General features: G+C 52.1%; 163 protein-coding genes and 1 riboswitch. Of the genes, 123 read left to right on the forward strand and 40 right to left on the reverse strand.

The annotated features are described in order from the left end of the window. The first annotated feature begins 648 nt into the window (after window positions 1–648). The 3 genes from K1558_RS22250 (at window position 649) to K1558_RS22260 (ending at window position 3,331) form a co-directional block, all read left to right on the forward strand. Entirely contained in the window at window positions 649–1,410 is a 762-nt protein-coding gene (locus tag K1558_RS22250) for an acyl-[acyl-carrier-protein] thioesterase (RefSeq protein WP_238653871.1), read from the forward strand. A 216-nt stretch (window positions 1,411–1,626) separates the two neighbouring features. Next, window positions 1,627–2,223 (forward strand): RNA polymerase sigma factor, encoded by a 597-nt coding sequence (locus tag K1558_RS22255; RefSeq protein WP_238654087.1) that lies wholly within the window; start codon window positions 1,627–1,629, stop codon window positions 2,221–2,223. Next, entirely contained in the window at window positions 2,198–3,331 is a 1,134-nt protein-coding gene (locus tag K1558_RS22260; protein WP_238653872.1) for a DUF4179 domain-containing protein, read from the forward strand. Before K1558_RS22255 ends, K1558_RS22260 begins: the two co-directional genes overlap by 26 nt. Before the next feature lie 82 nt (window positions 3,332–3,413). On the opposite strand, the gene K1558_RS22265 is transcribed toward K1558_RS22260, so the two are convergent. Further along, entirely contained in the window at window positions 3,414–4,319 is a 906-nt protein-coding gene (locus K1558_RS22265) for a helix-turn-helix domain-containing protein (RefSeq protein WP_238653873.1), read from the reverse strand. A 20-nt stretch (window positions 4,320–4,339) separates the two neighbouring features. Continuing rightward, the gene (gene tsaA / locus K1558_RS22270; RefSeq protein WP_238653874.1) at window positions 4,340–4,783 is read right to left on the reverse strand and encodes a tRNA (N6-threonylcarbamoyladenosine(37)-N6)-methyltransferase TrmO; all 444 of its coding nucleotides are present in this window, start codon (window positions 4,781–4,783) and stop codon (window positions 4,340–4,342) included. 128 nt (window positions 4,784–4,911) lie between these two features. Here tsaA and K1558_RS22275 point away from each other — a divergent pair, with 128 nt between their 5' ends. The 21 genes from K1558_RS22275 (at window position 4,912) to ilvA (ending at window position 31,552) form a co-directional block, all read left to right on the forward strand. Beyond that, window positions 4,912–7,050: a DNA topoisomerase III gene (locus K1558_RS22275; RefSeq protein ID WP_238653875.1), complete on the forward strand. Its 2,139-nt coding sequence runs from the start codon at window positions 4,912–4,914 to the stop codon at window positions 7,048–7,050. A gap of 165 nt (window positions 7,051–7,215) precedes the next feature. Further along, a complete protein-coding gene (locus tag K1558_RS22280; RefSeq protein ID WP_238653876.1) occupies window positions 7,216–8,460 on the forward strand; it encodes an MFS transporter in 1,245 nt (414 codons plus the stop codon). A gap of 79 nt (window positions 8,461–8,539) precedes the next feature. Continuing rightward, window positions 8,540–8,803 (forward strand): DUF1294 domain-containing protein, encoded by a 264-nt coding sequence (locus K1558_RS22285; protein ID WP_238653877.1) that lies wholly within the window; start codon window positions 8,540–8,542, stop codon window positions 8,801–8,803. Window positions 8,804–8,848: 45 nt separating this feature from the next. Beyond that, window positions 8,849–9,283 carry a universal stress protein gene (locus K1558_RS22290; protein ID WP_238653878.1) on the forward strand — a complete coding sequence of 145 codons (435 nt, stop codon included), beginning with the start codon at window positions 8,849–8,851 and terminating at the stop codon, window positions 9,281–9,283. A 340-nt stretch (window positions 9,284–9,623) separates the two neighbouring features. After that, window positions 9,624–9,725: riboswitch (purine riboswitch) on the forward strand. A gap of 232 nt (window positions 9,726–9,957) precedes the next feature. Beyond that, window positions 9,958–10,443 carry a 5-(carboxyamino)imidazole ribonucleotide mutase gene (gene purE / locus K1558_RS22295; protein ID WP_238653879.1) on the forward strand — a complete coding sequence of 162 codons (486 nt, stop codon included), beginning with the start codon at window positions 9,958–9,960 and terminating at the stop codon, window positions 10,441–10,443. Beyond that, a complete protein-coding gene (gene purK, locus K1558_RS22300) occupies window positions 10,440–11,726 on the forward strand; it encodes a 5-(carboxyamino)imidazole ribonucleotide synthase (RefSeq protein WP_238653880.1) in 1,287 nt (428 codons plus the stop codon). The genes purE and purK overlap by 4 nt, the downstream gene beginning before the upstream one ends. Window positions 11,727–11,732: 6 nt before the next feature. Further along, window positions 11,733–13,028, forward strand: a complete 1,296-nt coding sequence (gene purB, locus K1558_RS22305; RefSeq protein ID WP_238653881.1) for an adenylosuccinate lyase — start codon at window positions 11,733–11,735, stop codon at window positions 13,026–13,028. Between the two features lie 375 nt (window positions 13,029–13,403). Next, window positions 13,404–14,294, forward strand: a complete 891-nt coding sequence (locus K1558_RS22310) for a phosphoribosylaminoimidazolesuccinocarboxamide synthase (RefSeq protein WP_238653882.1) — start codon at window positions 13,404–13,406, stop codon at window positions 14,292–14,294. Between the two features lie 251 nt (window positions 14,295–14,545). Continuing rightward, window positions 14,546–14,791, forward strand: a complete 246-nt coding sequence (gene purS, locus K1558_RS22315) for a phosphoribosylformylglycinamidine synthase subunit PurS (RefSeq protein WP_039298247.1) — start codon at window positions 14,546–14,548, stop codon at window positions 14,789–14,791. 5 nt (window positions 14,792–14,796) lie between these two features. Further along, window positions 14,797–15,486 (forward strand): phosphoribosylformylglycinamidine synthase subunit PurQ, encoded by a 690-nt coding sequence (gene purQ / locus K1558_RS22320; protein WP_238653883.1) that lies wholly within the window; start codon window positions 14,797–14,799, stop codon window positions 15,484–15,486. Beyond that, window positions 15,464–17,710: a phosphoribosylformylglycinamidine synthase subunit PurL gene (purL, locus tag K1558_RS22325; protein WP_238653884.1), complete on the forward strand. Its 2,247-nt coding sequence runs from the start codon at window positions 15,464–15,466 to the stop codon at window positions 17,708–17,710. Before purQ ends, purL begins: the two co-directional genes overlap by 23 nt. Continuing rightward, complete coding sequence (gene purF, locus K1558_RS22330) at window positions 17,695–19,191, forward strand: amidophosphoribosyltransferase (protein ID WP_238653885.1); 1,497 nt, start codon at window positions 17,695–17,697, stop codon at window positions 19,189–19,191. Before purL ends, purF begins: the two co-directional genes overlap by 16 nt. Window positions 19,192–19,837: 646 nt before the next feature. Further along, on the forward strand, window positions 19,838–20,878 hold the full coding sequence (gene purM / locus K1558_RS22335) for a phosphoribosylformylglycinamidine cyclo-ligase (RefSeq protein ID WP_238653886.1): 1,041 nt from the start codon (window positions 19,838–19,840) through the stop codon (window positions 20,876–20,878). Next, a complete protein-coding gene (gene purN, locus K1558_RS22340) occupies window positions 20,878–21,492 on the forward strand; it encodes a phosphoribosylglycinamide formyltransferase (RefSeq protein ID WP_238653887.1) in 615 nt (204 codons plus the stop codon). Before purM ends, purN begins: the two co-directional genes overlap by 1 nt. A gap of 211 nt (window positions 21,493–21,703) precedes the next feature. Continuing rightward, window positions 21,704–23,251, forward strand: coding sequence for a bifunctional phosphoribosylaminoimidazolecarboxamide formyltransferase/IMP cyclohydrolase (gene purH / locus K1558_RS22345; RefSeq protein WP_238653888.1), 1,548 nt, complete (start codon window positions 21,704–21,706; stop codon window positions 23,249–23,251). A gap of 21 nt (window positions 23,252–23,272) precedes the next feature. After that, entirely contained in the window at window positions 23,273–24,538 is a 1,266-nt protein-coding gene (gene purD, locus K1558_RS22350; protein ID WP_238653889.1) for a phosphoribosylamine--glycine ligase, read from the forward strand. A 316-nt stretch (window positions 24,539–24,854) separates the two neighbouring features. Next, window positions 24,855–26,168 carry an SEC-C metal-binding domain-containing protein gene (locus K1558_RS22355; protein WP_238653890.1) on the forward strand — a complete coding sequence of 438 codons (1,314 nt, stop codon included), beginning with the start codon at window positions 24,855–24,857 and terminating at the stop codon, window positions 26,166–26,168. Window positions 26,169–26,421: 253 nt separating this feature from the next. Further along, on the forward strand, window positions 26,422–27,270 hold the full coding sequence (locus K1558_RS22360) for an NmrA family NAD(P)-binding protein (protein ID WP_238653891.1): 849 nt from the start codon (window positions 26,422–26,424) through the stop codon (window positions 27,268–27,270). A 48-nt stretch (window positions 27,271–27,318) separates the two neighbouring features. Continuing rightward, window positions 27,319–27,807 carry a PadR family transcriptional regulator gene (locus tag K1558_RS22365; RefSeq protein ID WP_274528719.1) on the forward strand — a complete coding sequence of 163 codons (489 nt, stop codon included), beginning with the start codon at window positions 27,319–27,321 and terminating at the stop codon, window positions 27,805–27,807. Window positions 27,808–28,083: 276 nt separating this feature from the next. Continuing rightward, window positions 28,084–30,168 (forward strand): methyl-accepting chemotaxis protein, encoded by a 2,085-nt coding sequence (locus K1558_RS22370; RefSeq protein ID WP_238653893.1) that lies wholly within the window; start codon window positions 28,084–28,086, stop codon window positions 30,166–30,168. Window positions 30,169–30,289: 121 nt separating this feature from the next. Beyond that, window positions 30,290–31,552: a threonine ammonia-lyase IlvA gene (ilvA, locus tag K1558_RS22375; RefSeq protein WP_238653894.1), complete on the forward strand. Its 1,263-nt coding sequence runs from the start codon at window positions 30,290–30,292 to the stop codon at window positions 31,550–31,552. A gap of 69 nt (window positions 31,553–31,621) precedes the next feature. Here the strand turns inward: ilvA and K1558_RS22380 are convergent, their stop codons facing one another. Both K1558_RS22380 and K1558_RS22385 read right to left on the reverse strand, forming a co-directional pair. After that, window positions 31,622–32,524: a hypothetical protein gene (locus tag K1558_RS22380; RefSeq protein WP_238653895.1), complete on the reverse strand. Its 903-nt coding sequence runs from the start codon at window positions 32,522–32,524 to the stop codon at window positions 31,622–31,624. 40 nt (window positions 32,525–32,564) lie between these two features. Beyond that, window positions 32,565–33,227, reverse strand: a complete 663-nt coding sequence (locus tag K1558_RS22385) for a DUF1129 family protein (protein WP_238653896.1) — start codon at window positions 33,225–33,227, stop codon at window positions 32,565–32,567. Between the two features lie 172 nt (window positions 33,228–33,399). Between K1558_RS22385 and K1558_RS22390 the strand changes: the two genes are divergently transcribed. The 13 genes from K1558_RS22390 (at window position 33,400) to corA (ending at window position 45,473) form a co-directional block, all read left to right on the forward strand. Continuing rightward, complete coding sequence (locus tag K1558_RS22390; RefSeq protein ID WP_238653897.1) at window positions 33,400–33,597, forward strand: hypothetical protein; 198 nt, start codon at window positions 33,400–33,402, stop codon at window positions 33,595–33,597. Between the two features lie 177 nt (window positions 33,598–33,774). Further along, window positions 33,775–34,605 carry an alpha/beta hydrolase family protein gene (locus K1558_RS22395; RefSeq protein WP_238653898.1) on the forward strand — a complete coding sequence of 277 codons (831 nt, stop codon included), beginning with the start codon at window positions 33,775–33,777 and terminating at the stop codon, window positions 34,603–34,605. 82 nt (window positions 34,606–34,687) lie between these two features. Then, window positions 34,688–35,464, forward strand: a complete 777-nt coding sequence (locus tag K1558_RS22400) for a DODA-type extradiol aromatic ring-opening family dioxygenase (protein ID WP_238653899.1) — start codon at window positions 34,688–34,690, stop codon at window positions 35,462–35,464. A gap of 170 nt (window positions 35,465–35,634) precedes the next feature. Beyond that, window positions 35,635–36,735, forward strand: coding sequence for a DUF3048 domain-containing protein (locus K1558_RS22405; protein WP_238654088.1), 1,101 nt, complete (start codon window positions 35,635–35,637; stop codon window positions 36,733–36,735). Window positions 36,736–36,939: 204 nt separating this feature from the next. Further along, window positions 36,940–37,557 (forward strand): DUF47 domain-containing protein, encoded by a 618-nt coding sequence (locus K1558_RS22410; RefSeq protein WP_238653900.1) that lies wholly within the window; start codon window positions 36,940–36,942, stop codon window positions 37,555–37,557. A gap of 13 nt (window positions 37,558–37,570) precedes the next feature. Beyond that, window positions 37,571–38,560, forward strand: a complete 990-nt coding sequence (locus K1558_RS22415) for an inorganic phosphate transporter (protein WP_238653901.1) — start codon at window positions 37,571–37,573, stop codon at window positions 38,558–38,560. Between the two features lie 303 nt (window positions 38,561–38,863). Next, window positions 38,864–39,592 (forward strand): amino acid ABC transporter ATP-binding protein, encoded by a 729-nt coding sequence (locus tag K1558_RS22420; protein ID WP_238653902.1) that lies wholly within the window; start codon window positions 38,864–38,866, stop codon window positions 39,590–39,592. Between the two features lie 43 nt (window positions 39,593–39,635). Continuing rightward, window positions 39,636–40,478 carry a glutamate ABC transporter substrate-binding protein gene (locus K1558_RS22425; protein ID WP_238654089.1) on the forward strand — a complete coding sequence of 281 codons (843 nt, stop codon included), beginning with the start codon at window positions 39,636–39,638 and terminating at the stop codon, window positions 40,476–40,478. A gap of 176 nt (window positions 40,479–40,654) precedes the next feature. Further along, window positions 40,655–41,296 carry an amino acid ABC transporter permease gene (locus K1558_RS22430; RefSeq protein WP_238653903.1) on the forward strand — a complete coding sequence of 214 codons (642 nt, stop codon included), beginning with the start codon at window positions 40,655–40,657 and terminating at the stop codon, window positions 41,294–41,296. A gap of 27 nt (window positions 41,297–41,323) precedes the next feature. Continuing rightward, window positions 41,324–41,974, forward strand: a complete 651-nt coding sequence (locus K1558_RS22435; protein WP_238653904.1) for an amino acid ABC transporter permease — start codon at window positions 41,324–41,326, stop codon at window positions 41,972–41,974. A gap of 87 nt (window positions 41,975–42,061) precedes the next feature. Further along, entirely contained in the window at window positions 42,062–43,354 is a 1,293-nt protein-coding gene (locus tag K1558_RS22440; protein WP_238653905.1) for an ATP-binding protein, read from the forward strand. Between the two features lie 3 nt (window positions 43,355–43,357). Next, window positions 43,358–44,260, forward strand: a complete 903-nt coding sequence (locus K1558_RS22445) for a response regulator (protein ID WP_238653906.1) — start codon at window positions 43,358–43,360, stop codon at window positions 44,258–44,260. A 253-nt stretch (window positions 44,261–44,513) separates the two neighbouring features. Continuing rightward, complete coding sequence (gene corA / locus K1558_RS22450) at window positions 44,514–45,473, forward strand: magnesium/cobalt transporter CorA (RefSeq protein WP_238653907.1); 960 nt, start codon at window positions 44,514–44,516, stop codon at window positions 45,471–45,473. 54 nt (window positions 45,474–45,527) lie between these two features. Here corA and K1558_RS22455 read toward each other — a convergent pair whose 3' ends face one another. Beyond that, the gene (locus K1558_RS22455; protein ID WP_238653908.1) at window positions 45,528–46,094 is read right to left on the reverse strand and encodes a tyrosine protein kinase; all 567 of its coding nucleotides are present in this window, start codon (window positions 46,092–46,094) and stop codon (window positions 45,528–45,530) included. 372 nt (window positions 46,095–46,466) lie between these two features. Between K1558_RS22455 and K1558_RS22460 the strand changes: the two genes are divergently transcribed. The 24 genes from K1558_RS22460 to K1558_RS22570 all read left to right on the forward strand — a co-directional run bounded on the left by K1558_RS22460 (window position 46,467) and on the right by K1558_RS22570 (window position 71,542). Further along, on the forward strand, window positions 46,467–46,757 hold the full coding sequence (locus tag K1558_RS22460) for a YerC/YecD family TrpR-related protein (protein WP_019913624.1): 291 nt from the start codon (window positions 46,467–46,469) through the stop codon (window positions 46,755–46,757). A gap of 2 nt (window positions 46,758–46,759) precedes the next feature. Next, window positions 46,760–47,530 carry a sirohydrochlorin chelatase gene (locus K1558_RS22465; protein WP_238653909.1) on the forward strand — a complete coding sequence of 257 codons (771 nt, stop codon included), beginning with the start codon at window positions 46,760–46,762 and terminating at the stop codon, window positions 47,528–47,530. A 138-nt stretch (window positions 47,531–47,668) separates the two neighbouring features. After that, window positions 47,669–48,562: a diacylglycerol kinase gene (locus K1558_RS22470; protein ID WP_238653910.1), complete on the forward strand. Its 894-nt coding sequence runs from the start codon at window positions 47,669–47,671 to the stop codon at window positions 48,560–48,562. Window positions 48,563–48,949: 387 nt separating this feature from the next. Further along, window positions 48,950–50,458 (forward strand): 23S rRNA (uracil(1939)-C(5))-methyltransferase RlmD, encoded by a 1,509-nt coding sequence (gene rlmD, locus K1558_RS22475; RefSeq protein WP_238653911.1) that lies wholly within the window; start codon window positions 48,950–48,952, stop codon window positions 50,456–50,458. Between the two features lie 464 nt (window positions 50,459–50,922). Next, window positions 50,923–52,722, forward strand: coding sequence for a hypothetical protein (locus tag K1558_RS22480; protein ID WP_238653912.1), 1,800 nt, complete (start codon window positions 50,923–50,925; stop codon window positions 52,720–52,722). Window positions 52,723–52,840: 118 nt separating this feature from the next. Further along, the gene (locus K1558_RS22485; protein ID WP_238653913.1) at window positions 52,841–53,176 is read left to right on the forward strand and encodes a transposase; all 336 of its coding nucleotides are present in this window, start codon (window positions 52,841–52,843) and stop codon (window positions 53,174–53,176) included. Further along, window positions 53,119–53,430: an IS3 family transposase gene (locus tag K1558_RS33205; RefSeq protein WP_420800462.1), complete on the forward strand. Its 312-nt coding sequence runs from the start codon at window positions 53,119–53,121 to the stop codon at window positions 53,428–53,430. The genes K1558_RS22485 and K1558_RS33205 overlap by 58 nt, the downstream gene beginning before the upstream one ends. Window positions 53,431–53,466: 36 nt before the next feature. Further along, window positions 53,467–53,991, forward strand: a complete 525-nt coding sequence (locus tag K1558_RS22490) for an IS3 family transposase (RefSeq protein WP_238653914.1) — start codon at window positions 53,467–53,469, stop codon at window positions 53,989–53,991. A gap of 150 nt (window positions 53,992–54,141) precedes the next feature. Then, a complete protein-coding gene (locus K1558_RS22495; protein ID WP_238653915.1) occupies window positions 54,142–54,834 on the forward strand; it encodes a hypothetical protein in 693 nt (230 codons plus the stop codon). 313 nt (window positions 54,835–55,147) lie between these two features. Further along, window positions 55,148–56,164 (forward strand): AAA family ATPase, encoded by a 1,017-nt coding sequence (locus K1558_RS22500; RefSeq protein WP_238653916.1) that lies wholly within the window; start codon window positions 55,148–55,150, stop codon window positions 56,162–56,164. A gap of 2 nt (window positions 56,165–56,166) precedes the next feature. Further along, complete coding sequence (locus K1558_RS22505; RefSeq protein ID WP_238653917.1) at window positions 56,167–58,587, forward strand: S8 family peptidase; 2,421 nt, start codon at window positions 56,167–56,169, stop codon at window positions 58,585–58,587. Window positions 58,588–59,248: 661 nt separating this feature from the next. After that, window positions 59,249–59,488, forward strand: a complete 240-nt coding sequence (locus tag K1558_RS22510) for a phosphopantetheine-binding protein (RefSeq protein ID WP_238653918.1) — start codon at window positions 59,249–59,251, stop codon at window positions 59,486–59,488. After that, window positions 59,485–60,975, forward strand: a complete 1,491-nt coding sequence (locus tag K1558_RS22515) for a class I adenylate-forming enzyme family protein (protein ID WP_238653919.1) — start codon at window positions 59,485–59,487, stop codon at window positions 60,973–60,975. The genes K1558_RS22510 and K1558_RS22515 overlap by 4 nt, the downstream gene beginning before the upstream one ends. Before the next feature lie 15 nt (window positions 60,976–60,990). Next, entirely contained in the window at window positions 60,991–62,046 is a 1,056-nt protein-coding gene (locus tag K1558_RS22520) for a hypothetical protein (protein ID WP_238653920.1), read from the forward strand. A gap of 14 nt (window positions 62,047–62,060) precedes the next feature. Continuing rightward, window positions 62,061–63,137 (forward strand): NAD-dependent epimerase/dehydratase family protein, encoded by a 1,077-nt coding sequence (locus tag K1558_RS22525; protein ID WP_238653921.1) that lies wholly within the window; start codon window positions 62,061–62,063, stop codon window positions 63,135–63,137. Window positions 63,138–63,150: 13 nt separating this feature from the next. Further along, complete coding sequence (locus K1558_RS22530; protein WP_238653922.1) at window positions 63,151–63,402, forward strand: acyl carrier protein; 252 nt, start codon at window positions 63,151–63,153, stop codon at window positions 63,400–63,402. Window positions 63,403–63,448: 46 nt separating this feature from the next. Next, window positions 63,449–64,564 carry a UDP-glucuronosyltransferase gene (locus K1558_RS22535; RefSeq protein WP_238653923.1) on the forward strand — a complete coding sequence of 372 codons (1,116 nt, stop codon included), beginning with the start codon at window positions 63,449–63,451 and terminating at the stop codon, window positions 64,562–64,564. A gap of 27 nt (window positions 64,565–64,591) precedes the next feature. Then, the gene (locus tag K1558_RS22540) at window positions 64,592–65,680 is read left to right on the forward strand and encodes a radical SAM/SPASM domain-containing protein (protein WP_238653924.1); all 1,089 of its coding nucleotides are present in this window, start codon (window positions 64,592–64,594) and stop codon (window positions 65,678–65,680) included. An 89-nt stretch (window positions 65,681–65,769) separates the two neighbouring features. Further along, window positions 65,770–66,900 carry a radical SAM/SPASM domain-containing protein gene (locus K1558_RS22545; RefSeq protein WP_238653925.1) on the forward strand — a complete coding sequence of 377 codons (1,131 nt, stop codon included), beginning with the start codon at window positions 65,770–65,772 and terminating at the stop codon, window positions 66,898–66,900. Window positions 66,901–66,932: 32 nt separating this feature from the next. Further along, entirely contained in the window at window positions 66,933–67,937 is a 1,005-nt protein-coding gene (locus tag K1558_RS22550) for an ABC transporter ATP-binding protein (RefSeq protein WP_238653926.1), read from the forward strand. After that, a complete protein-coding gene (locus tag K1558_RS22555; RefSeq protein ID WP_238653927.1) occupies window positions 67,915–68,724 on the forward strand; it encodes an ABC transporter permease in 810 nt (269 codons plus the stop codon). Before K1558_RS22550 ends, K1558_RS22555 begins: the two co-directional genes overlap by 23 nt. A gap of 4 nt (window positions 68,725–68,728) precedes the next feature. Beyond that, entirely contained in the window at window positions 68,729–69,541 is an 813-nt protein-coding gene (locus tag K1558_RS22560; RefSeq protein ID WP_238653928.1) for an ABC transporter permease, read from the forward strand. Window positions 69,542–69,577: 36 nt separating this feature from the next. Next, on the forward strand, window positions 69,578–70,438 hold the full coding sequence (locus K1558_RS22565; protein ID WP_238653929.1) for an FkbM family methyltransferase: 861 nt from the start codon (window positions 69,578–69,580) through the stop codon (window positions 70,436–70,438). 66 nt (window positions 70,439–70,504) lie between these two features. Beyond that, on the forward strand, window positions 70,505–71,542 hold the full coding sequence (locus K1558_RS22570) for a hypothetical protein (protein WP_238653930.1): 1,038 nt from the start codon (window positions 70,505–70,507) through the stop codon (window positions 71,540–71,542). Window positions 71,543–71,695: 153 nt separating this feature from the next. Here K1558_RS22570 and K1558_RS33210 read toward each other — a convergent pair whose 3' ends face one another. Beyond that, complete coding sequence (locus tag K1558_RS33210; protein ID WP_420800463.1) at window positions 71,696–71,773, reverse strand: putative holin-like toxin; 78 nt, start codon at window positions 71,771–71,773, stop codon at window positions 71,696–71,698. A gap of 57 nt (window positions 71,774–71,830) precedes the next feature. On the opposite strand from K1558_RS33210, the gene K1558_RS22575 reads away from it, so the two are divergent. From K1558_RS22575 to K1558_RS22585, 3 genes are all read left to right on the forward strand, one after another. After that, window positions 71,831–72,313, forward strand: coding sequence for a hypothetical protein (locus K1558_RS22575; protein WP_238653931.1), 483 nt, complete (start codon window positions 71,831–71,833; stop codon window positions 72,311–72,313). Window positions 72,314–72,454: 141 nt separating this feature from the next. Continuing rightward, window positions 72,455–73,573, forward strand: a complete 1,119-nt coding sequence (locus tag K1558_RS22580) for a C45 family autoproteolytic acyltransferase/hydrolase (protein WP_238653932.1) — start codon at window positions 72,455–72,457, stop codon at window positions 73,571–73,573. 338 nt (window positions 73,574–73,911) lie between these two features. Continuing rightward, window positions 73,912–77,952, forward strand: coding sequence for an S-layer homology domain-containing protein (locus K1558_RS22585; RefSeq protein WP_238653933.1), 4,041 nt, complete (start codon window positions 73,912–73,914; stop codon window positions 77,950–77,952). 92 nt (window positions 77,953–78,044) lie between these two features. On the opposite strand, the gene K1558_RS22590 is transcribed toward K1558_RS22585, so the two are convergent. Next, on the reverse strand, window positions 78,045–78,800 hold the full coding sequence (locus tag K1558_RS22590) for an SDR family NAD(P)-dependent oxidoreductase (protein WP_238653934.1): 756 nt from the start codon (window positions 78,798–78,800) through the stop codon (window positions 78,045–78,047). 121 nt (window positions 78,801–78,921) lie between these two features. Here K1558_RS22590 and K1558_RS22595 point away from each other — a divergent pair, with 121 nt between their 5' ends. Then, window positions 78,922–79,809 carry an AraC family transcriptional regulator gene (locus K1558_RS22595; RefSeq protein ID WP_238653935.1) on the forward strand — a complete coding sequence of 296 codons (888 nt, stop codon included), beginning with the start codon at window positions 78,922–78,924 and terminating at the stop codon, window positions 79,807–79,809. A 566-nt stretch (window positions 79,810–80,375) separates the two neighbouring features. Here the strand turns inward: K1558_RS22595 and K1558_RS22600 are convergent. From K1558_RS22600 to K1558_RS22625, 7 genes are all read right to left on the reverse strand, one after another. After that, window positions 80,376–80,603, reverse strand: a complete 228-nt coding sequence (locus K1558_RS22600; protein ID WP_238653936.1) for a helix-turn-helix domain-containing protein — start codon at window positions 80,601–80,603, stop codon at window positions 80,376–80,378. 324 nt (window positions 80,604–80,927) lie between these two features. Further along, window positions 80,928–81,008 (reverse strand): putative holin-like toxin, encoded by an 81-nt coding sequence (locus tag K1558_RS33215; RefSeq protein ID WP_420800464.1) that lies wholly within the window; start codon window positions 81,006–81,008, stop codon window positions 80,928–80,930. 187 nt (window positions 81,009–81,195) lie between these two features. After that, window positions 81,196–82,254 (reverse strand): hypothetical protein, encoded by a 1,059-nt coding sequence (locus K1558_RS22605; protein WP_238653937.1) that lies wholly within the window; start codon window positions 82,252–82,254, stop codon window positions 81,196–81,198. Next, window positions 82,255–84,093 carry an HSP90 family protein gene (locus K1558_RS22610; RefSeq protein WP_238653938.1) on the reverse strand — a complete coding sequence of 613 codons (1,839 nt, stop codon included), beginning with the start codon at window positions 84,091–84,093 and terminating at the stop codon, window positions 82,255–82,257. Between the two features lie 203 nt (window positions 84,094–84,296). Next, window positions 84,297–85,073, reverse strand: coding sequence for a class I SAM-dependent methyltransferase (locus tag K1558_RS22615; protein WP_238653939.1), 777 nt, complete (start codon window positions 85,071–85,073; stop codon window positions 84,297–84,299). 159 nt (window positions 85,074–85,232) lie between these two features. Further along, window positions 85,233–87,113 carry a leucine-rich repeat domain-containing protein gene (locus K1558_RS22620; protein WP_238653940.1) on the reverse strand — a complete coding sequence of 627 codons (1,881 nt, stop codon included), beginning with the start codon at window positions 87,111–87,113 and terminating at the stop codon, window positions 85,233–85,235. A 15-nt stretch (window positions 87,114–87,128) separates the two neighbouring features. Next, entirely contained in the window at window positions 87,129–87,905 is a 777-nt protein-coding gene (locus tag K1558_RS22625; protein WP_238653941.1) for a CPBP family intramembrane glutamic endopeptidase, read from the reverse strand. Between the two features lie 263 nt (window positions 87,906–88,168). Here K1558_RS22625 and K1558_RS22630 point away from each other — a divergent pair, with 263 nt between their 5' ends. Both K1558_RS22630 and K1558_RS22635 read left to right on the forward strand, forming a co-directional pair. Further along, the gene (locus K1558_RS22630; protein WP_238653942.1) at window positions 88,169–88,741 is read left to right on the forward strand and encodes a TetR/AcrR family transcriptional regulator; all 573 of its coding nucleotides are present in this window, start codon (window positions 88,169–88,171) and stop codon (window positions 88,739–88,741) included. Between the two features lie 19 nt (window positions 88,742–88,760). Beyond that, a complete protein-coding gene (locus K1558_RS22635; protein ID WP_238653943.1) occupies window positions 88,761–89,579 on the forward strand; it encodes a CPBP family glutamic-type intramembrane protease in 819 nt (272 codons plus the stop codon). A 29-nt stretch (window positions 89,580–89,608) separates the two neighbouring features. Here the strand turns inward: K1558_RS22635 and K1558_RS22640 are convergent, their stop codons facing one another. Further along, window positions 89,609–90,196 (reverse strand): RBBP9/YdeN family alpha/beta hydrolase, encoded by a 588-nt coding sequence (locus K1558_RS22640; protein ID WP_238653944.1) that lies wholly within the window; start codon window positions 90,194–90,196, stop codon window positions 89,609–89,611. A gap of 238 nt (window positions 90,197–90,434) precedes the next feature. Here K1558_RS22640 and K1558_RS22645 point away from each other — a divergent pair, with 238 nt between their 5' ends. Next, the gene (locus tag K1558_RS22645; RefSeq protein WP_238653945.1) at window positions 90,435–92,801 is read left to right on the forward strand and encodes a PrsW family intramembrane metalloprotease; all 2,367 of its coding nucleotides are present in this window, start codon (window positions 90,435–90,437) and stop codon (window positions 92,799–92,801) included. 102 nt (window positions 92,802–92,903) lie between these two features. Further along, window positions 92,904–93,329, forward strand: coding sequence for a hypothetical protein (locus tag K1558_RS22650; RefSeq protein WP_238653946.1), 426 nt, complete (start codon window positions 92,904–92,906; stop codon window positions 93,327–93,329). A gap of 376 nt (window positions 93,330–93,705) precedes the next feature. Here K1558_RS22650 and K1558_RS22655 read toward each other — a convergent pair whose 3' ends face one another. The 4 genes from K1558_RS22655 to K1558_RS22670 all read right to left on the reverse strand — a co-directional run bounded on the left by K1558_RS22655 (window position 93,706) and on the right by K1558_RS22670 (window position 97,152). Continuing rightward, complete coding sequence (locus K1558_RS22655) at window positions 93,706–94,926, reverse strand: MFS transporter (protein WP_238653947.1); 1,221 nt, start codon at window positions 94,924–94,926, stop codon at window positions 93,706–93,708. A 297-nt stretch (window positions 94,927–95,223) separates the two neighbouring features. Further along, window positions 95,224–95,907: a hypothetical protein gene (locus tag K1558_RS22660; RefSeq protein ID WP_238653948.1), complete on the reverse strand. Its 684-nt coding sequence runs from the start codon at window positions 95,905–95,907 to the stop codon at window positions 95,224–95,226. Between the two features lies 1 nt (window position 95,908). After that, a complete protein-coding gene (locus K1558_RS22665; RefSeq protein ID WP_238653949.1) occupies window positions 95,909–96,778 on the reverse strand; it encodes an ATP-binding cassette domain-containing protein in 870 nt (289 codons plus the stop codon). Window positions 96,779–96,783: 5 nt separating this feature from the next. Further along, window positions 96,784–97,152 (reverse strand): GntR family transcriptional regulator, encoded by a 369-nt coding sequence (locus K1558_RS22670; protein WP_238653950.1) that lies wholly within the window; start codon window positions 97,150–97,152, stop codon window positions 96,784–96,786. 245 nt (window positions 97,153–97,397) lie between these two features. On the opposite strand from K1558_RS22670, the gene K1558_RS22675 reads away from it, so the two are divergent. The 5 genes from K1558_RS22675 to K1558_RS22695 all read left to right on the forward strand — a co-directional run bounded on the left by K1558_RS22675 (window position 97,398) and on the right by K1558_RS22695 (window position 105,970). Then, a complete protein-coding gene (locus K1558_RS22675) occupies window positions 97,398–98,102 on the forward strand; it encodes an ABC transporter ATP-binding protein (protein WP_338019723.1) in 705 nt (234 codons plus the stop codon). Between the two features lies 1 nt (window position 98,103). Then, on the forward strand, window positions 98,104–100,428 hold the full coding sequence (locus K1558_RS22680; RefSeq protein ID WP_238654090.1) for an ABC transporter permease: 2,325 nt from the start codon (window positions 98,104–98,106) through the stop codon (window positions 100,426–100,428). A gap of 142 nt (window positions 100,429–100,570) precedes the next feature. After that, complete coding sequence (locus K1558_RS22685) at window positions 100,571–103,273, forward strand: CARDB domain-containing protein (RefSeq protein WP_238653952.1); 2,703 nt, start codon at window positions 100,571–100,573, stop codon at window positions 103,271–103,273. A 195-nt stretch (window positions 103,274–103,468) separates the two neighbouring features. Further along, a complete protein-coding gene (locus K1558_RS22690) occupies window positions 103,469–105,433 on the forward strand; it encodes an ABC1 kinase family protein (RefSeq protein ID WP_238653953.1) in 1,965 nt (654 codons plus the stop codon). A gap of 15 nt (window positions 105,434–105,448) precedes the next feature. Beyond that, a complete protein-coding gene (locus K1558_RS22695; protein ID WP_238653955.1) occupies window positions 105,449–105,970 on the forward strand; it encodes a hypothetical protein in 522 nt (173 codons plus the stop codon). A gap of 385 nt (window positions 105,971–106,355) precedes the next feature. Here the strand turns inward: K1558_RS22695 and K1558_RS22700 are convergent, their stop codons facing one another. Next, complete coding sequence (locus K1558_RS22700) at window positions 106,356–107,342, reverse strand: hypothetical protein (RefSeq protein ID WP_238653957.1); 987 nt, start codon at window positions 107,340–107,342, stop codon at window positions 106,356–106,358. After that, on the reverse strand, window positions 107,320–108,252 hold the full coding sequence (locus tag K1558_RS22705; RefSeq protein ID WP_238653959.1) for a helix-turn-helix domain-containing protein: 933 nt from the start codon (window positions 108,250–108,252) through the stop codon (window positions 107,320–107,322). The genes K1558_RS22700 and K1558_RS22705 overlap by 23 nt, the downstream gene beginning before the upstream one ends. A 150-nt stretch (window positions 108,253–108,402) precedes the next feature. Between K1558_RS22705 and K1558_RS22710 the strand changes: the two genes are divergently transcribed. Genes K1558_RS22710 through K1558_RS22730 form a run of 5 tightly spaced genes read left to right on the forward strand, consistent with a single transcriptional unit; the run spans window position 108,403 to window position 113,326 of the window. Continuing rightward, window positions 108,403–108,645, forward strand: coding sequence for an acyl carrier protein (locus tag K1558_RS22710; protein WP_238653961.1), 243 nt, complete (start codon window positions 108,403–108,405; stop codon window positions 108,643–108,645). Further along, complete coding sequence (locus tag K1558_RS22715) at window positions 108,642–109,982, forward strand: ATP-grasp domain-containing protein (RefSeq protein ID WP_238653963.1); 1,341 nt, start codon at window positions 108,642–108,644, stop codon at window positions 109,980–109,982. The genes K1558_RS22710 and K1558_RS22715 overlap by 4 nt, the downstream gene beginning before the upstream one ends. A 16-nt stretch (window positions 109,983–109,998) precedes the next feature. Beyond that, on the forward strand, window positions 109,999–111,120 hold the full coding sequence (locus K1558_RS22720; protein ID WP_238653964.1) for a glycosyltransferase family protein: 1,122 nt from the start codon (window positions 109,999–110,001) through the stop codon (window positions 111,118–111,120). Then, a complete protein-coding gene (locus K1558_RS22725) occupies window positions 111,120–112,313 on the forward strand; it encodes a radical SAM/SPASM domain-containing protein (RefSeq protein ID WP_238653966.1) in 1,194 nt (397 codons plus the stop codon). The genes K1558_RS22720 and K1558_RS22725 overlap by 1 nt, the downstream gene beginning before the upstream one ends. Beyond that, on the forward strand, window positions 112,310–113,326 hold the full coding sequence (locus K1558_RS22730) for a Gfo/Idh/MocA family protein (protein ID WP_238653968.1): 1,017 nt from the start codon (window positions 112,310–112,312) through the stop codon (window positions 113,324–113,326). Before K1558_RS22725 ends, K1558_RS22730 begins: the two co-directional genes overlap by 4 nt. 81 nt (window positions 113,327–113,407) lie before the next feature. Here the strand turns inward: K1558_RS22730 and K1558_RS22735 are convergent, their stop codons facing one another. Next, a complete protein-coding gene (locus K1558_RS22735; RefSeq protein ID WP_238653970.1) occupies window positions 113,408–114,196 on the reverse strand; it encodes a nucleotidyltransferase domain-containing protein in 789 nt (262 codons plus the stop codon). Between the two features lie 181 nt (window positions 114,197–114,377). Further along, complete coding sequence (locus K1558_RS22740) at window positions 114,378–116,066, reverse strand: cellulase family glycosylhydrolase (RefSeq protein WP_238653972.1); 1,689 nt, start codon at window positions 116,064–116,066, stop codon at window positions 114,378–114,380. A 267-nt stretch (window positions 116,067–116,333) separates the two neighbouring features. Here K1558_RS22740 and K1558_RS22745 point away from each other — a divergent pair, with 267 nt between their 5' ends. The 6 genes from K1558_RS22745 (at window position 116,334) to K1558_RS22770 (ending at window position 122,358) form a co-directional block, all read left to right on the forward strand. Beyond that, window positions 116,334–117,323 (forward strand): tRNA dihydrouridine synthase, encoded by a 990-nt coding sequence (locus tag K1558_RS22745; protein ID WP_238653974.1) that lies wholly within the window; start codon window positions 116,334–116,336, stop codon window positions 117,321–117,323. Between the two features lie 17 nt (window positions 117,324–117,340). Next, window positions 117,341–118,060 (forward strand): SDR family NAD(P)-dependent oxidoreductase, encoded by a 720-nt coding sequence (locus tag K1558_RS22750; protein ID WP_238653976.1) that lies wholly within the window; start codon window positions 117,341–117,343, stop codon window positions 118,058–118,060. Then, entirely contained in the window at window positions 118,053–119,081 is a 1,029-nt protein-coding gene (locus K1558_RS22755; RefSeq protein WP_238653977.1) for an alpha/beta fold hydrolase, read from the forward strand. The genes K1558_RS22750 and K1558_RS22755 overlap by 8 nt, the downstream gene beginning before the upstream one ends. A gap of 666 nt (window positions 119,082–119,747) precedes the next feature. Continuing rightward, window positions 119,748–120,194 carry a copper amine oxidase N-terminal domain-containing protein gene (locus K1558_RS22760; RefSeq protein WP_238653979.1) on the forward strand — a complete coding sequence of 149 codons (447 nt, stop codon included), beginning with the start codon at window positions 119,748–119,750 and terminating at the stop codon, window positions 120,192–120,194. A gap of 249 nt (window positions 120,195–120,443) precedes the next feature. After that, entirely contained in the window at window positions 120,444–121,670 is a 1,227-nt protein-coding gene (locus tag K1558_RS22765; RefSeq protein WP_238653981.1) for an RtcB family protein, read from the forward strand. 118 nt (window positions 121,671–121,788) lie between these two features. Next, entirely contained in the window at window positions 121,789–122,358 is a 570-nt protein-coding gene (locus K1558_RS22770; RefSeq protein ID WP_238653984.1) for an SF0329 family protein, read from the forward strand. A 36-nt stretch (window positions 122,359–122,394) separates the two neighbouring features. On the opposite strand, the gene K1558_RS22775 is transcribed toward K1558_RS22770, so the two are convergent. Then, complete coding sequence (locus K1558_RS22775; protein ID WP_238653986.1) at window positions 122,395–123,084, reverse strand: response regulator transcription factor; 690 nt, start codon at window positions 123,082–123,084, stop codon at window positions 122,395–122,397. A gap of 7 nt (window positions 123,085–123,091) precedes the next feature. Next, window positions 123,092–125,251, reverse strand: coding sequence for an ATP-binding protein (locus tag K1558_RS22780; protein ID WP_238653988.1), 2,160 nt, complete (start codon window positions 125,249–125,251; stop codon window positions 123,092–123,094). A gap of 332 nt (window positions 125,252–125,583) precedes the next feature. Between K1558_RS22780 and K1558_RS22785 the strand changes: the two genes are divergently transcribed. Then, on the forward strand, window positions 125,584–126,597 hold the full coding sequence (locus K1558_RS22785; RefSeq protein ID WP_238653990.1) for a carbohydrate-binding protein: 1,014 nt from the start codon (window positions 125,584–125,586) through the stop codon (window positions 126,595–126,597). A 348-nt stretch (window positions 126,598–126,945) separates the two neighbouring features. Here K1558_RS22785 and K1558_RS22790 read toward each other — a convergent pair whose 3' ends face one another. The 4 genes from K1558_RS22790 to K1558_RS22805 all read right to left on the reverse strand — a co-directional run bounded on the left by K1558_RS22790 (window position 126,946) and on the right by K1558_RS22805 (window position 128,531). After that, complete coding sequence (locus tag K1558_RS22790; RefSeq protein ID WP_238653992.1) at window positions 126,946–127,230, reverse strand: hypothetical protein; 285 nt, start codon at window positions 127,228–127,230, stop codon at window positions 126,946–126,948. 300 nt (window positions 127,231–127,530) lie between these two features. Further along, window positions 127,531–127,782 (reverse strand): hypothetical protein, encoded by a 252-nt coding sequence (locus K1558_RS22795; RefSeq protein WP_238653994.1) that lies wholly within the window; start codon window positions 127,780–127,782, stop codon window positions 127,531–127,533. A gap of 165 nt (window positions 127,783–127,947) precedes the next feature. Continuing rightward, window positions 127,948–128,229, reverse strand: coding sequence for a hypothetical protein (locus K1558_RS22800; protein WP_238653996.1), 282 nt, complete (start codon window positions 128,227–128,229; stop codon window positions 127,948–127,950). 137 nt (window positions 128,230–128,366) lie between these two features. After that, window positions 128,367–128,531, reverse strand: coding sequence for a hypothetical protein (locus tag K1558_RS22805; protein ID WP_238653998.1), 165 nt, complete (start codon window positions 128,529–128,531; stop codon window positions 128,367–128,369). Window positions 128,532–128,675: 144 nt separating this feature from the next. On the opposite strand from K1558_RS22805, the gene K1558_RS22810 reads away from it, so the two are divergent. From K1558_RS22810 to K1558_RS22825, 4 genes are all read left to right on the forward strand, one after another. After that, window positions 128,676–129,638 carry a helix-turn-helix transcriptional regulator gene (locus tag K1558_RS22810; RefSeq protein ID WP_238654000.1) on the forward strand — a complete coding sequence of 321 codons (963 nt, stop codon included), beginning with the start codon at window positions 128,676–128,678 and terminating at the stop codon, window positions 129,636–129,638. 72 nt (window positions 129,639–129,710) lie between these two features. Beyond that, window positions 129,711–130,346 carry a TetR/AcrR family transcriptional regulator gene (locus tag K1558_RS22815; protein WP_238654002.1) on the forward strand — a complete coding sequence of 212 codons (636 nt, stop codon included), beginning with the start codon at window positions 129,711–129,713 and terminating at the stop codon, window positions 130,344–130,346. Between the two features lie 76 nt (window positions 130,347–130,422). Further along, entirely contained in the window at window positions 130,423–131,628 is a 1,206-nt protein-coding gene (locus K1558_RS22820) for an alpha/beta hydrolase family protein (RefSeq protein WP_238654004.1), read from the forward strand. 19 nt (window positions 131,629–131,647) lie between these two features. Then, a complete protein-coding gene (locus K1558_RS22825; RefSeq protein WP_238654006.1) occupies window positions 131,648–132,082 on the forward strand; it encodes an SRPBCC domain-containing protein in 435 nt (144 codons plus the stop codon). Window positions 132,083–132,275: 193 nt separating this feature from the next. Here K1558_RS22825 and K1558_RS22830 read toward each other — a convergent pair whose 3' ends face one another. Beyond that, window positions 132,276–133,253 carry a phosphotransferase enzyme family protein gene (locus K1558_RS22830; RefSeq protein ID WP_238654007.1) on the reverse strand — a complete coding sequence of 326 codons (978 nt, stop codon included), beginning with the start codon at window positions 133,251–133,253 and terminating at the stop codon, window positions 132,276–132,278. Between the two features lie 200 nt (window positions 133,254–133,453). Here K1558_RS22830 and K1558_RS22835 point away from each other — a divergent pair, with 200 nt between their 5' ends. The 13 genes from K1558_RS22835 (at window position 133,454) to K1558_RS22895 (ending at window position 147,145) form a co-directional block, all read left to right on the forward strand. Continuing rightward, window positions 133,454–133,939 (forward strand): hypothetical protein, encoded by a 486-nt coding sequence (locus K1558_RS22835; protein WP_238654009.1) that lies wholly within the window; start codon window positions 133,454–133,456, stop codon window positions 133,937–133,939. A 27-nt stretch (window positions 133,940–133,966) separates the two neighbouring features. Next, complete coding sequence (locus tag K1558_RS22840) at window positions 133,967–134,482, forward strand: hypothetical protein (RefSeq protein ID WP_238654010.1); 516 nt, start codon at window positions 133,967–133,969, stop codon at window positions 134,480–134,482. A gap of 28 nt (window positions 134,483–134,510) precedes the next feature. Continuing rightward, window positions 134,511–134,813, forward strand: coding sequence for a hypothetical protein (locus tag K1558_RS22845; protein WP_238654012.1), 303 nt, complete (start codon window positions 134,511–134,513; stop codon window positions 134,811–134,813). A 196-nt stretch (window positions 134,814–135,009) separates the two neighbouring features. Continuing rightward, window positions 135,010–135,204, forward strand: coding sequence for a hypothetical protein (locus K1558_RS22850; protein ID WP_238654014.1), 195 nt, complete (start codon window positions 135,010–135,012; stop codon window positions 135,202–135,204). 124 nt (window positions 135,205–135,328) lie between these two features. Next, the gene (locus tag K1558_RS22855) at window positions 135,329–136,282 is read left to right on the forward strand and encodes an ABC transporter permease (protein ID WP_238654016.1); all 954 of its coding nucleotides are present in this window, start codon (window positions 135,329–135,331) and stop codon (window positions 136,280–136,282) included. 24 nt (window positions 136,283–136,306) lie between these two features. After that, window positions 136,307–137,194, forward strand: coding sequence for a carbohydrate ABC transporter permease (locus K1558_RS22860; protein WP_238654018.1), 888 nt, complete (start codon window positions 136,307–136,309; stop codon window positions 137,192–137,194). Window positions 137,195–137,227: 33 nt separating this feature from the next. Then, window positions 137,228–138,892 (forward strand): type 2 periplasmic-binding domain-containing protein, encoded by a 1,665-nt coding sequence (locus K1558_RS22865; RefSeq protein WP_238654020.1) that lies wholly within the window; start codon window positions 137,228–137,230, stop codon window positions 138,890–138,892. Window positions 138,893–139,019: 127 nt separating this feature from the next. Further along, window positions 139,020–140,939: a sensor histidine kinase gene (locus K1558_RS22870; protein WP_238654022.1), complete on the forward strand. Its 1,920-nt coding sequence runs from the start codon at window positions 139,020–139,022 to the stop codon at window positions 140,937–140,939. Beyond that, on the forward strand, window positions 140,936–142,528 hold the full coding sequence (locus K1558_RS22875) for a response regulator transcription factor (protein ID WP_238654024.1): 1,593 nt from the start codon (window positions 140,936–140,938) through the stop codon (window positions 142,526–142,528). Before K1558_RS22870 ends, K1558_RS22875 begins: the two co-directional genes overlap by 4 nt. Further along, the gene (locus tag K1558_RS22880) at window positions 142,525–144,099 is read left to right on the forward strand and encodes a glycoside hydrolase family 3 protein (protein ID WP_238654026.1); all 1,575 of its coding nucleotides are present in this window, start codon (window positions 142,525–142,527) and stop codon (window positions 144,097–144,099) included. The genes K1558_RS22875 and K1558_RS22880 overlap by 4 nt, the downstream gene beginning before the upstream one ends. A gap of 262 nt (window positions 144,100–144,361) precedes the next feature. Further along, window positions 144,362–145,612 carry a S1 family peptidase gene (locus K1558_RS22885; RefSeq protein ID WP_238654028.1) on the forward strand — a complete coding sequence of 417 codons (1,251 nt, stop codon included), beginning with the start codon at window positions 144,362–144,364 and terminating at the stop codon, window positions 145,610–145,612. 29 nt (window positions 145,613–145,641) lie between these two features. After that, window positions 145,642–146,418 carry a hypothetical protein gene (locus tag K1558_RS22890; RefSeq protein ID WP_238654029.1) on the forward strand — a complete coding sequence of 259 codons (777 nt, stop codon included), beginning with the start codon at window positions 145,642–145,644 and terminating at the stop codon, window positions 146,416–146,418. A gap of 202 nt (window positions 146,419–146,620) precedes the next feature. Then, window positions 146,621–147,145, forward strand: coding sequence for an RNA polymerase sigma factor (locus tag K1558_RS22895; RefSeq protein WP_274528725.1), 525 nt, complete (start codon window positions 146,621–146,623; stop codon window positions 147,143–147,145). Between the two features lie 188 nt (window positions 147,146–147,333). On the opposite strand, the gene K1558_RS22900 is transcribed toward K1558_RS22895, so the two are convergent. The 3 genes from K1558_RS22900 to K1558_RS22910 form a co-directional block, all read right to left on the reverse strand. Then, the gene (locus K1558_RS22900; RefSeq protein ID WP_238654033.1) at window positions 147,334–148,212 is read right to left on the reverse strand and encodes a carbohydrate ABC transporter permease; all 879 of its coding nucleotides are present in this window, start codon (window positions 148,210–148,212) and stop codon (window positions 147,334–147,336) included. 54 nt (window positions 148,213–148,266) lie between these two features. Continuing rightward, window positions 148,267–149,151 carry a carbohydrate ABC transporter permease gene (locus K1558_RS22905; protein ID WP_238654036.1) on the reverse strand — a complete coding sequence of 295 codons (885 nt, stop codon included), beginning with the start codon at window positions 149,149–149,151 and terminating at the stop codon, window positions 148,267–148,269. A gap of 82 nt (window positions 149,152–149,233) precedes the next feature. Further along, on the reverse strand, window positions 149,234–150,529 hold the full coding sequence (locus tag K1558_RS22910; RefSeq protein WP_238654038.1) for an ABC transporter substrate-binding protein: 1,296 nt from the start codon (window positions 150,527–150,529) through the stop codon (window positions 149,234–149,236). 542 nt (window positions 150,530–151,071) lie between these two features. Between K1558_RS22910 and K1558_RS22915 the strand changes: the two genes are divergently transcribed. Beyond that, entirely contained in the window at window positions 151,072–153,000 is a 1,929-nt protein-coding gene (locus tag K1558_RS22915; protein WP_238654040.1) for an S-layer homology domain-containing protein, read from the forward strand. 17 nt (window positions 153,001–153,017) lie between these two features. Further along, window positions 153,018–155,567, forward strand: coding sequence for a hypothetical protein (locus K1558_RS22920; protein ID WP_238654041.1), 2,550 nt, complete (start codon window positions 153,018–153,020; stop codon window positions 155,565–155,567). A 27-nt stretch (window positions 155,568–155,594) separates the two neighbouring features. Here the strand turns inward: K1558_RS22920 and K1558_RS22925 are convergent, their stop codons facing one another. Next, the gene (locus K1558_RS22925) at window positions 155,595–156,311 is read right to left on the reverse strand and encodes a GntR family transcriptional regulator (RefSeq protein ID WP_238654043.1); all 717 of its coding nucleotides are present in this window, start codon (window positions 156,309–156,311) and stop codon (window positions 155,595–155,597) included. Window positions 156,312–156,510: 199 nt separating this feature from the next. Between K1558_RS22925 and K1558_RS22930 the strand changes: the two genes are divergently transcribed. From K1558_RS22930 to K1558_RS23000, 15 genes are all read left to right on the forward strand, one after another. Next, entirely contained in the window at window positions 156,511–157,491 is a 981-nt protein-coding gene (locus tag K1558_RS22930) for an N-acetylglucosamine kinase (RefSeq protein WP_238654045.1), read from the forward strand. Next, window positions 157,488–158,816 (forward strand): 6-phospho-beta-glucosidase, encoded by a 1,329-nt coding sequence (locus tag K1558_RS22935; RefSeq protein WP_238654047.1) that lies wholly within the window; start codon window positions 157,488–157,490, stop codon window positions 158,814–158,816. Before K1558_RS22930 ends, K1558_RS22935 begins: the two co-directional genes overlap by 4 nt. A gap of 506 nt (window positions 158,817–159,322) precedes the next feature. Further along, on the forward strand, window positions 159,323–159,589 hold the full coding sequence (locus K1558_RS22940; RefSeq protein WP_238654048.1) for a DinB family protein: 267 nt from the start codon (window positions 159,323–159,325) through the stop codon (window positions 159,587–159,589). An 86-nt stretch (window positions 159,590–159,675) separates the two neighbouring features. Then, the gene (locus K1558_RS22945; protein WP_238654050.1) at window positions 159,676–161,241 is read left to right on the forward strand and encodes a limonene hydroxylase; all 1,566 of its coding nucleotides are present in this window, start codon (window positions 159,676–159,678) and stop codon (window positions 161,239–161,241) included. A gap of 470 nt (window positions 161,242–161,711) precedes the next feature. After that, window positions 161,712–163,532 (forward strand): type I restriction-modification system subunit M, encoded by a 1,821-nt coding sequence (locus tag K1558_RS22950; RefSeq protein ID WP_238654052.1) that lies wholly within the window; start codon window positions 161,712–161,714, stop codon window positions 163,530–163,532. Next, window positions 163,529–164,827 (forward strand): restriction endonuclease subunit S, encoded by a 1,299-nt coding sequence (locus tag K1558_RS22955; RefSeq protein ID WP_238654054.1) that lies wholly within the window; start codon window positions 163,529–163,531, stop codon window positions 164,825–164,827. The genes K1558_RS22950 and K1558_RS22955 overlap by 4 nt, the downstream gene beginning before the upstream one ends. A 25-nt stretch (window positions 164,828–164,852) precedes the next feature. Then, window positions 164,853–165,461: a DUF4145 domain-containing protein gene (locus K1558_RS22960; RefSeq protein WP_238654056.1), complete on the forward strand. Its 609-nt coding sequence runs from the start codon at window positions 164,853–164,855 to the stop codon at window positions 165,459–165,461. Then, window positions 165,451–168,408 carry a type I restriction endonuclease subunit R gene (locus K1558_RS22965; protein ID WP_238654058.1) on the forward strand — a complete coding sequence of 986 codons (2,958 nt, stop codon included), beginning with the start codon at window positions 165,451–165,453 and terminating at the stop codon, window positions 168,406–168,408. Before K1558_RS22960 ends, K1558_RS22965 begins: the two co-directional genes overlap by 11 nt. A 622-nt stretch (window positions 168,409–169,030) precedes the next feature. Next, window positions 169,031–169,528, forward strand: coding sequence for a hypothetical protein (locus tag K1558_RS22970; RefSeq protein ID WP_238654060.1), 498 nt, complete (start codon window positions 169,031–169,033; stop codon window positions 169,526–169,528). Window positions 169,529–169,669: 141 nt separating this feature from the next. Continuing rightward, entirely contained in the window at window positions 169,670–170,362 is a 693-nt protein-coding gene (locus tag K1558_RS22975; RefSeq protein ID WP_238654062.1) for a nuclease-related domain-containing protein, read from the forward strand. Between the two features lie 30 nt (window positions 170,363–170,392). Then, window positions 170,393–171,415, forward strand: a complete 1,023-nt coding sequence (locus K1558_RS22980; protein WP_238654064.1) for a restriction endonuclease — start codon at window positions 170,393–170,395, stop codon at window positions 171,413–171,415. A 532-nt stretch (window positions 171,416–171,947) separates the two neighbouring features. Next, complete coding sequence (locus K1558_RS22985) at window positions 171,948–173,744, forward strand: MrcB family domain-containing protein (protein ID WP_238654065.1); 1,797 nt, start codon at window positions 171,948–171,950, stop codon at window positions 173,742–173,744. Beyond that, window positions 173,716–176,130, forward strand: a complete 2,415-nt coding sequence (locus tag K1558_RS22990; protein ID WP_238654067.1) for a restriction endonuclease-like protein — start codon at window positions 173,716–173,718, stop codon at window positions 176,128–176,130. Before K1558_RS22985 ends, K1558_RS22990 begins: the two co-directional genes overlap by 29 nt. 19 nt (window positions 176,131–176,149) lie before the next feature. Then, window positions 176,150–176,986 carry a copper amine oxidase N-terminal domain-containing protein gene (locus K1558_RS22995; RefSeq protein ID WP_238654069.1) on the forward strand — a complete coding sequence of 279 codons (837 nt, stop codon included), beginning with the start codon at window positions 176,150–176,152 and terminating at the stop codon, window positions 176,984–176,986. A gap of 24 nt (window positions 176,987–177,010) precedes the next feature. Next, entirely contained in the window at window positions 177,011–177,514 is a 504-nt protein-coding gene (locus tag K1558_RS23000; protein WP_238654072.1) for an NADAR family protein, read from the forward strand. A gap of 179 nt (window positions 177,515–177,693) precedes the next feature. Here the strand turns inward: K1558_RS23000 and K1558_RS33220 are convergent, their stop codons facing one another. Then, complete coding sequence (locus tag K1558_RS33220; protein ID WP_372238078.1) at window positions 177,694–177,786, reverse strand: putative holin-like toxin; 93 nt, start codon at window positions 177,784–177,786, stop codon at window positions 177,694–177,696. Window positions 177,787–177,969: 183 nt separating this feature from the next. Between K1558_RS33220 and K1558_RS23005 the strand changes: the two genes are divergently transcribed. Then, window positions 177,970–178,500, forward strand: coding sequence for a hypothetical protein (locus K1558_RS23005; RefSeq protein WP_238654075.1), 531 nt, complete (start codon window positions 177,970–177,972; stop codon window positions 178,498–178,500). Window positions 178,501–179,041: 541 nt separating this feature from the next. Continuing rightward, entirely contained in the window at window positions 179,042–180,145 is a 1,104-nt protein-coding gene (locus K1558_RS23010) for a slipin family protein (protein WP_238654078.1), read from the forward strand. 95 nt (window positions 180,146–180,240) lie between these two features. Here K1558_RS23010 and msrAB read toward each other — a convergent pair whose 3' ends face one another. From msrAB to K1558_RS23035, 5 genes are all read right to left on the reverse strand, one after another. Beyond that, window positions 180,241–181,794 carry a bifunctional peptide-methionine (S)-S-oxide reductase MsrA/peptide-methionine (R)-S-oxide reductase MsrB gene (gene msrAB, locus K1558_RS23015; RefSeq protein ID WP_238654079.1) on the reverse strand — a complete coding sequence of 518 codons (1,554 nt, stop codon included), beginning with the start codon at window positions 181,792–181,794 and terminating at the stop codon, window positions 180,241–180,243. 18 nt (window positions 181,795–181,812) lie between these two features. Continuing rightward, entirely contained in the window at window positions 181,813–182,532 is a 720-nt protein-coding gene (locus K1558_RS23020; RefSeq protein WP_238654080.1) for a cytochrome c biogenesis CcdA family protein, read from the reverse strand. A gap of 44 nt (window positions 182,533–182,576) precedes the next feature. After that, window positions 182,577–183,617, reverse strand: a complete 1,041-nt coding sequence (locus K1558_RS23025; protein ID WP_238654081.1) for a sensor histidine kinase — start codon at window positions 183,615–183,617, stop codon at window positions 182,577–182,579. Beyond that, window positions 183,617–184,321: a response regulator transcription factor gene (locus tag K1558_RS23030; RefSeq protein WP_238654083.1), complete on the reverse strand. Its 705-nt coding sequence runs from the start codon at window positions 184,319–184,321 to the stop codon at window positions 183,617–183,619. Before K1558_RS23030 ends, K1558_RS23025 begins: the two co-directional genes overlap by 1 nt. 75 nt (window positions 184,322–184,396) lie before the next feature. Next, complete coding sequence (locus K1558_RS23035; protein ID WP_238654084.1) at window positions 184,397–184,849, reverse strand: stalk domain-containing protein; 453 nt, start codon at window positions 184,847–184,849, stop codon at window positions 184,397–184,399. A 225-nt stretch (window positions 184,850–185,074) separates the two neighbouring features. Here K1558_RS23035 and K1558_RS23040 point away from each other — a divergent pair, with 225 nt between their 5' ends. Continuing rightward, window positions 185,075–186,232, forward strand: coding sequence for a cobalamin-independent methionine synthase II family protein (locus tag K1558_RS23040; RefSeq protein ID WP_238654085.1), 1,158 nt, complete (start codon window positions 185,075–185,077; stop codon window positions 186,230–186,232). The last annotated feature ends 365 nt before the right edge of the window (window positions 186,233–186,597 follow it).

Consider the following 186,597-nt stretch of genomic DNA (forward strand, 5'->3'; position numbering starts at 1 on the left):
GCCCTCCAGCGCCGATGGTACTTGGACCGAAGGGTCCTGGGAGAGTAGGACGCCGCCAAGCACACAAAAAAGACCACTGTTGATCACTCAGCAGTGGTCTTTTTTGTGTGTATGGGGCGGATGAAGGATACAGAGGGAGAGGCTTACGAAGGAAGTCGGAGAAGAAGTAGGAAGTAGGAGAAGGATCAGAAAGTAGTTGGATTTTCGACACTTGTTGAGGAAGAAAAGGGTGATCTTCGGACAGCAGTTGGATAAACCACACTTACTGAATACAAATTTGGCCAAAGCCGCCGTAACGCTCCTAACAGATGCTGTTTATCCAACTGTTTCGGCCGAACGTGCCGAAACCGGCGAAATAAGATACGTTTATCCAACTGCATCAGGCGAACCGATCGGAACTAATTAGAGCGGCAGGTTGCCTCTACTGCTACAGCCTTCTGCACTTGGTGCAATGAGGAGGAACAAGTAAGCTCTAGATGTGGACAGCTTGTGAGCAGATCAAAGAAAAATTCAAACGGAAGAATACTTATGCACATGTGGATAGATTTTGTTTTTTTGATACTTCTCCCCAATTCATGTGGATATCCGGTACAATAATGTGGATAGCTCCCGATAATTGGGGATAGATATACAAAGGAGTGTATAGTTATGGACAAGCAGAGCCAGCTTTTGTGGACAGAGGAATTTAGGGTTCATGCCAGTGACACGGATTGTCGCTCGAAGGGCAGATTGTCCTTCCTGCTTGATATTATGCAGCGTGCGGCTGATTCGGCCGTGAGCAGTCTTGGGCTTAGTAATGACGGGATGCTTCAGGCGGGGATGGGCTGGATGGTCATTACCATGGACCTAAACCTTCAGCGGGAGCCCCAGCAGTCGGAGCAGCTTCGAGTACATACCTGGAGTAAAGGCAATAAAGGGGCGCTCTGGCAAAGGGATTACCGGATCTATGACCATCAGTCTGCAGAACTGGCCTCCGCACGTTCGATCTGGGCGCTGGTGGATATTGCGAAGCGGAAGATTCTGCGGCCGTCGGCTCTGCCGATTGCGGTGGAGCCGTATTTGGAGGATTCGGTCGGAGGCCTGCCGGACAAAGTAGTGATTCCGCCGGAGTTTATTTTGCAGGAAGCTTATAGTTATCAGGTCAGATATAGCGGATTGGATAACAACAGGCATCTCAACAATGCGCGGTATGTGGATCTGTGCTGTGATGCGCTGACCTTGGAGGAATGGGAAGCGTTGGAGCTCACCGGCCTGCATATTACGTATGCACAGGAGGCTAAGTATGGCGAGGAAATAACCATTCTGCGTTCTCCGCTAACTGAAGAGGGAATTTACATACAGGGGCAAGGCAGAGGCGGGGTGTATTTTGAAGCTTGTCTGAAGCTTAAGGGATCGGTTACGCTCGGTTAGAGGTACTTAGACAGGATTAATGAAGGCAGTTACCCGTAATTTCAGGGGACTGTCTTTTTTATAGAATTTATATGTTTTGGGGTCCCCGCAAAGTACCTGAGTCAACACCTACGCTAAAGCCCCACTTTGTGGGGTTATTTTGATATTCGGCTATTTCCTGATATGTCACAAATACACAGACGGCATTCGTTATACAGGTGTAAAAGGAAAATGGAGGTGATTCTATTGGAGCTAGGCAATCCCGGGGGCCCATTGAATCCAAACAAGATGGAAGAAGCAATTCAAAAGGTACAAGCAGGTGACAGGCAGGCTTTCACCATTATCATCACTTCGTATGAAAGGCAGATCTATACGTACTGCTACTATCTCCTACGGAGCCGTGAAGAAGCAGAGGATGCTGTGCAGGATATACTCGTTAAGGTCTATCAGCAGCTGAAGCGGTATGAGCAGCGGGTTTCTTTTTCGGCCTGGCTGTATAAGGTGGCTTATCATCATTGCCTGGACCAGCTCCGCAGGCGTAAACTCCGCAGACGGTTACTGTCCCTGTATAAAATGCAGCAGGCATCGACTCATCAAACATTACCGGAGGATTCTCCAGTGGACCGGATGTTCGAAGACCTTAATCCGGAAGAGCGGGGGTTACTGATCCTGCGGGTGGTAGAGCAATACAGCTTCGAGGAAATTGCCATGATTACCGGAAGCAGTTCGGCGGCGCTCCGCAAAAAGTATGAACGGCTCCGTAAAAAACTAATTCAGCAAAAAGCGGATGAAGGGGGAGGATGCGCTCGTGGAGAAGTGGCAGAATCAAACTGAGAAGCAGGTGCTGGAGCATATTCGCAGGAACATTGACAGAGTCCAGCTTCCGGTAGACAGCTATAAGGAGCAGATTATGGACCGTATTGAACTTTTGGAGACTAGAGGAGGTAATAAATTGCTTAAAAAGACGTTAGCAGCCGCAAGCATAGCTGTAGTGATAGGTTTAGGTACGATAACCGCAGGGTTCATCTCCCCCGCTTGGGCCGATACCTTGAGTCAAATTCCTGTCTTCAGCAGTATTTTCAAGCACACGGAGAACCCGGGACTGAAGCTGGCGGCGGAACAGGGCCTGACGACTTCACCCAATATGAGTGTAACCAAAGATGGGGTGACGGTAAGTGTTACGGAGGTATTCTTTGACGGAATCCAATTGGCCATCGGCTTTGAAAGAAAGGGAGTAGCGGATGAGCGGGTCCTGGCGGAGATTACGGATTATAAAACCCGTGAATTCGATCAATCGACCAAAGGGCTGCTGGGAATGCCGGAAGTTACACTGGCCTCCGGGGAGCCTCTGGGTTATGGTTCCTCTATCACAGGTGATGTAAAAGGACAACCGGACACCCTCTTATTGGAGCTTAGAGAACTGCATAATGCTTCGGCTCTCGGAGAGGAATTCAAGGTGAATATCCGCGTACCGGTTGCCCAGATCGCCGAGCCGTTTGAGTTCGAGGTAACGGCGAGGAAGCCTGCGGAGGGAATCATCAGCCTTACCCCGGGCCAGGGAGCGGGCAAGGACTCCTTCCAATACAAAGTGAAGAGTCTGGACCTCACGCCTGCTGCCATGAGGATGATCATCACCAGTGAAGGGGAAGTGCCTGCATCACCGGAGCAGACAGATGAATATGGTCCCACTGCGGTATTCTATGAGCTTGTGGATGATGCTGGCAATGTTGCTGCTTCCAAGCAAGGCTATGCCTTGATGAAGGCCGTTCCGCATCCTATTGTGGATAGCCTGTACAATACCTTCCCGCAAGTTCCTAAGACGATTACGGTCAGACCGTATACCATGACTTTGGATGATGATCTGAAGCTCCTGTTGGATGACAACGGGAAACCGGTGAAGACTTATTACAAGGAACTTGAAACGACTATAGTCATTCCGTAAACCTGGGAATGCTGGAATGGGACGGGTAAAATAGGTTGAGTCTGGCCCGCGTCTGCTGTGCAGATGCGGGTTATTTTGCTGATTAGAGCAGCGTTAGCGGTATGTAGATTTCACTTATGGAGTCCGGATGATGGGGTCCCAGGTAGTCTTGGCCGTAGTATTCGAATTCATAAGATAGATTCAGGCGGTACTCGGTTCGGGGCAGAAAAGCGCCGTAGATATATTTATAGGTAGAGGAAACCTCCGCAGAGGGTCCCTGATGCTTGAATCTGAGATAACGTGCTGGCGGCAGAATGCGGATAGGCAGAGCGTCATTTGTTTGTTCAAAGCTGTCCTGAAGGGTACTCCCGGCAATTACAGGTCTTGTGCTGTTCAGCTCGCAGGCAATGTGAAAGGAGATTCCGTCATCTTCATAGTTATCCGGCCAATAGCCCAACTGGTAATACTGTTCTGGGAGCTTACGGTCCGGGATGCCGGAAAGATTGCTGAATAGTTGTTCCCATGCCCTACCGATGACCGATTGATCTTGGGTAACGGTAATGAATGGTCCCTGAAGCCTGATTTCACCAAGTTCAATTAGATCAGGAGTAGCGCTTTTCTGGCTAGACCAGTGCGGCAGATCGGTTTGCTGTATGCGATGGAGGAGCAGGGGGATATCCGGATTAGATTTATGGCGAATATGCGTGGGTGTGGTGTGCAGCAGTCTTTTGAAGGCCCGGGTGAAGGTCTCGTAATCATTGTAAGAATAATCCAGAGAGATGTCATGAAAGGTCCTCTGCGGTCTGCTTAGAATATCCCGCGCTGCCTCAGAAATCCTCCGTCTTGCCATATAATCGCCTGGCGTGAATCCGGTAACTCCCTGAAACAGGCGGATGAAGTGGTACAGGGAATAACCGGCCTCTCTGGAGAGGGCCGGAACAGACAGCGGCTGCTTCAGATTCGATTCAATATAATCAATGGCCTGCAGAATAAGCTGACTGTTCTTCATGACTTCCTCTCCCTTAAGTTCTACTCTGCAGTCCACTCCCCCCATGATGCAGCCCATGCAGGCACACGAACCTGACGAACACGGTCCGTTGAAGGGAAATAAGCCTTGATATCAAGCACGGGCGTTCCGGGATAGGCATCCAGTCCGCTGATTTCAACAATCCCCTGCTCAAGGTCTACAGATATAACATGCGCAACTGTGAGCCCAATCGGGTTAGGACGGACGGGAGAACGGGTCGCAAAGACACCGCTCACCGGGGCATCATAGGGAGGCTCGATCTGTGTAGTCCCCCTGAAGCTATCATCTGCAAATTCATGAATCCACCACAGGATCTGGCAGTGGCTGAACGCATCCAACCCCTTGAGGGCAGGTCTGTATTCGGGCTTAATCTTGAGATGCAGGTTCTGCGGTGTTCCGGTTACTACACCTACTGGTATAATATTATACAATTCTGAAGCGGGCATTGGCTGTGACTCCTTTCGGCTACGGGATGATTATAGTCTATCTGAAGTGAAGGGAATTCAGCCTGATGATAATTGCGGACTTGTATAGCATGGTATAATAGGTTGTTGATTGGAGAAGGAGGAGAAGCATGAAGGTACTGGTACTGGCGGAGAAGCCATCGGTGGCCCGTGAGATTGCACGGGTGCTGGGCTGCGGAAATAAGCAGAAGAGTTATATGGAAGGTCCGAAATATGTGGTGACCTGGGCGCTGGGGCATCTGGTTGGCCTGGCGGAGCCGGAGGACTATAACAATAAATATGCAACGTGGGCGCTGGAGGATCTGCCGATTCTTCCCGAGAAGGCCAAGCTGAAGGTGCTGCGCGAGACCAGCCAGCAATACAAGGCTGTACAGCATCTGATGAAGCGGCAGGATATCGAAGAGCTGGTGGTAGCCACAGACGCCGCCCGTGAGGGTGAGCTGTTGGCCCGCTGGATTATGAATATGGCCGGATGGAAAAAGCCGTTCCGGCGGCTGTGGATCTCCTCGCAGACGGATAAGGCGATTAAGGAGGGCTTCGCCTCCCTGCGGCCGGGGCGTGACTTCGACCGGCTGTACGAATCTGCCCGCTGCCGGGCAGAAGCAGACTGGATGATCGGGCTGAACGTAACGCGGGCCTTAACCTGCAAGTTCGGCGCGCCGCTGTCGGCAGGGCGGGTGCAGACTCCGACGCTCGGGATGATTATGGACCGGGAGAATGAGATTACCGGCTTCCGTTCCCAGGAATACGATCTGCTGACCGCCGATTTCGGGAGCTTCCAGGCGGGCTGGCGGGCGCAGGGCGGGGATGGACGAATTTTTGACAGAGAGAAGACGGGGGTTCTCAAGGATAAGCTTACAGGCCGCAGCGGACGGATTATCAAGGTCCAGAAGAGTGAGAAAAGCGAGCCGCATCCGCTGGCCTATGATCTGACTGAGCTGCAGCGGGATGCCAACCGCAAATTCGGCTTCTCAGCCAAGCAGACCTCAAGTGTGCTCCAGAAGCTGTATGAGCAGCATAAGCTGGTCACTTATCCGCGTACGGACAGCCGCTATCTGACCGCCGATATGACGGGGACGCTGAAAGAACGGCTCGATAGCGTAGCGGTCGGGCCTTACGCGACACTAGCCCGGCCGCTGCTGCGGAAGCCGCTGCCGGTCACGAAGCGGATTGTCGATGACAGCAAGGTCAGCGACCACCACGCGATTATTCCGACAGAGCAGACGGTGCTGCTCAATCAGCTGAGTACAGAGGAACGGAAGCTGTACGATCTGATCGTGCGGCGCTTCATCGCTCTGTTCTATCCCCCAGCCCGTTATGATGCAGTAGCTGTGACTGTGAGCGTGGAGGGAGAAAGCTTCCATGTGAAGGGAACGACTGTCAAGGACGCGGGCTGGCGTGAGGTCTATGGCGGAGATATGAGTTCCGATGAGGACGAGGACGATGCCGGTGACGAGCCGGCGGCAGGCAGTGTGAAGCTGCCGGAGCTGCGGGAAGGCGACAGTGTGAAGGTGGAACGCTGCATCATCAAGCCTGGACGGACGCAGCCGCCGAAGCGTTATAATGAAGCTTCGCTGCTGACGCAGATGGAGAAGCATGGGCTGGGCACACCGGCCACCCGCGCCGATATCATCGAGAAGCTGGTCAGCTCGGATACGATTGAGCGGCAGGGCAATTCTCTGCATCCGACCGGCAAAGGCAAGCAATTAATTGAACTGGTATCCAGCCAGCTGCGCACACCGGAGCTGACGGCGCGCTGGGAAGCGGAGCTGGAGAAGATCGCCCGCGGGCAGGGGCGTCCGGAGCCTTTTCTGCAGGGCATCCGCAGTATGGCCCAGGAGCTGGTGTCCGGGGTAAAGAGCAGCGGAGCGGAATATAAGCCGCATAATGTCTCCAGCAGCCATTGTCCGGATTGCGGGACGAGAATGCTGGAGAAGAAGACCAAGCGCGGCAAGCTGCTGGTCTGCCCGAAGGAGGACTGCGGCTATACCCGTGCGGGCGAGAAGCAGCTGTCGAACCGGCGCTGCCCGCAGTGCCATAAGAAGATGGAGCTGAAGGATGGCAAGGCCGGCAAGTATGTGCAGTGCCTCGGCTGCGGAATTACGGAGACGGTTGATAAGGATCACAAGCATATCAACAAGCGGGAGCAGCAGAAGCTGGTTCAGCAGTACAGCAAGACGGAGAGCGCCGGTAATAACCTTGGCGACTTGCTGAAGGCGGCGATGGAGGCGAAGCAGAAGGGGAAGTAGCAGGGCAGGGCCAAGGAGAAGCAGGACTTGAATATGCCGCAATGAGGACGCTAGAGCCCCATAAAGTAAAATCGGCAGACGGATTAACGTAAACAGTGGAAACGGGACCGGATGGCATAGCGTTCTAGCGCCGGTCCCTCCAACTAGAGTGGAGCAGGTGATGAATTGGCAGCGGTTGAACGGCTAGGGGATGAATTAGCACCGGCGGCTCGGGGCAGAATGGGGAGCGGCCGGTTTTACTTTTTGGGAATTGTCTTTCTGTTCTGGTTCTCGTCTTACATCTATGTTCCGGTATTGTCCCCGTATGTGGAGCACCTGGGGGCTTCATATGTAATGGTAGGTGCGGTGCTGGGGGTCTATGGGCTGATGCAGATTCTATTCCGGCTGCCGATTGGCATCGGCTCGGATCTGATGAACCGGCGGCGGCCGTTTATCTATCTGGGACTGATCGCCAGCGGGGCAAGCTGCCTGCTGTTCCTGGCCGGTGCACACCCAGGATGGGCGCTGGCGGCCCGTGCAGTCTCAGGGATTGCAGCTTCCGCGTGGGTAGTGTACTCGGTGATGTTCGCGGGGTATTTTCCGAAAGAAGAGGCTGGGCGGGCGATGGGAATGCTCCAGTTCACCACGGTGATTGCCCAATTGACGAGCATGATGATCAGCGGGTATATGGTTGAGCATTGGGGCTGGAATACGCCGTTCATCGTTGGGGGAATAGTAGCTGCTGGCGCTCTGCTGCTGGCCTTCCGTCTTCCGGAGCAGCAGCTTGAGAAGCGGAACGCGATTCAGCTTAAAGACCTGGCGGGCGTGGTCAAAGAACCGTTGCTGGTCAGAGTATCGCTGCTGTCGGTACTGGCGCATTGTGTGCTGTTCATCACGATGTTCGGCTACACACCGAACCAGGCGCTGTATATTGGAGCGAGCAAGGAGAGTCTGGGCTGGCTGACGCTGGCCTTCATGCTGCCTCATGCCATTGCAACCCTGTACGGCTCGCGTCTATTCGGCCGATGGCTGGGCGACCGGGGGACGCTGGTGCTGGGTTTTGCCGGAAGTGCGGTGTTCACGCTGCTTATTCCGTCGATGCCTACGCTTGCAGCGCTGTGTGCGACACAGATCGGGAACGGGTTCATGCAGGGACTGATCTTCCCGCTGCTGCTGGGCAAATCTGTCTCAGGGGTAGCACCGTTCAAGCGGGCGACAGCCATGGGCTTCTATCAGGCGGTATATGCAATCGGAATGTCGGGCGGCCCGTTCGTGGCAGGATGGATGAGTGCAGGGTATGGCCTGCGCGGCGGCTTCTGGCTGGGGGCTGTGGCGGCAGGGCTGGCTGCGCTGTTGTCCTGGGTGTGGATCAGAGAGGCCGGAGCTCCGGGGAAACGGAGCAAAAGAGAGCGGCAGGGTGCGGGCCGGTGATGCGGGGTTATTGGTTTTTTGCCGGAATGGGTAATATAATAGAGAGTAGACAGGATGTCAGGAGGAGGGGCCGGGAAGGATGGTCAAGGTGGTTGTGCTGTGGTTCCTGATCATTAATGTGATCGGGTACGTGGTGATGTCGGAGGATAAGGACAGGGCCCGGAAGAGGCGGGACCGTGTGCCGGAGAAGACACTGTTTCTGCTGGCGTTCATGGGCGGGGCACTGGGTGTGCTGATTGCCATGTACCGCAGGCGCCACAAGACCAGGCATACTTCCTTCAGACTCGGAATTCCGCTGCTGCTGCTGCTGAATATGCTGCTGTATGGGTATTTTTTACGGTAAGTCTCTTGTAGGATGGATCGTACTTAATAGAAAGAGGTGGCGTATATGTTATTCTCTAAAATTCTGCTTGCCTATGACGGTTCGAAGGCTTCCAACCAGGCGTTGGAGCGTGCGATTGAGCTGGCTAAGGTAACGCCGGGGTCCTCCCTGTACGTCGTTCATGCTTTTGAATTCCCGCGGTTCTTCATCGGGGAAGCTCTCGCGCCTCTGCCTGCATCTGTGAACAAAGATTACTATGACCTCGCGGTCCAGACTACCGATGAAGTGAAGGGGCGGCTGGAGGCTGAGGGGCTGAACGCTACGGTGGAATTGCTGCAGGGCTCGCCGGCTGAGGTCATTCTGAGCTATGCCAAGGAGCAAGGGGCGGACGTGATCGTGATCGGCAGCCGCGGACTTGGCGGTATCCGGGAGTTCGTGCTGGGCAGCGTCAGCCACAATGTGGTTCAGAGCGCGCGGATTCCGGTGCTGGTCGTAAAATAATAGATTATGTTGGTTCGGGCAGCGGCTCTCTCTTGTGGAGGACCGCTGTTTTTATTGATTAGGTAAGGGCCAATGTAAGGGGAAAACCGACTACATTGGGCTCGGTGGTGGCGCGTGGGTCAAATGTAATCGGAAAACCAATCACATTGGCTGGCAGCTAAGAGCATGAGCCGGATTGTTCAGGAAGAGGCAGCAGCATTACCCCATTAGAGTAATTTTGTTCTGTTTTAACCGATAAAAATTGGAATTAGAGCAAGAGACTCTTCCAAAAAGCGAACGTTAAATCTATTGCATACCTTAATGTTCGTGTTTAAGTTGACATACAGTGTAGGGGGTTGTTAAACTGAAGGCATGAACCGCTCGTATATATCCGGGGATAGGGCCCGGAAGTTTCTACCCGGGAACCGTAAATTTCCGGACTACGGGGACAGGAAAGACAAGAAAGGCGGCATCGCTTGCGGTTGATCCGGAAGAAGGGGTGCTGCTTCGTTTCGTGTCACTTTTTGACGGGTGTGCGAAACATGTCTTTCATCTCCTCCGCAGTCCGAATTTCCCGCAGGTATGCGTTTGGAATTCGGGCTTTTTTGTGCGAATGTTGGAAAACTATAGAGAAATAGCTCAAGATAGAGAATGTAGGGCATCACTATCAATAAGAATGAAGGGCTGGGTGAACGATGTCTGTGCAAGTAGGTGTCATTATGGGCAGCAAGTCGGATTACGAAACGATGGAGCATACGTGTGCGGTGCTGGAGGAGCTGGGCGTATCTTATGAGAAAAAGGTTGTCTCCGCACACCGCACACCGGATCTGATGTTCCGTTACGCCGAGGAAGCAGCGGGACGGGGCCTGCGGGTCATCATTGCCGGAGCGGGCGGCGCGGCGCATCTGCCGGGCATGGTAGCTGCCAAAACCACCCTGCCGGTCATCGGCGTCCCTGTGCAGTCAAAGGCACTGAACGGCATGGACTCGCTGCTGTCGATTGTGCAGATGCCGGCAGGTGTGCCGGTAGCCACCGTAGCGATTGGCCGTGCCGGAGCAGTGAATGCCGGTCTGCTGGCGGCGCAGATTATCGGCGCCTTCGAGCCGGAGGTGGCGAGCAGAGTACAGCAGCGGCGTGAGGCGACTCAGCGCGAGGTGCTGGAAAGCAGCGAGAGCCTATGAGGCCAGAGGAGCTGAAGGCCGGGGGAATGGAGCGCGGTGGAGAAGCGGCTACGGAAAGCGTAGCAATTGCGGCTGAAGCAGGGCGGGTGAGCGCGTCAGCGGAGCGTGCAGAGACAGGCGCAGTGCTGCCGAAGACGCTGCTGCCCGGCGCGACGGTCGGCGTGCTCGGCGGCGGGCAGCTCGGGCGTATGATGGCGCTCGCGGGCAGCGCCATGGGTTACCGCTTCGTGGCGCTGGATCCTGCGCCGGATGCGCCCTGCGGGCAGGTTACGCCGCAGATTACAGCGGCGTACAACGACCGGGACGCCGCGCGCGAGCTGGCGCGGCGCTCCGACGTCATCACGTACGAATTCGAGAACGTGGACGCGGGCGTAGCCGCGCTCCTGGCGGAGGAATCGTACGTGCCCCAGGGCAGCGCGCTGCTGTATACGACGCAGCACCGGCTGCGCGAGAAGGCGGCGATCGAGGCCGCAGGCGTGCCCGTTGCGCCGTACCGCAAGGTCGGCAGCCTGGCCGAGCTGGAAGCCGCGGCTGCCGAATTGGGCCTGCCCTGTGTGCTGAAGACCGCCACAGGGGGGTATGACGGCAAAGGGCAAGCCGTCATCCGCAGGCCGGAGGAGCTGGCGGCGGCGTTCCGGCAGGTTGCGCCGGGCGCGCAAGCGCCGGAGCTGGTGCTGGAGAAATTCATCGCCTTCCAGTGCGAGATTTCGGTCATCGCCGCCCGCAGCGCATCAGGGGAGGTTAAGAGCTTCCCCCCGGCCGAGAACATTCATGTGGACAATATCCTGCATCTCTCCATTGTACCGGCCAGGGTGCCGGAAGAGATTCAGCGGCGGGCCTGCGAGCTGGCCGAGCAGATTGTCTCCGGCATGAATGCGGTCGGACTGCTGGCGGTTGAGATGTTCGTGACGGAGAATGGGGAGCTGTTCGTCAATGAGCTGGCGCCGCGTCCGCATAACTCCGGCCATTACACGATGGACGCCTGCATCACCTCGCAGTTCGAGCAGCATGTGCGGGCTATCTGCAATCTGCCGCTGGGCGATACCTCGCTGCTGACTCCGGTAGTAATGGTGAACGTGCTCGGCCAGCATCTGGAGGGAGCCATTCAGGCAGCCTGCAGCGCAGATGAGGCAGCAAACAAGCTTGGCGTATCTCCCAAGCTTCATATATATGGCAAGACCGAGAGCAAAACCGGCCGCAAAATGGGCCACATCAACCTGCTCTGCAAGGATACCGGCGACGGATTGTCCTGGGTAGAGCAAACTAACCTTTGGAGGAACTGACAAGCTATGATCGAACGTTACAGCAGACCTGAGATGCGGGCCATTTGGACCGAAGAGAATAAATTCAACGCGTGGCTGGAGGTTGAGCTATGTGCCTGTGAGGCGTGGGCCGAGCTGGGAGTCATCCCGCATGAGGATGCCGCGAAGCTGCGCAAGGATGCCAAATTCGACATCGCACGGATTGATGAAATCGAGCTGGAGACCCGCCATGACGTGATCGCTTTCACCCGTGCGGTGTCCGAGAGTCTGGGCGCAGAGCGCAAATGGGTGCATTACGGCCTGACCTCGACCGATGTGGTTGATACGGCGCTGGGTTACCTGCTGCGGCAGGCCAACGAAATTCTGGAGCAGGACATCCTGCGCTTCATTGAGATTCTGAAGGACAAAGCCATCGCCTACAAGGATACCCCGATGATGGGCCGCACCCATGGCGTTCATGCAGAGCCAACAACATTCGGCCTGAAGATGGCGCTATGGTATGAGGAAATGAAGCGTAATCTGGAGCGTTTCCGTCATGCGGCGAACGGCGTGCAATTCGGCAAAATCTCCGGGGCCGTCGGCACCTATGCCAACATCGACCCGTTTGTGGAAGAATTCGTCTGCCGCAAGCTGGGCACCAGCCCTGCTCCGATCTCCACACAGACCCTGCAGCGTGACCGTCACGCAGAGTACATGGCGGCGCTGGCGCTGATTGCCACTTCCCTGGACAAATTCGCTACCGAGATCCGCGCTTTGCAGAAGAGTGAGATCCGCGAGGTCGAGGAGGCTTTTGCCAAGGGTCAAAAGGGTTCGTCCGCCATGCCGCACAAGCGCAACCCGATCGGCTGCGAGAACATCTCCGGCCTGTCGCGCGTGATCCGCGGCCACATGGTGACCGCTTACGAGAACGTGCCGCTGTGGCATGAGCGCGATATCTCGCATTCCTCTGTGGAACGGATCATCCTGCCGGATGCGACCATGCTGCTGAACTATATGCTGAACCGCTTCGGCAACATCGTGAAGAACCTGACCGTGTTCCCTGAGAACATGAAGCGCAACATGGAACGCACCTTCGGTGTTCCGTTCTCCGGCCGCATTCTGACGAAGCTGATCGACAAGGGCTTCAGCCGCGAGCAGGCGTACGATACTGTGCAGCCGCGCGCGATGCAGGCCTGGGAGCAGCAGACCCAGTTCCGTGACATCGTGGAAGCTACACCGGAGATTACCGCCGTGCTTAGCCCGGAAGAGATCGCCGATGCGTTCAATCCTTCTTGGCATCTGAAGCATGTGGACACCATCTTCCGCAAGCTGGAACTGATCTGATTTCTATAAAAATAGTAAGTCAGTGGTGAACTGATGAGCTGGAGATGAGTTGGGCGAAGCGGCGGGGAGTTGTTGTTCTGGAGCATAAGCGACAGGGGACATGATTAGGCATTTAGGGTTAAAGGAGGAACGGAGAGGAATTTTGGAACTGTAGAAGCGTTAGCGTTCGCCTTTATCCTCGGATTTCTACCGCGATGAGCGGTTTAAATCAGGAAATCTGAGGATAACAGCGATCGGAAGTCCAAAATTTCCGCAGTGACCCTATTAACCTAAAGGAGTAATTCAGTCCGTTTAAGCGCAGCGACGGAATCAAAGCGCCCCAGGCGCTTTTAGCCTAAATATACGCAAGATCATTCGTTCAAGGGAGGAAAGGTCATGACATCAACGGCCGTATCCACTGCCGTGGAACTTGTAAATGCGCCGCTGCTCTACAAAGGCAAGGTTCGTGAGCTGTACGATTTGGGAGATGAGGTGCTCATCGTCGTGACGGACCGGATCTCCGCCTTCGATTATGTGCTGGACCCGGCGGTGCCGGACAAGGGCAATGTGCTTAACCGGCTCAGCGCCTTCTGGTTCGGACAAACTAATGATCTGATCGAGAACCATGTCGTTCATATTGATGTGGACAAGCTCGGGGATATCGCGAAGGACCGTGAAGCGCTGAGAAACCGCATTATGGTCGTCCGCAAAGCCCAGCGGATTGATATCGAATGCGTCGTGCGCGGCTGCATTACAGGCGGCGGCTGGCGGCAGTATCAGGAGACCGGCCAGGTCAACGGGATTGAGCTGCCCAAGGGACTGCGGAAGAATGCGGTACTGGCGGAGCCGATTTTCACCCCTGCGGCCAAAAATGATGTCGGTCACGACGAAGACATTCCGTTTGAACGGATGCAGGAGCTGATTGGTGCAGAGCTGGCGCTTGAGCTGAAGGAGAAGAGCCTCGTGCTGTTCGCTTTTGCGAGAGAATATTGTGAAGAACGCGGTATCATCCTCGCCGACTGCAAGTTCGAGTTTGGGCTGCTGGACGGTAAGGTGATTCTGATCGATGAGATTTTTACACCGGATGCTTCCCGCTTCTGGGCTAAGGATAAATACGCACTGGACATCGAGATCGATAGCATGGACAAGGAGCCGGTTCGGGCGTATCTAGCCGCTTCCTCGTGGGACAAGAACAGCAAGCCGGACCCGCTGCCGCAGGAAGTGGTGGAGGAGACTACACGCCGGTATCTGGATATCTATCACCGCCTCACCGGGAAGTCGCTGTAGATTTACTTTAATTGCATTCTCTACACTTATTTTGCCTAAAAAAGATGTCATTTGCTGTTTAAGTGTATCTGGTACAACTAAAAGTTAGCGGGACAGCGTTAAACGCAGATTTTCATAGAAATAGATGTACGAAATGCAGTTATGGTTATCTTCACAGGAGAAATAGCGATTATAGCTGTACATTATACAGTTAAGCAAGCTGCCATTAAGCCTAATTCAGTTCATTAAACTCTAGGAGGAACTACAAGCGTATGTTAAAAGCGACAGTCTACGTCACCATCAAGAAAAGCGTGCTCGACCCCCAGGGAGTTGCCGTGCAGGGTGCCCTGCATTCCGTTGGATTCCAGGAAGTTGAAAGTCTGCGGATCGGCAAGTATATGGAGCTGACGCTCGATACCGATAACCGTGCTGAAGCGGAAGGACGCTTGAAGGACATGTGCGAGAAGCTGCTGGCCAACACGGTGATCGAGGATTACCGTTACGAATTGGAGGACTAAACACCATGAAATTTGCAGTACTTGTCTTTCCGGGCTCCAATTGTGACATTGACTGCTACAAGGCAGTAGAGGACAGCCTCGGCGAACCGGTGGATTATGTATGGCATACGGCGACAGACCTGTCGGCCTATGACTGCATTCTCGTGCCGGGCGGCTTCTCTTATGGTGACTATCTGCGCTGCGGCGCAATCTCCCGGTTCGCTCCAGTAATGGCTGAAGTGGCTAAGGCGGCAGAGCAGGGCAAGTTCGTGCTTGGCATCTGCAACGGGTTCCAGATTCTGACCGAAGCGGGCCTCCTGCCGGGTGCGCTGCGCCGCAACATGTCGATGAAGTTCCGTTGTCATGACACGGTGCTTAAGGTCGTTAATAACACAACCCCGTTTACGATTGACTATGCGAAGGATGAAGAGATCGTTATTCCTATCGCGCATGGCGAAGGCAACTACTATTGTGATGAAGAGACGCTCGCTGAGCTTCAGGCGAATAACCAGATTGTGTTCACCTACAGTGACAACCCGAACGGCTCGGTGGCCGATATTGCCGGAGTCAGTAACAGGGCGGGCAATGTCGTCGGCATGATGCCTCACCCGGAGCGTGCAGCGAATAGCCTGCTGGGCTCGGAAGACGGCAAACGGATGTTCACATCCATTCTTAAGACATGGAGGGATCGTTATGACGCAGCAAGTATCCGCTAAGGAGCCGACCGCAGAGCAGATCGCGGAGCAGAGAATCTACAGTCAGTTCGGTGTGTCAGACAGCGAATATGAGCTCATTACCTCCTTCATGGGACGTAAGCCTAACTATACAGAAATCGGTGTGTTCAGCGTCATGTGGTCTGAGCACTGTGCCTATAAGAATTCCAAGCCGCTGCTGAGCCGGTTCCCCACAAGCGGGCCGAAGGTGCTGATGGGACCGGGCGAAGGCGCGGGCATCGTTGACATCGGAGACAATCAGGCGGTCGTCTTCAAAATCGAAAGCCACAACCATCCGTCAGCGGTAGAGCCTTATCAGGGCGCGGCTACCGGGGTGGGGGGGATTATCCGCGATATTTTCTCCATGGGGGCAAGACCGGTAGCGCTGCTGAACTCCCTGCGCTTCGGGAAGCTTGAGAGCGACCGGGTCAAATATCTGTTCGAGCATGTCGTGTCCGGGATTGCAGGCTACGGGAACTGTATCGGCATCCCCACTGTCGGCGGGGAGATTATGTTCGACAACAGCTATGACGGCAATCCGCTGGTGAACGCGATGTGTGTCGGTCTGATCGATCATGACAAAATCCAGCGCGGCGTCGCCAAAGGTGTAGGCAACCCGGTGTTCTACGTAGGCCCGCCTACCGGACGTGACGGCATTCATGGGGCGACCTTCGCCTCTGTGGAGCTGAGTGAGGAATCGGAAGCCAAGAAGACCGCCGTGCAAGTCGGCGATCCGTTCATGGAGAAGCTGGTCATGGAGTCGTGCCTGGAGCTGATCGACAGCGGCATCGTGCTGGGGATTCAGGATATGGGCGCGGCCGGACTGACCTGCTCCAGCGCGGAAATGGCAAGCAAGGCAGGCAACGGTCTGGAGCTGTATCTGGATCAGGTGCCGCAGCGTGAGGAAGGCATGACACCGTATGAGATGATGCTCTCCGAATCCCAGGAGCGGATGCTGTTCGTGGTCGAGCCTAAGGATGAGGCCCAGGCGCAGGAAATCTTCGACCGCTGGGGCGTCATCTGCCGTAAGGTCGGGAAGGTGACGGATGACGGCCGCCTGAAGCTGTTCCATCATGGTGAAGTGGTCGGCGATATGCCGGTGAAGGCGCTGGTGGATGAATGTCCAATCTACAACAAGCCGTCTGCCGTTCCTGCCTATTACGAGCAGAATGCAGCCGTAGATACGCTTCGCTATGAAGAGGTGACCGATCTGGGCGGCGCACTGCGCACCGTGCTGGGATCGCCGACTGTAGCAAGCAAGGCATGGGTCTACAACCAATATGATTACATGGTCCGCACCAGCACGGCGGTTCGTCCCGGCTCCGATGCGGCGGTGGTTACGATTCACGGCACCCGCAAGGGTCTGGCGATGACCACAGACTGTAACGGACGTTATGTCTATCTCGATCCTGAAGTGGGTGGACGGATTGCCGTCAGCGAAGCGGCGCGCAACATTGTCTGCTCCGGCGCCCAGCCGCTGGCGATCACAGACAACCTGAACTTTGGCAGCCCGGAGAAGCCGGAGATTTTCTGGCAGATGGAACGGGCCGTAGACGGTATGGCGGAAGCCTGCCGGGTACTGGATACACCGGTCATCGGCGGTAACGTCAGTCTGTACAACGAGAATGCCACCGGAGCCATCTACCCGACACCGGTTGTCGGCATGGTGGGCCTGGTTGAAGATACCGATCATATTACGACTCAGGCGTTCAAGCAGGAGGGGGATGCTATTCTGCTCTTGGGCGTGACCAAGGCGGAGCTGGGCGGCAGTGAATTCCAGTATGCCGTACACGGCTTGACCGAAGGCCGTCCGCCGGAGCTGGATCTGGCGACAGAGCGGAAGTTGCTGGATGCTGTTCTCACGGCAATCCGCGGCGGTCTGGTCCGCTCGGCACATGACCTCTCCGAGGGCGGTCTGGCCGGTGCACTCGCCGAGAGCTGCATCAGCGGCGGGACCGGCGCGAATGTGGAGCTGTCCGCCGGCGGACTGCGCCCGGATGTGGCCCTGTTCAGCGAGAGCCAATCGCGTATTCTGCTGACGGCTGCCCCTGAGCGTGCGGAAGAACTGAAGGCAGCAATTGCCGCTTATGACGTACCTGTTGCGATTATCGGTACCGTCGGCGGAGACCGCCTGCGGGTGGCGTTGGACGGTGCAGCTGCGCTGGATGAAGCGGTCAGTGAACTCAAGACCGTGTGGGAGGACGCTATTCCATGTCTTATGAAATGAAGACCGGGAACAAGCAGGAGTCCCCTGTCCTGTGGACCGGCGATTTCTACAATGAGGGAACAGGCTCGGGCGATATTTTTGACACGTTAAAAGAAGAATGCGGCGTCTTCGGGGTCTTCGGACACCCGGAGGCCGCTTCAATGTCCTATTACGGGCTTCATGCCCTGCAGCACCGTGGAGAAGAGAGCGCGGGCATCTGCGTAGCCGACGGGCGCGACTTCAACTATCACCGCGGCATGGGCCTGGTGAAGGAAGTGTTCGACAAGGACAAGATTGCTTCGCTGGTCGGGGACATGTCCATCGGGCATGTGCGCTACTCCACCAGCGGAGACAGCCGGCTGACCAATGCGCAGCCGCTGGTCTTCAAGTACCGTGACGGTGATCTGGCGATTGCCACGAACGGCAACATCGTCAATGAGCCGCTGATCCGCAAGCAGCTGGAGCAGAGCGGCTCCATCTTCCAGACCACCAGCGACACCGAGGTGCTGGCGCATCTGATTGCGCGTTCGCAGAAGGATTTTGTCGAGGCGACGAAGGATGCCTTGTCGCAGCTTGTCGGCGGCTTCGCCTTCCTCCTGATGACCAATGACAAGCTGATCGTCGCTTCAGACACCCACGGTCTGCGTCCGCTCGTCATGGGCCGGCTGGGCGAAGCCTATGTCTTCGCTTCCGAGTCGTGTGCGCTTGAAGTGATCGGCGCTGAGCTGGTGCGCGATATTGAGCCCGGCGAGCTGCTGGTGCTCGATGAGAACGGCTTCCGCGAGGAACGCTTCGCCGAGCCTAAGCGCAAAGCGCTGTGTGCGATGGAGTACATCTACTTCGCACGCCCGGACAGCGACCTGAACGGCTCCAACCTGCATTCCGCCCGCAAGCGGATGGGCAGCCGGATGGCGCTCGAAGCCTTTGTGGATGCCGATATCGTCACAGGTGTGCCGGATTCCAGCATCTCCGCCGCCATCGGCTATGCCGAGCAGACGGGCATCCCGTATGAGCTGGGGCTGATCAAGAACAAATATACCGGCCGCACCTTCATCCAGCCCAGCCAGGAGCTGCGCGAGCAAGGCGTGAAGATGAAGCTGAGCGCTGTGCGCCGCGTCGTCGAAGGCCAGCGCGTCGTGATGATTGACGATTCCATCGTGCGCGGCACGACCTCGCGCCGGATCGTCAACCTGCTGCGCGAGGCCGGAGCCGTTGAGGTTCATGTGCGGATCACCTCGCCGCCGTTCAAGAACCCGTGCTTCTATGGCATCGATACCCCGGACCGCCGGGAGCTGATTGCCTCCTATAAGTCGATCGAGGAGATGTGCGAGGAGATTAATGCCGATTCTCTGGCATTCCTCACTCCCGAAGGATTGATCCAGTCCATCGGCGGCTATAACAGCGACGACTACAAAGGCGGCCTGTGCCTGTCCTGCTTCGACAATGATTACCCGACGCAGGTGGATTTCGGCGGGGAAGAGAAGGATGGGTGCTCGTGTTAGTATCCCCCTAAATCCCCCTTGGAAAGGGGGACCCCGGAGGGCGCTGCCCTCCGGCCACCCGAAAGTTTGGCGGTAGGAGTCTGCTCTAAACTTGCTAAGGGTGCGTGGGTGCGAATTTCCGCTTTGTCCCTGTGTGCTGCGCACGGGGGGACACGCTTTACGGCGCTGCACCCCCGGCGGCCTTCGGCCCGCCGGATACGGCTCCAGAATCTGTCCTGTTTGCTGCGCAAATCCGGAGATTCTGTCGCAGCTAAAGCGCGCACGGCTGCGCCCCATGCGCGAATAGCCTCCCGCCCCCGACTGTTTGCTAGCGCAAAGGTGGGGGACCGGGTCGTCTTGGAGGCGCTGGGCTTCGCCCGCAGCGCCGAAACCCTGCTGTGCCAGGCGCGGAACCTTCGGCTTGCGGCACGGGATTTACCCCGGTGGTTGGAGTCCATGGAGAGGAAATTTGGAACTGTAGGAGCGGTAGCGTCCGCCTTTAGATTTGGATTTCTACCGCGGCCTGCGGTTCAATCAAGGAAATCCAAATATAACAGCGGCCGGAAGTCCAAATGTTCCTCGGAATGGCGACTATAACCACCAACGCACTAAATCCCTGCCGCCCCGAACCCCGCGCCCAAAAATAATCGAAATGAGGTGCCCCCAAGTGTCGGAAGCTTATAAGAACGCCGGAGTGGATATTGCGGCTGGCAATGAAGCGGTAGAACGCATGAAGAAGCATGTGAAGCGCACGTACCGCCCGGAGGTAATGACGGAGCTGGGCGGATTCGGCGCACTGTTTGGCCTGAATAAGGACAAATACGAGGAGCCGGTTCTGGTCTCGGGAACGGATGGCGTCGGAACGAAGCTGAAGCTGGCTTTTGCCGCCGACCGCCACGACACTATTGGCATCGATGCGGTCGCCATGTGTGTGAATGATATTGTGGTACAGGGCGCGGAGCCGCTGTTCTTCCTCGATTATCTGGCCTGCGACAAGGTTGTGCCAGAGAAGATTGAAGCCATTGTCTCCGGGATCGCCGAAGGCTGCCACCAGGCAGGCTGCGCGCTGATCGGCGGCGAGACGGCCGAAATGCCGGGCATGTATGCAGCTGGTGAATATGACATCGCCGGATTTACCGTTGGGGTGGCCGACAAGGCGAAGCTGATCACGGGCGCGGACATTGCTCCCGGAGACACCGTGATCGGCCTGGCCTCCAGCGGAATACACAGCAACGGCTTCTCGCTGGTGCGCAAGCTGCTGCTGGAGGATGGCGGCTACGGTCTGGATGAGGTTCTGCCGGAGCTGGGCGCTCCGCTCGCGGACATTCTGCTGACGCCGACCAAAATCTATGTCAAGCCGCTCCTGGCCCTGCTGGAACAGCTTCCGGTCAAGGGGATGGCCCATATTACCGGCGGCGGATTCATTGAGAACATTCCGCGCGTATTGCCAGAGAACGTAGATGTTGAGATTCAGTACGGCTCCTGGCCGATCCAGCCGGTGTTCAGCCTGATGCAGAACAAGGGGAACGTGAGCAACCGCGATATGTTCACTACTTTCAATATGGGGATCGGTCTTGTATTGGTTGTAGCGGAAGCAGACGGGGAACGTGCGCTTGAGCTGCTGAAGGCCAGCGGCGAGGAAGCGTATCTGATCGGTAAAGTTACCGAAGGCGAACGTAAGGTGACCTTCACAGGAGCTGAAGTCTGATGGCGTGGAGCCGGATCGCTGTATTTGCCTCCGGGCAGGGCAGCAATTTCGCCGCACTGGTGCAGGCGCAGCGGGAAGGACGGCTCGGGTCAGGCAACATCGAGCTGCTGGTCTCGGATAAGCCGGAAGCGCCTGTCGCACAGCGGGCAGAGGAGGCGGGAATTCCCTCCCTGCTGCTGAGGCCGAAGGACTTCGCGGGCCGGGAGCAGTATGAGGCCGCGATTGTAGCTGAGCTTAAGCGCCGGGACATCGGACTGGTGGTGCTGGCCGGCTACATGCGGCTGATCTCGCCGGTGCTGCTGGAGCCTTATGCGGGCCGGATCGTCAACATCCATCCGTCACTGCTGCCGGCCTTCGCCGGGAAGGACGCCATCGGCCAGGCGCTGGAATACGGCGTGAAGGTAACGGGCGTTACCGTGCATTTTGTCGATGGAGGCATGGATACCGGACCGGTGATTGCCCAGCGCAGCGTTGAGGTCCAGTCTGAGGATACGGCCGAATCGCTGGCTGAACGCATCCATCAGGTTGAATATGCATTGTATCCGGAAGTCGTAGCGGCTCTTGCGGACGGCAAAGTCACATTGAACGGAAGAAAGGCAGTTATTGCCGATTAATGACGGTTTGTGGCATTCCAGAAGTTATGACAAAATATCCGGTTTAGTTCAGGCATGTCAGGCCGGCCCGGCGGATTCCGATATTTCTCGGGAAATACCGCACGGTCGATGTTAGATTGCGAAGTTTATCCAACAAGAGCGGTATCTGCCGCTTGAATGAGTATAACCAGCTCCAACAATCTAGCGTGAATCCAGAGGAGGACTATTCAAAGTGAGTATCAAAAGAGCGCTGGTCAGCGTATCGGACAAACAGGGCATCGTGGATTTTTGCCGCGAATTGTCTGCACTAGGCGTAGAAATTATCTCCACCGGCGGCACCAGCACCCTTCTGGCGAAAGAAGGCGTTCCTGTCATCGGCATTTCCGATGTGACCGGCTTCCCTGAAATTATGGACGGACGCGTCAAAACCCTGCACCCCGCCGTGCACAGCGGCCTCCTGGCTGTTCGTGACAACGAGGAGCATACCCGTCAGATGAAGGAGCTCGGCCTGGGATACATCGACCTTGTCGTGGTCAATCTGTATCCGTTCGCGGAGACGATTGCCAAGCCGGATGTATCGTATGAGGAAGCGATCGAGAACATCGATATCGGCGGACCGACAATGCTGCGTTCGGCGGCGAAGAACCATGCGTTTGTCAGTGTGGTGGTGGACGCGGCCGACTATGCGAATGTGCTTGAAGAAGTACGTGCCGGTGGAGATACAACCCTTGCAACCCGCAAACGTCTTGCGGCCAAAGTCTTCCGCCATACGGCGGCTTACGACGCCCTGATCGCCGATTATCTGGCGAATGTCACCGGTGAACCGCTGCCGGAGCGCTACACGGTTACTTACGAGAAAATCCAGGATCTGCGCTACGGCGAGAATCCGCACCAGAAGGCAGCCTTCTACCGCAAGCCGCTGGCGGCGCAGGATACGCTGACCGCTGCCGAGCAGCTGCACGGCAAAGAGCTGTCCTACAACAACATCAATGACGCGAATGCCGCGCTGCAGATCGTTAAGGAATTTGAAGAGCCTGCTGTCGTGGCGGTGAAGCATATGAATCCTTGCGGAGTCGGCGTGGGAACGAGTGTCTATGAAGCCTATCAAAAAGCTTACAATGCCGATCCTACTTCGATCTTCGGCGGCATTGTTGCAGCTAACCGGATTATTGATGCGGATACAGCCAACCTGCTGAAGGATATTTTCCTTGAAATCGTCTTGGCTCCGGGCTTCACTGAGGAAGCGCTGGACATTCTGACCAAGAAAAAGAATATCCGCCTGCTTAAGCTTGGCCACCTCAGCACAGCCGCTTCGCGCAAGAGCAGCTTCGTTGTCACCTCCATCGACGGAGGCATGGTGGTACAGGAGAGCGATGTGCACTCCGTGAATCCTGATGATTTGCAGGTAGTTACAGACCGCAAGCCAACCGAAGAAGAGCTGAAGCAGCTGCTGTTCGGCTGGAAGGTTGTGAAGCATGTGAAGTCCAACGCCATTGTGCTGGCGGCTGATGATATGACGGTCGGCGTAGGCGCTGGACAGATGAACCGTGTGGGCGCGGCCAAGATTGCGATTGAACAGGCCGGAGACAAAGCCAAAGGTGCGGTGCTGGCCTCCGATGCCTTCTTCCCGATGGGCGACACGCTCGAAATGGCCGCTAAGGCCGGTATTACTGCTGTAATTCAGCCGGGAGGCTCCATCAAGGACGAGGAATCGATTAAGGTAGCCAATGAATACGGCATTGCTATGGTCTTCACCGGCGTCCGCCATTTCAAACACTAGTACGTGGGGAGGGGCATAACTATGGATATTTTAGTAGTCGGCGGCGGCGGCCGCGAACATGCAATCATCTGGAGCTTAGCCCGCAGTCCTAAGGCCGGCAAAATCTACTGCGCACCCGGCAACGCCGGAATTGCGCAGCTTGCTGAATGTGTGCCGATCGGCGTCTTCGAGTTCGACAAGCTGACCGCCTTCGCCAAGGAACGGGAAGTTGGCCTGGTGGTCATCGGACCGGATGATCCGCTGGCGGCGGGGATTGTGGATGCTTTTGAAGCCCAAGGTATCCCGGTGTTCGGCCCGCGCAAGAATGCCGCTGAGATCGAGGGCAGCAAGACCTTCATGAAGGACCTTCTGCACAAATACAGCATTCCGACTGCCCGCTACGAGAAGTTCAGCGACTATGAACCCGCACTCGCTTACTTGCGCAGCCAGGAGCTGCCGATCGTCATCAAGGCGGACGGGCTGGCCGCAGGCAAAGGCGTAACCGTGGCTTATTCCCGCGAGGAAGCGGAGAAGGCGCTGCAGGATATTATGGTCGACAAGGTGTTCGGCGATGCCGGGACACAGGTCGTCATTGAGGAGTTCCTGGCCGGGCAGGAAATGTCGATTCTTGCGTTTGTCGATGGCGAAACCGTGCGGCCGATGGCGGCAGCCCAGGACCATAAGCCGGTATTCGACGGCGATAAAGGACCTAATACGGGAGGTATGGGGACCTATTCCCCGCTCCCGCATATCGGTGAGTCGGTAATCCGCGAAGCGGTGGAGACGATCATTGAACCGGCAGCCAAAGCGATGGTGGCGGAAGGGCGGCCCTTCAGCGGCGTGCTGTTCGCCGGACTGATGATCTCGCCGGACGGCAAGCCGAAGACGATCGAATTCAATGCCCGCTTCGGCGACCCGGAGACCCAGGTCGTTCTGCCCCGTCTTAAGAGCGATCTGCTGGAGATTTTCCTCGCAGTGACCGAAGGCAGGCTCGCAGAGATCCCTATCGAGTGGAGCGATGAGGCAGCTGTATGTGTGGTTCTCGCTTCCGAAGGTTATCCGGGACCGTATCCGAAGGGCGTGCCGATCAGCGGCCTGGACGAAGAAGGCGCGGCGCTGGTCTTCCATGCCGGCACGGCGCGCGGCGCAGACGGAAGCTGGGTGACCAGCGGCGGTCGGGTGCTTGGCGTGGTAGGCAGGGGCGCTACCATTGCCGAAGCGCGTACAGCGGCCTATGCCGGTGCGGAGAAGATTACTTTTGCCGGCAAGCAGAACCGCAGCGACATTGCGATGAAGGCGCTAATCTGAGAAGAAAGTCCTAAAAAAAGGACTGACAAGTAGTAGGAGAAGTGCTATAATACAACTCGTACGGGGGAAAATGTACGGATATATACAGATAAAGGGTCTTTCCTTTCATGGAAAGGCCTTTTTAACAGTTAATTGGAGTTTCTATTTCTTACAGACAAGGGGGTAATAGAAAACCCCGTGCCGGGAAATGTTATAATGATAAGATAACAGCGATGCTAATTCGGATGGTTGTAGAACGTGAACTTAAGAATGTTATATACGGATCGCCATTGTTAAGTTCATCTTATATAGCTACAGATTTAAGGGGGAATTGGTTGTGAGCAAGGTCGGAAGAAATGACTTATGCCCATGCGGAAGCGGGAACAAATATAAGAGGTGCTGCCTGGAGAAAGACAGATCAGCGGCACAGTCCATCCTGCGGCTGGTGACGGCAGAGGATGCAGCGTCGCAGGAAGTTATTATCGGGGAGGTTCAGCAGGAGCAGCCGGCTCCGCAGGCAGCAGCAACTGCCGGGGGCAAGCTTACACTGCCCAAGCTGAAGAAGATGGTCACCCGCGAGCTGAAGTGGGAGCATCCGGCCCATGAGCAGCTGGCGCTGGAGCTGATTGAGAGCATGAAACCTCTCTACGACCGGGAGCTGATTCTGGAAGCGCTGATGCTGTGGAACGGGTTCTCACGTACAACCAAGCCGGCCGTGAAGAAGACAGGCTCCTTCTGCGCTGCAATTGAATATCTGCTGTCTGAGGAATACGGCTTCATGCAGTCCCAGGCTGAGCTGTCCGAGCGTTACGGCGTGACGACAGCCACTATCTCCCGTAAGGTGAAGGAATTCTATAACTATGTCGAGGAATACGGTATGGGCGGGGAAGCAGACGAGCTCGACGAGCTGAACAGCCTGGGAACTCCGCAGGAGAAGGCGGAGGCTCTTCTGCACAAGGCGATGGCGACCTCCTCATCGAAGCGCCGGGTCCAGCTGGCCGAAGCAGCGCTGGAGATTTATCCGGACAACCCTGAGGTCTACCTGTTGCTGGCCGAGGAATCGGAGAACGAGCAGGAGGCGCGGGAGCTGCTTAAGGCGGGGATCGCCGCAGGCAGACGGGAGCTGGGCGAGCTCTATTTCTCCAAGCATAAAGGGTACTTCTGGGGGCTCTCCGAGACCCGGCCCTATATCAGAGTCTGCCAGAGCTATGCGGAATCCTGCTGGTTCGGCGGCAATGCGGAGGAAGCGGCAGAGATGCTGGAGCATATCCTGGAGCTGAACCCGGATGACGCTACCGGGGCCCGTTATCTGCTGACTGCTGCCTATCTGTACAGTGATAAGCTTGAGGAAGCACAGCGGATTATTAAGGAGTACGGGAAAGATGATGCCGCTGCAGCCTTTGCTTACGACCGGATCGTGCTGGAGTTCAAGCAGAATGGAATCACCTCCCAGCTCAAGATGCTCTACCGGGTTGCCCGCGGAGTGAACAAGCATGTGCCGGATTATCTGCTGGGCGTCAAGCGCCTGCCGAATAATCTCCCTGACTTTGTCGGCATGGGCGATGCCAATGAGGCGATTGAATATGTCATCATGCATTCCCGGCTGTGGGCAAGCCTGCCGGAGCTGCTGAAGTGGATGCTGAAGCAATAGGAAGCGTATAGTGAAGATCAGACACAGTCCTGCGGGGCTGTGTTTTTTTGCGTGGTGGTGTAGGCAACTGGACCAAATGTAATCGAAAAACCGACCACATAGCGATGACGCAGGCAGAAGGGGGCGGCGGGCGGGGCCAGCATAACGCAGATTGATTTTACACCAATAATTCCCCTTGCCAATCCAGTCTAATTAGACTATATTATGAGATGTAGTCTAATTAGACTAATCCATCTGAAAAGAGGTACTCATTATGTTATTTATTACTGGAGCAACTGGAACCGTTGGAAGCCGGGTTGTACATTACCTCAAGCAGAAGGAAGTACGCTTCAAAGCGCTCACCCGCACTCCTGAGAAGCTGATGAGCGACCCGACCGGCGGCAAGAACATGACGATCGTCACCGGGGATATCAAGAATTGCAGCGCCTGGTCAGATAGTCTGCACGGCGTTGAGACCTTGTTCCTGATCCTGCTGGATGATGCCGGAGAGATTCTGCAGGCGGCCCGGGACCAAGGTGTGCGGAACATCGTGTTCTTGTCCTCAGCCTCGATCAACCGCTCAGATGCCGGTTATAACGACAATGCGATGAAACATAAGAAGGTCGAGGACCAGATTCAGGCATATGGCTTTCAGTATGTGTTTATCCGGGCTGAGGCGTTCATGCACAATACCATTTACTGGAGGGACCTTTTTAGATACAATAAGGGGACGATCCGGTTGCCGGCCCTGGAGGCTAAGCTGGCGAGTATACATGAAACGGATATTGCCGAGGTTAGCAGTGTGGTTTTAGCGGATTTTGACAGATTCTCCGGGCAGATCTTGACGCTTACAGGGGCGAATATTCTTAGCCAGCGGAACATTTTGACCGAAATCTCTAAGCAGCTGGGACAATCCATTACACTCGAAGAGCAGACCATCGATGACTTCCGTTCTTATATGAGCAAGTACATCGCTGAAGAGTATATTACCCTTAGAGTCCAGGACTGGGAGTATACCTTGAAGCATAAGCTGGCCGTGACGGACACGGTGCTGACGATTCTCGGCCGGGAGCCGTATACGTTCAGAGAATGGATTGCGGAGCATCTCGGTGATTTTCAATAAATACAGAAAGAGGAATTCGCTATAATACCTTTATTAATACTGGGTCTGCTGAAGGATTGCGGACAATCCAGCGCGTATGAATTGCTCAATGTCTTCAAGGAACGGGACTACAGGTATCTTGTTCATATGACAAAGGGCTCGCTGTACTACAACCTGCAGAAGTTAGCGGGGGAAGGCCTGGTCCGGCTGGTGGAAGTCGTCAGCGTGAACAATTATCCCGAGCAATATATTTACGAGATTACGCCGCAGGGTGACGATCATTTCCAAGCGCTGATGGCTAAATATTCGCTGCAGACGGACGATATTACGTTAGCCTTTTATATGACGACACTGTTCGCCCACCAATATGATCCTGAGCAATTCAAGGCGGCTGTAGCCGTACAGATGGAGCAGACGCGCCGTAAGATTGCCGAGATTGACCATGCACTGGATGTTAAGCAAGACAGGATCTACGATACGGCCAAGTCGATGATGAATAATGTCAGAGCGCACCATGAGTTGAACCTGAAATGGTTTCAGGAGCTGCTGGAGCAGTGAGACAGCGCCTTCCGCATACTCCCTTTTATTTGCCGAATCCGGGCAGATAGGAGGGAGTATTTTTATGTAATAAACCTGACATGAACAAGCGATGATGCAAAGGAATTAGACGCTTAATACGTTGATTATGAGAAAATACCTGACATGGACACAGTTCTTTCACAGCTTACGGAGAAACGGTACAGGGATAAAGGGAATTTTTGCAGAAATAAGTCGAAAAGACAGAGAAGATTCGGGGCTGACCTGAGTCTTTATACATGGAAGGTGGGAGGGCCTATGGCACCGGGTAAGAGTAAAAAGGTCAGGGGAAGGGGGCTTATCGCCTCACTCCGTAATATGGGGATTCGCGGCAAGCTGTTTCTGTCCGTGATTGTTGCGGTTGTTGTTATTTTTATGACAGTATCTGTAGTCATCTATAACAATGCCAAGCAGATGATTGTGGATGGACTGAAGAGTGCACTCACTTACGAGAAAAGCGCGATCAGTGTGAAGGTGGGCGAGCTGCTGCAGCCTGCGGCGGACAGTGTGGAGCTGCTGAATGCCAACGCCTACATCCGGGACTTCATCACCCGGGCGCAGGATGCAGGGGCGGTGAAGACCACCAGCGGTTACAGTGAGCTGATCCGTACGCTGAATCTGATCAAGAATGGCAATAAGAATCTGCTGAACGTATACATAGGGCTGGATGCCGCGAACAAGGTAATTACCCAGGATGAATTCGAGCCGCCGGCCGATTATGTGCTGAAGGAGCGGAGCTGGTATGCCGTTACGGCGGCTAACAAGCGGATTACGATAACAGATCCTTATATTGATGCCGGCTCGGGCAAAATGGTCGTCAGTGTCAGCACACCGTTGCTTGATGATACAGGCAGGCTGATCGGTGTGGCGAGTGCGGATATTTCGATTGAACAGATTACAGCGGCGCTGGGTGCTTTTAATTATAAGGGCAGCGGGTATGCTGTTCTGATCGATAAGGCGGGCACCTTCATCTACCACCCCAATCCTGACAATATTCTGCTCAAAAAGATGGCGGATCTCGGCGAAGACTGGAAAGCCGTCGGCGATACAATGGTGCAGTGGGGCTCGAATGTCATCCGGGCGGATATTGACGGAGAAGAGAGCTATGTATCGTATTCTCCTGCTGTCGCTAATCAGTGGGCCGTGGCGCTGATCGTGCCGGAGCAGCATGCCGAACGGGAATTGAAGCACTTCGAGCTGATCTTCACGCTCTCCATCCTGGCTTCCATTGCTGTGCTGTCGGTCCTGCTGTATGTCGTCTCGGGCAGCATCCTGAAGCAGCTTCCGCTGCTCACCGCTGCCTTCCGGCAGGCGAAGAACGGCGACCTGTCAGTAAGAGCGGAGGTGACTGCCAAAGGGGAGATCGGCGTGCTGGCGGAAGGGTTCAACGACATGGTTGCTGCACAGCAGGCACTGATTCAGGAGATTATGCGCAGCTCGCAGAGCATCTCGGAGGCTGTGGCGAAGACGGAGCGGAATGTGTCCGGGCTGGATGGCAGCATTACCGGCATATCGGGGGTTACCGAGGAGCTGTCGGCCGGGCTGCAGCAGACGGCGGCTTCAATGGAGGAGATGAATGCCGGGACGATAGAGTTCGGAGATGCGATTCACGGGATTGCCGCCAAGGCCCAGGATGGGGCTGAAGCGGCTGGGGCAATCCATATGCGGGCCGGCCAGCTGAAGGAGCGCACGCTGGAATCCCGGAGACAGGCGGAAGCAATCTACGGGCAGAGTGAAGCGAAGCTGCGCCAGGCGATTGAACAGTCCGGATCGATCTCACAGATTGAGGCGCTCTCAGACGCCATTCTGGAGATTGCCGCCCAGACGGGCCTGCTGTCGCTGAACGCTTCGATTGAAGCCGCCCGGGCGGGTGAGGCGGGCCGGGGCTTCGCGGTGGTGGCGGAAGAAATCCGCAGGCTGGCGGACCATTCACGCGGGACGGTGGCTGAGATCCAGGAAGTGACCGGGGCAGTGATGCAGGCGGTGGCGAATCTGTCTGCGGCTGCAGAGCATATGCTGGGCTTCATGGACCGGCAGGTGCTGAAGGATTATGATGCGATGCAGGAGACCGGGGAGCGGTACAGCGAGGATGCAAGGTATGTCGATGAGCTGGTGACTGACTTCAGCGCTACTTCTGAGGAACTGCTTGCTTCTATACAGACGATGCTGACTGCAATCAGCGAGACAGGCACAGCCACGAATGAAGGGGCAGAGGGGGCGGCGGTGATTGCGGCAGAGGCAGAGCAGATCATCGCAAGGTCCGGCCATATTGTGGCTGAGATGGAGGGGATCAAGCAGACCTCGGCGCAGCTCCTGGAGGCTGTCTCGAGATTCAAGGTCTAGCCGGATTCCGCGAAGCGTGGATGCTGTACTTCGTGGGGAGGACAAGGCTTGAAAAAATGTCTCTGGAAGGGTATGTTACAAGAAGCAAATGATTCGAAAGAGACAGTGAGGCGAGGAAGAAATGAGAGAAGGCGACAACCGGATCGTAGGAATGGAAGATATTGTACGCGCACATCATATGCTGCGGGAGGTTATCGTCCGTACGCCGCTGCAGCTCGATGCGGTGTTATCTGCCAAATACGGCTGCAATGTATATTTGAAGCGTGAGGATCTGCAGATTGTGCGCTCCTTCAAGATTCGCGGGGCCTACAATATGATCCGCAGTCTGTCCGCCGAGGAGCGGGCCAAGGGGATTGTCTGCGCCAGCGCGGGGAATCATGCCCAGGGTGTAGCTTACTCCTGCAAGGCGCTCGGCATCAAAGGCAAGGTGTTCATGCCCAGCACGACGCCTAACCAGAAGATTAAGCAGGTCCGGCGCTTCGGCGGCGAATTCGTTGAGGTGATTCTGAAGGGAGATACCTTCGACGATGCCTACGATGAAGCGCTGCAGGCCTGCATTGACCATAGCATGACGCTGATTCACCCGTTCGATGAGCCGCGGATTATTGCGGGCAACGGAACGATTGCCATGGAGGTCATGGAGAGCCTGGATAAGCCGGCCGATTTCGTCTTTGTTACCATCGGCGGCGGCGGGCTGGCGGCCGGGGTAGCTACCTATATCAAGACAGTCAACCCGGCGACCCGGGTCATCGGTGTGGAGCCAACCGGAGCCGCTTCGATGAGCGAGGCGATGGATCGCGGCGAGGTGGTCACGCTGAAGGAGATTAACAAGTTCGTGGACGGCGCAGCGGTGAAGCGGGTCGGCGGGCTGACCTACGATATCTGCTCGCACCTGCTGGATGATGTGGTGAAGGTGCCGGAGGGCAAGGCCTGCTCGACGATTCTGGAGCTGTACAATGAGAATGCGATTGTCGTTGAGCCGGCGGGCTCGCTCCCGATTGCGGCGCTGGATCTGTACAAGGACCAGATTCGCGGCAAAAGCGTGGTCTGCATCATCAGCGGCGGCAACAACGACATCGACCGGATGCAGGAGATCAAGGAGCGTTCCCTGATTTATGAGGGCCTGAAGCATTACTTCATGATCAACTTCCCGCAGCGCGCGGGGGCATTGCGAGAATTCCTTACGGAAGTGGTCGGACCTGACGATGATATTACCCGGTTCGAGTATACGAAGAAGAACGAGAAGGAGAACGGCCCGGCGCTGGTCGGCATTGAGCTGATGTCTACGGAGGCCTATGCCCCGCTGATTGAGCGGATGCAGCAGAAGGGTGTCGATTACGTGGAGATCAACAAGGATGCCAACCTGTTCAATATGCTGATCTAGTCAGATTATTAGGCAACAAGAAGACCCGTCCGGGCATGCGGACGGGTCTTCTTGTTGCTCAGCGCCTGGTCAGAGCTGGGGCACCTCAGTCTTCAGGTACGCTTCTGCCGCGTCATCCAGCAGATAGCCATTGCTCTTCATCAGCTTCATGAGGCCGTCGAGCTTCTTCAGGAACGGGCTGTCGCCGTTCTCTTTGGAGAGGAGGGCAGTGTAAGCCTTCTGCGCCTCCAGGTCCATCTCCTGATTGTCGTAATGGAAGAGCGGTGTGTTGTTCTGGCCGTAGAAGGTATTCCCGGTATATCTGGCATAGAGCTCCTTAACCGCTTGTACCCGGTTAGATTTGGGATAGCTCTGAATGAACCGCTCCTGAGCCAGCGCGCGGGCCGCAACTTCCCCCCAGGCAATCACAAGGCCGTTGTCCTTGGAGGCGGGCTGATCCGCTTCCGTGGCCATTATTGAAATATAACTGCGGATATCCTCCGTGACATAGCTGGCATACTTGCGGTAACCCGCATAATCAATCACCGGGAAAAAGCTTCCCTCCGCCGTCTCCAGCTTGTACCCGCTCGCGGCTGCACTCTCCAGCAGTGTGCGCAGGGCCGGGTTATCCGTGCTCTCGGCCAGCTTCGCCATGCTGACGCCCCCGCGGTAGACGGAGATCAGCCTGCGCTGCACATCGCTGCTGCTGAACTTCTTCTCCCAGGAGGGGAGCAGAGCCTTATGCAGATTCTCCAGCTTCAGTGTCAGCACAGTAGCCTGATACGGAGTCACCGCATACAGCTTGGTCTGCATGAAGGTAATGGTCCCGGGAAGATTCCCGCTGGAGAGCAGCGGCAGCGCGGCCTTGTATACCGCCTCCGCATGGCTGGCGGCAGCTGTCCCCGCCTTGGTGTCCGGAGCTGCCCCTGCAGGGGCAGCCTGAAGGACTATCAGCAAGGTCAGCGCTGCGGTTAGAACAACATGCTTCTTCATTCAAGTCTCCTCCTGTGTTGAACGTATGGAATAACAGTCTCTAGGATCGGAAGAATAGTAACTTCAGCCCAAGTCCGCCTGCCAGAGCAAGAACCAGGCTGACCCATGGGGCGATACGGATAACCGGAAACAGATTATCGAGGAACATACCGGCGAAGATGGCGGCCACCGCCACCGCGATATAGATGCCTAAACCCCGGATATCGAAGCCCTTCTGCTTCGGGCGGTCCTCCTCGGCTAAGGAGGCCATCCATTTCATAATAAGTTCAATCAGTACTACCGAGCCGAAGGCCACGACAATAATAGTGAAAATGCTGAGCTGGCCGAAGATCTCGGCAGGCCCGCCGCTCCACTGCATCAGGAGTCCGCCTGCGCCCATCACGGCGAACATGATTGTGAGCGCCGCTATCGAGATCATCAGGGAGCTGGCCAGCCTGCTGCGCGGGGCGCGCGGAGGGCTGCTGTCCATTACTTCCCGGAAGTAGTCACCGGGGTGCTCCCCGAAGATCTGCCGGGCCGTCTTCCCCTTGGCTTGTCCCTTCAAGAGCAGCTCAGCCGCCTCCAGCAGCAGCTCCTCTGCACGTACAGCCTCTACTGAACTGGCGCGCATCGCCAGAATCATATCCTCGTAGAAGGAGCGGTTCGCAGGCGTCATCTGCTCCCGCAGCCGGTTATTCTGCTTAATCATAGCTTTGACTTTCATAGTGTGGACATATACCTCCAGCATTGAGTGATCAGGACTGTCTTTAACCTAGAGTATACGGTTGTGAACCGGCGGTGTGCAAGGATAGCGCGTGAATAATCCTTTTGGAGAAGTAAACACTGAAGAGGTGCACCTTAAATAACGATCGCTCAGAGGAAAGGCAGGAGTGTATATGGAAGAAGAACAAGAGCAGGTTCCCGGTGCTGCCGGGGACAATGTTATCCCTGCTGCCACGAATGGTGTAGGCGACTGGGGGAACTCCGACGGCTACAGCCTATGGGAGTCTGCGGGACAGAAGCCGGAGAACGGGCTGGATGGCTGGGAAGGCCGGCAGGAGACCCACGATATGTTTCATGACAGCTATGACTGAGTAAAGCGTATGCCGGAAACAGGCCTCTTTCACCTCCTAATGGAGGGAAGGGGCCTATTCCTGTTCAGGGCTTATTGACAAGAATTAAAAGCAGAGACTATAATAAAAACAATAAAACATACTAATTTAATCGGAATTATATTAATTAAAATATAATCATTTTGGGAGGGCACGGTTATGGAACGGAATATCATCATCCGCCATAAGGGAGAGGAACTGACAGCGAGCATACATTATCCGGCTGCGGACAGGGCGGGAACCGGACGGTGCAAGGACCGGGTGCCGCTGGCTGTAATCTGCCACGGCTTCGTGGGCAGCCGGATCGGAGTAGACCGTATCTTCGTCAAGGCGGCCCGTGAGCTCGCCCGGGATGGTTATATGGTTATCCGCTTCGACTATATAGGCTGCGGGGAGAGCAGCGGCAATTACGGAAGTGAGGATATGGAGTCGATGATCCAGCAGACCCGTGCTGTGCTGGACTACGGCATCAGCTCGGCCGATGTCGACCCGCAGCGTGTGACGCTGATCGGGCACAGTCTGGGCGGCGCGGTGGCGCTGCTGACCGGTGTCCGCGACCGGCGGGTGAAGAACCTCGTGCTCTGGTCAGCCGTAGGCTATCCCTTCAACGATATCGTCAAGATTGTCGGACGGGATACCTTCGACCAGTCGGTGAAGAGCGGCTTGGCAGATCATGCCGGGTATTCATTCACTCCTGTATACTTCAACTCCCTGGCAGCCTTCCAGCCGTTCCAGGAGGCCGGGAAGTTCAGCGGCGATGTGCTGGTCATTCACGGAACCTCCGATGATGTCATTCCTGTGGATTACGCGTTCCTCTACCAGAAGCTGTTCTGGACCCGGCCTGAGGGCCGTTGCGATAAGGAGATTATTTTCCAGGCGGATCATACCTTCTCTTCGGGCTCGGCGCAGGAGCAGGTGCTGAAGCGCACCCGGGAGTGGATGAACCAGCAGGAGCATCTGCAGGAGGAATGGCAGAACTGGATGATATAGCCGTATGAACCGTACTCGCAATAGCCGGGAATTAGCTGTAAAATAAAGGGGCAGACCATACTGGGAAGGAGGCTCTCACCCTATGAAATTACCGGCATTTTTTATTGCGCACGGCTCTCCGATGCTGGCTCTTGAGGATAACGACTACACCCGGTTCCTCCAGCGGCTGGGCGCTGATCTGGGGAAGCCCCGCGGCATTGTAGTGTTCTCGGCCCATTGGGACAGTCCCGAACAGCTGATTACAGTGGACGCACAGCATGAAACGCAGCATGATTTCTATGGATTCCCGGAGGAGATGTATGAGCTGGCTTACCCTGCACCGGGCGCCCCCGAGCTGAGTAGCCGGATCTCCGCACTGTTCAGGGATCACAATCTTGCCCATCAGCCCGTACTCGGCCGCGGCCTGGACCATGGGGTCTGGGTGATCCTGAACAAGATGTTCCCCCAGGCGGATATTCCTGTTGTGGCCTTATCCGTTGATTCGCTCCGTTCGCCGGAGGAGCAATATAACATCGGCCGGATGCTGGCCCCTCTGCGCGAGGAAGGCATCCTTCTGATCGGCAGCGGAGGCCTGGTGCATAATCTCCGGCTGCTGAAGCAGGATGACCAGCCGGAGCCGTGGGCGATGGACTTCGACCGCTGGATTGCGGAGAAGCTTAAGGCCTGGGATCTTCCCTCCCTGTTTGCCTACGAGAAGCAGGCTCCGCATGTCAGGGAGGCTGTGCCGGCTTACGGCAAGGAGCATTTCATTCCGCTCTTCTACGTGATGGGCACGGCCGATGAGGGCCGGCAGGCACAGCTGATGATTCAGGCCTACCAATACGGAACGCTCAGCCTGAACTGCTGGATGGTTGATTAAATACACAGAGTGAATGATGGGATACAGCCGGTGAAGGGCTGTATCCTTTTTTGTACTGCCGGTTATTTTGTTCTGAATTGCTGGTGCTACGCAGACAAACTCTGCCAGCTATGCTTAAATGAAAGATAGCGAGCCTGACCAATCCATTTAGGAGGAACAACGTGCCCATAATGATGAACCGGTCTCTATCCTGTCCTGTATATGTTCTTGTCCTTGCGTCTGTGCTGCTCTCGGCCTGCGGTAATCAGCAGGCTGTCACCAGGTTTGCACCCACAGCAGCGCCTATAGCTACAGCAGTACCTCAGCCCACAGAAACGCCACAGCCTACCCCGACGGTGACGCCTGCACCGCCGGTATCCGGCTTGACGGGCCTTCCCACCGAAGAGGACAGCCTGCCCCGGCCGCTTGCGGTCATGATCAATAATGCCCCGGCTGCCCGGCCCCAGTCCGGAATCAGCGAAGCGGATATTCTCTATGAAGTGCTGGCGGAGGGCGGCATCACCCGGCTGATCGGCATCTTCCAGAGCCATACCGGCGTGGTGAAGATCGGCCCGATCCGCAGCATCCGCCCGTACCTGCTTGATATCGGTGAGAGCTACGGGGGCATTACTGTCCATGCCGGAGGCAGTCCGGCTGCCTACGCAATCCTTCAGCGGGAGAAGAAGGCGGACATGGACGAGATTGGCCGGGCGGGTGCTTATTTCTGGCGTGACAAGGAGCGCAAAGCCCCGCATAACCTGTACAGCAACGCGGCCAAGCTGCGGGAGGGGGCAGCGAAGCTGGGCTACGCGGAGAGCGTGAAGGCCCCGGCGCTGCTGTTCAACGATCCGGATTACGTGCCCCTGGAAGGCGAGACTGCGCTGGAATTCGAGGTTAACTTCCTGCTGAAGAGTTACACGGTAGGCTACCATTATAATGCGGAGGAGCGCACGTATGAGCGCCAGGTCAACGGCAAGCCGCACCTGGATCTGAATAACGGACATGCAGTAGCGGCGGCGAACGTCATCGTGATGGGGGCTGACCATAAGGTGCTGGATGATGTCGGCAGACTTCAGGTGGATACGGAGCTGGGCGGCGAGGCCCTGCTGTTTCAGCGCGGGGTTGCCGTATCGGGCAAATGGTCGCGCGGACCCGGAGACATTATCCGGTTCGTGAAGCAGGATGGCAAGGAGGCGCTGATGTACCCGGGAATTACCCATATTCTGATTGTGCCGAACAGCCCGCCCTTCAGCAGCCATGTGACTGTAACGCCTGTACCAACATCCACTTGACCTCTTGTATATAAATTGCTCATTCAGATGATTATTTTCGCAATTCGGGGGAATTGTTATTATAGTGCGAAAAAGTTCGGTTTTTGTCTTCTATCCCTTGAGTCGATATGATAAGATAACAAGGGTTGTCATTCATTTTCATGCGGTTTACATGGGATGACTGCATTTTTTCAGGGCAATTTTATGTAAAGGGGTCTTAGGCTAATGAAGTTGAGAAAAAAGGATATATTCTTTGAGACGCTGGAAAATATGGCTGACACCATTGTTCAGGCGGCAGACTACTTCGCTCAGAATATCTCGACTCTCCAGGGCAATGTGGAGAACTTCGCCGGGGAGATGAAGAAATACGAATCCCAGTGCGATACTTACACGCACACTGTCATTAAGGAATTGAACAAGACGTTTATCACACCGCTGGAGCGCGATGACATCATGGATCTGATCACAAGCATGGACGATGTCATTGATGGTCTGGAGGCCTCTGCCTCGCGTTTCTATATGTATAATCTGCTGGATGCGGATGAGTATATCATTCAATTCGCCGAGATTCTCCGCCAGAGCGCGTATGAGATCCAGAAGGCCGTTCACCTGCTCTCCCAGAAGAAGCTGCTGGCTATCCGTGAATACACGATCCGCCTGAATGACCTGGAGAACCAGGGTGACGAAGTGCTGCGTATCTGCACCAAGGCCCTGTTCGAGACCGTGAAAGACCCGATTGAGCTGATCAAGCGCAAGGAATTGTATGAGCGGTTGGAGACGACCACGGATAAATGTGAAGACGTAGCCAACATGCTGGAATCGATCATCATGCGCAATTCTTAAGGGGCTCTGAAATATGGATACATCGATATATGTACTCGCTTTTGTCATCTTTCTTGCGCTGGCGTTCGACTTCATCAACGGGTTCCATGACACGGCCAACGCTATTGCCACTTCGGTCTCCACACGGGCGTTGAAGCCGCGCACAGCGATTATGCTGGCGGCGTCCATGAACTTTGTCGGCGCGTTAATGTTCACCGGTGTTGCGAAGAAGATCGGGGGAAGCATCACTGACCCGACCCTGCTGAATAACGGGATAGACATTGTGTCGGCGACGCTGATCGCAGCGATTATCTGGAATCTGGTCACCTGGTGGCTGGGGATTCCCTCGTCCTCCTCTCATGCGCTCATCGGCGCTCTGGCCGGTGCGGTCTACGTAGGAGCAGGCACAGAGCATATTAAATGGAACGGATTCATTGAGATTGTGGAGGGGCTGATCTTCTCTCCGCTGATCGCCTTTGTGGTCGGTTATATCGTAATGACGATCCTCAAGTGGATCTTCGCGAAGCGCAGTCCGCATACCGTGAACAAGGGATTCCGTTCGATGCAGATCGTGACGGCCGCCCTGCAGTCGTTCACCCATGGTACGAATGACGCGCAGAAGGCGATGGGGATTATCACCTTTGCCCTTGTAACCTCGGGACGGCTGGATACGATGGAGGTTCCGCTCTGGGTTAAGATCGCAGCGGCTACGTCGATGGCGCTCGGAACATCAATCGGCGGCTGGAAGATTATCAAGACAATGGGTACTAAGATTTTCAAAATCGAGCCGATCAACGGCTTCGCGGCGGATATTTCGGCGGCCTCGGTTATTTTCACAGCCACGCTGCTGCACCTGCCGGTAAGTACAACCCATGCGATCACCTCCTCGATCCTCGGGGTAGGCTCAGCGAAACGCTTCTCTGCCGTGAAATGGGGAGTGGCCGGACGGATCGTCGTTACCTGGTTCATTACCATTCCGATCAGCGCCTTGCTGGCGGGAATCATCTTCAAGCTCTTCTTCTAGAACCGGAACAGAATAGATAGCCTGGACAAGATGTCAGAAGCCGTGATGGGCTGAGGACATCTTTTTTTGTGTGTTTTGGCATTAATCAAGAGAGGAATGTCACAAAAAGTCACAACAACCCGATAAAAAACATTAATTGGCGTTAAAAGAAAAAGAAATACATAACATAACTAAAAGAAAATAACATTATAGAATTGATTTTTACATAGTATTGTGTAGGATTCGGTAGTCTCTACAGTAAGGTTTGATTTAAGTGTTACTATTGCTGACAAACAGACCGGGGAACTAAAGGAGGCCTAGCCGTTGATCGACTTTCATCAGGTAGACAAACATTATGGACAATTCCATGTATTGAAGGGCATTGATCTGCATGTTGAAGAGGGGGAGGTAGTTGTAGTAGTCGGTCCATCCGGCTCGGGCAAAAGCACCATGCTGCGCTGCATCAACCGGCTGGAGACCATCACCAGCGGCGGATTAACCGTGGATGGTATAACTGTAAATGACCGCAAGACGGATATCAATACCCTGCGCAAGGAGATCGGGATGGTCTTCCAGCACTTCAATCTGTATCCGCACAAAAAGGTGATCGACAATATCACGCTTGCGCCCATCAAGGTGCTGGGACTGAGCAAGGCGGAGGCCGAGCAGACCGCGATGTATTATCTGGAGAAGGTCGGGATTGCTGACAAGGCAGGCGCGTATCCTTCACAGCTCTCCGGCGGACAGCAGCAGCGGGTTGCGATTGCCCGGGGGCTGGCGATGAAGCCGAAGATCATGCTGTTCGATGAGCCGACTTCGGCGCTGGACCCGGAGATGGTCGGGGAAGTGCTGGACGTCATGCGCGCCCTGGCCCGCGAGGGGATGACGATGGTTGTTGTGACCCATGAGATGGGCTTCGCCCGCGAGGTGGCGGACCGGGTGATCTTCATGGATCAGGGGCAGATCGTGGAGGAGGCGGAGCCGGAGAGCTTCTTCGCCAGCCCGAAGGAAGAACGGACGCGGACTTTTCTCAGCCGGGTGTTAAGCCACTAATCACTATAAATATACAGGAGCAAGGGGAGGAAACGAAATGAAGATGTCAAGAAGCTTCAAAATGGCAGGAGCGCTGCTGATTGCGGCCATGCTGGTGGTCTCGGGCTGCGGGAACAACAAGGAGAACAATACAGCAGGGGGCAACGCCTCAGGAGGAGCTGCAACGGATTCCAAGGCAATTGCCAAGATCAAGGAACGCGGCAAGCTGCTCGTAGGCGTGAAGTACGACACCCGGCTGTTCGGTCTGAAGGACCCGGCAACGGGCAAGGTGGATGGCTTCGACGTCGACATTTCCAAGGCGATCGCCAAAAAGATTCTGGGCGACGAGAACGCTATCGAGCTGAAGGAGGTTACCTCCAAGACCCGTATTCCGATGCTGAATAACGGTGAGATCGATATGGTGGTGGCGACCATGACCATTACGGAGGAACGTAAGAAGGAGGTCGACTTCTCCGATGTCTATTTCCAGGCCGGCCAGTCGCTGCTGGTGAAGAAGGGCAGCCCGATTACAGGGCTTGAGAGCGTCACGAAGGATACGAAGATCCTTGGCTCCAAGGGGGCGACCTCAATCAAGAATATCAAAGAGAAGGTGCCGGGCGTAACGGTGCTGGAATTCGATAACTATCAGGATGCGTTCAGTGCGCTCAAGGCGGGCCAGGGGGATGCGCTGACTACGGATGATGCGATCCTGTACGGGATGGCTTCACAGGACCCGGGCTTTGAGGTGGTCGGGAAGCCGTTCACGGATGAGCCTTACGGCATCGCGGTCCAGAAGGGCAACACCGATGTCGTTCAGGCCATTAATGATACTCTGGCTGAACTGAAATCGAACGGGGAGTACGATGCGATCTATACGAAATGGATCGGCAAGGCACCGGCCCAATAAGCATATCTTTTAAGCATAGGCTTTTCTTCATAATCTGCCTTGTATTTCTTGTAGAAACGGTACCGCCTTTTCTAAGGACGGCAAAGCCGTTTCTACTTGTTTGTACGAAGAATAACAATAAGGCTGGCCTGTGAGGAACGGGCTCCTCTAACCCATAGCAAAGGCAGGTGAACATCATGGATTTCTCAATTTTAACGAATTATTTCGGGCTATATATGGAGGGCTTCTACGGGACGCTGCTGTCCAGCGTGCTGGCCCTGATCGGCAGCTTCCTGATCGGTGCAGTGATTGCTGTCTTCCGTATAAGGGGGCTGCGCTGGTTCGGCGCGGTGTATGTGGAGTTCATCCGCAATATTCCGCTGCTGCTGGTCGTGTACATTTTCTATTACGGGCCCTCGGCGCTGGGCTTCACGCTGGACGGCTTCAAGGCCGGGACGATCGGGCTCGCCGTCTACACCTCGGCCTTCATCGCTGAGGCGATCCGGGCCGGAATCCTGGCGGTTCCGAAGGGACAGATGGAGGCCTCGCGTTCCTCCGGACTCAGCTACATACAGACTATGCTGCATATCATTCTGCCGCAGGCGATCAAGCTGGTGATTCCGCCGCTCGGCAACCAGTTCATTAACCTGATTAAGAACTCATCGGTCCTGACATTGGTGGCGGGCCTGGACCTGATGTACTTCGCGGACGGGATCTCCACGGAGACGTACCGGACCTTCGACACCTATATCTTCGTGGCGGTATTCTATCTGGTGCTGACTCTTCCGCTCAGCTATGGCGTGCGGGTATGGGAGCGCAGGCTGCAGCGCAAGTATTAGGACATTTGAACTTGAAGGAGGGATCATATGGATTTCGCAGGTGCGTATTCCGCTGATAATCTGAAGTTTCTGCTGGACGGGTTGTATATTACGCTGATCGTTGCTTTTGTCTCCATAATCCTCAGCTTCCTGATCGGCTGTATTATAGGAGTCATCCGTTACTCGGAAGTGCGGGTCTTGTCACCGGTAATGTTCTATCTGGTTGAGCTGATCCGCAATCTGCCGCTGCTGCTGATTATTTTCTTCATCCGCTTCGCCCTGCCGGAGGTCGGGATCAAGCTGGGTCTGATTACGGCGGCGATAGCGGCGCTGACGATCTTCGAGGCGGCGATGATTGCCGAGATTGTCCGCGGCGGCTTAACCTCCATCGATAAAGGGCAGATTGAGGCGGCGCGGTCGTCAGGATTAAGCAATATGCAGACCTTATGGCATATCGTGCTGCCGCAGGGGCTGCGGCGGATGGTGCCGCCGCTGGTCAGCCAATTCATCTCCCTGCTGAAGGACACCTCGCTGGCTGTCGTCATCTCGCTGCCGGAGCTGATGCATAATGCCAACATCGTCATCGGGCACAGCTACAGCTATGCCATTCCTACGCTGGCATTGGTTGCCGTCATCTATTTCGTGGTCAATTACCTGCTGTCGCTGCTCTCCAGACGCCTGGAGCACCGGACAGTATAATCTGCCCCCGATGGAAGGTATGGCATATTCAAGCAGGTGCAGCTATGTTAGTATAGTTGTCATCATCTCTAGGCGGGAGCAGTGGCGATGGGAGCATCTATTCTGAGAATGAAGGCTGTGCAGATTCTGCTGGTCGCTGTCATCACAGCGGTGGCCGGGGAATTCAAAATCAATCCGTTCGACGGAGATATCTTCCGCATTGCTATGGGCAGCAGCGCCTTTCTGCTGTGTCTGCTGTTAATGCGGCAGCTGCCGTATATTATTACCGGGATGGTTACGGGTGTAGTTGTGCTGCTGTTCCGGACGGTGATGGACGCGGCGCTTGGAAGCGGGCTGACGCTGGAGGGAAGTCTCAGCAGCCATTTCTCGGCGATGATCTATTATATGGTGTTCGGCCTGCTGATGAGTGCCATCAAGAGCCGTATTGATTCCTTCCATCCGCTGGTACTTGGCGCGATTGCTGCCCTGATCGATCTCCTGTCGAATGAAATGGAGCTGCTGGTCCGGCTGATTGTACTGGATTCGGCAACGTTCCGGCTGAACGAGTGGACGTATCTGATGGCGATAGCGGTCTTGCGTACGTATTTCACCACCGGGGTCTACAGCAGCATCTGGGTCAGCCAGCTGCGGATCAGGGAGCGTGAGCAGAAGGAACGCATTGAACAGATGCTTGGCTTCGGCTCAGGCCTCTACGGCGAGGTGTTCTACCTGAAGAAATCCATCGGGACACTGGAGCAGGTAACGCTGAACAGCTTCGGGCTGTACCGCGAATTGAAGGACGGGGAAGACACCCGGTCCTACAGCCGCCAGGTGCTGGGGATTACCCAGCAGCTTCATGAAGTGAAGAAGGATTCGCAGCGGATACTTGCCGGGCTGGTGAAGCTGGTGGAACGCGGCGAGGTTACCGGCGATATGCCCTTGCCGGAGATCGTGCGGTTCACGGTCAAGAGCAACACCAAATATGCGGAAATGCTGGGCAAGCGGATTGACTTCCAGACCCATATCACCGCAGGTTATACTACGGACAGCTATATTCCGCTGCTGACACTGCTGAACAATCTTACCGCTAATGCGGTGGAGGTTATTAAGGAAGCGGGAACGATCCGTCTGGATGCTCATGAGCAGGACGGGCTGACGGTATTCACTGTGACGGACAGCGGTACAGGCATTCAGAAGCGTGATCTGGAGCTGCTGTTCGAGCCGGGCTTCACGACCAAATTCGATGATGAGGGGATCGCCGCCACAGGGATCGGACTCTCTCATGTCAGGGATATTGTCCAGCTGTTCGGAGGAAGCATTACCGTTCAGCCGAAATCAGAGTCCGGAGGAGCGATGTTCCGGATTACGGTGCCCAGTGCCAAGCTGCGGAAGGAGGAATAGAGGATGCCGCTATCTTTCTGTATTGTGGATGACGATGCATCGGCCAGAAGAATGCTCCAGCATATTATTGAGGACAGCGGGCTGGGAGAAGTGACGGGGACCGCAGAGAGCGGGCAGGAGGGAGTGGCCCTGATCCTGAGTGAAGCGCCGGATATTGTCCTGATGGATCTGCTGATGCCGGACCAGGACGGCATTGAGACGATTCTCTCGCTTCAGGCGCAGGGCTGCCGTTCCAGGTTCGTAATGATCTCGCAGATTGAGAATGGCGATCTGGTCGGCCGCGCTTACCGGAGCGGGATTGAATTCTTCATCCGCAAGCCGATTAACAAGATTGAAGTTGAAGCTGTGCTGTACAAGGTGAATGAGCGGTATGCGATGGGCCGCTATCTGGATGAGATCAAGCTGACGCTCGGCAAGCTGGAGGGGCTGCAGCTCGGCCTGCCGCAGATGCCGTCCGGCAAGCGTACCGTCAAGGAGATTGTCCAGCCGATCCTGATGAACATGGGCATGATCTCGGAGAACGGCAGCCGCGATATTATTACCTTGATGGAGCTGGCGGCCGCCGAAGGGAACAGGGGAGGCCTGCCGCCGCTGAAGGAGCTGTATGAACGGGCGGCTGCTCTGTACAGACCTGTGCCTGCGGAAGCTGCCAGAGAGGTCAAAGCGATTGAACAGCGTCTGCGCCGCGCATTGGCAGCGGGCCTCGCCAATCTGGCCTCGATCGGTCTGACGGATTACGGTAATCCGAAGTTCGAGCATTATGCGCCGCTGTATTTTGATTTCGAAGAGGTGCGGCTGAAGATGAAGGAGATTGAACAGGGCCGGGATTCCGGCAAGGTGAAGGTGAATATCAAGAAGTTCCTGCAGGTGCTGCACCTGGAGGTGCTGGAAGGGTTGGGCCGCTGAACGGGCGGACAGATCAGGCAGACTGAATAGGTTAGATGAAGCTGAAGAGACCTCCGGAACCGCCGGCCAGCGGACTGGCGGTTATTTTTTTGGCAGATATATATGTTTTGGGGTCCCCGCGAAGTACCTGAGTCATCACCTACGCTAAAGCTTCACTTTGTGGGGTTATTTTGAAGAGACATGCGGTACAATGGTAGGAAGCAATCGCTCAGTCCGGTTGCGCATAGCAGGATAGGGCGGGAGGACTTATATTATGATACGGACACTTGCGGTAACCCATACGGGGGAGGTGCTGACGGACCTGCCGCTTCAGAGCATTGAATTGGACAACTACGCCTGGATCTGGGCGGATTTCGCTCTGCCGACAGAGGAGGAGACGCTGGTGCTGGACACCTATTTCCATTTCCACCCGCTGGCGATTGAGGATTGTATGCATGTGCTGCAGCGGCCGAAGCTGGATTATTACGAGAACGTCCAGTTCTTCGTGCTGCATTCGCTGAATGAGCATACGCTGGAGGCGGAGGAGATCGACCTGTTCCTCAGCACCAAATTCCTCGTCTCCTATCATCATCAGGCGAAGCCGGAGATGGATGAAGCGTGGGAGATGGTCCAGGCGGAGATCCATAGCCGAAAGGGCTGGTCCGGCGGGCCGATGGCCGCCGCGTACACGGTGATGGACAAGCTGGTGGATCAATATTTCCCTTCGCTGTATGCCCTGGAGGATGAATTGGCGGATCTGGAGAGCCGGGGCGGCAACGAATCGGTAGAAGAGCTGATGAGCCAGGTGTTCAATGTGCGCGGAAGGCTGCTGAAGCTGCGGCGGACAATTGTGCCCATGCGGGACCTGATGTACCGGATTGTCAATTCCCAGCATGTGCAGAGCAATGGCGAGGAACGGGTCTACTTCGGCGACATCTACGATCATCTGCTGAAGCTGACCGATATGATTGAGGCAGACCGGGAGATGACCGCTGATCTGCGGGACAGCTACATCTCGCTCAACTCCAACCGGATGAATTCCATTATGAAGACACTCACGGTGATCACCACCGTATTCATGCCTCTGACGCTGATTGCCGGAATCTATGGGATGAACTTCAGGGTGATGCCGGAGCTGGAGTGGGGCTACAGCTATTATGTGGTGCTGCTGATCATGCTGTTGCTGGGGGGCGGGATGTTTGCCTGGTTCCGGCGGAGCGGCTGGTTTAAGTAAGCAGCCTCCGGCGGTAAGCCCGTTCTGCAAAAAAAGCCTGTGAAACGCCGCCGTTTAGGAACGGCGGCGTTTCACAGAGGAGGGACCCCCGGATTTGCGGTTTTTGGAGGTATGTTTGCGGCGCTTCGCAGCGGGGCGTCTTTTTTTGCGCCGTCTGGGGGTGTAGAGTGCGGCATCCTCTTCTGCGGCAAGCGCTCCGGACCCTTTACCTTTGCCGAATCCGCCCATAACCAGCTTCACCATCGGCGCCATCTGCTGGAAGCCCTGCACGACCTTCTGCACCTTGCCCATGGAGTTGACGATTCCATCAATTCCGCCTAGACGGTCCACAATGCCCTTAATCTGCTCCATGTTCGCCAGATTGCCGAGGTTGCCAAGGTTACCAAGCCCCCCCAGCAGTCCGCCGGCCTTCGGAGCCGCCGCCTCGGCAGCAGGAAGAGCGACCGCCGTCTCGGTGACTTCAGCCCCATAGGCAGGCAGGATCTGAGGCTCCCCGGGAAGCGGGGCAGGTGTATAGGCAGAAAGGCCCGGATAAGGCGACTGCGGATAAGGCGGCTGCGGGTAGGGCTCCGCCAGAGAACGTCTCTGCTTAGGGGAATGATTATAGTAATGCTCAGGCATAATATCACATTCCTTCGTTAGTGTTTGCTATACTGTATGTCATGGGCGAACAGACGGTATAGACGAATGCCCGGGTCACCGGGATACCAGCGGAAAAGGGCGGATGCCCAGAAGATTCATGCTGGAAGTGAAGAAAACGTGTCCATGCTTGATTTCGTGCGGTTTTGTAGTACTATGAGTAAGGCGGTCAACCTTGGGGGAACGGGGGAAAGGGCGGTTAACCGGATTAATCGTGTGCGCCTGGGGTGGACGTTTGTCCATCATTTTCGTTCTTTACAGCGTGAAATCGTTAATGCTTGAAAAATGTGCTACAGTACAATATAGTAGAGGCAAGATAGTCGCTCACAGTTCATGTTTAGGGGATGATAGACGATGCAGCTAAAGAAGCTGAACGATAAAAGTATCGATCAATTATTTGAGGCTATTTTAACATTGAAAAATATGGAAGAATGCTATGTATTCTTTGATGACCTGTGCACCGTGAACGAGATCCAATCGCTCTCGCAGCGCCTTGAGGTGGCCCGGATGCTGGGCAAGGGGTCTACATATAATCAGATTGAAGCAGAGACAGGCGCCAGTACGGCGACGATCTCCCGCGTGAAGCGCTGCCTGAACTACGGCAATGACGGTTATAAGCTCACGCTGGAACGTCTGGGGCGCTAATTATGGTTCCGGGTGTGCTGGTCATCAGTCACGGCTCCCGCGATCAGAACTGGGTGTCGATTGTTGATGAAGCGGTGAGCGGGTTATCCCTTGGGGAGGACCTTCGGTTGGCGGTGTCATTCCTTGAGCTGGTTGAAGGACGATTGATTCAGGATGGTATAGACGAGCTTGAACATGCAGGGGTCACAGATATTATTGTGATCCCCTTGTTTGTGTCCTCCGGCAGCACGCATATCGATGAGATAGCCTATGCGCTGGGGGCGAAGCCGGTTCCTGAGCGGGAGACCGATCTGGAGCCGTTCCGGGTGACTGCGCGGGTTCACTTCGGCTATCCGGTGGACGATGACCCTGATATCGCGCAGATGCTCTGGGAGAAGACCCGGGAGCTGTCGCAGCATCCGGGGCGGGAGGTCCTGCTGCTGATCGGACACGGCAGCAGGCATGAGGGCTTCCGGCAGCGCTGGGAGCGGGGGATCTCCTCGCTCGCGGCGCGGGTCCGGGAGGTCAGCGGGCTGGCCGCCGCCGATTACGGGCTGCTGAACCCGGACAATGTGCGAAGCAGAGTGGAGCACTGGCAGGCGCAGGGGTATGAGGTGCTGGTAGCTCCGTTATTTTTGAGTGAGGGTTATTTCACTAAGGTAGTGATTCCGCAGCGGCTGCAAGGGCTGGAGTATGCATACTCCGGCGAGACGCTGCTGCCGCATCCGCTGCTGCCGCGCTGGATCGGACGGCAGGTGGAAGCTGCGCTGGTGCAGCTGCGGAGCCGGGAGTAAGCAGCATTATTCTGCACTTTGGACTGGAACGAAGCGTATAATATACTGCTTGCCGGGTGCCCGGGCATTGCTTGTGGGCCCCTGAATTGGGTATAATCAGTAAAGTTATCCATTATATAAACAGGTGGCGTTCCAGCAATGAAAACTGCGAGATTGATTTATAATCCCACTTCTGGACGGGAAGAAATGAAGAGACGACTCGCCGATATTCTGGACCGGCTGGATGTGGGCGGAATTGAGGCCTCTTGCCATGCTACAACGGGAGAGGGCGATGCGACGGCCGCTGCAGCCGAGGCTGTTCAGCGCGGCACTTATGATCTGATTATAGCTGCCGGCGGCGACGGTACGCTTAATGAAGTAATCAATGGGATGGCGGAGAAGCCGAACCTTCCCCCGCTCGGCATTCTGCCGCTGGGGACTACGAATGATTTCGCCCGGGCGATGGGCATTCCGAAGAATTGGGAGGATTCCTGCGATCTGATTCTGCGCCAGGAATCGCGCCTGATTGACCTCGGAAAGGCCAATGACCGTTATTTCATTAATATAGCAGGCGGCGGTCAGCTGACGGAGCTGACCTATGAAGTACCCAGCAAGCTGAAGACGATGATGGGCCAGCTTGCCTATTATCTGAAGGGGATCGAGAAGATGGCCAGCCTTGCTCCGCAGGAGCTGTACATCCGCGCCAACGGGCAGGAGATGATCCACGATGAGTTCATGCTCTTCCTGATTGCCAATACGAACTCAGTCGGCGGCTTCGAGAAGCTGGCCCCGGGGGCGCGCATTGACGACGGCCTGTTCGACGTCATCGCTGTCAAGAAATGCAATCTGGCCGAGTTCATCCGGCTGGTGCGCCTGACGATCCGCGGGGAGCATCTGAATGACAAGAAGGTGGTCCATTTCCGCACGGATGCCATGGAGGTCACCTCTCCCGGCCATGTCCTGTTGAACCTGGACGGTGAGAACGGCGGCGCTCTGCCGGGCAACTTCAGCGTCCTGCCGCAGCACTTGCAGATTTTCGCGCTGAATAATTAGTTGAGCGGCGGTGGCAGTGGGAGAGGTGTGCTGGGGTAAAGCATCAACGGTTATGTGACGGGCGGGGGATTGAGGCGAGGCGTGATGGATGGGTCTGAGTTGTGAGTATACTATGGCGAATTGCTGTGTTTGCGGACTCAGCGGCGCTTATTTATGCCAAAAGCCGTCTTGTGACAGCTAAGCGGACTCCAGTGACCTTATGTGCGGATATTGAGCTCAAAAGTGTCTTCTGGAGATGAAATAAGCGCACTACAGTCCGCTTTGACTCCAAATTTGTATCTTTTCAAGTAAATAACGGTTTCACAGTCCGGCCAGCTTCATATGATGACGACCTTAATAATTAACCTGATGAATAGTGAAGAACATGAAAGAAGTGAACCTATAGCTATGAGTAAATACCGCAGCGGGCGCAGTGGAAGCCGCCGGGAACAAGCACCGGCCGCTGTCGCCGGACTGCCTGTGAATAAGAATGACGAGGTCCTGCTCGATATTATTGGCATGACCCATGAAGGTGAGGGGGTAGGCCGCGTTGAGGGCTTTACCCTTTTTGTGCAGGGTGCGCTTCCCGGGGAGAAGGTCCGGGCCAGGGTGCTGAAGACCAAGAAGCAGTACGGCTATGCCAAGCTGATCGAGCTGGTACAGGCCAGCAGGGACCGCATTGCGCCGCCCTGCCCGATCTATGATCAATGCGGCGGCTGCCAGCTGCAGCATATGGACTATAGTGCGCAGCTCGCGTGGAAGCGGCAATTAGTGGTGGACAACCTGCAGCGGATCGGGAAGCTGAACGTTGCGGGGGCGCCAATCAGAGGCGCGGAGAATACGCGCGCGGATGCTGCGGAAGCAGGGAGTTCTCAAGTCCAAGACGAAGGCATCCGTGTGCTGCCTACCCTCGGAATGGACGAGCCCTGGCGCTACCGCAACAAAGCCCAGGTGCCGATCGGGGTTACCGATGGCGGTCTGGTCGGCGGCTTCTATGCCCGGGGGAGTCACCGGATCATTGACATGGAGACCTGCCTGATTCAGCATGAGGACAACGACAAGGTCGTTGCCACCGTCAAGAGCCTTGGCCGTGAGCTAGGCATCACCGCTTATGATGAAGAGACCGGCCGTGGACTGCTCCGTCACGTCGTGGTGAAGAAGGCGTTCCGCACCGGCCAGATGATGCTGGTGCTGGTCACGAACGGCCGCGATATCCCGCATCTGGACGCCTGGCTCGGCAGCATCCGCGGGCAACTTCCGGCAGTGGCAAGCATCTGCCAAAACATCAACACTCAGCGGACCAATGTCATCTTCGGCAACGATACCCGCGTCCTTTGGGGCAGCGAGGTTATCTATGACTATATCGGAGAGGTGCAATTCGCCATCTCGGCGCGTTCATTCTACCAGGTGAACCCGGCCCAGACCGAGGTGCTGTATGGCAGAACGCTGGAGTATGCCGCACTTACCGGCAAAGAGACCGTAATTGACGCCTACTGCGGCATCGGCACCATCTCCCTGTTCCTGGCCCAACATGCGGATCAGGTCTACGGAGTAGAGATCGTCCCCGAAGCCATTGAGGATGCTCGCGCCAATGCCAAGCTGAACGGCATGAACAACGTGAAATTTGAGGTCGGCGCCTCGGAGGATGTTATCCCTGCCTGGAAAGAGCGGGGCATCACCCCGGACGTCATCGTCGTCGATCCCCCGCGCAAGGGCTGCGACCCGCGCCTGCTGGAGACGATCCTGCTGATGCAGCCGGAGCGTGTCGTCTACGTGTCATGCAACCCGTCCACCCTGGCTCGCGATTTGCGGTTGCTGGAGGATGGGGGGTACAAGACAGTGGAGGTTACTCCGGTGGATATGTTCCCGCATACGGTGCATGTGGAGTCGGTGGTATGGATGTCACGAATGAAATAGCAGGTACGAGAAAAGTTTTGTAGAGAAAAGGGTTTTCGGGTTTTTGGGGTTGGACCCCCTGACCTCGAATACCCTTTTTTATTGCTTACGGGAACATATTGAAACAAGCCTTAAACCTTGTAACAGAGCTATTTGGATGTCAGTTGTTTGGTAAAGAGCAGGTTAGATGTGGGGTGTTCGTGAGTTAGCGGGTTGGATGGAAATTATTTAAATCTAATTAAACAACGTGTGTGGCTTGAGTGTAAACAGGAACAGTTCCGAATATTGAATGTAGACAGATTGACAATTTATTCAAGCGTGATATAATTTGAGCAAATGCAGTGCTTCAATCTAACTATTGCTAGATTGAATTTCTACCTATTGGTTAGAATTGCGCTAGAGATAGGCCGGAGATAAAACGGTCATGTCCAGTGCGGACATGGCTTTTTTGATTGAGGACTGCAATAAACAAGGAGGTCCTTAGCATGGTTAATGTTCTAACAAATGATGCTGTTTTAAAGGTGTTAGCAAGACGCATTGTGCTGGCGTACTTTGGTGGGACGAAGGGAGGTAAAACTACTGGAATTGCTGCGTTAACGAAAATTCCAGATGTAATAATAGATTTAGCTTCTGGGGATGACGGAAGAACAAAAACTACTGTACAATATCATATTGTATCAAATGAACAATTATCAGATATTTTGGTTGAAGATATAGAAATCTTTGAGCAGAATATTGTTGGGTCTATAACTGGCGATATCCAGAAATACAATGAGCAACTAAAAAAAGAACCCGTGCTTAAGAAGGTTCTTGGATTGGAACCACTTGCTGAAGGAGATGATGTTAGAAAATACGTTTCTGGACACATGAAACAGTTTAAAGGCACTACTCCTTCGATTGAAAAATTAAAGTTACTAATGTGCTCAGAAAATATAGATCGTTACATAAGAAGAATAACATTAGCGGTTCCTGCACATTCGGATGTTGCTGATTATATAATAAAGAATAGAATTGACTTGTTTATTAGAGATACAAGAGGATTGCTAGATATCGCATTGGATTCTAATAACGGCAAGGAACAAAGCCCTCGAACTCTGAGAGAGTTAGGACTTGAAGGTCTGGATGGAATTGTGTTTTTTTGCGCAGAATCATATCCAAATATAATTCAGGAATTATATCATGATACATTTAAGAGTGTATTTCAATCGGTTCCAGTATTCTTAATCGCAAGAGATAATATGATGTTCAAAATTTTCAATATGAACAGTCAGCCAACTAATTATGAAAATGTGGAAAGTTTGATCGATAATATCCAGCAAGGAAGAAATACTTTTTATACAGATATAGAAGAACAATATTTCCTTAATACATTTGCACTCATGGAAAAATTCGATATTACTTCATTTGATTCAGTAGTTAGAAGTTATAGATTTAAAGATACGTTTTTTAATCAGCAGAAAGTTGAATTTTTATTACCATCTTGTGCATCACTAAAAAGCTTATCAGTATCGAAACTACATTCTAGTATGTCCAATGGAAACATTTCCACTCAGCCTGATTTTATATTTTATCAAACTATAGCAGTTGTATCATGTATTAAAATGCTAAAAATGATTTGTCATTTACAAGAAGGTATGAGCTCAATACTAAAATCAGGTCTGGCATCTGATTGCTTATGGAATGTATGTCTTGAACCTGTTAATATGAATTCACTTGAAAAGGATTTCTCTAGATACGATAATTACCATACGTCATATGATGCTACTTCTTATGTAAAACCACAATTTACGACTATATCAAAAGGCCGAATCGAACAGGACATTGATGATGAAACAGTTGAGCTTCTTGGATCACGTGGTGGAATTACGACAACGAACAATGGTAAACTGCGTTATCCGACTACGGCAGTGACAGCAGTTACTTCAAGACAATGGATATCAAAATTAATATCAAGCATTACAATTAAAGGTAATCTTACGAATCCAATTACCAACGAAGAGTTGTTTCCGGATTTGCAAGGGAATATGAAGGCACAAGAAACCCTATTACAAAAGGCATTGTATTACATCTTATACAAAAGATATACTGATGTGAATGCTACAATCCAGTACTATTTATTGGTAGATAGAAATAAAGTAGTAGATGGTATTCTAAGAAGACGAAATGCCAGAAATACTTCTTTCACATCATTTATTGAGGTTATTAGAAATGTCGTTGAAGATTTCTGCGATGATGTAAGGACTTCATACGATATATCAGAAGTGTATAGAAATTCAAATGATTGATTAATAGTTGTTAGTGGATCGAACAAGGTACCCTACGCCAAATTGAAGTGCACCCCTTAGAATAGACATTGGAAAAAACCCCCTGGTTATTCCGATGAAATCTAAGGGGTGCATTTTTATGGCGTTTCAAGGGCAGAAGCTCAAACAATATTCAGAAGAACTGAAGTTAGAGGCGATTCGGCTTCATGTGGAAGAGAAATGGACATACCGGGAAATCAACGAACATCTGGGCATACAGGACAAAGACCGAATGAAGCGGTGGATGCGGAAATACCGGGAACTCGGAGAGTATGGGCTGTTGGATCAGCGGGGTAGGCGGGAAGAATATATCGATCAAGACCGGTATGTTCAAAAGCTCAAGCGGGAGAACGACATGTTAAAAAAGTGCTTGGAAATATGGATACAGGAGGTAAGGAAGAACGATTTAAGCTCATCGAGAAAGCGGCAGCTCTAGGGAAAGTGTCGGAACTGTGCCAACTTTTTGGCGTCTCCAAAAGCAGTTACTATGCCTATTTGAAGCGAAGGGGAAACGACCGTGACGCCGAAGCTAAACAACAAATCCGTAGAGCCTACAGGCGTTACGAAGGAAAATACGGATACCGCCAGCTCCAATTGTTCTTGTGGCAGGATGACGGTATTTGGATGAACCACAAGAAGATTCTGCGCCTCATGCAAGAACTCGGGCTTCAGGCCAGGATTCGCCGTTAACGCAGGTTGAACGGCACGTACTAAGCGGGAGAACGTGTGGCAGAGAACCTACTGAAGCGAAACTTTACAGCAGCGAAACCCAACCAGAAATGGGTAACGGATGTGACCCAATACCGTGTAGGTGTACGCTGGCTGTATCTTTCCGCCATAAAAGATCTGTTCAACAACGAGATTGTTGCCTACCAACTGAGCAAACGTAACGACAATGAGCTGGTTCTACAGACGTTTGCCAAAGCCTTTGCAAAGCAAAAAGACGTGACCGGATTGGTCGTTCACAGCGACCAGGGATTCCAGTACACGTCTCATGCCTACCACGACATGCTGCCAAAGGTTAGCGCCCAAATCAGCATGTCACGCCGGGGCAATTGCCTTGACAATGCCTCTATGGAGAGCTTCTTCTCGCATCTCAAAACGGAAGGAATCTATCCTTATGATATCCGAAAAATGGCTGAGGCACAAAGAAGAATCGAGAAATACATACGATTTTATAACCGAAGACGACCACAACGTAAATTAGACAAACTGACGCCAGTAGCTTACCGACGCCAGTTTGCTGCCTAGGTGGTTTTTTCAATGTCTACTAAATGGGGTCCTGACCAGGGGCTCTTGGTGCTTTTTGTATATTCAGGGCAGGACAACGGGAGTCATCTGTAGAATATTGTAGTGCAAGAAGTTGGTAAAGAGGGAATTGAATAGGGGAGTGTTCAATTAATGTCTTGGCGTTCAGTAATGAAAGGTTTAACTAAAGGCTTCAATTTAGTAATATCGCTTGGATGCATTCTTGCATTGATTATTATTGTAATAACTCAATTTGTTCTAAATGACGTCCCTGAGTATTTTAGAGGTGGGGCAAATTTGGGTAATGTTTTGTTCAATATTAGTATGTCATATTTGGTAAGTTATATATTTTATGTAATAGTTGCATATTTACCTGAAGAGAATAAAAAGACGTATGTTCGCAAACATGTAGATGCTCTTGTTAAGGATATAATTAAGTATAATAACACGCTTAAGGATAACATGAAGCGCCAAACTGGTAATACTGCAAATATGAATAATGATACTGATATTATCAATGTAATGTCGCAAATCCAAACAAATGCAACAGCTCCAATTGTAGCTTTTGTATCAGGAATTTCATCATTCAACTGGAAAGAATACCTAGAGTTAAACAATAATCAAGTAGTAAATAAATGCAATGGTTTATTTGTCTACATGCCTTATTTAGATCCTGAATTAGTTCAGTTGTTAAGTGATTTGATATATAGTAAATACTTCAATCAGTTAGACTTACTCAGAGGAGTACCCACTAATCCAAGGACAACAATTGGTTATTTAAGTACGACCTACGTTGTGTACAATAACGTTATAACAAAAATAGAGGAATATACCAGCAAAGCTTAACCTGGACGACGCGGATACAACCATCTTAACAGTCAAGTAAAGAAAACTATTTATACCTGTCTCCAATTTAATGTATTCTCCCATTGAGAAGTTCATTGGGGGAATATTTTTTTGAGATTTTATATAGATAGAATCACATTAGAAAAACATTGAGTCTTTTGGAGCATTAGCATACACTAAATACAGTAAACCCTCTTTAAATAAAAGTGCAAAATTGGGGGATCCTAGTTATATACTCAGTTTATCCAAGACGACGGGTTTATGGAATGATTCTATAAAACAGTATTGGAACGCTTGTAGGAAGGAGGACCATATGACTACAAATGAGATCATTAAAAGATTATTTTTAGCCTATGCTAAGCAAGACAACGAAGAATTTTTGAAGATTGCTGATGAATTCATTGATACGGAAAAGCAAAAAAAACATAACATTGCTGCAAAACAATTAAAGGAGGCGTTATATTCTCCGACTAAATCCAATAAGACTGTCCATGATAGTAATCGTTTTAGGGCGAATATCCCAATACCGAGAGACAATGATAGTGGATTCCCTTTATTAGAGATTAGAGAATATAACTACTCTTGGGAAGAACTTGTGATTTCTCCTGAAAAAAGAGCAATCTTAGAGAACATTTGTAAAGAAATTCGTTTGTCTGATGTTCTAGCGACGTATAATTTATCGCCTACACGTAAGGCGTTATTTTGCGGATTACCTGGAACAGGTAAGACATTTACCGCTAAACTATTAAGTTCAGTAATGCAAATTCCGTTAGTTTATATTAACTTTGATGCGATTATCTCATCTTATTTAGGGGAGACTGCTACCAATCTAAGAAAGGTATTTGAATTCATTAAGAATGGTATGTGGATTGTACTATTTGATGAGGTTGATATTATTGGTAAAAACCGAGATGATCACCATGAGAGTGGTGAAATAAAAAGAGTTGTAAATAATTTTCTGCAGATGATTGATAATTTTGATGGAGACAGTTTAATAATATGTGCTACAAATCATCCACATATTCTTGATCCTGCAATCTGGAGACGCTTCGATGAGATTGTAACTTTTGAATTACCTTCAACTGAAGAGAGACTTTTGTTATTAAGACAATTTCTAAAGCCCATAAAGAAAGACTCCAGTATTGATTGGGAAATTATGAGTAAAGAAACTGAAGGGTTTTCTCCTTCGGATATACAGTTGATGTGTAAAGAAGCATTGAAACGTGTGATAGTCAACAACAGGGATTTATTAACCTCCAATGAAATGAACTATGTCTTATCACGTTTCAAAGAACGCTTCATTCTAAAGCAGACTAGTTGGAGGTTATAGTTATGGATAATCGGAATCACTTGCCCTTGCCGGCATACACTAATGAGCTTCCTAAAAAAGCTGAGAGCAGGCAGGGGGGAGGTTTTAAACCTTTAGGCAATCGAAACAAAGTATTATATCATCAAGAGAATATTAATAAAGCTACTCAGATTGCTACTTCATTTGCTGAAGTAAAGGAAAAGTTTAGAGGGAATATAAATCCTAACCTTATATATAGAATTAAGGTGAATCAAAGTGTTGACATTACAAATTTTTCAAATATCCTAAACGCTATGGGTGGTTTAACTATTCTTTCTGTAGCAGACAACAGGAAAGGATATTGGGTTGTTTTTGCTGATGATAAGGAGCTTAATGTATTCAAGGAGAAACTTGCACAGTATAGTGGAGTGGTTCCAAATGGACATAAATATGATTTCTTTAATGCAATTGATGGGATAGAGGATATTCCACTTGAAGAAAAAATTGGTGAGTCAATTCTTGAAGATCCACTGACGGAAGGGCAGACTTACCATTTAAACATAGAGCTTTGGAGAATGGAAGATGAACAGATACATAAATTTATTAGAGAACTAGAGGAGAACTATAGAGGAAACCAATCTTTTAGAATAAATGATAAGTTGATTATGCGTTCGTTTGTATTACTAAGGGTTCAAATGAATAAGAGTATCTTTGATGAGATCATTAGCTTAAAAGAAATAGCAAGAATAGAGAGACCGATGTTGCCATTATTCAATATTTCAGATCACAGGCAGATTGATATATCTGAGGTTGAAGTAATCGCCCCTCCGGATAATGCTACAGGAATTTTAGTTGTTGATTCAGGAATTATATCTAATCATCCACTTTTAGAGAAGGCAGTTGGAGATGAACAGAATTTCCAAAGTGGAGAACGTGAAGGGCAAGATATTGTCGGTCATGGAACAGCTGTAGCAGGAATGAGCATTTATAATGATTTAGAGACAAGTATTCATGAGCGGAAATTCCAACCCACTAACTGGTTATTCTCAGCTAAAGTTATGTATGGAGAAACTGATTTTTACGGAAACGTTACTCCTATCTATGATGAAACAAAATTACTTGAGAATCAATTAAATGAAGCTATACGAGTCTTTTTGGACAATCCTGACAATAATATAAAAGTTGTAAATATATCCTTCGGGAATAGCTATGAAATTGTCGGGTCTCGAAACACACGACAGTTTCCCTTAGCTAACCTAATAGACGAACTTGCTCTAGAATATAGGGGAGTTGTATTTGTTGTTTCTACAGGTAATCAGAAACCTGTTAATTTTTATGAATTAGAAGATATGATTGAGCAATATCCTAAATTCATGGTTGAGAATCCTGATTTTAAAATTATCAATCCGGCTACTGCTGCACTTGCTCTAACGGTGGGATCGATTGCACCTGCGGTTAGAATAGCAAATTACAGAGCAGAAGAAGAAATATGGAATCCTATTGCTAGAGAGGCAGAACCATCTCCATTCTCAAGAGTTGGATTTGGGATTAATGGTATGATCAAACCTGAACTTGTTAATCATGGCGGAAATCTCATACTCCGAAAAAATTTTAATAGAGTAGTTGAAAATGTCGGTGGAAAAATGACTATTCTATCAAATAAGATTACTGAATCCTTGTTTGGATTCGATACAGGAACTAGCTTTTCAGCGCCTAAGATATCGAACATAATCGGACAGATAGCTAATAATTTTCCTAATGCTTCAGCAAACTTTTTGAAAAATTTGTTATTACAGTCGACTAGTGTAACACCCGTTCCTAATATGAGGTACACACCTTCTAAAAACGATAAAGCCAAGTTACAGATGACTGGATATGGAATGCCGAACTTAGATAAGGCTATGTATTCCCAAGATAATAGAATTGTCCTATTGGACGAGGGTGTAATCGGAATAAACAAAATTAAAGTATACACAGTTAATTTGCCTAATTCTTTCTTTGTTACGCCTGGCTCAAAGATCTTGTCAGTAGTGTTGACGTTCGATCCTCCTGTTCGAGCAACTCGCGGAGATAGCTATTTAGGAAATCAAATGGAATTCAAGCTGTTTCACACAGTTAATCCAGATGAAGTAGTTAGTCAATACGGCGTAATCAATTATAATGGTGATGAAACAGAAGACAGCACACCTCCGTTACTTAAACCATACGAGGTAGTTCTAAAACCTGGGGTGAATTTAAGGAATAAAGGCTGCCATCAAAAGGCATGGCGTGTATTTACAAGAGAGTTAAAAGTTCCTTTACAGACGCCTATCACACTTGTTCTAAGAAATTTAAATAAATGGATTCCAGATCCAGACCACAGTCAGAGTTACTGTATTTCGTTAGTTGTAGAACACGCCGCAATAATTGATTTATATAGTACAGTAAGAACAGAAGTTCAGGAAAGGGTTCGCACTAGACAGTAAAGTTGATTTATAGGAATAAAGCAGCCCCACTCCCTATATGGGACTGCCTTATTCAAAAACTTAGTCTAAACTCTCGGGTTAGGCATCCCCTTAAATGTTATTGTATGTGTTGACTTTGCTTACTCCACACATGTGGAGTCGGTGGCGGTGCTGGTTAAGGACAGACCCGATGTGCAATTGATGTAAACATCCAGCAAATATGTAAGCAGCCTGAGTTCGGTATTCATAGGGACTCAGGCTGCTTATTTTTAATGGAACGAGGGTATTAGCAAACGTATTTAAAATTGTTGACAATTGGTATATTTGCAATTTATACTAAAAATGTCCATTTACGGATGGCCTGCATTGCAGGTGTTTAGAGCATTTTCAGCAGTGGTTCATTGCTTGGGAAAATGCTTTTTTTCTTTAAAATATAAGGATTTATATGTTTCACATGATAACTTATCCTTCTATTTCTCGCTGAAACGGGTGCCGTCCTTTAAAAGGAAGGCAAAGCCGTTTCCGCTTAGTTATTTTGTCATATTCCGCCTCCACCGTTATGAACTTTTTCTCCTTCACAATCACTCTCACTCTAACTTTCACTTTCCCATCTCTGAATATCACCATGTATGCTATCCTCTTTAATCAGCTTTACTAAAGATTATTTAATGGAGGAAACAGGATGTCTAAATCAATAGAATCTATCTTGAGAGATGAAATTTTTGCCGAGCTGGACATCGAGTATCCGGATGACTATGATACCCGTTTGTTGGATCAAGGGCTCGATTCGGCAGGCTTCATCCAGCTTATTGTTTCAATGGAATCGAAGTTTAACATCTCGATCCCTGATGAGGATCTGTTGTTCGAGAAGTTCTCCACGACTGGATTAATTCTTAATTATTTGGCCGAGACAAGGATATGATGACTATCATTCAGCGTCTGTTTATGGAGGCGTGTGACCGCCAAGAACAGATTATCCTTCAAGATCTGAAGCGGCAATGGACTTATGCAGAAGTGATGACAGAAGCATACTTGATTGCTCTATATATCCAAAAAAACTTTGAGCTTGAGGCCGGAAGTCATCTTGCTGTATACACAAATAATGAGCCCCTGTTCGTTACTGCGGCGCTTGGCATTCAATTCTGCGGTCATGTACTAGTACCGGTACCGTACTCAGCTTCCAAAACTGAGATTGAACATATTCTAAATGCCAGTGACGCCAAGCTGGTTATCAGCAAATATGCACAGCCTGCCCAGTTCAATTGTGATATTCATTGGGTTACCGCTCAGGATCTCCCGCAAGAACCGATGCCTTCGTTCCAATCAATCCCGTTCACGAATCTGTCCGATCCCCATCAATGTGCGATTCTCCTTCCTACATCGGGCACAACCGGAAACTCTAAAATCGTTATGTTATCCCATCGAAATGTATTAACGAATGCGCTGGCCCATGGCGAGAAGGTCGGGTACACCAGTCAAGATTCGTTTCTGATCACGATGCCCGTTCATTTCAGTTCCACGATTGTCACGCAATTGATTTCCTGCATGCTATATGGAACCAGAATTATACTGATCAGCTTGCCCCTGCTGCCGCGCACAGCGTTTAGACTGTTTCAGGATAAGGCGGTCACAGCATTCTCAGCGGTGCCTACCCAATTGATGCACTTCATTTCCGATTATCATCAGACCACAAACTGGAGTGTCTTTGATTCAATTCAATTTATAGTGATTAGCGGTGCAGCGATTCCAGCGAAATTAGTAGACCATCTTCAGACTGTATTTCCCGGGGCGGACATTATTCAGACCTATGGATTAACAGAAGCTTCTCCGCGGGTGAGCATGATGGAACGGGGAGAACGCAGCCTATCCTGCGGGTCACCCGTCAGTGGTGTTTCTGTTCGGCTTGTTGACGAAGAAGAGAATGAGGTTAAAGGAACTGCGGCTACAGGAGAAATTTGGGTCAAGGGCCCGAATGTGATGCTCGGTTATTACAAAAACCCGGAGTTAACGAACGCTACCATTGTTGATGGCTGGTTAAAGACAGGAGATTTGGGATATTGGAATGAAACAGGGTGTCTCATCCTCACAGGCCGGAAGAAGAATATCATTATATCCGGCGGTATCAATATCTACCCGGAAGAAATTGAGGAGTTTGTATATGGCTTGCAGGAAGTAGAGGAGGTCATGGTTGTTGGTGCAGATGATGATCTGTTAGGCGAAGTACCCATCGCATTTCTGAAAGTTTATGATGGATGCCTGATTGATATAGATGCACTGATACAGCATTGCAATTTGCATTTGTCATCGTATAAGGTGCCTAGACAATGGAGGATTGTAGATGAGATTCCAAAAACAAAAACAGGAAAGCTCGATAGGGCCAATACGAAACGCTTATTGCTAAAGGAGTAGGGGGAGGACGAACAGTTGAAGAATCCAACTCAAACATTGGACAGAGAACTATTGCCGGTAAGTTATCCGATGATTACAACCTATACGCAGCATGCTCATCTCTTGTCCATACTGACCCATTACGAGCATGCACACCCATGGATATTCAGCAATTATATTCAGTTATTTATTAACAAGGATTATAAACATCATTGGGGAGATTTCTATTTCCCTGTAACTTATGAGCTGCGGCCTTCGGATGCGTGCAAATGGATTTCGACTCAGAAGATACATAGAGATACTGTAGCCGCTAAATGGGATTCTGTTATTCATTTTATTATCGAAAATATTAATGCTAATCATTATATCCACACGATGGTGAATTACTTTTATGTGCCGCTAAGCGACCGGTATCAGAGACTCCAATTGCATCATGACATCTTTGTTTACGGCTATGATTTGAACAGAGAGATATTGTATGTTTCCGATTTCTTTAAGAACGGCGTGTATAGTCAAGCTGAGATATCATTTGCCGATTTCAGTCTTGCGTTCAACACTAATCATCTAACAACCAATCATGATTATCTAAATGAAATGGTTTATCTGTATACATTCAAAGACCAATATCAGGATACATTCAGTGCAGATACCCTGGTGAATTCTATAAGAAATTATTTCACTAAGAAAACGCCGGAGTATTGGGAGATGTTCAACTACGGGGGCGACAGGGATAAGCTTGACTTTGGCATGCAAATTTATACAACTCTATTTAATTATGTGAAAGAGACATCGGAAAATAAGTCTAAGCTTGATATAAGACCCTTTCATTTACTTTATGATCACAAGAAGATGATGACGCTAAGACTTAAGTTTTTGTACGATTACCGGCATTTAATTAATTTAGATCAAGAGCATATAGATGAATTCACAGCCATTGAACTTAAGGCAAAGATCCTTGTGAATCTGGCGATGAAATATAATTTGACAAGGGAAATGAGTATTTCCGACAGATTACAGGCGCTGATTGAGAATATAGAACATGATGAATCCATATTCCTTGAACGATGGCTGAATCAGGTAGGCATTCAGTAACATCGAGGGCCCAGATGATGGCAGCCAGGTCTATTCTTGGAGGGAGGGATGCCGGGATCATTAATCGTTGTAACAGCGTATTGAATAAGCACAACCACCACGTATCCACTCACCTCAAGCACCGTTCACCAACCTTAGGCAATGGGGGGATCTTTATTTTCATTGTATTAACAGGAGTTGCAGGCTTCATCGGTTCCAATCTTGCCGAGAGGCTGCTGCGGGAAGGCCATACCGTTACCGGTGTTGATAATTTGCTGACCGGGTCCACTGTCAACATGGACAATCTCTTACATTCCCCCAATTTCAAGTTTATTGAGCATGATGTCATTTATCCGCTCGCAGTTGAAGGACCTGTCGATTGGGTGATGCATTTCGCAAGTCCTGCCAGCCCGCCTAAATATTTGTCCTATCCGATCGAAACGATGAGGGTCAACAGTGAAGGAACGATGCATCTGCTGCAGCTGGCCAAAGAAAAGCAGGCTGCGTTCTTCTTGGCTTCAACAAGCGAAATCTACGGTAACCCAACCGTTCACCCTCAGCCGGAGAGCTATTATGGCAACGTGAATTCGATTGGAACAAGAAGCTGCTACAACGAAGCGAAGCGGTATGCAGAGGCGATCACCTACTGGATGAACAGGAAATACGGCATACCGGTAAGGGTCATCCGGATCTTCAATACATTCGGCCCGAAGATGGATTTAGATGACGGACGTGTCATTACCAATTTCATTCATCAAATCATGTCCAAGCACAACCTTACGATATATGGCGACGGCAGACAGACGAGGAGCTTTCAATATATTGACGACTTGCTGGAAGGGATTATAAGACTGCTGGGTACCACGTATGAACAGCCAGTCAATTTGGGGAATCCGCAGGAGGTCACCATCCTTGAAGTCGCTCAAATGTTGAAGAAGCTCATGAAGTCCGACGCGCAGATCGAGTTTCTCCCGCTGCCGGAAGACGATCCGAGGAGAAGGAGACCGGATATTACCATTTCCAGGACGATCATGGACTGGGAACCGGCGATCAGCTTGCAGGAGGCACTCGCTAGAACGATCCATTATTACCAGGGGCAATATATCCATTAAACGGGAGGTACCTATGCAAGAACAGATCCTAGCAATGATAAGTGAAGTCAAGGACGACACCGGGCTGGCAATCCGCTTGAACGGGCATTCCAGCATTATGGAAGACGGGGGATTGGACTCTTTACAGCTAATTACTTTCTTATTGAAGGTGGAGGAGCGTTACGGTATTGTAATTGATTTCGAACAATTCGAATTCGATTGTATGGAATCGGTTACAGTCTTCTGCAATTATATTTCAGAGCTGCAGAAGACGGCATCTGCATGAATGATAGACGCAAGCGCTTGAAACCATGGATGGAGGAAGAGAGTTTATGGGGAAGCGGACAGTAACGATTCTATGCTCGGGTTTCGGTCTGGGATTCTATATTCCCGGCCTGTTAGCTGCAAGCGATTTCGATTCAAGGGGTATCGCGACGGAAGTGCTCGTGTTCGAAAGCTTGTTGGAGCATGACAAGAAGGAGCATATTGCCGACAGCCGGAAGGCGTACCATAATAATTTCGCACTTGCCAATTTTTCGGCCCGAATGCCGATGGATATCCGCGGCAGCATAGATTATGCCCAGGTTGAGCTAATGCTGGAGGCTTGGAAGGCGGAAGAACGCTATGAATTCATATCGTTATCCGGACACTGGGTCTATATTCTGGATTTGTATAGGGAGAAGATGCTGCCGAATCCAATTCATGTAGACCTGCTCTACGTCGATTCAGATCTGGCCCCGTCCTGGAAGAGCCTGAAGAAGTTTCATCCCCGGTATGACGAGCATTATTACAATGCATGTCTCTATGACACCGGTAAGATGGCGATTCGGTGCGAAATCACGGTTCTCTCTGGTGCGCCGCTGCCCTTCGAGTCAAGGAAGCAGCGGCTTGTTGTTCATGGCGGCGGCTGGGGGATGGGCACGTATCAAAGTACAATTCCAGAGCTTGCCGCCCATAACTATGGGCTTGATATCGTAGCGTACGACTGGAAGGAAGCGCAGCCCGACCCCGGTAACCGGTATTGGATGAACAATCCGGAATGGTGTGCATGGGTGAAGAGCTCGAACGGCCTGCATGAATTTCCGCCTTATATTGAAATTGCGGGAGAAGATACGAATTCATACGCCGCAGAGGCGGATCATCATTGGTTATTCGACGTCGCTTCAGAGGCAATGGCTATCGTGGCCAAGCCGGGAGCAGGCACATTGATCGATTCACTTGCCTCTGAAACCCCTCTTATTCTGCTGGAGCCGTTCGGCAGTCATGAGCTTAGCAATATGGAACTGTGGGAGGCGCTCGGGTTCGGAATACGCTATGAGAAGTGGCGGGAGACGGATTTTTCTATAGATGTCCTTAAGGAGATGCATCAGGCGATTAAGAACAGGCCCGGTGACCGGACGAATTATGTGGATCACTATTGTTCGAGGGTTGCGTTAATGAAGAGGTAAGATTCTAACGGCAGAAGGGGTTATGCTATGAGCGTCAATACATTGAGTGTTGCCCAGGATACGATAAGCTATCCGAGATGGATCGTCTTGCAGCTGCTGGAGGAGTGCAATCTGCGATGCAAGATGTGCTATGAGTGGGGACTCGAAGGGCCCTACAAGAGCAAAAAAACATTAGCGCAGCTGGACCGCGATCTGATCAAAAAGATCATCGTGGAGTGCAGCCCCGGCAAGCCGTATTACGATTTCTTCGGCGGCGAGCCGCTGATGTACCCGTGGCTGAGCGACATTCTCGCCATGATCCATCATTATGGAAGCATAGCGGACTTCCCCACGAACGGTACATTACTTGAGAAGAATGCCGAGATGCTGGTTGAGACTCCGCCCAATAAGATCTGGGTGTCGCTCGACGGCCCTGAGGAAATCAACGACAGGCAGAGGGGCAAAGGCGTATTCAAGAAGGTCATCAAGGGAATCGAGAAGCTCTATGAGCTCCGGCAAAGCAAAGGCAAGCAATTTCCGAAGATGGGTGTATCCTTTATCATTACGCCCTTGAACTATATGTATGTCGAGGAATTTTTCTTCAAGCATATCGACTTGTCGATGCTGGACCATATCAGCATGGAAGTGCAGCTCTATGCCACGGAAGAGCAGTATGACCAATATGTGGAGGTTCTTAGTGAGGAATTCGGCGTCCATGGAGCTCCGTATGCCAAGGGGATGGTCTGGCAGGACATCAGTTCGTTCAGCCAGATCGATATTCCCGAATTGACGAGACAGCTCAATAATGTTAAAGCGTATTGCTTGCAGAACCGTATCCATGTGATCACCTATCCGAAGACGACAGATGAGCAGAATTTGCATAACTACTTCTCGGGGCAATTCCAACAGATGGCGGATAAACGCAAACAGTGCTCTCTTCCATGGGTGTATGCGGAGATAACGGCAAGGGGCGACGTTTCGCCCTGCCATGCCTTCTATGATTTGACCTTCGGCAACATCAACGAAGAGAATTTGCTGGATATCTGGCGCAGTAATAAGTACAAAGAGTATCGCGCGTATATGAAAAAAAATATGCTTCCGATTTGTACGGCTTGCTCCAGGTATTATATCTACTGATTCATGTGAATGACCTATTACGTTTAAGAGGGTGTGTTGATATGAATCCGAAATCTGAGATTAAGCATTCCGCAAAGGATTTACAAATCTTGAAACGAACCCTCAGGAATACGCTTGAAACCAAACGGAACGCCGAGGAAATAGTCGGTTACGCGACACCGTTGCCGGAGTCGGTCGGGATTAAGCTGACGAACCAATGTAACTTGCGCTGCAAGCACTGTTATCAATGGAATGACACCGGCTACCATCACTTTATGACACCGGAGCAGCAGCGGGAGCAGCTCGACTTCGGGCTGCTGGAGAAGCTGATCCTTGAGACGGAACCCGCCAAGTCGAGACTCTATATCTGGGGCGGCGAGCCGCTTGTATACAACCACTTCGACCGGTTGGCCGATTTGCTTGAAGCCCATCCCCGTGAGACGACGATCTGCACGAATGCGGTGCTGATCGGGCGCAAGCTGGACGCCCTGCAGAGAATCTCCGATAACCTGGAGCTGCTCATCGCGCTGGATGGATTCGAAGAAGAGAATGATGCGCTTCGCGGCAAAGGGGTATTCAGCAAGGCGATCGAGGCGATCCGGATGCTGGCCAAGCTGCGCAAGGAGAACCGGTTCAGAGGCAAAATCTCGGTCCATACCGTCGTTAACGATGGTATGACCGGCAAGCTGTACGAGCTGCTGGAATTTCTGGAGGGTATCGGCGTAGATCTGGTCATCGTCTGCTTCCCGTGGTACATCTCGGACGAATGCTCACAGGGGATGGACGATTACTTCGACCAGAAGTTCGACTTCCTTCCGGCGAGCGGGCACAGGGGTGAACGAAGCTGGCACGCCTTTAACTATAAGCTCAATCCGGAACGTATCCCTGCTCTCATGAACGAGCTGGACCGGGTGAATCAACGGGTCTGGAGAATGCGCTTGCGCTACCAGCCGAATCTGGATCATGACCAGATCGAGGATTTCGTGCTCGGCAAAGAGGTGGAGGGCAAAGGCACGATGAACAAGAAATGCCTGGCGCTCTCGAACCGGATGGACATTACGCCCGATGGAACAATTATTGCGTGCAAATTCTTCAAGGAGTTCGAGATCGGCAACTTACATGAAGCGTCTGTACAGGAATTATGGCATAGCCTGAGCTACAGAAGGATAAGAGAGATGATGGACGAACGGCTGACACCGGCATGTTCCAAGTGTAGTGTCTTGCATTTGCACGGTGTGTAATGATCCTAAATGAACATAAAAGAGGTGCGTAAGTGAGTATCATCCAGATGGAAGGGTTATCTAAAAGCTTCAAGTATTACGAAAAAGAGCTGGGACTCAAAAAATCGCTCAAAAATTTAGTGAAGCGCAAATCCCTGATCAAAAAAGCGGTTAGCGATATATCGCTTGTAATCGAGCAAGGCGAGATGGTCGGATTCCTGGGCCCGAACGGCTCCGGCAAAACGACTACGCTTAAGATGCTGTCCGGGATCTTGTATCCGACAAGCGGGCAGGCGACGGTATTAGGCTATGTCCCTTGGGAGCGCAAAAAAGAATTCAAGATGCAGTTCTCAATCGTAATGGGGCAGAAATCGCAGTTGTGGTGGGACCTGCCGGCGAACGAATCGCTCTACCTGAACAAATGCATCTATGAGGTTGAGGATGAGCCCTACAAGCTTGTCCTGGATGAGCTTACGGAGATGCTGGACGTTAAAGACCTGCTTAACATTCAGGTGCGGAGGCTTTCGCTGGGGGAACGGATGAAGATGGAGCTTATTGCGTCACTCATTCACCGGCCCAAGGTGATATTCCTGGATGAGCCTACAATCGGGCTTGATCTGATTTCGCAGAAGCGCATTCGGGAGTTCCTGAAGTATTATAACCAGCAGACCAAGGCCACGGTCATTCTGACAAGCCACTACATGGCGGATATTGAGGATCTGTGCAAACGGACGATCATCATCAACCAAGGGAAGATCGTATACGACGGCGATCTCCGGCGTGTGAACGAGCTGTTTCATGCCAAAAAGATTATCAAGCTGCAATTTACGGACGAGGTGCCAAGGCAAGCGCTAAGCGACTACGGTGTTATTACGCAACATGACGGCCTGAATGCTGTCATGGAGATCGATAAGCATGAGCTTCAGCGGCTCTCCAAGCTGATGCTGGACCGGTTCCCGATCCTTGATTTCACAGTTGAAGATATACCTGTCGAGCGGGGCATCGAAAGCTTATATCAGAAAGATGGGGTCAGACATGAAAGCCTTGCAAAAGTATAAAAGGACGTACATCCTTGCCCTTCAGAATGCGATGGAGTACCGGACCGATTTCCTTATGAGCATTATCAGCGGCGGCTTTATCATACTTGTCCAATGCTTCCTCTGGACAGCCGTGTTCCGCAGCTCGCCGCAAGAGATTATTAACGGCTATACGTATTCGCAGATCATCATTTATTCCGTGCTGTCCGGCGTCGTCTCCAAGCTGGTGTCTGCCGGCTTCGAAGGGGAGATCGCCAATGATATCAAGACGGGTGGACTAAGCAAATTTATCGCTCAGCCCATTCATTATTTCAGCTATCGGATATGCAATTTCTTCGGTGAGAAAACGGTTCAGAGCGGGGTTGTCCTTATCCTATTCGCCATATTGATGACCGTGTTTACTCAGATTTGGGAGTTTCAGCTTAGAGCGGAGCAGATCGTTATGTTTTTGGTCAGTATTCTGTTCGGACTGCTCATTAACTTCCTGCTTTTTTATTCAATCAGTGCGCTTGCGTTCATCATTACTGAGGTTTGGGGCGTGTATATCGCGTTCAACCAAGGCGTCTATCTGCTCAGCGGCGCCATCTTTCCGCTTAATATTTTCGGAGATACGTTTGCCAGAATCTCCAGCTATTTACCGTTTCAATATGTCGTGTTCTTCCCGGTTAAGATCATCAACGGGAGCCTGGCGGTTCATGAGATCGTGAGCGGGCTCCTCATACAGGCGGTTTGGGTCATTGTGCTGTTGATCATATCCAAGTTGTCCTGGGATTCCGGGATGAAGAAATATGTAGCCGTTGGAGGTTAGATCTGTGAGTATCCGCTTGAGTGAGATCCGGAAGCACATACGTATGTTTTTTATTTTCGCCAAGAACAGTTTGGTCGGTTACATGGAATACAAAGCGAATTTCTACTCCGGTTTGATCATGGAGACCGTATTTCTGTTTACCAAGCTGGTCTATATCATCTTCGTGTACCAGCTGGGGATCGAGATTAATGGAATTTCTCCTGACCAGATGATGATCTTCACCGGGACCTATACGATTATGATCGCAATCTATACAGGGTTGTTTATGGATAACTTTTATAGATTCGCCGGCCATATCCGCAACGGAACGCTGGACTTGTATATGACGAAGCCGCTATCGCTGCAGTTCATGATTTCATTCCGGAACGTTAACTTCGCGTTTCCGATTCCGAACCTGATCGCCGGGATCACAATGATCGTAATAGCCTGGCAGCGGCTTGGCATCGATCCAAGCTTGATCAACGTGGCCGGATATATCGGCGTGATCTTGAGCAGCACGATCGTGACCTACTCGGTGCTTCTGCTTCCGCAGATTCTTGCCTTCTGGACGGTGAAGTCCGGTGCGATCTTCGACATACTGGATAAATGCTGGGATCTGAACAATATGCCGATGTACATATACCCCAAATGGCTGCGGAGATTAGGGCTGTATGTCGTGCCTATCTTGTTTATCACCAACATGCCGTCGGTTTATTTGATCGACCGGTTGGACTTGATCCTTGGGATATGGATTTTCGCCGCTCCTGTGATATCGCTTCTAGTGGTCAGGCTGTTCTGGAAGTTTGCCGTCAAACACTATGAGAGCGCCAGCAGTTAGCGATAAGCCAAAAAAATTGTTAAGAAGGTGAAGCGGATGAGCAGGATGGAGCGCAAGAGCTTTTCGCCGCAGACAGAGGCCGCCGTAAAGAAGCGGCTGCACAACGGGATCGAAATCTATCAAAACAACGAAGGCGAGACGGAGTTCCTCTACAACGAGATTTTCGTGAAGGAGATGTATTTCAAGCACGGGATTACGCTCCCGGATCATGGCACAGTCATGGACGTCGGGGCTAATATCGGAATGTTCACTCTGTATGTAAACAGCAAGAGCAACTGCAGGGTATATGCCTTTGAACCGTTGCCTCCGACGTTTAAGCTTTTGAAGATGAATACGGGCTCGCTCCCTCGCGTAACCACGGTTAATCTCGGGCTGTCCAATGAGATCAAGGAAGCGGAGTTTGCCTATTTCCCCACGATGTCCACGGATTCTGTCCAGATCAAATACCGGGAGAACCACGATCAGGATCTCCGGTACGGGTTAATCAACCATTACCGGGATCATTTCGCCGATTCTCGCATGCTAAACCGGTTTGTCGATCAACTGATGTTGCCGAAGCTCCTGAATGAACAAATCCATCGCTGCAAGCTGACTACGATCTCTGAAATGATCCGCTATTACGATCTGAACCCCATTGATCTGCTCAAAATCGACGTGGAAAAAAGTGAATTTGAGGTGCTGGAAGGCATCCTTCCGGAGGATTGGGGCAAAATCAGGCAAATAGTAATGGAGGTACACGGACTGGACGGAGAACAGATCAGCAGGCTCGAGAGCATCTTCCGAACGAATGGCTTCAAGGTCTCGATCGATTACTATGAAGACTTGAATATCCCCAATTACTTTAATGTGTACGCGTTGAATCAAATGCATGTACCGGCCGGCGGCAATACCGTATGATGAACCTTGTTAAGAGGTCATAAGGCTGCAATATCGACAATAATTTTAGTATAGGAGAAATAATGTATGGAAGAAATGATTTCCCTGGACACCTTTCAACCCTTTGACGGCATGACCACAATGTTCCCTCATCATAATTTTCCATACTTCAGTTGCGACTACAATTTATATTTAACGCTTGCCAGATATTTCAAAAAAGATGAGCTGCCGATTTTGAATAATGTAATTAGTATTTATAGATTTAATGAACAAAAAATACAAACAAGAGGATATTTCAAGTTAGAGGTGATGGAGCTCGAGGAGGGAGATCAGATCCTTGAGAAAATAGGAATCTCTATTCGCAAAAAGTCTCCTGCACTAGATACGCTACAAGATGAGATCATAAGCTCTATTTCCAGGGGGCATCCGATTTCCATTTTTATTGATTTATTCTATCAACGCGGGAGAGACTTTTACTATAACAAAAAACATGGGCTGCACCCTGTTTTTGTCTATGGGTTCAATGTGACTAACGGGGAAATATATACGGTTGATGATATTACAGAATACAGGCAATACTCTCTGCCATTCTCAGAATTCCAATTGTCATGCATGACTTCGGAGCACGCAAAGATGCCAGACTACTTTTGGGAATATGCGCTAATGCCCCCTGGTAATCCAGAGACCTTGAACAATGAGAAGTCAGCGCACACAACTATCCATACCTTTGTAGAGAATATGTGCAGGTATCAACATGAAATAACGGAAGGTCTGAATAATATTATGTTGTTGGCCGAAAATTTCGGGCGTATTATCTCAAATGAGACCATTACAGAAACACTGAGCAGCACTATTTATCGAAAATGTTCTGAGAAATACAGGTTAAATACTCTCTATAAGTACAACCTTGATCCTATCAATGCCAAAGATACGCTTGACCCGTTATTAGACCAAATTATTAATGACTGGAAGATGGTAAGGTTCTATTCGAATAAAGCCATCATGCACCACAAGTTCACCGGGGAAATCATAGACAAGTGCGTTGAATATCTTACAAAAATATATACGAATGAAGTGCATTTTCATAATCAATATTATTTAATGTTAAAGGCTGTGAGAGTGTAAAGCGGAAGGTACTGAAAAATTACATTTATATAAATTGAACTAATGATCTTTAGGTTTTAGGATTAGCTGTGACTCCAATAGCCGCTTTTAAGGGCGGTAAGCCTAACAAACAGGACACGACAGATAGACCGCATGCCTTTGCGAGGGGGCGGTCTATTTGCGTTTATTGGACAGCAGCGCTACGATAAGCAAACCAAAGGTTAGCATCAACATCATTGCTTCAAACAACAAAAGTATCTTGAAACAAAAGTATCCATCATCACGTCAATGAGGTTGGAGGTGTTTATATTGAACAAGCTGATTGTTATCCTTTTTATGACCGTATTCTCGTACTATTTTTCGGAACCGGATGAATCCTTAGCTGCCAAGATGAGACCCGCCCCATCTGCCTCAGAAAACATTAAAAGCGAATCTTTTTCAGCTCAAATTTCTATTCCGAAACAAGTGAAAGCCAATCAGGAATTTATCATTTCTGTTGAGCTGAAAAACGAGACTGGACGGGATCTGGAGATTACAACCGGAAGCCCGGTATTTTATTATGTTGTACGGGACAATGCCGGCAAGGGAATTCATCCGACAGCAAGAACGGATATTGGAGTGGTACGTCCAATGCCGGAGGGGGATAGCATCTCAGAAAAGTCCCAATACCGGTTTAAACAATCGGGTACATACGAGATTTCGGCGATTGCGGAATTTTCGGTTCAAAGCGGAGAAAAGAGTGAGGTCTACCAAATAGAGACGGCTCGAAAGTCTATTCAGGTAAGCGATTAAAGCCTACTGCAACGTTTAGAGGTAAAGTGTTTCCATGAACAAGAGGTGGGGCGTTATGGCCCGCGCCTGTCAGCACATCGCACAAAATATCATGCATGGCTTCCTTCTCCCTCGTAGAATAGAGAACAAGGAGGGAAGCCCATGTACACTTTATCCGCGCACACCCTTGAATTAACAGGAACAAGCTACGCGATTGGTCATAAGCTGGGCAGCATCATTTCCGAAAATACGGCGCTCAAGCTCGCTTACACCCGTACGCTCGAGGGGTTTGGCCCTAATGAATATCAGGAGGCCGTCCTGCTGTTCGATGAGTGGTGCCCCGGCATTTCCGGGGAGATTGCCGGCTTTGCCGACGCCCTGCAAGTCCCTGCCAGACAAGTCGCTTATTACGCCATGACCTATCTGCGGCCGCGTTGCAGCCAGATTGCCTTGCTGCCGGCAATGACGGCGCTGAACAAGCCGCTGCTGGCCCGCAACTATGAGTTCCATCATCAGCTGGAGGATTTTGTGTTGGCCCGAACCTCTGTTACAGGCAAATACACGCACATGGGCACAAGCACGATGAGTTTTGGGAGGGATGACGGATGTAACGAGCATGGACTTGCGGTGACCATGAGTGCCTGCGGGTTTCCGGTCGGGGCTTTGCCCTTTATGCGCGCCCCTCAACTACAAGGCTTGCATTTTTGGGCAGCTATCCGCGCGGTTCTGGAGAATTGCCGGGATGTCGGCGAAGCGCTGCGCTACCTGCAGGAGATGCCCATCGCCAGCAATGTCAATTTCATGCTGCTTGATAAACATGGGAACGCTGCCCTGTTCGCAACGGTGGATGGCAAAAAAGCAACCAGGCAAATCGATTCAACCACGCCGGAACCGTTCCTCTGGGCGACCAACCATCCAGTGCTTCCGGCCTTGATCCCTTATGAACCCCAGGCGGCTGTCCACTCTTGGCAGCGGGGGGAATGGATTGCCGCCCAGATGGAGGGAGCCTCCGCTGTGACAACCGAAGAGCTTAAGAGCATGCTGCTGTCCCCCTACCCGAACGGACTAAACTGTCCATATTATGAGGATTACTTCGGTACAACCAAGAGCATGATTTTCTCTCCAGCAGACGGTACAATCGAGCTATGCTGGGGGGGCCGTTCCGAGAATGGCTGGCAGACCTATGATCTGAAGCAGGCATTTGCTGACACGGCAACCCCTGTACAGATGAGGATGGAGCGGGCCGACAAAATGATGTTCGATTATCGGCCCTTGGCTTAACGGATCCATCAATATCGCGAGGCTGTTTCCAAAACTACTTTTGGGGCAGCCTCTTTCACATGGAAGTGTGTCTATTTCCGTAATATATTAAAATCATTCGTGCATTACCCGTATTTAGACTTTCTCATCCTGTTGTTACTATGAAGCTGTTACAGCCTTCAACCATCCGCTTTTGTGAATGCGTTTTCAAATTATGACTGCTATGTATGTTCAGGGGGAGGTGTAAGTATTGATTGCCATGCCGGACATGGCCTAAGCTGCAACACGAAACCACACTATTTGGGGTGACTCTACAACGAGACGTTAGAGGGTTCCTTCAGCAAAGGAGTCAAACTTAGATGAATCGTAGAAAAAATGTAATTAACATTTCCCGCTTCCTCGTCATCATCATGTTGTTCTCCATCTTCACGTATACTCCCATCCCGGCTGCTGCGGCTACAGACGAACCGCCAGTTGAACTGAGTGATCTCATTGCGCAAGCTGAAGCTCTAAAAACCGGCAATACGGAGTTCCCGCTCCAAGTCAGCCAGTCTGTGTATGGGTCGGTCTATGGTTCCGATGTGAACCAGGCTTGGCCATGGGTGCATGTAGACGAGCTGCAAGCTCTGAATGATGCGATTGAGCTAGCGCGTAACGGGAACACTCCGGCCGATGAAGCTATTGCAACGCTTAAAGAAGCCATAGTGAATTTCACTAAGAATATTAAATCAAACGGCTCTGATCCTTATTTCCGGCTTGATCCGGGTCCGGGTAAGGTTCCGGTAAAAGTGACTGCGCCGACGAACGCCTGGAAAGCCAGAACTCCGCTGGATAACCGTGTTCCTGCCGACTTTGCCGGCGGCACGTTTAAGGTGATTCCGTATCCTTTTGCAGATGCCCAAGGGAAAGCGGAAGTGCTCCAGATTAATTACGCCCATAATGGAAAAAGCACCTTCGGCGGCATCAGTCTGGAATCCCCGTTGTCCCCGGCCGTCAATGTCACAGCGGGTTCAACGATTGAATTCGATGTCTATTATCCGAAGAGTGCGCAAGGCAAATTCATGAGATGGAGAGTCAGAAATACCAATGAAAACCTGGACAGCTACCTCAGAGAGTATCAGTACAATAACCTGAATCCGGACTGGGTGGGCAGCTACAACGGTGAATCCTGGCTGAAGGCGCATCACAGCATTACCGCCTCCACGGGTAATTCCTCGAACTTCATTCTTGAGCTTCATGGCGAGAATGCCCGTCCTGAAGAAACCGGTATGCTGCTGGTCTCGAACATCCAGATTACCGCACCAGATCCCAATGGTCAGGCCCTTCCGGACGTAGTCAACAAGGAAAATCAGAGCACTGTAGCGCCTCTAAAGAGCCTGTACAATAAGGAGAACGGCCTGTTCATGGTCGGCGCGATCGGCACCGGACCTGTAACCGGAACCAGAGCCAATCATTATGAAATCTTCGTTGACGGCAACAATCTGAAGGCTGACGGCACGCATCCCCGTGGCCCGGAATGGCTGAAAAATGTGGATGGAGAGGCTCTAAAAGGAGCAACGACGGCTCCTGGCTTAGCGGAATACAGCTTCCCGACTAATTCTTATCAGGCGATCCGGGACTCGGGTACTCCCGGACAGTATAAGTCGCACGGCCACGTTCTGGCATGGTACAACCAGGCTCCTGGATGGATGACACAGATTATTCCTGCGAACCTGTCCTCCGGGTATACCGGGGGGGCCGATTTCTATGGACTTGGCAATGGCGTCACAACTACAGTTAAAGTAGACAAAGAAATGGCCAGAAGAGTGCAGTTCAACCATACGATGTATGTGATGCGGCACTTCCTGACCACAGATACGAAGTACGGCTCCAGCGAAGCCCGCGGCGTCATTCCCTTCAATTCCTGGGATGTACTTAACGAAGAGGTACACGAGAGCCGCCACAGCGAGCTCATCCTTCAGGATGCGAATAGCTGGAGAACGAGCCTGAAGCATACCAACTGGCTGGTTGCCATGTCAGATGATGAGATTGGCGGCGATATCACCAGCCATTACATCTATCTGCTGTTCAAGAACGCGCATATCGCGGCTCCCAACGCCAAAATGGCGGCAGCTTACAAAGCCAACTACGCTAGTCTTCCAGAGTACATGAAGCTGGATGGACACGACAAAGACGGCAGCATTGATGATTACATCGTAGACAATCCGCCGAAGCTGACTTATAACGATTACGGGCTTGCAACCCGCAGCAAGGCGAGAACCGTATATAACATGGTTCTTGAATTGAATACTGCATGGCGCTCCGACCCGCTGTATGATGGAAGACCCCTGATTGAGGATATCGGTATCCAGGGGCATGACGTGGTAGGTAAAACTTTGGCAAGCGATAACCAATATGCGATGGCTCTCTATGCCTCACTGGTTGACCGCGGCCTGCTGTCGGGTATTACCTATTCAGAGCTTGACCTTAAGGTGCCGACCGATGCTCCCGGAGGAGGCGCAACTGCTCCAGCTGTGCTTAATGTCAGACAGTCGGACGCTCTTGGTTATCAGTACGCACTGCTCTACAAAATTTTCAATAAGTTCGCTCCGTATATTGATCACATCATCAGCTGGGGCGTATCCGGTTCCGGCTGGCAGGGAAGCTATGTCCTGTTTGACGGCCAGAGCAATGCGAATGCCGGCTACTATGGCGCTATGAAACCGGACAGATTCATCCAAGGGCATTCGTATCTGGATGGTTATTTTGCCGGTGAATATCAGGCCATCCAGAATAATAGCATCGACCTTGGCGACCTTGGAGTCTATACACCAAATAGCGTAAATGCCGACCTCAGCAGCTTGTCGCTTAGCGCGGGAACACTCGATCCGGCGTTCAACACAGCCATCACAGAGTACAATGTATCCCTGAAGGATGCCGGCAGCGTAACCGTAACAGCAGCAGCGGCAGACAGCAGATCAACCATTAAAGTGAATGATAAGGTGGTTGCCAGCGGCACAGCTTCTGAAGCGATAGCACTGATACCTGGCACCAAAACAGATATAAAGGTTGAAGTAACAGGTGCTGATGGCAGGGTCAAGACGTATACCCTGAAAGTAACCAACAGCAAGACGGAGACCCCGTCCACTCCGGAACCAGGAACACCAACACCATCTCCAACACCTGAGCCTGGAAATCCTTCAACGCCTGCACCTGGTGGTAACTATTCAACGTCTGGACCAGTAGTGTCTGCAACACCTGCACCAGCAGCACCTGTTGTAGAAGGGCAGAAAGTAACTATGCAGGCAACAGTAAACAATGGAACCGGAATGGTTAAGGTAGCAGATCTGGCACAAGCAAAGGAATTCATCGGGAAAAATGTGATCCTGGATATCCCTGCCGTGCAAGGAGTGAATTCATATTCGGTAGCCTTGCCTGCTGCAGCACTGACCGGTGGAACCAAGGATAACAAGCTGACCATTTCCACCGAATTCGGTCAGGTCGTCATCTCCGGTAGTATGTTGACAGGCACACCAGAAAGCAGCGGCAAGGAAATATCGCTGGATATTGGAAGAGGCGACAAGTCTAAACTCCCGGCGGAAGTACTACAGGCAACTCTTGGCGAGAAGCCGGTCATTCAGCTTAGCCTTAAGGTGGACGGTAAAGAAGCGGCCTGGAGCAATCCTGGTGCACCTGTAACCGTATCCGTACCTTACCAGCCAACAGCGGATGAATTGAAGAATCCTGAGTTGATTGTTATCCGGTACATTGACGAAAGCGGAAAGGTTATGACCGTACCGAGCGGACGTTATGCCGCCAAGACCGGTATGGTAACCTTCACAACGACTCATTTCGGCGACTTCACGGTAGCTTATGTATCCAAGACCTTCACAGATCTCGGAAAGGCGGCATGGGCGAAGAACGCGGCCCAGGTCTTGGCATCCAAGGATATTCTCAAGACCGAAGGCCAGTTATTCCATCCGTCAACGGATATCAGCAGAGCAGATTTCCTGTACTCTCTGGTCAGAGCACTTGGCCTGACGGCGAAGGTTAATGGAAACTTCAGCGATGTACAGGAGAATGCTTACTACTATAATGAGATTGGAATTGCCAAAGCGCTTGGGATTACGAATGGCCTGGACAACGGCAGCTTCGGCAGCGCTCTTAAGATCACTAGACAGGACATGATGGTGTTGACCGAGAGAGCCTTGAAGCTGGAGAAGAAGCTGAATTCTCAAGGCACTGCTGCGGATCTGCAGAAATTCTCCGACAAGTCCAAAGTAGCTTCCTATGCGGTGAACAGCGTAGCCGCCATGGTGAAGGAAGGGCTCATCGAAGGCAGCGGTAATAAGGTCAATCCGGCCGGCAACACAACTAACGCAGAAGCTGCAGTATTCCTTTACAGACTATATAATAAGTAAAAGCATCGTATAGGAACAAGATACGCCCAAAAGACCGCACTCCCTTTGCCGGGAGGACGGTCTTTTGGCTTTTATCTGGCAGGGATATGATCTTACAGCAAATGTCCGCCAGACACTTCAATATCCTGGGCTGTAACCCACCCGAACTCATCGGATAACAGGCTTACAATAACCTTCGCTATATCTTCGGGATGGCCGATTCTGCCAAATACAGATTGCTCCGCCAGCGGCTTAATGAATTCGGGATGTTTATCGAATACTCCATCGCCAAAATTGCTGTGTGTAGGACCGGGAGAGACGGCGTTGACCCGGATTTGGCGCGGTGCAAGCTCCTTGGCAATGTAGCGGGTCCAGGTTGAGAATGCTGCTTTTAACGAGCCATAGACGGAATAGCCCGGAAAGGATTGATTTTTGGATGAGCTCGTGGTATTGACAATAGCTCCGGCGTCCTCCATGAATCCGGCAAGCTGTTGTGTTAGAAAAACAGGTCCTTTGAAGTTCGTATTCAGAATCTTGTCGAAATATTCCTCACTCATCTCATTGAACAGCATGGGCCCGCCGATCCCGCCATTATTCACCAAGTAATCAAAGGTTGTCCGGTTCCAAATGTTACGGAGACTCTCCTTCACTTCTTGAGTAAAGCCTGCAAAGGTTGAGATCTGCGTCAGGTCCAGCTTCAGTGCGACTGCCCGGACACCTGCATTTTTCTCAATTTCCTTTACAACATCTTCCGCACGTTCCTTGTAGGAATTGTAGGTGAGAATGACGCTAATCCCGCGTTTGCCAAGCTCCAGCGCCGCTGCTCTTCCAATGCCATTACTTCCACCCGTTATTATCGCAATTGTCATAAGATCCTCCTTGTTCTGTGTTCGGCTTGGTTCTAATTGTAGCCGCAGCTGACGGATCAAAATAGACCTGAAAGTGCCTATTGATTGCCTAAAAGCACCATTCGTATGATAAAATATGTGCATGAAAAACGTCCTTGAAGAAATAATGGAGCTAATGAAGGATGCGGGCACCAGGCAGATTGAAACCGGAGTACCGGGGCTGAGTATGATTAAGGGAGATGTCCCCAATCATCAGCTTGCAGCGCTGTACGAGCCGATGATTGGTTTTACGGTTCAAGGAAGAAAGATTCTCTCCATCGGGGGGCGCAGCACGGAACTGGCAGGGCCATCTTATTACGTGTTACCAGTGCATGTTCCTGCAACGGCGGTTGTACATCCGGACCGTTACGGCCAGCCTTACATGTCCCTTGGTCTCAAGCTGAATCAGAATGTTCTTCAGAGTCTGCTAAGAGATCTCCAGGAGCATCTGTTACCGGCTGCTTCCGGGGCATTCGCAGCTTGCGGCATGGATATTGAATTGATGGAGGCATGGCTGCGTTTATTGCGATTATCGCAAGCGCCAAGAGATATTCCGGCGCTTGCACCGGCTTACGAGCGCGAAATCCTGTATCGTGTGCTGATGGGACCACAAGGAGGGGAGCTGAGGCAATTGGGTCAGCGGGAAAGTGATTTATCCCGGATATCCCAAATTGTAAAATGGTTTCGGAGTAATTTTATGAAGCCCATAGACATTAGTGAGCTGGCATCGAAATCGGGGATGGCGATAAATACCTTTCACCGGCAGTTTAAACGGGCTACAGGGTTAAGTCCTATTCAATTCCAAAAGCAACTAAGGCTCCTGGAGGCCAGAAACCTTATTGCCTTCGAGGGCTATCCGGTAGCAAGTGCCGCATATCATGTTGGCTATCAAAGTCCTTCACAGTTTAACCGGGAGTATTCACGTTTCTTCGGTGCATCTCCAGCCCGGGACACGGAGAGCCTGAGACGAATTGAGAGTATGAGGGATTAGAAGGTTATGCCAAGAGCCAATTGCAGCTTAATGAAACGGCATAAAGAGCATAAGCAGCGCAGGGAGATGCATATTGCTGGCTTCAATCCGGTAGCCTATGCTGCTGTCCTCAAGCTTTTTACAGTGAACCGGTAAATGATGGAGCGCATCCCGTATGGTTCTCTCATCCAGGCCGGCTGCCGCTACGATATTCTCCATAGTAACAAAGCAGTCAAAGTCATGCCTGGTCAACTCGTATAATGCGAATAATACCGTTAATCTGTCAGCATCAGCATAGGCCCGAAGCACACTGTACAGACTTAACAGATGATCTGGCGCGAGTTCCCGTTTACCGGCGTGACTGGAAAAGAAGAGCATCCCTTGCCTGGCAATGGTAACTCCTTCCGGTTCGCTGCAAATAGAGGTTCCCCAAGCTTTCTGATCATACGTCTTATCCGGGTCCCAGGGCAGGTAGCCCTTGTAACCATTGGATACGATCCCCTCATGCAGGCGGAAGGCGATCTGGCAGGCCAGCGTGAAACGCTCCTTGGCAGGGGTCTGTTCAAACAGAAGCTTGATGTCTTTGACTACGCTCTGAGCATTGGCCTTCTGAACACGGCCGAATAGAAGTCAAGGCTGACTCCGAAATAATTAGCGATCTCGGGTAATAAAGCGGTATCTGGATAACAAGCCCCGCTTTCCCACTTGGATACGGCTTGATTGGTTACACCGAAGACCTCAGCGAGCTCTTCTTGAGTCTTCCCCTTGTTCTTGCGCAGTTCTAGTAATTGCTTATGTATGCCTGTTGTCCTCATTCGTGTTCCTCCTTTACGCTTTTACGGAATCATTGTACATCCGGAGCCTGACGTATGCCATGTAGTGTTGCTTGGATTTCCCTAAGAGCTTTCCAACATTGAGTTGGAAAGAAGCTAAGATATGTCTTCGAATTGGTACTCACAAATTTGTTAACCACTGTTAACATCCACTAACGGCTGTGGTATAGTATAAGCAGAACAGGCGTACAATGCTAAGAGAGCCGTGCGTCAACACGACTCTCCCCAGCAATAGCCGCTTTTAAGGGCGGTAGGCCTCAACAAAAGGATACGACAAATAGACCGCAGCCTTGTTGGGAGGGCGGTCTATTTGCGTGTATTGGACAGTATCGCTACGATAAGCGAACCAAAGGTTAGCATCAGCATGATTGCTTCAAACACTGTCACAAGGCATCCCTCCCTTCATAGAGAGGTAGCCGACCGACCCTTTTAAGCCTATTCTATTGCTCCAATCAGTATAACATATTAAATGCCGGAATATTGCCTATGTCTGGAAAATATTTGACGTAAATACGTATTTGTAATTCATAAAGAGCAGCCCCCAATATGGGAGCTGCTCTTATTTGCGCTTGTCCTACAACTTCTCCAGCAGTTCAGTATAATAGCCGTTGCCGTTCCGCTTATCCAGCTTCTCCGCCGTGGCGAGAGCCAGCTGCTGGAAGTGCTTCGCAAGCGCAGCTACGTCTTCGGACTGGTGCTCACATGGATGTCCGGCCGGCAGCTTGACCTGGAAGCGGATGGATTCCCCGGACAGACGGCGGAACATTTTGGCGGAATAGGCATTGAAGATCATCTGATCGACCGGGTTCTCATGATCGAGCGAGGAGGCGACATACTCTTCGAAGACCTCCAGCGCCTTGACCGGATCGGTCAACGTCAGGTAGCCAATATGCTCTCCCTGGTGATACAGGAAATCGCGGTTGCCTTTGACCAGCTTGTAGCCTTTCTTCTGCAGCTTATCCGCTTCCGCTTGGCGGCCCAGCCGCAGGAGAGGGAAAAGCACCTTCGTAATCGTCACATGAGGGACCTCACCGCAGGTCATCCGGCCCTTGAGAATCGGCTCGGCTGCCTTCACGGTTGCTTCATCGTCTCCCTGTTTCGCCAGGAACTCAACCAGGCTATGCTGCTCACAAGCCTCACAATCGCTCATCTCGTCCCGGTCCATGGTCTGGACAATTGCCCATTCGGCCTGTGAAGCTTCCAGCTCCCCGAAATCTTCGAGGATATTCGCCCGGTAATAGTGATAGGTCCGGCTGCTGTAGCCTTCGGCTGCGAAGCGGGTCTTCATATCCTCCAGCAGGTTCTCAATCTGAGTGCGGCTAATATCTGCAAAAGCAGTGATACGGTCCAGCACCCATTTGTACGACCACATCAGGCTGTAATCATCGAACCGGCCAGGGTTCCGGTCATACTGCCCCAGCTGCCAGGAGAAGGCGACCAGCGCCTTCATCGGATAGCCGTGGAAGCTGCCCAGCTCTACAATCTCGCTGCGCGCCTCATAGCCCTGATCGATATCTCCTGCGGCATCAGCAACGCGTACTGCCTGCTCGAGCAGCTCCAGCTTCGCCTTGCCTCCGGGCAGGCTATAGGCTTCCTCCATCAAATCGTCGAAACTCATCTCGGTCAGGTTCATCTATTCGTCTCCTCCTGTAACTTGATTAGCGGTTAATCCCCAATCTATAAATTGAATAATCCCCTGGTTCAGCAGCGCCATCTCCTGGCGGTTCATCGGATAATGTCCCATCATCAGCGCATTGCAGTACAGCATCTCGACAATCGAAGGCAGCATCTTCTGGTTAGCCGGTTGAAATGCCCGACCGATGACCGGATTGTTCAGGTTAAAATAGAGCGTGGCGTAGGCCGTATCCTTAAACGTAGCGCCCAGGCTGCCCAGTACGGAGGAGAGGGCATCGGTGCTCACTTCCTTCGTTGCCTCAAGTACACGCCACTGGGCGGATTCCTCGGACAGCGTATAGAGCACAGGAATCTCCTCCGGCTTGAAGCGGCGCAGCTGCACCTGGCAGCGGAATTTCTGCAGGACACTGTCTGCGAGTCTTACGGATTCATAGTAGTCCAGCCGTTCCTGAGGGGTAATATCGGTAAAAGATAACGATACCTCCTCCGGCAGCAGCCGTTCCGTCTCTACGTCCGGGTCAATGAGCGGCAGCCGGGACAGCAGCTCGGCATCATAGATAAATCCGCCATTCACCACCAGCATGGATTGGGCCGAAGCCACGTGTGTAATCTGGCGGTATTCATCCAGCGTCGCAGTGAAGTACAAGGGAGGCTGCTGCTTCAGCTCGCCGAGCGTCTTTCTGCCAAAAGTGCTATCAAACGGCAGCCACTCATGAATGATTGAATAGAACGACAAATCTTCCACCGCGAGGGCCTTCATAGATAAGGCGTGCAGCGAAATGATAGATTGCAGGCGATCCGGATCGTACTCTGCCATCCGCATTAATTCCTGACGGATAGAGCTTCCGAGCTCTTCCCGTACCTGCTCCAGCTGGGCATTCTCATAGAAATGCTCACGGGAAGCGGTGGGCTGGAGTTCATCGGTCCAGATCAGGCATTTCACGAAGAAGGCCCAGTCCGGCAGGATATTGCTGGCAGCTTCCGAGACCAGCATGTGCTTCAGGTACACCCGGTGATTGCGCTTGGCATTCAGATTCACCGCATGCGGCAGAATGAAGGCGATACCTCCCGTCCGGCCCGATGCAGTGTGCAGGGGAATGAAATCACGGAACGTCTCTCCCAGCACCTGCTTGCCGAAGGCAAGCACCTCGTCACGGTGCTTACGGGCCAACTGCGGATCTTTGACCCACGGCGGGGTCAGCGGATTAATCAGGCGGGTGTTACGGTCTGATACCAGCTGGATCGGGTAAGGCAGCAGAGCGCCGTAATGGAACAGCCCTTCCTGCAGATTGGCTTCCTCGAAGTAAGCTTCGGAGCCTTCTTTGCAACGCAAAAAAACCTTGGTGCCCGGAGCGTGCTCACCCTCAAGCTTGCGGATCGTATAGGTGCCGTCCGGCTTCCCGCGCCATTCCAAGGCTGGTCCGCCTTTGGCCGATTGGGTAACCATGACGATATCGTCGCTCACCATGAAGCAGGACAACAGCCCGATGCCGAACCGCCCGATAAAAGAGGTATTGGTCGAGAGAAAATCCTCGCCCCGCTTGGAGGATTGTCCGATCATCGCCAGGAACTCATGAATCTCTGCTTCGTTCAACCCGATCCCGTTGTCTTCGACGAGCAAGGTCGCCCCGGTGGACGTTCCGCTGACCTCGACGTGAATCTTGCCTTCGTATCCGTCAGGCGAATATGCCTGCCTTGCAGTAATGGCGTCTATGCCATTCTGCAGCAGCTCTCTTAAGAATACCTTCGGACTGCTATACAAATGGTTAGACAAAATGTTGATCATACCGCTTAAATTCACCTGAAAGCGGTAGGTATCCCGGTTCTGGTTCTCCATCTTGATTCTCCTGTTCTGTAATCATTTTGCTTGTGCTTCATGCCAACAACAATTGGTAGCTATGTAGACGGACGCAACTCTATGTATTACCCAGATGCAGCAATATAAGAAACAGATATTCCCAATCCCGTCTAATTTGCCTGCCTTAAAAATACAAAGAAACCCTAGGTCATGTCCGACCCGGGCTTCCCGGCATTCTATTCTCAGTCCGCCATCTTCACCGCGCAGACCCGCAGCCGCCGGTAGTCGGCGATCCATCGGCCCTGCCGGTAATGCTCCGGCCGGAGGTGTTCTTCGACTTCCTTGTAGATCGCAGCCTTGTCTGCCACGCTGACATCGTAGAAGAAGTCATCGGCCATCATGTCCAGCCAGTCGCGGATTCCGCTCTCTCCCTGCAAGGGCGTCGGCCGTTCGAAATGCTGGACCAGCGTGACCAGGAAGCCATGCGCCTCCAGCACTGCCGCGTATTCTCCGGCAGTAGGGAAATACCACGGATTGCGGCCCTGCGGGTCATAGCCGTGCGCGGCCAGCGCGGTCTCGGTCGCATTCACCAGAGAGGCGACGTTGCGGTAGCCGCCGAATTCGGCGACGAACCGCCCGCCGGTCCGCAGTGCGCTTGCTACCGTCACAGCGACAGCGTGCGCGTCCTTCATCCAGTGCAGCGCAGCGTTGGAGAATACCGCATCGAAGGGCTGATCTGTCCGGTAAGTATACGCATTGTGGGCGCTCAGATTCAGCTTCGGGTACTTGCTGCGGCCGCGCGCGATCATCTCAGCCGACAGATCAATACCCGCCGTCTCTGCTCCGGCGGCCGCGATTTTCGCCGTCAGATCGGCCGTGCCGCAGCCGATATCAAGCACGCGTTCGCCGGGCTGAGGCTGCAGCAGCGAGAGGACATCGCCGCCCAGCTTAGAGACGAAATCCAGCTTGTGATCATACGTGTCCGCCTGCCATTGGTTATTGGAAGTTGATTGATTCATGTACTTCCCCTCCTTTGCAGCCAGTATAACGCTGTACCGATTATAAGTGAAATATATAATTAGTATATGATTGATAACCATTGCCTATAAACGTGTTCTTAAATGAATAGACCGCAAGCCTCTGTAAGGAGAGCGGTCTATTGATTGTAAATAAAAGAATTAATATACCTGTACGCCTGCATCAAGCACCGACGTATTTCCCACGGAATTGCCGGTCAGGAACACCTGCTGCAGGTTAGGCAGCTTACTCAGAAGCTCTATATTGGAAATCGCATTGTTCTCCAGATGAAGCTCCTCGATGGCCTGCCATTTGCTCATGAACGCAAGTGAGGCCAGGTTGTTGTCCTGCAGGGTGAAGGACCGCAGAGCAGTCAGGTTCGCGAAATAAGGCATGATCTGGTCAACCTCACTAACAGAGTCGTTGTTTCTGGAGAAGTATGGCCGGTCCAAGGTCAAATGCTCAAGCGTGCTGTTCACTGCCGCTGCGGGCTGCCTGAAATTCAGACGGCATTCCGAGCAGACCAGCGTGTTCACCTGCTTCAGGCTGAACAAGGCGTCGCTCTCTGAATACAGCGATGAATCATAGATACTCAGTGTCTTTAGACTGGGCAAACTGTCCAGCGCACGAAGCTGGATGATGTCGCCGCTCTCCCAGAGAGACAGCTCTGCAAGCTCCGGGAATTTCTTCAGCTCAGCCATGCTGAGCTCCCCGCTCCCGCCCCGCAGTGTCAGGCTGGTAACCGCAGGGGCTTTCAGCCCGGAGAGGAAGGAGACGGGAATCTCCACCCGTTTGGCACCCGGCAGGATAACCGCATCGGGCTTCTCGTAATAACCCGTCAAGGTGAAATCCCGCAGCGAGGTTAGGCTGTTCACCGCTTTTACCGAGCCTAGCTGGTTTAAGGAAGCCAGACGGAGCGAGGTAATGGAGGTTTTGCCGGTCAGACGCTCCAGGCTGGAGAAATTCAAATTCTCCAGATCGAGCGTCTGCAGAGCAGGCATGTTCTGCACGAAGTCGATAGATTTCACATTCGTCAGGAAAGACAACCGAAGCTGCTGAAGCCCGGTTAACGCATAGAGCGGCTGCAAGTCGGTGACCTCACTGTAATGAATCGCCAGGGAGGACAGCCCGGTCATGGATGACAACCAATCCAGGTCGTTGACATAGGTCAGCGACAGAGACTTCAGCGGCAGCTTGTTCAGCAGATGGAAGTCGGTGACAGACTCATCCGCATAGGTAATGGACAGTGAGCTTAGATTAGGGAAGTCCAGCAGCAGGGCCAGCTCCTGATTGCTCCGCAGCTGAGTGGACAGCTCCGTAATCTTGGATTTATCGCCGAAGTAGCCGGAGAACGCGCTGAACGATTCGTTGAAGGCGCCGCCGTAGCTTTTGAGTCCGGGCATATGGGCGAACGTGGTCTCTTCGGTCTGGGAGATCTCATAGGTTCCGTTCAGGTAGAGTGCTGTCAGCCCCTTGAACGCTTCAAAGTCCCGCTGGTCAATCCGCTGGGAATTCAGCCGCTTGTCCTGGGTCACATAAGTGAGCTTCTCGGCCTGCGCATCGCTGAACGGATCGGAGAAGCTGTAGGTGAACTCCCAATGGTCATTGTCTGTATAATCCACGCTCAGATAACGCAAACGGGCAATCTCCTCCTCGGTCGGCAGGGCAGAACCTTTACCGATAATCTCCCTCAGGAAGGTGAGCAGCACCTCACTCTCGGGCATCGTCCGTACAGACTGAGTCGCCTTGGTTGCCTGCTGCGGAGAGCTGAGACTGTAATAGAAATATGTACCGATAGCGCCGCCCAGCACCAGCAGCAGGACCAGCACCAGCCTTATGGGGATGGAGACGGAAACGGGCGGCTTCGGCGCGGCCTTGGGAGGAGGTGTTCCGTGATAATGGTTAATGGTCTGATCAACATAGTAGACATTATTTTGCTTCAGCAGCAGCTCGGTCTGGCAATAAGGACATTTGAGAACCGCGCCTTCCTTGTATTCAATTCTTCCGCTGCAATTGGGACAATTCAACGGGATAAATGCCACGGGCCGCAGCCTCCTTCATGATGTGATGATATTCTTCCGCACCGCTCTCCCTACAACTATAAGGATGACTGCCAATAATGTGCAAGACACGGCTAAAGTACCCATGGCCTGGCGGTTGCCGTCTTCTTCGTTGAACCAGATCAGCAGGCCCAGATTGATGAGTGCATGGAAGGTGGTGGATATAAGAAGCCTTCCGCCCCTGGCATCACGGAGCAATTCGCCAAGGATAACCGAAATAGAGACGGCAAACAGAATAAACAGCAAGGCATACCCCGGGCCCTCGGCAAAAATACCGATATGCCAGACTCCCCACAGGACCCCGACAATGACCGAGGCCGGCAAGACGCCGAACCAGTTCTGCAGCATCGGCTGCAGGTAGCACCGCCACCCAATCTCTTCGCCTGCCGCGCCAATGAATTGTGCAACTACAATGAGCCAGAAGGGGTGCGATAGGGAAGAGGGCGGCGTATACGCTATCGGAAGCCCGTTAAGCGAATACCAGACCCATGCCGCAGCGACTATGAGGGCGCTCAGAGCGGCAACGGCGGCCAGCTTCCACGGCTGGTGGGGCCATAACCGGTTGCCCGTCGCAAGGGAAGGCATCCTCATAAGAGAGCGGAGCAGACAGAGCGCCAATACCCCTAATGTTGGACCGAACTGAGTAAGTTGAATCACGACTCCGGGGATGCCCAGCATGGGCTGAATAATCCCGAGAACTAACGAACCGATGGAGGTAACGATGTAAAAGATCAGCACCTCTGTCCACAGATTGGGTTGCTTAAGGCTTAGCACAGGACCATATCCTTTCCTATTTGGAGTCTAGGCCGGGCATGACTTAACTTACCGAGATTTACGTGAGTTTCGCTGATGTGTTCCATTATTCTTTGGAGTGAAGCTGATAGTTTGATTCTATTGAACAAATGCTCAGAACACAATAGTTGTTAAAAGGAGAATCAAGCCGTCCAAGATCAGGTTGACACTTGAAATGGAGTTTGTGTATCATATGATATATATCATATGTTATTTAATTAATGCTCAACTTCAGGAGGAAGCCCGTGGCACCCAAAAAAAAGTACACCAAAGAACAAATCATCGATGCGGCGTTCGAGATTGCGAGAACCGAAGGAGTGGATGCCGTGACCATCCGTAAGGTGGCGGAGAAGCTGGGGGGCTCCATCGCCCCCATCTATGTCAATTTCAAGGAGGCTAGCGAGCTGGTGGAGGAAGTGTATCAGAGAACGCTTACGGTGAGCAGACAGATTCTGCTGGAGCAGAACTCCGGGCATCCGTTCCATGATATCGGGGCGGCCAGCATACGTTTTGCAAGGGAGTATCCGGTGCTGTTCCGGGATCTGGTGATGAAGAAGAACGGTCAGGCGAAGCATGATGAGGCACAGACGCAAGGGTTCATTCAGATGATGAGAACGGACCCGGATCTGAACGGATTATCGGATGATGAGCTGGGGATGATTTTGCTCAAGATGAAGATGTTCCAGGTCGGGATGAGTGTGATGGTTGCGAATGAGCTGCTGCCGGACCACTATACGGAGGAGCAGATGATTCAGCTGTTGAACAGCGCGGCAGAGGATGTCATCAGCACAGCGAGGCGCAGAACGGAGCAATCCTGAACCCGGAGGGGATTATCATATGACAGCAGGCAGAACCAAGCTTAGTCTTCTATTGTTCATCGTTATTGTGCTGGCGTGCGGCTGGATGGGGGTATGGGTGGACATGCAGCTGCCGGATCAGCCGGAAGGGAATTCGCCGGGAATGGGCTTATGGCTGATATTACCGTTGATCGCCATGCTTGTACTGCGGCTGGTGAACCGCGATTGGAAGGATATTGGCGTAAGGTTCAATTTTAGAGCAAACAGGAAGTGGTACGGTGCAGCCATTGCCGTCTATCCGGTAATCATGGTTATTGTGGTGGGGCTTGCTCTGCTGTTCAATAGCGCCAGCGCTTCAGAGGCCGAACTACATACGGTTCTCTCACTGGTCGGGGTATCGCTCGCCGGCAGCTTTATTAAGAACATCTTCGAGGAATTCGCCTGGCGGGGATATCTGACTCCGAAACTAATTGAGCTGAAGCTGAATGACTGGATCATCTATCTCGTGTCCGGTCTGGTCTGGGCGCTGTGGCATACGGCTTATTATCTGGTCTTCCTGCCGGATACTTATTTCGGGACTACGACGAGATGGGGCTATGTCTTCATCGGCTGTGTGCTCATGGTTGCATGGTCCATCATGTACGTTGAGATCTATCGTCTTACGCAATCGGTGTGGCCTTGTGTAATGATGCATGCTGTGGAGGATGGAGTACCTACCTTGCTGGTATCGGTTGCCGGGATCATTACATTCACGCCGGCAGGCGAGCTGTGGTTCAGCCCGACCACCGGCGTGTTGACGACGGTTCTGTTCATCGGATTCGGATTATGGCTCAGAGCCAGACGATTGAAGCGCGTATGAGGATAGGACTTGGGCGAGAGATACTCGGATTACTTTGCTTCATGCCCCATCATATCGCGCAGAACATCATAGGCAATAGGTAAAGTAGTGTAGCCGTCACTGTCCAGAAAATGTCCGCCGTGCTCCACCTCGTGGAAATCGGCATGAATGACTTGTGCCAATTTCTTGCTGAGCGCGACGGGCACAATGGCATCATCCCTGGAGGCAATCACTGCACGTCTGGGGGCCAGCGCTGCGGCCTCGCTGTAGTCGGTCTGCTCCTGCGTGAACTCATCAAGCATTGGCAGATCGGGTAACGGCTTGGTGAAGCCGGATACCAGGACCAGGCCGCCGAGCGGCTCCTGCGGCTTCGTCTTAAGCAGATACTTGAGCAGCGAGACACAGCCTAAGCTGTGCGCAACGAAATAGGTGTCTTGGGTCAGCATTTTGACCTCATGGGACAGATGCTCCAGCCATTCTTGCAGGTTAGGCGATAAGGGCGCCGGCATTTCGAGAATATCCGCCGTGATCCCGTCTGCCGCGAGCTGCTCCTGTAACCAGCCAAACCAATGATTCGCCGGGGTGGCCCCGTAACCATGAACAATATACACATGCTTGCTGCTTGATGGATCAGCCATATCGTAACTCCTCTCATTAAGTAAATATTCCTAGTCGCGTATATTATAGATTCTTCCATTCTGAATGCACAAGTACGCAATTTGCGGGAAAGAGCAATTTGGGTATAAAGGTCAATCCTGGAGGCTGTTCATTTGCCTGGAAGGCGGTTAATAAAAAGAAGCAGAGTCAACGGACGGATACGGGAAAGACATCTTAGAGCAGCAATCTCTGCTTAAGCCGGATGCGGGGAGAGAGAGGATGGGAATCACTTGGAGGAAATGCAGGCAGACCGTCAACCACACGCTGGATACAGCTGCAGCCAAGGTGCGCAAGCTGCTGGAGGAATACTCTTGGATTGTTAAAGTCTACGGTCTGCTGATCTGGTGCGCGCTGGTGCTGCTCGTGATCGGGCTGTTTGTGTTGGAGGATGTACGTAAAATTGCGCTGCAGGCGTTATGGTCATTCTATGTACTGCTGCAATTCTGGCTGTTGTGCCGGAGCAAGACGCTGAGCTGGAAAAGGTTCATGGGCTTCTATATGGCAGGAGCGTATGTGGTGATTCCCTTAACGCAATGGACGATGTCCCTGGTCCATGCGGTTGCCGGGGGCAGAACGTACGACGGCTGGAGCACCTATATCGTTACTCCGATTGTGGAGGAAGCGCTGAAGCTGCTGCCCGTGGTAGTGTATTTGTTATTCTCCCGCAAAGCGCGCTCGCTAAGCCTGACAGATTACATACTTATGGGCGGCGCAGCCGGGGCCGGGTTTCAGTTTGTCGAGGAGGCGGGACGGCGGCTGCTGGCCCGCAGCATAAAATATGGGTTCTCCATTTTCGGACAGACGCTGCACTGGGAATTCTGGGATTGGTTCCCGGGATATTTCGGCCATGTCACCAGTCCCATCATGTCTACCGGGCATGCTGTCTCCACTGCGCTGGTGTCGCTCGGAGTGGGCATTGCAATTCGTCTCTGGCGGGGCATCCGTCAAGCCGGACACCGTAAATGGGCGGGACTTGCCGCTGCGCTTGTGCCGGTACTGTTTTATCTGTGGGTCACGCTCAGTCATATGGTGTGGAATTCCTCCGGCAGGGCACCGGACTGGATGAAGTCACTACATGACGCGCTTGGCGGCGGCTACTGGGTGGAGCCGCTCCTGCTGCTGCTTATTCTTGCGGCGGTGATATATGATTATGTGGACCTGAACCGGAACAGGGGTACGCTGCCGCTGCTTGAGGGCGAGCGGAGTATTCAGCCCTTCGGGGAGTTTGTCCGTATCCTCCGTACCGCTCTGGGAGAGCGCGGGCGATTCATGCAGGTGCTAAGCTTCTTCCGGGAACGGCGCGAGCTGGGCTTCCAGCTGCTCTACGGTGACTCAGGGAATGAAGAGGACCGCCTGGAGCGGGAGCGCAGCCGGCGGCGGCTTACGGCCGTGCTTGTTCCGGCAGCGCTGGCGCTGATTGCGCTTGTAGCCGGTGCGGCGCTGTTGCGGCAAGGCATGGCTACGGGTAACCCGGAGGCCTGCTTCGCCTGCCAGTTCGACCGGTTGCAGTCCTGGTGGGACCGGCTGAGCGGTACTGAGAAGCTGCTGATTGTCGGCAGCGGCGTGGCCCTCGCCACGCTGGCCGTCGGCTTCCTGCCTGCGATCGGCTACGGGATGACGCTGGCCGGCATCGCTGCCAGCGGCCATGACATCGCGGCGACCATCCGCCGGCCGTCCCGGCTGCTGGAGCCGCAGGTCGCGCTGGGGCTGGCTACGGACCTGGCGCTCAGCCGGGTACCGCTGGCTAGGCTGCTCCCGCAGGGCAGCGGCAGTGTGCTGCGCCAGACGGATGAGCTGGCGCAATGGGTCTCACGCGGCGCACGGCGCGTGGACGATGCAGTGCCGTCCGCGCCGCATGGCGGGCGCGGCGGCTCCGGCAGCGGCCGCGTGGACGCGGAGCGCAGCGGGCCGCAGGCCCAAGCGGCGGCGGGCGGCGGACGCGGCTCCGGCGGGAACGGCGGCGCCGGGCGGGGCCACGGCGCGGATGACGGCGCGGACGGCGCAGGCCGCGGCGGACGTGGTGACGGCGGCGAGGGCCACGGCAGTGGCGGACGCGGTAAGGACGGCGATGGCGGTGACGGCAGCAACGGGCGCGGCAAGGACGGCGCTGAGGGAAGCGGCAGCCCGGGCAAGGGCGACGGGGACTCCAGTCCCGGCGGCGCCAAGCCGGGTGACGGGCGTCCTGAGTCGCTGAACTCCGCAGCGGGGCAGCAGCTGCGCGCGGAGATGCTGGGCAGCCCGGCGGCGGCAGAGTGGAGGAATCTTAATGTCGGAGTCAATCAAGGTGTAATTCATCATCTGGAATACACCTACTCACAGCCGAATCGTATCCCCTCACTGGAGGCACGGCTCGGCATGAAGCCCGGTGACTTCGATCCGACCCCTCAGGGGTTTGAGAACTTTACCGCCCAAGCCAAACGGGTGGTTGCCAATGGTAAGTGGAGAGAAATTCCTGGTACAAATAAAGTCATTTATTTTTTGGAGGGCGTGAAAGGCCCCAATAAGGGCATTGTCGTCATTGTGAAAGATGGATTGCTTGATACCATGATGCCTGGTTCTTACTCTCATTTCACTAAAATGTCTTAAACAAATGACGAACTACCCAATCCCTGCGATAATTGAACAAGAAGAACTGGGATGGAATGTAAGCTGCGGGGCATCCGCAGCCAATAAGCGAGGAGGCAGAGCGTGGAGCAGCAATTCAAGGTAATTCGCATGGGCGGCCAAGGGTATGAACGGTCCGTTCTGGTAAGAACACCGGGCGGGCAGGAGGTATGGGTACATTATATCGACCCGGAGGAAGACCTGGAGGATGGAATGCCGCCGCAGTTGCCGCCGGAAGGGATCCTGCGCGGCGAATTGTACATCGAATGGGTGATCACAGCCGAAGCAGGTCAGCCGGGGAATACCTGGAGCCGCCAGCCCATAGCGAAGTCACCGGCGATTGAGGTGTCAGGCCAGGTGCTGGAGGTGCCGGATGCCTACGAATCGGTCTGGGACCTGGGCGAGCTGGGCAACCGGATACAGGTAGAATTCGAACAGGAAGCGAATCTGCAGCCAGGCGGCTGGTACACAGCATCCGGCAGCCTCGGGCTGCGGCTGTCTGAGGAGTGATGCGCGGCATCCAGCCGATGTTTACCTCCGGGAGAGTAGGCTGTCAGGATGAGGATGATGGAGGGAAATAGTTGGATTTTGTCCAATTACTAATCAATGTATGGGCTGAACGACGCCAGCAGTTGGAAAAATGGCACTTAATTTTTCGCGAATTCGCTAGCAGCGGCAGAATCGGATATAGCAGATGCTGTTTTTCCACTTGTTGCTCAGTAATCATCAGATTCCGTTGAATTAAGCAGCAATTATCCAACTATTTACTGCCGGGAGAGCTACGCTCTACACTTGATGGAACTCTGCGGCATGACGGGGAAATAACGACGAAGTAAGCCAAATAGACCGCCCCTCCTCATGGAAGGACGGTCTATTTGCATTTCATTTACTCACTGGCAGATGGCTCGTCTGCACCGGTCCCTGCAAACCGGACAAATAGGAATACTCCAATCAGGACCACAACGATGCCCGACCAGAAGAACCAGAACGGAACGCCGAACCGGTCGGCCACAGGTCCCGCCAGCGCAAGCCCGAGCGGAGACGACAAGAGTCCGATACTCGTTACGAAGGAGAGCACGCGTCCCAGAAGCTCAGGCTCGTAAGACTTCTGGATCATCGCCATGTAAGGGCCGTTGAACAAGGGGGCTGCAGCACCCATCAGGAACGAAAGGACGGTAAAAGCAAGGAAGGCCTCGCGCCCGGTCACCCCGCTCAGGACACAGGTGAGCCCGATCACAACCAGACTCAGACTCATGTAGGTGGTGTCCTTCCATCTGGAAGCAAGCACTGACAGCAGGGCACCGCCAAGAATCATCCCAATCCCGAATACGGCTTCAATCAGGCTGGCGCTGTAGCCGCCGCGGCCGAAATGCGACAGCGTCATTAAGGGGAACAGCATCGCCAGCGGCATGAATACCACACTGAAGACAGCCATGGCAACCGTTACTGTGACAATAGACTTTTGCGACAGGAAGGCCCGCCAGCCTAGCATAAACTCCTTACGGAACGAGGGGGTCTCCACGCTCTCCGGCTTCGGTTGACGAATCTGGACGAACAGAAGCATGAGGTTAGCGATTAAGGCACCTGCCACATCTAAGAGCAACACGGTTCCCAGCGAAGTCGCCGAGTATACCGCTATTCCAAGCACGGGTCCAAGTACGCTGGAAGCGGAGAAGATCAGCTGGTTCCAGCCGGCCACCCGGGTAAGCTGGTCTTCCGGCGCAATCAGCGGAATCGCCGCCTGGAACGATGGCGCATGGAAGGACGAAGCTGCCGAACGGATCAGCAGGATGGCATACACAATCCATAAGCTGGGCTCCCCCCATAGATAATATGCACCCAGAATCAGACTGGTTAGTGCAATGGCGCTGTCCGCAGCGATCATGGTGAGCTTACGGTTCCACCGGTCGAGCCAGACACCGATGAACGGGCCTAAGACCGCCTGCGGCAGGAACCCGGCCAGGCCGGCCAGCATCAGCACGGCAGCCGACCCTGTCGTCTCAGTCAGATGCCAGATGATGGAGAACTGAACCATCGCAGAGGTTAATATCGAGAAGATTTGTCCGCTGAAGATGAAGGCGAACGTCTTTTTCCATTGAGTATTCATAAGTTTGTACCCTCCCTAAATAAAAACAGACCCAAATCCGTTATGGACTTGGGTCTGCAACAAATACATGTTGGGACAGTGCGAAACCGGGCATAGTGAAATAAGCCGTAGCGGATCGCAACCAATGTCCTTAACGTAAATAGAAGCAGCTCAAAAAAGCCCACACATGGTGAGAAATCAGCTTTTGTTGAACGTGCTTACCATATACGTGGAATCATCGGCTGCCATCCTCCTCAAATTTTATAGCCGAAGCTTAACATTGAACTCTTGAAGGTGTCAATAGGATTGAACCCTGCATCAATGTACCCGTCTTCTCGTAAACAGCCACCCGCCAGCTAAGAAAACAAGATAAAGCAGCAGATTGAAGCCGGTGCCAAGCAACAGAGAATCGTTCAGCAGCAGGGTACGGAAGAAGGCGGCCACGTGAACCCGGAGCTCCGGGATGGCAGTGCCGACCGGAATAGCCGCAGCAATCAATACAGTCAACAGCCAGCCTGCGGGGGTGAAGAATCCCGAGACCAGCATACTCAGCAAAGCCATAGCCATCAGGTAAAAGGCGGTTTGATACAGAAATGAACCGGCAAAGCCATAATTGTTCCAATGAAAGGCGGCGATCAGATCCGTGACATTATCATAATTGTGAAAGACATGGACCTGCACGGCGAGCCATAGGGAGTTCATGAAGGCAACACCTGCCGCCCAGACGGCAAACACGGTATGCATCCCCCTGAAATATTGCATCCGGCTGGCGCCCAAATGAACAATCCGTTTGTAATAGCTCAGCGGCAGCGTGACGGCGAACAATGGCAATAGAAGAATAAGCATGTTGCTCTCGGATAGACGGGAGGCACCCATCGTATCTGTCAGGAAGGTAATTATAAGTTCTGTCGTCCGGCCAAGCACAATAATCACCGGAACCAGCCAGATATATAGTTTAAGCAGTCTGTAGGTTGCTTTAAGATGAACGGTCAACGCACTCAATCTAGAGACCTCCCTCGATCAAATACAGGAATAGCTTTTGCAGACTCAGCGCTTCGAGCGATATGTCCTGCTCACGGGCCAGCCGTTTATCCTTGTCACTCAGCTTCTCGTAAAGAGCGGCAAGCGTGCCTCTTCCGTAGTCCTCGCGGTAGATCACCCGTTTGCCCGATGTATAAGAAGCTACAGCCTCCGAATGTCCCCGGATCAGATAAGCCGACTGGAGGCATTGCTCCATATCCTCCTGAAGCAGGAGGGAGCCTGACTCAAGGATAATGATCCTCTCTGCGACCGGCGCGATCTCATCGATCAAATGCGTGGACAGCAGAATCGTGCGCGGATGATTGGCGTAATCCTCCATAAGTGCCTTGTAGAACCGTTCCCTCATCAACACATCCAGGCTTAGCACAGGCTCATCGTATAAGGTTATCTGCGCCCGGCTGGCCAGTCCGATTACATTCTGGAGCAGTGACTGGTTCCCGCTGGAGAGCTGCCGGATCTTCTGATCCTTATCGATTAGGAAGAGGTCAAGCAGTTCGCGGGCATAAGACCCATCCCACCTGGGATAAAAGGCTGCCGCGGTCTGCAAAGCTTCGGTGACTCTCGCTCCCCCGAAGTGCTGGTAGTGATCGCGCACATAGCACAAGTCCTTCGGTAATTCTCCCCTGCGCAGCCGCTGTCCGCCAACTTCAATCGTGCCGGAATCTGCCGCAATTCCACCCGCAATGGTATTCAGTAAAGTGGTTTTGCCAGCCCCGTTGCGTCCAAGTAACGCGTAAATGACGCCGTCTTCCAGCTGTAAATCGAGCGCCCGCAGAGCCGGAGCAGAGCTGAAGGATTTGGTCAGACGGCCGCAAGCTAATGCTATACTCACGGATTTCAGTCCTTTCTCAGTTGTGTGATCATGTCAATGATATCGCCGGTGGTCAGCCCAAGCTTGTCGGCTTCGTTCAGCAGCCCGGATAAGAGCTCTTTGGTAAACCGTTCTCTGCGTTTCATATGAATTTTCTCTTTGGCATCGGCCGCGACGAACATGCCGAGCCCTCTTTTTTTGTACAGAATCTCTTCGTTAACCAATAAGCCGATCCCCTTAACCACAGTGGCCGGATTAATCTGAAACAGCTGGGAGAACTGGGCAACCGAAAGAATCTGCTCGTCCACCTGAAATGTGCCGTTCAGAATATCGTCCTCAATGATATGGGCGACCTGCTGGAATATCGGTAGATTATCGTCAAAAGTGATGGTCATGGCTTCACCATTCGTCCTCTTAGTATGTTACTCATATAACATACCACCATAAAGGATGGACAACCAATTGTCAATCCACAGAATTATAGCTCCAGATGAACCGGGAATGCTCATATTGACAGCTGGAACTTTCATGTATTACAGTATGCTACATGAGTAACATACTAACATACTGAAGGCATAAATAACAGCCCCAGTCATGCGGTTGTAGACCTTTCAGAGAAGCAGAGGGGATGGGAGCAGCAGTGAATAAGCTGATAGAATTCAAGAATGTAGCCAAGGAATATCAAGTAGGGGAGGTGACCATCCGGGCACTTGACGGTGTAGACTTCTCCATATCAGAAGGGGAGTTCGTCGTTGTACTGGGAGCAAGCGGAGCCGGCAAAAGCACGATTCTTAACATTCTGGGAGGTATGGATACGGCTACGTCAGGCCAGGTTCTTGTAGGCGGCCAGGATATTACGAAATACAGCGAGAAGAAGTTGACCCGCTACCGGGGGGAGAAGGTTGGCTTTGTGTTCCAGTTCTACAACCTCATTCCCAACTTGAATGCACTGGAGAATGTGGAATTTGCTGCTGAGGTATGCAAGGATCATCTGGATGCCAAGGAGATACTGCACAAGGTGGGGTTAAGCAGCCGGGAACGAAATTTCCCGTCCCAGCTATCCGGGGGCGAGCAGCAGCGGGTGGCGATCGCCAGAGCCGTTGCCAAGAATCCGCTGCTGCTGCTCTGTGATGAACCTACCGGGGCACTTGATTATGTGACAGGCAAAGCCGTATTGAAGCTTCTGGAGGACTTGAACAGAGAGACGCATAAATGCATCGTGCTGGTCACGCATAATTCGGCGATTGCCCAGATGGCGGACAAGATTATTAAGGTGAAGAGCGGCAGAATTGAGAGTATTACGATGAATGAACACAGACAAAGTGCTGAAGGGATTGAGTGGTGAGATGAAGCTTCTGTTCAAGCTGTTCCGGGATATCAGACAGTCGCTGGGTCAGTTTTTCTCCTTCGTGCTGATTGTCGCAGTAGGTGCTTTTTTCTATACAGGGCTGGCGTCCTTAAGCAATCATTTGAATGATTATACGAAGGCATATTTTGCTGAACACACATTAAGCGATTTGAACCTCTATTACACCAAGCTCCCGCCGGAGAGGCTCGCGCCGCTCAGCCAAGTGGAGGGCATCCATAAGCTGGAGGGAAGGTATACCTTCAATGCCACGGAGGCTTTTGACGGCTACCGTTCGACACTTAGGATTCATTCCATCCCTGAGAATAATCAAATTAACACGCTGGCGATGCTGGAGGGAGGACTTCCGTCCGGGGCAAACGAGATTATATTGGATTCCCGTTATGCCGCCGAGCACGACTACGGAGTTGGAGATCACGTGAAGGTCCGCGTTCAAGACCAAGAGCTGACCTTCAGGATCAGCGGCTTAGGGGAAAATGTGGAGCATGCGAAGAAGAATGAGACACAGGACCATAAGCATGAGGGCATTGCTTACGTCGGCGAGGCGGCTATCCCTGAGGTTGCAGGCGCCTTTTTCTACAATGAACTGCTGGTAAATGCCAAGGAAGGCTATGATGTGGATCAAATCGGCAAGTCCATAGAGGAGAAGTCCAAAGGACTGCAATATCTGGGCCAAGAGAGCAAGGAACGCTCGTTCAGCTATTCACGCCTGAAGGCCACGCTCCATAATAACGGGTTATTGAGCAAGGTCATTCCGCTGGTGCTCTTCCTGATCGAAGCGATTATCTTATTCCTGGCCATGTCCAGAATAATTGATTCCCAGCGGAACCAGGTCGGCATCATGAAGGCACTCGGTGTGAGCCGGAGAAGCATTATGCTTCATTACATGGGTTATCCCGTGCTGGTTGGAGTAGCAGGCTCGATTCTGGGATATATCCTCTCAGCGGTTGTATTTGTGCCCCTGATTACGGTATCGAATGCAAGGTCGTTCACCCTGCCGGGTATACAATTTGACCTTCCGGTTAGCCTGATCTTTCCGCCCATGCTCGTCTCCAGCCTGTTCGGGATGTTCGCTTGTTATTTCAGCGGAAGGAGCCTGTTGAAGGAAAGTGCGTCACGGGCCATGCGCCCCAAGCCGCCCAGATCCATACGGCCCATACTCATCGAGCGGATTCCGGGTCTCTGGGGACGGCTGCCGTACAGGTACAAGCTGATTTTGCGGAATATTTTTCTGAATAAATATAAGGTTCTGGCAAGCTCGGCCGGGGTGATGGTCAGTACCGTACTGTTAATCACCGCCTTTGGCACCCAAGCCTCCCTGCAAAAGGTAGCCGGCCAGTTCCGGCAGGTGTACACCTATGACCTTCGTGTCGATTATAAAGCGGGGGAGGCTGTGGCGGAACAGTCTCTTCCTTCAGGCATCAAAAGCCACTATGCGTTGTCCGCCTTCCCGATTGAACTAAAAAAGAACCAGCAGTCCGAAAAAGCGGAGCTGATCGTCACGGAGCGGGATAACCGGCTCATTCATTTCTATGATGACAAAGACCATCCCCTGCAGCAGGAGGACCATGGTGTACTGGTGCCCAAATCGTATGCTGACCATTATAGTATTGCGAAGGGGGATACTATAAACATTGCATTTACCGCGCCTGAGCTGGATAACAAAACGGTAGAGATGAAGGTGCTCGGCATTTCTACACAATACTCTAGCCCGGCTTTTTACATCACGCCAGATTACTTGGCAAGCTTCGGGGTCGTGTACACTCCTTCCACCTTGCTGGTGGAGGCTGATTCTCCGGGGGCTCTAACCGTTATGCGGAGCGAGTTCGGGAAAGATCCAAGGGTGGAAGGGATCTCAGGCAAGGATGAGCTGGAGAAGGAAGGCCGTTATATTTTGCAGCAAAACAGCTTTGTCTTCATTATGTTTATTGTTTGCGCGGTGATCCTGTCCTTCGGCGCGATCTACACGATCTCGTCGATCAATATGTATGAGAGGAACCGCGAGCTGGCGACGCTCAAGGTATTGGGCTATTACAGGAATCAGATCAACCGGCTTATTGTCCGGGAAAATATAATCATTACCATGGTGGCCGTCATGTTCGCCCTGCTTATCTGCGGCTATGTGTATGAACTGGTCGTACAGGCGTTATCCAGCACTCACCAGCAAATCCCGGATCAATTAGGCCTTGCCAGCCTCCTGATGTCGGTAGTAGTTGCGTTCGCGCTTACCCTTATGGCTAACCTGCTGCTTAGACGCAAGGTGACCCGGATCAACATGATCGAATCGCTTAAGGGCCTGGAATAACATCGGTGCTCCTCTAAATGTAATCATTCGATTCCCCCAACACCGTATCCCTATAACACAAATGCGTTCCTGTGCGGAGGCAGCGAATTCTGATAGGGTAGATAGCGTAAACGCTTTCACATAAGGACAGGAGGGCATCAGGATGAAAAAACGTTACAGGTGGCGGAGTGTGTTGGCGAGGTGGGTCGTGTGCTTGCTAACGGTGAATGTGATCGCTGCCCCGGTAGGGGAGTTTGCAGGCCAGCCGCTAAGCGGCAGGGCATCCGCAGATCCGGCAGCATCAACCTTTGAGTCGAGGGCTGCGGCTTTGCTGGAGTATTTCGACACGCATTCCCCGGAGGAGGCACCGATCCAGAACGGGGTGGATAACCGGTATAAGAATTATGCGAAGTATCATACCTGGATTGCCGAAGCCAGCCTGGAGCTGGGCAACCTCAGCCGGGGGCTGGAGATGGCAGAAGAGGCGCTTACGCGGACCAGCGATATCTTCGATTTCTATTCAGCGATGGACAGCTATCTGCGGTATAAGGACCTGTATACCCCGGAGATGCGGGAGCTGGCGAAGACGGTCATCGGCGGGCATCCCTCCGGAGCTTACGATGGCGGATCGACGGAGAATCATCATCTGATGCATTCGGTGGCCCGCTATTTAGCCGGGCAGGAGTGGCCGGAGGTGGCGGATCATGTAGGGGCGAATAAAGGGAGGGACTGGCTGCTGGCGTTCTTCGACCGGGTGCCGTGCGAAGGAATTATGGAGCAGGATTCGTCCACCTATATGCCCACTTATACCAGCGCCCTGCTGTCACTGATCGATCATGCTACTGACAATGAGATGCGCACCAAGGCGAAGCTGACCTATGACTGGCTGCTGGCCCAGTGGGCGCCGGAGTGGCTGAAGGGCTATCATGTGACGTCCAGCTTCCGCATGTCCACGCCGGAGTTCGAGCCTAAGCATCCGTCGGAGAGCCTGATTGTGGGCTGGCTGTACTTCGGCGGGGAGCAGCCGGCCACCTTCATGCGCTTCCTGGAATCGAACAACGAATGGTACCCGGACGGCATCTTCGCGATCTCAGCGGCGATCTCCAGCTACCGTCCCCCGGCGGCGGTGACGGCCGCTGCGCTGGAGCGGACGGCAGATTATGTACACCGCGAGACCTCGGATGTGGGCGGCGACAACGCTGAAGGCTTCAAGCGCTATACTTACATCAACAAGGAGTATGGAGTGACCAGTACCTACAATGGCTACGGCGGCGGGCCGCTCTACCGGGATCAGGTGCATGAGGGACAGGTGAAGTGGGTGTCGGACCAGCCGAACAGCACCTTTTTCATCAATCAGCCGATCAAGGATACGTCGAATGCCAACGTGCAGGGACAGCTCCGGGTGGATGGGGCGACGGGCAATCTGCAGACCTTACAGTATAAGGGCACTCAGGTATCTGTGGTCAAAATGAAATCGAGTGACGCGTTCCCGTACCTGCGCGGGCTGGTCTCCAAAACAGCGCTGAACGCGGTGCTGGAGCAGGACGGCTGGATCTTCATGGATGCCGGTCCGGTCTATATCGCGGCGAAAATGACGGCCGGCTCGTATGCCTTCTTCGAGGATGATGGCCGCTACCGGTGGTTCAAGAATACGGCGCTGCAAAACGGCATCATCATCGAGACCGCACCTGAGGCGGATTATATTGATCTGCAGGACTTTGCCGATGCGGTCAAGCTGCTGCCGGTCGATGCTTCGGGCGTGTCTGCGGCAAATCCGAGCCTGACCTTCACGAACCTGGAGGGCAAGGTGATGAAGATCACTTACGGCGGAACGCGAAGTGTGGACGGTGCCGCTTATGATTACGCCAACTGGCCGCTGCTCGACAATCCGTGGATGCAGCAGGAGCGTCAGGGAGTGCTGACCCTTCAGACGGGAAGCGGAACCTGCACCTATAATTACGCAGCGTGGACTACGACCTGTCCCTCCGGGACCCCTGCCGAGCCGGACCTCGTGGTGAACCGGATTGGCTGGACGCCGGATAACCCGGCAACGGGAGACAGTGTGGTACTGGAGGCAGAGGTGCAGAATCTGGGCACGGCAGCCATTCCAGCCGGCAGTGGGGCGGTGCTGCAATTCAATGTGAATGGGGCATTGGCTGCCACGGTATCGCTCCCTGCACTTCAGCCTGGGGAAAAGGCCGCGGTATCGGCAGGCAGCTCGCAGAGCTGGCTGCCTCCGGCGGCGGGAACCTACACGGTCACGGCGGTTGCAGACGCTGGCGGACAGCTTGCCGAAGCGCAGGAATTTAACAACACGCGCATAAGCAAGCTTGTGCTGTGGAACACGGCCTTTGCCGATTCATTCGACAGCGGTGCAGCGGCCGGATGGAGCACCGCAGGCGGACCGTGGACGGTTAGCGTATCAGAGTCAGTCTACCGCGCGGGCGGACTGAACGGCTTGCAGCTGGCTTCCTATGCCGGAAGCGGCTGGAGTAATTATTTTGTTAAAACTGATATGCGTATAGATGGCGTTGGTAGCGGTGCTACACCGTCGGCGGGACTGGTGGGGCGTTATCAGGATGCTAACAATATGTACTATCTGCGCTATAACTGGACGACTGCACAGCTTCAACTGCTGAAGCTTGTGAACGGGCAGAACACGGTCCTGCGCAGCGTCAGCCAGACCATAGACAGCGGCAGCTGGCATACCCTGGGGCTAAGATTCGAGGGCACGACAATCACAGCCTATCTGGATGGGCTGCAGCGATTCAGCCTTGTGGATGCGAGTCTAGCCAGTGGAGGCCTCGGCCTGCGCGCGTTCAATGCAGCGGCTTCCTTCGACAATGTGCTGGTGCAGACGCCATAACAGAAGATTCAGGTTCATAGAAATAGAGGCAGGCGGGCAGACAGCCCGGGGCCTGCGGCAGTAAGATGCAAGGCGCAAGGCGCGGCACCCTTCCCGGTTTGACCGGTGAACGCGGCTGCGCCTTTTTCCCGTTTCCGCATCTTTAGCCTCGTATGCTATAGTGGGGGTATTGAAGCGGATACAGGGGGCTGGGGGATGTTCTTTTTCATAGTAATGCTTGTGTGTTTCGGTGTGTTCGTAGCGCTTGCTTATATATTCAATGCGAAGCATAAGATCGTGATGCCGCTGGTCAGCGCGGTGGCGGTCAGTATGCTCGTTCAGGTGCTGGAGCAATTCTACATGAGCAGCATCATTGTTGTGGCGTTCATTCTGTACTTCATCATAAGCAGCATCAGGACCTTCAAGCATGAACAGTTCCAGCTGATGGTGGCGATCCTATTCAGCACATCCGTCGTAACCCTGGTTCTGACCTCCACCTACTTCAAGCAGCCCGTGGTTCCCTCCGAAGCGGAGATGGTCAGGGTGATGTTTATCTACTATCCGCTGCTGATTCTATTTATCTCCTGTTATACCTACATGCTGCTTAGCGTGTTCAATTTCAAGCTGCTGCAGTCCGGGAACCCGCTCGGGTATGTGATGGGGAAGGTGCGCGGCTTCAGGCGTATGATCCGTCTGCTCTGGATCGCGTCGCGCAAAGGATTGAATCATCTGCTCCAGCAGGATCACGCGAAGCTGCCGCAGGTGATCGCTGCCATTCTGGATAACATGGGCGGAGTCTTCGTGAAGTTCGGGCAGGTGCTGTCGACGAAGAAGGATATGCTGCCTGCACCATACATCGAAGCGTTCTCCAGCCTGCACGACCAGGTTAAGCCGCTTAGCCGGAAGGAGCTGAAGGAGATCATCGACAGCCGGATCGGCGATCTGGAGGAGACGTATGAAGACTTCGGGATGGAGCCCATTGCAGCGGCTTCGATCGGGCAGGTGCACCTGGCGCGGCTGAAGTCCACGGGCGAGAAGGTCGTCGTCAAAATCCTGCGGCCGGATGTGAAGCAGAAGATGAGCGTGGATCTGGATCTATTAATCCAATTCGTGACCCGGCTCTCCGAACGCTCCGCCAAAATCCGGCGACTCGGCTTAATCCAGCTCGCTGAAGGCTTCAAAACGAATCTGATCGAAGAAACCGACTTCGACATCGAAGCGCTGAATACCAATCTGCTGCGCCAGGCGTTCCAGGAGCATGATATTCCGATCCAAGTGCCGAAGATCTACGCCGAGTATTCGACCAAGCAGATTCTGACCATGGAATATATTGAAGGGCAGCGCTTCACTCAGAAGGTGACCAGCGAGGTGTCTGAAATGATCATGCACGCGTTCCTGCAGCAGATTCTGATGATCGGCATCTTCCATGCTGACCCGCATCCCGGCAATCTAATGCTGACCAAGGACGGGAAGGTGGCGCTGATTGACTTCGGCTCCGTGGGCTATCTGACGGAGGAGGAGCGGGGCGGGATGCTCAACTTCCTGATGGGCTACAGCCGGAAGGATACGAAGCAGATGGCTCAGGGCCTGACCGGAGTCTGTGAAGAAGGGGAGCTGCTGGATGTGCGGATGATCGAGCGGCGCCTCGGCAGGCTTTTGTCCGAAGCCTCATTCTCCCCTGATCCGACCAGTGTGATGATGAGACGGCTGATGTCGATGATTACCGAGCTGGGTATGTCCCTGAAGCCGACGGTAGCCGGGGCCTTCCGGGCGATTATTACCGTGGACGGAACGCTGTCCTCTGTAGATGAGTCGTACTCCTTATCGGCAGCGAGCCAGTCCTTCGCAGACCAGATGGATCAGGGAGAGATCGTCAAGGAACAGTTGGGCAAGGTGAAGGGGCGGCTGGAGGACTATATCCCGAAGCTGCTGGAGCTGCCGCTGCTGAAGGAGAACCGGATTACACTGGCGCGTGAGGACAATCATAGCCTGACGGATTTCGTGGGGACGCTGACGGTCGGGATTTTCACGGTGATCTGTATGGTAATCATGCTGGCAAGCTTCTGGATGCAGGGGGAGATTATGCGGTTTGTCCTCGCTCCCTTATCGATGGCAGGCTTCGGCACGGGGATGATTATTCTGATGATGTCCGTGATTAAGCAGTTGAAACCTAAGGGGTAGAGGAGGGAAGAGAGGATGGGGAGCTTACTCTCGAACAAGAAGAGAATACGCGGCTGGAAGCGCAGGGTGAAGCAGATTGACCAGTGGAAAAAATGGTTCATGCATCTCGACCTGGAGGAGCTGCAAACCACGCAGCGGGATTATGTGAAGCTGTGGATCGACCCCTTCTACAGGTTGAACCGGCGCAATCCGCCAGTGTGGTATTCCCGCCTGCTGCTGGAGGCGATGATCGAGGTATACCATTCCTGGTCCCGGCAGATGGAGAGTCTCAATGAACCCTTTTATCTGCGAATCTGGTTCTATCATCCGAACTTCATCCAGTCGCAGCTTGTGGTTGCCTTTCGGGATGCGCTGCATTTCTACGATAATACCTTCGAGGCAGGAAGCGGGAGCCAGACGTTCCCCCGGGATCTGTACGGAACGGTGCCCGGTCTGCAGGACTTCACGTGGGAGCCGGCCGTTGAGCCGGAGCCTTATTGTCTGCCCGGACAGCCGCAAGCGAAAGCGGCACAGGTATGGTTAGGCAGAATAGAATAGCGATGTATGCTGAAGAAGGCCTCAGAGACTTTGCTCTGAGGCTATTCTTGTTTGGGGAAGTATGGGCTACAATGGCGGCGGTTGAGGCATCTGGGCCAAATGTAATCGAAAAACCGATTACAATGGGACTGGGATCGGCGCGTAGGCCAAATGTAATCGAAAAACCGATTACAATGGGACCGGAGTCGGCACGTAAGCCAAATGTAATCGAAAAACCGATTACAATGGGACCGGAGTCGGCGCGTGAGCCAAATGTAATCGAAAAACCGATTACAATGGGACCGGAGTCGGCACGTAAGCCAAATGTAATCGAAAAACCGATTACATTTGGACTGTGTACGTCACATAGACTGTACATGTATCGCAGGTTGTGCCGGATGTATTCTCACAAGCAGGTCCTAGTCTGCACCGCGAGCTGCATGCATTCCTCCAGCAGCTGCTCCTCTTGTGCGATGATCCGGCCCATCCGCTTGTGGAGCTTCGCCCGCGCTGACGGCTTATTGCCGGTCATTCTGATCTGGAGCATGAATTGATGCAGCAGATTCCACTCTTCTCCGGTCTTAAGGTAGCTCTCGGATAAGCGGCCGAGCTCGGTTAGCCGGGCTTCACGGTTCAGCAGCTCAAGGAACAGCCCGAAGCGAATCCGGCTGATCGGCAGCGAGTTCGCGTACACCTTGAAGCGGGAGTCTTCATCGGGGGAAGAATCACTACCGATCCCTGCCTCCAGATAGGCGTCAGCATAGGCCTGGAGGTTCGCGGCAACCTCGCCGGGCTGGGCCGGACCAGCCGGGCTGGCCAGCATCTCCTGAAGTGTAGCCTGCCAGTCTGCACAGGAACGCGAAGGAGGACAGAGCTCGAATAAGGCGTAGAAGTTGCAGGCCTGCTCCAGCACATCGATGTCTACCGCTTCAAGCGGCTTGTCATAATAGGCATCTGTCAGATAGATGAGGTTGCCGGGACGGTCCAAGCCCACCGCGAGACAGGCGTGGCTGGTATGCAGCCTGCGGTAGGCAACGCACCAGGGGCAGTCATAGGAATCGAAGCCGACCAGCACCGGCATTCCGGCAGACAGCCGGCTCTCCAGCATGTCCAGCAGGAAGCCGCGGCTGCGCTCGGGTCCTTGCCGCTCAATGTAATTGAAGATAAGGCCATGGTAGGAAGACAAGGCATCGGTATCGATACGCGGGAGCACCAGCCGCTCGGCCAGCGGCTGGCCCGGCGCTTGTTCTTCGGCGAAGGACATCTGCCAGGCATGGCCGTACATACATTTGCTGTCCATTCCCTTCCATTCAGCGACAGACTGGATGCAATCATCAATACAGCTGCGCAGTTTAGGGTAAGGGGTGCTCTTAACGGGGGCAATACTCAGCACTGCCCATCATCTCCTTCGCGGAATCATTGTCGCTGTGCAGCCGGCTACGGTACGTGGCCGGTGTCATTCCGCTGTATTCACGGAACAGCCGGTAGAAGTATTTCATGTCATAGATGCCGACCTCCAGGGCAACGGACTGGATGCCCAGCTTCGTGAAGGCCAGCAGGATGCAGCTGTATTTCATGCGGATCTCCTGGAGCATCTGGATGTAGGATCTGCCGGTCTTGCTCTTGAACAGCCGCTGGAACTGGCGGGAGCTTACGGCAATCTGCCGGCTGATCTCCTGGAGGGTGATCCGCTCCCTGAAATTGCTGATCATATAGAGGATAACGTCGTGCAGCGGATCATAATCATCCGCAGGCTGAGGGGCAAAAGGCACACTGGCTGCAGGCATAATCAGCGCCGCCAGCTCGTACAGCAGCGGGCAGAGCAGCTGCTGATCCTCCGGCGGGCCATAGGCCTGTATCCGGTGCAGCCGGCTGAGCAGCCGGGACACCTCACGGCTGCGCTCCCGGTAACCGAACCACTGCTTCACCTCCAGCAGCTGCAGCAGCGGCTGCAGCTTGTCCTGCAGACCGGCTTCAGGCAGCGTACCAGGCCGTGCCCGAAGCATCGCGCCAAGCTCCGGCCTGAGCATACAATTGAAGAGCCACAGCGGGTCAGCGCCGGTCAGATCCTTCGGGTGAAAGACATGGGATACACCGGGCGGAATCACGAACAGATCCCCCGGCCTCACCTGCATCGTATCCCCGCCTGCCAGATGGATGCCCTCCCCTTGAATCACATAAGCGATCTCCACGAAATCGTGCTGGTGACGTACGGAAGTGACGGTTTCCTGCGTCAGCAGCATGTGCAGCGGCGAGCAGGAGTCGAATAGATATTCCCCAGTAAAGACCGGAAAAACCTCCATAAGCAAACCTCCATTTTCCTTATGATGGAAACCTGGAACCCTCCAAGTATAGCTGAAGTTTTTGGCGCATTCAACCATATATTAACAGGTCATTTTTTGGTATATTCATCTTATTCATTCCAAAATATGCTTACAGAAAGGGGCTTTGACATGCAACAGAAGGTTATTGAAATTATCGCCGAAATTAAGGAGGAGCCTAGCCTGGTTCAGACCTTGAACGGGGGTTCGGATCTCATGCTGGATGCCGGGCTTGACTCGCTGCAGATTATCAACTTCATCTTAAGAATTGAAGATGAATTCGATGTGGAAGTCGATTTCGAGACCTTTGATCTGGAGCATCTGAAGTCGGTGGACCGGTTCATTGATTATGTCATGGGGCTGGCTGTAAGATGAGCAGCGCGGTGCATTGCGGCAGCCTGGAGTCGGAACGGTACTGGCGGGAGGAAGATCTGGCGGCGCTCCCGTCGATTCCGGACAGGAAGGCCATGGCCGTTGTGCAGGCGATGGACGAGCTGCTGTTCGTCTTCTGCGGGGACGGCGATGTGCTGTTAACCCGCAACGGGATGGATAAGGCCCAGTACGATTATCTGCATTCGCTGGGTTACTCGTTCAGGACCAACAAGGGTCCGTTAACTCTGGGGACGGAGGCACCGGAGAATGCTCAGGAGGCGCTCAATGTATTCGAGCTGCTGGGCCGGATGGATGCCGGGCAAGAACCTGACCGGCTGATCCCGGAAGGTGCTCTTCTTGAGCCTTTTGCCGTGCTGCCCGGAACGCATGAAGCGATCCGGAGATATAAGCTGCTGCCTGCTCTCCCGGACGAGCAGACCGTGCGCAGGGTGAATACCAAGACCTACTCTGCGGCGATGCGGGACAGAGTAGGGCTGCCGAATATTGCCCATGTCGTCCAGAGCATGGACGAGCTGCTGGCTGCCGGCGGAGCACTGCTGGAGCGGGGGCCCTTCCTGATTAAGGATGAATACGGTGTATCCGGCAAAGGCAATCAGCTGGTCGATTCTGAGCGTATATTACACAGGATTGCCGGATATCTGGAGTCCAGCCGGAACCGGGACAAGCGGGTCAGGTTCGTGCTTGAGCCGCTGCTGGACCGGGAGACGGACTTCTCCTGCCAGTTCCGCATTGATCCGGAAGGGCGGGTCTCGATCTTGTCCGCGCAGCAGCTCGTCAACCAGGGCTTCGCCTTCGGCGAATCCCATTCCCCACAGCCGCTTCTGCTGGAGAAGCTGGACCGGGAAGGGTACTGGGAGACGATGCACAGCATCGGGCGGGAGCTGTATACGGACGGCTATTACGGCGATGTCTGCGTGGATTCCATGCTGCTGCGTGACGGCAGCCTCGCGCCGCTGGTGGAGATCAATGCCCGCAAATCAATGAGCCTGATTAAGCATCAGGTGGACCGCCGCTTCCGGCAGGAGGGGATGCATACCTGTCTGCTGCAGGTGCCGCTGGCCACCCTTGGCGCGGTCCGGTATGAGGAGCTGCTGGAGCGGCTTGCGGAGGAAGAGGTGTTATTCTTGCGGCAGAGGGGGGAAGGGATCATCCCTCTAACCTCTGGCACCCTCCAGCCTGCGGGCCCTTCCCGTTCCGCCGGTCCGGCCAGAGGCAAGCTGTACGCTGCCCTTGCTTACCGGAGTGAGGACAGCAAGAACCGGTTCACCGCCCTGCTGGACGAGAATCTTCTGCGTACTGGCTGTACTATACTGCGATAGAGAGAGGAAGCATCCCATGAATAACCGTGTGACGATTCTATGCTCCGGGTTCGGCCTGGGCTTCTATGTCCCTGGTCTGCTGCTGGAAGCCAAGCTCCATGCCCTGGGCCTCCAGGCGGAGATTGAGGTATTTGAGACCCTGATGCCGGACGCCAAAAAAGAGCAGACTGACAACAGCCGCAGAGCGTATCAGCAGAGCTTCGCCGTCGCCTTGACCTCGCAGAAGATCCCGTCCGATATCCGCAGCAGCCTGGATGAGGCTGCGGTGGAGCAGCTCCTGCAGCAATGGCAGCAGGAGGAGCGGCAGCGCTTCATCGTCTTGTCCGGGCACTGGGTTCATGTGATGGACAAGTATCGGGCGGTGGCCGGCTTCCCGGTGGAGGCGGAGCTGCTCTATATTGATGCCGAGCTGTCGCCCTCCTGGAAGAATCTGCGCAAGGTGAAACCGGCGTACGCGGAAGGCTACCGGGAAGTCCATATGTATGATCTGACGAACCGCGGAATTCTGTACCGTATCGATGCCGGGCCGGAGGAGCCGCTGCCTGTATCCGCAAGGAACGGACGGCTGGTCATGCATGGCGGGGGCTGGGGAATCGGCACCTTCCGCGAGAAGTTCGCCGCTCTGGAGGCAGCGGGATATAAGCTGGATATTGCCGCTTACAGTACGGAGGAGATCGGACCGGCCATTCAGGGCAGACGCTACTATATGAATGATCCGCAGTGGCGTACCTGGAAGCGGGACGGCAGCGGGCAGTACACCTTCCCGCCATTCGCAGAGGTGACCGGGAACGGTGAGAACCGCTTCCCGCCCTGTGAGCATTACGCGGAAGGCATGTTCGGTGTAATCCGGCAGGCCTCCGCCGTGATCAGCAAGCCGGGCGGCGGCGCGCTGATCGACTCGCTGGCATCAGGCACACCGCTGGTGCTGCTGGACCCCTTCGGTCCGCATGAGCAGATTAACAGCGACCTGTGGGTGGAGCTGGGCTACGGCATCCGTTACGGGGAGTGGGCAGCGACGGGCTTCGACCCCGCAGCGCTGCGTAGAATTGCAGACAATCTTGAGTCCGCCAGAGGGAAATACCCGGATTACGCCGTAAGTTATGCGGAGCAGCTATCCGCTGCAGAAGGGAGAAGCTAATGCAGCCTACCAGCAAAGTAAATCTGGATGAGCAGTCGTTCAAGGCCCTGAAGCGCACAATTAAAAATGTGGTGGTCCCGCATAGGGAACGCAAAGCGGACCCCGGCTTCCGTACCGTAATGCCGGAGATTATGTCGCTGAAGCTGACCAACCGCTGCAACCTCCGCTGCAAGCATTGCTACCAGTGGAATGAAGACGGTTACCATCATGATATGGATGTTGCCGAGCAAAATCTGGACATGGATCTGGATCTGATCCGGCGGCTGCTCGAAGAGACAGATGAAGCGCAGTCCCGGCTGTACCTCTGGGGAGGGGAGCCGCTATTCCACCGGCAGGCCCAAAGTATTCTGAAGCTGCTCCAGGAGCATCCCCGGGATACAACGTTCTGCACGAATGCTTATATGATTCCCAAGTACGAGGAGGAGCTGTGTGCCATCTCCGATAATCTGGAGCTGCTGATCCCGATTGAGGGCTTCCAGGAGGAGCATGATTTCCTGCGCGGCAAGAACTCGTTCCAGAAGGTTATCGACGCTGTTGACCGCCTGCTGGAGCTGCGGAAGCAAGGCCGCTTCCGCGGCCGGATCTCGGTCCATAATGTCATTAATGATAATATGATCGGCAGATTGTACGAGCTGGTGGAGTTTTTTGAGGCGAAGGGTGTGGACCTGGTCCTGCTCTGCTTCCCCTGGTATATCTCGGAGGAGACCAGCTTCGCGATGGACCGCTTCTATGATGAACACTTCCAGTGGCTGGCTGAGCTTCCGCCGGAGCACCGGGCGAGCTGGCACGCGTTCAAGTATCATATCAAGCCGGAGAATATCAGCAGGCTGACCGAAGACCTGCGGCGGATCAACACCCACACCTGGCATAATACCCGCATCCGCTACCAGCCGGGGCTGGATTTCGATGAGATTGAGGACTTCGTGGCCGGCAAGCCGATGAAATCCCGCAGCACCGCGAAGTGTCTGGCGCTCAGTACCCGGGTGGATATTGCCCCGAACGGTATGGTCAGTGCATGCAAGTTCTTCGGTGAGCTGGCGATCGGCAATGTGAAGGACACGACGCTGACAGAGATCTGGAATTCAGCCCGCTACGACCGGCTGCGGCGGATTATGGATGAAGGGCTGTCGCCCGCCTGCTCCAAGTGTAACGTCCTGTACCTGAATACCTATGCGGCGCTGACCCAGGTATGAGGGGCGGGGGAGAGCAGCCCATCTATAAGCTGGGCATTCTGGGCGCATCGAACATTGCTGGGCCAGCAGTGCTGGAGCCTGCACGGGCAGTGGAGCAGGTGCAGATTGCGGCGATTGCCAACCGGACCCGGGACAAGGCGGTGAAGCTGGCTGAAGCCTACCGGATTCCTCAGGTGGCGGGCAGCCTGGAAGAGCTGCTCCAGATGCCGGAGCTGGACGGGATATATATTGGCCTCAGCAATGAGCTTCATGCCCGGTGGGCTGCTGCGGCCTTGGCCGCAGGCAAGCATGTGATGGTCGAGAAGCCGATCTGCCTGAATCCTGAAGAAGCGCAGCAGCTTAAGGCGGCGAGGGGAGCTGCTGCGGACGGCCCGAAGCTCGCCGAAGGGCTGATGGTGGCCTTCCATCCCTGGCAGCAGGCGCTGAAGGCCATTGCCGATTCCGGGCAATTCGGCCCGCTGCGCAGAATCAGCACCCGGATTACAATCCCGGCCAAGGACCGTCACGCCGGGAATTACCGCAGTGTGAAGGCGAAGGGCGGAGGGGCCTGGACCGATCTGGGCGGGTACTGGCTGCAATTCCTGCAGACCCTTGTCGGCCTTCAGCCGGAGAGCATCGAGGCGCAGTCGGCGTTCGACGGGCCGGAGGGCTGCGACTGGACCTTCCAGGCAGCGCTGAAATACAAGAACGGCGTGGAAGCGGAGTGTCTCACCTCCTTCGAGCTGCCGTACCGCGCCTCGCATACGCTTCATTTCGCGGAGACGGTGCTGACCCTACCGGACTTCTTCCGTCCGATCAAGGGCTTCTACAAGATCAAGATCCGTCATGACCTGCCGGACAACCGCAGCACTATATGTGAATTCGAGCCGATGAACTATTACGTCTGCCAGCTGCAAGCCTTTGCGGAGATCATGAGCGGCCAGCGGCCGGAGAACCTGGAAGCGTCCTGGGAACGGGTTCAGCTTCAATCCCGGATTATGGCTGAAGCACAGCGGCGCAGCATCTACAGTTAATGCAGTTCATATACTAAGCTATTCATAGCATGAACGATCAGCAGCAGCGGCTCCCGCAACCGGAGAGCCGCTGCTGCTGTGTTATCTGTCGTGCAGGGAGGGCGGCTGCTCCATCCAGGAGCGCTCGTTGTTCTGTACATAGATGCCGAGCGCCTGCTCGAAGGTCAGGCCATGATTGTAGAAGGCCAGTACCCGTGCGGCGAAGCGCAGACTCAGATCTGCACAGGGCGAGCGCAGCAGCTCCGTGGCCAGCTTGCGGAAGTTCCGCGGCTTCGCTCCGGCGGCATCCACCGCATCCAGCAGCCCCTTGTGGCTGGGGAAGAGCAGCCGGTTATACGCCAGGATCATTCTCCCGCTGAAGAAGACCAGGCTACTCGCGGCGTGGACCAACAGATACGGGTCGTCCTTCCGCACCGCTTCCTTCGTGAAGTAGAAGGCGAACAGATAGATCTGGGTACAGAAGTCGCGCAGGTTGCGCTCCCGGTTCTCCTCGGGGTAGACGGGGATTCGGGAGACTAGTCCAGTCAGCCCGGGGATACGCGAGAAGACCACCTCCGACCCGCCAAAAGCATACCGGGTAGGTTCATTCCCCTGCCGGGCAGCCAGCTCCAGAAACCGCAGGTTCACAATCTTGACGTCAACGTACCCGCCTTCATAGGTGCTGACCTCCTGGTCTATGTATGACAGCATGTGTTCCCGCTCATATTCTGCATAGGCTTCATCGGTGACCACCAGATGAACGTCGACATCCGAGGTCTCTTTGGCGGTTCCTTGAGCGATAGAACCGCTGGTAATGACCGCCAGATTGGCGGTGTCAGGCGCAAGCTTGTCCACCAGCTGTTCCAGTGTCTGTCTATGATGCGCATACATCGTTTTCATCCTCTCCTTGCCAACTTTTGTCCTTATAAGCGTAACGGCCTGTCTCTTTGCCGGATATGGTCAATCCTGACATTTATAAGGGAGCCGCATGGGGCCGCTGTCAGCAGTAAGCAGTGCAGGGCTGCACCGTCCGTGAGGACAGCACAGCCCTGCGGCTTTTAATAGACCAGACTCAAGGTTCAACCCCGTAGATCAACGTGCCCTGATGATAGACCGTGATATGATCATTCGCCGCATAGCTGGTCAATGCCGGCTTGAAGGAGTAGTCATTGGCCTGATTGAGATTCGCCCAGTTGGTATTGTGAATGCGGAACTGGATGTCCCCGGTGTTGCCCGAGGCAGCCAGAGAGCCTGCGCCTGCCGTGAAGCCGATCTCCGCGTAGGTATCAGCGCCTGTCACCGGAGTAGCCAGTGGCACGATGCTGGTCACCAGCTTCGCCGCGCCGATCGCGGCATAATCGAACTCCAGCGTCTGTGAAGCGTTCCCGTCTCTGGTATACCAATACCGGATCGTCAGCTCATTCAGCGGAATGGCCGTGCCGGATTCATTCTTGAGCTGCAGGCTGGCCCGGATGGAGTTGACTGCGGCCCCAGTCTCTCCCGCACGGTAGAGCACACTGGCCTGAGGGCTGCCAGTCCCCGGTTCACCCGGTCCCCCCGGTTCGCCCGGCCCGCCGGGCTGTCCGCCGATCGGCGTGAAGGTGACCGGCTTCATGATCGTATTCAGCATCGCCTGCTTCGGAGCATTCCAGGTGGTCCAGTCATCCAGCAGCAGCCCGCCGGTATCCCCGCTGTTCGGATTGACGCACCAATAAGTCCAGTAGAGATTATTCTGCCCGATATAGCTGACCAGCTTATTCTGCCATTTGCCCTCTACGGAAGTGGTATCGACGCTGCGCCCGCCGAATTCGCCGACCAGTATCGGAGCGATCTGCTCCTTGCTGATGTAGCCCCAGGTATCATCCCACAGCTTCGGCAGATTGTCCGGGAAGTCGGCGGCGTTGAACCAGCTCTGGGAAGCTACGCCGGGACCGTAGTCATGCGGGGAGTAGACGACCCGGTTAGGTACGGTAAGCGTAACCGGATAATTGCGCACCCCGGTCAGATTCCCGCCCCACCAATAGCTGCTGGAATTGCCCTGGACATTGGTCTCAATGCCTTCCACGATGATCAGCCAGTTCGGATTGGCGGCGAGAATCGCATTGCCGGCCCGTTCACTGGCCAGCCGCCAGTCGGTGGACAGATTGCCGGTTCCCCAGCTTGCTGTGCCATGCGGTTCATTGTGCAGGTCAGCACCAATAACGGTGGGGTTCCCCGCATAACGCTGGGCCAGCATCACCCAATCGCTGATCCAGCGGGTCTCGGGATAGGCGGCCGTGTACCACAGCGTGGATTGTCCGCCGGAATCCGGCCGGTGCCGGTCAAGGAAGATCTGGATGCCGCGCTGCCCGGCCTTCTGTATCAGTTTATCCATAATCTGAATCGGCTTCAGACCGGCAAGATCGGGGTTTTTGACATAGTCGATACTGTTGGCCTCCGAGCCGGCGTCGAACATCTGATTGCAGTAGGGCAGCCGGATCAGGTTATAGCCGTTCGCTTTGATCTGGTCCAGCACATCGTCCATCGAGCGGGTCCACAGCCCGTGCGGCGAGTAGTTCGCCGTCTCGAAGCCAAACCAGTTCAGTCCGTTGAAGACCGCCGTATTCCCTGCGGCATCCACAATTTTGCTGCCCGAGGTGTGATAATACCCGGCTCCTGCTGCGCCATCAGCCTTCACCTGTTGCCCTGGAAACGCATACATACTTACCAGCAATACACAAGCCACAAACCATACACCCAGCTTCCTCAAACCAAACGACATTCATTCTCCTCCTCTTAATGATTTCAATGAGGTCAGACTGTATAGCATACGGGCAAATCGGCCGGGTATTCGTCTAAATTAGGCGGAAATATGGATGATTGATAACATTAATGTAAAAATATCCTTTTCGCGGGCGTCATAATGTCTGGATATCCCTCCGTTTCTCTGAGTGCCCTGGCGGCTACAATTCCCCCGCAGTTATGATATACTTTAGCTTTACTACAGCCGGACAAAGATCTTCCCGGCATAGATCGAGAGGTACTTCATATGACTAATAATTTCTGGCGTGATTTGCCGCGCCCTTTCTTTATATTGGCCCCGATGGAGGATGTGACGGATGTGGTCTTCCGCCATGTGGTGAGTGCAGCCGGCCGCCCGGATGTATTCTTCACCGAGTTCGTGAATACAGAGAGCTATGCCCACCCGGAGGGGAAGCAGGCGGTTCGCGGGCGCTTGACGTATACCGCAGATGAACAGCCGATCGTGGCGCATATCTGGGGGGACAAGCCGGAGTATTTCCGGCGGATGAGCATCAGCATGGCGGAGGAAGGCTTCAAGGGGATCGACATTAATATGGGCTGTCCGGTCGCAAATGTGGCGGAGAACGGTAAGGGCAGCGGCCTGATCTGCCGCCCGGATACCGCAGCAGAGATTATCCAGGCCGCCAAGGCCGGAGGACTGCCCGTCAGCGTCAAGACCCGGCTAGGGTTCACGGAGGTGGACGAATGGCGGGACTGGCTGACCCACATCCTGCGGCAGGATATTGTGAATCTGTCGATTCATCTGCGCACCCGCGAGGAGATGAGCAAGGTCCCGGCCCACTGGGAGCTGATCCCAGAGATCAAGCGGCTGCGCGATGAGATCGCGCCGGACACGCTGCTGACGATCAACGGGGATATCCCGGACCGTGAGACCGGGCTGAAGCTGGCCGCAGAGTACGGGGTGGACGGGATTATGATCGGGCGGGGGATTTTTCAGAATCCGTATGCGTTCGAGCAGGAGCCGAAGGAGCACAGCAGCCGGGAGTTGCTTGATCTGCTGCGGCTGCATCTGGATCTCCATGACCATTATTCGGCGCTGGAACGCCGTTCCTTCAAGCCGCTGCCCCGGTTCTTCAAAATCTACGTCCGCGGCTTCCGCGGCGCGAGTGAGCTCCGCAACAACCTGATGAACACCAAGTCCACCGAAGAGGCGCGTACGCTGCTGGATGAATTTGCGGACAGGGATCAGGACGGAGCGGAGGAGCTTAACGAATAAGGAGGATATATGCGACTATGAGACGTTTTATTATTTTTGGCGCGAGCAAAGGCTTGGGAGAGGCCTTCGTCAAGGCGCTGCCGGTGCCGGGCGATCAGGTCTGGGTGGTCTCCAGAACCTGCCCGGACAGCATGAAGCTGGAGGATGGGGTGCAGCGGACCTGGATCGAAGCCGACCTGGCAAGCCCGGGGGCAGCAAGCCTGATTGCCAAGGCCTTGGGCGGCGCAACCCTGGACGTATTCATCTATAACGTAGGCGTATGGGAGAGCAAGGGCTTCAGCGATGACTATGATTTTGAACAGGACGACCCGGCTGAGATTGCCAGCATCATTAACATTAATGTGACCTCGGCGATTACGTGTATCCAGAAGCTTTTGCCGAATCTGAAGCAGTCTGAGCACGCCAACATCTTCTTCATCGGTTCTACAGCTGGTCTGGATAATAATGACTACACCCAGGTGTCGTTCACTGCGTCGAAGTTCGGCCTGCGCGGAATTGCCAATTCAATCAGGGAGCATGTGAAGCCTTACGGCATCGGTGTGACGATTATCAATCCTGGCGAGATCGCTACCCAGATTCCGCTGGAGGCGGGGGTAGAGCCTGTCTTGTCCGCCTATAACGGCGCGCAGATTCCGCTTCAGGATATCGTGTCCCTGGTGCAATGCGTCATGAACCTGTCCAAGGCCTCCTGTGTGAAGGAGATTAACATTCCGTCGATGCTGAGCTCCAATGCGTAGGGGCCTCAAAATAACCCGAATAACTCTTCTTGTCACAGCCCTGCTGATCGCAGCCGGATTGGTCTTTCCAACATGGACGCCGCGAATCCAGGGAGAATATAGCGTAAGCAGGTTAGAGCAGATCGAGATTAACGGCACAGGTCATGAAGTCATGATCAGGGGGGCGGACCGGCGCAATCCTGTCGTTATTTTTGTGCATGGGGGTCCCGGCTGTTCAGAGATTCCGTATGTGCGCAAATATCAGGAGCTGCTGGAGCAGAGCTTTACCATCGTGCACTATGACCAGCGTGGAAGCGGCAAGTCGTATCACTTTGGGGAGGATTACTCGAATCTATCCACGGACTTGCTTGTAGAGGATCTGCTGGCTTTAACGGATGTTGTGAAGCAGGAATTAGGGCAGGAGCAGGTGCTGCTGATCGGGCATTCTTTTGGCACCTATATCGGGATCAAAGCGGCAGCCAAGTCACCTGAGCGGTTCGCGGCGTATATCGGAATCGGGCAGATGGCCGATCTGGGAATCAGCGAGCGGGATAGCTGGAAGTATGCCATGGAGCAGGCTACACAGGCCGGGAATACCAAGGATGTGGCTCGTCTAGAAGAGCTTCGGGCTTCCATAGAAGCAGGCGGGCAGCTGACGCCAAGAGATTTGGTGCGCAAATATGGCGGTGCTGCGAGATTAATAGATGATAACCGCGATTACTATACAGGGTTCCTCTTGAACCCGGAATACAATCTGCTGGATGTGATCCGCTATCTGAAGGGCGTTTCCCTGTCGCAGGATATTTTGCTGGCTGAAGGGGCCAAGCATTATATTACTGATGTGGTCGATAAGGTCGACATCCCCGTTTATTTTGTTATGGGGCAGCATGATTATATGACCTCTGTTCACGCGGCAAAAGAATACTTCACCGCACTGAAAGCACCGCTGAAGGAGTTCGTTATGTTCGAGCAATCTGCGCATTATCCCCAGTTCGAGGAGAAAGAGCGGTTTGCGCAGTGGCTGAATCAGCTTGAATTGTGAGGGGCTAGTAGAGCATCAGATTTAAAACGGTAGGAATGAACCACCAGCGTGTTAGATTCGCCTTTCGTCCAACCTATGTTCTATCGTGTCTGGAGTATATACTTTGACTAACCGATTGTATTTCGTACAGTAGAAACCGCATATTTGGCCGCCAAATCGAATCCTATTGTAGTTTGTACATTAGAATGTTGCGTTCGGGCTGAAAAAGGGCCGTTTACTGAAATTCAAGTGTACAGAATACAATAGAGTCTAAATTTTAGTGGGATTTTACAGCATTCTATTGTATAAAGTGCAGTTACCCTCGCTCCAGCGCGTACATATCTGACTTACAACTGCGGGAATGAAGTTCTGGGTATTGAATAAGATCCGATAATGTCATATTCACTATTCTGATGTTGTACTATATAGATTGAACTAAAAATTTAAGTTAAAGGAAAAGTGGCGGAGGGGAATTTTGGAACTGGAGGAGCGGTAGCGTCCGCCTTTGTCTCCGGATTTCAACCGTTACAAACGGTATAAAATCATGAAATCTGGAGACAACAGCGGCCGGAAGTCCAAAACTTCTCTGGAGTCACAGCTAATTCCGAAACACAAAAAACATTAGTTCAATTTATATAGTTATCTGGTGTAATGTGTTATGAGCCTGTCCAATTGGAGGAGATACCTATGAAATTGAAATTTATCATACCGTTTCTTGTTTTCATCATGGTCTCAGTAGGCTGTATTTCTGTCTCCAGTGTGGGTGCAGCAACACCAACCACGTATGGCTCTGTTATTTTAGACGGGAAGCCGCTTGGCTTCGATGCTAAGCCCATTATCCTAAACGGGAACACGATGGTGCCGTTTCGTAAGATATTCGAAGCAATAAATATGAATGTCCAATGGGATTCCAAAACCGGAGGTGTTACGGCCCAAACCACAGGGATAACGATTAAATTGACAGTGGATAGCCTTAAGGCCAGTGTTAATGGCAAAGAATTCACATTAACTCAAACGCCATTTAATACACCCGAAGGCACGGTTTATGTGAACCTCCGCTTTATTAGTCAAGCCGTAGGGGCAACGATAAGCTGGGATAATGTGAAGAAGATTGCAACTATAGATACTAAATAAACTCCGTGTAATCGTGCCGAAAGAATATATCTTAGCCAATAATAAGTAGGCCGATTCCTTTACCGGGGCGGTCTATTTATGTTACTGATTTCCGTTAGCTTATGCTACATTGTTAGATGTCTCCAGCTCGTAATACTTCCGCCATGTACTTGGGTTCCGGGATAAGCGATTATAGACACAGAAGCTTAAGAGGGCATGAGGACGCTGCGGCACCATCGCGGTGATCCCGATTATAGGAGGTAGAACGAAATGGCTTATCAGAATATAGACGGTGTACGTGTGTGGGGGAAGCCGGACGACGGCGCGCTGGTGCAGGCGCGGATGTGTGCGGTGAGCGGAAATGTGGTACAGACACTGCTGATGGCGGACCATCATAAAGGCTACAGCCAGCCGATCGGCGGCGTGGTCGTGTACGACGGACAGATCTCCCCGTCGGGTGTGGGTTACGATATCGGGTGCGGGAATAAGGCGGTGCGGACCCGCTTGCAGATCGAAGAGCTGCGTCCGCGGCTCTCAGGTATCATGGATGAGATTGCCCGCCGAATCTCCTTCGGCGTAGGCCGGGTGAATAACGAGCGGGTGGATCATGAGCTGTTCGACGACCCGGATTGGGCGGTGTTCAAGGCGGTAGGTAATGGAGTGTACGATAAGCTTAAAGCCCTGGCGCAAAGCCAGCTCGGCACCGTCGGCAGCGGGAACCACTTCGTGGACCTGCTGGAAGAAGCCGGAGACGGCCGGGTGTGGATCGCCAACCATTTCGGCAGCAGAGGGTTCGGGCATAAGACAGCGAGCGGGTTCCTGAACCTGGCAGCAGGCAGAGACTTCCTGGCGAATGCTCCGGGAGAGAAGATGGATCAGCCGCCCGTACTGCTCGACCTGAACAGTGAACTGGGGGATATGTATTACCGGGCGATGAAGTTGGCCGGGCGCTATGCTTATGCCGGGAGAGACTATGTCATCCAGCAGGTCTTGGCTATCCTGGGGACGGAAGCGGACCTTGCGGTGCACAACCATCATAACTATGCCTGGAAAGAGACGCATGACGGCAAGGAGGTCATCGTTGTCCGCAAAGGAGCTACGCCGTCCGCACCCGGCCAGATGGGCTTCATCGGCGGGAGCATGGGGGACATCTCCGTGATCGTCCAGGGCAAGGACAGCGCGGAGAACCGGGAGGCCTACTACAGCACTGTTCACGGAGCAGGCCGAATCATGAGCCGGACCCAGGCTGCGGGCCGTATGAACTGGAAGACCCGCACCCGCAGCGGCGGTCAAATTACGCCAGCGCAGATGCTGGAAGCGGTCCGGGAGTTTGGCGTAGAGCTGCGCGGCGCGGGGACGGATGAGAGTCCTTTTGTCTACCGCAAGCTGCAAGAGGTGCTGGATGCGCACGCGGAGACCATCGAGGTTATGCATGTCCTGAAGCCGGTGGGTGTATGTATGGCTGGTGCGGATGAGTTCGATCCGTATAAGGACTGAGGGGGAGTTCCTCCATCAAGAGGTCTCCACAGGCGGGCAACAAGGACGGGAAGTATGGTAACATAGAATTTCAGGAAGAGGCCGGTAGGCCTTTTCCCATTTTCATGGAGGTGATTACTTGTCTTGGAGCAAACTCAAACAACAACTGGATAACTTCCTCAGTCCTGCGGTAGAGGGCCGGGTAGAGTACAGGGCGCCTGCTTACCGCTATGCACCAGATAAATCAGGCACTTGTTATATTACGGTGGACAAGAAGAACATCCTCAGCATGACCGACAAGTCCAGCCCCATCCGCTGGTACGCCTCCGAGCTGGAGGTCAAGAATGACCCGGAGCTGCATATCTCCGTCACCAATGAGGATATTGAAGCCATCAGACAGAGTGCCAAGGGCCCCATCCCTGAGGATCGACTAGTCATCATGGCCCGGAGCCGCTTAATCACCGAACATGCCAAAGCAATAATGTCCGCCCAGACCGCCCTGACGAAATCGAATTTCATCGTGGTAGCCAACAAGTTCCTGGTTACCCCTATCGAGGAGAGCCTGGAGAGCAGCGATATTATCTTGAACATTCTGGCCCTGCTGGACCGGAGAGTCGGGCGGAAGCGGATCGAGGGGATGGCCGGGAAGATGCAGCGGAAGCATCCGGCGGTGGAGTATTTCTATGATTTGCGGCGCGGGGCGTTGTGATTGTTAGAGCCGCCCGCTCAAGCGATCCGCTTGCATTCAGCGTTTCCCGGCAACCAGCATATATCCGGCCCCCCGGACGGTAATGATCCGCTCGGGATGGATAGGGTCGTCCTCGATTTTTTTGCGCAGATTACTGATGTGGACAGCGACCGTCCGCGTATCCTCCAGACTCTTCATCCCCCAGATGAGGTGAAACAGCGTATCGGCAGTGACCACTTGATTCACGTTCTGTGCCATGTAAGAGAGCAGGCTGAATTCTTTTTTGGACAGGAAAATCGTTCTGCTGCCCACGTTCACCGACTGTGCATAGAAATCCAGCGTTAGTCCCGGCAGCTCCAGCAGCTGTTCCCGTCTGCCCGTGGATACCCTGCGGAGGTGGGCCTTGATCTTGGCCATGAGTACGCCCGGACTGAACGGCTTGGTCACATAATCATCCCCGCCATACGATAAGGCGCTGATCTTCACCTCATCCTCCTCTTGGCTGCTTAGGAACACAATCGGCGCATTCGTGTAATTGCGTGCGTTCTTGCACCAGTCAATGCCGTTCTCATTCGCCAGCAGCACATCCAGCACAATCAGGTCCGGGTTAAAGGACGCAAGCAGTATCATAGCATCATCCCCGCTGTGGCAAGACGAGGAGTCGAAGCCTTCCCGCTGGCAGTATAGCTCAACAATCTCACAGATATGGGGATCGTCGTCGACGATCATAATTCGGTATGTGTCCATTCTATTGTCACCTTTCTGCATCCCGGATCAACGGCAATATGACCTGGAAAACCGATCCCGTCTTGCCGTCGCTCTCCGCCCGTACACTCCCGCCATGCGCTTGCACAATCTCCCGGCATATCGCCAGCCCCAGCCCGCTGCCCTCTACGCCCATGTCGGCCCCCGGCCGGTCCACCCGGTAATTGCGGTCGAAGATCTGCTCGAGCTGCTCTGGAGGAATGCCCATGCCGGAGTCTTGCACGCTGATGACCGCACACCGCGTATCGTTCGCTTCGTCCACGGCTAATGTAAGACGCACCAACCCGCCGCCAGGCGTGAACTTCATCGCATTCGACACCAGATTGAACAGCGCCTGCTCTAAGCGTTGTGTATCGATCCGGGCAACAATCAGGTCCGTGCTTGAAGCCTCCGTATCCCCGATGTCCAGAACGAAATCCAGCCCCGCGTCCCGCACCACCAGCTCATATTGCTCATAGAAGCCGCGCAGGAACTGAACCACCTGGACCGGCTCCATCCGGTATTCCACTTGCCCGGTCTCCAGATGGGACAAGAAGCTCAGCTCCCCGATCATCCGGTTGATCCTTATCGTGTTATCGCGGATATACTGCAGATACTGTTCATTGCGCTCCGGCTTCACCCTATCCATCACCGCCTCGACATAACCGAGCATACTGGACAGCGGCATCCGCAGATCATGCGTAATGTAAGCCAGCAGCTTCTTCCGGCCTTCCTCGGAATGCAGTAAACGCTCATAGGACAGGCGGAGATCCTCGTGGGCTGCGGATAAGGCATGGGTGCGCTCAAGCACGATCTGCTCCAGATTGGCATTCATCCCCGTCAGCTTGAGGTTGGCCTCCTGCAGCTCCCGCGCGATTCGTTCTTCATTCGTGGCCGCCCGCGTGAATCTTGAAGAGAGCAGCAGCATCTGGGCGACCGTGAAGATGAGCAGGCCGAACGGCGAGCTGTTTCCGATGGGCGACCATTCATTGTAATAGAGGAAATCGTTAATCACCGTAGCCAGCGCCACCACCGACACCAGCAGGAAGATCAGCGCTCCCTCCATCCGCCGCACCGCTGCATGAGCCAGCCCGACCATCAGATACACCATATGGAGAACCACGACCACACCGATCAGCACCAGCATCCGGGAATAGATGAGAGCAGGGGTCACCACAACCACCAGACAGAGTGCTCCGGTGACGATCCGGCTGCTATAGCGGAACCAACGCGACACGTAATCCGGGAAAATACATTCAAAATACATCGTAATCATCCATCCGCCGAGGCATAGGATCAGGTACTCAAGCTTGAACTGCAGCTCCCACGGGAAATGCGGCAGCCACTGGGTCAGCATCAACTCGCCGTTCAGCAGGGAGCGGACACCGAACATTATGGTGAACAGGCCGAAGTATAGCGGGGCCCGGTCTTTACGCCGCAGCAGGTACAGCAGCAGATGATACAAGCCGATCACCAGCAGGCTGGCTGTGATGAACATATCCGCAGCAATCTTCAGATGAGTCCGGACCGTTAACACATTGCTGCCACCCAGCTCGATAGCCTTGGTGATGCCGCCACGCATATGATGGAAGTTCGCTACCTGCATCACCAGCTCCACCGTGTCGCCTTCAGGCTGGAAGAACACCAGTCTCGTCGCCAGGCTCGGCGTCATGCCCTCCCTGTCCTGATCCACCACACCGACCTCTGTCAGCAGCTCTCCATTCACCCATAATTTATACGCATGAAAAATCGTAGGCAGCCGCAGAGCCAGCCGCTCCTTGCGATCCTGTTCACTAAGCCGGATCACCAGCCGGAAGGTGGCATAGCCTTCGCCCTTCAGCGTTTGACCATCCAGCGGGTAGCCCAGCCAGGAGCTGGGGAGGTGGATATACCGGTCCCGCTCAGCCGTTTCCCCGCCTGCCATCCGGTTACGTATATCCTCCGGCGAGAGCAGCTCCTGCCAATAGAAGGCCCATTCTCCCTGTAGCTTCAGCGGATTCTGATTGATAGAGTGGTGCGTTAGATCCAGAACACCTGCTTCGCTGCGGAGCTGGGGGGCACCCGGCGTTACGGACAGGATGGCATAGCTTGCGATCAGCCCCATAACCACGACCACGGCGATATGTAACCAGATTTTACGAGAACCGGACCTTAGTATCCCCCTCATCATGAAGCCGACCCCAATCTACAAAATTCGTCATTCTTAAGCTCATTGCCTTAATGATAGCATCATTGCCGAAAATTGTGTGAAATTGCGCTATTTAAAGTTTTCTTTTCTTGCATGATAAGCTAAATTCCGGTGATTGAATGCCAGACAAGGAGACGGAGATGTCGAAAATTGTAAGGTTCTTGGGGCGATTAAAAAGCTACATAATTTATGGAATGAATTAGAGAATCGGTAATAAAATATACTACCCTGTGGATGGCTTCTTGAAGGGGCCTTTTTTAGTGTTATGCTTTGTGGGGTTATTCTACGGGAAACGATCTAAGGAGGCTTGGCTATTGTATACCAAAGTATCAGCTAGAGCTGTATCCCTGTTAGCCGCATTCGTATTACTGCTCTCCGTGTTCTTCACCGCCTTACCGAATGCAAATGCAGCCGCGAGAGGAGCGTGGTCGCCGAACACGGCCTATGCGGTGAATGACACCGTAACCTATGGCGGAGGTACATATACCTGTCTGCAGGCGCATACGTCCCTGACCGGCTGGGAGCCGCCGAATGTTCCGGCATTATGGAAAAGCGGCAGCACCACCACACCAACACCCACAACGCCACCTGCAACCAACGGAGCAACCTTCTATGCAGACAGGGACTATGGCGGCAAGGCCGTCACGCTGGGAACAGGCAATTATGTGCTGTCCCAGCTGAACGCAGCAGGCATTCCGAATGACTGGATGTCCTCACTCAAGGTGCCCAGCGGCTGGACGGTGGAGGTGTATGCGGACGATAATTTTGGCGGCACGAAGTGGACCTATACCTCAAGCTCCTCCTGGGTCGGCGACAGTGTGAATGACAAGATGTCTTCGGTCAAAATCTACACCGGTTCACCACCCGCAACCGGCGTCACCCGCCCCTCCGAGGTGCCCAGCCAGATCTGGACGTATGCCATGAATGTGGACAATAAATTCGGCAAAGGCGGAGATTTCGCACTACTACTGAGCGCGGTGATCAAGAAGGAGAGCAGCTTCGGAGCAGGCCTGCCGGGCAGCCCGTCCGCAGGTGACGGCCTGATGCAGGTCGAGCCGAACACACGCGCCGCCTATGCCGCCCAATTCAGCGCCAGATTCGGCCGCACCTATAATCACAGCAGCGAACAGGATCAGATCGCCTTGGGCGGACTGATTCTCGATGAGAAGATCAGCAGATTCGGCAACATCTACAACGGACTCTTACACTACAACGGAGGCGACAACTGGTATCCAGGCGCCATCGATTCCTACGGCCGCCCGATTCTGGCGGATCAGTATGCCAATGCTGTGTACGCGACGTATAAGGGGTATGGCGGGAAGAATTAAGGGAGTAACTTTCATTCCATAAAAGAAAAAACAAAGACGCTCGGGAATCACCCCGCAGCGTCTTTGTTAATGTAGAGGCGAATACAATGGGCTGCTACGATGAGGAATGGGCCCCGTGCTCCGCAGCCAGCAACATTCTTAGAGAAATCCTGCCAAAATTGCAGCAATACTGCCCAACAGAAGCGCTCTTTGCCGAAATCATGCACGGAATGCAACAAAATCAGCGATTACTTGCTCTCTGCACCAGAATTCCTGCAAATAATGCAACATTGTGCCGCAGCCAGTAACCGTTATAGTAATATCCTGCAAGATGTGCAACAATGCGTTCCATACAAGAAAGGTGAGCTCTTACCCTCCGAAATTGGCCCCGGGAAACAACGTATACCGGTCCAATAGTTTCGTTGATTTCGGTACAACCTTCACGGATTTAATTTTGCCTTGATCAAAAGTGAAATTCCATTTTTCCACTTTAACCTTATAATCATCTTCTGCGGTTACTCTTTGAACAATTCTTACGGTGAGGCCATTAGTTGTATGTGCAACAGCCTTCATATCAACAATACTCCCCATATTGTAAGTACCTGTTGGAAAGCTTTCATTATAGATATCGGTCGCGAAATTTGATGTAACCAAATCGAGTACTCCTTGGTGGTCTCTCTCGTCATAAGCCATAATCCATTTATGCGCCAGATTCCGATCGGCAACATATGCGACAGTGCTATCTTCAGATTGGAAATTCGGGTCAGAATCTACTGTTTTTTGTTTGTGTACGTTGAAGCTAATCCGCCTGTACAATTACAGTTGTGTGAAGCAATTGTGGTTGCATTAAAAAAAGCCCTTATATATCAAGGACTTTAACGCAATGACTATTACTTCAACATACATTTTCCATAAAAAGATGGCCTGCGCTAAGCACAGGCTCATAATGGATTATTACCTAGCAGATTTCAACCAAGCTTTGTAACAAATATCATGTGCGACGGAGCTTTGCTTATCTGGATGTGCGTCATAATTATAATCGGCTGGATCTGTATCGAAAGAATACATCACATTGGTTACAACATAAAGTTTAGCGTTCCAAAGAATTAACTCATCTTTTCTCGGAATAAAAGGTAAACCTACAAGTTCAGAGTGTTCCATGCGCGGATTCTCATTCAATTCAACTGCTAATTCGATGACGTACAATTCCTCACCTCAAGAGTTTAAAATATTACTACTGTTCTTGGACCTACAAAACACGATGCTGGTCCAACATCCGTCAGAATTTGGGCAACACCGCCAACGCTATATGTTCCTGGCGTATAGTATGTCCAACTATCGGTAAGTGCAACGCCCCCAGTGTTAGGTTCATTAAAGCTTTGTGTAGGCTGATACTTGTCTAATAATTGTATCCGTTGAAATCTTCCAAAGGACGTCTACAGTATTACCAGTTTTGACTACATCCCACTGTTTTGTTACCCATACTGGCCCAAATGGGCCTAACGGGTGAACCCGTTGTTCTTCTCCTGAAATAATTACTTTAGGAGAAAATACGTCAGTTTCTAATGGAGCAATCAGTATGTCTTGTACATCAACTATATAATCTGTTGGTGGTGCTTCAATTGTGGTAGAATTTGCAGCCTCAGAAGTCACAGAGCTTCACTTGCAAATGTAACTTTACCGGCGGTAGTTAAAGCAAGTAGCAAAACAGCGGTCACGGTTAAGCTTTTGAAGAAAATTTTACTTGAATTAAACAAGATTAACAACTCCTTCTCTAATAGTGGATTTATTTAAAAGGCTGAGCCTAAGTCCATCAATGATTTTAGTTGTGTGCTGGTTTGAACTTGATTACTATTCACAATTATTTTGGGAACCGCAGTTGCTGCATAGGCTCCCGCACTAAAAACAAGGGTTAATGCTAGTCCGGCTAACCCGACTTTTATTGAGTGCTTCATTTTAATCCCTCCCCCTTATACGTTCCTATTAAATCAATTATTTGTAAAAAACGTTTGAGCGCGCTTGCCGGGTGGCCTCACCAGCTTATGATATACTTGGGTGTGAGTGTCAGAACGATATCATGACGAATGAGGAATCCCAGTATGCCCAAAAAAGACAATCTTCTAGCCATCCTATGGATGCTGAATACCGGCGGGAAGCTGACCGCGAAGCAGATATCTGAGAAGTTAGAGCTTAATATCCGCACCGTGTACCGCTATATCGATGCCCTAAGTGCCAGCGGAGTCCCGATTATCGCCGACTCCGGCCATAACGGCGGCTACCGCCTGCTGAATCATTTCATTAAGGCCCCGCTGTTGTTCGAGCTGGAAGAGAAGAAGGCGCTGCTGCATGCCGCCCAGTTCGCGAAGGAAGCCGGATACCCGGGGAGCGAAGCGCTAGACCATGCTGCCTCCAAGCTGAGGATGTACTCCAGCCCGGAGCAGGAGCATACGCTGAACCATCAGTTAGCGGGATTCGAGGTGGCCGAACGCACAGCATCGCCTGCGGTTCAGCCTGTGCTCACGGAATTGGAGCAGGCCGTAGCAGGGGAATATCCGGTCGAGATCGACTACCGCACCGGACGGGAGGAACAGGCCAAGCGGAGAACGATAGACCCGTATGGCATAGTGTACTGGAACGGCAAATGGTATACTGTGGGCTTTTGCCATCTGAAGCAGGAGATCCGCAGCTTCCGGGCCGACCGGATGCTAACTATCCAGCCGGCACCGGGACACTTCAAGCGCCCTGAAGCCTTCTCGGCCCGCGACTTCTTCCTGCAGAAGCTGCTGCCTGATCCGGCGGGCAAGGAAACGTTAACGACTGTAGTCTTGGAAGGCCGGGCCGAGGCCCTGGACGATCTCTGTCTCCACTGGTATCTCGGCCACTACCTCAAGGAACGAACCCCCGGCCAGGCCATCTTCTTATTTGAAGAGGCAGCGGTGCAGCACTTCGTTCCGCAGTTCCTCCTCTCCTACGGGAAGTCCGTCCGAATTCTTGAGCCGCAGAGTCTCAAAGAGCGGGCTGCTGCAATTGCAGCGGACTTGGCAGAGTATTACCGTGGATAAGGAAGCAATACTTTTGTTTGCCTTTTAGAGTTCCTCCGGTTATAATATTCATTGAACGGACGGTGAATGAAATTGAAGAGGGATACAAGCCAACTAACCAGTCGTGATCTCCAAGCCATTGAGAGAAGGGAGCAGCTGCTGCAGTCAGCCAAGGAATTATTCGCATCCCAAGGTTACCATGCTACAACAACGAGACAGATCACGAAGCATATCGGGATGGCCGATGGATTGATTTATCATTATTTTCCGGAAGGGAAGAAGCAGATTCTCGATATTATACTCAAGGAATTCCTGGACGAGCGTTACCAGCTTGTAGAGTCCGATATTGCAGCCCTTGAGAATACGATGCCCATTCAGGAGCTGTTACTCTCCTTGGGAAGAATTTTTCTGAACTACATTGGAAATGATAAGCAGGTACTGCTGATTCTGCTGAAAGAAAAAAGTGTCTTCTCAGAAGAGTACACGAAGAGCTTCAATGAGCATGTGCACCTGATTATGGGGCAGATCATGAAGGTCATTCAGATATATGTAGACCGGAAGGAGATTAAGCCCTTCGATGTCTTTATGATGGTCAATCAGTTCTGGAGTTCGATCTACTCGTATATCATACAGGATGTATTCTTCGATCAATACAATCTCTATCGCAGTGAACCGGAGAGTTATCTTAAGCAAGTAGTGGAGCACACCGTATTAACCTGGAAATTATAGCTCTTATAGTTTCCAGTTATTTTTTATTATAATATTCATTGAGTGTTCAGTGAAATTTACGGAGGGGGATTCCAATATGAAACTACATTTCGACGACCAGGCATTCTCATATGAATTATTAAGAGCAGTAACTTATGCCGGCTATCAAGGTGCAGAGATCGGCGAGTGCCTGGCAACCGCAGCGCAAATAGAGGAAGGCAACTTCGACAGCTGGTTCCGGGAGTGGGGAAGAACAGCGGACAGAACATACCTGACAGCACAGGCCAGCTTCGCTAAGGGTCATAAGGTCAGTGCAAGAGAGGCCTTTTTGCGGGCTCATAATTATTACCGTACGGGGGAATTCTTCTTAGATGGAACAGATCCCAGACGTATGGGGAATTTCGATAAGAGTGTGAAGAGCTTCGAGCAAGGCATGGAGCTGCTTGACAGTCATTTCGAGGTTGTGAGAATCCCTTATGAAGCGACCTATCTAAAAGGTTATTTCTATGGTGCATCAGAGGATAAGAAGAATCAGCTAACGAAGCGTCCGGTGCTGGTCTTCGTTGGAGGGTACGATTCCACTTTGCAGGAGCTGTATTTCTGCGGTGCAGCTGCGGCCATCAAGAGAGGGTATCACTGTCTTGTGTTCGAGATGCCGGGACAGGGGGAAGCGCTCCGCAAGCACAATCTTGTGATGCGCCATGATGCCGAGGTTCCGGTAAAGGCAGCCCTTGATTATCTAGAGACCAGACCAGAGGCAGATGGCGGTAAGATTGCTCTGCTGGGGATGAGTCTGGGGGGCTATTTTGCTCCAAGGGCAGCGGCCTTTGAAGATCGAATTAAGGCTTGCATCGCCTTCAATGTCTTCTATGATACCTTCGATTCGACCTTGAACCAGAATCCACAGCTAGCTCAGGTACTGGAGCTTCCGGAAGAAGAAAGAGAGCAAATGCTGGCGCTCGCCGAGCAGCATAACTCCAATTTGAGATGGATGCTGAATAATGGCAAGTGGGTGTTCGGCTTACAGCACCGTTATCAATTATTTGATGAGATGCGAAAGGCTTCGTTAAAAGGGATAGCTGGTAACATTAAATGTCCCGTACTGCTGACCATCGGAGAAACCGACCATTTCGTATCCAGAGACCAGTTGGACGCATTACTGGAGGAGATCCAGGCGCCTACAACTGTGCGGGTCTTCACAATTGAGGAAGGTGCGGAGGAGCATTGCCAGGAAGGAAACCACGCGTTATTCCACCAGGTCATGTTTGACTGGTTGGATGAGGTGTTTGAATACAATTCATGAATTCCAGGAGGGAAAGCATATGAAGGAAATCCGAACAGAAGTATTGATTCAAGCCCCGGTGAGCAAGGTGTGGGAGATATTCACCAATTTCAAGGCGTACCCGAGCTGGAACCCGTTCATGACGTATCTAAAGGGCAAGGTTGCAGAAGGGGAGCAGATAGAGGTCAAGATGGTTCCCCCGGGGTCTAAAGGCATGATTTTTAAGCCGAAGGTGCTGAAATTTCACAAGAATAAAGAGTTCCGGTGGCTGGGGCATACCGGCTTCCCCGGGTTATTCGATGGAGAGCATATCTTCGAGTTAATGGATAACGGCAATGGGACAACGACCTTCATCCAGAGAGAGAAGTTCCGTGGAATTATGGTGCCGTTACTGAAGAAGTCGCTGGATAACGGGACGAAGGCAGGATTTGTAGCGATGAATACCAAGCTGAAGCAAATTTGTGAAATGGCGTAAACCGCTAACATAGAAGGAGCTTAAGACGTCCGGGGTTCGCCTGAGGCGTTTTTTGCTGCGAGAGAAGAGGGCTTCAAGCACCCGCTTTACCTGACAAGGAGACCACTACACGGACCTTCATTCAGGAAATGACGCAGAGAGTGAATTCAAGATAAAGGGCGATGACCATATTAGCGATCTTATAACCCGGCTCTTATTCCCAATACGGTACGCCGCTGAAGAGGAACGATTCATTGTTTAAGTAGGCCCTAACTTCTCTACTGGCTAATTTACCAATATGGTCGGGCAGCCATTCCTGCGAGTCCGGCAGGCCCAGCCAGAAATTCATTGTCTCCAGCTGCGCTGCAATGAAAAAGCCCTCTAACCGCTGGGTATAATTATCCGGCAACGGATGGTGCTTGGAATAAGACTGAAGCAGCCGTTCTCTGAACGAAGGATGGATGTAGGAGAACGTCCAGCCCAAATCCGTTAAGTAATAACCGAACCCGCAAGCGCCGAAATCGATAGGCCGCACCTCTTGTGCATGGAACACCAAATTAGTTGGAATCAGATCAGCATGAATCATGCCCCAATTACTGGCGGTCCGCTCCATAGAATTCATCATGTGAATAACCCGCTCGCCTGCATGCAGCAGAAGCTCCGTATCTCCTGCATCAAGCAGTCCGGCATTAGCGCGTTCCTTCAGCATGTTAAGGGCTTGCAAGATCCGGGAGCCATCGAAGGCCGGGCGTTCAAAGGCGGCGGGAATGCTCCAGTTCGAGGCTTGCTTATGTAACTTGCCGATCAATTCACCTATGGCCCCAGCGTCTTCTATAGTAGGAATGAAAGGCTTCTGTTCACCCTCCACCCATCGTAACAAAGAACAGTGGGTCTGGTTCACGTCCGTAATGAATTCTCCGCGAATATTCTTGCAGGGTGAAGGCAGGGTCACGTCGGTATCCAAGGTTAAGGCCTCCAGCCAGACCATCTCGGATTGAAGGACTTCCCGCTTACTCCAGATTGGCTCAAGCGCGTCATTCTTAGAGATATGTAACCGGAGGCTGTAACAATTGTTGTCCAGGTCAGTAACCTTGTAGATCGTATTGCCGCTCTGTGCAATGAAATCAACCGATTTGCAGCGTATAGAGTAGTGCTCCAGTGCTTCCATTGCGGTTTTCAAGTGTCTATCCAATCGCAGTCCGCTCCCTCATTTATCAAAGTATAGTAGTACGATAACATAGCTGTTCATGGACGGGAATGGAACGGTTGACTATATTTGTTTTTTATTGATAGGATGGGCATCCATAATTGCAATCTGACTTATGATATACTTGAAGGTAAATTTTTGGATGATCCTCAAGATGAGTGAGCAGACAAGGAGGTTAACCTTTTATGCGTAAAGGGAAGGGTTTTTTGATACTGAGAATTCTAGTTGCCGTTATTCCGATTGTCCTGTTGATCCAAAATTATGGTACCACCATTCGCATCTGGCTCCATCCTGTAACCACAACGATAGGGCAGGTAGCACCCGCCTTACCTGACAAGGAGATCACGGCACTTGCTTTCATTCCTGGAAATGACGCAAAGAGGGAATTCGAGATTACCCGTGATGATGATCTTAGCGATCTCATAGCCCGTCTCTCCAGCCTGCAAATCAAGGAAAAGACCAAAAGCGACCAAAAAGAGCCGGACCAATTCGACTCCATATTTTTAAGCGTCCAGGGCGGCCTAAGAGTGATTCTGGATGTCTCCGAAGATAAGAAGGAGCTGCTTCTGCTGAAAGTTAGCAAGGATAACACCACCAGCCGATGGTATTCTGTCCTGAACCAGGAGGAGATGGAGCAGATCGTCAGCTTGATTAGGGAGAAGAGTAAATGAAGTTCATTCGAAGGTAGTGAGGACGCAATGATTGATTTTCTTGAAAATAAGAGCATAAAGGCCTTTCACGAAATATCTGAGATCGCAGAGCGTCCAGATTTACTTTTTTCCAATGACAAACAGCAGTATCAAGCCGAGGCACGGTATAACTTCTACACCATTCAAAGATTGAACAAACTGATCCGAAAAGGCAAGCTCTCGCTAAATGAATTCGAGCAGCTCATAAGCTTCATTGAAGATTCCTGGTCCAGCTATTTGAGCCGTCACTATCCGGGGAAGCCGTTTGTCTTCTATTGTTGGGGAGACTATCAGATTCCCGCGCTCCGCGTCTCGGTCGTGTCCTTCTATGAAGGGGTTGAGCTGCCTTTCGGTTGTGTATTGGAGAAGGTGAACGACATCAGCAAGGTGCTGTCGCAATATGTGGACGTAATGCAGGGCGAAGAAGCCCATGAGATCGTATCAGAGGCAGCAGAGGATAATGGTATAGAGTCAGACAACAATGCTTATACGCTTACGGTATATCTGAAGAGAATCATAGGTTGAATTGCGGAAGAGAAAGGAGACGAATAGCATGAACACCCATAACTGCAACCTGAACATCTGGGCGCATCTGCCGGAGGAGACCTGGACGCAAGTAGCTGAACTCTATCAGTCGATGCCGGGGTGGCTGGGGTACATAGAAGGAATTCCCTGTTGGTACGGACAGGAGACTGATGAGATGTTCATAACGGCCTCCGTTGAGCCGAGCGGCTTGTCGTTCTATGCCCGGATGGACCAGAGTGAGTGGGAGGCGTGGATCGGAAGGTTCAAGGCTGAAGCGACGAGAGAGTTAGGGTTTGCGGTGGGGGAGCCGGAGGATGAGGACTTTAATTAATGGGTTCATGATAAAAAATAAATGAAGAGAACGCTGTAGCCTCTTCAGGCTGCCGGGAGAATCCCGGCAGCCTTTTTTGTTGAAAAGGAAATTAAAATTTTCGTCCGCTGTAGATAAGTTGTGCGCGTAGGCGCGCGAGCCGAATGTAATCGAAAAACCGACTACATTCGGTGCGGCGGAGGCGCGTGGACCGAATATGGTCGAAAAACCGACTACATTCGGTGCGGCAGTGGCACGTGAGCCGGATATGGTCGAAAAACCGACTACATTCGGTGCGGCGGAGGCGCGTGGACCGAATATGGTCGAAAAACCGACTACATTCGGTGCGTCAGTGGTGCGAGAGCCGGATATGGTCAAAAAACCGACCACATTCAGTGCGGCGGAGGTGTGATTGCCGGCAACGTCCAAAAAAAAGAAACCATACGTAAAATATGAGACCTTATGCCGGATGGGAGCTTGCTCTACAATGGGGGTACAGCTGGAGTTAACTACTTGAATCAGGGGGATGTGATGGGATGAAGGCGGGAGTGGAGGCTGTAACGGCCCCCGGTATACAAAAAAGACGGGGAATCCTGCGCAGAATGTATAGACAACGTTATCTGCAGGTCATGGCCTTGCTCGGTGTGGCCTGGATGATCGTATTCAACTATGTACCTATGTATGGAATTGTCATCGCTTTCAAAAATTACGACATTATCGGCTCAATTGCAAGTGCCCCTTGGGCGGGACTGGAGCATTTCCGGGAGTTCTTTGAAGATGAGAATCTGGGGTACGTAATCAAGAACACACTTGGCATCAGCCTGCTGCGGCTGTTAATCGGGTTTCCGCTGCCGATTCTGTTCGCTATTCTGCTCAATGAGATGCGGTCTATCCGCTTCCAGAAAAGTGTTCAGACTATTTCATATTTACCGTATTTTCTGTCCTGGGTTATTCTTGGCGGGATACTGACGACCTGGCTTGCAGATGTAGGCATTATTAACCAGCTGCTGATGAAGCTGCATCTTATTCAGGAGCCAGTCAGCTTCCTTGCCGAGCCGAAGTATTTCTGGGGCATTGCTGTGACCTCCAGCATTTGGAAGGAATTGGGGTGGTCAGCGATCATCTATCTTGCGGCGATCTCAGGGATCTCACCTGAGCTGTATGAAGCCGCCAAGATCGACGGGGCCGGGCGCCTCCAGCGCATCCGAAATATTACGCTTCCTTCTATCGCCGGAACGGTGTCCATTCTGTTCATTCTGGCCGTCAGCGGCATACTTAACTCGAATTTCGATCAGATCATGGTCCTTCGTAATTCACTCAATGAGAGTGCGAGTAGTGTCATCGACATTTACATTTACCAGACGGGTCTGCAGAACGCCCGATTCTCTTACTCTACAGCGGTAAGTCTGGTGAAGTCGGTCATTGCGCTTGTCCTGCTGCTGATCAGCAACAGCGTCACCAAGCGGATCAATAACACGTCGCTGTTCTAATCAAGCAAGGAAGGAGATTCACCAATGTTCCGATTGAAACGAAGAACGGGAGCCGAAATGGCCTTTGATCTGTTCAACAATTTACTTATGCTGCTTATCTGCTTTGTTACCCTGTATCCCGTGTGGTATGTACTGGTCAATTCCTTCAATGAGGGTATGGATGCGATGCTGGGCAATATTTATTGGTGGCCCAGGGTGTTCAGTCTCGACAACTACAGGGCTGTGTTCAACAATAATGGCATTATGCTGGCAATGGGGGTCACCGTGGCCAAAACCGTAGTGGGTACGGTCATTCACGTCTTCTTCACGGCGATGGTCGCTTACGCCTTGTCCCGTCAAGAACTGATCGGGCGCAAGTGGTACATGATTATGGGTACGGTCACGCTTTTCTTTGGAGGCGGTCTCATTCCAACCTATCTGCTGATCCGTGATCTTGGACTACTGGACAGCTTCTGGGTGTATATTCTCCCGGCTGCGTTCAGCTTCTATGATCTGATCATCTTCATGTCCTTCTTCCGTGAGATTCCCAAGGGGCTTGAGGAAGCGGCCGAAATTGACGGTGCGAATGAGCTTAGAATCTTCCTGCAGATCATTATTCCCATATCCATGCCGGTTATCGCTACGATCGCCTTGTTCCACGGCGTGTATCAATGGAATGACTATTTTGCCGGCGTGATCTATATCAACAATTCTGATCTGCAGCCGATCCAGACCTACTTGTACCGGGTCGTTGCGGAATCGAGCTCCAACCAGATGGTGTCCGCGATGGCCGGCAATATTCAGAAGTCAGTGACTTCCCAATCGGTCAAGCTGGCGACAATGGTGGTTACAACCGTTCCGATTATCATCGTGTATCCGTTCCTGCAGAAGTATTTTGTCAAGGGGATGATGATTGGTTCGATTAAGGGTTAAGATAGAACAATAGATGAAAAGGGGAATTCATTCATGGTTAAAACGGCAAAATGGCTGTCATCTCTCACCGCATTGGCGCTTACTGTTGGCCTGACTGCATGTGGAGGCGGTGCGGATAACAAGGGCGATGCCGCGAAATCCGGCAATAACAACCCGGCATCCTCTAGTAATACGCAAGTAGTCAACGCAGATGAGCCGGGCTGGAAGAGCTGGGCAGAGCCCATCACCTTCGACTGGTATCTTAATTACTCCTGGTTTGCCGACAAATGGGGTGTAGACAAGACGACCCAATACATTACGAAGAAAACCGGCGTAAATATTAACTTCATTGTTCCAGCCGGGAATGAGAATGAGAAGCTGAATACGATGATCGCCTCCAACAATCTGCCTGACTTCATCACGCTGGACTGGAGCTCGGATTCGATTGATAAAATGATTCAAGGCGGTCTCGTGCTGCCGCTAAATGAGCTTGCAGAGCAATATGATCCCTATTTCTTCAAGACTGCGGACCCGGACAAGCTGAAATGGTACACGGAGAAGGACGGGAACGTCTACGGCTATCCGAATCAGTCCAGCTCTCCGTCCGATTTCAAGAAGTATGGCGATAACTTCAATTCGGTTAACACGTTCCTTGTGCGCAAGGATATCTATGAAGCGATCGGCAAGCCGGATATGAGAACACCGGAAGGCTTCTTGAACGCCCTCAAGGCGGCCAAGGAGAAATTCCCGGAGGTGAACGGCCAGCCGCTCATTCCATTTGGCACACAGGAGTTTACAGATACGGGCAATGGGTCGTTCGGAACGAACCTGATGGATTTCCTGGCTATTCCGTATGAACAAGACGGCAAGCTGTATGACCGCTCCACCGACCCGGAATATATCCGCTGGCTGAAGACATTCCGTGAGGCCAATGAACAGGGCCTGATCGCTAAGGATATCTTCATTGACAAGCGTCCGCAAATGGAAGAGAAAATCACGCAAGGCCGTTATTTTGCCATGATGTTCCCGCGCTCTGATCTGCAGAACCAGAACATTACCCGGTATCAGCAGGACCCGAATTCCGTATATATTGCCGTTGACGGACCAGCGAATTCCAAGCTCGATCAGCCGAAGCTGAGCGGGCCATCCATTGCGGGCTGGACGCTGACCCTGATCTCGAAGAACGTGAAGGACAAGGAGAGAGCCATCCGGTTCTTAACGTATCTCATCAGTGAAGAAGGCAACAAGGATCTCTTCTTTGGCGAGAAAGGCGTTACGTATGATACGATTGACGGGAAAGACCAATTCCTGCCGCAAGTGCTGGATATGTATAACAATGACCGTTCTTCTTTTGCCAAAACCTACGGTGCTTCCTATACGTTCTGGATGATGATGGACCCTGCGCTCAGCCTGAAATGGGCTCCTGCTTCGGTGGAGCCGGCTAAGCAGCCGGAGGACTGGACCCGCGGCAAAGTGGTAGACAATTCCATCTATGCGAATCTTGATCCGGCGGCCTCTTCCCCGGAAGGGATAGAACTCGACAGGGCGAACACTCAATGGGGCAAGACGCTGCCTAAGCTGATTCTGGCCGGTTCGGAGGCTGAATTCGATGCCGCATGGAAGGAGTTCCAGCAATACCGCAAGGATCATGATCTGGATAAAATCCAGGCCTTCCAGCAAGCGGCGTTTGAACAGAACGCTGCCAAGCTCGGGAAATAACAGACCTTAAGCGAATAGGATAGCCTATGCCTGGGGCAGATCGGACGCATAGCGCCGGCTCCCCAGGTTTCGTCATGTCCGGTTCTGTCCGGAGCTGTACACTACTTAAGAAGCGGGGGGATGAGTAATGAGGACGTATTTCACCGGCAAGCTCCGGTCATTCAGCAGCCGCATCGGAAGACTGTCCATTCAGGCCAAGCTGATCTTGACATATATTCTCGTTATTCTGATCCCGACCACGGTATTCTCCTTCTATATTCTTGATGCCAACTACCAGAACAGCATTACGAGCATTGTGAATAAGAACGAGTACTTCCTGAATACGGAGAAGAACAATATTCTCAATCATATGAAGACGATGGAGCTTACTTCGCAGCTTGCGCAGTCCGACAAGGAAGTGCTGGACTATCTGCTCAGCAACCGGGACTTCACAGCGGAAGAGCTGATTAATTTTAATACGCATTCGTACCATAACCTGCAGTATATCATGTACAACAATCCGAACATCAGCAATTTGCGTTTCTTTACCGGCAATAAGTATGCCCGTGAGATCTGGCCGATTATTTATAGCGAGCACCGTATCGCCGGTGAGGACTGGGTGAATGCGTTCTATGCACAGCCGGAGGCGTCATGGTGGACGATCTACCGGGGGCCCGGGGAGCTGCGCGGCAGCGTAGAGGGGGAGCGCCAGAATCAAATGAATTTTGCCAGTCTGATCCGGGAGATCAAATACCCGCTTGATCAGCACTTGGCGCTGCTGCAGGTCAATATGCGGCTGGATGTGTTCTTCTCCAATATATACGGTAATCTGCAGGAGACTTCTACGCAGGTGCTTGCGATTGACCGCAGCTCGCAGCTGTATTATAACGGGGGCTCTGCCTTTTACGATAAAATAGCTCCGGAAGACATTCAACGCCAGGTTGCACTTAACGCCCGGGGAAGCGAAGGGAACTTCCGGTTTACCCATGAGGGTATTCCGTATTTGTGTGTCTATACCGGCATCGAGAGGCTGGATATCAAGCTGCTGAGCGTGGTGTCGCTCGAATCGTCCTACAATGATATGAATGTAACCCGACTGGCTATCGGCGGGGCGACTCTGCTGCTGGTACTGATTCTCTCGCTGATTACGTATAAGCTGCTGTCTGTGATCTTGAAGCGGCTGCATCTGCTGCGCGATTCCATGAAGAAGGTCCGTCAGGGCGACTTCAATGTGGAGATTCCTCAGCTTGGGGGCGATGAGGTGGGCGAGCTCGGTAATCACATCCGCCAGATGCTGAGTAAGATCAATGAGCTGATCGCGGAAGCCGTTAACAAGCAGGCCTCGGCGCAGGAGGCGGAGCTGAATTCCCTCAAGAACCAGATCGATGCCCATTTTCTGTACAATACACTGGAGAATCTGAAAATGCTGGCAGAAATCGAGGGACAGCTGGTCATTTCAGATACATTAACCTCTCTTGGAGCAATGCTGCGCTATAATTTGCACTGGACGACACACTATGTGCGGTTGTATGAGGAGATCCAGCATATTCAGAATTATGTGGCGGTGATGAATGTCCGTTACAGCGGCAGACTGGAGCTGCGCCTTGATGTTCCGCACCAATACCGTCAGCAGGAGATTCTGAAGATGTCGCTGCAGCCGATTGTAGAGAATGCGCTCAAATACGGAATGAACGGCCCCGGCTTGCGCAGACGCGGGTTGATCATCGTGATTCATGCCTACGAGCAGGACGGGTTCATGTATGTAGAAATCCGGGATAACGGGGCCGGGATTGCTGCCGAACGCCTGGATAACCTCAATCGGGCCTTTCAGCTGGAGCCGGCGGCTACGGCGGTGGATTCGCCTCATGTTAACGTGAGCGGGGGGCAGAAGACTGCTTCTGCATTTGACGCTTCGGGAAGCGGCATCGGGCTGCGGAATGTTCATATGCGTATCCAGCTGCATTATGGTAAGGCCAGCGGACTATGGCTGGACAGTGTGGAAGGGGAGTACACCAAGGTGACCCTTAAGGTTCCTTATTTGATTCTTTCGGGAGGACTGGCGGAATGACACGTAACGTGCTGATTGTAGATGACGAGGAGAATATCCGCCTCGGGATCCGGGTTATGCTGGAGCGGGAGTATCCTGGCGCGTACCGGTACTTCTCGGCTGAGGACGGGGAGGAAGCACTGCAGTTGCTCAGTGAAGAGTCCTTCGATATTATGATGACCGATATCCGGATGCCGGTCATGGACGGTATCACCTTGATTGAGCGTGTCCAGCAGCTTGAGCACCGGCCTGTTGTGGTCATTATCAGCGGCTACGATGATTTCGAATATGCCAAGCAAGCGATCCGCTACGAGGTCAGGGACTATCTATTGAAACCGATTATACGCAGTGAGCTGTTCCAGACGTTCTCCCGGCTGGAGCAGGCGCTGCAGCGGGAGCAGGCAATCGGCGGCATCCTGAGCAAGGCAGCGCAGAGGGAGCAGGATTACCGGCAAAATGAAATGCACTATATTCTGATGAACAAGGATATTGCAGGAGCAGAATTAAGTGAACGGCTGGACCGTGCCGGAATCCAGAATCTGGAGTCTGGATATTTCATCCTGCTTATTCAGGAAGCTGAAGCTAACGGCAGAACGGACGGGGGAGGCGCGCTGTATTCGCGCATTCAAGAATTTGTCCATAGAGAGGAATATCACTTTCAGGACAAGGAGGGAAGATCGCTGGTCGTGATCCGTGACGGACAGCGGCTGGGAGAGCTCTCGGAGTATCTTGGACAAGACCGGATTCTGTCATGTCAGATGGGCAGCAGTGAATGGATGGCCCGGGCGGAAGACTTCAAGACTGCTTATGCGCAGGCATTGAAGGCGCTGCGGTATTTTTTTCTAACCTCGTCAACCGGCCGTATCCGTTACAGTCAGATCATGGATAAGCCCAGAGACTTCGAGATTCCGGCGGAGCAGATCGTAAAGATCGGCAACATGCTGGGCACTGGCCGTGAACAGGAGATGAAGCTGCTGCTGTCACAGGTGCTGGATTACCGGAGAATGCTCCAATATGACATTTCCTATATAGAGCAGATAAGCACGTGTATCAACGAGCAGATTTTTGACAGGGCCTTTAATATTTATGGCAAGGAAGCGGCAGACATTATCAGAGTGTACCGGCAGATTGGGGATCTGTACAACTCTCCGCATTTCCAAGATTACTATCACGGGGTCGAGAACCTCCTGGATCGAATGAATGATTTCATCAAAGGAATCAGATCGGCTCATCTCAACCAGAAGGAGATGGAAACAGCCCTTCAGTTCATTGAACAGAATTATGACCGCAGCGATTTCAATCTGACGATGGTGTCGAATCATGTCTCTTTCAATTACTCCTATTTCAGCTCGGCCTTCAAGGAATATACAGGAATGAGCTTCATTCAGTATATCAAAAAGCTTAGGCTGGCCAAGGCAAAGGAGCTGCTGAAGGACAGCAATGATAAAGTATACGAGATTAGCGCAAAGGTCGGCTTCGAGAATCCGAAGCACTTCAACAAGCTCTTCCGGGAAGCAGAGGGAATATCTCCACTGGAATACCGGACAGCAGCCGGCTTGAAGCAGAGCAAGGCCGTACCCCTAAGCCCAAAGGAGGATCATCAGGAATGAAATATATCATTGAGCCATCCCCGCGTATGCGTGAGATGGTGGAAGAGTGGGATTTCCGCAGGCTGTTGAATCAGGTATGTTGTCCAACCAACGCCCGGATCGGGAAGCAGATGTCTGAATTTGGAGCAATGTTCTTCTTCTCGGGAGATAAGGCAGACCTCAAGGAGGAGATTGCGTCGTTTCGCTCGGCTTGCGCAATCCCTCCATTTATTGTGAGTGATCTGGAGAATGGCCCCGGCGATATGATCCAGGGAGCGCAGCGGTTCCCTCATATGATGGGGATCAGCCAGGCGGATTCACCCGGGCTTGCGTATGAAGTTGGCCGGGCAGCAGCGTTGGAGGCCGGGCAGCTCGGCTATAACTGGACCTTCTCTCCTGTAGCGGATCAGGCCATGGACCCCGACAGCCCGGTGGTCTCCAGCCGCAGCGCCGGACAGAGACCGGAGCAGATCGTCAAGATCGCCGGGGCGTATATGCGGGGGCTGCAGGACAACGGAATGATGGCGACGATTAAGCACTTCCCCGGAGACGGATATGATACGCTAGACCAGCATCTGACGACACCTGTCAACCGTCTGTCACCGGAGGAATGGCGTCAGGGGCCGGGCCGGGTGTTCAGGGAGTTAATTGATTCCGGCGCGATGGCGGTGATGCCCGGACATATCGCATTGCCGGCCTTCGATAGCCCGGATGAGCGGGGCATCTATCCTCCGGCCGCCCTGCTGCAGGATTTGCTGCGCGGAGAACTGGGCTTCCAGGGGCTGATCGTGACCGATGCGATGGAGATGGGCGGAATTGCAGGATTCATGAATTACTATGATGCCTGTGCGGCGGCACTGGAGAATGGCTGCGATATGCTGCTGTTTCCCAGGATCGAAGAGCGCTTCTACCTTGAAATGGAGCGCCGGCACACTGAAGGCAAGCTGACGCGGAAGACATTAATCGACCGCGCGTGCCGGGTGCTCTCACTGAAGGAGCAGATGGGATTGACTGCCGCAGATTCTGTACCGGTGCAGGAACGGGAGCAGCCTGACCGCGATGCGATCGCGCGTTTGGCGGAGCGTTTCGTAGCGGAGAGTCTGACACTGGTGAAGGACCGCGCGGGCCTGGTTCCTTATCCGCTGAAGCGCGAGACAAGAGTGCTGCATGTCATCATCATGAACCATGCTGACCGGTATCATGAGATGTACGAGCGGATCAGAAGCGAGCTGGGCAAATATTCTGATCATGTGGAGCAATGGATCGATCCCGGGCCGGACCGGCTGTTCACCGCTGCACTGCCTGGAACCTATGATGTAATTCTCTGTTCAATCGGCAGCCGGCAGGATTACGGTCTGAATGTCACAAGGCTACATGGGGAGGTTGCCCGGAATATGATGGGAGGCTGGACCAAGCTTGGCACCCCAATCATTTTCATCTCCCACTTCCATCCGTTTGTTCACAAAGAATATACTGCGTCCATCGATACACTGATTAACACCTATGGAGACATTGAGTGTACGGCCTCCATGCTGGTCGCGGCCATTGCCGGGGAGCGGCACATCCGCCGGGAACTGGCCGCCCACGACTGACAGCTGGATGAACGAGATTTCCCGCTAGTCCCATAGGTGAAGAGCCAGTGTCTCAGGCTGTCGGGAGAATCCCGGCAGCCTTCTTTATGCGAAGCTTAAAAGTAAAATTATTCAAAAATGTGTTACATTTAGTCGAGTTATGCGTCATCTATTAATAGACAGCACGAGCCCTTTCGACAACTAACGCCAGAATTCATAGCGGAGGGAGGGAAGGAGCGTTAGAATAACCGCTTTACTGTAGACCAAACTGGATGAAGAGAGGATGAGTTTGTTGAAAAAGAACTTCCGTTATTTTCTAGGCCTCATGCTCGTATTATTAATGATTCCAATGAGTGCCGCTGCTTCTGGTGCTGATCGTAATGCGGATTTCACTCATACTGTGCCGCGTGCCATTATACAAGCTATGGAATTGCAGGAGCCGGCCCTTCGGGCCTATCAGAATCTCTGGGAGAGCTTCGATAAGGATGAACTAGGCTTACCAGTGTACCCCGATCATTATGCAGGTGAATATGTCAGCGGGGATCAGCTGGTTATTATGCTGGTAGATCCTTCTGAAGAGTTGAAGGCAGATTATATCAAGCGGGCACAGGATCAAGAGCATGTCACGTTTGAAAGCGCTTCATATTCGCTGAATTATCTGAATAGTCTAGATCAGGTCGCGAAGCAGCTGGAGGAGCAGAATTATAGCATCGGCAGCTATGGTGTGGACCGGAAGGCTAACCAGTTCTATGTTTCAGTGATCGAAGAAGATTACAATAAGCTGATGAACGAGCAGCCCCAGACCCTCCAGAAGACAACGGAGAGCCTGCCTGTCCGCATTGAGCCGGGAACGCCTAATGTAAGTACAGCCCAGTTATGGGGCGGGGACCGGATTACCAATGAAGATAACGGTGCGGGATTAAGCGTAGGTATTGGAGGAACCTATGGCGGCAGCAATGCCATTCTGACGGCTGGACACAGCAATGAGAAGGTGGGCTTCTTCTCTCCGAGATATCCTTATATTCAGTATTCAGGGACCCGGACAGGACAGGTCGCTTATCAGCGTGCGAATCAAGCCGTCGGTGCGACTGGCGTGGATTCCCTGGGCGACTTCGCGATGGTGAAGTTAACCGGAAGCGATACGGCGACGAACAAAGTGTATGGAAGTGTATCCATAACCGGCACCTATTCATCGGTTCCTGTGGGAACCACGATCTACAAATACGGGGCAACGACCGGATATTCATGGGGGACGGTATCGCAAGCGAGCATTAACGTCGTCTACTCCGATGGCTTGTTCAATACCTATCGCGTGAACGGCCTGTATCAGTCTCTGATGCAGAATTCCTCCGGTACGGATGCCATTGCCGGAGGAGACAGCGGCGGACCGGTCTACATGAAGGATGGAAGTGCGAATAAGCTGCATGGTATTGTAACGGCCAGAAGCAATCCGACGAGCGGGCCTGCTAAGATCATGTATTCGACCCCTATTTATTATGCGGAGCATGCCGGCTTCACCGTTAAGACTAATTAGTTAACTGTACCCATAAGGAGGATAATGACATGTCTGTTCCCTCAGTCTCTAAGCCATTCCTGTGGTGGTGTGCCGTGATGACGGTCATTATCCTCTTGTGTGTTATGGCCTACCGGACAGGGTCCGCGTGGTATCACAATCACCAGCTGCGCAAGGATTTCCCGGCTGCGGCAGCAGCCAGTCCTTATCAACAAGGCATTCCGCTGGAGCAAATGGATCTGAGCACGTATCGCTCTTATTTTCCCGGTAATATGGCAGAGCCTGCTTACTCCTTAACGCATCGTATCGAAGCGCCCGTGTCCCTGCAGTATTATACTGAGATTCCAACTGACGAAACGGCTGCTGCCTTGGAAATCCCCAAAGGGACGATGATTGAGGCCATTCCAGAGGAGACACAGGGGTCTTCATTCTATGAGCTAGGGTATGGGTATACCAGCTATCCTACGTATGAGCAGGGCTGGCGGTATGTCCGGCCGTTCAAGACGGCTGAGGCGGCAAGTCCTGGACTAGGCGAAGAGTATTACTTTATCAAAATAGACAGCTTAGAGGCAGTGTTGGACGCAGCGATTAGAGCAAATAAGCCTTTTCGGGCGGCGGTGCGCCAGCAGCATTGGACCCTGGAACGGGGAACGCATACCTTCGCAAGGTATATCGATGACGTACTGTATCAGAACGGAGCGTACCTGTCTCCGGATCTGTTCTACCGGACCTTTGACCGCTGGAATATGCTGCTGCTGGGAGCAGTGGTGGTGATCACCGTTGTGCTGCTAAGGCCAAGCTCATGGTTTCCACGGCTTCGTAGATAGCTAGAGAGTGTAGGGGCATGATATTAGCTGATGAAGAGAGCGCCTTGGCGTTCTTTTTGCTGTACAGAGGATTCACCAGCCCGAACCCTAATCAGAAAAGGTATAATGAATAAAATGCTGTGAATTTGGTGTATTTAGGGAGGGATTACAAATTTCGCTTCGTGTTCTGCACACCCGTGAGCCCGATGATGATACAACATTCCTGAAGAATCTATACGACAGCCATTACCCATTAATGAAGAAAAAAGCATATACCATCCTTAAGGATCAGGAGGTTATTGAGGATGTCATTCAAGAAGCATTCATCAGGCTGATTCCCAAGACCCCCTTGTTACGCACCTTGAACGGCTGCAAAGTCACCACTTATGTCGTCAACACCATTAAGCATTATTGCTATGACCACATCCGAAGGCGCACCCGCCGTTCCAGGAAGGTCTATACCGGCTTAAACAACGATGTAGCGGAGCAAATCCCCGATCTTACAGCCGCGACAGAAGAGAATTACATCCAGGCTGAAGCCGTAGGAGCGCTTACGGAAGCTTTGCTGCAATTATCTGAACGCGACCGGAATCTGCTCTACTTCAAATACAAGCTGGAGCTGGGGGATCAACAAATCGGGGAGCTTGTGAATATTCCCCCGCAGCATGTGCGGCAGTATATTGCCAGAGCCAGAGGGCGGGTGCTGCGGGTTTTGAGTGAAGCCGGGATGGGTTACCAGATCCGTTAACGCAACATAGCCCCTTCGGGGCAGATAAACTTGGAACCTCATGAATTCATGGTTCCGGTTATACCTGCTGAAGGGGCTATTTGTAATCAAGAAATCTGCAGAAGGGCAGCGGCCGGAAGTCCAAAACTTCTCTGGAGTCACGGTTACTCCTAAAACATAAAAACCATTAGTTCAATTTATATAGCAGCTTACTTCAGCGCCCCTTCTGTCAGGCCGGCCACGACATAGCGGTGGAAGAAGAGGTAGACAATAATCATCGGAAGTGTAATCATCGCGAGCGCCGAGAACAGCAGCTTATAGTCGGTCATATAGCGGCTGGAGAAGGCCAGCAGACCTACCGGAATCGTCTTCAGGGAGTCGTCCTGGATGTACAGCATCGCCAGCAGCAGCTCATTCCAGGCATTCAGCGCAGAGAAGATGCCCACAGTAGCCATATTCGGAACCAGCAGCGGAAGGACGATTCGGCTGTACATCCGCCAGTCACCGCAGCCGTCGATCCGGGCAGCCTCCAGCAGCTCCTTCGGGATCGAGTCCAAGTATGCCTTGAGCAGGAAGATGGCCAGCGGCAGTCCGGTGCCGATATAAGGGAGGATTAAGCCCATATAAGAATCCTTCAGATTCAGCTGCTCAAAAATATAGCTCTGCGCAATAAAAAAGGATTGCAGCGGCATGAACAGTCCGAACACGAACAGCAGCATCAGCAGGCTGCTGCCGCGGAAGCGCAGCTTGCTGAAGGCGAAGGCAGCGAGGCTGGCGAAGAGCAGAATGCCCGCAACGGTGACCGAGGTAACAATTACACTGTTGCTGGCGTAGGTGCTCATGTTGCCGACCGTCCAGGCTTTGGACCAGTTCTGCAGATTGAGTTGTTCCGGCAGCGCGAACGGAGAGGAGAAGATCTCCCGGTTCTCCCGGAAGGAGGAGAGCACCAGCCAGAGGATCGGGTAGGCATAGAAGCAGGAAATGACGATCATGAACAGATAATACAGGATATGCGGGAGCGGTCTGCGGCTGGCGGCTTCCCCGCTGTTATAGGATTTTTTCTTGATATCCAGGGCTGTGGTCGTCAAGGGCTACCCCTCACTTTCTCATAATGTCAGAGCTTGCAGGTTCCGGGTTCCCCGCTAATACTCCAGTACACCGGAGTCCTTCCTTTTTATTCTGCCGGCAACAAGCCCAATCACCGCGATCACAACCGTCATGATGACAGCCAGCGCGGAGCCGTAGCCGATGCTCATATGGGTGAAGACGACCTTGACCAGATAGGTGGTAACGATCTCGGTTGAATTGTAAGGTCCGCCGTTAGTCATGACATAGAACAGATCGAAGGACTGGAAGCCGGTGAGCACACACAGCATGATGCCTGTCTCCACCAGATTGCGGATCATGGGGACTTTGATTTTGAAGAAGATCTGGGCTTCCCCGGCACCATCGAGATAGGCTGATTCATAGACTTCTTTGGAGATGCGCTGGATACCGGAATAGAAGATGGTCATATAAAAGCCTGCATACACCCAGCCGGACACGATACAGATGGCATACAGCGCGGTATCGGGGTTGCCCAGCCAGACGCGTGTCCAGCTCGCAAGGCCGATTTTCTCCAGCAGAATATTAATTAGGCCGAAATCGGAGTTATAGACGAACTTCCACAGGTAGGAGACGACAATCATCGGCAGCATGACGGGCACGAAGAAGGCGAGCCGGAAGATGCCGCTGCCCTTGCGGCCCATCGTGATCAAGCCTGCGAGTCCGAGTCCGGCGATGACCTCGACCAGGACAGTAGCAACAATATAGATCAGCGTGTGTCCGTAGGAGTTAATGTAGACCTGGTCCCGAAAAGCGCGGATGTAATTGTCGAAGCCGGTGAAATGCATCGTGCCGATCCCGTTCCAGTCGTAGAAGCTGAATACGAACGTCATCAGGACAGGGACCAGTACCACAAAACCAAACAGCAGGAGGGCAGGAGAGATGAACAGGTAGGGAGAGAGCTTATTGCTTCGGCCGGACATGGGGCCACCTCCAATTCTTGATGTACAAGGAAAACCTTCATTGCCGCTTTCGGGATGAAGCCGCCTTGCGGCGGACTCACCGTTATTTCAGCGGGGCGATAGTGGTCTCCAGCTCAGCCAGAGCAGCTTCAGGGGACTCAGCGCCGCCGATCACCTTAGAGGTGGCCATATTAAGCGCGTTGGCGACCTCAATGGAATAGCCGGTATCGGGCGGCGACACAAGCACCGGGGCATTCTCCATCAGATCGTTCAAATCGAGCGAGAGCGGGAGCATGGTCTCCTTGTCGATCCCGTCTTTGGTAATCGGTACAGCACCGGCGTCAGAGAGCTTTTTGGAGGATTCGGGGGAGCTGTAGAGCTTCATGAATTCGATGGCCTCGTCGATCAGCTTGGAGTTTTTATTGACCACCATTCCGTTCAGTACGCCGATTACACTGTCCTGATTGCCCTTGCCGTCCGGCATGGCCGGTGTATTGAAGTAGCCTAGCTCAAGGTCGGGGGTTTCTTCGACTGCGGTCGCAGCCAGCCAACTGCCGATCGGATGCATAGCACCGCTGCCGTTGAGGAACAGCATATCCGCTTCACTGTCGCTTGCGGCAGTAATATTCTCGTTAATATAGCCCTTATCCCAGAGCTCCTTCACATAACCATAAGCCTTGACGAAATCAGGGGAATTGAACGGCTGCTTCAGCTGCATAGCCTCACTGTACGCATCCTCGCCCGCAACCCGGGACAGGATATGGGCAACCCAGTTGCCTGCCGTCCACAGATCGGAGTTGCCGATCACGAGCGGGGTGATGCCTGCCTGCTTAATGGTCTCGCATACCTTCAGGAATTCCTCCCAGGTGGCTGGCGGCTGAAGGTTCAGATCATTGAACACCTTTTTATTGTAAAAGATGACGTTCGTCACATCGCCCGCAGTGGGAATCATATACGTCTTGCCGTCGATCACCATCCCGTTGAAGGTCCCTTCGGCGAACATATCCTTCAGTCCGGAGCTCTCCAGCTGGTCTGTAATATCTGCGGCATACCCATCCGTGACTCTGGTCTGCAGACGCTGTCCGGCCCATTCGAAGTACAGGTCAGGAGCGTTCTTGCCGCTTAGCAGATTGGGCAATCCAATCGTCTGATACGTGTCATCGTCCTGATAGTTGAATTCCACCTTAATCCCCTGATGCTGTGCCTCGAATTCCTTGCCGATCGTCTCCCAGACCTTGATCAAGCCTTCGCCGGGCGAGCCCATAGCAATTCGGAGGGTTTCTTGTTTAGCACCGGACCCGCCGGAATTGGCTGAGCTGTCATTAGAAGCTGCAGAAGAGCAGCCCGTCAAGGCGGTAACCAGCATCGCTGAGACCAGTGCAATATTCCTTTTGTTCATTCGTTCATCGCTCCTTAGATTTGGATGGGCAAATAAGCTGATGCGACTACGTTATTCCTCTTATCACTGCTCTCCTCTTCGTCTTCACACTCCTATATGTAATATTACTTAACTCAAGTGAGTGAGGTATCCCCGGTTTTGTCTAAGATTTGTTGAGGAACGGAAAATTTGTAGTAACAATATAGTTTTCATTATTAAGTATAGCCAGTGACCTGTCAATTGTTTTTTAGGCGAAAAGACAGAGAAAATTCACTTTTAACAGATAATGAACGGGGAGAAGCTGTTTCTACGTAAATTTTTGTAAGCGTAATCAATGTTGATGTTACAAGGAAATATACGATGTTATGGGAGGAAGTGGAAAATGGGGGCGGCTATAGATCACCGTTTCATAAATGTGTTGACAATTTGTTATGATTAAAAATAGAATGTGTGTAAATGTTACTACAACAACATTAATAACATGACACGGAGGTGACATAGGTTAGGTATGCTCCGCAGCCGGCTTTATCGCGTTAACGAATAGACTTTGAGGAGGAATGCATATGAAGTTCAGATGGAAGCAGATGCTCGGAGTAGCCGCCGTCGTGTCATCCGTGGCATTGACAGGTGTGTCCGCGGTATCGGCAGAGGCAACCGAGAAGATTCCTGCGTGGGCCGCACAAGAAATAGCCTCGTGGAAGGAGCTGGGGCTGCTGAAGGGGAATCCGGATGGCCTTGTTCTGCCCAATGAGGGAATCCGCAAAACAGAGTTCGCCGCCTTCATTAACCGGATCTTTAATTTCAGTGAGGAGAGCGGCCAGAGCTTCAGCGATGTCCCTAAGACGGCCTGGTACGCTTCGGATATCAGTAAGGCGGTTGCCGCCGGTGCTCTTATCGGTAATGGCGAAGGCAAGATCAATCCGCTGGAGATCCTGACCCGTGAGCAGGCGGCGCTGATGCTCAGCAGAGTATTCCATGTTGCCGCCTCAGGGAATTCATATGCCCCGTTCACAGATGATGCCAGTATTGCCGGCTGGTCCAAGGAAGCGGTCTATGCGATGAAGGAAGCCGGTTATGTGGAGGGCACACCGCAAGGCGCGTTCCAGCCCAAGAAGGCATTGACGCGGGCTGAGGCGGTGAAGATGATTAACAATGCCATGGGAACCCTGGTTGCAGACGGGGGAGAGCATTCCGGCCTCTCCGGCAGCAACCTGATCGTTAACACAGCAGGAGGTACGTTATCCGATCTGAGTATCTCAGGGAATCTATATATTACTCCCGGCGTTGGCGAAGGGAATCTAAGTCTCAATAACGCAGCCGTTGGGGGCGTCGTCTACATCAACGGCGGCGGAGTGAACAGCATTACGCTGACGGACAGTCAAGTGGGCAGCATTGTGATCAGCAAACCCGCTTCTCCTGTAAGAGTTATTTTGAAGGGGAAAACAACGGCCGGGAAGCTGGAGGTAACCTCGGCTGCCAGGATCGTTAATGAATCCGGGCAGGCGATAAGTACCGTTAACTTGCTTACGCGGGCTTCCGATGCTGTCTCCGTGTCAGGGGATGTTAATGAATTGAATGTGGCTGCACCGGCGAACTTCACGCTGGAGAGCGGCCAGATTGGAAGCTTCAACGTCTCCCTTAAGGCAGGCGGCTCGGCGATTAAGCTGAACAAAGGCAGTAGGGTCAAGAAAATGACCCTGAACGGTGCCGCAGCCGTAACCGGCGAAGGGACAATCGCCGAAGCGGTGGTCAATGGCGAAGGCGTGTCTTTCCCGGTTAAGCCGGACAAGCTGACGGTCAATGCTGCCAAGGTAACGATAGGCGGACAAGATTTTGACGCATCAGGACATCTTATCCATCCAGCGGCCGGTAATCCGGGAGGCTCGGGTTCAAGCGGCGGCACAGGAAGCCCTACTCCAACGCCAGCTCCAACCTCAAGCCCGGGTACAGGCGGTCCGACACCAACGCCAACACCGACGCCGACGCCGACGCCAACACCGAAACCAACGCCGACGCCTACACCAACGCCGACACCTACACCAACCCCGACACCAGAGCCCAAGGCTGCCGAGCTGTACACCTATGCGGAAGCATTAAGCTCGTTCAGCTCCACAGGAGCAGAAGGGCTGGCCAAGCAATACCTGACCTTCCTTCAGGACCCTTCCTACAATCCTCCGATCGCTAACAAGGATGTGGTTATGCCGGATCTTGTGAATGCCGTGACTTTTGTGAACTATGAATTTAATATCAAGCCTTCCATATTCGCTTCGATGCGGGGGATTAACAGCTCTGTTCTAGACAAGACCCGTACTTATTTATGGATCGGAACAGACAGCGGAGTCACCAAGATTAATCTCACCACGAATGAAATGACCAGTTATTCCGCTCAAGGCAAGGAGTTGTACGATGACAAGGTCCTGCTGCTTTTGCCGGATGAACATACGGGGGTACTGGTGATCACACGAACCGGCGTATCGCATATCTACCAATAAGGAAAGGGGAGCTTACCATGGACAAGATGAAAAGAACTGGCATGAAGATCACGGGTGGACTGCTTGCCTTAACGTTGTTCGTATTGCCGGCGGCGCCTGTGCTTGCGGAGAAGCTGCCTGGCTCAGCCTACGCTCCTGTTCAGCTTGAGGCTGTGCAGACCAAAGAAATGACCTATTACAAAGCCGGATCAGCCTCCATCCCGGGCACCATTGAATGGGTCACCGATACTTCTGCGCTCAAATTCCTGCCGCTGTCGGTCATCGGCGATGTGACCAGTGTGGTTCTGGACGGGGGAGTCTACTGGATTGGGACAGAGACTGGCTTGCAGCGGGTTGACTTCAGCGCAAGTGATACCAAGGATATTGTGCAGTATATGGCCGGACCGAGGTATCTCTATGGCGGAGACGATCATGTGACGGGACTTGCCAGTGACGGGCAGAACGGCATCTGGGTCCGGACAGCGAGCGGTGTCACGCATATTGCGATGCCGGAGAAGACGCTGCATGACAAATCGTTTATCTATGAGGATCTGGTGCAGTCGATTCTGGACCGGCGCGGGATGGTTCATGGCGCGGGCTTCACCTTCACGGAGACGGACAGTAAGCTGGATGCGGTCAATTACAACTCTGCGACCGGAGTGTTCACATCCACGCCTACCACCAGCGATAATGACGGTCTATGGACAACGATGTATGCCATGGGCGAAATTTTCCGCTACAAAGCATTGCAGGAGCAGTACGGAACAAGCCCGGCTTCAGAGGAGCAGGCCGAGATTGCGGCGGCCAGAGCGGCAGCGCTTAGAGCGACCAAGGCTGTACTGCTGCTCGATTATGTCTCCGGCCGCGGCAACGGGTTCCCGGCACGCTCCTATATGCTGACCAGCGAAGCCAGTGCAGCAACAGTAGATAATTCAGTCTATGGCTACCAGTCCCAGAACGGCTTCTGGTTCCAGAACTTCGTCGGGCCGGACATGATCAACCCGAATGGGATTATTCCAAGCATGCAGCGTGACGACGGAGTGGCGCCTATCGGCTATTCCATGGTCAGAGTAACCAAAGACGCAGAGAGCAAAAAAGGCTCCACCCTGTTCCCGAGCGGAGGCACGGATGTGCTGAACTACAATGGACTCGGGCTTAGTCAAGCCGCCATTGACGAGCTGAATCTGACGCGGCCTGAAGGCGAGAAGCTGGGGATCGATATCAAGACCCGGGTCGGAACGTCCGTAACCGGGGCAGTGTATCAGGTGCTGCCAGTCATTACGGCCGCCACGAACAATAAGGACGCCAAGGAAGACAAAACAACAGGTCTTCATAATAAGCCGCTGTTTCAGCTGACGGCTCCCGTATATGAGCAGATTCCGTCATTCTTCAATGATCTGTTCCCGGAGAGCGCCATTGTGGACGGCCATATCGACATGAACCAGATTGTGTATAAGGCGGATACTTCCGCAGATGAAGTGGATGGCCATTATGCCATGTTCTATACGGCCTACAAATATCTGATCGGGGACAGCACCGATCCTGAGCTGCTTGAGCTGAAGGCCCTCATTGAAGAAACCACGCACCGGATGACCGAGCTGATCCTGAAGGACGACCACTATTACATTGAGGATGCTACCGGCAAATCAACCCAGTGGTCCAGATGGTTCGCCAAATACTTCAACGACAGCCTGGGGACCATGGGGCAGCAGGAGAAGTGGAAGTCCAAGATCGGCGTCGACGAGAACGGGGACGATGCGCTGTCCTACGGGTACGAGGATGGCCCGCTCAACGCACTGCAGGTTATGGCTGCGCTGAAATCGGCGAGCTACATTGTCGCGGCGAGCTATCCGGCCGATGCAGCCAAGTATGAGCTGGCGTATGAGCAGGCTTTTGCAGGCAGCTACAGCAAGGAAGAGCCATATATCAACGGCAAGGGCTATATGGCGATGGCCCAGGAATATATTGAGCGCAGACTTGTCCGCCAGGCGACCAATGCTTACAGCGAGAACGGTAACCAGCCGGTAACGATGGACAATGTGGGAGCCGACACTAACACTAATGCTACGCTTCATAATGACTGGACCCAATATATCAATTATTCGGATGAAGAGCTGGGCTGGTTCCCGGTATTCATATTGGTGACTCTGGAGCAGGATGCAGAGCGGCATGCGCAGATTGTAGCGGCCTTCGACCAATGGTACTCCAATGAGGTGCGGGAGGAGAATCCGTTCTACACCTTCCTCTACCAGCTTGCGCACCCGGATAAGACCGATGTCGATCTGCAGTCGGCAGTCCGCTTCCTGTACCGTTTCCCGGAATTCCAGATTGAATTCCCGGTGCAATGGGACCGTCAGGATGTGCTGTATATTGAACCGGGTGACCGCGATGACTATAAGCAGACGAATTACGCGCTGGCTCCGGACGAACGGCGCATCATTAAGCATAACTCGAATCCGTTCGAGAATGACAGTCAGACGACGGGTGCGAATCCGGGGTATAACTACCGTTCGGGCAGCATTGAGGCGGGTTCGGTATTCACGCTGCCCTACTGGCTGGGGAGATATTTCGAGATCATTAAGGAGTAGCAGGAGGGACTGGGCTGAAGGTCACCTTCAGCCGAACTGTCTCTCAATCGTATAGCTGGGGAAGTCCCCCCGGAATACGCCGAAGCTGTACTCCAGCGGCGAGCCGTCAGCCAGATAAGTGAAGGTTCTCACCTGCAGGCAAGGGGAGCCTTCTTTGACACCCAGCAGCTTGCTGGCGGTTTTGTCCGCGAGGACCGGCTTCAGCTGCTCCACAGAGCGGTGGGCCTTCAGGTTGTACTCTGACTCCAGGAAGGAGAAGAGCGAGCCGTCCTTATAATCATTGATGAGTCCGGGGGCCAGATCCCAGGCGATATAAGTAGTCTCGTACAGGAGCGGTTCATGATCGGCGTAGCGTAGCCGCAATAACTGATTCACCGGAGCTTTGACTGGAATATTCAGGAATTCATTGAGCGGGATCTCCGCAGGCGTCACTTTGGCTTCGATGATCTTACTGGTTGGCTCCTTGCCGCTCATCAGCACGTCTTCGGTGAAGCTGCGCTTCTGGTTAAGCTGGAGCTCCTTGCGTTTGACGAAGGTGCCCTTGCCCTGGTGCCGCTCCAGAATATCCTGGACCTCAAGCTCGCTGAGCGCGAGGCGGATGGTAGTCCGGCTGGCGGAGAACATCTCACATAACTCGGCTTCCGTAGGAAGCTTCTCTCCGACGGCATAGTGGCCGGATTGAATCTGTTTCAGCAGTTGTTCTTTAATATTGAAGTATAATGTATTATTTGTTCTCTTTGTCATTACAAGTGTCCTCCGATGGCAATTTGTTATATTATATCACGGAACTAGAGCGGGAGAAACCACTGCGTAACAACCGGGATTTCAAGCAGAAGGAAACCTGTACATGCAAAATCAGCGGAATAAAGGAAGGATATTTGTAGGAACAATGTCTGCAACTTTTACAACTAAAATAACAAGGGACCAATCAGGAGTGGAAGCTATGTACCTGGCAGGTGTAGACGGCGGCGGAAGCAAGACCATCGCTGTTGTAGCGGATCATAACGGCAGAATTCTGGGTTCGGCAGTGACCGGCTGCGGGAATCATCAGATTATTGGAGTCCGGGCGGCGGTGCTCAACATTCGCGGAGCGCTGTTCGGTGCGCTTGCGAAGGCAGGGGTAGGCATCGGCCAGCTCGATCATGTGCAGTTCGGTCTTGCGGGCGCTGACCGCAGGCCGGATATGGACAAGCTGTATCCGGAAATCAGCAGTCAATTGAATCTGCGGAGCTGGAATATCGTCTGCGATACGTTCGAGGGACTCCGTGCTGGAAGCCCGGATAACACTGGAGTGGTGCTTGTCTGCGGAAGCAATACGAATGCGGCCGGCCGCAACCGGCTCGGGCAGACCGTGCAGATCGGCGGCTTCGATACCCTGTTCGGTGACCGGGCCGGCGGCTTCTATCTTGCGGCGCAGGCGTTCAGCAGAGCGGTGCGCTGCTGGGAAGGAAGGGAGCCGTACAGCGAGCTGGTGGAGCGGATACCGCAGAGGCTGGGTTATCCAAGCTTCGAAGAGATGGTAGAACGTTACCTCGATGATGAGGTGACTGCGGCGCCGCTGGAGCTATCACTGGTTGTGCATGAAGCGGCAGCTGCGGGGGATTGGCTCTCCCGCCAGCTGCTGGCGGACATGGGCAGAGAGCTGGGGATCGCTGCGGCGGCTGTCATCCGCAGGCTGGGCGGCTTCGAAGACGAAGCGGTGCCGGTCGTCCTTACCGGGAGCATCCTGCAATCGGGGAGAAGTCCGTTGCTGCTGGATGCACTGCTTGAGGAAGTGTGGGCGGAGCATCCCCGCTGCTCACTGGTGATTCCAGAGCTGCCGCCTGTATTCGGTGCCGTGATGCTGGCGATGGACCAGCTTGGCATACCTGTAACCGGGGCAATACTAGAGCAATTCAAGAGAGACGGAGGAAATCACAGATGAAGAAGAAGCAGTTGAAGCTTGCCGTGATCGGAGGAGGCTCCTCCTATACGCCGGAGCTGGTGGAGGGCCTGATCCGGTATCATGATGAATTCCCGGTGGCTGAGCTGTATTTGGCGGATATTGAGGCAGGGGCGGCTAAGCTGGCCATCATAGGCGAGCTTGCCCAGCGTATGATAGATGCCAGTGGCAAGCCGATCAGGCTACATACGACACTGGACCGGCGCGAGGCGATCCGCGGTGCGGATTACGTCGCCACACAGATCCGTGTCGGCATGCTGGATGCACGCTCCAGAGATGAGAAAATCCCGCTGGCCCATCATCTAATCGGCCAGGAGACCACCGGAGCGGGCGGCTTCGCCAAGGCGCTGCGCACCATTCCGGTCATTCTGGACATCTGCCGGGATATCGAGGAGCTGGCGCCGGAGGCGTTCATGATTAACTTCACCAATCCGGCCGGGATCATTACGGAAGCAGTCTCCAAGCATTCCCGGGTCAAGTCTGTGGGGCTATGCAATCTGCCGATCAGCACCAAGATGCAGATTGCTCAGCTGTACGGGGTTCCGCAAGCCGAGATGTTCATTGAGATTATCGGCATCAACCACCTCAACTGGACAACCCGGGTGATGCTGCAAGGTGAGGATGTGACGGAGGACTTCCTGAATAAGCTGGCCGGGGCCAAGGGGCCATCCATGGCCAACATCCCTGATCTGGAGTGGGATTCCGAATTCATTCAGTCCGTCGGTGCGCTGCCTTGCCCGTATCACCGTTACTATTATATGAAGGAAGAGATGTACCGGGAGATCTCAGAGCATTATCAGCAGACTGGCAAGACACGCGCCGATGACGTGAAGGAAGTGGAAGCCGAGCTGTTCGAGATCTACAAGCAGCCCGAAGTCAACAGCAAGCCGGCTCAACTAGAGAAGCGCGGCGGCGCCTACTATTCGGAAGCCGCAGTTCAATTGATGAAGTCGATCTACAACGACACCGGCGATATCCAGACCGTCAACGTGCGCAATCAGGGGATCATTCCTGATCTCCCCGCCGATGTCTCCATTGAGATCAACTGCGTCATCAAATCCGACGGCCCGCATGCCCTGGCCCCCACCAAGCCGCTACCTCCCCAGATCCGGGGCCTGCTGCAGGTGGTGAAGGCTTATGAGGAACTGACAATCGAGGCTGCCGTCAGAGGAGATTACGCCTCCGCCCTGCAAGCCCTAACCATCCACCCCCTCGTAGGCGACGAGCACATCGCGAAGGAAGTCCTGGCGGACATTCTGGAGCAGAATGCTGATTATCTGCCGCAGTTTAAGGTGCGGGTGAGGTAGAGGAGTGGAAGTTTGCACTACTTCAAGAGCCCCCATCAACAGCGCCAACCCGCTGCTGATGGGGGCGATTTTTATTGTATCGGAAACTATAATCTCCTCTTGATGTGGACAAGGTGCGTGTAGATTTGTGGAAAAGAATTCCTTGAATGATTCGAAGAGTGACTTTGTTGCTGAATGTATGTGAAAAACAGCATACGTTGTGCTCGCAAGCAGGCGCACATCTGAATGTATGTGGAAAACAACATACGTTGTGCTCTCAAGCAGGCATACGGCCTGAATATATGTGAAAAACAGCATACGTTGTGTTTGCGCAAAGGTAATCTTATTCATCCGTTAGGATGATTTTGTTCTTTGTGGAGAAGGGCATGGCGCGAAGTATTGTATATTTGTAAAATAGGTGGGATAAAGGGAGGGGGACTGGCCATGAACGTAACTCAAGCGATAAGCTTCATTGATCAGGAACAAAAGCGAAGCATAAGGCTTTTGAATGGATCAAACCAGAGCATATGGAGCCTACAGAGGACAAAGAATTAGGGCAGATTAGAGCATTACTGGAAGAGCAGATTAGCGAATGCAGAGAGCTTTTGAAAGAGCTGGAACATGGAGAGGGTCTACTCTATACAACCACAATGACGGTCAACAACCTGGGGAAGCTTGATGTGTATCAATACATCTATTTCCTGTGTCAGCACGCCAAGCGCCATATTGTGCAAATGCAGAGGGTTGTGGAGGAGTACACAGAGCAGAGCGACGGGGGAAGCGCCTTGTTGTAATACTTTCGCCATACTCGTTACTATCAAAATAAGCCATTATAGATACAGAAGTGTACTGAAGGAATACAGGAGAGGTGTTGTGCACAATGGTAATTTTCTTCGATAGAGCGAATCGTCCGCTATGGGAGGGCCGCCCCTCCATTTACTCCTATATTCAGGGGCAAGGACGATCCGTGGACGGATCACTGCCGGATGACGATGAATTCTGGGCCGGTGATCGAATGAGATGGGTAGCAGGAGGCCTGGATGGAGCCTTGGGTCATCATGCTGGATCTGATAAGACGACAGATGAGGTTAGAGAGCTGGTTCAACTGCTGGCGAAGCATTCCAGAAAGCCTAAGAATTCTACGAGAAAAGCCCTATATGCCAAGCTAGTTAAAACAGATGTAGGCGGCATGATTGATGCCATTATAGATGAGGTGCGCGAGCAGCCCGGCATTAAGCCGGAATCCGTATTCCTTGAAGGGCAATGGCTCGCGGAGAATGCGGCGCACCGGAATGCGGTCAAGTTCGGCATTGCTATGCTGGGTCTTTTTCAGAACGGGCAAGTCAAGGACTTGCTTCTAACGCTGGGGAGACATGAGGAATTTACACTATATGCCACGGTTGCAATCCATAATGGAATGGAGGATAGCAACCAGGTTCTATTTGAACTCGCTCAAGAGGTACATGGCTGGGGAAAAATACATATCGTCGAGAGACTCGAGCCCTCCAGTCAGGAGATCAAGGATTGGCTGCTGCGGCAAGGATGCCGTAACAATGTCATGAACGAATATTTAGCCTGCATTTGTGCAAGAAACGGCGGCTTGCGTGAAGCACTATCGGCTGATCAGGTAGATGGCGAATTACTGGATGGAGCAACCGATATCATTGAAGCTCTTTTGAATGGCGGCCCGGCTGAGGACATAGATGATTATGAGGATGCACCACAGGTGTTATTCGATTATGTAAGGCTTATTCGGGAGCAAGGGACAACGACACAGCAGCTTTCGGTTATATTTAGTATTTACGGTTTTGTAGCTGAGGATGAGGAGAAGTGGGCCGCGCGAAATTCGGCAGGCTGGAACGAGCAGTTGCAGAGCGATATCCGTGCGGGTTGTGAGCTGATTATCGCAGACACTAAGTGGAACAGTATTGTTATGAATGCTGTACGTAGCGGCAACTTAACCGATGTTTACTACGGCGGGGCTTGTGCAGAGAAGCTGGGGATAGATATTTGGGACACGCTCTACGAACAGCTTACAGCTAAACCACTAGAGGATTTCTATTACTATGAACTCATGAAGACGGACGACAGAGACCGAATTCAAAGCTTTGTTCAGTACGCCATAGGGCACCTCCCCTTGCAGCAGATCGGCACTGGCCCCGGGACTGAGATGGGATTCGGCGAAGAATATGCAGCACACCGGAAGCTGGGAGCTATCTTACAGAGCCTGGACCGGTTCGAGGGGATAGGGACGGAGCTGATTCTCACTGGCCTGAACAGTCCAGTCATCTCCAACCGGAACATGGCGATCCATTCACTGGAGAACTGGGACGTTACATCCTGGGGAGAGCAGCTAATTCACGCAGTCACACATTTGTCAGAAGTCGAGCCTGAAGAGCAGGTAAGAGGACGGCTGGATCAGCTCTGTAAGGATAAGGGGTTATAGGTTTGGAAAAAGATATGCAAAAGTTGAATGGTCTGTTCCAAATGAAGATATTGAATCAGTTTAAATAAGCAAGCAGGACCAGTGCCAGAAACCGCCCACTCGGAATAGACAAAGGTTTAAAAGAAGGAAAATACTAAAGTTGACAAGTCACTCGCTTCTTGAGACAAACTATAGGAGAGCTATCTAAAACGACAATGTAAGCCAATTCCGTGGTATGATTGTACTAATTGCGAGCTATATGTTCTATGAAATAAAACAAATAACGTTAGTGTAGGTTATTAGTTGATATATTGTCGTGTGTTAAATATTTGCTTTCGACGATTACTCGCTGGAGGCAAGAAAGTATTCCCATAAAATTAGCCTGATAAACTTATTGAATTTTGAAAATGCATCTAATAGAAATTAATGATGTTTTGGAACGAGAACAAATTACGTTCCTATCTGAAACTTATAAAGAGGAGAATGAATAAATGGACAATCAAGTATATAATCAAATCGTGAATTTTATTTGGGGTATTGCAGATGATTGCCTTCGTGACGTTTATGTACGAGGAAAATACCGCGATGTTATATTGCCTATGACTGTAATCCGTCGTCTGGATGCAGTGCTTGAGGAAACCAAAGATGAAGTTCTGAAAATGAAGAGGATGTTAGATGATATAGGCGTTACCAATCAAACAGAGGCCCTTTGCAGTGCGGCGAAGCAGTCTTTTTGTAATGGGTCTGAATTTCGCCTTCGCGATCTAACCAGTCGTGTAAACCAACAGAAATTGAAGACAGACTTTATTGCATACTTGGACGGTTTTTCACCTAACGTTCAAGAGATATTGAGCAAGTTCAAGTTTCGCAATCAGATTGATACTATGGTAGATGCTGATATCCTTGGTGCAGTTATTGAAAAATTCGTATCACCATCCATTAACCTTGCGCCGTTCCCTGTATTGGATGATAACGATGACATTCGTATGCCGGCACTGGATAACCACACGATGGGAATAATTTTCGAGGAACTGATTCGCCGTTTCAATGAGGAAAATAACGAGGAAGCCGGAGAACATTTTACACCTCGTGACGTCGTGGAATTGATGACGGATCTGATCTTCCTACCAATATCTGATCAAATCAAAGACTCTACATATTCGATATATGATGGTGCAAGCGGCACGGGTGGTATGCTTACGGTGTCTCAAGACCGTCTGCAGGAGCTTGCACGGCGTAACAACCTTAATGTGTCCATTCACCTTTTTGGACAAGAGATTAACCCCGAAACTTATGCTATTACCAAAGCTGATATGCTTCTCAAGGGCGAGGGTGCGGAGGTGGATAACATTTCTTATGGTTCTACGCTTTCTTCTGATGGTTTTCCAAGTCGTCAGTTTGACTTTATGCTATCCAATCCACCATATGGCAAATCATGGAAAAGCGATGCTGAAAAGATGGGAGGAAAAAAGGGTATCCAGGATACACGCTTTGTTACAAATTTTGCGGGGATTCCTGATTTCGGTATGATTCCGCGTACTAGTGATGGTCAGCTTTTGTTTCTACTCAACAACGTTAGTAAGATGAAAGAAGCCACTGAACTAGGTAGTCGCATTGCAGAAGTACATAATGGCTCTAGCTTGTTTACGGGTGATGCTGGACAGGGCGAAAGCAACGCCCGCCGATATCTTATCGACCGCGATTTGGTTGAGGCGATAATCGCTCTGCCTGAGAATATGTTCTATAATACAGGTATCAGCACGTTTATATGGGTGCTATCCAATCGGAAAACCGGAACACCACGAGAGGGTAAAATCCAGCTAATTGATGCGACAAGTATGAAATCGCCATTGCGTAAAAATCTGGGGAAGAAGAACTGTGAAATAAACTCTACTATTCGAGATCAAATTGTACAGTTGTTTTTGGGTTTTGAGGAAAATGAGTATAGCAAAATTTTTAACAATAGTGCGTTTGGGTATTACAAGATCACTGTTTTACGTCCGCAGCTTGATGAAAGCGGCAAGCCTTTGTTCGATAAAAAAGGCAAGCTTATCGCTGATAAAAATTTGACTGATACGGAGCAAATTCCGCTGGACTACGAAGGGGGAATTGATGCGTACATTGCCAAGGAGGTACTACCTTATGCGCCTGATGCGTGGATAGACGAAAAGCAGACGAAGATTGGATATGAAATAAACTTTACTAAGCATTTCTATAAGCCTGTACAATTGCGTGAGCTTTCGGAGATAGTTGCTGACATTCGTGCATTGGAAGCAGAAACGGACGGCTTGCTTGAGGAGGTGCTGAAATGAGTGAATGGAAAATAGTGCCGATTTACGGAATTGCGAAGCCTAAGCAAATTGTGAATTGTGTAGACCGTGAACTTTTGTCGGTATATTTAGGAAAGGGTGTTGTGCCGTTTTCAAGTCAGGTCGCTAAACGGACGAATGTTACTAGTACGGACTTGTCCAAATACCAAGCTGTTGATTACGGCGATTTTGTACTGAATAATCAACAAGCTTGGCGCGGTTCAGTCGGTGTGTCGAAGTATAGTGGGATTATCAGTCCTGCTTATATTGTGCTTGCGTTGAGCAATGATATCTCTACTGATTTCGCAAATTATCTTTTTCAAAGCAGGAGTATGATTGATAAATATGTTGTTTGTTCAAAAGGCGTGGGTTCCATACAACGTAACATTTATTGGGATTATCTAAAACGGGTGAAACTCGCCCTCCCACCAAGTGCTGAGCAAGACCAAATTGTTCGATTTCTTGACTGGAAAGTCTCACAGATAAACCACCTTATTAGGGCCAAGAAAAAGCAGATTTTGCTTTTACAGGAGCAGAAGCGGGCTATGGTGGATAAGGCGATTACAAAAGGGCTTAAATTTAATGCATCGATGAAAAATAGCGATGTGAATTGGCTTGGAGATATACCTGATCATTGGGAAGTTTGTAGTTGTAAATATCTATTCAATGAAAGGAATGAACGGTCCGAATTAGGTGAAGAAACCCATTTGTCGATGAGTCAAAAATATGGTCTTATTCCTAATAATCAGTTAGATGAAAGGAGAATGTTATCTGAATCTTACGTTGGTGGTAAATTATGCTATGAAAATGACTTAGTGTTAAATCGTCTGAAAGCTCATCTTGGTGTGTTTGCACTTGCTCCTCAGATGGGTGTTGTAAGCCCTGATTATACAGTTTTGAAAGTTAACACAAATAAAATTATTCCTGATTTCGCACAGCATACTTTACATTGTGAATCTTGCCGGCCAGAACTTCGAATTAGGGTGAGAGGCGTTGTTGAAGGATTTTGGCGTTTATATACAGAGGATTTCAATACGATTAAATTACCATTACCTTCAATCGAAGAACAGCAGGAAATACTGACTTACATTTATGCTCACTCTGATAAGTCTAATTTACTTATTTCATCGATAAAAACCGAAATCAATCTCCTTCAAGAATACCGTACCCGCCTGATATCCGATGTCGTAACAGGAAAAATGGACGTGAGTGCCGTGGAAGTACCGCAATATGAGGAGCAGGAAGAAATGGACGAGAAAGAACTGATGGATGAAAATGAAGAAGGAATGGATGAGTAGACGACATGGGCGGAGGTGATCATTGATGCTTGATATAAGAGAGTGGAAATGGGAAAAAGTTAAACCTAAAGATAAAGCGCAGCATACGTTGTCATGCCCATATTGTAACGTGAAGGTTCGCGCTATATCCGAAACGAGAATATTTGATGCTGACACAGGCGCAATAAAATACCATATATTTAAATGTCCAGAGTGTTTTATGCCTATAACAATCGGAATTGATGGGGAAATCATACCTACGTCTCAGCTTTTGCCATTTGAAGATATCCCATATTTGCCATCCAGTATAGAAAAGATGTATTGCGAATGTAGGAAATGCTTTTCTAACGCTTGCTTTTATTCAGTAATAATGGTTGCCCGCACATTAATAATGCATATATCAGCAGATTTAGGTGCAACGTCAAATCTTAGGTTTGTTGAATACATAAACTATCTAGAGCAAGAAGGGTATATTTCACGACACAATCGAACTTGGGTAGATAAAATAAGGAAACTCGGAAATCAATATATACATGAATTAGACGAAGCAACTGAAGATGAGGCTAAATTGGCAATAACTTTCATTAAGCATCTGTTGATTAATGTTTACGAATTGCCACAAATGGCTCAAGGAGAGGGATTTCGTGAAAACTAACATAAAAGAGCAGGGATTAGAATCGCTAATTATAAGACACCTTGTCCTACACAATGGCTTTGAACAAGGCGAAAATACTGACTATAATCGCGAATATGCTATTGATGAAACCCGTCTACTTCGTTTTTTGGAAATAACTCAACCCGAACAAATGGAGTTGCTCGGATTAAATAAAAGCAGACAAAAATATAATCAATTTCTTAATCGATTAAGTGGTGAAATAGCCAAGCGTGGTGTGATTGATGTACTAAGAAACGGGGTGAAAATTTACCCTGCAAATCTTGTAATGTTCTATATGACTCCGTCTGTTAAGAATGCAGAGGCAAAAAAAATGTTCGAACAAAATATCTTCAGTGTAACCCGTCAACTGATGTATTCCAGGAACATCACCACCCTTGCGTTGGATTTTTGTATCTTCATCAACGGTCTACCAGTTATCACTTGTGAGTTGAAAAATCAGCTGACCAGTCAAGATGTAAATGATGCCGTTTGGCAGTATAAAACCGATCGTGATCCTAAGGAACTATTGTTTATGTTTAAAAGATGCATGGTGCATTTTGCTGTAGATGATGCGAGAGTGAAATTTTGTACAAGACTAAGTGGTAAAAGCTCATGGTTCTTGCCATTTGACAAAGGCTATAATGACGGCGCAGGTAACCCACCAAATCCCGAAGGAATTATGACAGATTACCTGTGGAAGCAGATATTCAGAAGGGAAGAACTTGCGAATATCATCGAAAACTACGCTCAAGTGGTGGAACAGATTGATCCCGACACCAAGGTGAAATCACATACACAAATTTTCCCGCGGTATCATCAGATTTCAGTGGTCAAGTCTTTGCTTGCTAATGTAAAGGCGAATGGAGTAGGACAACGTTATTTAATCCAGCATAGTGCGGGGAGTGGCAAGTCAAATTCTATCGCATGGCTGGCACATCAACTTGTGGGCTTGGAGCGTAACGGATCAACCATCATTGATTCGGTTATTATAGTTACCGACCGCGTAAACCTCGACAAGCAAATCCGCGACACTATTAAGCAGTTCTTGCAGGTTTCCAACACTGTGGTCTGGGCAGAACATTCTAGGGATCTGCGTAAAGCAATTGCTGATGGTAAGAAAATTATCATCACTACTGTTCATAAATTTCCATTCATCTTGGATGATATAGGTATGGCTCACAAAGGACGCAATTTTGCTATTATCATTGATGAGGCGCACTCCAGCCAAAGCGGTAATATGTCCGCTTCTATGAACATTGCTCTTGGTGGTAGCTATAACCCCGAAGATGATATTGAAGATAAAATTAATCGCTTAATGGAAGGACGAAAAATGCTGACCAATGCCAGCTATTTCGCCTTTACTGCTACGCCGAAAAACAAAACACTGGAAATGTTCGGTGACTCTGTTCTTCAGCCGGATGGCACGGTGAAACATGTCCCATTTCATAATTATTCCATGAAACAAGCAATTCAAGAAGGTTTTATATTAGATGTGCTGCAATATTATACGCCCATCAAGAGCTACTATAAGCTGGCAAAAACCATTACTGAAAACCCAATGTTCGATAAGAAAAAAGCTCAGAAACGCCTCCGTGCCTTTGTTGAGAGTGATCAGTATGCGTTGAACACCAAAGCGAACATAATCGTTGAGCATTTCCACGAACAAGTTATTTCAAAGGCGAAAATCGGTGGTAAAGCCCGCTGCATGGTGGTAACAGCCAGCATTGAACGAGCCATTGACTTTTACTACGCTATTACCAGATGTCTTGCTGAACGGAAAAGTCCATATAAAGCTATCATTGCTTTTTCTGGTGAGAAGGTTTATGGCGGCGAAACCCTTACCGAGTCCACTATTAATGGATTCTCCAGCAATCTAATTGAAAAAACTTTCAAAACTGAGCCTTATCGCTTTTTAATTGTTGCGGATAAATTTCAAACGGGTTATGATGAACCTTTGCTTCACACCATGTATGTGGACAAGATTTTGACAGATATCAAGGCGGTACAGACTCTATCTCGTTTGAACCGTTCTCATCCTGATAAACATGATACCTTTGTTTTGGACTTTGTCAACGAGCCTGATGATATTCAAAATTCGTTCTCACGCTATTTCCGCACAACGATTCTGTCAAAAGAAACCGATCCAAACAAACTTTACGACTTGATTGCCACCATGGAGCAGCATGAGGTTTACACGGAGCACCATGTTGATAACTTTATTGAACTGTATCTTAACGGGGCAGAGCGCGATAAGCTCGATCCGATTATAGATGCTTGCGCCGTACTATACAAAGGCTTAGGTGAGGAAGAGCAGGTAGAGTTCAAAGGCTCAGCAAAGGGATTTGTGCGCACATATGGCTTCTTGGGAGCAATATTACCTTATGGTAACGCTGAATGGGAAAAACTTGCTATCTTCCTAAGGCTGCTCCTGCCTAAGCTTCCCTCGCCAATAGAAGAAGATCTGTCGACTGGTATTTTGGAAGCTATAGACCTTGACAGTTATCGAACCGAGGCTCAGGCTATGGTTTCTATCCAATTGGAGGATTCTGACGCAGAAGTTGACCCAGTGCCAATAGGTACCAACGGAAGCAATCAAATCCTCGAACTTGACTTTCTCAGTAACATTCTATCTACATTCAATGACCTTTTTGGCAATATTGACTGGAAAGATGCAGATAATGTTCGGGCTCAGATACAGCGTATTCCGGGTATGGTGTCGCAAGATAAGGCTTATCAGAACGCTATGAAAAACTCTGACAAGCAAAACGCTCGTATGGAAAGTGATCGTGCTCTTCAAACGGCAATCTTAGGCGTAATGTCGGATAACATGGAACTTTTCAAGCAGTTTACGGACAATCCGTCTTTCAAGAAGTGGCTAGCGGATATGGTATTTAGTGTGACGTATAACTCTGAAGGTAAGCCTTATGACGGGCAGACTTCGATTTAAACTTGAAAAAATTGTTATGGCTATTGCAATTACTCACATAGTGTCTCGATCTTCATATGTTCCTAGACACAAGAAATGAGTGTCATTGGTATGAAAATAATCATATGACTTGGATATTTTATCCTTATTTTCATAGTTAGAGTGAGTTGGGGAACCATATCAAAAATAACGGTTAAATAGAGTGGAGAATAATAATGTTTTTTCAATGTTTAGTTATGATTTCACACTCTTTCCCCCAACAACTCCCCAACCGAAACCTCCAACGCCTTCGCAATAGCAACTACTTCATAATCCTGTACAAGCCTATATTGACCCTCTAAGCGAGACAAACTAGTCGGACTAATATCCAACCCAAAGGTTTGCAACCTGGCAAGGAAATCCTTCTGCTTCATTTTCTTGGCTTTGCGAATTGCTACGACTCGGCTCCCGATTATGTTTTTGTCTCCTGGGGGCTCTTTGCGATGTCTCATTTCAGTGTCACCTCACAATATTAACCAAATTGTATGCGAGGTGGGAGTTGTTTTAATGCGGATATCGAATTAAAATGAAATAAACCGATAAACGCATTAAAATATCTATACTTCGTTTACAACCATAGCTTTGCCAGAAAGGTGAGGGTGTAATGCAAAATCTGATTCACAAGTATGAGGAGGAGAAGCGCATGCTGAATGAACTCGGGCAGAGGCTGCTGGAGGAAGGTGTTTCGTTAAGCACCAATGAAGCGCTTCAGGCTCAGAGCCGCAGGGTGGATGAACTTATTAATCAGATGTATCAAGAAAGGAACGGATATTCGGAGGCTTTGCGTTTAAACTTCTATCCAGGGGGAGATGTGGTGAGTTTTCCGGCGTGGTTCATTCAAACAATTCAGGGTCGATTAAATGAGGTAACTGCACAAATAGAATATGAATCGGAGCCTAGACAAGCCTTTGAAGAGGAAAGCGAGGCGTTTCAGGCGTTGTTCGACTCCTTAGATATCGCACGTATGCCGAAATTCGAGGATTGGGAGAATAAACTCCAGGTAAAGCAATCCGTTATTTATGAACGCTTATATCTACAGGGACTGAAGGATGGAATGCAACTTGCACATTCCTTTAATGCTCCTTCTGCTCTCTCGGAGTAAGCACAATAGACAACATAAACATATTCACGTTTGGGCTGTCCACGCGACAGCCTTTTTCTTATGTTCATTTTGGCAGGGAATCCTTCCCATATTGTCGAATTACCATACATATTGTAAATCCAGAGGATATGAGGTTGGGCTATGTTTGGAGCACTAAAGAAACTCTTCCAAAAGTCAGACACTAAGCCGCCACAGGCTGCACATAAGACACAAGCTCCAAAGGCTAAGCCCAAGGTTGCTTCCACCAGAATTGGTGATCTAGGCGAGCATAAAATTAACATTCAGCTTGATCAACTACCTAAGGACTGTAAATTCTTAAGCGATCTGTTGCTTCCTAATTCTAAGTCTAGAACTGGTTACGCCCAGATCGATCATGTTGTAATTTCCCCTTATTGCATTTTTGTTATTGAGACGAAAAACAATAATGGAGAAATTAAAGGCGGGAAGGCGGATCAGCAATGGTCGGTGAGTAACCGGTACAAGATGTATAATCCGCTGAAGCAGAATTACGGGCATATCAAGGCCGTTGAGAGTCTGCTGAAAGATGTGGCCGCTGTAAAATACATCTCTATGATTTCATTCACGATGAGATGTAGGTTTAGCATTGACCCGGAGCTGCGAAAGATCCACTCGGACGAACTGGTTGTCTATGACGTGGAATTAAGTGAGTTTATCTCTAGGAAGTTGATCAGCTTGAAGGCGGGAACCTCTGAGCCTCCTATTTCTGCGGGGCAGATTCAAACTATATATGATCATCTGGATCAGGCTAATATCACCGATGTCGAGATGCGTAAACTTCATGTCCAGAGAATAAAAGGGAGCAAGAATTATTGAGATCATTACTTTTATAGAGGAGTGTTAACTATGGGAAATATGTGGCTTGTACGAGCAGGGGAAAGTGCATACCTTATTGATGAATTTAAAGGGAAAAATGCTGTTGCAATAGGTTGGGAGGAACTGGGTAACATTAATGCGGTGAAAAATTTACAAGAGATGAAGAAGCTTTTGAAGGTGAAGTATCCTGAATATAAGGATGGTAAAATTAACATTACTGCAGGTCAAATTTTTCGGTTTGTGAGTGATTTTAAAATAGATGATCTTGTAATTACTTATAATCCGGAAGAGCGTCTCTATTACATAGGAAAAATTCAATCCAATTATGAATATAAACCTGGTTATATTACGGATCAGCCCCATATTCGCAGAGTAAATTGGGAGGGGACGGTATCCAGGGATGATTTGTCAGCAAGTGCTCGGAATACGCTTGGTTCTATTATGACTATTATAGCTATTCCCAATGATGTTCAGAAGGAATTGCTCAAACAAATGACAACTGGACAGATGGAGGGTAATCAACCAAGCCAACCTCTGGACTCTGTGCAAGTTGAGACGGAGGAAGAGGCTGAAGCATTAGATCTAATTAAGGGCGACGTCATTGAGAAGTCCAACGAGTTTATCAAGGATAAGATTGCTAAGTTAAGTTGGGGACAAATGGAGAAATTTGTCGCAGGGATACTCAGAGGAATGGGCTACAAGACAAGAATCACACTTAAAGGGCCAGATGGAGGCAGAGATATTCTGGCATCTCCAGATGGTCTGGGGCTTGAAGAGCCCAGAATTATAGCAGAAGTGAAGCATCGTAAAGAACGTATGAGTGCTAATGAATTACGCAGTTTTACTGGAGGGTTAAGAGGGAAGGACAGGGGAATTTACGTATCTACTGGCGGATTCACCAAAGAAGCGAAGTATGAAGCGGACAGATCGAACATCCCTATAACATTAATAGACTTGGATCTACTAGCGGAGTTAGTAACGCAATACTATGATCAATTTGATTCAGAGACACGAACGTTAGTACCATTAAGGAAGATATATTGGCCGTTATAAGTTTGAATTTTTTCTTAGGGCTGTCCATGAGAGGGGCCTTCTTCTAAATAATCCTAGACTACTAAAATCAATAACCATCCTGGAGGACTCCATGCCACTACCCGAAACATTCACACAGATTTTTAAGCGTAAGCAAAAGTCATATATGATGGTCTTAATCCTATCCTTAATTGAAGAGCTTAGAGCTTCTAAGCGGGAACGAGTTTCTTATGATCGCGTTAAAAAGCGGTTTCTTAACTATTTCATAGCTGAACAAGAAAAAGGAAATCGGGTTGATTTGCCACAAGGTAAGAAGTTATGGAGAGAAGCATCTAACAGTCGGTTGAAAGATATGATTAACAGTCCTGTTAAAGCACTTTCGGATATTTTGTTTGTGGATTTGAAGGATAACACTATCGGGTTTCATACTCAGCTTTACAGACAGCTAGGGGAGGAGGGGCTTTCGCAGTTAGAGAGGCTTGCCGGCGAAGAGCTCCAATCCTATAATGCTGCGTTGCAGCGCTTTTCTTTGCAAAGTTATCTGGAGAAAATCTTGGCGGAGTACACCTCTGCTAAAATGGAAGGCTTTGCGGGCCATTCACTTGGCACATTGTTTCGCCAGACCCTGCCTTCAGAGCTTAAAGTGTTACCCTTCATAGATGAGCAATATAAAGTTCAAGGCTCGGTTGGACAAGGGAATTGGGCAACGGTTCCTTGGCTGGCAATTCTGGATAAACGAATCACGGAAACGACTCAGCATGGGGAATATGTTGTGTATCTGTTTGCTGAGGACATGAGTGCTGTGTATCTTACATTTAATCAGGGGGTAACGAAACCAATTCAAGAGAAGGGGCGCAGAGACGGCTATGCTTATCTGAGAGACCGCAAAGAAGCGCTTCTAGACCTTCTTGCTCTGACTAATATGAATAAGGATGAGAATATTCGTCTCGTAGATAGCGGTCTAGGACAAGACTATCAGGTATCGACGGTAGCTTACATTAAGTACGAAAGAGGAAACGTCCCGAACGATGAGCAGCTCATTCAAGATCTTGAGAATGTAATCGAAGATTACCGTCTATATGTGGAATCGGCGATCGCTCCCAGTGATGACGAAACCATTGATGAGGAAGTGGAACTATTGCCACAACAAGCCGAACCGTTGAAGGATGAGGAAGTTAAAAGTATCCTCCACCACATCCAATCCCACATCCGCCGCCAAGGCTTCTTTTTCCCGGAGCATCTAATTGAGAATTTCTACCTGTCGCTGAAGGCGAAGCCGTTTGTGATTCTGGCGGGGATCTCGGGGACGGGGAAGACGAGGCTGGTGAAGCTGTTCGCAGAGGCGTTGGGGGCGACGCGGGATAATGGGCAGTTCACGTTGATTCCGGTGCGGCCGGATTGGAGTGATCCTGCGGATCTGCTGGGGTATAAGGATCTGGCGGGGCGGTTCCAGCCGGGGCCGGTGACGCAGGTGTTCGTGGAGGCGCGGCAGCCGGAGAACCGGCATAAGCCGTATTTTATCTGCCTGGATGAGATGAACCTTGCCCGGGTGGAGCATTATTTCAGTGATCTGTTAAGTGTGCTGGAGACGCAGGAGTGGCGGGAGGGGGAGATTCGGACGCAGGCGCTGATCTCTTCTGCCCTGCTGGGTACGCCTGAGGATGAGCTGAAGTACGGGGGCCTCGGCATCCCGGAGAATGTGTTCCTGATCGGGACGGTGAATATGGACGAGACCACGCACCCTTTTAGCAAAAAAGTCCTCGACCGCGCCAGCACCCTGGAGTTCAATTACATCAATCTGCAGCAGTATCCACAGGCGATGACGCAGGAGGCAGACGGTGCCACTGAGCTGGCGGAGCTGAATCATCTGTTCCTCCGTTCCGATTATCTCTCCTTGGCCGATGCCTACGAACCTTATCAGGAGCTTGTGGTGCGGACGACCGGAAGGCTGGTTAGGATCAACGCGCTGCTGGAGGATATTCATGCTCATGTGGGGTTCCGGGTGCGGGATGCGGTGTGCTTCTATATGATCTATAACGAGCGGTATGGCCTGATGGATGAGGAAGAGGCGTTCGACTGGCAGCTCCTGCAAAAGCTTCTCCCGCGCATTCAAGGCAGTCATTCCTCGGTGCGCCGGGTCCTGCTGGGCCTGATGAAGGAGGCCATTGGCAATGGTACCGGATTAGCAGTGAATATCGAATCGCTTATGGAGGATGCTTCTCCGCTCTATACGAAGTGGTCTGGCGGGCAGATGCCGCCTGGGGTGAAGCATCCGCAGAGCGCCCGCAAAATGGCTTACATGCTTAGGAGGCTGGAGGAAGATGGATTCACCTCATACTGGCTCTCGTGATCAGGCGGTCGAATTGCTTCGTGTGGAGACAGAGCTGTTCACGCTGTATCTCCAGGGGAAGCCCTATCATCCTACGGTGGAGACGCTGCAATTGCATCGTTCTACAGAGCAGGAGTGGTTGGAGGCCACGCTTGGCATAACTTGCTCACAGCGGCTGGGTGAGGTGCAGATTAAGGTGTTCTCGCCGGAAGCCTATGGGCTGGTGGATTGGGTGCCGGGGGAGAGGGCTTTTCCTTGCTTTTATGAGACCCAGTCTTACGAGCTTGTGCTTCAGACTAAGGGGGCGGCGAACCTGACGTTCTATCATGAGAATGTGCTGCTCCGGCAGGCGGTGAAGCCGCTAGGTGACTCGATTCTGGCGGGCGTGCTGAATTTCAAGAATGAGGTCGGACTGACGGAATGGGAGATCCGGGGTGACGGGCGGACGCTGCTGCGGGTGGAGATGGAGATTTTCCCCTCGAAAATGGATTACAAGCTGGACTACCAGAATATTCTGCATGAAGTGAATGCGCAGATCTATAATCTGGCCTTCGACTTCCTGCGCCGGACCTATCAGCTCACCGGGCTGCGGGAGACGCAGCATCAGAGCCTGACGGAATTCTTCGCGATCCTCCAGCATATCTTCAGACAGCTATTGGAGGCCGTGGAGCGGATCAACAAGAACCCTCACTATGCGCTGCTCCAGGACCGCCGTCTAATGGACGCCAACCGGGTCAAAAAAGCCGGAAGAGAGAACATCCGCGAGCTCGCCAAGCATCCTGAACGGTTAAGGGAGGACGCGAAGCATGGCTTCTTAAGCATCGGCAACCGGAGCTACACGGCCACACACCTGATGGAGACGCGGAAGCGCCTCGCCTATGATACGAATGAGAACCGTTTTGTCCGCTGGATGCTGGAGAGGATTCACGGGAAGCTGAAGGCGCTGAAGAACCGCTGGAGAGAGAATAGACGAACCTCCGACCCTTTGCTGATTACAAGGCTGGATTCCATGCTGACGCAGATCGACCGGGTGCTCCAAATGGATTTTGTGCGTGAGGCTGGTGTGCTGAAGCAGATGTCCGTGACATTGGTGCTGCAAATGGCCCCTGGTTACCGGGAGGTCTACCGCTGCTATCTCATGCTGCTCAAAGGCCTGTCGATCCAAGGCGATCTCCTTCGCCTATCCATGAAGGATGTTGCGCAGCTCTATGAGTACTGGTGCTTCCTCAAGCTGAATCAGCTGCTGGGGCAGAAGTATAGGCTGGTGAAGCAGGATATTATTAAGGTGAACCGGAACGGGATCTTTGTGACGCTGGACCGCTCGCAGAGTGCGCAGATGGTCTATGAGAATCCGCTGAACGGGGAGCAGTTCATCCTGTATTATAACTCGATCCCGCCAACGGATAAGACGCCGACACTGAGCCAGCGACCGGACAATGTGCTTACGCTGAAGAAGAAGGATGCGGGGCAGGTTAAGGAGTATAAGTATGTTTTTGACGCTAAGTACCGGTTGAATCCTGCCTATCCGGACACTCCCTATGAGACAAGATACGGCCAGCCCGGGCCGGAGGAGGACGACATTAATACGATGCACCGCTACCGGGACGCGATTGTGTATCAGGAGCAGGGCTCGGGGGAGTATGAGCGCAGCATGTTCGGGGCCTATGTGTTATTCCCTTACCCGGATGAGGAGCGGTTCAAGAGCCATCAGTTCTACCGCAGCATTGAGCTGCTCAACATCGGTGCCTTCCCGTTCCTGCCGAATGCCACAGGTCTGGTCGAGCAATTCCTGGAGGAGATCATCCGCGACAGCCCGGAGAAAGCCTACGAACGATCTACACGCCCGCGCGGCACGAAGGAGTATTATGCCGATAAGCTGGCGGGCAAGAATGTGCTGGTCGGATCAGTCCGGGGGCCGGGGCAAGTTGGGGTGGCGTTGCGGAACGCTTTTTATCATATGCCGCTTAAGAATCTTGCCAGCCAGAAGCTGCTGACCCAGATCGAATACATCGCGATGTGCCAATCCCGCAAGAAGTTCATTGATCCGGCCAAAACGGGCATACACTGGGTAGGCAAGGTAGCGGATTGGAAGGTGCTGCGGTGTAAGGAGATTACCGAGGTTCCTTGCCGGCCGGGGACAGAAGAGGAATTGTATGTCCGGTTCACCATTGAAGAATGGAAGAGGTTAGCGGACCCTATCGCGCTAGGGGGACAAGGGATTCTCACAGTGCTCCATACCAGCAAGTACATTCTGGACCGGGCCTTGGAGATTGCCGAGCTTCGTCTAGATACGGAGACCGAGCTGCGGGAATGGCGGGAGAAGCGCCGCAAGGGCCGGGTGAAGGTGAGGCTGGATCATGAGGAGTATGTGGATTTGGGTCGGGTGGTGGAGGTTAGGAATATTTGAAAAAGAGGAGAGATGAATTATGAATCATCGCCAACATTCATTCTTTCGGCTAGCTATGAAAACCTTAGTTATGCTGCTGTGCGCTGGTCTGTTGCCACTCGTACATACGGGTACTTCGGCGCAGGCTGCACCGGTAGTGGGGAATCAGATTAGGCCGCTGCTGATCAACAACCAATATGTGCTGTTTCCAGGTAAGCTGGCGCCCTATATCCAGGAGGGGAAGTTAATGGTGCCGGTCCGTGCGTTCGCAGGTGCGCTGGGTGCACAGTTGACCTATGATGCCGCCACCAAAAGCACCACAATCTCGCTTCTTGGGGAGAGTGTGGGGAAGCTGCGGGCCGGGCAGGCTACAGCGGTAACCAAAGACGGGAGTACGATAGCGTTGGGGGTGTCCCCGCAGTTGCGGGATGGCGTGCTGTTTGCGCCGATGAACCCGATCCTCACCGGGCTGAAGAAGCTGAAATGGGAGAACATGTCTAACGTGCTTCACCGCAATGTACTGATAGTGCAGGGCCGGGCGGATACAGTGCTGCCGCAGGCCAAGTGGTGGCAGAGCGTGACTCCGTTTGGAGATGTGCCTGGGGAGAAGCATAATCCTTTTTACCCTACACTGTTGACACAATCTGCTGATGGGAAAGGCTTCCGGCTGGCGCTGAGCGTGATTAACGCTTCCGGGTTTGTCGTTGCCAAGGATGCTTCGAGTCTGGAGCTTGTTGCTGTGAACAGCCAAGGCCAAGCCGTTGTCCGGCAGCTTCCCGGCCCTTCGCAGGCGACTCCTAAGGCAGGAGCTCTGTCATTCACGATTAATGTGCCCACAGCGCCGGATTATGTGATTTTCAATTCACGGATCAAGTAAAAACTCAAGGAGGCCAGGCCTGCCATGGACAACCAGGAGCATATCCAGAAGCTGCACGATGAAGATAGGAAGGAAGGGTTAGCGGATAAGCCAGAGGCGCGTGTGATACGTTTCTACGAGACGGATAAGCCTTACGGCTGCTTTTCTAATTTTGCGAAGTATCCGATTCTGTTAAAAGGTAAAGAGTGGGCGACAACGGAGCATTATTTCCAAGCGCAAAAGTTTGCGGGAACAGAGCATGAAGAGGAAATCCGGCTTGCCAGTACGCCTATGATAGCGGCCAGAATGGGACGTGAGCGGAATCGGCCGCTGCGCCCGGATTGGGAGGAGTGTAAGGTGCAGGTGATGCGGGAAGCGCTCATGGCCAAGGTTGATCAGCATCCTGTAATCAAGTCAATCCTACTATCCACAGGGGATTGCACGCTTGTTGAGCATACCTCGAATGATGCTTACTGGGGAGACGGCGGGAACGGGCAGGGCGGTAATATGCTGGGGAAGCTGTTGATGGAGATTCGGGATGGTAGATAACTTCATACATTTTCTTACTTTATGAACTGATTTGTGGTATAGTAAAGGCAGAAAAAACGTAGAATACAAAGAGAGCCGTGCTGGATACACGACTCTCGGAGCAATAGCCGCTTTTAAGGGCGGCGGCTTCAGTGGGTAAAACAGTTAAAGAATAGACCGCTACCCTTGAGCAGGGCGGTCTATTTCTTTTTGTGGAAAGAGAGAATCAAAACAACCAGAGTCGCGAATGATATCATTAGCGTCAATGCTTGATAAACCTCCACAGGCTTCACCTCCCTTCCGGGAGATTAGCCGACCGCCCATATAAGCCTTTCTATTGCTTCTGCGATTATACCACGGATGGAAAATTTTGAATATACGAACAGGTAGGTCCAACCAATGGATCCCGCCGGAAGAGTGGGTTTAGGCTAATGAGAGATATTAAGAGAGCGGTGCAATAGGCAGAAGAAAGTATAATGAAAAAAGAGAGTCATGCAGCGAACACGACTCTCGGAGAAGTATCCACTTTTAAGGGCGGTGGCTCGGTAATAGGTTTAGGCAGAAATAGACCGCTTCCTTTGACCAGGGCGGCCTATTTCTTTATGGAGGAATTAAGCAATGCGATAATGAACATGCCGAACATGAACAACAGGGATTGCGAATGGAATACACAAACCGAATCCCTAACCAAGCCCAAAAGCAGGCTCCCCCACCTGCCTTTGGGCTTTTTTTATCGATTGGGAAATTATTATTTTCGTGCAATGTGGATAAGTGTCTTGGAGCATCGCAGGAGACTATATTCTGGAATGACTTCGCTGTTCACCGAACACAATGGGCTGCCCGTGGTCATCTGGGCTGGAGGCGGATATGGTCGAAAAACCGACCACATTCGGTGCAGCGGAGGAACGATGTCGGGATATGGTCGAAAAACTGACCACATTGGCGATGCCGCAGGCCTTATGTTCATGCCTCTAACCCCCCTCTGGAAATTTATTCTTCCATCGTAATACTTCCGCCATGTTCGTTCCGCCTGATCTAAGCGATGATAGAGCCTGTAGATAACGCTGAGCGCGTTCATCCTACATCCGGTTCTTATCCGGGCGGGCGTAACGAGGCGGGGATCTCCGGTGATCCCGCAGTGCCGGCATGTATGTTACGGTATCCTGTACAGTCCGTGCGGTAAGAGCAAAGAAGGGGTTCGATTCCCCGATCGCTTTCGCAGCGACGTTGGTTACAGTACTCGACTTCCATCGAGCGACTATTGAGCACAATCAGAATAAGGAAACCAATGGACAGAATCCCTGGCGGCTGGTATAGCGCTACTGCGGCAGGGCTTTGTAATCCGTGGATACCGGCAGCAGGGAAGCTTGCGGAGACAGGGGGAAGGACAGAGGGGAACGAGGGCTGGCTGAAGGTTGGGTTAGCCTCAGGTCTCAAGAGTCCTCCCGGATCTCCCGGCAGAGCGGCTGTCTCAAGCGTGATTCCGTCCGGGTCCGCAGCGGGATTCTGTCTTCCATTGGTCCAATCATGAAGGGGGTAATACATACAATGTTGAAGCCAATTACGATTCAAGCGGACCAGCGCGGTCTGCTCTTTCATAAAGGAAGTTATGTGAAGCGGCTGCTGCCGGGAACCTACCGTTATTTCTCCTGGTCGCAGCACACTGTGGTAGTAGTGGATATTGCTAAGCCTTTTAGTGCTGGCGGGAAGGACCTGCAGTTGTTCTTACAGGATGATGAGCTGCTGCGGGAGCTGGATGTGGTACGGGTACAGGATCATGAGCTGGTGCTGCACTACGAGGATGGCCAGTTCATGCAGGTGTTGAAGCCGGGGGTGTATGCGTATTGGAATCTGCTGAAAAAGCATACCTTCGTCCACACCGACATCCGTGTGCCGGAGCTGCCCGCCGGAATCGACCGCTCAATCATCGCGCGGATTGCGCCGCACCTGCAGAGCTGCGAAATCGCCAGCTACGAGCTGGGGTTCCTGTTCTACGATCATACGCTCCAGCGGGAGCTGACGCCGGGGAAATATTATTTCTGGAAGGGACCGGTCTCGGTGCTGACCAAGAAGGTCGATCTGAGACAGCAGCAGATGGATCTGCTCGGCCAGGAGATGATGACCGAAGATAAGGTCACGCTGCGCCTGAACTTCGTCTGCCAGTACCGGATCGTAAGTCCGCACCGTGTGCTGGAGCTGAAGGATTTCGATGAGCAGATCCACATCCAGCTTCAGCTCCTGCTGCGGGAGTATGTTGGGATGCTGAGATTGGACGATCTGCTGAAGCGGAAGGAGGATGTGGCGACGTTCATTCTGGACCGTATCCGGGAGAAGGAAGAAGAGTTTGGGGTGCGCTTCCTTGGGGCAGGCGTGAAGGATGTCATTCTGCCGGGAGACATGAAGGAGATCCTGAACACCGTACTGCTCGCTGAGAAAAAAGCCCAGGCCAACCTGCTCACCCGCCGGGAAGAGACCGCCTCAACGCGCAGCCTGTTGAATACCGCGAAGCTGATGGATGAGAACCAGACGCTGTTCCGGCTCAAGGAGCTGGAATTCCTGGAGAAAATCTGCGACCGGATCGGCTCCATCTCGGTCACCGGCGGCGGTGATCTGCTGGAGCGGTTAAGCTCGCTCATTGGGAGCAATAAATAAACAGCAATCGCCCTCCACACAGCTCAGCGCATGAGCCGGTGGAGGGCGATTCTTGCTGTAAGAGAAGCTCCTTCATCTGCACGATTCCGCTTAATCTACTGCACCAGCCCCATCAAATACCCGTAATGCTCTCCCTTCATCTGGTCCAGCGGGATGAAGCGGATGGAGGCGCTGTTGATGCAATAGCGCTTGCCGCCGCGGTCCGCGGGGCCATCGTCGAAAACATGGCCCAGGTGAATGTCACCGGACTGGCTGCGCACCTCGGTGCGTTCCATGCCGAAGCTGGTGTCGGTGTGGTAGGTGACGACCTGCGGGGCGATGGGCCTCGTGAAGCTGGGCCAGCCGCAGCCGGAGTCGTATTTATCCTTGCTAGAGAACAGCGGCTGGCCAGTGGCGATATCGACATACAGGCCGGGCTCGTAGTTATCCCAATATTCGTTGCTGAAGGCATGCTCGGTATCGTTATTGACGGCTACCGCATATTGTTCAGCGGTTAGTTGCTGCTTGAGCTCTGCATCTGAGGGGCGCGGGTATTGGTCCGGATCGATCACCGGCTCTTGCCCGTCCAGAATTCTCAGGTCGATGTGGCAATACCCGTCAGGGTTCTTCGCCAGGTAATTCTGATGATATTCCTCCGCCAGATAGTAATTCTGAAGAGGAAGCACTTCGGTTACAATCTTCTTGTCATACTTTGTCTGCTCCTGGGCTACGGCCTGCTGGATGATCGCTGCATCCTCCGGGGACGAATAGTAGATTCCGGTCCGGTATTGGACACCCTGGTCATTGCCTTGCTTGTTCAGGCTGGTCGGATCAACGACCTTGAAATAAGCTTCCAGGAGCTGCTTCAGGGTGACCTGCTTCGGATCATACTTCACATGCACCGTCTCCGCGAATCCCCGGTCCCCGCGAATGACATCCTCATAGGTCGGATTCTCGCCTTCCCCGTTGGCATAGCCGGAGGTAACGTCCTGAACGCCCTGGATACGCGCCATGTACGCCTCGACGCCCCAGAAGCAGCCGCCCGCCAGATACAGATTCCGCAGATCCTTGTCAGGTATATTGTGGGTCGTGACCGCTGGCACCGGGGCAGTGGCTGAAGCAGACTTCATTCCCGCGAACATGTCCTTAATCTGCTCGTTGGAGGCATGGCCCGGAAGGGACTTCACCAGCAACCCTTCTTCATCGATATAAAAAGAGCTGGGATACGCCCGTACCTGAAACTCCTTTGCCCATGTCCCGTCTTCATCCAAGAGCACGGTCAGATTGTCATACGATTGCCGGTTAAACCAGTCCGTGAATTCCTCGGTGGATTTCTCGCCCTTGTAGCCTGGGGCTACAATCGATACCACCTCGAAGTCCTTCTCCTGTCCGGCCAGGGTATCCAGCTCCTCCAGACCGGCAAGACAGATGGAGCACCAGGAGGCCCAGTATTTCACATACACCTTCTTGCCCTTCAGGTCCTCCAGCTTCAGCGAATTACCCTTCAGATCCTGCAGGGCGAATGCCGGAGCCGGCTTCCCCTTGCTCATAGCTGCGCCAGAGTCTGTCTTGCCTGCTCCTGCCCCCGGCTTGACGCCGCAGGCGGCCAGGACCCCGAGCACTCCAGCAATGACGAGGAGCATCCCGAACCATTTCCATGTCTTCTTCATGCCTGATTCCTCCTCCCGTTATTGAATCCAGCTCACCATCGTATTCAACTGGTCTGTCATAAGCAGCAGCCCCATGGCGATCAGGATGCAGCCGGAAGCGATTTTGATGCCCCTCATGTACCGGTACAGGCGGCGAATCCGCTGAAGCAGAACCTCCGAGAAGACGGCCAGGATTAGAAAAGGAATTGCCAGACCCAGCGTATACAGCAGCATCAGGAATCCTCCGTAGGCCGGAGAGCCTTCCCCGGCGGCGATGCTGAGAATCCCTGCGAGGACCGGTCCGATGCAGGGTGTCCACCCGAAGCTGAACGTCAGGCCAAGCAGGAAGGCTCCGATATATCCGCCCTTGGAGACGTGCTGGGTGGACAGCTTCTTTTCCCGTTCGAGCCAGGAGAGCCTGATGAGTCCGGTCTGATAGATGCCGAATAGCACCACGACCGCTCCGCAGACGGCAATGAACCGGGGGCTTGAGATGAGATTGCCCAGGATGCCGGAGCCGAAGCCCAGCATAATGAACACGACTGAGAGTCCAAGCACGAACAATACTGTCCGCAGCAGGAACACCGAACGGAACCGGAAGCTGCTTGCCGCACCTGTGCCCTGAACCACCGTACCGCCAGCCATGCTTCCCGACAGATACGAGACATAGACCGGAAGCAGCGGCAGAATACAGGGTGCAAAAAACGATAATACTCCTGCGCCGAAGACGCCGAACAGGAATACAAAATCACCCGCCATCTCCATCACCTCCTTATAAAGTACTGATTCGCTGAAGCCAGAGCTTACCGGCTGGTATAGATTGGAACGGTGAACCAGAAGCGGCTGCCGGAGCCCTTAATGCTGTCTACGCCAATCTCGCCGCCATGCAGCTCCACGATGGATTGAGCGATGGCGAGACCGAGCCCGGCACCGCCGCTGTTTTTGCTGCGTGATTTATCGATCCGGTAAAAGCGTTCGAAGATCCGTGAGGTCTCGGCCGCATCGATGCCCTGGCCTTCATCCGTCACGGAGATGCGCAGGAACGGGCCGTCCTCGGCGGCAGAGAGCACGATGTTCCCGGCCACAGGAGAATGTTGAATCGCATTCTGCACAAGATTGGATAGCACCCGCTTGATCTGCGTGGGCATCATCAGGGCCGCAGGCAGCTTATCCGGCAGTTCAATCTCGACTTTCAGCCGCTTCTCTGCCAAGTGGAACGAGAAGCTCTCCAGCGTGCTGATCAGCAGCTCATCCGCATGACAGGGCTGCGGGTCGAAGGTTCCGCCGCTGGCCTCCAGGCTGGATAGCTCAAAAAGGTCCTGGATCAGCCCGGCCAGCCGCTTCGTCTCCAGCCGGATCGTATTCAGATACCGCTGGAAGGTCTCATCGTCCTTGATCACATCATCCTCCAGCGCTTCCACGAATGACTGAATGGAGGCGAGAGGGGTCCGCAGATCATGCGAGACATTCGCGATCAGCTCGCGCCGGGCGGACTCGGACTGGTGGAGATGGTCGAAGCTTTCTTTTAACTTACTGCTCATCTCATTGAATTGCCGGGCCATCAGCTTGAACTCCTGCGGACCAATCAGCGGGACATCCGTGTGGAAATCCCCCTCGGCAATCCGTACCGTCTGCTCGGTAATCCGGGCAATGGACTTCTCCACCGGCCGGGTCAGCAGATGCTGCAGGACAAAGGAGAACAGGGCGATGCCGGCGGTGATGCCGGAGAGATAGTAGAGCTGGTCAATGGTGAGCAGCATCCGGGAATAGCTGACGAAGAGACAGACCAGCAGGACGCCGATGCCGGTGAAGCTGGACAACAACAGATAGGTACGCAGCTTCATCAGATACCCTCACCCGCAAACTTATAGCCGATGCCCCAGACCGTCTTGATATATTTCGGGTCGGAGGGAGCCGGTTCAATCTTCTCGCGTAATCTTCTTATATGCACAGTAACGGTGGTCGTGTCTCCTTCGTAGCTGAAATCCCAGATTTTGCTCAGGATCTGCGTCCGCGAGAACACCTGCCCCGGATGGCTGGCCAGCAGATACAGCAGCTCGAATTCGGTCACCGTCAAGTCCATCGCCTGCCCGCCGATCTCCACGGTGCGCTTTCCGACATCTATCGTCAGCCCTTCGTACTTAATCGTGTGTTCCGCAGCGGTAGCGGGCGAGGCCTGGACGACCCTCATCCGGCGCAGAATCGCCTGCACCCGCAGCACCAGCTCTCTTGGACTGAAGGGCTTGGTCAGATAATCATCCGCCCCCATCGTCAGCCCCATCAGCCGGTCCTGCTCCTCGCCGCGCGCCGTCAGCATGATGATCGGGAGATCATCGGTCTGCCGGATCTCGCTGCACACCTCCCAGCCGTTCTTATGCGGCATCATCAGATCTAGCACCATCAGGCTGGGCGGCTGGCTGCGCCAGAGCTCTAACGCCTCCAAGCCGTCTTTGGCGGTTGTCACCAGATATCCTTCCCGTTCCAGGTACCTGCGGCACACATCAGTAATATTCGGATCATCATCCGCGACCAGCAAGCGTTCATTCATCGTAACCCACCCCATATCCGTAGAAAATCCATTTGATTCCATCATATCATATGGCGGGGGCACTGCTCCGTCTGCTTATTTCATAGCTTTGGCAGGCTTCATGTACATGGTCACTACCGTATCCGCCACATAAGTGCTGCCATCGTACAGAGCCGGAGCCGTGCTCAGATTGACGGTCTTACCGTCGACCATCATTTTTTTCGACCCGATCATCACCTTAATCATCTTGGCCGCCGGCATCATACCATCGTCCATCGTCTTGCTGTCGTCCATCATCTTATCGTCATCCATCATCTTGCCATCATCCATCATCTTGTCCATGTACATCAGCGAGACGGAGCGGTCTTTGCTGTTCCATTCAATGCTGTAGCCGTACATCATGGCCGCCTGTCTCAGGTTCATCAGCTCCATGCCGTCCTTCTTCATCGTCTTGATACCTGCCGCCGCACCGGCGATGCCGGACACCGCCAGAGAGAGAACCAATACCGCTGTCATCATGAACCGTTTGCCTGCTTTGCTGTTACCCATGCTAATCACGCTCCATTTCTTTGTAGTGTTTACAAGGAACAGAATAAGCGGGAGAGCTTACGATTCTCTAAGCGAAATCTTACGATTGTATTACGGCAGCGGAGCGGGAGTATAACTTGCGGCTATAGCCAGATATCAAGTTTAAGTGTTACGTCTCAGGCCGCACTCCATGCTAGAATTTATACACCAAGACAGAACAGTGTGAGACTAGAGGAGGACTATAACATGTGCGAGAGATTTCAGATCGTAGGCAGCCTGCTGCGTCCGGCGGAGCTATTAGAATATAAGCAGCAAATCGAACACCGGGACGATATTCAGTATCCTTTTTACGGAGATTTCCAGGGATATGAGCAGTGTGAGGCGAAGGCGATTCAGACAGTAGTGGAGCAGGAGAAGGAGCACGGGCTGTCGATTCTGACGGATGGGGAGTATTCCAAGTCGATGTGGCATCTGGACTTCGTGTGGGGCTTCCAGGGGATTGAGCGCTATATCGCACCTCACGGGTATTTCTTCAGAGACATTGACGGCACTTCCAAATACGAGACGCGAAAAGACATCGGCCTCCGCATCACCGGCGAGCTCGGCGGCAAGAATCACCACTTCCTTCAGGCGTACCGTCAGCTTCAGGAGCATGCCGGAGACTGGGAGACGAAGCTGTGCGTGCCTTCGCCGTCCCATATCTTCGGAGAGCTGTCCTGGTCGGATAACCTCGGCGGCGAGGGTGCAGTATACCAGAGCCGGGATGAGCTGAAGGCTGGTCTGGTGAGGGCGTATAAGGATTTTGTAGGGGAATTCGCAGCCGCTGGCGGCTTAATCCTGCAATTCGACGACTGCCTCTGGGAGCTGTTCGCGGACGATAATCCGAATTCGCCATTTACCGGCGAGAAAATCAACCACGAAGAAGTACAGAGTCTCGCTACAGAGTTCATCGACATCAACAACACCATTATTGACTACGGACATAGCCTGGGGCTGAAAATGTGGACTCATAACTGCCGCGGCAACTACGATTCCCGCAACATGGGCGGCGGCTCGTATGTGAAGATTGCCAACCTGTTCCTGAAGCAGCTGAAGTATGACCGCTTCTTCCTGGAGTGGGATGATGAGCGCGCTGGCTCACTGGAGGCACTTGCCGTGTTCAAGGATAGACCGGAGACGGAGATCGTGCTGGGCCTGCTGTCCTCTAAGACGAACACACTGGACGATGAGGAACGTGTCCTGAGAATGCTGGACGAAGCCTCCAAAATCATTCCGAAGGAAAGACTGCTGCTCTCCCATCAATGCGGCTTCGCCTCGTGCGATGGCGGGAATGAACTGACGCAAGCGGAGCAATGGGCGAAGATTACGCAAGGCCAGGAGCTTGCCCGGCAATATTGGGCATAACTGCATTAATAGGCAGCAACTGTTCATAAAAGCAAGCCCGCATCCGGCAACACGATGCGGGCTTGCTGCTTGTTCAGGGAGTCCTCTGAACGAGGAGCAGATGGAATGTATATGAAAAACCGAATACAATGTGCCGGGCGAAGGTACACAGGCCAATTGTATGCGGAAAACCAAATACAATGGTGCTGCTGCGCCAAGGGAAAGGCCTATGCTCCATAGCCAGTAACATTTATAGAGAAATCCTGCAGGAAGGAGACAATTTCATAATTCAATGTGTTAGATAGCAAGAGCGGGCCAGGGATTTAAAGTCATTTTTTCAAAAATCAGGCGATTTTCTGGGAGTCTCTCAACTGCTGGTTTAACTT

The sequence above is a fragment of the Paenibacillus piscarius genome, from assembly GCF_022234545.1.
In the GTDB taxonomy this organism is placed as follows: domain Bacteria; phylum Bacillota; class Bacilli; order Paenibacillales; family Paenibacillaceae; genus Paenibacillus_AQ; species Paenibacillus_AQ piscarius.

Coding starts and splice junctions, on each gene's coding strand:
- K1558_RS22285 (WP_238653877.1), top strand. CDS start 8,540: ATGGTCAAGGTGGTTGTGCTGTGGTTCCTGATCATTAATGTGATCGGG.
- K1558_RS22755 (WP_238653977.1), top strand. CDS start 118,053: ATGCGTAGGGGCCTCAAAATAACCCGAATAACTCTTCTTGTCACAGCC.
- K1558_RS23005 (WP_238654075.1), top strand. CDS start 177,970: ATGAAAAAAGAGAGTCATGCAGCGAACACGACTCTCGGAGAAGTATCC.
- purS (WP_039298247.1), top strand. CDS start 14,546: ATGTTAAAAGCGACAGTCTACGTCACCATCAAGAAAAGCGTGCTCGAC.
- K1558_RS22405 (WP_238654088.1), top strand. CDS start 35,635: ATGATGAACCGGTCTCTATCCTGTCCTGTATATGTTCTTGTCCTTGCG.
- K1558_RS22885 (WP_238654028.1), top strand. CDS start 144,362: ATGAGTTTGTTGAAAAAGAACTTCCGTTATTTTCTAGGCCTCATGCTC.
- K1558_RS22725 (WP_238653966.1), top strand. CDS start 111,120: ATGCAGCCTACCAGCAAAGTAAATCTGGATGAGCAGTCGTTCAAGGCC.
- K1558_RS22250 (WP_238653871.1), top strand. CDS start 649: ATGGACAAGCAGAGCCAGCTTTTGTGGACAGAGGAATTTAGGGTTCAT.
- K1558_RS22530 (WP_238653922.1), top strand. CDS start 63,151: ATGCAAGAACAGATCCTAGCAATGATAAGTGAAGTCAAGGACGACACC.
- K1558_RS23040 (WP_238654085.1), top strand. CDS start 185,075: ATGTGCGAGAGATTTCAGATCGTAGGCAGCCTGCTGCGTCCGGCGGAG.
- purD (WP_238653889.1), top strand. CDS start 23,273: ATGGATATTTTAGTAGTCGGCGGCGGCGGCCGCGAACATGCAATCATC.
- corA (WP_238653907.1), top strand. CDS start 44,514: ATGATACGGACACTTGCGGTAACCCATACGGGGGAGGTGCTGACGGAC.
- K1558_RS22835 (WP_238654009.1), top strand. CDS start 133,454: ATGCGTAAAGGGAAGGGTTTTTTGATACTGAGAATTCTAGTTGCCGTT.
- purN (WP_238653887.1), top strand. CDS start 20,878: ATGGCGTGGAGCCGGATCGCTGTATTTGCCTCCGGGCAGGGCAGCAAT.
- K1558_RS22915 (WP_238654040.1), top strand. CDS start 151,072: ATGAAGTTCAGATGGAAGCAGATGCTCGGAGTAGCCGCCGTCGTGTCA.
- K1558_RS22875 (WP_238654024.1), top strand. CDS start 140,936: ATGACACGTAACGTGCTGATTGTAGATGACGAGGAGAATATCCGCCTC.
- K1558_RS22930 (WP_238654045.1), top strand. CDS start 156,511: ATGTACCTGGCAGGTGTAGACGGCGGCGGAAGCAAGACCATCGCTGTT.
- K1558_RS22715 (WP_238653963.1), top strand. CDS start 108,642: ATGAGCAGCGCGGTGCATTGCGGCAGCCTGGAGTCGGAACGGTACTGG.
- K1558_RS22980 (WP_238654064.1), top strand. CDS start 170,393: ATGGGAAATATGTGGCTTGTACGAGCAGGGGAAAGTGCATACCTTATT.
- ilvA (WP_238653894.1), top strand. CDS start 30,290: ATGAGAGAAGGCGACAACCGGATCGTAGGAATGGAAGATATTGTACGC.
- K1558_RS22535 (WP_238653923.1), top strand. CDS start 63,449: ATGGGGAAGCGGACAGTAACGATTCTATGCTCGGGTTTCGGTCTGGGA.
- K1558_RS22870 (WP_238654022.1), top strand. CDS start 139,020: ATGAGGACGTATTTCACCGGCAAGCTCCGGTCATTCAGCAGCCGCATC.
- K1558_RS22780 (WP_238653988.1), bottom strand. CDS start 125,251: ATGATGAGGGGGATACTAAGGTCCGGTTCTCGTAAAATCTGGTTACAT.
- K1558_RS22710 (WP_238653961.1), top strand. CDS start 108,403: ATGCAACAGAAGGTTATTGAAATTATCGCCGAAATTAAGGAGGAGCCT.
- K1558_RS22265 (WP_238653873.1), bottom strand. CDS start 4,319: ATGAAGAACAGTCAGCTTATTCTGCAGGCCATTGATTATATTGAATCG.
- K1558_RS23000 (WP_238654072.1), top strand. CDS start 177,011: ATGGACAACCAGGAGCATATCCAGAAGCTGCACGATGAAGATAGGAAG.
- K1558_RS22455 (WP_238653908.1), bottom strand. CDS start 46,094: ATGCCTGAGCATTACTATAATCATTCCCCTAAGCAGAGACGTTCTCTG.
- K1558_RS22565 (WP_238653929.1), top strand. CDS start 69,578: ATGAGCAGGATGGAGCGCAAGAGCTTTTCGCCGCAGACAGAGGCCGCC.
- msrAB (WP_238654079.1), bottom strand. CDS start 181,794: ATGAAGAAGACATGGAAATGGTTCGGGATGCTCCTCGTCATTGCTGGA.
- K1558_RS22525 (WP_238653921.1), top strand. CDS start 62,061: ATGATGGCAGCCAGGTCTATTCTTGGAGGGAGGGATGCCGGGATCATT.
- K1558_RS22590 (WP_238653934.1), bottom strand. CDS start 78,800: ATGACAATTGCGATAATAACGGGTGGAAGTAATGGCATTGGAAGAGCA.
- K1558_RS22850 (WP_238654014.1), top strand. CDS start 135,010: ATGGTCGAAAAACCGACTACATTCGGTGCGGCAGTGGCACGTGAGCCG.
- K1558_RS22840 (WP_238654010.1), top strand. CDS start 133,967: ATGATTGATTTTCTTGAAAATAAGAGCATAAAGGCCTTTCACGAAATA.
- K1558_RS22605 (WP_238653937.1), bottom strand. CDS start 82,254: ATGAACCTGACCGAGATGAGTTTCGACGATTTGATGGAGGAAGCCTAT.
- K1558_RS22975 (WP_238654062.1), top strand. CDS start 169,670: ATGTTTGGAGCACTAAAGAAACTCTTCCAAAAGTCAGACACTAAGCCG.
- K1558_RS22680 (WP_238654090.1), top strand. CDS start 98,104: ATGAAGCTTCTGTTCAAGCTGTTCCGGGATATCAGACAGTCGCTGGGT.
- K1558_RS22495 (WP_238653915.1), top strand. CDS start 54,142: ATGTCTTGGCGTTCAGTAATGAAAGGTTTAACTAAAGGCTTCAATTTA.
- K1558_RS22695 (WP_238653955.1), top strand. CDS start 105,449: ATGGGGAGCTTACTCTCGAACAAGAAGAGAATACGCGGCTGGAAGCGC.
- K1558_RS22945 (WP_238654050.1), top strand. CDS start 159,676: ATGGTAATTTTCTTCGATAGAGCGAATCGTCCGCTATGGGAGGGCCGC.
- K1558_RS22430 (WP_238653903.1), top strand. CDS start 40,655: ATGGATTTCTCAATTTTAACGAATTATTTCGGGCTATATATGGAGGGC.
- K1558_RS22595 (WP_238653935.1), top strand. CDS start 78,922: ATGAAAAACGTCCTTGAAGAAATAATGGAGCTAATGAAGGATGCGGGC.
- K1558_RS22810 (WP_238654000.1), top strand. CDS start 128,676: ATGCCCAAAAAAGACAATCTTCTAGCCATCCTATGGATGCTGAATACC.
- K1558_RS22385 (WP_238653896.1), bottom strand. CDS start 33,227: ATGAAAGTCAAAGCTATGATTAAGCAGAATAACCGGCTGCGGGAGCAG.
- K1558_RS22460 (WP_019913624.1), top strand. CDS start 46,467: ATGCAGCTAAAGAAGCTGAACGATAAAAGTATCGATCAATTATTTGAG.
- K1558_RS22610 (WP_238653938.1), bottom strand. CDS start 84,093: ATGGAGAACCAGAACCGGGATACCTACCGCTTTCAGGTGAATTTAAGC.
- K1558_RS22290 (WP_238653878.1), top strand. CDS start 8,849: ATGTTATTCTCTAAAATTCTGCTTGCCTATGACGGTTCGAAGGCTTCC.
- K1558_RS22500 (WP_238653916.1), top strand. CDS start 55,148: ATGACTACAAATGAGATCATTAAAAGATTATTTTTAGCCTATGCTAAG.
- purE (WP_238653879.1), top strand. CDS start 9,958: ATGTCTGTGCAAGTAGGTGTCATTATGGGCAGCAAGTCGGATTACGAA.
- K1558_RS22615 (WP_238653939.1), bottom strand. CDS start 85,073: ATGAATCAATCAACTTCCAATAACCAATGGCAGGCGGACACGTATGAT.
- K1558_RS22750 (WP_238653976.1), top strand. CDS start 117,341: ATGAGACGTTTTATTATTTTTGGCGCGAGCAAAGGCTTGGGAGAGGCC.
- K1558_RS22880 (WP_238654026.1), top strand. CDS start 142,525: ATGAAATATATCATTGAGCCATCCCCGCGTATGCGTGAGATGGTGGAA.
- K1558_RS22925 (WP_238654043.1), bottom strand. CDS start 156,311: ATGACAAAGAGAACAAATAATACATTATACTTCAATATTAAAGAACAA.
- K1558_RS22360 (WP_238653891.1), top strand. CDS start 26,422: ATGTTATTTATTACTGGAGCAACTGGAACCGTTGGAAGCCGGGTTGTA.
- K1558_RS22690 (WP_238653953.1), top strand. CDS start 103,469: ATGTTCTTTTTCATAGTAATGCTTGTGTGTTTCGGTGTGTTCGTAGCG.
- K1558_RS22515 (WP_238653919.1), top strand. CDS start 59,485: ATGATGACTATCATTCAGCGTCTGTTTATGGAGGCGTGTGACCGCCAA.
- K1558_RS22655 (WP_238653947.1), bottom strand. CDS start 94,926: ATGAATACTCAATGGAAAAAGACGTTCGCCTTCATCTTCAGCGGACAA.
- K1558_RS22415 (WP_238653901.1), top strand. CDS start 37,571: ATGGATACATCGATATATGTACTCGCTTTTGTCATCTTTCTTGCGCTG.
- K1558_RS22600 (WP_238653936.1), bottom strand. CDS start 80,603: ATGAGGACAACAGGCATACATAAGCAATTACTAGAACTGCGCAAGAAC.
- K1558_RS22380 (WP_238653895.1), bottom strand. CDS start 32,524: ATGAAGAAGCATGTTGTTCTAACCGCAGCGCTGACCTTGCTGATAGTC.
- K1558_RS22585 (WP_238653933.1), top strand. CDS start 73,912: ATGAATCGTAGAAAAAATGTAATTAACATTTCCCGCTTCCTCGTCATC.
- K1558_RS22645 (WP_238653945.1), top strand. CDS start 90,435: ATGGGAATCACTTGGAGGAAATGCAGGCAGACCGTCAACCACACGCTG.
- K1558_RS22970 (WP_238654060.1), top strand. CDS start 169,031: ATGCAAAATCTGATTCACAAGTATGAGGAGGAGAAGCGCATGCTGAAT.
- K1558_RS22570 (WP_238653930.1), top strand. CDS start 70,505: ATGGAAGAAATGATTTCCCTGGACACCTTTCAACCCTTTGACGGCATG.
- K1558_RS22510 (WP_238653918.1), top strand. CDS start 59,249: ATGTCTAAATCAATAGAATCTATCTTGAGAGATGAAATTTTTGCCGAG.
- rlmD (WP_238653911.1), top strand. CDS start 48,950: ATGAGTAAATACCGCAGCGGGCGCAGTGGAAGCCGCCGGGAACAAGCA.
- K1558_RS22730 (WP_238653968.1), top strand. CDS start 112,310: ATGAGGGGCGGGGGAGAGCAGCCCATCTATAAGCTGGGCATTCTGGGC.
- K1558_RS22395 (WP_238653898.1), top strand. CDS start 33,775: ATGGAACGGAATATCATCATCCGCCATAAGGGAGAGGAACTGACAGCG.
- K1558_RS22775 (WP_238653986.1), bottom strand. CDS start 123,084: ATGGACACATACCGAATTATGATCGTCGACGACGATCCCCATATCTGT.
- purL (WP_238653884.1), top strand. CDS start 15,464: ATGACGCAGCAAGTATCCGCTAAGGAGCCGACCGCAGAGCAGATCGCG.
- K1558_RS22950 (WP_238654052.1), top strand. CDS start 161,712: ATGGACAATCAAGTATATAATCAAATCGTGAATTTTATTTGGGGTATT.
- K1558_RS22910 (WP_238654038.1), bottom strand. CDS start 150,529: ATGAACAAAAGGAATATTGCACTGGTCTCAGCGATGCTGGTTACCGCC.
- K1558_RS22425 (WP_238654089.1), top strand. CDS start 39,636: ATGTCAAGAAGCTTCAAAATGGCAGGAGCGCTGCTGATTGCGGCCATG.
- K1558_RS22745 (WP_238653974.1), top strand. CDS start 116,334: ATGACTAATAATTTCTGGCGTGATTTGCCGCGCCCTTTCTTTATATTG.
- K1558_RS22480 (WP_238653912.1), top strand. CDS start 50,923: ATGGTTAATGTTCTAACAAATGATGCTGTTTTAAAGGTGTTAGCAAGA.
- K1558_RS22955 (WP_238654054.1), top strand. CDS start 163,529: ATGAGTGAATGGAAAATAGTGCCGATTTACGGAATTGCGAAGCCTAAG.
- K1558_RS22505 (WP_238653917.1), top strand. CDS start 56,167: ATGGATAATCGGAATCACTTGCCCTTGCCGGCATACACTAATGAGCTT.
- K1558_RS22765 (WP_238653981.1), top strand. CDS start 120,444: ATGGCTTATCAGAATATAGACGGTGTACGTGTGTGGGGGAAGCCGGAC.
- K1558_RS22760 (WP_238653979.1), top strand. CDS start 119,748: ATGAAATTGAAATTTATCATACCGTTTCTTGTTTTCATCATGGTCTCA.
- K1558_RS22400 (WP_238653899.1), top strand. CDS start 34,688: ATGAAATTACCGGCATTTTTTATTGCGCACGGCTCTCCGATGCTGGCT.
- K1558_RS22890 (WP_238654029.1), top strand. CDS start 145,642: ATGTCTGTTCCCTCAGTCTCTAAGCCATTCCTGTGGTGGTGTGCCGTG.
- K1558_RS22465 (WP_238653909.1), top strand. CDS start 46,760: ATGGTTCCGGGTGTGCTGGTCATCAGTCACGGCTCCCGCGATCAGAAC.
- K1558_RS22670 (WP_238653950.1), bottom strand. CDS start 97,152: ATGACCATCACTTTTGACGATAATCTACCGATATTCCAGCAGGTCGCC.
- K1558_RS22720 (WP_238653964.1), top strand. CDS start 109,999: ATGAATAACCGTGTGACGATTCTATGCTCCGGGTTCGGCCTGGGCTTC.
- K1558_RS22940 (WP_238654048.1), top strand. CDS start 159,323: ATGGAGCCTACAGAGGACAAAGAATTAGGGCAGATTAGAGCATTACTG.
- K1558_RS22440 (WP_238653905.1), top strand. CDS start 42,062: ATGGGAGCATCTATTCTGAGAATGAAGGCTGTGCAGATTCTGCTGGTC.
- K1558_RS23030 (WP_238654083.1), bottom strand. CDS start 184,321: ATGAATGAACGCTTGCTGGTCGCGGATGATGATCCGAATATTACTGAT.
- K1558_RS22685 (WP_238653952.1), top strand. CDS start 100,571: ATGAAAAAACGTTACAGGTGGCGGAGTGTGTTGGCGAGGTGGGTCGTG.
- K1558_RS22990 (WP_238654067.1), top strand. CDS start 173,716: ATGGATTCACCTCATACTGGCTCTCGTGATCAGGCGGTCGAATTGCTT.
- K1558_RS22555 (WP_238653927.1), top strand. CDS start 67,915: ATGAAAGCCTTGCAAAAGTATAAAAGGACGTACATCCTTGCCCTTCAG.
- K1558_RS22960 (WP_238654056.1), top strand. CDS start 164,853: ATGCTTGATATAAGAGAGTGGAAATGGGAAAAAGTTAAACCTAAAGAT.
- K1558_RS22805 (WP_238653998.1), bottom strand. CDS start 128,531: ATGAAGCACTCAATAAAAGTCGGGTTAGCCGGACTAGCATTAACCCTT.
- K1558_RS22445 (WP_238653906.1), top strand. CDS start 43,358: ATGCCGCTATCTTTCTGTATTGTGGATGACGATGCATCGGCCAGAAGA.
- K1558_RS22485 (WP_238653913.1), top strand. CDS start 52,841: ATGGCGTTTCAAGGGCAGAAGCTCAAACAATATTCAGAAGAACTGAAG.
- K1558_RS22370 (WP_238653893.1), top strand. CDS start 28,084: ATGGCACCGGGTAAGAGTAAAAAGGTCAGGGGAAGGGGGCTTATCGCC.
- K1558_RS22845 (WP_238654012.1), top strand. CDS start 134,511: ATGAACACCCATAACTGCAACCTGAACATCTGGGCGCATCTGCCGGAG.
- K1558_RS33205 (WP_420800462.1), top strand. CDS start 53,119: ATGGATACAGGAGGTAAGGAAGAACGATTTAAGCTCATCGAGAAAGCG.
- K1558_RS23010 (WP_238654078.1), top strand. CDS start 179,042: ATGTTGAAGCCAATTACGATTCAAGCGGACCAGCGCGGTCTGCTCTTT.
- K1558_RS22825 (WP_238654006.1), top strand. CDS start 131,648: ATGAAGGAAATCCGAACAGAAGTATTGATTCAAGCCCCGGTGAGCAAG.
- K1558_RS22740 (WP_238653972.1), bottom strand. CDS start 116,066: ATGTCGTTTGGTTTGAGGAAGCTGGGTGTATGGTTTGTGGCTTGTGTA.
- K1558_RS22410 (WP_238653900.1), top strand. CDS start 36,940: ATGAAGTTGAGAAAAAAGGATATATTCTTTGAGACGCTGGAAAATATG.
- K1558_RS22640 (WP_238653944.1), bottom strand. CDS start 90,196: ATGGCTGATCCATCAAGCAGCAAGCATGTGTATATTGTTCATGGTTAC.
- K1558_RS22935 (WP_238654047.1), top strand. CDS start 157,488: ATGAAGAAGAAGCAGTTGAAGCTTGCCGTGATCGGAGGAGGCTCCTCC.
- K1558_RS22865 (WP_238654020.1), top strand. CDS start 137,228: ATGGTTAAAACGGCAAAATGGCTGTCATCTCTCACCGCATTGGCGCTT.
- K1558_RS22390 (WP_238653897.1), top strand. CDS start 33,400: ATGGAAGAAGAACAAGAGCAGGTTCCCGGTGCTGCCGGGGACAATGTT.
- K1558_RS22310 (WP_238653882.1), top strand. CDS start 13,404: ATGACATCAACGGCCGTATCCACTGCCGTGGAACTTGTAAATGCGCCG.
- purF (WP_238653885.1), top strand. CDS start 17,695: ATGTCTTATGAAATGAAGACCGGGAACAAGCAGGAGTCCCCTGTCCTG.
- K1558_RS22705 (WP_238653959.1), bottom strand. CDS start 108,252: ATGGAGGTTTTTCCGGTCTTTACTGGGGAATATCTATTCGACTCCTGC.
- K1558_RS23020 (WP_238654080.1), bottom strand. CDS start 182,532: ATGGCGGGTGATTTTGTATTCCTGTTCGGCGTCTTCGGCGCAGGAGTA.
- tsaA (WP_238653874.1), bottom strand. CDS start 4,783: ATGCCCGCTTCAGAATTGTATAATATTATACCAGTAGGTGTAGTAACC.
- K1558_RS22735 (WP_238653970.1), bottom strand. CDS start 114,196: ATGTATGCGCATCATAGACAGACACTGGAACAGCTGGTGGACAAGCTT.
- purK (WP_238653880.1), top strand. CDS start 10,440: ATGAGGCCAGAGGAGCTGAAGGCCGGGGGAATGGAGCGCGGTGGAGAA.
- K1558_RS22820 (WP_238654004.1), top strand. CDS start 130,423: ATGAAACTACATTTCGACGACCAGGCATTCTCATATGAATTATTAAGA.
- K1558_RS22580 (WP_238653932.1), top strand. CDS start 72,455: ATGTACACTTTATCCGCGCACACCCTTGAATTAACAGGAACAAGCTAC.
- purQ (WP_238653883.1), top strand. CDS start 14,797: ATGAAATTTGCAGTACTTGTCTTTCCGGGCTCCAATTGTGACATTGAC.
- K1558_RS23035 (WP_238654084.1), bottom strand. CDS start 184,849: ATGGGTAACAGCAAAGCAGGCAAACGGTTCATGATGACAGCGGTATTG.
- K1558_RS22540 (WP_238653924.1), top strand. CDS start 64,592: ATGAGCGTCAATACATTGAGTGTTGCCCAGGATACGATAAGCTATCCG.
- K1558_RS22920 (WP_238654041.1), top strand. CDS start 153,018: ATGGACAAGATGAAAAGAACTGGCATGAAGATCACGGGTGGACTGCTT.
- purB (WP_238653881.1), top strand. CDS start 11,733: ATGATCGAACGTTACAGCAGACCTGAGATGCGGGCCATTTGGACCGAA.
- K1558_RS22995 (WP_238654069.1), top strand. CDS start 176,150: ATGAATCATCGCCAACATTCATTCTTTCGGCTAGCTATGAAAACCTTA.
- K1558_RS22435 (WP_238653904.1), top strand. CDS start 41,324: ATGGATTTCGCAGGTGCGTATTCCGCTGATAATCTGAAGTTTCTGCTG.
- K1558_RS22635 (WP_238653943.1), top strand. CDS start 88,761: ATGACAGCAGGCAGAACCAAGCTTAGTCTTCTATTGTTCATCGTTATT.
- K1558_RS22905 (WP_238654036.1), bottom strand. CDS start 149,151: ATGTCCGGCCGAAGCAATAAGCTCTCTCCCTACCTGTTCATCTCTCCT.
- K1558_RS22470 (WP_238653910.1), top strand. CDS start 47,669: ATGAAAACTGCGAGATTGATTTATAATCCCACTTCTGGACGGGAAGAA.
- K1558_RS22275 (WP_238653875.1), top strand. CDS start 4,912: ATGAAGGTACTGGTACTGGCGGAGAAGCCATCGGTGGCCCGTGAGATT.
- K1558_RS22860 (WP_238654018.1), top strand. CDS start 136,307: ATGTTCCGATTGAAACGAAGAACGGGAGCCGAAATGGCCTTTGATCTG.
- K1558_RS23025 (WP_238654081.1), bottom strand. CDS start 183,617: ATGAAGCTGCGTACCTATCTGTTGTTGTCCAGCTTCACCGGCATCGGC.
- K1558_RS22855 (WP_238654016.1), top strand. CDS start 135,329: ATGAAGGCGGGAGTGGAGGCTGTAACGGCCCCCGGTATACAAAAAAGA.